The organism is Salinigranum salinum, assembly GCF_009176545.1.
Classification (GTDB): domain Archaea; phylum Halobacteriota; class Halobacteria; order Halobacteriales; family Haloferacaceae; genus Salinigranum; species Salinigranum salinum.
Genome location: NZ_VTOJ01000002.1, coordinates 1311708 through 1533646 on the forward strand (window position 1 = coordinate 1311708; position 221939 = coordinate 1533646).

General features: G+C 68.7%; 226 protein-coding genes, 2 tRNA genes and 1 pseudogene (2 of these 229 cut by a window edge). 93 read left to right on the plus strand and 136 right to left on the minus strand.

Translation table 11 applies throughout. From position 1 onward, the window contains the following. Positions 1-1503 carry the 5' portion of a molybdopterin-dependent oxidoreductase gene (locus tag FZP69_RS17645; RefSeq protein WP_152042680.1) on the minus strand. The gene continues 54 nt to the left of window position 1, outside the view, so the window shows 1503 of its 1557 coding nt (coding positions 1-1503); it begins with the start codon at positions 1501-1503; its stop codon lies beyond the left edge, outside the window. A 146-nt stretch (positions 1504-1649) separates the two neighbouring features. Between FZP69_RS17645 and FZP69_RS23295 the strand changes: the two genes are divergently transcribed. Both FZP69_RS23295 and FZP69_RS17650 read left to right on the plus strand, forming a co-directional pair. Further along, on the plus strand, positions 1650-1772 hold the full coding sequence (locus FZP69_RS23295; protein ID WP_275689375.1) for an HVO_2523 family zinc finger protein: 123 nt from the start codon (positions 1650-1652) through the stop codon (positions 1770-1772). A gap of 181 nt (positions 1773-1953) precedes the next feature. Then, positions 1954-2943, plus strand: a complete 990-nt coding sequence (locus FZP69_RS17650; RefSeq protein WP_152042681.1) for a phytoene/squalene synthase family protein — start codon at positions 1954-1956, stop codon at positions 2941-2943. Between the two features lie 12 nt (positions 2944-2955). Here FZP69_RS17650 and FZP69_RS17655 read toward each other — a convergent pair whose 3' ends face one another. From FZP69_RS17655 to FZP69_RS17670, 4 genes are all read right to left on the minus strand, one after another. After that, the gene (locus FZP69_RS17655; protein WP_152042682.1) at positions 2956-4089 is read right to left on the minus strand and encodes an ATP-binding protein; all 1134 of its coding nucleotides are present in this window, start codon (positions 4087-4089) and stop codon (positions 2956-2958) included. Between the two features lie 175 nt (positions 4090-4264). After that, positions 4265-5104: a bisanhydrobacterioruberin hydratase gene (cruF, locus tag FZP69_RS17660; RefSeq protein WP_152042683.1), complete on the minus strand. Its 840-nt coding sequence runs from the start codon at positions 5102-5104 to the stop codon at positions 4265-4267. Beyond that, positions 5097-5996 (minus strand): prenyltransferase, encoded by a 900-nt coding sequence (locus FZP69_RS17665; protein ID WP_152042684.1) that lies wholly within the window; start codon positions 5994-5996, stop codon positions 5097-5099. Before FZP69_RS17665 ends, cruF begins: the two co-directional genes overlap by 8 nt. A 1-nt stretch (position 5997) precedes the next feature. Further along, a complete protein-coding gene (locus tag FZP69_RS17670) occupies positions 5998-7503 on the minus strand; it encodes a phytoene desaturase family protein (protein WP_152042685.1) in 1506 nt (501 codons plus the stop codon). Positions 7504-7838: 335 nt separating this feature from the next. Between FZP69_RS17670 and FZP69_RS17675 the strand changes: the two genes are divergently transcribed. The 4 genes from FZP69_RS17675 (at position 7839) to FZP69_RS17690 (ending at position 12325) form a co-directional block, all read left to right on the plus strand. Then, entirely contained in the window at positions 7839-8414 is a 576-nt protein-coding gene (locus FZP69_RS17675) for a hypothetical protein (protein WP_192918637.1), read from the plus strand. A gap of 287 nt (positions 8415-8701) precedes the next feature. After that, on the plus strand, positions 8702-9382 hold the full coding sequence (locus FZP69_RS17680) for an SDR family oxidoreductase (protein WP_152042687.1): 681 nt from the start codon (positions 8702-8704) through the stop codon (positions 9380-9382). Between the two features lie 105 nt (positions 9383-9487). Further along, positions 9488-11362, plus strand: a complete 1875-nt coding sequence (locus FZP69_RS17685) for a hypothetical protein (protein ID WP_152042688.1) — start codon at positions 9488-9490, stop codon at positions 11360-11362. Positions 11363-11464: 102 nt separating this feature from the next. Beyond that, entirely contained in the window at positions 11465-12325 is an 861-nt protein-coding gene (locus FZP69_RS17690; RefSeq protein ID WP_152042689.1) for a ZIP family metal transporter, read from the plus strand. Positions 12326-12377: 52 nt separating this feature from the next. Here the strand turns inward: FZP69_RS17690 and FZP69_RS17695 are convergent, their stop codons facing one another. Continuing rightward, positions 12378-12731, minus strand: coding sequence for a VIT1/CCC1 transporter family protein (locus tag FZP69_RS17695; RefSeq protein ID WP_240137693.1), 354 nt, complete (start codon positions 12729-12731; stop codon positions 12378-12380). Next, positions 12722-12919 (minus strand): VIT1/CCC1 transporter family protein, encoded by a 198-nt coding sequence (locus FZP69_RS23085; RefSeq protein WP_240137695.1) that lies wholly within the window; start codon positions 12917-12919, stop codon positions 12722-12724. The genes FZP69_RS17695 and FZP69_RS23085 overlap by 10 nt, the downstream gene beginning before the upstream one ends. A 107-nt stretch (positions 12920-13026) precedes the next feature. Between FZP69_RS23085 and FZP69_RS17700 the strand changes: the two genes are divergently transcribed. After that, positions 13027-13455 (plus strand): universal stress protein, encoded by a 429-nt coding sequence (locus tag FZP69_RS17700; protein WP_152042690.1) that lies wholly within the window; start codon positions 13027-13029, stop codon positions 13453-13455. 84 nt (positions 13456-13539) lie between these two features. Here the strand turns inward: FZP69_RS17700 and FZP69_RS17705 are convergent, their stop codons facing one another. Together FZP69_RS17705 and FZP69_RS17710 are read right to left on the minus strand one after the other, a co-directional pair. Then, a complete protein-coding gene (locus FZP69_RS17705; RefSeq protein ID WP_152042691.1) occupies positions 13540-13992 on the minus strand; it encodes a hypothetical protein in 453 nt (150 codons plus the stop codon). Further along, positions 13989-14996, minus strand: a complete 1008-nt coding sequence (locus FZP69_RS17710; RefSeq protein ID WP_152042692.1) for a DUF7490 domain-containing protein — start codon at positions 14994-14996, stop codon at positions 13989-13991. Before FZP69_RS17710 ends, FZP69_RS17705 begins: the two co-directional genes overlap by 4 nt. Before the next feature lie 276 nt (positions 14997-15272). On the opposite strand from FZP69_RS17710, the gene FZP69_RS17715 reads away from it, so the two are divergent. Next, positions 15273-15677 (plus strand): universal stress protein, encoded by a 405-nt coding sequence (locus tag FZP69_RS17715; RefSeq protein WP_152042693.1) that lies wholly within the window; start codon positions 15273-15275, stop codon positions 15675-15677. 82 nt (positions 15678-15759) lie between these two features. Here FZP69_RS17715 and FZP69_RS17720 read toward each other — a convergent pair whose 3' ends face one another. The 6 genes from FZP69_RS17720 to FZP69_RS17745 all read right to left on the minus strand — a co-directional run bounded on the left by FZP69_RS17720 (position 15760) and on the right by FZP69_RS17745 (position 21328). Next, on the minus strand, positions 15760-17031 hold the full coding sequence (locus FZP69_RS17720) for an ornithine cyclodeaminase (protein WP_152042694.1): 1272 nt from the start codon (positions 17029-17031) through the stop codon (positions 15760-15762). Positions 17032-17093: 62 nt separating this feature from the next. Next, on the minus strand, positions 17094-18206 hold the full coding sequence (locus FZP69_RS17725) for a glutamate-cysteine ligase family protein (RefSeq protein WP_152042695.1): 1113 nt from the start codon (positions 18204-18206) through the stop codon (positions 17094-17096). Between the two features lie 521 nt (positions 18207-18727). Next, positions 18728-19219 (minus strand): hypothetical protein, encoded by a 492-nt coding sequence (locus tag FZP69_RS17730; protein WP_152042696.1) that lies wholly within the window; start codon positions 19217-19219, stop codon positions 18728-18730. A gap of 70 nt (positions 19220-19289) precedes the next feature. Further along, complete coding sequence (locus FZP69_RS17735) at positions 19290-20210, minus strand: alpha/beta hydrolase (RefSeq protein WP_152042697.1); 921 nt, start codon at positions 20208-20210, stop codon at positions 19290-19292. Next, the gene (locus FZP69_RS17740; RefSeq protein WP_152042698.1) at positions 20207-20611 is read right to left on the minus strand and encodes a hypothetical protein; all 405 of its coding nucleotides are present in this window, start codon (positions 20609-20611) and stop codon (positions 20207-20209) included. Before FZP69_RS17740 ends, FZP69_RS17735 begins: the two co-directional genes overlap by 4 nt. A 444-nt stretch (positions 20612-21055) precedes the next feature. Then, a complete protein-coding gene (locus tag FZP69_RS17745) occupies positions 21056-21328 on the minus strand; it encodes a DUF7511 domain-containing protein (RefSeq protein ID WP_240137697.1) in 273 nt (90 codons plus the stop codon). Positions 21329-21626: 298 nt separating this feature from the next. On the opposite strand from FZP69_RS17745, the gene nadE reads away from it, so the two are divergent. Then, positions 21627-23393, plus strand: a complete 1767-nt coding sequence (gene nadE / locus FZP69_RS17750) for an NAD(+) synthase (protein WP_152042699.1) — start codon at positions 21627-21629, stop codon at positions 23391-23393. A 207-nt stretch (positions 23394-23600) separates the two neighbouring features. Beyond that, positions 23601-24815 carry an MFS transporter gene (locus FZP69_RS17755; RefSeq protein ID WP_152042700.1) on the plus strand — a complete coding sequence of 405 codons (1215 nt, stop codon included), beginning with the start codon at positions 23601-23603 and terminating at the stop codon, positions 24813-24815. Here the strand turns inward: FZP69_RS17755 and FZP69_RS17760 are convergent. The 30 genes from FZP69_RS17760 to FZP69_RS17905 all read right to left on the minus strand — a co-directional run bounded on the left by FZP69_RS17760 (position 24812) and on the right by FZP69_RS17905 (position 43707). Then, positions 24812-26131 (minus strand): amidase, encoded by a 1320-nt coding sequence (locus tag FZP69_RS17760; protein ID WP_152042701.1) that lies wholly within the window; start codon positions 26129-26131, stop codon positions 24812-24814. The two genes, FZP69_RS17755 and FZP69_RS17760, sit on opposite strands and share 4 nt — an antisense overlap. A 418-nt stretch (positions 26132-26549) precedes the next feature. Next, positions 26550-27293, minus strand: a complete 744-nt coding sequence (locus FZP69_RS17765; RefSeq protein WP_152042702.1) for a hypothetical protein — start codon at positions 27291-27293, stop codon at positions 26550-26552. Between the two features lie 392 nt (positions 27294-27685). Beyond that, positions 27686-28084, minus strand: a complete 399-nt coding sequence (locus FZP69_RS17770) for a PIN domain-containing protein (protein WP_152042703.1) — start codon at positions 28082-28084, stop codon at positions 27686-27688. Beyond that, the gene (locus tag FZP69_RS17775) at positions 28081-28278 is read right to left on the minus strand and encodes a DUF7557 family protein (protein ID WP_152042704.1); all 198 of its coding nucleotides are present in this window, start codon (positions 28276-28278) and stop codon (positions 28081-28083) included. The genes FZP69_RS17770 and FZP69_RS17775 overlap by 4 nt, the downstream gene beginning before the upstream one ends. A 111-nt stretch (positions 28279-28389) precedes the next feature. Beyond that, a complete protein-coding gene (gene secY, locus FZP69_RS17780) occupies positions 28390-29856 on the minus strand; it encodes a preprotein translocase subunit SecY (RefSeq protein WP_152042705.1) in 1467 nt (488 codons plus the stop codon). A 3-nt stretch (positions 29857-29859) separates the two neighbouring features. Beyond that, complete coding sequence (locus tag FZP69_RS17785; RefSeq protein WP_152042706.1) at positions 29860-30381, minus strand: uL15m family ribosomal protein; 522 nt, start codon at positions 30379-30381, stop codon at positions 29860-29862. After that, positions 30378-30842 (minus strand): 50S ribosomal protein L30, encoded by a 465-nt coding sequence (locus FZP69_RS17790; RefSeq protein WP_152042707.1) that lies wholly within the window; start codon positions 30840-30842, stop codon positions 30378-30380. Before FZP69_RS17790 ends, FZP69_RS17785 begins: the two co-directional genes overlap by 4 nt. Beyond that, entirely contained in the window at positions 30842-31492 is a 651-nt protein-coding gene (locus FZP69_RS17795) for a 30S ribosomal protein S5 (protein WP_152042708.1), read from the minus strand. The genes FZP69_RS17790 and FZP69_RS17795 overlap by 1 nt, the downstream gene beginning before the upstream one ends. Continuing rightward, the gene (locus FZP69_RS17800; RefSeq protein ID WP_152042709.1) at positions 31489-32043 is read right to left on the minus strand and encodes a 50S ribosomal protein L18; all 555 of its coding nucleotides are present in this window, start codon (positions 32041-32043) and stop codon (positions 31489-31491) included. Before FZP69_RS17800 ends, FZP69_RS17795 begins: the two co-directional genes overlap by 4 nt. Beyond that, positions 32043-32498, minus strand: a complete 456-nt coding sequence (locus tag FZP69_RS17805; protein WP_152042710.1) for a 50S ribosomal protein L19e — start codon at positions 32496-32498, stop codon at positions 32043-32045. Before FZP69_RS17805 ends, FZP69_RS17800 begins: the two co-directional genes overlap by 1 nt. Further along, complete coding sequence (locus FZP69_RS17810; protein ID WP_152042711.1) at positions 32495-33313, minus strand: 50S ribosomal protein L32e; 819 nt, start codon at positions 33311-33313, stop codon at positions 32495-32497. Before FZP69_RS17810 ends, FZP69_RS17805 begins: the two co-directional genes overlap by 4 nt. Then, a complete protein-coding gene (locus FZP69_RS17815) occupies positions 33314-33853 on the minus strand; it encodes a 50S ribosomal protein L6 (RefSeq protein WP_152042712.1) in 540 nt (179 codons plus the stop codon). Positions 33854-33855: 2 nt separating this feature from the next. Further along, positions 33856-34248, minus strand: a complete 393-nt coding sequence (locus FZP69_RS17820; RefSeq protein WP_152042713.1) for a 30S ribosomal protein S8 — start codon at positions 34246-34248, stop codon at positions 33856-33858. A gap of 2 nt (positions 34249-34250) precedes the next feature. After that, positions 34251-34424, minus strand: a complete 174-nt coding sequence (locus tag FZP69_RS17825; RefSeq protein WP_152042714.1) for a 30S ribosomal protein S14 — start codon at positions 34422-34424, stop codon at positions 34251-34253. Further along, on the minus strand, positions 34421-34963 hold the full coding sequence (locus tag FZP69_RS17830) for a 50S ribosomal protein L5 (protein ID WP_152042715.1): 543 nt from the start codon (positions 34961-34963) through the stop codon (positions 34421-34423). Before FZP69_RS17830 ends, FZP69_RS17825 begins: the two co-directional genes overlap by 4 nt. Then, on the minus strand, positions 34963-35703 hold the full coding sequence (locus FZP69_RS17835; protein WP_152042716.1) for a 30S ribosomal protein S4e: 741 nt from the start codon (positions 35701-35703) through the stop codon (positions 34963-34965). Before FZP69_RS17835 ends, FZP69_RS17830 begins: the two co-directional genes overlap by 1 nt. Continuing rightward, positions 35700-36068 (minus strand): 50S ribosomal protein L24, encoded by a 369-nt coding sequence (rplX, locus tag FZP69_RS17840; RefSeq protein WP_152042717.1) that lies wholly within the window; start codon positions 36066-36068, stop codon positions 35700-35702. Before rplX ends, FZP69_RS17835 begins: the two co-directional genes overlap by 4 nt. A gap of 8 nt (positions 36069-36076) precedes the next feature. Continuing rightward, on the minus strand, positions 36077-36475 hold the full coding sequence (locus tag FZP69_RS17845) for a 50S ribosomal protein L14 (protein WP_152042718.1): 399 nt from the start codon (positions 36473-36475) through the stop codon (positions 36077-36079). Then, the gene (locus tag FZP69_RS17850) at positions 36475-36801 is read right to left on the minus strand and encodes a 30S ribosomal protein S17 (protein ID WP_152042719.1); all 327 of its coding nucleotides are present in this window, start codon (positions 36799-36801) and stop codon (positions 36475-36477) included. Before FZP69_RS17850 ends, FZP69_RS17845 begins: the two co-directional genes overlap by 1 nt. After that, positions 36792-37277, minus strand: a complete 486-nt coding sequence (locus FZP69_RS17855) for a ribonuclease P protein component 1 (protein WP_152042720.1) — start codon at positions 37275-37277, stop codon at positions 36792-36794. The genes FZP69_RS17850 and FZP69_RS17855 overlap by 10 nt, the downstream gene beginning before the upstream one ends. A gap of 15 nt (positions 37278-37292) precedes the next feature. Beyond that, a complete protein-coding gene (rpmC, locus tag FZP69_RS17860) occupies positions 37293-37508 on the minus strand; it encodes a 50S ribosomal protein L29 (protein WP_152042721.1) in 216 nt (71 codons plus the stop codon). Further along, positions 37508-38494: a 30S ribosomal protein S3 gene (locus tag FZP69_RS17865; RefSeq protein ID WP_152042722.1), complete on the minus strand. Its 987-nt coding sequence runs from the start codon at positions 38492-38494 to the stop codon at positions 37508-37510. The genes rpmC and FZP69_RS17865 overlap by 1 nt, the downstream gene beginning before the upstream one ends. Beyond that, positions 38494-38961, minus strand: coding sequence for a 50S ribosomal protein L22 (locus tag FZP69_RS17870; protein WP_152042723.1), 468 nt, complete (start codon positions 38959-38961; stop codon positions 38494-38496). Before FZP69_RS17870 ends, FZP69_RS17865 begins: the two co-directional genes overlap by 1 nt. A gap of 3 nt (positions 38962-38964) precedes the next feature. Continuing rightward, entirely contained in the window at positions 38965-39387 is a 423-nt protein-coding gene (locus FZP69_RS17875) for a 30S ribosomal protein S19 (RefSeq protein ID WP_152042724.1), read from the minus strand. A 2-nt stretch (positions 39388-39389) separates the two neighbouring features. After that, a complete protein-coding gene (locus FZP69_RS17880; protein WP_152042725.1) occupies positions 39390-40121 on the minus strand; it encodes a 50S ribosomal protein L2 in 732 nt (243 codons plus the stop codon). Next, on the minus strand, positions 40122-40376 hold the full coding sequence (locus FZP69_RS17885; RefSeq protein ID WP_152042726.1) for a 50S ribosomal protein L23: 255 nt from the start codon (positions 40374-40376) through the stop codon (positions 40122-40124). It abuts the gene before it with no gap. Then, positions 40373-41116, minus strand: a complete 744-nt coding sequence (rpl4p, locus tag FZP69_RS17890) for a 50S ribosomal protein L4 (protein WP_152042727.1) — start codon at positions 41114-41116, stop codon at positions 40373-40375. The genes FZP69_RS17885 and rpl4p overlap by 4 nt, the downstream gene beginning before the upstream one ends. Beyond that, entirely contained in the window at positions 41116-42132 is a 1017-nt protein-coding gene (locus FZP69_RS17895; RefSeq protein WP_152042728.1) for a 50S ribosomal protein L3, read from the minus strand. The genes rpl4p and FZP69_RS17895 overlap by 1 nt, the downstream gene beginning before the upstream one ends. 16 nt (positions 42133-42148) lie before the next feature. Further along, positions 42149-43003 (minus strand): putative RNA uridine N3 methyltransferase, encoded by an 855-nt coding sequence (locus tag FZP69_RS17900; protein ID WP_152042729.1) that lies wholly within the window; start codon positions 43001-43003, stop codon positions 42149-42151. Positions 43004-43359: 356 nt separating this feature from the next. After that, positions 43360-43707 (minus strand): nuclear transport factor 2 family protein, encoded by a 348-nt coding sequence (locus FZP69_RS17905; RefSeq protein WP_152042730.1) that lies wholly within the window; start codon positions 43705-43707, stop codon positions 43360-43362. Between the two features lie 165 nt (positions 43708-43872). Between FZP69_RS17905 and FZP69_RS17910 the strand changes: the two genes are divergently transcribed. Continuing rightward, positions 43873-43943, plus strand: a tRNA-Gly gene (locus FZP69_RS17910). 363 nt (positions 43944-44306) lie between these two features. Here FZP69_RS17910 and FZP69_RS17915 read toward each other — a convergent pair. The 6 genes from FZP69_RS17915 to FZP69_RS17930 all read right to left on the minus strand — a co-directional run bounded on the left by FZP69_RS17915 (position 44307) and on the right by FZP69_RS17930 (position 47450). Beyond that, the gene (locus FZP69_RS17915) at positions 44307-44744 is read right to left on the minus strand and encodes a type II toxin-antitoxin system VapC family toxin (protein WP_152042731.1); all 438 of its coding nucleotides are present in this window, start codon (positions 44742-44744) and stop codon (positions 44307-44309) included. An 18-nt stretch (positions 44745-44762) separates the two neighbouring features. Further along, a complete protein-coding gene (locus tag FZP69_RS17920; RefSeq protein ID WP_152042732.1) occupies positions 44763-44963 on the minus strand; it encodes a hypothetical protein in 201 nt (66 codons plus the stop codon). Positions 44964-45242: 279 nt separating this feature from the next. Further along, positions 45243-45419: a hypothetical protein gene (locus FZP69_RS22725; RefSeq protein WP_192918639.1), complete on the minus strand. Its 177-nt coding sequence runs from the start codon at positions 45417-45419 to the stop codon at positions 45243-45245. Positions 45420-45741: 322 nt separating this feature from the next. Continuing rightward, the gene (locus FZP69_RS22730; RefSeq protein WP_192918640.1) at positions 45742-45912 is read right to left on the minus strand and encodes a hypothetical protein; all 171 of its coding nucleotides are present in this window, start codon (positions 45910-45912) and stop codon (positions 45742-45744) included. 74 nt (positions 45913-45986) lie between these two features. Further along, entirely contained in the window at positions 45987-46319 is a 333-nt protein-coding gene (locus tag FZP69_RS17925; protein WP_240137702.1) for a DUF7130 family rubredoxin-like protein, read from the minus strand. A 48-nt stretch (positions 46320-46367) separates the two neighbouring features. Beyond that, a complete protein-coding gene (locus tag FZP69_RS17930) occupies positions 46368-47450 on the minus strand; it encodes a YihY/virulence factor BrkB family protein (RefSeq protein ID WP_152042733.1) in 1083 nt (360 codons plus the stop codon). A 190-nt stretch (positions 47451-47640) separates the two neighbouring features. Between FZP69_RS17930 and FZP69_RS17935 the strand changes: the two genes are divergently transcribed. The 4 genes from FZP69_RS17935 (at position 47641) to FZP69_RS17950 (ending at position 50695) form a co-directional block, all read left to right on the plus strand. Then, positions 47641-47958: an MTH1187 family thiamine-binding protein gene (locus FZP69_RS17935; protein WP_152042734.1), complete on the plus strand. Its 318-nt coding sequence runs from the start codon at positions 47641-47643 to the stop codon at positions 47956-47958. Positions 47959-48235: 277 nt separating this feature from the next. Next, positions 48236-49186 carry a methenyltetrahydromethanopterin cyclohydrolase gene (mch, locus tag FZP69_RS17940; RefSeq protein WP_152042735.1) on the plus strand — a complete coding sequence of 317 codons (951 nt, stop codon included), beginning with the start codon at positions 48236-48238 and terminating at the stop codon, positions 49184-49186. A 31-nt stretch (positions 49187-49217) separates the two neighbouring features. Next, positions 49218-49715: a hypothetical protein gene (locus FZP69_RS17945; protein WP_152042736.1), complete on the plus strand. Its 498-nt coding sequence runs from the start codon at positions 49218-49220 to the stop codon at positions 49713-49715. Positions 49716-50017: 302 nt separating this feature from the next. Beyond that, positions 50018-50695: an HAD family hydrolase gene (locus FZP69_RS17950; protein WP_152042737.1), complete on the plus strand. Its 678-nt coding sequence runs from the start codon at positions 50018-50020 to the stop codon at positions 50693-50695. Positions 50696-50834: 139 nt separating this feature from the next. On the opposite strand, the gene FZP69_RS17955 is transcribed toward FZP69_RS17950, so the two are convergent. Together FZP69_RS17955 and FZP69_RS17960 are read right to left on the minus strand one after the other, a co-directional pair. Further along, on the minus strand, positions 50835-52436 hold the full coding sequence (locus FZP69_RS17955) for a GTPBP1 family GTP-binding protein (RefSeq protein WP_152042738.1): 1602 nt from the start codon (positions 52434-52436) through the stop codon (positions 50835-50837). 139 nt (positions 52437-52575) lie between these two features. Next, positions 52576-53097, minus strand: coding sequence for a J domain-containing protein (locus FZP69_RS17960; RefSeq protein WP_152042739.1), 522 nt, complete (start codon positions 53095-53097; stop codon positions 52576-52578). A 127-nt stretch (positions 53098-53224) separates the two neighbouring features. Here FZP69_RS17960 and FZP69_RS17965 point away from each other — a divergent pair, with 127 nt between their 5' ends. Next, entirely contained in the window at positions 53225-53332 is a 108-nt protein-coding gene (locus tag FZP69_RS17965; protein WP_152042740.1) for a C2H2-type zinc finger protein, read from the plus strand. Between the two features lie 59 nt (positions 53333-53391). Here the strand turns inward: FZP69_RS17965 and pyrF are convergent, their stop codons facing one another. Together pyrF and FZP69_RS17975 are read right to left on the minus strand one after the other, a co-directional pair. Then, the gene (gene pyrF / locus FZP69_RS17970) at positions 53392-54222 is read right to left on the minus strand and encodes an orotidine-5'-phosphate decarboxylase (protein ID WP_152042741.1); all 831 of its coding nucleotides are present in this window, start codon (positions 54220-54222) and stop codon (positions 53392-53394) included. A 219-nt stretch (positions 54223-54441) separates the two neighbouring features. Next, on the minus strand, positions 54442-56076 hold the full coding sequence (locus tag FZP69_RS17975; RefSeq protein WP_152042742.1) for an amidohydrolase: 1635 nt from the start codon (positions 56074-56076) through the stop codon (positions 54442-54444). Positions 56077-56366: 290 nt separating this feature from the next. Between FZP69_RS17975 and hmgA the strand changes: the two genes are divergently transcribed. Both hmgA and FZP69_RS22735 read left to right on the plus strand, forming a co-directional pair. After that, entirely contained in the window at positions 56367-57632 is a 1266-nt protein-coding gene (gene hmgA, locus FZP69_RS17980; protein WP_152042743.1) for a hydroxymethylglutaryl-CoA reductase (NADPH), read from the plus strand. A 108-nt stretch (positions 57633-57740) separates the two neighbouring features. Then, the gene (locus tag FZP69_RS22735; RefSeq protein ID WP_192918641.1) at positions 57741-57905 is read left to right on the plus strand and encodes a hypothetical protein; all 165 of its coding nucleotides are present in this window, start codon (positions 57741-57743) and stop codon (positions 57903-57905) included. A gap of 4 nt (positions 57906-57909) precedes the next feature. On the opposite strand, the gene FZP69_RS17985 is transcribed toward FZP69_RS22735, so the two are convergent. Further along, on the minus strand, positions 57910-58428 hold the full coding sequence (locus tag FZP69_RS17985) for a DUF5817 domain-containing protein (protein ID WP_152042744.1): 519 nt from the start codon (positions 58426-58428) through the stop codon (positions 57910-57912). A 233-nt stretch (positions 58429-58661) separates the two neighbouring features. Between FZP69_RS17985 and FZP69_RS17990 the strand changes: the two genes are divergently transcribed. Both FZP69_RS17990 and FZP69_RS17995 read left to right on the plus strand, forming a co-directional pair. Continuing rightward, entirely contained in the window at positions 58662-59138 is a 477-nt protein-coding gene (locus tag FZP69_RS17990; protein WP_394350172.1) for a hypothetical protein, read from the plus strand. 46 nt (positions 59139-59184) lie between these two features. Next, positions 59185-59664 (plus strand): hypothetical protein, encoded by a 480-nt coding sequence (locus tag FZP69_RS17995; RefSeq protein ID WP_394350164.1) that lies wholly within the window; start codon positions 59185-59187, stop codon positions 59662-59664. 49 nt (positions 59665-59713) lie between these two features. Here the strand turns inward: FZP69_RS17995 and FZP69_RS18000 are convergent, their stop codons facing one another. Beyond that, entirely contained in the window at positions 59714-60652 is a 939-nt protein-coding gene (locus tag FZP69_RS18000) for an ADP-ribosylglycohydrolase family protein (protein ID WP_152042745.1), read from the minus strand. Positions 60653-60788: 136 nt separating this feature from the next. Here FZP69_RS18000 and FZP69_RS18005 point away from each other — a divergent pair, with 136 nt between their 5' ends. Continuing rightward, positions 60789-61208, plus strand: coding sequence for a VOC family protein (locus FZP69_RS18005; RefSeq protein WP_152042746.1), 420 nt, complete (start codon positions 60789-60791; stop codon positions 61206-61208). A gap of 101 nt (positions 61209-61309) precedes the next feature. On the opposite strand, the gene FZP69_RS18010 is transcribed toward FZP69_RS18005, so the two are convergent. Both FZP69_RS18010 and icd read right to left on the minus strand, forming a co-directional pair. Continuing rightward, complete coding sequence (locus tag FZP69_RS18010; protein WP_152042747.1) at positions 61310-61510, minus strand: hypothetical protein; 201 nt, start codon at positions 61508-61510, stop codon at positions 61310-61312. A 210-nt stretch (positions 61511-61720) separates the two neighbouring features. Beyond that, the gene (gene icd, locus FZP69_RS18015; RefSeq protein ID WP_152042748.1) at positions 61721-62983 is read right to left on the minus strand and encodes an isocitrate dehydrogenase (NADP(+)); all 1263 of its coding nucleotides are present in this window, start codon (positions 62981-62983) and stop codon (positions 61721-61723) included. Positions 62984-63241: 258 nt separating this feature from the next. Between icd and FZP69_RS18020 the strand changes: the two genes are divergently transcribed. Further along, complete coding sequence (locus tag FZP69_RS18020; protein ID WP_152042749.1) at positions 63242-64129, plus strand: isoaspartyl peptidase/L-asparaginase; 888 nt, start codon at positions 63242-63244, stop codon at positions 64127-64129. A 28-nt stretch (positions 64130-64157) separates the two neighbouring features. Here the strand turns inward: FZP69_RS18020 and FZP69_RS18025 are convergent, their stop codons facing one another. After that, a complete protein-coding gene (locus FZP69_RS18025; protein WP_152042750.1) occupies positions 64158-64877 on the minus strand; it encodes a helix-turn-helix domain-containing protein in 720 nt (239 codons plus the stop codon). A gap of 85 nt (positions 64878-64962) precedes the next feature. Between FZP69_RS18025 and FZP69_RS18030 the strand changes: the two genes are divergently transcribed. Then, positions 64963-66660, plus strand: coding sequence for an NADH-quinone oxidoreductase subunit D (locus FZP69_RS18030; RefSeq protein ID WP_152042751.1), 1698 nt, complete (start codon positions 64963-64965; stop codon positions 66658-66660). Positions 66661-66760: 100 nt separating this feature from the next. Here the strand turns inward: FZP69_RS18030 and ppk1 are convergent, their stop codons facing one another. From ppk1 to FZP69_RS18045, 3 genes are all read right to left on the minus strand, one after another. Then, positions 66761-69001, minus strand: coding sequence for a polyphosphate kinase 1 (gene ppk1 / locus FZP69_RS18035; protein ID WP_152042752.1), 2241 nt, complete (start codon positions 68999-69001; stop codon positions 66761-66763). A gap of 172 nt (positions 69002-69173) precedes the next feature. Next, positions 69174-69869 (minus strand): metallophosphoesterase family protein, encoded by a 696-nt coding sequence (locus tag FZP69_RS18040; protein ID WP_152042753.1) that lies wholly within the window; start codon positions 69867-69869, stop codon positions 69174-69176. 161 nt (positions 69870-70030) lie between these two features. Beyond that, positions 70031-71113, minus strand: coding sequence for a DUF2891 domain-containing protein (locus tag FZP69_RS18045; protein WP_152042754.1), 1083 nt, complete (start codon positions 71111-71113; stop codon positions 70031-70033). Positions 71114-71308: 195 nt separating this feature from the next. On the opposite strand from FZP69_RS18045, the gene map reads away from it, so the two are divergent. After that, positions 71309-72199 carry a type II methionyl aminopeptidase gene (gene map / locus FZP69_RS18050; RefSeq protein ID WP_152042755.1) on the plus strand — a complete coding sequence of 297 codons (891 nt, stop codon included), beginning with the start codon at positions 71309-71311 and terminating at the stop codon, positions 72197-72199. Positions 72200-72304: 105 nt separating this feature from the next. On the opposite strand, the gene FZP69_RS18055 is transcribed toward map, so the two are convergent. Further along, positions 72305-72505 (minus strand): DUF7835 family putative zinc beta-ribbon protein, encoded by a 201-nt coding sequence (locus FZP69_RS18055; protein WP_152042756.1) that lies wholly within the window; start codon positions 72503-72505, stop codon positions 72305-72307. Positions 72506-72688: 183 nt separating this feature from the next. Here FZP69_RS18055 and FZP69_RS18060 point away from each other — a divergent pair, with 183 nt between their 5' ends. From FZP69_RS18060 to FZP69_RS18070, 3 genes are all read left to right on the plus strand, one after another. Beyond that, positions 72689-73246 carry an HIT family protein gene (locus FZP69_RS18060; protein WP_152042757.1) on the plus strand — a complete coding sequence of 186 codons (558 nt, stop codon included), beginning with the start codon at positions 72689-72691 and terminating at the stop codon, positions 73244-73246. An 81-nt stretch (positions 73247-73327) separates the two neighbouring features. After that, on the plus strand, positions 73328-74332 hold the full coding sequence (locus tag FZP69_RS18065; protein WP_152042758.1) for a cation diffusion facilitator family transporter: 1005 nt from the start codon (positions 73328-73330) through the stop codon (positions 74330-74332). Positions 74333-74362: 30 nt separating this feature from the next. After that, the gene (locus FZP69_RS18070) at positions 74363-75772 is read left to right on the plus strand and encodes a carotenoid oxygenase family protein (protein WP_152042759.1); all 1410 of its coding nucleotides are present in this window, start codon (positions 74363-74365) and stop codon (positions 75770-75772) included. Between the two features lie 161 nt (positions 75773-75933). Here the strand turns inward: FZP69_RS18070 and FZP69_RS18075 are convergent, their stop codons facing one another. Continuing rightward, complete coding sequence (locus FZP69_RS18075) at positions 75934-77184, minus strand: tRNA (N(6)-L-threonylcarbamoyladenosine(37)-C(2))-methylthiotransferase (protein WP_152042760.1); 1251 nt, start codon at positions 77182-77184, stop codon at positions 75934-75936. A gap of 259 nt (positions 77185-77443) precedes the next feature. On the opposite strand from FZP69_RS18075, the gene FZP69_RS18080 reads away from it, so the two are divergent. Both FZP69_RS18080 and FZP69_RS18085 read left to right on the plus strand, forming a co-directional pair. Next, complete coding sequence (locus FZP69_RS18080; protein ID WP_192918642.1) at positions 77444-78643, plus strand: PQQ-like beta-propeller repeat protein; 1200 nt, start codon at positions 77444-77446, stop codon at positions 78641-78643. Between the two features lie 108 nt (positions 78644-78751). Further along, on the plus strand, positions 78752-79942 hold the full coding sequence (locus FZP69_RS18085) for an outer membrane protein assembly factor BamB family protein (protein ID WP_152042762.1): 1191 nt from the start codon (positions 78752-78754) through the stop codon (positions 79940-79942). A gap of 36 nt (positions 79943-79978) precedes the next feature. Here the strand turns inward: FZP69_RS18085 and deoC are convergent, their stop codons facing one another. Beyond that, the gene (deoC, locus tag FZP69_RS18090) at positions 79979-80617 is read right to left on the minus strand and encodes a deoxyribose-phosphate aldolase (RefSeq protein ID WP_152042763.1); all 639 of its coding nucleotides are present in this window, start codon (positions 80615-80617) and stop codon (positions 79979-79981) included. 104 nt (positions 80618-80721) lie between these two features. Continuing rightward, a complete protein-coding gene (locus tag FZP69_RS18095; RefSeq protein WP_152042764.1) occupies positions 80722-81948 on the minus strand; it encodes an outer membrane protein assembly factor BamB family protein in 1227 nt (408 codons plus the stop codon). A gap of 172 nt (positions 81949-82120) precedes the next feature. Between FZP69_RS18095 and FZP69_RS18100 the strand changes: the two genes are divergently transcribed. Beyond that, entirely contained in the window at positions 82121-82945 is an 825-nt protein-coding gene (locus tag FZP69_RS18100) for a DUF63 family protein (protein WP_152043432.1), read from the plus strand. 408 nt (positions 82946-83353) lie between these two features. On the opposite strand, the gene FZP69_RS18105 is transcribed toward FZP69_RS18100, so the two are convergent. Further along, on the minus strand, positions 83354-84862 hold the full coding sequence (locus FZP69_RS18105) for a lipopolysaccharide biosynthesis protein (RefSeq protein ID WP_204960062.1): 1509 nt from the start codon (positions 84860-84862) through the stop codon (positions 83354-83356). After that, entirely contained in the window at positions 84849-85706 is an 858-nt protein-coding gene (locus FZP69_RS18110; protein WP_152042765.1) for a hypothetical protein, read from the minus strand. The genes FZP69_RS18105 and FZP69_RS18110 overlap by 14 nt, the downstream gene beginning before the upstream one ends. Before the next feature lie 494 nt (positions 85707-86200). Here FZP69_RS18110 and FZP69_RS18115 point away from each other — a divergent pair, with 494 nt between their 5' ends. Beyond that, positions 86201-87064 (plus strand): carbohydrate kinase family protein, encoded by an 864-nt coding sequence (locus FZP69_RS18115; RefSeq protein WP_152042766.1) that lies wholly within the window; start codon positions 86201-86203, stop codon positions 87062-87064. A gap of 16 nt (positions 87065-87080) precedes the next feature. Here the strand turns inward: FZP69_RS18115 and FZP69_RS18120 are convergent, their stop codons facing one another. Further along, positions 87081-87260 carry a hypothetical protein gene (locus FZP69_RS18120; protein WP_152042767.1) on the minus strand — a complete coding sequence of 60 codons (180 nt, stop codon included), beginning with the start codon at positions 87258-87260 and terminating at the stop codon, positions 87081-87083. Positions 87261-87427: 167 nt separating this feature from the next. On the opposite strand from FZP69_RS18120, the gene FZP69_RS18125 reads away from it, so the two are divergent. Both FZP69_RS18125 and FZP69_RS18130 read left to right on the plus strand, forming a co-directional pair. Further along, a complete protein-coding gene (locus FZP69_RS18125; protein ID WP_152042768.1) occupies positions 87428-88153 on the plus strand; it encodes a nucleoside phosphorylase in 726 nt (241 codons plus the stop codon). 15 nt (positions 88154-88168) lie between these two features. After that, the gene (locus FZP69_RS18130) at positions 88169-89542 is read left to right on the plus strand and encodes an HPP family protein (protein ID WP_152042769.1); all 1374 of its coding nucleotides are present in this window, start codon (positions 88169-88171) and stop codon (positions 89540-89542) included. A 212-nt stretch (positions 89543-89754) separates the two neighbouring features. Here the strand turns inward: FZP69_RS18130 and FZP69_RS18135 are convergent, their stop codons facing one another. From FZP69_RS18135 to FZP69_RS18145, 3 genes are read right to left on the minus strand one after another with little or no spacing between them, the layout of a single operon-like run. After that, the gene (locus tag FZP69_RS18135) at positions 89755-90471 is read right to left on the minus strand and encodes a hypothetical protein (RefSeq protein ID WP_152042770.1); all 717 of its coding nucleotides are present in this window, start codon (positions 90469-90471) and stop codon (positions 89755-89757) included. Positions 90472-90475: 4 nt separating this feature from the next. Then, positions 90476-90793 carry a 2Fe-2S iron-sulfur cluster-binding protein gene (locus tag FZP69_RS18140; protein WP_152042771.1) on the minus strand — a complete coding sequence of 106 codons (318 nt, stop codon included), beginning with the start codon at positions 90791-90793 and terminating at the stop codon, positions 90476-90478. Positions 90794-90799: 6 nt separating this feature from the next. Next, a complete protein-coding gene (locus FZP69_RS18145; protein ID WP_152042772.1) occupies positions 90800-92203 on the minus strand; it encodes a selenium-binding protein SBP56-related protein in 1404 nt (467 codons plus the stop codon). A 134-nt stretch (positions 92204-92337) separates the two neighbouring features. On the opposite strand from FZP69_RS18145, the gene FZP69_RS18150 reads away from it, so the two are divergent. Continuing rightward, positions 92338-93054 carry a helix-turn-helix domain-containing protein gene (locus tag FZP69_RS18150; protein WP_152042773.1) on the plus strand — a complete coding sequence of 239 codons (717 nt, stop codon included), beginning with the start codon at positions 92338-92340 and terminating at the stop codon, positions 93052-93054. A 124-nt stretch (positions 93055-93178) separates the two neighbouring features. On the opposite strand, the gene FZP69_RS18155 is transcribed toward FZP69_RS18150, so the two are convergent. Further along, the gene (locus tag FZP69_RS18155; protein ID WP_152042774.1) at positions 93179-94483 is read right to left on the minus strand and encodes an NAD-binding protein; all 1305 of its coding nucleotides are present in this window, start codon (positions 94481-94483) and stop codon (positions 93179-93181) included. A 205-nt stretch (positions 94484-94688) separates the two neighbouring features. Here FZP69_RS18155 and FZP69_RS18160 point away from each other — a divergent pair, with 205 nt between their 5' ends. The 5 genes from FZP69_RS18160 to FZP69_RS18180 all read left to right on the plus strand — a co-directional run bounded on the left by FZP69_RS18160 (position 94689) and on the right by FZP69_RS18180 (position 99744). Beyond that, positions 94689-95900: a potassium channel family protein gene (locus FZP69_RS18160; RefSeq protein ID WP_152042775.1), complete on the plus strand. Its 1212-nt coding sequence runs from the start codon at positions 94689-94691 to the stop codon at positions 95898-95900. A 146-nt stretch (positions 95901-96046) separates the two neighbouring features. Next, positions 96047-97267, plus strand: a complete 1221-nt coding sequence (locus tag FZP69_RS18165) for a potassium channel family protein (protein ID WP_152042776.1) — start codon at positions 96047-96049, stop codon at positions 97265-97267. Next, positions 97264-98526, plus strand: coding sequence for a TrkA C-terminal domain-containing protein (locus FZP69_RS18170; RefSeq protein WP_152042777.1), 1263 nt, complete (start codon positions 97264-97266; stop codon positions 98524-98526). Before FZP69_RS18165 ends, FZP69_RS18170 begins: the two co-directional genes overlap by 4 nt. Positions 98527-98632: 106 nt before the next feature. After that, complete coding sequence (locus FZP69_RS18175) at positions 98633-99331, plus strand: hypothetical protein (protein WP_152042778.1); 699 nt, start codon at positions 98633-98635, stop codon at positions 99329-99331. Positions 99332-99453: 122 nt separating this feature from the next. Next, positions 99454-99744, plus strand: a complete 291-nt coding sequence (locus FZP69_RS18180) for a ubiquitin-like small modifier protein 1 (protein ID WP_152042779.1) — start codon at positions 99454-99456, stop codon at positions 99742-99744. 7 nt (positions 99745-99751) lie between these two features. On the opposite strand, the gene FZP69_RS18185 is transcribed toward FZP69_RS18180, so the two are convergent. Then, positions 99752-100600 carry a ubiquinol-cytochrome c reductase iron-sulfur subunit gene (locus FZP69_RS18185; protein ID WP_152042780.1) on the minus strand — a complete coding sequence of 283 codons (849 nt, stop codon included), beginning with the start codon at positions 100598-100600 and terminating at the stop codon, positions 99752-99754. 394 nt (positions 100601-100994) lie between these two features. Between FZP69_RS18185 and ppc the strand changes: the two genes are divergently transcribed. Next, positions 100995-103685, plus strand: coding sequence for a phosphoenolpyruvate carboxylase (gene ppc, locus FZP69_RS18190; RefSeq protein WP_152042781.1), 2691 nt, complete (start codon positions 100995-100997; stop codon positions 103683-103685). A gap of 161 nt (positions 103686-103846) precedes the next feature. On the opposite strand, the gene FZP69_RS22740 is transcribed toward ppc, so the two are convergent. After that, complete coding sequence (locus tag FZP69_RS22740; RefSeq protein WP_192918696.1) at positions 103847-104014, minus strand: hypothetical protein; 168 nt, start codon at positions 104012-104014, stop codon at positions 103847-103849. A gap of 267 nt (positions 104015-104281) precedes the next feature. Between FZP69_RS22740 and FZP69_RS18195 the strand changes: the two genes are divergently transcribed. Next, positions 104282-105202, plus strand: coding sequence for a DMT family transporter (locus FZP69_RS18195; protein ID WP_152042782.1), 921 nt, complete (start codon positions 104282-104284; stop codon positions 105200-105202). A 100-nt stretch (positions 105203-105302) separates the two neighbouring features. Here the strand turns inward: FZP69_RS18195 and FZP69_RS18200 are convergent, their stop codons facing one another. Further along, the gene (locus tag FZP69_RS18200) at positions 105303-106118 is read right to left on the minus strand and encodes an aldo/keto reductase (RefSeq protein ID WP_152042783.1); all 816 of its coding nucleotides are present in this window, start codon (positions 106116-106118) and stop codon (positions 105303-105305) included. A gap of 318 nt (positions 106119-106436) precedes the next feature. Then, the gene (locus tag FZP69_RS18205; protein ID WP_152043434.1) at positions 106437-107204 is read right to left on the minus strand and encodes a PHP domain-containing protein; all 768 of its coding nucleotides are present in this window, start codon (positions 107202-107204) and stop codon (positions 106437-106439) included. Positions 107205-107378: 174 nt separating this feature from the next. Between FZP69_RS18205 and pyrG the strand changes: the two genes are divergently transcribed. The 12 genes from pyrG (at position 107379) to FZP69_RS18265 (ending at position 116911) form a co-directional block, all read left to right on the plus strand. After that, positions 107379-109073 (plus strand): glutamine hydrolyzing CTP synthase, encoded by a 1695-nt coding sequence (gene pyrG, locus FZP69_RS18210; RefSeq protein ID WP_152042784.1) that lies wholly within the window; start codon positions 107379-107381, stop codon positions 109071-109073. Next, positions 109073-109990 (plus strand): glutamine-hydrolyzing GMP synthase, encoded by a 918-nt coding sequence (guaA, locus tag FZP69_RS18215; protein WP_152042785.1) that lies wholly within the window; start codon positions 109073-109075, stop codon positions 109988-109990. The genes pyrG and guaA overlap by 1 nt, the downstream gene beginning before the upstream one ends. Position 109991: 1 nt before the next feature. Then, positions 109992-110327: a DUF7126 family protein gene (locus tag FZP69_RS18220; RefSeq protein WP_240137707.1), complete on the plus strand. Its 336-nt coding sequence runs from the start codon at positions 109992-109994 to the stop codon at positions 110325-110327. Positions 110328-110476: 149 nt separating this feature from the next. After that, a complete protein-coding gene (locus FZP69_RS18225; RefSeq protein ID WP_152042786.1) occupies positions 110477-110926 on the plus strand; it encodes a universal stress protein in 450 nt (149 codons plus the stop codon). A gap of 108 nt (positions 110927-111034) precedes the next feature. Next, positions 111035-111496 carry a hypothetical protein gene (locus FZP69_RS18230; RefSeq protein WP_192918643.1) on the plus strand — a complete coding sequence of 154 codons (462 nt, stop codon included), beginning with the start codon at positions 111035-111037 and terminating at the stop codon, positions 111494-111496. 229 nt (positions 111497-111725) lie between these two features. Further along, positions 111726-112055 carry a cupin domain-containing protein gene (locus FZP69_RS18235; protein ID WP_152042788.1) on the plus strand — a complete coding sequence of 110 codons (330 nt, stop codon included), beginning with the start codon at positions 111726-111728 and terminating at the stop codon, positions 112053-112055. 178 nt (positions 112056-112233) lie between these two features. Further along, entirely contained in the window at positions 112234-113226 is a 993-nt protein-coding gene (locus FZP69_RS18240; RefSeq protein ID WP_152042789.1) for a beta-ribofuranosylaminobenzene 5'-phosphate synthase family protein, read from the plus strand. A gap of 128 nt (positions 113227-113354) precedes the next feature. Further along, the gene (locus FZP69_RS18245) at positions 113355-114191 is read left to right on the plus strand and encodes an RAD55 family ATPase (protein ID WP_152042790.1); all 837 of its coding nucleotides are present in this window, start codon (positions 113355-113357) and stop codon (positions 114189-114191) included. Between the two features lie 99 nt (positions 114192-114290). Continuing rightward, complete coding sequence (locus FZP69_RS18250; RefSeq protein ID WP_152042791.1) at positions 114291-115244, plus strand: hypothetical protein; 954 nt, start codon at positions 114291-114293, stop codon at positions 115242-115244. Next, positions 115237-116037, plus strand: a complete 801-nt coding sequence (locus FZP69_RS18255; RefSeq protein ID WP_152042792.1) for a hypothetical protein — start codon at positions 115237-115239, stop codon at positions 116035-116037. The genes FZP69_RS18250 and FZP69_RS18255 overlap by 8 nt, the downstream gene beginning before the upstream one ends. A 30-nt stretch (positions 116038-116067) precedes the next feature. Beyond that, a complete protein-coding gene (locus FZP69_RS18260; protein WP_152042793.1) occupies positions 116068-116397 on the plus strand; it encodes a transcription factor S in 330 nt (109 codons plus the stop codon). Between the two features lie 82 nt (positions 116398-116479). Then, positions 116480-116911, plus strand: coding sequence for a universal stress protein (locus FZP69_RS18265; RefSeq protein WP_152042794.1), 432 nt, complete (start codon positions 116480-116482; stop codon positions 116909-116911). Positions 116912-117203: 292 nt separating this feature from the next. On the opposite strand, the gene FZP69_RS18270 is transcribed toward FZP69_RS18265, so the two are convergent. From FZP69_RS18270 to FZP69_RS18280, 3 genes are all read right to left on the minus strand, one after another. Next, positions 117204-117734, minus strand: a complete 531-nt coding sequence (locus FZP69_RS18270; RefSeq protein ID WP_152042795.1) for a hypothetical protein — start codon at positions 117732-117734, stop codon at positions 117204-117206. A gap of 109 nt (positions 117735-117843) precedes the next feature. Further along, complete coding sequence (locus FZP69_RS18275; protein WP_152042796.1) at positions 117844-118857, minus strand: hypothetical protein; 1014 nt, start codon at positions 118855-118857, stop codon at positions 117844-117846. Positions 118858-118938: 81 nt separating this feature from the next. Next, a complete protein-coding gene (locus FZP69_RS18280) occupies positions 118939-119586 on the minus strand; it encodes an alpha/beta hydrolase (RefSeq protein WP_152042797.1) in 648 nt (215 codons plus the stop codon). 99 nt (positions 119587-119685) lie between these two features. On the opposite strand from FZP69_RS18280, the gene FZP69_RS18285 reads away from it, so the two are divergent. The 4 genes from FZP69_RS18285 to FZP69_RS18300 all read left to right on the plus strand — a co-directional run bounded on the left by FZP69_RS18285 (position 119686) and on the right by FZP69_RS18300 (position 124390). Next, positions 119686-120510 (plus strand): PspA/IM30 family protein, encoded by an 825-nt coding sequence (locus tag FZP69_RS18285; protein WP_152042798.1) that lies wholly within the window; start codon positions 119686-119688, stop codon positions 120508-120510. A gap of 12 nt (positions 120511-120522) precedes the next feature. Further along, on the plus strand, positions 120523-122211 hold the full coding sequence (locus FZP69_RS18290; RefSeq protein WP_204960064.1) for a hypothetical protein: 1689 nt from the start codon (positions 120523-120525) through the stop codon (positions 122209-122211). Between the two features lie 35 nt (positions 122212-122246). Next, positions 122247-123275 carry a TIGR04024 family LLM class F420-dependent oxidoreductase gene (locus tag FZP69_RS18295; RefSeq protein ID WP_152042799.1) on the plus strand — a complete coding sequence of 343 codons (1029 nt, stop codon included), beginning with the start codon at positions 122247-122249 and terminating at the stop codon, positions 123273-123275. A gap of 71 nt (positions 123276-123346) precedes the next feature. After that, complete coding sequence (locus tag FZP69_RS18300; RefSeq protein ID WP_152042800.1) at positions 123347-124390, plus strand: hypothetical protein; 1044 nt, start codon at positions 123347-123349, stop codon at positions 124388-124390. An 8-nt stretch (positions 124391-124398) separates the two neighbouring features. Here FZP69_RS18300 and FZP69_RS18305 read toward each other — a convergent pair whose 3' ends face one another. The 7 genes from FZP69_RS18305 to FZP69_RS18335 all read right to left on the minus strand — a co-directional run bounded on the left by FZP69_RS18305 (position 124399) and on the right by FZP69_RS18335 (position 129980). Further along, complete coding sequence (locus FZP69_RS18305) at positions 124399-124782, minus strand: hypothetical protein (RefSeq protein ID WP_152042801.1); 384 nt, start codon at positions 124780-124782, stop codon at positions 124399-124401. A gap of 42 nt (positions 124783-124824) precedes the next feature. Then, positions 124825-125865, minus strand: a complete 1041-nt coding sequence (locus FZP69_RS18310) for a dipeptide epimerase (protein WP_152042802.1) — start codon at positions 125863-125865, stop codon at positions 124825-124827. Beyond that, entirely contained in the window at positions 125862-126923 is a 1062-nt protein-coding gene (locus tag FZP69_RS18315) for a DUF1611 domain-containing protein (RefSeq protein WP_152042803.1), read from the minus strand. Before FZP69_RS18315 ends, FZP69_RS18310 begins: the two co-directional genes overlap by 4 nt. 101 nt (positions 126924-127024) lie before the next feature. Then, positions 127025-127927 (minus strand): Vms1/Ankzf1 family peptidyl-tRNA hydrolase, encoded by a 903-nt coding sequence (locus tag FZP69_RS18320; protein WP_152042804.1) that lies wholly within the window; start codon positions 127925-127927, stop codon positions 127025-127027. A 162-nt stretch (positions 127928-128089) separates the two neighbouring features. Then, the gene (locus tag FZP69_RS18325) at positions 128090-128437 is read right to left on the minus strand and encodes a DUF5802 family protein (protein WP_152043437.1); all 348 of its coding nucleotides are present in this window, start codon (positions 128435-128437) and stop codon (positions 128090-128092) included. Positions 128438-128596: 159 nt separating this feature from the next. Further along, positions 128597-128950, minus strand: a complete 354-nt coding sequence (locus tag FZP69_RS18330) for a hypothetical protein (RefSeq protein WP_152042805.1) — start codon at positions 128948-128950, stop codon at positions 128597-128599. After that, positions 128940-129980: a zinc-binding dehydrogenase gene (locus tag FZP69_RS18335; protein ID WP_152042806.1), complete on the minus strand. Its 1041-nt coding sequence runs from the start codon at positions 129978-129980 to the stop codon at positions 128940-128942. Before FZP69_RS18335 ends, FZP69_RS18330 begins: the two co-directional genes overlap by 11 nt. 210 nt (positions 129981-130190) lie before the next feature. On the opposite strand from FZP69_RS18335, the gene FZP69_RS18340 reads away from it, so the two are divergent. From FZP69_RS18340 to FZP69_RS18365, 6 genes are all read left to right on the plus strand, one after another. Next, positions 130191-130988, plus strand: coding sequence for a YqjF family protein (locus FZP69_RS18340; protein WP_152042807.1), 798 nt, complete (start codon positions 130191-130193; stop codon positions 130986-130988). 153 nt (positions 130989-131141) lie between these two features. After that, positions 131142-131822: a MogA/MoaB family molybdenum cofactor biosynthesis protein gene (locus tag FZP69_RS18345; protein ID WP_152042808.1), complete on the plus strand. Its 681-nt coding sequence runs from the start codon at positions 131142-131144 to the stop codon at positions 131820-131822. A 104-nt stretch (positions 131823-131926) separates the two neighbouring features. Beyond that, positions 131927-133684, plus strand: coding sequence for a dihydroxy-acid dehydratase (ilvD, locus tag FZP69_RS18350; protein WP_152042809.1), 1758 nt, complete (start codon positions 131927-131929; stop codon positions 133682-133684). A 547-nt stretch (positions 133685-134231) separates the two neighbouring features. Beyond that, positions 134232-135257, plus strand: coding sequence for an amidohydrolase family protein (locus tag FZP69_RS18355; RefSeq protein ID WP_152042810.1), 1026 nt, complete (start codon positions 134232-134234; stop codon positions 135255-135257). A gap of 314 nt (positions 135258-135571) precedes the next feature. Further along, positions 135572-136714, plus strand: a complete 1143-nt coding sequence (locus FZP69_RS18360; RefSeq protein ID WP_152042811.1) for a CBS domain-containing protein — start codon at positions 135572-135574, stop codon at positions 136712-136714. A gap of 134 nt (positions 136715-136848) precedes the next feature. Continuing rightward, a complete protein-coding gene (locus FZP69_RS18365) occupies positions 136849-138849 on the plus strand; it encodes a DUF4013 domain-containing protein (RefSeq protein WP_152042812.1) in 2001 nt (666 codons plus the stop codon). A gap of 33 nt (positions 138850-138882) precedes the next feature. Here the strand turns inward: FZP69_RS18365 and radB are convergent, their stop codons facing one another. Beyond that, a complete protein-coding gene (gene radB / locus FZP69_RS18370) occupies positions 138883-139563 on the minus strand; it encodes a DNA repair and recombination protein RadB (RefSeq protein WP_152042813.1) in 681 nt (226 codons plus the stop codon). A 141-nt stretch (positions 139564-139704) separates the two neighbouring features. Between radB and FZP69_RS18375 the strand changes: the two genes are divergently transcribed. Continuing rightward, entirely contained in the window at positions 139705-140202 is a 498-nt protein-coding gene (locus FZP69_RS18375) for a universal stress protein (RefSeq protein WP_152042814.1), read from the plus strand. A gap of 216 nt (positions 140203-140418) precedes the next feature. Beyond that, complete coding sequence (locus FZP69_RS18380) at positions 140419-141174, plus strand: hypothetical protein (RefSeq protein ID WP_152042815.1); 756 nt, start codon at positions 140419-140421, stop codon at positions 141172-141174. Positions 141175-141180: 6 nt separating this feature from the next. On the opposite strand, the gene larC is transcribed toward FZP69_RS18380, so the two are convergent. After that, positions 141181-142842, minus strand: coding sequence for a nickel pincer cofactor biosynthesis protein LarC (gene larC, locus FZP69_RS18385; protein ID WP_192918644.1), 1662 nt, complete (start codon positions 142840-142842; stop codon positions 141181-141183). A gap of 204 nt (positions 142843-143046) precedes the next feature. On the opposite strand from larC, the gene FZP69_RS18390 reads away from it, so the two are divergent. The 6 genes from FZP69_RS18390 (at position 143047) to FZP69_RS18415 (ending at position 151763) form a co-directional block, all read left to right on the plus strand. Continuing rightward, entirely contained in the window at positions 143047-145272 is a 2226-nt protein-coding gene (locus FZP69_RS18390) for a CDC48 family AAA ATPase (RefSeq protein WP_152042816.1), read from the plus strand. Between the two features lie 315 nt (positions 145273-145587). Next, positions 145588-146829, plus strand: a complete 1242-nt coding sequence (locus FZP69_RS18395; protein ID WP_152042817.1) for a PstS family phosphate ABC transporter substrate-binding protein — start codon at positions 145588-145590, stop codon at positions 146827-146829. A gap of 93 nt (positions 146830-146922) precedes the next feature. Next, positions 146923-148056, plus strand: a complete 1134-nt coding sequence (gene pstC / locus FZP69_RS18400; RefSeq protein ID WP_152042818.1) for a phosphate ABC transporter permease subunit PstC — start codon at positions 146923-146925, stop codon at positions 148054-148056. Next, positions 148056-149678: a phosphate ABC transporter permease PstA gene (gene pstA, locus FZP69_RS18405; protein WP_152042819.1), complete on the plus strand. Its 1623-nt coding sequence runs from the start codon at positions 148056-148058 to the stop codon at positions 149676-149678. The genes pstC (FZP69_RS18400) and pstA (FZP69_RS18405) overlap by 1 nt, the downstream gene beginning before the upstream one ends. Before the next feature lie 2 nt (positions 149679-149680). Next, the gene (gene pstB, locus FZP69_RS18410; protein ID WP_152042820.1) at positions 149681-150601 is read left to right on the plus strand and encodes a phosphate ABC transporter ATP-binding protein PstB; all 921 of its coding nucleotides are present in this window, start codon (positions 149681-149683) and stop codon (positions 150599-150601) included. A 133-nt stretch (positions 150602-150734) separates the two neighbouring features. Further along, positions 150735-151763: an AbrB/MazE/SpoVT family DNA-binding domain-containing protein gene (locus FZP69_RS18415; protein WP_152042821.1), complete on the plus strand. Its 1029-nt coding sequence runs from the start codon at positions 150735-150737 to the stop codon at positions 151761-151763. 103 nt (positions 151764-151866) lie between these two features. On the opposite strand, the gene FZP69_RS18420 is transcribed toward FZP69_RS18415, so the two are convergent. The 7 genes from FZP69_RS18420 to FZP69_RS18450 all read right to left on the minus strand — a co-directional run bounded on the left by FZP69_RS18420 (position 151867) and on the right by FZP69_RS18450 (position 159273). After that, the gene (locus FZP69_RS18420; protein WP_152042822.1) at positions 151867-152889 is read right to left on the minus strand and encodes a halo transducer protein; all 1023 of its coding nucleotides are present in this window, start codon (positions 152887-152889) and stop codon (positions 151867-151869) included. A 108-nt stretch (positions 152890-152997) separates the two neighbouring features. Then, positions 152998-153672, minus strand: a complete 675-nt coding sequence (gene phoU / locus FZP69_RS18425) for a phosphate signaling complex protein PhoU (RefSeq protein ID WP_152042823.1) — start codon at positions 153670-153672, stop codon at positions 152998-153000. Positions 153673-153778: 106 nt separating this feature from the next. Beyond that, positions 153779-154453, minus strand: a complete 675-nt coding sequence (phoU, locus tag FZP69_RS18430; protein WP_152042824.1) for a phosphate signaling complex protein PhoU — start codon at positions 154451-154453, stop codon at positions 153779-153781. Between the two features lie 195 nt (positions 154454-154648). Then, positions 154649-155530 carry a phosphate ABC transporter ATP-binding protein PstB gene (gene pstB, locus FZP69_RS18435; RefSeq protein WP_152042825.1) on the minus strand — a complete coding sequence of 294 codons (882 nt, stop codon included), beginning with the start codon at positions 155528-155530 and terminating at the stop codon, positions 154649-154651. Positions 155531-155534: 4 nt separating this feature from the next. Then, entirely contained in the window at positions 155535-157193 is a 1659-nt protein-coding gene (gene pstA / locus FZP69_RS18440; RefSeq protein WP_152042826.1) for a phosphate ABC transporter permease PstA, read from the minus strand. Between the two features lies 1 nt (position 157194). Next, the gene (gene pstC, locus FZP69_RS18445; protein ID WP_152042827.1) at positions 157195-158154 is read right to left on the minus strand and encodes a phosphate ABC transporter permease subunit PstC; all 960 of its coding nucleotides are present in this window, start codon (positions 158152-158154) and stop codon (positions 157195-157197) included. 66 nt (positions 158155-158220) lie between these two features. Beyond that, positions 158221-159273, minus strand: a complete 1053-nt coding sequence (locus tag FZP69_RS18450; protein ID WP_152042828.1) for a PstS family phosphate ABC transporter substrate-binding protein — start codon at positions 159271-159273, stop codon at positions 158221-158223. Positions 159274-159566: 293 nt separating this feature from the next. Here FZP69_RS18450 and FZP69_RS18455 point away from each other — a divergent pair, with 293 nt between their 5' ends. Continuing rightward, the gene (locus FZP69_RS18455; RefSeq protein ID WP_152042829.1) at positions 159567-160568 is read left to right on the plus strand and encodes a phosphate signaling complex PhoU family protein; all 1002 of its coding nucleotides are present in this window, start codon (positions 159567-159569) and stop codon (positions 160566-160568) included. A gap of 181 nt (positions 160569-160749) precedes the next feature. On the opposite strand, the gene FZP69_RS18460 is transcribed toward FZP69_RS18455, so the two are convergent. Then, complete coding sequence (locus FZP69_RS18460; protein WP_152042830.1) at positions 160750-161127, minus strand: 30S ribosomal protein S8e; 378 nt, start codon at positions 161125-161127, stop codon at positions 160750-160752. A gap of 121 nt (positions 161128-161248) precedes the next feature. Between FZP69_RS18460 and FZP69_RS18465 the strand changes: the two genes are divergently transcribed. Together FZP69_RS18465 and FZP69_RS18470 are read left to right on the plus strand one after the other, a co-directional pair. Continuing rightward, a complete protein-coding gene (locus FZP69_RS18465) occupies positions 161249-161698 on the plus strand; it encodes a DUF2240 family protein (RefSeq protein ID WP_152042831.1) in 450 nt (149 codons plus the stop codon). Positions 161699-161700: 2 nt separating this feature from the next. Then, positions 161701-162225 (plus strand): hypothetical protein, encoded by a 525-nt coding sequence (locus tag FZP69_RS18470; RefSeq protein WP_152042832.1) that lies wholly within the window; start codon positions 161701-161703, stop codon positions 162223-162225. Positions 162226-162275: 50 nt separating this feature from the next. Here the strand turns inward: FZP69_RS18470 and FZP69_RS18475 are convergent, their stop codons facing one another. Beyond that, positions 162276-162935, minus strand: a complete 660-nt coding sequence (locus tag FZP69_RS18475) for an HAD family hydrolase (protein WP_152042833.1) — start codon at positions 162933-162935, stop codon at positions 162276-162278. 228 nt (positions 162936-163163) lie between these two features. On the opposite strand from FZP69_RS18475, the gene FZP69_RS18480 reads away from it, so the two are divergent. Both FZP69_RS18480 and FZP69_RS18485 read left to right on the plus strand, forming a co-directional pair. Then, on the plus strand, positions 163164-163643 hold the full coding sequence (locus tag FZP69_RS18480; RefSeq protein ID WP_152042834.1) for a hypothetical protein: 480 nt from the start codon (positions 163164-163166) through the stop codon (positions 163641-163643). Positions 163644-163748: 105 nt separating this feature from the next. Further along, positions 163749-164990: a DNA double-strand break repair nuclease NurA gene (locus FZP69_RS18485; RefSeq protein WP_152042835.1), complete on the plus strand. Its 1242-nt coding sequence runs from the start codon at positions 163749-163751 to the stop codon at positions 164988-164990. 106 nt (positions 164991-165096) lie between these two features. Here FZP69_RS18485 and FZP69_RS18490 read toward each other — a convergent pair whose 3' ends face one another. Beyond that, positions 165097-165429 (minus strand): DUF7113 family protein, encoded by a 333-nt coding sequence (locus tag FZP69_RS18490; RefSeq protein ID WP_152042836.1) that lies wholly within the window; start codon positions 165427-165429, stop codon positions 165097-165099. 205 nt (positions 165430-165634) lie between these two features. Between FZP69_RS18490 and FZP69_RS18495 the strand changes: the two genes are divergently transcribed. Next, positions 165635-167512 carry an ATP-binding protein gene (locus FZP69_RS18495; RefSeq protein WP_152042837.1) on the plus strand — a complete coding sequence of 626 codons (1878 nt, stop codon included), beginning with the start codon at positions 165635-165637 and terminating at the stop codon, positions 167510-167512. A gap of 243 nt (positions 167513-167755) precedes the next feature. Beyond that, complete coding sequence (locus FZP69_RS18500) at positions 167756-168166, plus strand: universal stress protein (protein ID WP_152042838.1); 411 nt, start codon at positions 167756-167758, stop codon at positions 168164-168166. 53 nt (positions 168167-168219) lie between these two features. Here FZP69_RS18500 and FZP69_RS18505 read toward each other — a convergent pair whose 3' ends face one another. Then, positions 168220-169305 carry a KaiC domain-containing protein gene (locus FZP69_RS18505; protein ID WP_152042839.1) on the minus strand — a complete coding sequence of 362 codons (1086 nt, stop codon included), beginning with the start codon at positions 169303-169305 and terminating at the stop codon, positions 168220-168222. A 178-nt stretch (positions 169306-169483) separates the two neighbouring features. Between FZP69_RS18505 and FZP69_RS18510 the strand changes: the two genes are divergently transcribed. After that, positions 169484-170311 carry an NAD(+)/NADH kinase gene (locus FZP69_RS18510; RefSeq protein WP_152042840.1) on the plus strand — a complete coding sequence of 276 codons (828 nt, stop codon included), beginning with the start codon at positions 169484-169486 and terminating at the stop codon, positions 170309-170311. A 250-nt stretch (positions 170312-170561) separates the two neighbouring features. Here FZP69_RS18510 and FZP69_RS18515 read toward each other — a convergent pair whose 3' ends face one another. The 6 genes from FZP69_RS18515 to FZP69_RS18540 all read right to left on the minus strand — a co-directional run bounded on the left by FZP69_RS18515 (position 170562) and on the right by FZP69_RS18540 (position 176223). Continuing rightward, on the minus strand, positions 170562-171074 hold the full coding sequence (locus FZP69_RS18515) for a CHRD domain-containing protein (RefSeq protein WP_152042841.1): 513 nt from the start codon (positions 171072-171074) through the stop codon (positions 170562-170564). Positions 171075-171216: 142 nt separating this feature from the next. Beyond that, positions 171217-174456 (minus strand): carbamoyl-phosphate synthase large subunit, encoded by a 3240-nt coding sequence (gene carB / locus FZP69_RS18520; protein ID WP_152042842.1) that lies wholly within the window; start codon positions 174454-174456, stop codon positions 171217-171219. Positions 174457-174620: 164 nt separating this feature from the next. Continuing rightward, positions 174621-174836, minus strand: coding sequence for a hypothetical protein (locus FZP69_RS18525; RefSeq protein WP_152042843.1), 216 nt, complete (start codon positions 174834-174836; stop codon positions 174621-174623). 63 nt (positions 174837-174899) lie between these two features. Then, positions 174900-175433, minus strand: coding sequence for a DUF5815 family protein (locus FZP69_RS18530; protein WP_152042844.1), 534 nt, complete (start codon positions 175431-175433; stop codon positions 174900-174902). A 150-nt stretch (positions 175434-175583) separates the two neighbouring features. After that, positions 175584-175835, minus strand: coding sequence for a hypothetical protein (locus tag FZP69_RS18535; RefSeq protein WP_152042845.1), 252 nt, complete (start codon positions 175833-175835; stop codon positions 175584-175586). A 136-nt stretch (positions 175836-175971) separates the two neighbouring features. Beyond that, complete coding sequence (locus FZP69_RS18540; RefSeq protein ID WP_152042846.1) at positions 175972-176223, minus strand: hypothetical protein; 252 nt, start codon at positions 176221-176223, stop codon at positions 175972-175974. An 88-nt stretch (positions 176224-176311) separates the two neighbouring features. Between FZP69_RS18540 and FZP69_RS18545 the strand changes: the two genes are divergently transcribed. Beyond that, positions 176312-177643, plus strand: coding sequence for a GNAT family N-acetyltransferase (locus FZP69_RS18545; protein WP_192918645.1), 1332 nt, complete (start codon positions 176312-176314; stop codon positions 177641-177643). A gap of 52 nt (positions 177644-177695) precedes the next feature. Here FZP69_RS18545 and FZP69_RS22745 read toward each other — a convergent pair whose 3' ends face one another. Further along, positions 177696-178202, minus strand: a complete 507-nt coding sequence (locus tag FZP69_RS22745; RefSeq protein ID WP_192918646.1) for a hypothetical protein — start codon at positions 178200-178202, stop codon at positions 177696-177698. Positions 178203-178350: 148 nt separating this feature from the next. On the opposite strand from FZP69_RS22745, the gene FZP69_RS18555 reads away from it, so the two are divergent. Beyond that, complete coding sequence (locus tag FZP69_RS18555) at positions 178351-179367, plus strand: sodium:calcium antiporter (protein ID WP_192918647.1); 1017 nt, start codon at positions 178351-178353, stop codon at positions 179365-179367. A gap of 78 nt (positions 179368-179445) precedes the next feature. Here FZP69_RS18555 and FZP69_RS18560 read toward each other — a convergent pair whose 3' ends face one another. From FZP69_RS18560 to FZP69_RS18575, 5 genes are all read right to left on the minus strand, one after another. After that, positions 179446-179841, minus strand: coding sequence for a carboxymuconolactone decarboxylase family protein (locus tag FZP69_RS18560; RefSeq protein ID WP_152042849.1), 396 nt, complete (start codon positions 179839-179841; stop codon positions 179446-179448). A gap of 118 nt (positions 179842-179959) precedes the next feature. Next, complete coding sequence (locus FZP69_RS18565; RefSeq protein ID WP_152042850.1) at positions 179960-181645, minus strand: DUF3604 domain-containing protein; 1686 nt, start codon at positions 181643-181645, stop codon at positions 179960-179962. Positions 181646-181694: 49 nt separating this feature from the next. Beyond that, complete coding sequence (locus tag FZP69_RS18570; RefSeq protein ID WP_152042851.1) at positions 181695-182024, minus strand: translation initiation factor; 330 nt, start codon at positions 182022-182024, stop codon at positions 181695-181697. A gap of 146 nt (positions 182025-182170) precedes the next feature. Then, positions 182171-182299 carry a hypothetical protein gene (locus FZP69_RS23300; protein ID WP_275689378.1) on the minus strand — a complete coding sequence of 43 codons (129 nt, stop codon included), beginning with the start codon at positions 182297-182299 and terminating at the stop codon, positions 182171-182173. Between the two features lie 80 nt (positions 182300-182379). Next, positions 182380-183993: a DUF7827 domain-containing protein gene (locus FZP69_RS18575; protein WP_152042852.1), complete on the minus strand. Its 1614-nt coding sequence runs from the start codon at positions 183991-183993 to the stop codon at positions 182380-182382. Between the two features lie 192 nt (positions 183994-184185). Between FZP69_RS18575 and FZP69_RS18580 the strand changes: the two genes are divergently transcribed. Beyond that, positions 184186-185418: a DUF7094 domain-containing protein gene (locus tag FZP69_RS18580; protein WP_152042853.1), complete on the plus strand. Its 1233-nt coding sequence runs from the start codon at positions 184186-184188 to the stop codon at positions 185416-185418. An 87-nt stretch (positions 185419-185505) separates the two neighbouring features. On the opposite strand, the gene FZP69_RS22750 is transcribed toward FZP69_RS18580, so the two are convergent. The 9 genes and pseudogenes from FZP69_RS22750 to FZP69_RS18620 all read right to left on the minus strand — a co-directional run bounded on the left by FZP69_RS22750 (position 185506) and on the right by FZP69_RS18620 (position 198526). Further along, positions 185506-188208, minus strand: coding sequence for a hypothetical protein (locus tag FZP69_RS22750; RefSeq protein ID WP_192918648.1), 2703 nt, complete (start codon positions 188206-188208; stop codon positions 185506-185508). Positions 188209-188526: 318 nt separating this feature from the next. Continuing rightward, positions 188527-190971, minus strand: a complete 2445-nt coding sequence (locus tag FZP69_RS18590) for a PGF-CTERM sorting domain-containing protein (protein WP_204960107.1) — start codon at positions 190969-190971, stop codon at positions 188527-188529. A gap of 315 nt (positions 190972-191286) precedes the next feature. Then, positions 191287-191352, minus strand: a pseudogene (locus tag FZP69_RS23450) (surface glycoprotein); the annotation flags it as partial. 255 nt (positions 191353-191607) lie between these two features. Beyond that, complete coding sequence (locus FZP69_RS18595) at positions 191608-192573, minus strand: hypothetical protein (protein ID WP_152042855.1); 966 nt, start codon at positions 192571-192573, stop codon at positions 191608-191610. Positions 192574-192627: 54 nt separating this feature from the next. Further along, entirely contained in the window at positions 192628-194310 is a 1683-nt protein-coding gene (locus FZP69_RS18600) for an ABC transporter substrate-binding protein (RefSeq protein ID WP_152042856.1), read from the minus strand. 198 nt (positions 194311-194508) lie between these two features. Continuing rightward, complete coding sequence (locus FZP69_RS18605) at positions 194509-196575, minus strand: DUF7282 domain-containing protein (protein WP_152042857.1); 2067 nt, start codon at positions 196573-196575, stop codon at positions 194509-194511. Between the two features lie 300 nt (positions 196576-196875). After that, a tRNA-Ile gene (locus FZP69_RS18610) sits at positions 196876-196949 on the minus strand. A gap of 69 nt (positions 196950-197018) precedes the next feature. Then, positions 197019-197567, minus strand: a complete 549-nt coding sequence (locus FZP69_RS18615) for an FxsA family protein (protein ID WP_152042858.1) — start codon at positions 197565-197567, stop codon at positions 197019-197021. Positions 197568-197662: 95 nt separating this feature from the next. Beyond that, entirely contained in the window at positions 197663-198526 is an 864-nt protein-coding gene (locus FZP69_RS18620) for an SDR family NAD(P)-dependent oxidoreductase (RefSeq protein ID WP_152042859.1), read from the minus strand. A gap of 247 nt (positions 198527-198773) precedes the next feature. On the opposite strand from FZP69_RS18620, the gene FZP69_RS18625 reads away from it, so the two are divergent. Both FZP69_RS18625 and FZP69_RS18630 read left to right on the plus strand, forming a co-directional pair. Then, positions 198774-200453 (plus strand): DUF255 domain-containing protein, encoded by a 1680-nt coding sequence (locus tag FZP69_RS18625; RefSeq protein ID WP_152042860.1) that lies wholly within the window; start codon positions 198774-198776, stop codon positions 200451-200453. A 97-nt stretch (positions 200454-200550) separates the two neighbouring features. After that, entirely contained in the window at positions 200551-201354 is an 804-nt protein-coding gene (locus FZP69_RS18630) for a TrmB family transcriptional regulator (protein ID WP_152042861.1), read from the plus strand. A 70-nt stretch (positions 201355-201424) separates the two neighbouring features. Here the strand turns inward: FZP69_RS18630 and mptA are convergent, their stop codons facing one another. Further along, entirely contained in the window at positions 201425-202351 is a 927-nt protein-coding gene (gene mptA / locus FZP69_RS18635; RefSeq protein WP_152042862.1) for a GTP cyclohydrolase MptA, read from the minus strand. Between the two features lie 118 nt (positions 202352-202469). On the opposite strand from mptA, the gene FZP69_RS18640 reads away from it, so the two are divergent. After that, on the plus strand, positions 202470-203240 hold the full coding sequence (locus FZP69_RS18640) for a hypothetical protein (RefSeq protein WP_152042863.1): 771 nt from the start codon (positions 202470-202472) through the stop codon (positions 203238-203240). A gap of 1 nt (position 203241) precedes the next feature. Here the strand turns inward: FZP69_RS18640 and FZP69_RS18645 are convergent, their stop codons facing one another. Together FZP69_RS18645 and FZP69_RS18650 are read right to left on the minus strand one after the other, a co-directional pair. Next, entirely contained in the window at positions 203242-203661 is a 420-nt protein-coding gene (locus FZP69_RS18645) for a DUF7124 domain-containing protein (RefSeq protein ID WP_152042864.1), read from the minus strand. Positions 203662-204019: 358 nt separating this feature from the next. Further along, positions 204020-205255 (minus strand): NAD(P)/FAD-dependent oxidoreductase, encoded by a 1236-nt coding sequence (locus tag FZP69_RS18650; protein WP_152042865.1) that lies wholly within the window; start codon positions 205253-205255, stop codon positions 204020-204022. A gap of 296 nt (positions 205256-205551) precedes the next feature. On the opposite strand from FZP69_RS18650, the gene FZP69_RS18655 reads away from it, so the two are divergent. Then, on the plus strand, positions 205552-206169 hold the full coding sequence (locus FZP69_RS18655; RefSeq protein ID WP_152042866.1) for a DUF6149 family protein: 618 nt from the start codon (positions 205552-205554) through the stop codon (positions 206167-206169). 106 nt (positions 206170-206275) lie between these two features. Here the strand turns inward: FZP69_RS18655 and FZP69_RS18660 are convergent, their stop codons facing one another. After that, a complete protein-coding gene (locus tag FZP69_RS18660) occupies positions 206276-207658 on the minus strand; it encodes an NAD(P)/FAD-dependent oxidoreductase (protein WP_152042867.1) in 1383 nt (460 codons plus the stop codon). 166 nt (positions 207659-207824) lie between these two features. On the opposite strand from FZP69_RS18660, the gene FZP69_RS18665 reads away from it, so the two are divergent. The 3 genes from FZP69_RS18665 (at position 207825) to FZP69_RS23305 (ending at position 209448) form a co-directional block, all read left to right on the plus strand. Then, complete coding sequence (locus FZP69_RS18665) at positions 207825-208028, plus strand: dodecin family protein (RefSeq protein WP_152042868.1); 204 nt, start codon at positions 207825-207827, stop codon at positions 208026-208028. Positions 208029-208126: 98 nt separating this feature from the next. Next, entirely contained in the window at positions 208127-209005 is an 879-nt protein-coding gene (locus FZP69_RS18670; protein ID WP_152042869.1) for a homoserine kinase, read from the plus strand. 311 nt (positions 209006-209316) lie between these two features. After that, a complete protein-coding gene (locus tag FZP69_RS23305; RefSeq protein WP_275689379.1) occupies positions 209317-209448 on the plus strand; it encodes a hypothetical protein in 132 nt (43 codons plus the stop codon). 45 nt (positions 209449-209493) lie between these two features. On the opposite strand, the gene FZP69_RS22755 is transcribed toward FZP69_RS23305, so the two are convergent. Beyond that, positions 209494-209658, minus strand: coding sequence for a hypothetical protein (locus FZP69_RS22755; protein WP_192918649.1), 165 nt, complete (start codon positions 209656-209658; stop codon positions 209494-209496). A gap of 155 nt (positions 209659-209813) precedes the next feature. On the opposite strand from FZP69_RS22755, the gene FZP69_RS18675 reads away from it, so the two are divergent. After that, complete coding sequence (locus FZP69_RS18675; RefSeq protein WP_152042870.1) at positions 209814-210758, plus strand: ketopantoate reductase family protein; 945 nt, start codon at positions 209814-209816, stop codon at positions 210756-210758. 198 nt (positions 210759-210956) lie between these two features. On the opposite strand, the gene pdxS is transcribed toward FZP69_RS18675, so the two are convergent. After that, complete coding sequence (gene pdxS, locus FZP69_RS18680; protein ID WP_152042871.1) at positions 210957-211865, minus strand: pyridoxal 5'-phosphate synthase lyase subunit PdxS; 909 nt, start codon at positions 211863-211865, stop codon at positions 210957-210959. A 324-nt stretch (positions 211866-212189) separates the two neighbouring features. Between pdxS and FZP69_RS18685 the strand changes: the two genes are divergently transcribed. Together FZP69_RS18685 and FZP69_RS18690 are read left to right on the plus strand one after the other, a co-directional pair. Next, positions 212190-212906, plus strand: coding sequence for a DUF1405 domain-containing protein (locus FZP69_RS18685; RefSeq protein ID WP_152042872.1), 717 nt, complete (start codon positions 212190-212192; stop codon positions 212904-212906). A gap of 292 nt (positions 212907-213198) precedes the next feature. After that, complete coding sequence (locus tag FZP69_RS18690) at positions 213199-214266, plus strand: hypothetical protein (RefSeq protein WP_152042873.1); 1068 nt, start codon at positions 213199-213201, stop codon at positions 214264-214266. Positions 214267-214280: 14 nt separating this feature from the next. Here FZP69_RS18690 and FZP69_RS18695 read toward each other — a convergent pair whose 3' ends face one another. The 8 genes from FZP69_RS18695 to FZP69_RS18725 all read right to left on the minus strand — a co-directional run bounded on the left by FZP69_RS18695 (position 214281) and on the right by FZP69_RS18725 (position 220945). Continuing rightward, positions 214281-214961, minus strand: coding sequence for a hypothetical protein (locus FZP69_RS18695; RefSeq protein ID WP_152042874.1), 681 nt, complete (start codon positions 214959-214961; stop codon positions 214281-214283). Positions 214962-214964: 3 nt separating this feature from the next. After that, positions 214965-215087, minus strand: coding sequence for a hypothetical protein (locus tag FZP69_RS23310; protein WP_275689380.1), 123 nt, complete (start codon positions 215085-215087; stop codon positions 214965-214967). A 165-nt stretch (positions 215088-215252) separates the two neighbouring features. Beyond that, positions 215253-216194: an HFX_2341 family transcriptional regulator gene (locus FZP69_RS18700; protein WP_152042875.1), complete on the minus strand. Its 942-nt coding sequence runs from the start codon at positions 216192-216194 to the stop codon at positions 215253-215255. 1030 nt (positions 216195-217224) lie between these two features. Then, a complete protein-coding gene (locus tag FZP69_RS18705) occupies positions 217225-217800 on the minus strand; it encodes a cysteine hydrolase family protein (protein ID WP_152042876.1) in 576 nt (191 codons plus the stop codon). A gap of 9 nt (positions 217801-217809) precedes the next feature. Further along, positions 217810-218631, minus strand: a complete 822-nt coding sequence (locus FZP69_RS18710; protein WP_152042877.1) for a YqcI/YcgG family protein — start codon at positions 218629-218631, stop codon at positions 217810-217812. A gap of 122 nt (positions 218632-218753) precedes the next feature. Further along, positions 218754-219152 (minus strand): pyridoxamine 5'-phosphate oxidase family protein, encoded by a 399-nt coding sequence (locus tag FZP69_RS18715; RefSeq protein ID WP_152042878.1) that lies wholly within the window; start codon positions 219150-219152, stop codon positions 218754-218756. Positions 219153-219228: 76 nt separating this feature from the next. Continuing rightward, positions 219229-220737: a sodium:solute symporter family protein gene (locus FZP69_RS18720; RefSeq protein ID WP_152042879.1), complete on the minus strand. Its 1509-nt coding sequence runs from the start codon at positions 220735-220737 to the stop codon at positions 219229-219231. Beyond that, entirely contained in the window at positions 220730-220945 is a 216-nt protein-coding gene (locus FZP69_RS18725; protein ID WP_152042880.1) for a DUF3311 domain-containing protein, read from the minus strand. Before FZP69_RS18725 ends, FZP69_RS18720 begins: the two co-directional genes overlap by 8 nt. A 321-nt stretch (positions 220946-221266) precedes the next feature. Between FZP69_RS18725 and FZP69_RS18730 the strand changes: the two genes are divergently transcribed. Continuing rightward, on the plus strand, positions 221267-221939 hold the 5' portion of the coding sequence (locus FZP69_RS18730; protein ID WP_152042881.1) for a sugar phosphate isomerase/epimerase family protein. Its footprint extends 161 nt past the window's final position; the window shows 673 of its 834 coding nt (coding positions 1-673); the start codon lies at positions 221267-221269; its stop codon lies off the right edge, out of view.

The window sequence follows — 221939 nt, forward strand, 5'->3', positions numbered from 1 at the left end:
GAACGCCCGCCGCTCTTCGGCCGACTGGACGTCACCGGTCCCGTCGACGGCGCGGACGACCACCTCGTGAGGCTCCGTGGCGTCGTAGGCGTGCTCCCACATGCGCCAGGCGTCCTCCGCAGTCTCTCGGAGCGACTCACCCGTCCGCGCGTCGACGGCTCCCGGCAGTGGGTCCGAGAGCGTCGCCGCGGACCACGACTGGCCGCCGTCGGTCGACACCTCGACCCGGTCGATGCCGCGGGTGCCCGCGTAGGCGTGCCCGCCCACGCGAACGCCGGTGTCGGTCTTCGAGACCGAGTGGAGTTTGGCGACCGTGTTCACGGGGCCGGTGCCGTGCCAGCCACGCTGCTCCCAGTAGCCGTCGGCCGGCTCCTCGAGGACCTCGATCTCGGTGAGCCACTTGACGTTGATCTCGCCCCAGTGGCCGGGGATCAGTGCCCGGACCGGGTGACCGTGTCCGCGGGGGAGCGGCTGGCCGTTCATCCGGTACGCGAGAAAGCCCCGACGCAGGGCGGCCATCGGGAACTCCTCGAAGTAGTCGTCGGCGGCGCGGAGCATCACACAGCACTCGTCGGGGAGGTCCGGGAGGACCCGTGCGATGGGCACGCCCGTCCAGAGCGCGGTGTCGATCTTCTTCCCGTTGAGCGCGTCGCCGACGCACTGGAGCGTGACGAATCTGTGCTGTGCGGGTTCGCCCGTCAGCTGGTCGTACGTGAACTCGCGTTCCTCGTCGACCGCACCGGTCACCCGGAGCGACCATTCTTCGGCGGAGAGATCGGGGTCGACGCTGTTGATGTCGACCTGGTAGAACTCCTGCGAGACGAGCGGGTCGAGGTCCGGGAGGTCCAGCGTCCGCGCGCTCGCCGCCGCCAGGAGGTCGTCGACGACCGAGTCGCCCGTCGACCCCGCCGCGTCGGTAGCGGTGTCGGCCGTCGGTTCGGCCCCGGAGCGGGAGCCGACAAGCGCACCACCACCGGCGACGGCGACGGCGGCGGCGACCACGCGGAGGAAGCCGCGACGGTCGGCAGCCGACGCCCTCTCGCCGGACGACGGATCGATGCGTCCCGCGGCCAGCAACACGATGCCCGCGCCGAGCCCCGCGCCGAGCGCCGAGACGGGCGAGGCGGTGAGCGCCGCGGTCAGGATACCGATCGTGACTGCGGCGGCGACCGTCGTCGCGAGGCGGTCACCGCCGACCGCCCGACCGAGTCGACGGAGCACCACGGCGACGGCACCGACAGCGCCCACGGTCAGGACGAGCGCGAGCACGAAGCCGAGCGACTGACCCAGACTCCCGAGCGTCAGGATCGCCCAGGTGACGACCGCGTCGGGAGTGGCCGCCGTCACCCAGCCGGCGACCGGAGCGGCGAGGAAGCTCGGGCGGGCACCGACGGCGGCGTAGGAGCCGGCGACCGCGCCGACGCCGACGGCGATCGCGACGAGGACGTCGAGCGATCGACGCCGCCACGGATCGAGCGCCCTCGGCTTCGAAGAGGAGTTCATAGGCGAGTGTAGGGAGTACACGGGCATATTCGTTGGCCGAACTCGGGTCACACTCTCTTCCAAATCAGTGCCAACTCCCGCCCGTCGTGTCGGCTCGGCTGTCACGGAAAGAAACAGTCTTTGCCGATGAGTCCTCTTACGTTCACATGCAGGAGCAAGTCCGAGGCCGTCCCTGTCCGCTCTGCGGGGCCTCGATGAGTCACCGTCACTGCAAGTACGTCTGCCCCGAACACGGGGTCGTCTACGACTGCAGCGACACGTTCTGGTGACACTCGTGACGAGTACCACGCGGCCGCGACGGTCGCCCGGCGACGACCGAGCGGTCGGGCGAACGTCGGCGTCTCGAACGGCCTCAAGCGTTATATTACGAGAGTACCTAGCGGCGCATAATACGATGCGCGGTGAGCACTGGAGCCACACACTGACACCCTCACGATCCCTCCCCACACGATGGTAGACGACAGACAGGTCGAGCGGAGCAAGCGCATCCAACAGCGGACCGGCAAGACGTTCCACCTCGCGACGCGGCTCCTGCCCGAACGGGTCAGACACCCGACGTACGTCCTCTACGCGTTCTTCCGTGTGGCCGACGAGATCGTCGACACGGCCGACCCCGCTCCGCCCGACGAACAGCGGGCCGAACTCGAACGCCTGCGCGCGGAGGCGCTCGGCGGGCGCGAGGCGACCGACCCCGTCCTCGAGGCGTTCTGCGAGATCCGCGAGGAGGCCGGGATCGACGACGACGACGTTCGGGTGTTCGTCGACGCGATGCTCGCCGACATCGAGAAGAGCCGGTACGAGACGTACGAGGAGCTCGAGGCGTACATGGACGGCTCCGCGTCGGCCGTCGGACGGATGATGACGGCCGTGATGGGATGCGACGACCCCGAGCGGGCGCTGCCACACGCGACGGCGCTCGGCGAGGCGTTCCAGCTGTCGAACTTCCTCCGCGACGTCCGCGAGGACGTCGTCGAACGCGACCGCGTCTACCTCCCGCTGGAGACGCTCCGCCGGCACGGAGTGACGGAGGAAGAGGTGAAGAACTTCGAGTTCTCCGATGACTTCCGCGCGGCGATGCGCGACGAACTCGCCCGCACCGAAGCGCTGTACCGCGAGGGAGTGGCCGGCATCAAGTACCTCCCCGAGGACTGCCAGTTCGCCGTCCTGCTCGCTGCGGTGCTGTACGCCGACCACCACCGCGCCATCCGCCGCTGCGGCTACGACGTGCTCTCCGAGACGCCGTCGCTCTCGACGGGCCGGAAGCTCTGGCTGCTCGCACGGACGCGACTGGCGTGGGCGCGCACGAAGGATCCCGAGACGGTGTTCCGGCGCGTCAGCGTCGTCCCGTACCCCGGTCGACACGCGGGACACGACGTCGACACACGCCCCGGACGCGGTCGGGGCCATCGGTTCGCCGCCTGGGTCCGCAACCTCATCTGAGCGGCGAGAGGCTCACTCGTCGGTCTCGACCGCGTCGACTCCTCGCACCTCGAACCGGGCACCGCCGGCTCTCCCCGTCGTCACCGTCACGTCCCAGCCGTGCGCCGTCGCGATCGTGTCGACGATGTGTAATCCGTACCCCGTGCCGTCGTCGGTCGAGTATCCCGGTTCGAACACCGTGTCGGCCTCGTCGGGGGGGATGCCCGGGCCGTCGTCCTCGAAGACGAAGTCGCCGCGAGCGGCGGGGCTCTGCGACTCCTCGGTCGTCGAGTCGGCGACGTCCTCGTCGAGTGGGGCGATCCACACTCGCGCGTCGGGGCCGGCGTGGTCGACGACGTTGCGAAAGAGGTTCTCGAACAACGACCGGAGACGGCTCGGATCCGCGGACACCGTCGGAAGCGCCGGATCGACGACGACGCCGTCGGACGACAGGGGAGTCGTCTCGAGCGCCCGGGTCGCACAGGCACTGAGCGACACCGGTTCGAGGTCACCGACCACACGTCCTTCCCGTGCGAGCGCGAGCAGCCCGCCCGTCAGCTCCTCCATCCGTTCGTGGGCTCGTTCGATCCGGTCCAGATACGCCTCGTCACCCGTCTGTCGGTACAGCGCCAGGGTACCGCTGGCGACGCTGAGCGGACCCTGGAGGTCGTGGCTGACGACGCTGGCGAACGTGTCCAGTCGGTCGTTCCGTTCGGCGAGCTGCCGTTCGCGACGACGCCGGTCGGTGACGTTGCGGGCCGTCAGCACCACGCTGTCGGTCTCGTCGTCCCACTCGTCGGTGGTGGCGAACTGGAGCCAGATCCACTCGCCGTCGCCGGTCCGGATGCGGGCCTCGACGGACGACGGACCGTGAGAGGACCGCTCACCTGCTCCGGCGTCGTCGGGCGCACGCTCGAGATCGTCCCGCCGACCCGCCGTCTCCGCCGTCACCAGGAGCTCGACGGCCATCGCGTCCGTCTCGTGGAGGTGGTCGACGAGCGACGTCCCGACCAGGGTGTCGGGCTCGTGCCCGACGACAGTGCGGGCAGACGGACCCACGTACCGGATTTCGCCCGCGGCGTCGACGACGACGACGAGCTCCGGGATCCGTGAGAGCAGCGTCTCGTAGCCGCTGCCTGGCGGCGTCCCCCCATCGTCCAGCCTCATGTGGGCGACGTACGTTCTGTATTACCAAAAATTCTCGCATTTTGATTTGTTTCTCGACGGTCCGACGATCCCGGACGAACACCGCGAAGGGAACCAGAACGGGCATCACAGCGATGGATCGTCGGGGTCCCAGTCCGCTTCAAACCGTCGCGTCGCCGGCGAGGAGCCGCGCGTGCTACCAGAACCGGCTCAGCCGCGGTCGCGCCACCCGCAAGAGCCGGGCGTCGAACCGATCGGTCCGGACGAGGCCCACGCCGAAGCCGGCGGCGACGGCGACGGCGACCCAGTTGCCGAACCAGGCGTTGATCCCGCCCCAGAGGATGACGAAGCTCACGAGATCGTCGAGCATGTACTCCGTCTCCGAGAGCCGCCGGAGGAGGGCGGTACGCGAGAAGGCGACGTCGAGCGCGACGACGGCGACAGTCGCCGACAGCACCCAGCCGGCGTAGTTCGACAGCGGCACGCCGTAGTAGAGCCCCCCGTTCGGATAGACCCAGAAGCCGAGCGCGACCGCGCCCGGGTCGAGGACGAGGTCCATCGCCAGCACGGCGGCGACCACGCTGACGAGTCGGAGCGGTCGCGACGCCGCCCGCCCACCGAGGAGCAAAGCGACGAGGAGGTAGGCGTTCATTACCAGCGGGATGAAAAAGACCGGGAGGCCGAGCGGTACGCCGAAGACGGTGGGGCCGAGGTCGACGCCGTAGAAGAACTCGCCGTAGGGGACGCCGGTGTGCACGCCCAGAAACTCGATCCCGTAGGAGTACGCGACGAGCGCGCCGAGTGCGAGCGCAGCCCGCCGACCGACGAGCGGGAGCACCCCGGCCAGGAGCGGCGACCGCATGACGAGCGTGCCGAGGAGGATCAACAGGGGGTTGAACGACAGCGGCGGGGGGAGTAAGCCCTCGGCGCTCGCCACCAGCAGGACGGCCCCGTTCAGCGGAAAGAACACGGAGATGGTGAAGCGGTTGTCGACGATGAGGCGGTCGAGACGGGCCTCGAGCGCGCGCCTATCCATAGACGAGCCTCCAGAGCAGTCCCATGGTCAGGACCATCCCGACCAGCGTGTTCAGCGCCGGATACCACCAGTAGGCGCGTTCCGTGGGAACCTCCGACCAGTAGAGTACGAAGACGACGACGGGGTACGCCAAGAGGAGCAGCGAGATGCGGGTGTCGACGAAGGCGAAGGCGATGGCTGCTGTGATCCACGCCGCCCCGCAGTAAGCGTAGGTGCGCTCTTCGCCGAGGACGGTCGCGGTCGTTTCGATCCCGGCCTCGCGGTCGGGTTCGATGTCGGGGATCGCGGAGAAGGTGTGCATCCCCATGGTCCAGAGCCACGCGCCGACGAGCGCCGCCAGCGGCGGGTGCGTTCCCGAGAGGGCGGCGAACGCGGCCGCACCCGGGAGGATGTACAGCCCGTTCGACGCCGAGTCGAGCAGCGGCGTCGTCTTGAACCGAAACGGGGGCGCGCTGTACTCGACGGCGAGGAAGCCGAAGCCGGCGAGATACGGCCACGCCAGCGCGGGCGTCGCGGCGAAGAGTCCGGCGCCGAGGAGTCCCGAGACGACGACGGCGGCGACGACGCGCCGCCCGCCCTGCCAGCGCGCCTCGCGCCCCTCTTTCTTGGGGTTCTCGGCGTCGACGTCGGCGTCGAAGAGGTCGTTGACGCCGTACAGAAAGAGGTTCGCCGGCAGGAGGAAGTACGCGAAGAGGGCGACCGCGAGCGGGTCGAACAGTTCCCCTGGAGTGCGCGCCGCGGCGGCGACGCCGACGATGACGGGCCCCGCCAGGTAGAGCCAGAAGCGCGGACGCGACAGCGTCAGGAGGTAGCGGACGGTCGCGCCGGTTCCGCCGCCGGCCGTCTCTCGCTCGCCCTCGGCGGTCGTCGACGTCGACGTGCTCGTGTCCATCCTACGGTTCCTCTGCCGTCTCCGCCATCCGTTCGGCCGTCAACTGTCCGCTGATCAGACACATCGGGACGCCGATGCCCGGCTGGGTGAACGACCCCGTGAAGAAGAGGCCGTCCATCTCGCGTGAGGCGTTCGGCGGTCGGAAGAGTGCCGTCTGTCTGAGGGTGTGCGCGAGACCGAGCGCCGTCCCTTTCGTCGCGTTGTACCGCGCGGCGAAGTCCTCGACGCAGAACGACTCCTCGACGACGATCCGGTCGCGGAGGTCGACACCGGTGTGCTCGGCGACGTCGTCGAGGACGAGGTCGCGGTACGCCTCGCGGAGGGCGGGCGTGTCCTCGAGGCCCGCCGCGACCGGGACGAGCACGAACAGGTTCGAGTGTCCCGCGGGAGCCACGGCGTCGTCCGTCTCCGAGGGGACGCAGAGGTAGTACGCCGGGTCGTCGGGCCACGCGGGGTCGTCGAAGATCTGTTCGAAGTGGTCGTCCCACTCGGTGGGGAGGACGAGCGTGTGGTGGGCGAGCGGGTCGACGTCGCCCTCGACGCCGAGATAGAGCAGGAACGCCGACGGTGCGTACGTCCGCGACTCCCAGTACTGGTCCGAATACTGTCGTTTCTCTGGCGGGAGGAGTTCGCGCTCGGTGTGGGCGTAGTCGGCGTTCGAGACGACGTAGTCGGCGAGGAACTCCCCCTCGTCGGTGCGGACGACGAACCCACCGGTCCGACCCCTGATCTCGCGCACCGGCGTCCCGGTGTGGAACGTGACGCCGAGTTCCTCGGCCATCGCGACGATGCCGTCGACGACGCCCCCCAGCCCGTTCTCGGGGTAGTAGACGCCGAGGTTGAAGTCGACGTGGCTCATGAGGTTGTACAGCGCCGGCGTGTTGTTCGGGGAGCCACCCAGGAACACCAGCGTGTACTGCATGATCTGCTGGAGCTTCGGGTGTGAGAAGTACCGTTCGACGTGGTCCTGCATCGATCCGATCAACGACAGGCCCCAGGCGTTCTTCGCCACGTCGAGGTCGAGGAAGTCCCTGAGTCGGGAGCGGTCCTCGTAGACGAAGTGCTCCATGCCGATCTCGTAGTTGCGTTCCGACTTTCGGAGGTAGTCGTCGAATTTCTCCCCGGCCCCGGGCTCGTACGCCTCGAACGTCTCTCGATTGGTCTCGAGATCGGGGACCATGTCCACCCGGTCGCCGTCCTTGAAGAAGATGCGGTAGTGGGGGTCGAGACGAGTGAGCGAGTAGTAGTCGCCGGGGGTGCGGTCGAAGTGACCGAAGAAGCGCTCGAACACGTCGGGCATCAGGTACCACGACGGCCCCATATCGAAGCGGAAGCCGTCGCGTTCGAGACGGGAGGCTCTGCCCCCCAGCTGTTCGTTCTTCTCGAGGAGCGTCACGTCGGCGCCGGCGTCGGCGAGGTAGCACGCGGTAGAGAGCCCGCCGAAGCCGCCGCCGACGACGACGACCGACGAGCCAGCGAGGGCCGAGAGGTCCGAAACCGAGTCCATAGCCGGAGTTAGGTCCTCGGAGGCATAAGTCGACTGACCGGACGGCGACCCGCATGGTTCGCAGACGGACCGCGGTCGGTGTCGCGCCCGTCGTCGTGGCAAACATCTAAGATTTTATACGTACAGGTGACGAATACGTCGAGCTATGGTCAGTGTGAGCGCGGGACCAAGACCGGACGAGCCGACTGGACCGCTGAACCGCCTACCGGGCGGTCGAAGACGTCACCCGTGGCTCCCCGGAGATGACTGGGTCGACGCCTGAGCCCGACGTCGACACCGGATTGATCCTGTGGCACGAGAGCTGGCTCGGTCGGTTCGTCGTCGCTCAGTTCGGCGTGCTCTCCCTGCTGGCGGTCTTCCTGATCGTGCTCGGACCCGAAGCGATGTCGTCCATCGTGGATGCGCTCATCGGGATAACGCTCGGTTACATCGACTATGGATACGTGTTCGGTGGGGAAGGCTCGGGAGCCCCGGAAATGCTTCTGTCGATATTCGAACGGCTCTACGTGTACGTGTACAGCTTCGTGGGCACGATGGCGTTTTTCTTCATCAGACTGTTCAAAGAGACAGACATGGACCGGACGGCACTCTTCAAGGTCAGTTTGCGAGTCCCGGCCGCCCTCTTGCTCGTGACGGTCTTCTACCTGCTCGTCGCGATGTCGACGGGTCCGAACGGGAACGTCGGCCAGGTCCACTGGCTGGTCGCGTTTCTCGTCGGCTTCTACCTCACCTACTCCGTCGATACACTCGACAGGACCACGGTGCAGATCTTCCGCAAACTGTTCGAGACGCCGGACCGGGAGCCCGGCAGGTCGAGGACCGGCGAAAATCAGTCCGACGTAGCGGTCGACGTCGACGCCGAAGCCGACGCTGACGCCGGCATCTCCCCTCGGCAGACCGGGAGCGAGTAGTGAGCCAGACCGGTGCACTCAAGCAGCCGCGTTCGCCGAGTCGGGCCGGGGACAGCCGAAACGTGCGTTCGACAGGCCGGACGAGGTCGCCTGCGTCGGCCGTCCGGGACGGAGGCTGTCGACCGAACGCTCGGACGAAGCGACGGCTGCCCGTCCGTCGAACGTCGTCACCGACAGATAGCAGCATCGCCAGCTGACAGCTTCGTCACCGACTGACGGCCGACCGCACCCCACGCGAACGGCGGACGGAACCCGACGTTTACCTTACCACCGTCCTACCCGTCGGTATGGACGACACGACAGTCGTGGTCACGGGCGGCAGTCGCGGGATCGGGGCGGCGTGCGTGCGGGCGTTCGCCGAGGCGGGCGCGACGGTCGTCGCATGCGCGCGAGACGTCGAGCCGATCGAGGCGATGACGGGCGAGTTCGACCGCGTCAAGGCCGTCCGGGCCGACGTCCGCGACGAGTACGACGTCGAACGGCTGATGGAGACCGCGGCACGGATCGGCGGGTCGATCGACGTCGTGGTCGCCAACGCCGGCGTCAACCACGGCCCACCGGGTGAGATGTCGCTCGACGGGGAGCCGTACGCCCGGTTCGACGACACGCTCCGGACGAACGTCCGCGGGGTGTTCGCCACGGTCAAGGAGGCCGTCCCGCACCTCGCGAGCGACGCCCGGATACTCGTCCCCTCCGGGTCGATCGCCCGGGAGGCCAAGCCGGGGATGGGCGCGTACGCCGTCTCGAAGGCCGGCGCGGAGGCGCTCGCCCGCGGCTTCGCGACCGACCTCAAACAGGTCGTCGGCGTCGTCGACCCCGGCCTCGTCGCGACCGACCTCGCCGGTGGACAGGGCCGCGACGCCGCCGACGTCGCGCCGATGTTCGTGTGGGCGGCGACCGACTGCCCCACGGCGGACCTCGACGGGGAGATCGTCGATCTGCGGGCGTGGAAGGGGGCGACGCGGTAGTCCGGGGACCGAACCGGCACATCGTGGTGACGGCGGTAGCGAGATATTATCAGCGGAGATAACAGTCACGGAAGCGTTATCGTTTCTGCCGACAGGGAGGTGACAATGGTCCGCCGCTGGACGCAGTCGATCACGGACGACGACGCTGTGAGGCTGGTTCGGCACGAGCGGGCGGACGGGGTGGAGCGTCCCCGGGCGACCACGTACGACGTCCGGTTTCCGGCCACTGTCGGCGAGATGGACGACGCGACGGTCGTGACGCCGGGCGACGCCGTCGTCGGTCCCGTCGAACGGTCGCGCGGTGAGCCGACCGGCGCGCTGGAACTGACGGTCACCGTTCCCGACGACGCCGGCGTCGAACGGGTCGTCGTCTCGTGGAGTGAGGGACGGGCGGTGGTGTACGTCCCCTCCGCGCGGATCCGTGAGCGGTGTGAGGCGGCAATCGACGGGGACGAGTCGGCAGCGGCCGCCGTGCTGGCGGCGTTCGAGACGCCGGTGCAGGTGCCACTGATCTGCGGGGCCTTCCTCGACCTGCCGGAGGTCGTCGCACTGGTCGACGCGGTGACGGCGGCCGACGGGCACGCCTCCAGCGTCATCCACTCGTTCCGGTACCCGATCCTCCGGGCCGCGCTCGTCTGTCCCACGGGTCTGTCCGTGAGCTCCGACGCCGAACTGGAGGCGCTGGTGGCCGGCTTCGACGCGATCGACGCGATCGGGTCGGTCGGGCTCGTCGACGCCCTCTCCGAGACGATGGCGACGGCGTTCGGCTCGGCGACCCAGACGGCGGCGCTGGTGGCGTCGCTCGGCTACGACCTCGCCGACCTCGAACGGCGCGACGACGGGCAGTTCTTCGCCTGCCATCTCGCCCACCTCGTGACGACCGACGGCGTGCGGGCCGCACGGGGACACACCATGCGCCGACGGTGGCAGCTCGACGGGAACTACGAGCGGCGGAAGTTCGAGGCACGCACCGCGGCGTACCCCGACCGGGGACGCGAGTGGCGGGCGCTGCTCTGTGCCTCGGCGCGCGAGTCGACGGACGAGTTCGTGTACGTCCTCGCGAACGCGCTCTACTGGACGGGATACGCGGTGCGGTCGGACTCACGGATGGCCGAACTGCTCTACGACGGGGCGTCGACTGTCGTGACGGCGATCGACCTCCCCGAGCTCCGGGCGCGAGCGCAGTTCGAGTCCCACATCGCGGCCGGACACCGGCTCCGGAGCTGCCACCAGTTCGTGGCAGCCGCTCGGCGGTTCAGAGACGCCAAGTGGCTCGCCACGAGACACGAGTTCCTGCCGACGTGGGAGCCACGGTACAACGAGGTCGTCGTGCACGCACACGACCTGACCGCGGACGGCGACCACGAGGCTGCGAGCCGCGCGATCGACGACGGGATCGGTGACCTCCTGGCGTACGACATCCACCCCGAGGCAGCGAACCGGGCGATCCACCACCTCAAGGGACAACAGCTGGAGGCCGAGGCCGAGTCGGTCGGGATCTCGGACCCGTCGAGGATCCGCGGGTTGCTGCGGGACGCACGCGATCACTACGCCGTGATCGACTTCGATCGATCACGGGATCGGGTCGAACGGAAGCTCGAGCACGTCGAGTGGCGTCACGGGAGACGGGCGACACCCGTGGAGGACGACACGGTCGACGCGCCGGGTTCGGTGGCTGACCCCGAGGTCGACGGCGCCGACGCCACGTCACACGAAACGACCGACGTCGAACCGCGGACGACCGAGACGGGGCCGTCACGCCCGGCGACGGAGCCCGACGACGCCTCGACACCAGGGCCGACCGGTGCCGAGCCACGGCCGGCCCCCGAGTCCGTGGCGTACCCCGACTTCGACGATCCGCTGACGCCGCACGACGAGAGTCTGGTGGGCAGTGCGGACGTCGTGACGGGACCGGAGTCACGGCGGAACGACGCCGACGTCCCGGGGGAGAGAGACGAGACGGCGGGCGGCCGGGAGTAGACGTCGGAGCGCGGAGCGAGCGAGTCTCGGGAGAGGACCCCAGTGGACACCCGGGAGCGACGACCACAGTCCTTATTAACGAATAGGAGAGAATTGTTAACCATGGAAATCTCGACCGTCGCCCGGCGAGTCTCGTCCCTCCAGCGGGTCTCGCGTCTCGGTCTCGGTGCGGTCGCGCTGCTGATCGCGCTGTCGGCGTACGCCGTGACGGCGGGCCTGTGGAAGCTGCTGGGCATCTCGTGGGTCGCCTTCGCCGCGATGGCCGGCGCGGGCGTCGTCGGATACAGGAGCCGCGACGAGAACCCGACCGCGCTCGTGTGGGGGTACGGCCTCGCCTCCGGCGCGATGGTCACCTCCGCGGCCGTGTTCCTCCTCCCGGGCGCCATCGGCCACCACGCACAGTTCGGCGGCTTCGGCGTCGCACTCGGCGTCCTCGTGGGGTTCGCCTCGCACTCGATCGGCCACCGGCTCGCCCACGTCGAGATGCCGCTCGACCGCACCGTGGCGGAGCTGTCCGCGCACGCGCTCGCCGCCGGCGTCGTCATCGGCGTCGTCTACGGCAACATGCCCGAGCTCGGACTCCTGCTCGGGCTCGCCATCGTCTCGCACAAGGGACCCGCCGGCTACGCCGCGGCCGCGCGGCTCGCCCGGAAAGGCGGGGACGTCACCACGCTCCTCCTGCCGGCCGTGGGCGTCGGTCTCACGGCGATCACGGCCGCCTCGCTCCAACTCCCGGCGTCGCCGCCTCTCCGGGGGCTCGTCTTCGGCTTCGCGACCGGCATCTTCCTCCACATCGCCATGGATTTCCTCCCCCGGTGCGAACTCGGCAGCGAGATCCACGACGCCATCGAGACCCACGACGGCCACGCCCACACGCTCCTCGACCAGCTCCGCCTCCACGCCGTCGCGAGCACCGTCCTCGGCGGCGTCGTGGTGTTCGTCGCGTGGCTCCTCGTGAGCTGATCGCCCGCGCGGAGGCTGGTGAGTCGGCTCCCCCGACGACCCATCCGACGGCTCACGCGAGGCCTCGCAGGAGGGTGCCGACGACGAACGCGACCGTCGCCGCGGCCATCCCCACGACGAACATCTCCGCGCCGTTGACGTACCACCGGCGGGCGGTGACCAGGCTCCGGCTCGCACCCACGGCGAAGAACGCGACGGCGGTGAACGCGATCGACAGCGGGAACAGGGGTTCGAGCGCGAGCCCGTACGGGACGAGCGGCGTGACGCCCGCGACGACGAAACCGCAGAAGGTGACCGCGGCCGTGTACGCCGGTGGTTTGCCGCCGTCGCCGGCCTCCGCCGCGTTCCCGCGCGCCTGCTGGTAGTCCATCTCCGACCGTCGGCTCAGGTAGTTGCTCATCCCCATCGAGAACCCGTCGGCGAAGAGGTTCGCCAGCCCGAGAGGACGAGGACGATCGACGGACTCAGCGCGGCACCGGCGACGCCGGCGACCACGGCGAACGTGGTGACGATCCCGTCGTTCGCACCGTAGATCACTTCGGCGAGGTACTTTCCCGATTCGTCGATGTCGTCACCGAGGAGGCGCTCGAGCATGGTTCGGTTCGACAGCGCCGACAGCCGCCACCGACGTAGCCTCGTCGGTGTGGGCACCGATCGCCCGGGGGATGAACTCTTGAACGCGGCCGTCGTAACGACCTGTCATGACAGAAACCGTTCTGGTCGCGTTCGACGGCTCACCGCTCGCCCAGCGCGCACTGGAGTACGCCCTCCGGAAGTGCCCGGACGACGACCTCGTCGTGCTCCACGTCGTCGACCCCGTGTACGCGGTGTACGAGGCCGAGTTCGCCGGACTCCCGGGAGCCGAGGCGTGGGCGAACGACGCCGTCTCGGCGTCCGAGCGACTCCTCGACGAGGCGACGGACCTCGCGGCCGACCACGCAGGGAACGTGACGACCGCGAGCGAGACGGGGAAGCCCGAGCGGTGTATTCTGACGGCCGTCGAGGAGTACGACGTCGACCACGTCGTCATGGGGAGCCACGGACGCACGGGCGTGCCGCGCCTCGTCATGGGGAGCACCGCCGAGGCAGTGATGCGACGCTCGCCGGTCCCCGTCACGGTCGTCCGGTGAGTCGAGCGGGGAGAGCAGCAGTCGTCGCGGACGGGAGGAGCGTCGGCGAGAACGAGAGAACCGGGCGGGGAAGCGGTCGATCGTTCAGTCCGAGGAGTCGCCGGCCCGGTCGGCGTCTTCACCCGCGGCGGTCGTCCCCCGGTCGGTCTCTGCAGTCGGGGAGTCGGTGTGTGCGGCGTCGGCGTCCGCAGTCCCGGCGCTGTCCACGCTGGCCGAGCCGCTCCCGCCGTCGGTCGTCGCCTCGGACGTCGCCTCCGCGTCGTCACCGCCGTCCGACGCGGTGAGTCGTCGGATCTGTCGGGAGACGCCGACGCCCACGACGAGGAGCACGACGAGGTTGAACACCATCTTGAACGGGGGGCGGTACTCGCGCGTCACCCAGACGTTGATCGTGCGGTCCGCGGCGAGGTAGAACTGGATCGCGGCGAAGACGCCGAGAAGCACCAGTCCCCCGAGGAGCGCGTAGTCGAGACCGCGGCGGACGCGCGTGGCGGTGGCCGCTCCGTCAGCTCCCGCGACCGAGTCGCTGTCGCTCATGCGTCCCACCTCCGGGCGAGCAGGGCGAGCGAGAGCAGCGCCACGACGGCGACTCCGACGCCGAAGCCGGGGGCGCTCGACGAGGTCTCGAACGTGGCCTCGGGCTCCGCGGTCTCCACGCGGTCGTCGTCCCCGGAGAAGTCCTCGACGCGCAGGTCGACCTCGCGCCGCGTCTCGTTGACGCTGATCCGTTCGGTCGGGTCGAGGTTCGCCGCCGACCGCGCGGTGTCGACCACGACGCCGTCCTTCCAGAGCACGGCGTCGATGTAGTAGTTGTACTCGCTGGGCACGGCGACCTGCGTGGTCACCTGCTCCGTCCGTCCGGGGCGGATGGTTCCCACCTGGGCCTCCGAGCGGGCGGCGACGATGTTCGAGTCGGCCTGCCGGAGGACGACCGTCACGCGGAGGTCCTCGGAGGGGCCGTCACCGCGGTTGGTCAGCGTCGCCGCGAGGTCGAGCGTCGTCCGGTCGTTCTCGACGGAAGCGACCGAGAAGGCGACGGGTGGGAGCGCCTCCGACTGGGAGAACCCGACGCTCGTCCGGGCGTACTCGGGGGTGAGTCCACCCAGGCCGGAGACGACCTTCCCGCCGGTACCGATCCGCTCGTCGTCGCGGAAGACGGTCGCCTCGATGCGGTAGCCGCCCTCGCGCTCGACGGTGAGGTTCGTCTCGACCAGCGTCTCGCCATCGCGCTCGAGGGTGCCGACCTCGACGGTCTCCGTGGCCGCGACGAAGCCCGACTCGGCGTCGGTCGCGCGGAACCGCACCGAGACGTTCTCCGTCGGGTTGCCGCGGTGGTCGAGTCGCGTCTGGACGTGGAGGACGGTCGTCTCGCCCGAGACGGTGCCGGGAGCGATCGTCGTCTCGGCGATGCGGACGGGACCGGGCCGCGTCGGCCCCTCGTCCGTCGGATCGGCGAGCACGCCGGGCACCGCCGCGGCGGTCAGGAGAGCCACGGCGACGAGACCGGCCGCCCCCGCCGCCAGAGTTCTGTCGCGGGGCATACACGACAGCACTTCGCTGTCGGGTATATGTCTTCTGCAGGGACGGGTGGGTCGCGTCGGCATCGGCGTCGATGTGATGGGGTTCGGACCCGACGTGGCGTGAGCAACGCCGTGTCGACCCCGTGGCGGTCGTGGGTAACACGGGCTGCGGACACGAGGTCGTCGCGAGCCACACGACGACGGGACCGTCCCGGGAGCAGGAGAACCACGGACGGGTTCACGAGAACGGGAGAACCGACGGACGGTTTTTTGTACCCGCTCCACGCGCGGGAACGTATGACGACCTACGTCGTCGGGACGAACTCCGTCCACACGAGCGCAACGATCTGTGACTATCTGGGGAGGCGCGTCGGACAGGGCGATACGGTCGTCGCCGTCAACTCCCACCGCGGCGGCGACGACACGTCCCCCGAGGACATCCGCGACGGCGAGGACGCGCTCAACGCGGTGGGTGCGCGTCTCGGCGAGCAGTGTACGGTCGAGACCCACCAGTTCGTCCGGGCGAACGACCCCGAGGAGGACCTCCTCAGGGCGGTCGAGGAATTCGACGCCGACGAACTCGTCATCGGGATCCGCAAGCGCAACCCGACGGCGAAGGTGGTGTTCGGCTCGACGGCACAGTCGGTGCTGTTGAACGCCGACGTACCGATGGCGGTCGTTCCCCTGGTCACCGTCGACTGACGCTCGAGTCGGGAACGGATAGCGCCCGCGGTGAACGGGAACGGGAGCGAAAACGAGACCGCGCGCCGGCCACGGAGCGGACTCAGTCGTCGTTCGCGTCCACTTCCTCGACCGCCTCCACGTCGTCCGCGAGGATCTCCTCGGCGAGCATCGGGAGGAACGTCCCGATGTCCGTGACCATGCCGATCGCCTGCGAACTCCCGCGATCCAGGAGCTGTGTCACCGTGGCGGGGTTGATGTCGACGCAGACGACTCTGGTGGTGGACGAGAGACAGTTGCCGACGGCGACCGAGTGCAGCAGGGTCGACAGCATCAACACCATGTCGGCCTCGTGGGCCTGTTCGCGGATCGCGTTCTGCGCCTCGACCGCGTCGGTGATCGTGTCGGGGAGCGGCCCGTCGTCGCGGATCGACCCCGCCAGCACGTAGGGGACGTCGTTCTCGACGCACTCGTACATCACTCCCTCCCGGATGAGTCCCTCGTCGACGGCCTCGGCGATGCCGCCGGCGCGGATGACCTCGCTGATCGTGTAGATGTGGTGTTTGTGCCCTTTCCGGGGGTGTTCCATCGTCTCCATGTCCATCCCGAGCGAGGTGCCGTACAGCCCACGCTCGATGTCGTGGACGGCGAAGCCGTTTCCGGCGGAGAGCATGTCGATGTACCCCTCTCTCACGAGGCGCGCGAGTTCGTCGCCCGCGCCGGCGTGGATGAGCGCCGGTCCCGCGACGACGAGGATCTTCCCGCCCGCCTCCTTCGTGGTGCGCATCGCGTCGGCGATCTGCCGGATGAGCGACTCGGACGGTCGCTCCGAGGAGACGCCGCCCTGCATGAAGCCGAACGGACCCGAGGAGTCGCGGGGCCGTTCGGGCGGATCCACCCGGATGCCCGCCTCGTCGGTGACGATCATGTCGCCCTCGCGGACCGCGTTCAGGACCTTGGTGTACGCCCGAGGAGGGCCGTCGTCCCCGTCTTCGACGACGATCGCACAGTCCATCTCGATGTTCTCGACGTCGATCCACTCACCCTGATATCGAACCTGCGTCGGGTGGTTCGTCGTCGAGTAGAAGCCGGTGGGGACGACGCGGTCGGCCGGTGCGCGTTCGAGGTGGGCGTCGACGGGGTCCGTGAGGTTCGCCCCGATCTGGTGGAGTTCGTGGAGGATCTCCATGAGTTCGGTCTCCGTGTCGGCGAATACCGCCATCCGACAGTACGACTCCGCCTGCTTGTGGGTCCCGACCTCGAACTGCTCGACGTCGAAGTTGCCACCCATGTCCATGACGATGCCGAAGGCCTGCTGCATCATCCCCGAGTCGATGATGTGGCCCTCGAGTTCGACCGTGCGGGAGGCTGTCATCGGCGGATGGACGCGCGTCGGAGGTATGAGAGTTGTGGGTTTCGCGTCCGGCGGGCCGCCCGTCAGTCGCTCGAAACCGGCTCGGCCCGCAGGACGTCGCGTTCGAGCCGGTCGGCGGCGTCGAGTCGGCACCGTCGCGCCTCGGCGGGCGTCAGGCTGTCGCCCACGTCGAGGTCGGGAGAGAGCGGGCGGTAGGCGTCGACGTCGAACCCCATCCGGTCGAGATACGAGCGGAGGGGTGTCGAGTCGAGGCCCGGATCGATGGCGTCGTCGACGTGGCCGAGGACCGCGTCGAAGCCGGGCAGCACGATTTCGCCGTCCGAGACGTGGCCCCGGTCACCCTCGATACGGACCTCGGCGTCACGGAGACCGTCGACGACCGAGGCGATGTCGTCGGCCAGACGGATCACCTGCGTCGGCAGCGCGGCGTCGGGCGAGCGCCACTCGACGGTACCGAACGTCTCGCGGAACTGGACGGGCGTCCAGATGGCGCTCTCGGGGTCGAAGTTCGCCTCGATCGTTCGCCGGTCGACCCCCGCGTCGACGGCGGCCGTCACGAAGTCGTCGTAACGCCGTTCGAGCCGTCGGTCCCACTCCGCGACGTCGTCGATGTACCGCCACAGCCAGCCCTGGTGTGGGACGTCGGCATACGCCATCCGGCGGTAGAGCAGCGACCGTGCCCCGGTCGCGAGACGGCTTCCGTCGAAGTACGGTGCGGAGTTGACGAGCGCCAGCGCGGGGTCGAGCGCGACCAGCGTGTTCAACTGGTCGACCGCACGGCCGGGCTGCTGTTCGACGTGGATGTGCGTCCCGGCACAGTGGCGGACGTACGCGAAGTCGTCGCCGACGACGCGGTTCTGCACGCGCGTCCGGTCGCTCGGTCGTTCCCTGACGTCGTCGCCGGCGAGGGGTGTCCCGAGCGGGACGAGCCGCTTGCCGAGTTCGTCGGCCCGTTCGAGGACGTCGCCGAGCCGGGCGAGCAGCTCGTCGCGCAACGCACGGGTCGTCTCACACGGTGTCGTCTTGATCTCGACGATCGGCTCGACGAACTCCGGTTCGACGCCCGGCGACACCCCGAGCAGGTCTCCGGGCGGTGTGAGCCGTCCCTCGTCGTCGACGACCCAGTATTCGACCTCGATGCTCCGCCGTATCGGCCCGGAATGCTGTGCTGACACGATCGTCTCGCCTCGGTGTCCGCTCGATGGCCGCGGTCGCCACTGCGACGACTGCCGGTGTCCGCTCCCGCATCGTCGGCAGTTCCTGGTTTCCGATACACAGGGACGCGGTGATAACTCTTTATCATCTGCCGCGATTGTACGAATGTAGAGCCACGAACGTCTGCTCATCACGCAAAAATTGCAGAATACCACCAGTTCTTTCGAGATGTCGGAGCAGATAGACCGCGCGTCGTGACGGGAGACGCCGACGGGCAGGAGATCCGGACAGCGGGCGGGGGTTGTCGTTCGGACGGAGAGAGTCGTTGGAGATCGAACGGCGAGTGGTCGGGAGAGAGCGAATATCGAACGGCGAGCGACAGCGTGAGAGGGACCGACGCGACGATCGAAGCCGGAAGCGCGTCGTCGGGAGGGAGGGGACTAGAAGACGAAGCCGAGGGGTGGGAAGTGAGCGCAGAGAACGGGGACAGAAGGACGGTGAACAGTAGGGGAGGATGAACGGCAGACGCGCCGAACGGGTGTCAGCCGAAGAGGCCGAGCGTCTGTCCGATGGAGACGCCGACACCGACGACGAACGTCTGTGGTGTCTGGCCCGAGAACTTGATGTCGTTGCTCCGGACGCCGTCACGGAACGCTGCGACGGGGTTGTCCGCCGAGGCGACGTCGGTCAGGGCTCGTCGCGAGGTCTTGACGACGAGCGTCGCGCCGTCGGGGTGCTTGCCCTCGCCCGTGGCCGTGATGCGCTTGTTCGCGTCGGTCTCGAACCAGTAGTAGGCGGTCTCGGAGCCGTCCTTCACCCGGACGGTGACGCGCTGGTTCTCCAGCAAACTGTTGCCGATACCGAGATCGAGCGATCCGGCGTTCTCGTTGTACTTCGGCACCATCTCGCTGAAGTCGTCGTACATGCTGTCTGCCCACGCGGGATCGGACTGCGCGGCGGCGGGGGCGGCGAGACTCGTCACGAGCGCGACCGAGAGGAGGACGGCGACCGCGCTCTTCGTCGTGATAGTCATGTCACGAGGAACGTCGGGAGACGGCATAAGCGTTCTTCCCTCGTTATCAGGGGAGAAATCCGTGTCGGTGTCAGTCGACGTCGAACAGGCCGTCGAGGAAGACGAGCGCGTGTTCGACGGCACCCGCGTCGTCCAGGAGATCGAGATGGGTAGCCGGGACCCGCAGAAGGGTCGCGTCGGGGCGGTCGGCCACGGCGGCCTCGATCGCGTCGGCGTCGCCGACGTCGTCGTAGCTCCCGGCGACGAACAGCGCCGGACAGGTCACCTCGTCGACGGGGGCGCTGTAGCGGGCGAGCGAGAGGAACGAGCGGGCGGGGACGTCGGGGATCGAGGCGAACCGGCGGTACGCGCCGCTGAACCCCGTGTCGGAGACCACCGCGAGATCGGTGTCGTCGTCCGCAACGGGGACGGTGTGGGGGCCGACCCGGGGGAGGAGACTCTGTACCCGGTCGCGGACACCGGCGACGACCGCCCTCAGCACGGCTGGCAGGGGCCGTGCGCGGAGCAACGATCCGCCCGAGAGCACGGGGGCGACTGCCACGACGCCGCGAACGCGCGGGTCGTCCGCGACGACCGAGAGCGCGTACGCGCCGCCGAGCGAGTGTCCCCAGAGCACGAGTCGGCCCGTGTCGACGCCGTCGAGGCCGCGGACGCGCGCGACGGCCTCCTCCCAGTCGGCTACCCCCCGCGACGGCGAGAGGAGCCCGCGCGGGGTCCCCTCGCTGTCGCCGACGCCCCGGTAGTCGAAGACGAACGCGGCGTAGCCGTGTTCGGCGAACCGCTCGGCCAGCGACCGCAACGTCTCTCGTGGCAGCGCGAGCCCGCCGGCCATCACGACGACGGGTGCGTCCGCCGGACGGTCGGGTCGGTAGAGCCACCCCGTACAGGCGTCGCCACCGCTCTCGAACGTGACGGTGACGCGGGAGTAGTCGAACGTCGAGGGCCGTCCGTCGAGCCGGGCGCGCGGACGCCGCCGGGCGGCGCGGTTCACGACTCCGCCTCCGCTTCGCCGTCGCCGTCGTCGCCGCTGGTCCCGTCCGCACCCTCGCCGGACGCGTGGTCGAGCGTGTCGAGGACGCGCTCGGAGAAGTCCTCCTCGCTGAGCCGGTACTCGACGAGGCCCGTGATCCACTCGGGTTCGATGTGCCACGTGCCGAGCACGTCGTCGTCCGATCGGAGCACGGTCACATCGACGCGTCGTGGCGACCAGTCGTCGTCCTCGGCGAGATCGATGAACGTGTTGCACGCACGACCCATCTCCTGGTGGTCGACGCGCGTCCCCGGGAACGCCGTGAGGTACGCGATATCGATAGTCTCACCCCGCGAGATCGACTCGACGCTGATCGCGTTACTTCGCAGTTCGCCCTCGAGACCGTCGATCACGTCGGACATGTCCACCACTATGTCAGGGGATGGCTAAATCCTTGCCGCGCGACGACCGACGTGGACCGCTCCCGGTCGGACGGTGTGAGACGTTCCTCACGGTCGCGTTGGGAGCGTCGAGACGGTTGGCGACCCGACGTATCGGTCGTCACGGGCGACGACTCGGCGGTCGATCGTCGCTGACGGACGTGTGAGCGGGCAGGGCCTCCGTCGAGTTCGTTCGGAGCTCGGTGAGAACAGACCACGGCCCGGAGCACGAGTGAGACGCCGCGAACCGGGACGTCACTGCTGCCCAAAAACGTCACTGCTGCCGGAAGAGTGTCGGGGCTTCGGGACCCGGTGGAGGGCGAACGGTCGCTCGTAAGGGAGTGCCCGGTCGGGTGCGGCCCGTGGGAGGGTCGTGTGGTGCCTCTGTCGGTGGGTGTCGCGTCGGAGTGGCCGGCAGCCTCGGTGTCAGCGGACCTCTTCGAGCGGGACCGCACAGTCGCGGTCGATGGTGATCCACTGAGTCGAGAGCGATTCGGGGTCGTCCGCGAACACTGTGACCTCGGTCGGGGAGTCGTCGTCGTCGTAGAGATACTCGAGGTCGAACTGCGGCAGTTCCTCGAGATGGGCGGACTGGCTCTGTTCCGACGGTTCGATGGCGCTCATGTTCCTGTGTTGTGTGTCCCGGCCGGGGGCGGTGGGTATGGTGTGAGTCTGCGTCGGTGCCCCCGTTCCAGGCACAGTACCACCTCCGGCCTTTCAGTATATAAACGTGTGCCACCAGTTATCGTGGGTGAGAACCCAGTAGTCGGACGTCGGCAGGACACGTATTTTTTAACGAAAATCGTCCTCATGCGAGAGAATCGGATAGAACCGACGAGGCCGCGCCGACCCGGTCGGGCGTGGCCGGGGGTTCCGTAGCCACGGAGCCGTCGCTGGTGGACGGGGACGATCGCCGCGCGAGTGGCGACCCACAGTATAAGCCGCTCGCTCACCGAGAGTCCGATACCGACGCGGGCACGACGTCCGCCACTTCCGCATGACGCTCACCGTTTCACTCTCGCAACTCGATCCGACGACGGGGGACATCGACGGCAACACCGCGCTCGTCCGCGACGCGTACGACCACGCCGCCGCCGACGGCGCCGACATCGTCGTCTTCCCGGAGATGGTGCTCACGGGCTACTGTATCCTCGACCTCGTCGAAGACGACACGTTCGTCGACTACAACCGGGAGGCGCTCGACGAGATCGCCGCTCACACTGGTTCGACGGCCGCGGTCGTCGGCTTCGTCGACCGCGCGGGCGACGACCGGTACAACGCCGCCGCCGTCTGCCAGCACGGCGAAGTCCGAGGGATCAGCCACAAGGTCCTCCTACCGAACTACCGCTACTTCGACGACGAACGCTACTTCGAGCCGGGCGAACGGGTCACCCCCGTCGACGTCTCCCTCGAGGGCGGATCGTGTTCGCTCGGCGTCTCCGTCTGTGAGGACATGTGGGACGCCGACTACGACCGCCGGCCGGTCAGAGAACTCGCCGACGCGGGCGCGGACCTGATCGTGAACCTCAACGCGTCGCCGTTCGAGGTCGGGAAGCGAGCGGAACGAGCCGCGACGATCCGCGACCACGTCGCCGCGACCGGCGTCCCGCTGTTGTACGTCAACACGGCGGGCGTCGCGGACGTGGGACGGAACGTCATCGTCTTCGACGGCGACTCGCTCGCCGTGGACGCTGGGGGGGCCGTCGTCGCCCGTGGCGCGCAGTTCGACACGGACCTGGTATCCGTGGCGTTCGACGACGACGGCGTCGGGAGCCACGTGTCAGGTGGGGTCGCGGGCGAGAACGGCCCACTCGTCCCGGGCGGCGAGCCGGTCGAACCCGAGCGCCGCGAGCGCGAACTGTTCGAGGCGCTGGCGTTCGGGCTCCGCGAGTACGCCGACAAGACGGGGTTCGAGACCGTGATCGAATCCGTCTCGGGCGGGATCGACTCCTCGCTCGGCCTCGCGATCTGCGTCGAGGCGCTCGGGGCCGAGAACGTCGTCGCCTACAACCTCCCCTCCGCGGTGAACACGGAGACGACGAAGGGCAACGCCGCGAGACTGGCCGAGAACCTCGGCGTCGACTACCGCGTCGTCCCCGTCCAGTCGGCGTACGACGTGCTCCTCGACACGTACGAGACGCACGTCGGGCCGGTGTCGCACGGCGTCGCGAAGGAGAACGTCTACGCGCGCGTGCGTGGCCTGCTGCTGATGCTCGCCTCGAACGACTCGGGCGGGCTGCTCGTGACGAACGGCAACGAGACCGAGATGGCGCTCGGCTACGTGACGCTGTACGGCGACGCCTGCGGTGGCCTGTCGATCCTGGGCGACCTCTCGAAGCGCGACGTCTACGACGTCGCCGCGTACGTCAACGAGCGCGCCGGGGAGGAGGTCATTCCCCACGAAGTGTTCGAGATCCCGCCGTCGGCGGAGCTGAGCCAGGACCAGGTCGATCCCTTCGACTACGACGTCGTCTCGCCCGTCGTCAGCGACCTCCTCGAGGGACGGCTGAGCCCCGCCGAGATCGTCGCGCGGTTCGAGCGCCGGAGTCTCGACGAGAGCCGGTACCGGCCGGACGACGAGGGCCGAACCGTGTACGACAAACTCGACGCCGACGCCTTCGCCGACGTGGTGTACGACACCTACCGGCGGATGAAGCGGAACACGTTCAAGCGCGTCCAGACGCCGCCGGTCGTCGCCGTCTCGAGCCGGGCGTTCGGCACCGACTTCCGCGAGCCGATCATCGACGGGTGGGACGGGGCGTAGGCGACGACCGGGCCGGGAACGCGGGTCGACACGGGTCGACGCGGATCGTCACAGGTCGACGTGAGTTGACGCGAACCGTTCCTTGATACGGCCCGGGGGCGTCGGCCACAGCAGTGATACGACGGGCCCGCTGGACGACGCCGGCAGACACCGACAACGACGAGGTGAGTCGCGAACTCACCCCGCACGCACGACACGCTCTCCACGATGCGGACGGCTGAGAAGACGCTCCGCGGGTTGCGGGGCGACGGTCGCGGCTGGACGCTCCTCATCGTGGCGGCCGGCTGGCTCTTCATCAGCGGCTTCCGGGTGGTGCTCCCGGCGCTCCTCCCGCAGATCAAAGCCGACTTCGCCATCGACAACGCGAGCGCGGGCTTCGCGCTGACGGTGCTCTGGCTGGTGTACGCCAGCCTCCAGTTCCCGGCTGGGCTGACGGCCGACCGGATCGGCGAGCGACGCCTCCTCGTCGTGGGAGCAGTCGCCGGGGCGATCGCGATCGGGACGTTCTACTTCTCGCCGCCGTTCACGCTGTTCCTCCTCGCCTGTGCGCTGTTCGGCGTCGGCTCCGGGCTGTTCGGAACCCCCCGCGACATGCTCCTCTCGCGGCGCTATCCGGACGCGGACAGTACGGCGTACAGCGTGACGTTCGCCGCCGGAAGCCTCGGCGCGGCGGTGCTCCCGTTCGTCGCCACCGCCGTCGCGAGCCGCTGGGGGTGGCGGCTCGCCGTCGTGTGGCTCTTCGTCCCGATGCTCCTCGTCAGCGTCGGGCTGTGGTGGGCCGTCTCGTCGACGCCGGCGAACGCGACGACCGACCGGCTGTCGGCCCGGGAGACGGTCCGGCGGACCGCCGGGGCGCTGACCGATCGGTCCGTGGTCTTCGCGAGCCTCGCCATGATCGTCTTCGTCTTCACCTACCAGGCGCTCGTCGCCTTCCTCCCGACCTACCTCGTCGAAGTGAAAGGGATCGACCAGGGGATCGCCGCCGCACTGTTCGGCCTGCTGTTCGTCGTCGGTGCCGTCGTCCAGCCGGTCGTGGGACACTTCGCGGACCGGTACCGGGAACGGACGGTCGTCCTGCTGGTGATCCTCTTTTCCACCGTGAGCCTGCTCGCCCTCCCGTTCGCGGAGGGGGTCGTCGCCCTCTCCGTGCTCGTCCCCCTCCTAGGCGTCCGTATCGCGGCCGCCCCGCTCGCGAGCGCGTTCATCGTCCGAGAGCTCCCGACGCAGGTGCAGGGGGCGGGCTGGGGGCTCATCCGGACGCTCTTCTTCGCCCTCGGCGCCACCGGCTCGTCCGTGATGGGCCTGTTCGGTGACGCGGGGCTGTTCGACGCCGGCTTCGTGCTGCTGGCCGGGCTGACGGGGGTGGCGGCGGTGGTCTGGCTCCGGATCCGGTGGGACGAGGGAGACCGCTCCGACGGTTAGCCGTCGGACGCGCCCCCCAGCGCCGCGTCGATCAACCCCGCCCAGGCCAGCAGGCGCTCGTCCGATCCGAACGAGGCGGTACACTGGACGCCGACCGGAAGTCCGTCGACCGTGCTCCCGGGGACCGCAACCGCGGGCACGCCGGCGTGCGTCCACGGGAGATTCATCACCGGGTCACCGGTCGTGTCGATCCCCTCCGGGGCGGGTCCCGGGGCTCCGGGACTGACCCACACGTCGATGTCGTGGTCGGCCGCCGCCTCCGCAAGCGACTCCCGGAGGTCGTGCCGACCGGCCCGGGCGTCGGCGACCGTCCCGACGGGGACGTCCCGGCCCTCGCGGAGCATCGCAGCCGTGCTGTCGGCGTACCGGTCGGGGTACGTGTCGAGCCACTCCTGGTGTTCGAGCGCGGCCTCCGCAGCCATGAGGTCCGTATGCCGGTCGTTGATCGCCTCGATCGCCTCGAAGGCGTCCACCCGCACTCGTCGGATCTCGAACCCGGCCGCGTCGAGCGTCGCGAGGTGTTCCTCGAACGCGGCCCGCCCCGCGTCCGACGCCTGTGAGAGGTACGCTCCGTCGGGGACGCCGAGAACCGGGTGATCGCTGTCTTTCGGGTCATCCGGCGGGAGCCAGTCGTCGAGACAGACCGCAGCCGCAGCATACATCCCCGCGACGTCCTGTGTGAACAGGCCGACGTGGTCGAGCGACGGCGACAGCGGGAGGAGGCCGTCGAGCGGGATCCGGCCGTAGCTCGGTTTGAAGCCGACGACCCCGCAGAACGACGCCGGGCGGATCACCGACCCGATCGTCTGCGTCCCAAGCGCCAGCGGGCACATCCCCGCGGCGACGGCGGCCGCCGAGCCACTGCTCGACCCGCCGGGCGTGTGGGAGAGGTTGTGGGGGTTCCGCGTCGGTCCCGGCTCGAAGTAGGCGAACTCGGTCGTCACGGTCTTGCCGAACACGAGCGCACCGGCCCGGCGGAGGGCGGTCACGACTGCCGCCTCGGGACCGACCAGTTCGCCAGCAGGGAGGTCTGATCCCCCGCGCGTCGGGAGGCCGTCGACGTGGAAGACGTCTTTGACCCCCACCGGGACGCCGTAGAGGGGTGGTCGATCCGCCGGCTCGGGATACCGTTCGGCCAGCGCCGCCGCCTCGGCCACCAGCCACTCGCGCTCCTTCGGACCGTCCACCCACGCCCGGACGTCCGACTCGACCGCGTCGACTCGCCCGCACCGTTCGGCGACGTACGCCGTCGCCGCCGTGCGTCCCTCGCGGAGAGCGGCGATTGCCTCGCCCAGCGGTGCCGGTGCGACGGTCACCGCGGCCTCCCGATAACCCCGGCGTCACCGGACGGTCCGGGCCTCGACACCGATTCGGTGACGATCGGTCCCGGTGATCGCTTCGTGCCCGTGATCCCCGTGGCTCCCACGGCACTCATCACCGGTGACCGACGACTCCCGCGGGCGAGACGAGGAGTCCCGGAGCGGGCGTTGGAGCCAGCGCGACCGCCGCGCCCGGGACGGGGTCGTCGGTGCCGACGGTGCCGAACTGGATCCGAGTGGGCCAGCGCAGTTCGATCCGCCGGAACGCGTCGATCGGGTTCGTTCACACGCCACCGACACCGCCGGGAGTGATGGGTGTTCCGCCCGGCCACCGTGGCTGTCGGTTCCACTCGCTGGCTCAGTCCGTCGACCCGGGCCGTCGGTCGAATCGGCCGACTCAGTCCACCGACGCAGTTCACCGACCCAGTTCGCCGACCGGTTCGTGGTACGTCTCGTCGAGTGCCGGCCCACCCAGCGCGTCGTAGACGCCGAAGAGCACGTCGACGTCGCCAGCGGCGTAGTCGGTCAGGAGCCGGTGGAGCCGACGGTGTGTCGTCGTCTCCGTCAGCCCTGCCACGAGCCCGTCGACGTACCGTGCACCGAGGGTCCGTCCGACGTGCGCCGCTTTGACGAACCGGGCGTCGACGTCGAGCCCGCGGAGGTAGTCGTCGTTGAGGCCGTAGTCGTCGTACCACACCCGCTCCTCGTCGACGCCGGTCAGGTCGCACACCTTCCAGAGCGGGAGGACCCGCTGGCCCGACAGCAGCTCGTCACGGTAGCGGTCTCGCGCCGCGAGCGCGAGGTCGACGTGAGTGGGCAGGACCGTCGACAGATCGTCGACCATGCCGAGACGCACGCCCGTCTGATCCAGCCGCTCGGCCCAGTTCCGCAGGTGCCGGAGATCGAAGTGAACGCCGTTGTACGTCAGGGTTCGCTCGACGTCCCGACCGCGACACCACGCGAGCAGCCGGTCGAGGAGCGCCGCGGTGTGGTCGGCGTCCCACCCACCGCGCCGGAGGAGGACATCCGTCTCGGTGCCGCTCGCGTCACGGTAGCCGACCGCGACGGCGAGCAGCTCGAAGTACGCGGTGTCGTCATCGTCCGGACCGGGTTCCCGGAACGGACTTGCCGTCTCGATGTCGAGCGCGAGCGTTCCCATCGTCGCGTCGAGACGTGCCACGAAGAAAAAGTGCTCGTCGGGAGGCAGTGCGTCCGGCCGCGCTGGTGGCCTCGGTGGTCGGTCTCGACGGTGGATAGAGAGAAAAGCGCGTCCGGATCGTCAGTTACCGCCGAACATCTGGCTACTCATCCGTCGAATGGAGACACATCAGGGACTCAATACGAACACATACTGAGCTACTCCCGGTTCACGAATCGATACAGAGTGTGCAGCACAACGACCGAGATAACGATTCCGACGAGTAAACCGACCTAGCCAATCATATACGGGAGCGGTCCGCTGGGATGTGCCTGCAGCACCACGCCACGATTTCGTGATTATCGAACTGTCAATCTTCTCTTGAGACTGGCGCGCCGTTGGCTTCGCATTCGTCAGTCGGCACGGCGGAGGTTCGTGACGTCCATCATCTCCGTGAGAAAGCCGGTTTCGAAGTCGCTGTCCGAGACGATTAGTTCGTCTCCCGTGGACCGGGCGGTCGCTGCGATGAGCAGGTCGCGCACCGCCATCCGTTCGCCGTCGTCCATCAGCTTGTCCTGCATCCGAGCGGCCTCTAACGCGATTTGCTCGTTCAGGTCCAACGCCCGGACACCCCCGAACTGCTGGCGAACCCCGACGACGTCGGTCTCACCGCTGCCCACTCTCCCGTCGACGACCTCGAACACGCAAAGTGACGACGTGAGGTAGGGCTGACCCCGTTCTTCGACGGCTTCGACGATATCGGGGACGCCTGCCAACATATCGATGATGACGGAGCTATCGAGAAACGTCACCGCTCGAAGCTCTCCCGAGAGCGCTTCACGGCCGCCCGCGCTTTCTCGGCTTCCTCTTCGCTCCACGCACCGATTTCGATTGGTCGTTCACTCTGTGCAAGACGTTCCAAGAGCTCGTCGAACGTCTCGTCGTCCTGTTTCAGGCGCTCTAACAGCCGCTTCGTGTCGTCGGAGACTCGGATGGACGTGCTCATATGTATACGAACTGCATACAGAGGTAACTAGCTTACGCCATCCCGTACTCAGGTGAGCCGAAGCGGACAGGACATCGAAAAGTGGGTGTTTAGCGCTTTAGATCGTTCTCTTCAGTTGCCGAACATCTGGCGCATCATCGGGTGCATCTCCATCAGCTGCTCTTCGGCGATCTCCTCGTACAGCTTGTACGTGATCGACACCGTCAGCAGCAGCCCCGTTCCCGAGACCTGTCCGATCGTGCCGAGCATGTTCGCCGCCACGGCCAGCAGTCCCACCAGAGCACCCCCGATCACGGTGACCTGCGGGATGTACCGCTCCATCACCTTCTCGATGACCTGTGGGTTGCGGCGGAAGCCGGGGATCTGCATCCCGGAGTTCTGGATCTGTCGGGCCGTCGCCTCGGGCCCCATGCCCGTCGTTTCGACCCAGAAGATCGCGAAGATGGCGCCGCCGATGATCATGAACGTCAGGTCCACGAGGATGCGGACCATGATCTCCCACGGCTCGTTCGACGTGAGGCCGAGGAACCACATCCAGTCCGCACGCGTCTGTATCGGCGCGAGGAAGTAGAACAGGCCACCCGTCACGTTCCCCTGTGTGCCGTACTCGCCGAGCCAGGCGGGCATCGCGGCCCACTGGCTGTTGAGGATCCGGCCGAGGAACTGGAGGTTCGCCTGCAGCGCGCGGACGAGGATCATCGGCAGGACGCTCGCGTAGATGAGCTTCACTGGGAACCGACCGCGTGCGCCCTTCACGCGGGCGTGACTGAGCGGGATCTCGACGCGGACGGACTCGGCGTAGACGACGATGACGAAGATCAGAAGCGTCGTGATGAGCGCGAGGATCTGCCCCTGGCCGAGGAACAGCGCTTGGAGCCCCTCGGCGGTCAGGACGGAGGGAAGCTCGTTCGAGCCGGTGAGGATGCCGAACCACGTCGGGAAGAAGCCCGACGCGCGACCGAGCGCCTCCCAGCTGAACAGCCCGGCGACGAGCTGCTGGCTGACGCCGGCGATGATGAACAGTCCGACTCCGGAGCCGACGCCCCACTTCGAGACGACCTCGTCCATGAACAGGATGAGGATGCCACCGACGGCGATCTGTGCGAAGAGGAGCCCGTTCACCGCGCCAGTGCCGACGCCGAGCGACTGCGCCACGGCGGGGTCGGCGGGCAGGAAGTTGCCGGCGAACACCATCGGCAGCCCCGTGAGGAAGATCATCACGATGACCAGCACCTTCTGGAGGCCCTGGTAGAGGATCTGGTCACGGGGGTCGTTCGTGTCGAGTCCGAGCAGATCCGCCCCGCCGAGCAGTTGCAGCACGATGCTCGCCGTGACGATCGGACCGATCCCGAGCTGGAGGATCGATCCCTGCGACCCCGCCAGGATCGATCGGAACTGGCCGAAGAAGTCCTCGGAGCCAGTCGCGAGCCCGAACAGGGTGACGTTCGTCAGGAAGAAATACAGGACGAGGATGCCCGCGGTCCACCCGAGCTTGCGACGGAAGGGGACGTGCCCCTCCGGGCGGGTGACCGAGGGCATCCGCGTCAGCACCGGTTCGGCGGCCTCCTTCCATCCCATGAGTTATGCTCCGTTCGCCTCGTCGTCCGAAGTGTTTTCGGTTTCGTCCGCGTCGTCGGCGTCGGCCTCGGCGGCCATCTCCTGCCCGCGCTCGGACAGTTCGGCCGTGCCGCCGGCCTCTTCGATGAGCTCGACGGCACCGGCGGTGAAGGCGTCGGCGACGACGTGCAGTTCGTTGCGGACCTGCCCGCCGCCGAGCACCTTCACGACGTCGACGTCGTGGCCGTCCTCGGCGACGTCGCGGGCGTCGAGGTGGTAGGCGTCGCCGTCGGCCTCGGCGACGCCCTCCGCCGCGAGGAGCGCCGCGTCCTCGTCGAGCTTCTGGACGCGCACCTCCGCGACGGTGTCCTGCGTCTCCTCGGGGCGCGTGAAGCCGTGTTTGCCGAGCGGCTCGTAGTTGTGGAACTCGTGTTTGTCCCGGCCCGCGCGGCCGCGACCCCCACGGTGCCCGGCACCGCGCCGGTTCTTGTGAGTGCCGCCGCCGTGTGTGCGCGAGCCGCGCTGGCGTCGTTTCTTCGACGTCATCGCATCTCCTCCAGGAGGGCGTCGATCTGCTCGGTCGTGTGCTTGCCGAGCTGGCCGCCCTCCGCGGCCGCGTGTTTGATACCCCTGTGGCCGCCGCGTGGCGGGTGCAGACGGAGCACGGGCGTGAGTCCCTGTTCGCGAAGTGTGGTCTCCTCGGCGACGAGCGCCTCCGCCAGCGACGCGAAGTCGTCGTACGCCGTGTTGGCGGCGAGCCACGCCTCATCGACGTCGGCGTCGCCCTCGATGGGCTGGGCTCGTTTCCGCAGGAGTGTCTCCACCACGTCGACCGAGGGCTCGCCGTGAGCCACCCAGTCGTTCACCTTGGTGATCATCCCGCGGTAGGTGTCCTCCTCGGGCACGAACGCGCAGTGGTTGACGCCGTGGAGGTTGAGCATCTTCATCGTGTCGCGGACGCCGGAACTCATGTCCACCTCGCCGCGGAGCTGGACGATCGCCTGCATCACTCCGACACCTCCCCTTCGGCCTGCACGCGCCGCGCCCGTCGCGGCGTGCGCGACTGCGAGGCGTTCCGCAGCGCGTTGTACGTCGCCTTCGCGAGGTTCACCGTGGTGCGGGTGTTGCCGTGGGACTTGGTCCACGCGTCCTGCACGCCGGCGAGTTCGAGGATGTTCCGCGTCGTCTCCGACGCCGCGAGCCCCAGCCCGCGCGGGGCGGGGATGATCTCGACGGTGACGGAGCCGGCTTTCCCCTCGGCCTTCCGGGTGAGCGAGTGCGTCCCACCGGCACGGTCCTCCCACGAGCCCGAGCCGCGGTCGACCTTGATGATGTTCAGCTTCGCCACCTCGATGGCCTTCTGGATCGCACCGCCGACCTGGTCGTCGCGTCCCTCGGCGTAGCCGAGGTAGCCGTCGCGGTTGCCCACCGCGACGACGCACCGGAACTTCACCCGGCGACCGGAGTCGGTCATGCGCTGGACCATGTTGATGTCCAGCACCTCGTCGTCCAGCCCCGGGAGGAGCTGGTCGACGATCTCCGGCTCTTTCAACGGGAGGCCCGATTCGAGGGCCTGCTCCATCGACGTGACGTCGCCGTTCTGTACCATGCGGCCGAGCCGCGTGCGCGGCTCCCATCCGTCGTTGCTTCTGCTCATGCGTCCTCCTGAAGTCGCTCGAGCACCGTGTCGAAGTGCTCGGGCAGGTCCGTGGCGTCGAACGTCCCGCTGTAGAGCGGCTCGTCGAGCTGTTCGGCGTAGTCGGCGATGTGCTCGCCGCGGTTACGCGACCAGTCCGCGAGCACGCTCTCGTTGTGCGGGACCTCGAGCCCGGCGTCGATTGCACCTTCCTGTACTGCGAACACCTTGTTGCCAGGCGTCGCCGTGTTGAGGCCGATGTCGAGCACCGCCTCGTCGAGGCCGGCCTCGCGGGCGCGGACGCCCACGAGGTAGCCCGTCAGATAGGCGCTCGGGAGGTTCCCCGTCGGGGCCTCCCAGCCGTAGTCGGCGAGGTCCTCGCTCGAGGCGCTCGCGTGTGTCTCGTCGCCCTGCGGTCCCGGCGTGACCAGCTGCGCCCTGACGTGCTTGTTGCTCACGCGAGCAACGAGCCGTGGTTTACCCGATTTCAGCAGGCGCAACCGCTGATGGTAGTCCGTGCGGGACTCGCGACGGCGACGCATCGGTACCTTGTACCGTGGTCCTGTCGCCATTATTTCACCTCGTGTCCGTAGTGTGTCTCGATGTACGTCTCGAGCCGGTCGACGCTGTCGAACTCGCCACCGCTCGCCTTGTTGTAGAGCGTGCGGTACTCGCTCGGGGAGAGCGGGCCGTCGTCGCGCAGCTCGCGCAGCCGACGGCGCTGAGCGCGGATCCGGCTGATCCATGCCTTCTTCTTGTTCTGCCGGGCGCCCGCTTTCCCCTTCCGGGAGCCGGCACCCGTGCGGTGTCCGTAGTCGCGCTTCTTCTGCCGCTCGCGGGCGCGACCTTTCGAGTTGCCCTTCGCGTCCTTGACGCGGACGATCCCCTGGTCGACCAGGTCGCGGACGTCCTCGCGCGTGATGGCGTCCGCGATCTCGGCCTGTTCCTCCGGGTCCATCCAGACGCGGTCCTTCCCGACGTCGAGGACGTCGGCGGCCATCCGTCGCTGGGCTTTCAGGTCAGTCATTCGTCTTCCTCCTCCGCTTCGACCTCGATGTAGGTCGGGTTGAGGACGCGGATCTCGCGGTCTTCACACTCGTCCTCGATGCGCTCGCGCTTGCGACCACCCACCGAGGAGGCGATCCGGACCGCCTGGGTGTCGCCGTCGACACCCTCGAGGTCGTCCGTGTTGTGGACGCGGACCTCCTCGAAACCCGAGGGGTGGAGCCCACGCGCCGCTTTCGGCGAGCGGTAGCCCGCCTCGACCATGGGGCCCTTGCCCTTGATGCCGCGGCGCTGCTTCGAGAGGTTGCCGCGGGGCTTTCGCCAGGAGGTCGGCGTCCGCTTTTTCATGTGGTGGTCCTGCCGGTTGAACTGCGGCATCCCCTCGCGGTGCTTCTGCGTCAGCGCCCGCGCGGTCTCGTCGTCCAGCTCCGGCGTCTTGTCGGCGTGGCCGCGGGGGACCCGCTTCGTCGGGCCCTCCTCGTCGGGTTCGGCCTCGACCGCGGCCTCCGTGTCGTCTTCGACCTCGGCCTCGGTCTCTTCTGTGACCTCGAGACCGCCGACGTCCGCCTTAATTCGTGCGGCGAGGGCGTTTCCGACGCCGTCGACGTCCGAGAGTTCCGCCTGGCTCGCGGCCTTGACGTCCTCGACCGTCTCGTAGCCGGCCTCGCGGAGCGCCTCGGCCTTCGAGGGGCCGACACCGCTGATGTCCTCGAGATCCGTGATCTCGTCTTCTGTTTCTTCGACGTCCGTGTCGGCGTCGGTCTCTTCGACGTCCGCGTCGGTCGCTTCGACGTCCGTGTCGGCGTCGACGTCCTCGTCGGGATCGTCGGCGGACATCTAGGCACCTCCTACGGCCTGCGGTTTCTCCGTGATGTAGACGCCGTCCTGGAACACGCGCGTGTCCTTGTCCTTCACACGGGTGAGCTGTTCGATGTCGGCCGCCGTCTGGCCGACGTCCTCCTTGTTCGGACCGGAGAGGGTGACCTCCTCGCCGTCGACCTGGATCTCGGTGTCGCCGCGGATCTTCGCGCGACGCGGTGCCTTCTCGCCGAGGAAGTTCTTGATCACGACGTGGTCGCCGTCGACCGACACCTGCATCGGGAAGTGGGCGTAGAAGACTTCCATCTTGTACTCCCACCCCTCGGTGACGCCGTGGAACATGTTCCGCACGTGGCTCTCGAACGTGCCCACGGTGGCGGTGGTCTTGGCGTCCTCCGCGTCGGATTCGATCACGACCGCGCCGTCGTCGACCGTCACGGACACGTCGGGGAACCAGAGACGCCGGGAGACGCTCCCGTTCGGTCCCTCGACCGTGAGCGTGAGGTGGTCCAGTTCGGCGGTGACGTCGTCGGGAATCGGTAGTGCTGTTCGTGTCATCGTCAGTATACGTATGCGATCACCTGGCCACCGAGCCCCTCCTCACGGGCCTCGTAGTGGCTCATGACGCCGTGACTCGTCGAGACGATGAGCGTCCCGTAGTCGCGGGCGGGGAGATACCGCTTCTCCCACTTCTCGTACTCGTCGGCCCCGGTGGTGTACCGGGGCTTCACGGCGCCACACCGGTTGATCGCGCCTTTCAGTTCGACCTCGAAGTTTCCGGCCTTGCCGTCGTCGACGAACTCGAAGCCGTCGATGTACCCGCGGTCGTAGAAGACCTCGAGCACCGAGCCGATGACGTTCGAGGCGGGCTGTACCGTGTGGCTCAGATGGCCGACGCTCTCGGCGTTGTTCACGCCGGAGAGCGCGTTGCTGAGTGGATCGTTGTCCGCCATTGTTATCGATACTTCTTGAATCCGATGTCGCGAGCGACCTCGCGGAAGCACTGCCGGCAGAGGAAGATGTCGTACTTCCCCACCAGCCCCTGTTTCCGCTCACACCGTCGGCACTCGCGCTCGATGCCCGTGCGCCGGGAGGCGTGTTCGCCCGTCTCTGTCTCGCTCTCGCTCATTCGTCAGTCACCTCTACCTCGACCCCGAACTCGCTCTCGACGAACGCGATCGCGTCCGCCGGAGTGAGCATGTGGCGCGACGGGATCGAACTGGTCGCCTTGTCGCGCTTGCGCACGCGGTAGCCCGGCCGGACGAGGTTGACCGTCACGTCCAGCCCGTAGATCCCGATGTTCGGGTCGTACTCCTGGCTCGGGAACTCGGTGTGTTCGGCGACGCCGAAGCTGAAGTTCCCGTACTCGTCGAACTGTCCGTCGTGGAGGTCCGTCAGCGGCAGCGCCGTGTCGAGGAACGCCGTGGCGGCGTCGCCGCGGAGCGTGACCTTGGCACCGACGGGTTCGCCCCGCCGGACGCCGAAGTCCTGGCTCGCACGCTTCGACTGCGTCCGGACCGGCTGCTGGCCCGCGACCTCGCCGAGGATCTCCTCGGCGTTCGCGAGTTCGCGCCCGCCCGTGCCGACGCCCATGTGGACGACGACCTTCTCGACCGTGGGGCGGCGCATCTCGTGGAACTCGCCCTCCGAGTCGGTCTCAGAGGACATCAGTCGTCACCTCCGTCCCCGTCGGTCGCGTCGGAACCGCCGGTGAAGTTCTCGTCGATGACGACGACGTACCCCTCGACGGTCTCGAACTCCGAGTCGTCGTCGCGGGTGACGCGGACGGTGTTCGACCCGCTTCCGGGCGTGACCGTGATCTCGGCGACCTCGCCGATCTCGCCGGCGTGCTGGCCGTCGACGGCGGTCACGAGCGCACCCTCTTCGTACGGGAAGTGGGCGACGATCTCCTTCGTCTCGTTGTCGACGACGAGCGAGTCGTTCGTCGAGTAGTCGGCCGCGTCCGCGGCGTCTTCGATCCGGAGGTTCGTCCCGTCGTGGAGAGTGAGCTGGAACGCGCCACCCGCCACCTGCTGTTTGCGGACGATCTTTCCGAGGCGGCTGTCGGCCGCGTCGGCGGAGATCGGCGTCAGTGCCAGGCGTCCCCCCTCGTCGGGGAACACCCGGTAGTACTCCTCGCGCTGGGTGAACGCGACGATGTCGAACATCCCGATGGGACGGGATTCGTCCGACACCGCCTCGCCGTTGACCAGCACGCTGTCCTGGTTCAGCGCGTAGCGCGCCTCCTTCTTCGAGTCGACGTAGCCGAGGACGTCCCGCAGCAGGATCAAGAGCGGAACGCCGGCCTCGCCGTGCGGACCGGCGCCGGCCTTGACCGTCCACGTCGCCTCCTTCCGTTCGACAGGCCAGGAGTTCGGAACCGAGAGTCGTTTCTGGTGTCGTGTCATTCGTTGTCCTCCTCCGCGCGCAGGCGCGCCTCGCGACGGTCGTCGTCGTCGTGGAACGCCAGTTTCGTGATGCGGACGTTCGACGCGTCAAGCGGCCGCGGCACTTCCTCGCCGTCGGCCTTCTCGACGGTGACGTCCTCGACGTAGACGGCCGCCTCCTTGAGATCGACCTCGATGATCTCGCCGGAGTCGCCGGCGAAGTCCCCGCGGAGCACCTCGACGGTGTCGCCCGCGTTGACGCGGGCGTTGCGCCGACCGTACTCCTCGCGGAGGTCGTCGGAGAGCGTGGCGCGCACCTGGTCGTGCCGCTCGTGGAGCGGCGCGTCGCGCGTCCGTGTTCGCTGTTTGCGTGGTTGTTTGGTCATTGTGCTGTTCAGACGATCATCGTCGCTGTCGAGGCGATGCTGCCGAACCGCTCGGCCACCTCGCGCGCGACGGGACCCTTGATCTCGGTCCCGCGCGGCTCTTCCATCTCGTCGATGACGACGGCCGCGTTGTCCTCGAACTTCACGCGCGTGCCGTCGGGCCGTCGGATCGGCTTGCGCTGCCGAACGATGACGGCCTCGAGCACCTGGCGGCGCATCTCGGGGGTGCCTTTGGTGACCGAGACGGTCACCTTGTCACCGATGCCCGCCGAGGGCTGGCGGTTCTTCGTGCCGGAGTAGCCGTGGACGCTGATCACTTTCAGCTCACGGGCCCCGGTGTTGTCCGCGCACGTGACGAGCGCGCCACGGTTGAGGCCACGAGTGACGTCGGCTTTCAGCGCCTCCATCAGTCGTCACCTCCGACGCGTTCGATGACCACGTGGGATTTCGTCTTCGAGAGCGGTCGTGTCTCTGCGATACGGACCGTGTCGCCGACTTCGAGCCCCAGACACGGCGGTGCATGGGCCGGAATCCGACTCCGGCGCTTCATGTACCGATCGTATTTGGGGACGCGAACGTCGTACTCGCGTTCGACGACGACGGTCTTGTCCATGTCTGTGGAGGCGACCATGCCCTCCAGCGTCTGTCCGCGCACGGAAAGCGAGCCGTGGAACGGACAGTGCTGGTCGGAGCAGGTCTCCTCCGGTTCTGATACGTTGAGTCCTAACGCCATGTTGATTCACCTGCGTTCTCCGTGCGGAGCGCGGGTCGTGAGAGCAGCTGTGTGCCATCCACCGTAACGTAGGCCACGCCCTCGCCAGCCTCGACCCGTGCCGCCTCGACCGACTCACCGTCGGAGTCGGCGTCTGTGGCGGGTTGAGTGGGTGAAGAAACCAGTTCGGACGCGGTCCCCGAAGCCTTCGCGACTTCGGCGGCTTCATCTGTGCGTGTGTGTCGAGGACCGGCAGCGACGGTAGGGGCGTCGCCGGCGTCCTCGGTCTCCGTGTCGGTCGGAAGGCGAAACTCGAACGTCGTTCCCTCCTTGGGGACCTGCCGCACCCGAGCCCCGTCGTCGATCTGCAGGGTCCGCATCGTCTCGACGACGACACGCCCCGCTATCCCGATCAGATCGGGGTTCGGGGCGTCGACGACCTCGGTGGAGAGGCCGTTGAGTTCGTGTCGCGTCAGGGTCTCGGGTGTGAGTCGCATTCCGGTTCGAGTCCGTTATTCGTCGTCCGCGAGGTCGCCCTCTTCCTGCTGGATCGTCTTGATCCGCGCGATGGTCCGACGGAGTTCCTTCACGCGGCCGGGGTTGTCCGGCGCGCCACCCGCCGCCTGCACGGCCTTCGCGTTGAGCAGCTCGGTCTCGAGCTCCTCGAGCTCGGCCTGTCGCTCGGCGGGCGTCATGTCGCGGATCTCCGCGGTGTAGAGGATCGCCATTACTCTTCGACCTCCTCGTCGTCGTCGGTGTCGTCGGTGTCGTCGGCGTCGTCGGCGTCGTCGGCGGCCTCCATCTCGGCGACGAGGTCGGCCGCCTCCGCGGCGGTCTCCTCGTCGAGGTCCGCGTCCGCATCGGCGTCGGCGTCACCGGCGGTCTCCTCGTCGACCTCCTCGGCGTCGGCGTCCTCGTCGACGACCTCCTCTTCGACCTCGACGATCTCCTCGTCGAGCACCTCTTCGGGCTCGTCCGTCGGAACCTCGACGTCCTCGTCGGCGAAGTCGGCCGCCGTCTCGTCGAGTTCGTCGGCCTCGTCCGGCTCGCCCTCGAGGAGCTCCTCGACGCTCTCGCCATCGCCCTCAACGGCGATCTGTTCGACGGCCTCGACCTCGACGTCCTCCTCGATCGAGAAGTCGTCGGGCAGCTCCGCACCCGGCGGGATGATCTTCACCGTGACGCCGATGGTGCCGAGTTTCATGACGGCGACGCCCTGGCCCTCGTCGACGATCTCCTCGGCGGGCTCGCCGTTGTGCTTGATGTAGCCGCGGTTGAACTTCTCCACGCGCGAGCGAGCGCCCGTGACCTTGCCCGAGAGGACGATCTCCGCGCCGAGCGCGCCGGCCTCCATGATCCGGTCGATGGTGGTGTGGCCCGCCTTGCGGAAGTACCACCCTCGTTCGAGGGCGTTCGCGAGGCGGTCGGCGACGATGCGCGCGTTGAGATCGGGCTCGTCGACCTCCTGGACGTCGATCTGGGGGTCGTCCAGGTCGAAGCGCTCTTCGAGTTCGCGGGTCACCTTGCGGATGTTCTTCCCGCCCTTGCCGATGACCATCCCGGGCTTCTCGGCCTTGAGGACGATCTGGGTGCCCATCGGCGTCTTCGCGACCTCCATCCCGCCGTAGCCGGCGCGACCGAGTTCGTCGGCGAAGAACTCGTCGATCTGCGAACGCTGGAGTCCGTTCTCGATGAACTGGTGTTCGTCCGCCATTACTGGGCCTCCTCCTGCTGTTCGATGATGAGCTCGACGTCGCAGAGCGTCGTGTTCCACGGGTCGGCACGACCGAACGCCCGCGGCTTGCGACCGGGGCGCTCGCCCGTCTTGTGGGCGGCGACGTGCTTGATCACCATCTCCGACCCCTCGAAGCCCTGTTCGTCCGCGTTGTTGCGGACGTTCTCGATGAGCTTCAGGAAGTCCTTCGACGCCTTCTCCGGGTAGCGACCCGCGTCCCAGCCGTCGATGTCGGAGCGGTGTCCGACACCGGTGTTGTGCTGTTTGAACGGGACCGAGCGTTCCTCGGCGATCACGGCTTCGAGGTACGCCTCGGCGTCGGCGACCGTCTTCCCCTTGATCGCCTTGGAGATGGCCTTGCTGTGCTTGAGGCTGATGGGCCGGTCGCGGAGCATCCCCCTGGCGGTGGTCTCCGGGTCGGCCTCGACGCTGTAGTTGATTCCCATGGTTTACTTGAGTGGCACGAACTTCGACGACCGGGTCGCACCGATGCCGGCCTGCCCGTGCTCGACCGACGTTCGGGTGAGCTGGAACTCGCCGAGGTAGTGTCCGATCATCTCGGGCTGGATCTCGACGCGCTCGAACTCCTGCCCGTTGTACACCGCGAACGTCTTGTCGACGAACGCCGGCAGGATCGGGACGTCGCGCAGGTGCGTCCGGATCGGATCGTTCGCCGTCTCCTCGGGGTCCGCGTCGCGGACCGTCTCGAGCAGCTTCTCGTGCTGGGTGGTCAGCCCTCGTTCGATGGTTCGCCGCTGGCGAGCGGGGAGCAGTTCCGCGACCTCGTCGAGCGACATCTCCTGCAGTTCGTCGAGCGTGTGACCGCGGTAGGTGAACTCACCCTCGCGGCCGGTTCGGTATTCCGAGCTCATGATTACTTGTTCCCTGCCTTGCCGCCGCGTCCGGTTCGTTTCGAGGCGATGTCGCCCACCTTGCGGCCCGGCGGCGCGTTCCGCGAGACGGACTTCGGTTTGCCGGGGTGTTGCCGACCGCCGCCACCGAACGGGTGGTCGACGGCGTTCATCGCGACACCACGGACGCGCGGATACTTCGACCCGCGCGAGCGCATCTTGTGGTACTTGTTGCCGGCCTTGACGAACGGTTTCTCCGTCCGACCGCCGCCGGCGACGACGCCGATAGTGGCGCGGCACTCGGGGCTGAGGCGCTTGACCTCGCCCGAGGGGAGCTTCACGACCGCGACGCGGCGGTCGTGGCTCAGGAGCTGCGCCGAGGTACCCGACGCGCGGGCGAACTTCCCGCCGTCGCCGGGCGAGGACTCGACGTTACACACCGGGACTCCCTCCGGGATCTCTGCCAGCGGGAGCGTGTTGCCCGGCTTGATCTCCGCCGAGACGCCGACCTGGATGGTGTCGCCGACGGTGATGCCCTCGGGGGCCAGGACGAGGCGCTGGTCGCCGTCGTCGAACTCGATGGCGGCGATCGGCGCGCTCCGGGCGGGGTCGTGTTCGATGTCGACGACCGTGCCCGAGATCGTGTCCCGGTCTTCGTTCTTCTTGTGCGACAGTTCGGCCTTGTAGCGGTGCGACGGCGCCCGGTACGTCGGGGAGCCGTGTCCGCGTTTCTGTCCCTGGATTCGTCGTCCCATCTAGAACACCCCGATTCTGGAGGCGATCTCCTGGGCGTCGTCCTCCTCGCTCAGGCGGACGGTCGCCTTCTTCTTCCCCTTCGGTGTCACCTGCGTGTTCACCGAGTCGATGGAGACCTCGTAGCGCGTCTCGATCTCCGCTTTGATCTCCGGCTTGGTGGCGTCGAGGTGGACGATGAACTGGAGCTTGTTGTCGAAGTCCATCTCGTTCATCGCCTTCTCGGTGACGAGCGGGTGGTGGATGATCCCCGTCATCGCTCGGCCACCTCCGCGAGAGCGCTCTCGGTCCACACGGTCAGCCGACCGGCGTGGGTCCCCGGCGCGAGATCCTCGGCCGAGACGTTCGCCGCGGTGGCGACGTCGGCGCCCGCGAGGTTACGCGCCGCCTTCGACGGCTCCTCGCTCGTGACGAAGAGGATCGACTTCGGGCGCGTGTACTTGCGGCCGCGGGTCTTCCCCCGACCGGCCCGGACGTTCCGCTCGTCCGCGCGTTCGACGTCGGCGTGCAGTCCCACGCTCTCGAGGAAGGAGACGACCTCCTTCGTCTTCACGAGCTCCTCGAACTCGTCGCTCACGACGAGCGGGAGCTGGAGGTCGGCGTCGAACTGGTGGCCGCGCTCGCGCACGAGGTCGACGTCCGCGGTGGCCGCGATGGCCGACCGCACGGCGAGCTGCCGTTCCTTGTCGTTGATTCGCTTCCCCTGGTCCTTCTCGGCCTTCGGCGGGTGAGCCTTGCGCCCACCCACCGTCTGGGGAACACGGCGGCCCTGCCCGTTCTCGCGCGGAACGTGGGCCATGCCGCGCCCACTGCCCATTGACTCGGCCGGGGTCCGCATCCCGGCGTAGGGGTCGGCGCCGTACGGCTGCTTCCGGTTGGCCTGCGCGGCGACGACCGCCCGCTGGATAAGGTCCGGGCGGTAGGGCGTGTCGAACACGTCGGGGAGGTCGATCTCGCCCGCGTCGTCGCCGTTCAGGTCGCGTACTGTTGCGTTCATTATCCTTGGTTCGAGGCGGTGGAGACGTAGCGCACCTCGGGATCGAGGCGCGGCTGGTCGTTCGGTCGGACGGCCGGGCGGAACCGCAGGAGCCGTTTGTTCGGCCCCGGCAGCGAGCCCTTGACGAGCGCGTACGGGCCGTCGATCTCGCCGTAGTTGACGAAGCCGCCGTCGACGCTCGGCTCCGACCCGTCACCGAGGTCGATGAGCCGCTTGTTCAGTTCGGTGCGCTGGTGGTAGCCCGTCTGCCCCTGCTGGGGGACGGTCGAGCGCACGCGCGAGGGGTTCCACGGGCCGAGGTTGCCGATGCGTCGGCGCCACCCCTGACGGGCGTGTTTCCCCTTCCGCTTCTGGACGCCCCAGCGCTTGACGGGGCCCTGGGTCCCTTTCCCCTTGGTGATGCCCGACACGTCGAGATACTGTCCGGGACGGAACACGTCGTTGATGGCGTGTTCACCGCCGGACTCGACGAGGTCGAGCGCGAAGTCGGCGCGCTCGTCGAGCGAGCCGCCGCCGACGCGCGTCTCCATCACGTCGGGCTTCTTCTTGGGGACGTTCGCGACCGAGCCGGGGACCGTGTGGGTGATGACCCGGAGGTCGTCGACCCGACCCTCGTCGAGGAGGGTTCGGAGGTCGTCGGCGTCGGTCTCGAACGTGTCTTCGTCCGGCAACGAGAGCGTGCGGGAGAGGTCGTCGTGGAACTCCGACGTCCACACTTCCGTTGTCGGCTTCATACCGTACGACGTCTGTTCGTAGGCTCGCAGGGCGACGGCGCGCATCGGCGGCGTCTCGACGACGGTCACCGGCACCGACTCCTCCATCCCTTCGCGGGCGGAGTTGGCCTGGTCGTTGACCATGAGGACGTGGGTCATGCCGGCCTTGTAGCCGGCGAACCCCTGCAGCGCAGGGGAGCCCTCGTCGTCGGGCCACGAGCGGAAGCGCGGAACTTCGCTCGTCGCGCGCTTTCGCGGGCTGTAGCCCATCGAGCCTTTGCGTGGTCTGCGTGGTTGTGGCATGTGTTCTCGGTCTCCGTTACTCCGTCTGGCTCGGGAGTGTCAGGGCCGCGAGCGAGGCGAACATCGCTTCCTCCGTCCGCACCACCTCGCTGCCCTGGTTCGGGATCGTATTCAGCCAGAGGTCGAACCCCGGATCGTCGGGTTCGACTTCGCCGCTCGCGGCGGCGACGGCCTCGGTCTCGATACCGAGGATGTCCGGAAGCCCCCGCCCGGGCGCGCCGAAGGCGATCGTCGCGCCGTCGGCGACCCGTCGGGTGAGGTCCGCCAGACCGTCGGCGGACAGCGGTCGCCCGAACCGGGACGTCGCCACGCGAGTTCCGGCGTCGGGACGGGCCAGCGCTTCCGTGAGGTCCATGCGGGAGACGTCGTACCCCGGCTGCGGGGCATCGACGATCCGCGCACGGACCGGCTCTCTCGAAGAGATCCTGATGGTGACGCGCTCCCCCTCCTCGACCTCCATCTCCGGAGGGGCGAGGAGCGAGATCGGGTGTTGCAGTCCGCAAGTGACCCGGACGCGGCCTTCAGGTCCGACCTCAGTCACGATTCCCTGTGTTAACGACCCCGACTCGGCGGAGTCGGAGCCGGTCGTAGACGCGATTCGGAGGGGCGGCAGGACACCGACGTACGCCAGTTCGTCCCGCCTCTCCCACACCTCCTTTCGGAGGTGGGGTGGTGTGGCGGCGTACCGCAGCACGGTTTCGACGAACCCGCCTCCCCAGCCCTGTTCGCCTTCCCGGTCGGGGAAGACGACGAGCCGATCCGCCCGGAACACCGTCGCCGCACGGGCGACGTAGCCGAGTTTGCGAGTCGCCTCGCGTTTGTCTTCGGCTTCCCGGACGAGGGAAGACGGCACGAGTACGCTGAGTGTCATGCCGAGCCGTCCATCGTCGCGTCTAGACTGTACCCGTCGTACCCGAGCCTCGTTGAAAAGGGTAGCGAATCGCGTGTGCGCGTGAGAGGCCCTGACAACCACACAGACGGACGTTCAGAGCGGACAGTGCCGTGTGACCGACTGTCGCGGGGAACGATCGCGAACGTCCTGTGCTCGACCCGGGTGTCGGACGGTGAAACCGGGAGACTGCGATGGCGTCAGTGTCGTCGGCCCGGGAAAACGTCCCTCCCGCTCGCCGTCCGAGGCTGACGACGGAGCGGGAATCGGCCTCACGTCGTGTCTCGCCAGTACAGAGCGTGATCCGACGCGACGGTCGAACGCGGTGTGGTCGGAGTCTACTTCGAGACGACCTGCCCACCGTACGTCTGGGTGGTGATGATCCCGTCCTCGACGATGAACGTGTCCGTACAGAACTCGTAGACGTTGTCCGGCGTCTCGCCGTGCCAGGTGATGTAGGCGACGTCGCCTTCGACCTTCTGGATGGGAACGTCGGCCTCCGATCCCTCCTGACCGAGGTCGGCGAACAGCCCCTCGAAGAACTCCGTGATCTCGTCGATTCCACGGTAGGTCCGGTCGGGGGTGATGATGACCGAATCGTCGTCGTAATCCTCCAGGATACCGTCCATGTCGCCCGCGCCGAACGTCTCCAGGTGGTGTTCCAGAACGTCTTGTGTCGAACTCATTGTGGGATACTCAACTCTCCAAACGTGTAGATCGTTCATCAAGGTTTGGTTCGAAGTCGCCGACAGCGCACGATCGGTCCTCTGAGAGACGGTGGCGTGGGCGGGCGGAAAGGACGGATTTTTATATCACCGTGGCGTTAGCTGGAGATGCGTACGACGCGTGATGCGCTGGTAGTGTAGTGGTATCACGTGACCTTGCCATGGTCACAACCTGGGTTCAAATCCCAGCCAGCGCACTTCTCCGGAATCCGATCCGCGAGCGACCGCTCTGCGTGTCGCTCGCACCCCGAGGATTCCGGTGTGTGTCGCCCCTGTGGATTTGAATCAAGGAGTAGAGCGAACGAAGTGAGCGGAACGACCGTGGTTCACAATCCCAGCCAGCGCACTTCTCTGAACCTCAACACAGCGAGCGACGTTCATGTCGCTCGCTCTCGTTGAGTTCGGTGTGTAGGCCTCTGGATTTGAACCCTGCCGGACGCAGTCCGCGCAGACGAGCGAAGCGAGTCGAGCAGAACCGTTCGGCTCCGGTTCACATCCCAGCCAGCGCACCAGTATACCACCCAGCAGACGCGACGCGCTTGAATACGGGTGCCCGAGCGTTATCCGGGCAAGATCGTTTCGAGACCGCGCTGTGCGGCCACCTCGACCAGCTCTTCATCGGCGGACACGAATCCGAACTGCTCGATACGCTCAGAGAGTGAGAGTGCTGCCGAGAGCTGGAGGCTATCCAGCGTTCGCAGATCGTTCTGGAGGACGAGATCGAACGAGAAGCCGAGGAGCGACTCCTCCATCGGAACGATGACGAAGTCCGCCAGTGCCTCTCGAAAGAAGACGCTGATCAACTGGTTCATTTCCGGTTCGGAGACCTCGTTCCGGTTGTACTTGCGTCTGAACGCGGAGACGGACTCGACGACGGTAAGTGACGAGATCAAAACGTCGTGTTCCTCGTCGTCCAGAATCTCGTCCACTCGTTTAGTTCCCGGTTCCTCGTGATACCGTTTCACCAAGGCAGAGGTATCGAAAAAGTAGGTCGTCACCGACGCGGTCTCCTCACGCTACACCCGCTCCTCGCGCTCGTCGTCGACGATCTCCGAGAGGTCCGTCCCGCCGCTCGTCGCCTCACGGAGTTCCGAGAGATCCGGTGTCGGTCCCGTGTCGGAGACGAACTCGCTCATTCGCTCTCGGAGCGGATTCAGCTGCGACTTCTTCAACAGTTGTCGACCCCAGAAATCCAGGTCGTCGACCGCATCGCTCATATCAATGAATGGACGGTCTCGGTATAAAACCGTATTCCCGGAGCGAAAGCGAGACACGAGTGAGCGACTCGTTCCCGAGTATCGACTCGACTCGTATTTCGTCGAGAGCTGTTCTCTCGGTCTCTGGGTAGTCTGTCGGGGAGGATGGATCCGCCAGTCACAGCGCTCGAACGTGGTGAGAGCGACCATGTGGCTCCGGTTCACAATCCCAGCCAGCGCACTGCTCCGAACTCCACACCGCCGAACGGCTCGATTCGGACGAGAAGCGGGAGACAGCGCCTAGGCGGCGAAGTACGTCTCGAGTTCGTGCTTCGTCACTTCGATTCGGCCCGTGTGATCGACGGTTTCGAGCTTCGCCGCCGCAGGGTGCCAGCTGCCGTACTCGGCGACGCGCTGGAACTCCGTCTCCGCATCGAAGCCACGGTAGTGCTTCGTGAGGGTCAGTTTCGGTCTCATTACGAGTGAACCGAGGAGTCACGGAGGTTAAAAACTTACTACGAATCGAATAATAATTACCACGATCGTCGGCAACAGACGAGATCTCGGGAGAGATCAGTACGCCCAGCCACCGAAATCGAAACGGCACGTAGGTTCTCTGGGGATCGGCACCGGAGCGACGAGCCCCCTCCGGGGAGCGAGTCGGACGAGTATTCACCGGGAGACGGTGGCCCGGTCGAGGGGAGACGCCGTCGGGCGCTCGGCGGCGAGCGACCGGAGGGTGCCGACCGACGTCGTCGACGTCGGTCGTGGAGAGCGTCGACCCGGCGGCGAGGCCGACTCAGAACTCGTGTTGCTTCTGGTGTTTCAGCCGCTCGGCGACGATGCCGGGGACGGTGGTCTGACACCGGCGGCACCGCCACGACGGCTTCGTTACCCCCTCGAGTTTGGTCAGATCGCGCTTGGTCTGCAGGAGCGCGTTACAGCCAGAACAGCGGCGAGAGATCGCCATGGTCGACGCTACAACGTGTTCGTATTTGAAACTATCTCCGGAGCCGACGGGCGCGGGGGCGCTCGAAGCCGGGGTCAGTCCTCGAGTACGTACGCGAGGTCCTCGCGACCAGCGCCACAGACACACTGGGTGGGGAAGGCGTCGAGCGAGCCGACGACGCCGCAGTCGAGACAGCGCCAGACGAGGTACGCTTCGCCGACGCCGTCGGCGGCGAGGCGCTTGTTCCGGACGACCGTGGGCGGACGGACTGCACGGGAGACCGTAACGGAACTGGGCGTGTCGCGACCGACGTCGATCAGCCGCTGGGTCCGCGTCTCGCCGGGTTCGAGGGGTTCGTCGGTCGTCTCGGTCGCCTGCACCGGAGTGACGCTCTCGGACGTCGGCGAGGGTGGAGTGTGTGCAGCCATGTGAGAGGAACGCACGGCGCGGTATTAAACGGCGACTGCTCGTATCGGTCACTCGGACTCTCTGGGCGACCAGGAGAGTTCGAGGACGACCGGGCCGCCCAGCAGACCCGTGTCGGTGCGGGCGACGACGCCGTCGGGGGTGGGCAGGACCACGCGCCGGCCGTCAACCGTCACCGCGACCTCGGCGGGTCGTCCACCGGTTCGACCGGTCACGAGCGCCTGTTCGGCCGCCTCGACCGCGTCCGTGACGGCCGCCCGCGTCGGCCCCGCAGAGTTGTCGTAGTCGACGCCGCCGAACACCGGACGGACGTTGACGTCGCGCGAGCGGTTCGAGAGGACGGCGTTCACCGCCGCACCGAGGAGGATGACGAGCCCCGAAAAGTACAGCCAGGTGAGGAGCACGAGGATGCCGGCGACGACGCTGGGGTCCTGCGCCGTGGCGCTGAACCGCGCGTACAGCTGGAAGAGCGTCTCGAACGACGCCAGCCCCACCGCAGCGAGAAACACGCCCGGGAGGACCTCGACGACGCCGACGTCACAGTCGGGAAAGACGTAGTACATGGGAAACAGGGCGACGGAGAGGAGCGCGACGAGCACCAGTCGGTGGAGGAGCCACGGGACGGTTCCCGCCCCGGCGAGCACGAGACGCGATTCGACGAACACCGCGAGCAGGATGGCGAGCGCGAACACCAGCAGGACGACCACGCCGTCCGAAACCTGGTCGGCGAAGGTGTTCTCGGCTTCGGACTCGTAGATGTCGGAGAAGGCGGTGTCGAGCCCACGGAAGATGCGGAGCGTCCCCCAGACGAGGACGACGCCGCCGAACAGGGAGAGCCCAGCCGAACTGCCGGCCTGGGAGAGTTCGGTGACGAAGATCGACGACGCGCCGGGCGTGAGGACGGTGGCGACGAATCGCTCGAACGCGGTTTCGAGGCTGCGGTCGCCCACCCGGGCGACGATCGCGAGCACCAGAAGCAAGAGCGGGAGCAGCGAGACGAAGGCGTGGTAGGCGATGCTCCCGGCCATGAACGTGAGTCGTTCGGCGCGGATCTCGTGGACGATCGCCCGGAGCAAGACGAGGGCTCGTTCGAGTCGCGGATCCGCGTCGGTGACGCGAGCGATGACGGACATGCCGCGTGGTAGGAGTGGGGAGCAGATAACCGGACAGGGAGACGGAATGTCACGCGAGCGGTGGTCGACGGAGGGCGGAGGCTCCGCGAAGGCGAGTCGGGAACGAGTCGACAGCGAGGGCTACCGCTCGTCGTGGAGCGGACGCTCGACCGACCACCGTAGTTACCTTCCCGCGCGTCGTCTCACCTCTATGACCGTCATCGCGATGCTGAGCGTGGCACCGGTAATCGAGGGGAGCATGGCCGCCGAGGTCGCGAAAGCCGTCGCCGCACTCGACGACTTCGACGTCGCCTACGAGACGAATCCGATGGGCACGGTGATCGAGGCGGACGACGTCGATACCCTGCTCGCGGCGGTCGCCGCCGCACACAAGGCCGTCGACGGCGATCGAGTGAGCACGTTCCTGAAGATCGACGACAAGCGAACCCGCAGCCAGCGAGCCCGGGAGAAGGTCGATCGGGTGGAAGCAGAACTCGGGCGAGAGGCGAAGCGGACGCGGGGAGCGTAGCCGCCGAATCTGGCACGGGGACTCGGTCGGATCGAGCACGGCGACTCGGTCGCGCGACGGCGACGACCCGGTCGCACGACGGCGACGACTGCGCCGAGTATGGGAGCACGTGACGTCGCGCGGCCGAGACCGTGGCGACTCCCCTGCGTTTTCGCACCGGGACCGCTCACGACGACGCGCACGTCCGCTGCCGACCCGTCCGTCGACGATCGAGCCCGTCGATCAATCCACGACCGAACCCGTCACCCTTTATCGGGGGACCTCGAAAACGGAGCGTATGGAGAGTCTCAACCGGATGGCCATCGAACTCGTCGACGAGGTGCTCGACTTCGCCGACGAACTCGGGGTCGTCGTCTACGAACTCGACTCCGGGGCGACGGTCATCGACTGCGGCGTCGACGCGGAGGCCGGCCTCGAGGCCGGTCTCCTCGTCGCGGAGGTGCAGACGGCCGGACTCGCGACGGTGGGGACGCGGATGGACACGGTCGCCGGCGCACCACTGCCACACGTCGACCTCACGACCGACCACCCGGCGCTCGCGCTGCTCTGCTCGCAGAAAGCCGGCTGGGAACTCGCGTTCGAGGGCGACGACGGACCGGGTTTCGACGGCCTCGGTGCCGGGCCGGCCCGCGCGCTGGTCGGCCAGGAGAGCGAGTTCCAGGCCGTCGGCTACTACGACGAGTTCGATCTGACGGTGCTGACGATCGAGAGCATCGACCTCCCGGACGATTCCGTAGCAGAGCACGTCGCCGATCTCACCGGCGTCGAGCCGTCGGGCGTGTTCCTCCCGACGTTCGCCACCGGCTCCACGGTCGGGAGCGTGACGATGGCTGCCCGCGCGGCCGAACTCGGCGTCTTCCGTCTCTTCGAGCTCGGCTACGATCCGAAGGACGTGCTCACTGTGTCCGGTGCCGCACCCGTGGCCCCCGTCAGCTACGACGAGGGTGTCGCCATGGGCCGGACGAACGACGCGCTGGCGTACGGGGGACAGGTGTACATGCAGGTGCGCGAGGACAGCGGCGTCTTCGACGACCTCCCGTCGACGGCCAGCGACGAGTACGGCACCCCCTTCGAGACCATCTTCGAGGAGGCCGGCTGGGACTTCTACGAGGTGCCCGACTCGGTGTTCGCGCCCGCACAGGTCACCGTCGACGTCGTCGACGGGCCGACGCGCGTCGTCGGCAAACGCGACGAAGAACTGCTCGCGGAGTCGTTCGGGCTGGCGTGAGTCGACATCGGCCAGACTGGCAAAACCGACCATGACCAGATTCAAGCTCGTTCCCGCGGCCCCGGACTCGCTCGAGGAGGTGGTCGAGGCACAGCAGGCCGTCCCGCTCGTGCCGGGCACGGAGGACGACTGCTGTGCACGCCTCATGCACCGACGGGGGTTCCCGAGCCGGGACGTGGCGCGGACGTGGCTCACGTTCCTCCGTGCGCTGGGCCTCGCCGCCGAACGCGACTCGGGGTTCGTCCGGCGCTCGCGGGAGCCGACGCCGGCGTACCTCCGTGAGGCGTTCCTCGACGGGGTGTACGGGGCGCGCGAGGTCCGCGACGTCCTCGGTGCGGAACCGCTCGACGACGACGCCGTCTTCGAGCGGTTCGAAGAGCGGGTTCCGGCGTGGGAGCACCACAAGGACCCGACGGGGTGGCGCGAGACGTGGCGCGCGCGGGTCGGCCACCTCCTCGAGTGGCTCGTCCTCCTCGACGTGGCCGAGCGACGCGAGGCGGGGTACGTCGTCCGGGAGCCGGCGGAGTAGATGGAGAGCGGACCGAGCAGGAACGGTCCGTTCGACGCAGTGAGCGAGCGACACGTCTTCCCCCGGACCGCCAGTAGTCGACGACCCGCTCGGCGGTGACGTCGTCGGACGAGCAGGTCACCCGGCAGATGGTATCCTCGTGGACGACAGCCCCGTGACGGATCGTCACGTGGCCGTCGGGCGGGAGCCCCGCCGAGGAGCCGAGGCAGTGAGGACCGGTCGCGGGGGTGGTGACGGGTCCAGACAACGGTCAGGGACGTGCCGCCGGACGGCTTTTGCCGCTCTCGTGCCTACGTGGAGTGATGACGACGAAACCGGTCGACACCGTCCTGTTCGACCTCGACGACACCCTCGTCACGTACAACCGCTCCACCCAGGAGGTGCTCGACGAGGCGTTCGCGGCCGTCGGCGTCGAGCCGTTCTTCGCCGCGGAGGCGTACTTCGCGCGGTACGAGGAGTTCTTGCCGCGGACCGACTCGATCGAAGGGCTCCGCGAGGCGTGTTTCGCCGCCGTCGCCGACGAACGCGGCCACGACCCCGCGCTGGGACGGGACGTCGCAGACGCGTTCAACGCGCGGCGCGACCACGGCGACGTACGACTGCTCCCCGGTGCCCGGGAGGTCGTCGACCGATTCGCCGACGACTATCGCCTGGGGGTCGTGACGAACGGCCACCCGGACGTCCAGCGGCCCAAACTCGCGGAGGTCGACCTCGACACCGCGTTCGAGACGGTCGTCTTCGCAGGCCACGACACGGCGCCCAAGCCGGCACCGGACCCCTTCGACAGGGCACTCACGACGCTCGGCTCGACCGCGGACCGGGCAGTCCACGTCGGTAACTCGCTCGCGTCGGACGTCGCCGGCGCGAACGCGGCCGGCCTCCGAAGCGTGTGGATCCCGGCGTACGAAGAACGGGCGACGGCCGAGCCACACTACCGGCTGGAGTCGCTCACCGAACTCGACGAGCGACCGTGGGCCTGAACGTCCGCTCGCTCCCGAGCGTTTATATCCGAGACGGCGGCCAGACGGCCCGTGCGGTGAGAGAGACCACGGGACGACGGGCGACGCGGCGGCACACCGTCTCGTGTGAGCGCGTGCCGCCCGTTCGCCTGCCGCCTCGCTACTCCCGGTAGACGTGGGTGACGGTGCCGACACCCTTGCTCCGCCCCTCGCGGAAGACGAACCGCTGACCCTCCTCCACGAGATACGGCCGGAACTTGAACTCCACCTCGGTCGTGCCGGTGTCGCCAGGGAGCAGTTGTCCACCCTCGGGACGGAACACCGCAGCCTCGCTGATCGTCTCGAGGTGGACGACGGGTTCGTAGCCCGAGCCGATCCGCGTCGGGTGGTTGAGTACCATCACGTCCGCCTCGAACCGCCGCACGGGTGTGGGGTCGGCGTCGCGCGGGAGGAGCACCATCCCGCGTTCGAGGTCCGGCTCACGGACCCCCTTGAGCGCGATGCCGACGATGCGGCCGGCCTTCGCCCGGTCGACGCGATGGTAGTGCATCTCGATCGAGCGGACCTCCACCTCGCGGAAGCCGCCGTCGGCCATCGGCCCGACGAGGAGTTCGTCGCCGGCCTCGACGCTCCCGGCGTTCACCGTCCCCGAGGCGACCGCGCCGACGCCCGTGACGGAGTACGACCGGTCGATGTACATCCGGAACTCCCCCTCGTCGCGCGCCGTCTTCGGAAGGTGTTCGAACAGGTAGTCGAGACGGTCGAGCCCCTCCATCGTCACCGCGCTGGTCTTGAGGATGGGGACGACCGCGTCGCTGATCTCCTCGACGGCGGCCTCGACGCCGTGGCGTGCCACGCGGAGAGGCGTCTTGCCGACGTCGCGGAGCAGTCGCTCGACCTCACGTTCGACCTCGCTGACGCGCTCGTCGGAGACCATGTCGACCTTGGTGAGCGCGACGACCGTCGGAAGCTCCATGGCGAGGAGGATGCCGAGGTGCTCGCGCGTCGTCCGCGTCGGGCCGTCGTCGGCGGCGACGACGATGAGGCCGTAATCCAGCCGCTGACCGACCAGTCCCCGGATCGTGGTGCGGAGCCACGGCTCGTGGCCGACCGTGTCGACGAACGACACTAAGCGGTCTGCCTCCTGGACGATCCGGGCGCGGTCGGCCTTCCGGTGGGGGTTGTCCATGTGGACCGGGCCGTCGTCGTCGAAGCCGTACACGCCGTAGGAGAGATCCGCGGAGAGCCCGCGTTCGACCTCGTGGGGCTGGACGTCGAGGAACGATCGCGTCTCGCCCTCGCCGTCGTCCGATCGACCGGTGACGAGCGACCCCACGAGGGTCGACTTTCCGTGGTCGACGTGGCCCGCGGTGCCGACGACGATGTGATCGTCGTCGCCCTCGAGCATCGCTCCCTCTTTCAGCGTGGCGACGCCGACGAGGCCGTCGTCGCCGGCGCTCCACGTCTCGACGTCGTGGATGTGCGCGCCGGCTTCCTCGGCCAGGAGCGAGAGGACGTCCATCGACTCGGAGAACGCCTCCCGGGGAATGCCCGCGATGCCCCCGTCGTCCGTGACGCCGACGACGTACGTGGCCGTCCCGTCGCCCGAGAGTACCCGGTGGCGGAGCTGAGCCGCGAGGCTCTCCATTCGTCCGCTCGACAGGTGGACGTCACGGGAGAGCCGCTCTTTGAATTCGATGTGGCCGCCTTCCTGCTCGCCGCGCTCGAGGGCCTCTTCGAGGGGGGCCCGGTCAGCGCTCATGGTCGCGCGTAGGAAAGCACCCACGTTAAGGCTTTCCGTGGCATGAGTCCCCATCTCACAACAGCACTCCGGACTCGCTGCCGGGTCGCACGGTCATGAAACGGCACGTCGGGCGAGACGGCTGGCCGGCGCGACTGGGCTACGTCGGCTCGTCGGTCAGGCGCTCGTACGCCCGGTTGACCCGTTTGAACTCGTCTTCGTCGCCCGAAGGGCGATCCGGATGCACCTCCTTCACTCGCTCGCGGTAGGCGTCGCGTACGGCGTCCTCGTCGGCCCCCGGATCGAGTCCGAGCGCCCGGTACGCCTCCGTCTGCGACAGACCCGACGCCGCCGGTCCGACGGTCGCACGACGACGGTCACGCGCCTCACGCGCGCCGGCACCGAACCCACCCCGCGCGTCGGCACCGAACCCACCCGGTCCACCCGGTTCGTCGGGACCCGCACGTGGGCCGAACCGGGTTCCTCCACGGACCCGTCTGGTGCGGGTTCGCTCCTCGAGACGACCGCTCGCCTGGTACCACATGAGGTACGTCGTCGCGCCGAACGGGACGGCGACGACGAGCAGGAACAGTTGCTTGAAGGCGAACGACAGGACGAACAACAGCACTGTCAGTCCGGCGAACACTGCCGCGAGTCCCAGGACGAGTCGGTCGCGGTCCACACTGGGTGTACGGAGTGCGGAACCGTAAGCGTCTCGCACCGAGCGCCGTCGACGACGAGGGTGGGTAGATCGGTCGCCCGAAGGGGGAACGCTCATACCGGCTCGTGTGGAACGTTCCCACGGATCTATGTACATGGACGAGCGCGAGACGTATCGGTGCGAGGTGTGTGGGAAGGAGTTCGACTCCGAACGGGCCCTCCAGGCACACGTCCGCTCGGTCGGTCTCGTCGACTGAGTCGGTCCCGGTCGTCAGACGGATCAGCTGGTTCGCTACGTCGCGGGTTCACGAACCGGTCAGCGGTACTGATTGAGCCGCTTCTTCAGCCGTTTGGCCGCCTCGCCGGCGACCGAGGCGAACGCCTCGCCCCGGTCCTCGCCGGCGAAGATGATGCCCCGAGAGGAGTTGACGAGACCGACGCCGTCGGCGAGGCCGTGTGTGACGGCGGCCTCGGCGTCGCCACCCTGTGCGCCGACGCCGGGGACGAGGAAGGGGAGGTCGGGCACCTGTTCGCGAACCGATGCGAGTTCGTCCGGCGTGGTCGCGCCGACGACGAGGCCGACGTTTCCGTTCGCGTTCCACAGGTCCGCGAGCGCCGCGACCCGCTCGTACACCCGGTCGCCCGAGGCGAGTTCGAGATCCTGGAGGTCGCCGCCGCCGGGGTTGGAGGTGCGACAGAGGACGAACACGCCCTTGTCGGCACGCGAGAGGAACGGTTCCAGCGAGTCCCGACCCAGATAGGGGTTCACCGTGATCGCGTCGGCGTGGTCGAGGAGGTGCGCGTACTGTCGGGAGGTGTTGCCGATATCGGCCCGTTTCGCGTCGAGGAGCACGGGCACGTCCTTCCCGTGGGCGTACGCGATCGTCTCCCGGAGGGCACGCCAGCCGTCGCCGTCCTCGTAGAACGCCGCGTTGGGCTTGTAGCAGGCGGCGTGTTCGTGCGTCGCGTCGATGATCCGCCGGTTGAACGCCCAGCGGGGGAGGTCGTGCTCGCGGAGGTGATCGGGGATGCGCGCGGGGTCGGGGTCGAGGCCGACCGAGACGACGCTGTCGATCCGGTCGATTCGCTGCCGAAGTCGGTGGAAAAAGCCCGTCGAACCCACATCCGAACTCGAACTCGTACTCATACCCGTCGATGCTCGGGGAGCGTCTCAAACCTTTCCGTGCGTCTCGGGCGCGTGTCCCGGCGTGTGGAACGTGCAGGAGAATCGATGGTCGGTCGGAATCGACTCCCTGCCCGATCGGTCGCGAGTCGCCGCCACCGGGCGAGTGACGTGCCCGGCTCCACCGGACGGTAGCGTTCGGTACGTTCGACCGCCGAGTGAAGGCGGCGGGGATCCACCGACTCAGCCGTCGGCGTCGTCCCCGTCGCCCGCGGTCGACGAGTCGGCGTCCGGCGACACGGCGTCGTAGACGACCGTCCCGTCGGTCACGGTCAGGACCGGGCCGATCCCGTCGATCCGGTCGGCGGTCCACGGTGACCCGTCGAGCGCGACCAGGTCCGCGCGGTTCCCGACCGCGAGCGTCCCGAGACGGTCCTCGTCGAACCCCGCGTACGCACCCCCGAGGGTGTACGCCCGGAGCGCCTCCGTGACCGAGAGCCGCTGGTCCTCGTGGGGAGCGTTCACGGCGTGGTGGACGCCGAAAAGCGGGTCGAGCGGCATACAGTCGCTCCCGAACGCGAGCGGGACGCTCGCGTCGGCCATGGCCCGGTAGCGGTTGGTCCGCACCCGACGGTCGCCGAGTCTGCGGTGGTACAGACCGTCCTCGCCGACCCACTTGAGGAAGTTCGGCTGGACGGAGGCGACGACGCCGAGGTCGGCCATGCGCTCGATGGCCGCGTCGTCCGCGAGTTCGGCGTGTTCGACCCGGTGGCGTCTCGCGCCGTCCTCGCCGTCGACGCGACCGGCGGCGGCGACCGCGTCGAGGACGGCGGCGACCGCCTCGTCGCCGATGGCGTGGGCGGCGACCTGAAAGCCCGCGTCGGTCGCCTCGCGGACGATCGCCTCGAGTTCCGCGGGCGGGACGACCCACTGGCCCCTGGTGTCGGCGTCGTCGTAGGGGTCGGAGAGCTTCGCCGTGCGGCCGCCGAAACTCCCGTCGGTGTACGTCTTGATCGCGCCGACGCGGACGAGTCCCTCGCCGTGGTTCGTCGCGAGGCCGACCTCGCGGAGGGCGTCGAGGTGGTCCGCCCAGTAGTTGAGTCGGACCCGGAGGGTGAGTTCGCCCGCGGCCGCGAGGTCGCGGTAGACGGCCGGCGCGTGCGACGCCCGGACCATGTCGTGGACGCCCGTGACGCCGCGTTCGTTGGCGTGGCGCTGGGCGGCGGTGAGGAGCCGCCGGGTCTCCGTCTTCGAGGGAGAGACGGCGTCCCAGACGGCGTCGACCGCTCCCTCGACCAGCACGCCCGTCGGCTCGCCGTTCTCACTCCGGACGTCGCCAGCGTGGTCGCCCGCCGCGAGGCCGAGGCGGTCGAGCGCGACGGAGTTCACTCCCGCGACGTGCATGTCCTCGCGGAAGGCGACCACGGGAAGGGAGTCGGAGACGTCGTCGAGGTCCGCGCGGGAGAGGTAGCGGTCGTCGTCCCACCGGGACTCGTCGTAGCCGAACCCCTGGATCCACGGCCGTGGGTCCTCGCCGTCGCCTGTGTCCTCGACGGTGACGTCGACCGCCCGCTCGCGGAGTCGGTCGAGCGCGGCGGCGCGAGAGTCGACCCCGAGGTCGGCGTGGACGAGCCGCCGGCCGACCATCGACAGGTGCGTGTGGGCGTCGACGAACCCCGGGAGCACCACCCGACCGTCGAGGTCGATGACGCGGGTGTCGGTGCCGACGAGGAAGTCGACGTCGTAGGCGCTCGCGAGCCGGACGATCCGACCGTCGCGGACGGCGACGGCCTCGGACGTCTCGTCGCCGCCGTCCGCAGGGGGGACGAGTGTGTGGACCTCCGCGTTCGTAAGGACGAGGTCGGCGGCCGCAGTCATACACCCCCAGGTGTGGGCGAGGGGCAAGAACGTTCGGGAGACGGAGAACGCGGGGACCGAGACGGGCCAGCGGAGAGTGGAGCTGAAGAACGTGCGGACCGAGACGGCGCATCCGAGGCGAGTACGGGCGCGGCGAGAAGCCTCGTGCCTCCCCAGCCGGGTGCTCGCGCACGGAGGCGCGAGCACGTCCCCTCGCGCGGTCGTTCGCTCACGCCGTTCGCTCGCTCTCACGCGCCGACCACGACGGGCCGGACCGACAACGGTTAGCCGCCCGAACGAGACGGACGCGTATGACCGACTCGGACCCCGATCCGTCGCCGGAAACGGATCAGGACGCGACCGCGACCGCGGACGCCGAGACGCTCGCCGAGCGCGTCCGCGCGGGCGATCTCAGGCTCCACGAACTCGAAGAGCACACCGACGCCGACACGGCCACGGCGGCCCGACGCCTCCTCGTCGAAGCCCAGTCGGGCGCGTCGCTCGACACCGTGGGACGGTACGCCTTCGACGCCGCCGCCGCCGACCCGAACATCGAGAACATGGTCGGTGCAGTGCAGATCCCCGCCGGCGTCGCCGGGCCCGTGTCGATCGACGGCGGCGCGGCCGCCGGCGACTACTACCTCCCGATGGCCACGACGGAGGGAGCGCTGGTGGCCTCCGTCAACCGGGGCTGTTCCGTCATCGACCGCGCCGGCGGGGCGACCGCCCGCGTCACCGCGTCGGGAATGACCCGTGCGCCCGTCTTCCGGGTCGACTCCGTGGTCGAGGCCGAGGCGCTCGCGTCGTGGGTCCGCGACAATCACGCCGCGCTGAAAGGAGCCGCCGAGGAGACGACGAACCACGGCGAACTGGAGGAAGTGAAGCCGTACGTCGTCGGCGACAACGTCTTCCTCCGCTTCCGCTACGACACCAAGGACGCGATGGGGATGAACATGGCCACTATCGCCACCCGCGCGGCCTGCGAAGTCGTCGAACGGGAGACCGACGCCTCGCTCGTGGCGCTCTCGGGGAACCTCTGCACCGACAAGAAGCCCGCCGCGATCAACGCCGTCGAGGGGCGCGGCCGGAGCGTCACGGCCGACGTCCTGATCCCCCGCGAGGTCGTCGAAAAGCGCCTGCACACCACGCCCGAGGCCGTCGCCGAAGTCAACACCCGGAAGAACCTGACGGGGAGCGCGAAAGCGGGGTCGCTGGGGTTCAACGCCCACGTCGCCAACGTCGTCGCCGCGATGTTCCTCGCGACGGGCCAGGACGCCGCGCAGGTCGTCGAGGGCGCGAACGCGATCACGACCGTCGAAGTGCGCGAAGACGGACTCTACGCCGCAGTGTCGCTCGCGTCGCTCGAGGTCGGCACCGTCGGCGGCGGGACCAAACTTCCCACGCAGTCGGAGGGCCTCGACGTCCTCGGGGTTCGTGGTGGGGGTGACCCCCCGGGGACGAACGCCGACGCGCTCGCCGAATGTATCGCGGTGGGCGCACTCGCCGGCGAACTCTCGTTGCTGTCGGCGCTGGCCTCGCGGCACCTCTCGAGCGCGCACGAGTCGCTCGGGCGGTAGGCCGGTCGGTTCAGTTTCACTTCCGCCGCGCGTCTGGCTCGCGTTTTTTCCGCAGCAGTCCCTCGCTTTCGACGCGCTCGTCGGCGAGCACCGGCGGGCGCGTCCACCATGACGACCGACACGACCGACACCGGTGAGTCGACCGCCACGGCCCCGACGACCACCGCGACCGACGAGTACGAGCGGACGCTGCTGACGCTACGCGTGGTGAAACTCGCGCTCGGCGTCCTCGTCTCCGTCCTGACCGTGTTTCGGCTGCTGGGCGTGCTCTAGGGGATCAGAGCAGTCGGTAGCGACCGCGGCTCTCGGAGATCTCGCCGCGGCGGACGAGCGTCTCGAGGAGGTCGCGGGCGGCGTCGGCAGGCACGCCGTACTCGGCGGCGTAGTCGACGACTTCTTCCTCCGAGGGACGGTCCTGCTCTCGGACGGCGTCGCGGACCACCTGGTCGCGACTCCGCGACCCACGCGACTCGCTCCCGGCGGCCGCCACCGCGTCGGCGTCCAGTCCCGAGCCTTCGAGATACTCGTGGTCGTCGACGGCCGGTTCCTCGGTCTGCCGCTCCATCTCGGCGACCGATTCCAGGTCGGCGACCGCCTCGGACGCGCCCTGCCGCTTCGCGAGGAGCTCCGACCGGGCCTGTCGGGCGGCGTCGCGGTCGTCGGATTCGAAGAACCGTCTGAGCTTGCGAGTCTGGTGTCGTCTCCCACAACGCGGACAGCGGGCCGTCTTCGACGTGTCGGGATCCGACAGGAGCCACAGTGCCGTACAGTCCGTACAGCCGACGACCGCGTACATACCCGACACTCCCGCCCGCAACGGTAAATACCTCCGCGACGCACCGGGCGAACCGTGGGATCACCGCCGCCGAAGCGGTGCGCTGACACGACAGCGAACGTATTTCACGTCGGTCGAGAGAGTGAACGAACGAAACGGATGCACTCCCAACCGACCCGGACCGGACCCGACTCGCTCCCGCCGTGGCCAGCAGCGTCGGGACGCAGGGTCCGCCGGGGGATGAAACCGTGTCGATGATCGAACCCGTCTCCGTCGTCGAGGAGAAGAACGTCTGGTACCGGCCACACCGCCGAGGTGCGTGGGCGACCGCACTGGTCTGGGGAGCCGCGGTCTCTATGCTCCACTTCGCGGGACTCGCGTACGGCATCTACACCGAGATCTGGTGGTGGGACCTGCTCACCCACTCGACGTCGGGGTTCGGCGTCGCCGCCTTGCTGTACCTCGCGTGGACCGACGGCTTCCGGTCGCGGTTCGGACTGTTCGTCCTCCTGCCGGTCTGCGTCCTCTGCATCGGTACGTGGTTCGAGGTGTACGAACGCCTGTTCAAGGACTTCTGGTGGGGGTGGTCGCGCTCCTTCTACGTCGAGGACACGGCGATCGATCTCGTGCTCGACACGGCCGGCGCGCTCGCCTTCGCGTGCGTCCAGTGGCTGTACGGCCGCGTCCGCAACCCGGCCCGCGGGAGAACCGGATCCGGTCGTCAGCCGTGATAACCGGGGGCGAACGCTTTTGAGCGAGGTCTCCGTCGAATATCGTATGCTCCCCCGACCCCGAAGCGTCTCTCGGTCCGCCCGATGGGTCGAGGACTTCAGTCGCCGCCGGTCGCTCCACCCCGGCGCGGTGTACGCGGTCGGCGGCTTCGGCGTCGCCGTGACCGGGCTCCACTTCGCCAGCATGGGGCTGTTCCTCTACTCGAAGATCTGGTGGTGGGACGTGATGGTCCACGCCCTCTCGGGGCTGGGCGTCGCCGCCGTGCTCTACGTCTACCGGCCACGGCTCGCCCGGGGGCCGTTCGCCGTCTTCGTCGTGCTCCCGCTCTTGGTGCTCGCCATCGGCACGTGGTTCGAGGTGTACGAGCGCCTGTTCACCGACTTCTGGGTCAACTGGAGCCGATCGTTCTACCTCCACGACACCGGGATCGACCTCGTGGCCGACACGGCCGGAGCCGTCGTCTTCTCTGCCCTCATCTGGGGCCGAGCGTGGCTCCAGCGACGCCGTGGGCGGCCGCGACTCTGACGGATGCGGGCCAGTCGCGAACGTCTCACTGGACGCGGACTCGTCGTCATCACTCCTTCGAAGCCGGGTCCGACGCCGACGTGCCCCCGGACAGTGCTGCGAGTGCCCGCGCCAGGTCCCCGAGGTCGTCCCGGTCGAGATCGTCGAGCCACCGGTCGGGCAGCGCGTCCGCGCCGAAGCGTGCGCCGACGACCGCACCGGTGACCGCGCCGACGGTGTCGGCGTCGCCGCCCATGTTGACCACGTCGACGAGCGCTCGTTCGGGAGAGTCGGCGTGGAGGCCGTACCAGAGCGCGGTCCGGAGCGTGTCGACGACGTAGCCGGTGGACCGGAGGTCGTCGGAGTCGAGCTCGCCCGCCGCGACCGGTTCGAGCGCCTCGCGGAGTTCGTCGGGCGTCTCCACGCGGTCGAGCGCGGTCGACAGGGGTGCGGGCCGGTCGCGAAGGAGACCGGCGAGCGTGAGGTTCAACACGGCACAGCCGGCCGTACAGCGCGGGTCCGCGTGAGTGATCCGAGAACTGTCCCGGCTCGCGTCGACGAGCGTCGCCTCTCGCGAGGCGAACGCGAGCGCGAGCGGGGCGGCACGCATGACGCTCCCGTTGCCGGCGTTCGATCCCTCGGACGACTCCTCCCACACCCGCTGGCCAGCGACGTCCCACGGCTCGCCGTCGCGGATGCGCGAGAGTGCCCGAGCAGTCATGTGCCCGACGTCGAACGGGCCCGACGCGTACCACGCGACGAATCGGTCGGCGACGTCGGCCGGATCGAACCCGCCGCAGTCGACGAGGCTCCGCGCGAGACACAGCGCCATCTCCGTGTCGTCGGTCACCGTCCCGGCCGGTTTCCCCCAGGTGCCGTTCGCGAGCATCTCCGTCACCTCGCCGTACTGCGCGAGGATGCGCGCGGGCGTCTCGAACTCGACCGGCCGGCCGAGCGCGTCGCCACAGGCCAGCCCGAGCAGGATCCCCTCGGCACGGTCTCGCTCCATACCCGACCGAGTGGGACGATGTGACAAAAAGGCGGTGGCTGGTCACCCTCGTTCCGGACGGGCGGCGACGCCGGGCGAGACGACGCGCGTGGACGGGACCGAAACGGGTAACCGACAGCCACACTCGCGTCCGAACATGCCGGAGCTCCGCGCCCACCACGTCGGCGTGACCGTCGCCGACCTCGACCGCGCAGTCGACTTCTACCGGACCGTGCTCGATCTCTCGCTCCTCGACCGCTTCACCGTCGACGGCGAGGCGTTCGCCACCGGCGTCGGCGTCGACGGCGCCAGCGCCGACTTCGCCCACCTCGACGCCGGCGGCGTCCGGATCGAACTCGTGGCGTACGATCCCGAGGGAGACGCGGTCCACTCGGATGCGGTGAACCGACCGGGGACCGCACACCTCGGTTTCGCGGTCGAGGACGTCGACGCCGTCTACGAGTCGCTCCCGGAGGCGGTCGAGACGGTGAGCGCGCCACAGACGACGGCGAGCGGCACCCGGATCCTGTTCCTCCGCGATCCGGAGGGGAACCTCGTCGAACTCCTGGAGGCGTAGGCGGCGGCGCGACGTCGCGACACGGGGACGACGCCGCGACCGCGTCGAGAAGAGCGGGTACCGGAGACCGGGGACGGAGTGGCGGGAATCGGTCGAGCCGCTCAGCGCCGGGCGACGATGGTCAGCCCGACGTACAGCCCCACCGTGTAGAGCACCGTCCGCGTGAGCAGTTCCGCGATCGTCTCAACGCCGAGGAGGTGGACCACGTACAGATCGAGCACGGAGACCGAAAACGCCGCGAACAGCACGAGTACGAACCGCGCGGGGCTGAACAGCGCGCCGCGGTCGACGACGGTCTCCATGCACCCCGCTTCGAAGCCCCGGGTCATGGGTATTGCGGGGGTCGCGAGGGAGCGAGCGGAGAGTCACGCTCGTCGACGTGATGGGACGGCGTGGGTGCGCCGGTCGGCATCGCTGCGCGGTGTGGGGAGCGAGGAATCGAAGCAGTCCGGGAGATCGAAGCGGCTGGGGGACGAGATGGGCCCCGAAGTGCGGCCGAACGAGGGAGCGACTTACGCGAGTTCGTGGATCCGCTCGACGACTCGTTCGGCGAACTCGCTGGTGGCGACCCTGGTGCCGCCCTCGATCTGGCGGTGGAGGTCGTACGTGACGGTGCCCGAGGAGATGGTGTCCTCGACGGCGTCCTTGACGAGCGCGGCGGCGTCCTGCCAGCCGAGGTACTCGAGCATGATGCGGCCCGAGAGGATCATCGCCGTCGGGTTGACCTTGTCCTCGCCGGCGTACTTGGGTGCGGAGCCGTGGACCGGCTCGGCGAGACAGCGGCCGTGACCGAAGTTGCCGCCCGGGGCGATGCCGAGCCCGCCGATCTGTGCGCCGGCGGCGTCGGACATGTAGTCGCCGTTGAGGTTCATCGTCGCGATGACCTCGTACTCGCCCGTGCGGGTGAGGAGCTGCTGGAGCATGTTGTCCGCGATGCGGTCGTTGACGACCACCGTCCCCTCGGGGGCCTCGCCGTCGTGCTCGTCCCACAGCTGGTCCTCGGTGATGACGTCGTCGCCGTACTCCTCCTCGGCGACCTCGTACCCCCAGTCGCGGAAGGCGCCCTCGGTGAACTTCATGATGTTCCCCTTGTGGACGAGGGTGACGGTGTCGCGGTCGTTGTTGATCGCGTAGTTGATCGCCTCGCGGATGAGTCGCTTCGAGCCGAACTCGGAGATGGGCTTGATGCCGATGCCGACAGGGCCGTCGTGGATCTTCTCGTCGAACCCCATCTCGTCTTCGACGAACGCGCGGACCTGTTCGACCTCCTCCGTCTCGGCCTCCCACTCGATGCCGGCGTAGACGTCCTCCGTGTTCTCACGGAAGGTGATCATGTCCATCTGACCCGGGTCCGTGACGGGCGAGGGGACGCCGTCGAGGTGGTAGGTGGGTCGGACGTTCGCGTAGAGGTCGAGCTTCTGTCGGAGCGCGACGTTCAGCGAGCGGAAGCCCGCGCCGACGGGCGTCGTGAGCGGCCCCTTGATCGCGACGCGGTGGTTGCGGATGGCCTGCACCGTGTCGTCGGGGAGGTTCTCGTCGTACTTCTCGCGGGCGGAGGCACCGGCGTACAGGCGCATCCACGCGATCGAGCGCCCCGTGGCCTCGGCGGCGGCGTCGAGCACTTTCTGGGCCGCCGGACCGACGTCCGTCCCGATCCCGTCGCCGTGGATGATGGGGATGATGGGTGTCTCCGGTACGTCGAGCGCTCCGGTCTCCTCGTCGGCGAGGGTGATCGGCTCGCCGTCTTCGGGAACCTCGACCTTCTCGTAACTCATGAACAATCACGGATTTCCGTACCACGTTAAAATGCCTGCCGTTCTCCGTCCGCGCCGACAGACGTGTTAGCTCTTCGCACGCGCTGAGCGGCCGTCTAAACGGCTCGCGGCGGGGTGGCGGAGCGACCACCACGGGTGGGCGACGGGGTCCGAGGCCGACGCTCGAGCGACGTGTCGCCGAAGTGGTCGCCCCCGGAGAGAGACGGGCCACGAGAGAAACGGCCCACAGTATAAGCCGTCTCCGCGTCAGCACCGACTGTGCGTCTCATCGTCCACGGTGGTGCCGGCGCGAACCCCGCCAACCCCGCCGACAGACAGGCAGTGCTCGACCGAGCGGCCGAGCGCGGTGCCCGTGCCGAGCGCCCGCTCGCTGCCGTCGAGACGGCGGTCCGCGTCCTCGAGCGCGACGAACGGTTCAACGCCGGTCGTGGGTCGGCGGTCCAGTCCGACGGGACCGTCCGCGTCGACGCGGGCGTGATGACCGCGGATCGGGCCGTCGGCGCGGTCGCCTCGCTCACCGGCGTCGAACATCCCGTCTCCGTCGCCCGCGCTGTCTGCGAGGAGACGCCACACGTGCTCCTCGCGGGCGATCCTGGCGTCGCCTTCGCCGGGCACGTCGGCGTCACGACCGACCAGGACCTCCTGACCGACGCCACCCGCGAGCGGTACGCGGCGGCTGACCCGCCGGGGCCGGAGGCGAGCACGGACGAACAGCTCGCGTGGGTGCGCGACCGGTTCGGCGACGACGCGGGCGGGACGGACCCCACGCGAGCGGACCACGACACCGTCGGCGCGGTCGCCGGCGACGGCGAGCGGTTCGCGGCGGCGACGTCGACGGGGGGTCGCTGGTTCGCGCTCGCCGGCCGCGTCGGCGACGTCCCGCAGGTCGGCTCGGGCTTTTACTGTACGCCCGCGGGAGGCGCGTCCGCCACGGGTGCCGGCGAGGAGATCGCCCGCGTGACGCTCGCCCGGCGCGCCGTCGATCGACTCGAAGACGGCGCGACTGCACAGGACGCCGCCGAGGGAGCGATCGAGGAGTTCGCCACGGTGACCGGATCACGGGCGGGAGTGATCGTCCTCGACGACGCGGGCGTCGGAAGCGCGTACAACAGCGACGCGATGCAGACCGTCGTGGGCGAGCGGTAGATCCGGCGCACGACGACCCGCGTTCACTCTACTGCTCCCCGACGACGGCGCGCATCACCCGTGCCTCGGCCTTCCGGAGGTGTTCGGCGGCCGTCCCCGTCGAACAGTTCAGTGCCTCGGCCACGGCCGCGACGCTCCCCTCGCGCGTCGCGCCGTAGTAACCGACCTCGACGGCCGCCTCGACCGCCTCACGCTGGCGTTCGGTGAGCGCCGCCCCGCCAGTGGGGTCGACGACCGTCCCGTCGAACCCCCCGACGCGTCGGACGTCCGTCTCGATGCGTTCGGGGACGGCCGACACCGCCGACTGCACCGCGCTCGCGCTCCCGACGACGGTGAGACGGATGCTCCGGTCGGCGGCGAAGTCGACCGGCGGGACGACAACGAGCCGCAGCCGGGAGAACGTCGCCGCGAGCCGCTCGTCGAACGGGGAGCGGTCCTCGAGCACGTACGCGTAGAGGGTACGGTCCCGACGATCGAGTTCGAAGTCGACGACGCTGTCGGTGTCGCGGAGCGCGTCGGCGTACGCGTCGCGGCGAGGGTCCGGTCCCTCGACGTGGAACAGGAGCGCCCGTGGCTCGTCGTCCGCGTCGTCGGGTGACCCCGACCCCCCGGACGAACCAGCGCCCGGTTCCGACTCGTCTTCGGTGACGAGCCGCGACCGGGTGTATCCCTCGTGGCGCACCACGAACTCGTGCATGGGGTGGACCGCGTCCGGAGCCGGGTGCAGGCGGAGGCGGAGCGACTTCACGCACGGCGTGTCGACCGACCGAGGCATAAAACCGCCGCACGCCTGCGGCAGAACACCGAGGGGGCTGGTAGGTGAATCTCCGGGTATGGCTCCCGAGCAGTCACACGCTCACCCACCAACAGAGGCACCATCCACCCTCCGCGACGACCCCAGGACTGCCCTCTGCGACGACCCACAGGCCACGCTCCGTACGCTTCTCGGCGACGACGTGCTCGGATTCGAAGAACACGGCAACGCGCCCGCCGTGGTCGTCCGCCCCGACGCGGTTCAGGACGTGCTCTCGACGCTCCGCGACGAGGCCGGCTTCGACCACCTCTCGTGTGTCACGGCCCAGGAGTACGAGAACCGCTACGAGTCGATCTACCATCTGACGTCGTACGACGACCGCACCCGCGAGGTGAGCGTCGTCGTCCCCACAGCCAAAGACGCCCCCGGGAGTCAAACGGCCGAACCCGTCTTCAGAACCGCCGACTGGCACGAACGCGAGGCCTACGACCTGATCGGTATCGAGTACGAGGGCCACCCCGACCTCCGACGCATTCTGCTCCCCGAGACCTGGCAGGGTCACCCTCTCTCGCTCGACTACGACCAGGACCGCCCCCAGATCGTCCCCTACGCCGAGAACCGGAATCCGATCGAGCCCGACCGCGAGGACGGCGAGACGATGCTGGTCAACGTCGGCCCGCACCACCCCGCGACCCACGGCGTGCTCCACGTCGAGGCGACGCTCAGCGGCGAGCAGGTGGTCGACCTCGAGCCGGACCTCGGCTACATCCACCGGTGCGAGGAGCAGATGTGCCAGCAGGGCACCTACCGCTACCAGATCATGCCCTACCCCGACCGCTGGGACTGGAACGGGGCGGGGCTGTTGAACGAGTGGGCCTACGCGAGAGCCGCCGAAGAGATGACTGATATCGACGTCCCCGAGTACGCGCAGGTCGTCCGGACCCTCGGGGCGGAGCTCTCTCGCATCCTCTCGCATCTGCTCGCGGTGGGGACGTACGCGCTTGACGTCGTCGGCGAGTTCACCGCGACGTTCATGTACGCGATACGCGACCGGGAGAAAGTCCAGAACATCCTCGAGGACCTCACGGGACAGCGGCTGATGTTCAACTACTTCAGACTCGGCGGGGTGGTCTGGGACCTGCCCGAGCCCCGCGAGGAGTTCTTCGAGACGGTCCGCGACGTCGTCGACCACCTGGTCCGAGCCCTCGGTGAGTACCACGACCTTTTGACGGCCAACGAGATCATCCAGATGCGAACGGTCGACACCGGCGTGTTACCCCCCGAAGTCGCGAAGTCGTACGGCGCGACCGGCCCGGTCGCCCGCGGCTCGGATATCGACTACGACCTCCGCCGCGACGACCCCTACGGCTACTACCCCGAACTGGAGTGGGACGTCGTCACCGAGGACGGCTGCGACAACTTCTCGCGGCTCCTCGTTCGGCTCCGCGAGATCGAGGAGTCGGCGAAGATCGTCGAACAGTGCGTCGACCTTTTGGAGGGGTGGCCCGAGGACGATCGGACGATTCAGGCGAACGTCCCCCGGACCCTTCGGCCAAAAGACGACACGGAGATCTACCGCGCGGTGGAGGCGGCGAAGGGCGAACTCGGCATCTACATCCGGAGTGACGGCACCGACACGCCGGCGCGGTTCAAGATCCGGGGTCCCTCCTTCTCGAACCTCCAGGCGCTCCCCGAGATGGCCGAAGGGGAGTACGTCGCCGACATGATCGCCACGCTAGGGAGCCTCGACACCATCATGGGCGAGGTCGACCGGTGACGGCGTCGACACTCGGAGCGACGTCGAGGTCGCACGAAGCGGCGTCGAGGTCGCACGAAGCGGGAGCGCCGCGGGCCCGCCGGCGAGCGAGTCAGGGCGGCTACTGCTCGTCGGTGTACACGCCGTCGAGATCGACGCTGGATTCGCGGAGCGCGTCGCCGGAGAGCGTCACGGTCCGCTCGGTCTCGGGAACCGACTCCGTCGCGCGCTGCATCAGCCGCTGGTGGGTGTTCCGGACGGGGTCGTCCCCCGGCCGGACCTGTTCGTAGCTGCCGTCGGCATGCATCACCCACCGTTTGCGGTTGTCCTCGCGCATGGCGTCGAGGACGTACTGGAGTTCCGTGCGGAGGTCGGGGTCCTCGACGGGCGTGACGGCCTCGACGCGGCGGTCGAGGTTGCGCGTCATCCAGTCGGCGCTCCCGATGTAGTAGTCGGGGTCGCCGTCGTTGTGGAAGTAGAAGATCCGCGAGTGTTCGAGGAACCGGCCGACGATCGACGAGACGTCGACCGTCTCGCTCACGCCGTCGAGACCGGGGCGGAGCCGGCAGATCCCCCGGACGAGGAGGTCGATGTCGACGCCGGCCATCGACGCACGGTACAGTTCGCGGACCATCTCGGGGTCCTCCAGCGAGTTCATCTTCACGACGATCTTCCCCTCGCGACCGTTCCGGGCGTGGTCGGCCTCCCGACGGACGAGTCGGACGAACTCGCTGCGCATGTTCTCCGGGGCGACCAGCAGTTTCCGGTAGGACTCGTGCAGCGAGTGGCCCGTGAAGAAGTTGAACAGTTTCACGAGGTCCTGGCCGACGTCGCGGTCGGCGGTGAGGAGGCCGAGATCGGTGTACGTCTTCGCCGTCTCGGAGTGGTAGTTGCCGGTCGCGACGTGCGAGTACAGCTGGACGCCGTCTCGCTCCTCGCGCACCACGAGCGCGGTCTTCGAGTGGGTCTTGAGTCCGATGGTGCCGTAGGCGACGTGGATGCCCTCCTCTTCGAGGCGTTTGACCCACCGGAGGTTGTTCTCCTCGTCGAACCGGGCCTTGAGTTCGACCATCACCGCGACCTGTTTGCCGTTCTTCGCCGCCTCGATGAGGCTCTCGATGACCTTCGAGTCGGACGCCGTCCGGTAGATCGCGGCCTTGATCGCGAGCACGTCCGGATCGGAGGCGGCGGCGTCGAGGAACGACTGGACCGTCGTCGTGAACGAGTGGTACGGGTGGTGGACGAGCACGTCGTCCTCCCGGATCGCGGCGAACAGTTCGTCGGGTTCCTCGGGATCGACGCCGAGAAAGCGCGGGTGTGCCTGGGGGGTCCACGGGGCGAGCTTGAGGTCGGGACGGTCGAGGTCGACGAGCGAGAACAGGGGGGCGAAGTCGAGCAGGCCGCCGAGTTCGAACACCTCGCGCTCGTCGACGTCGAGCTGTTCGACCAGGAGCTCGCGGACGCGATCGGGTGCGTCGGCGGAGATCTCGAGGCGGACGACGGTGGCGAAGCGGCGCTGGCGGAGCACGTCCTCGATCATGTCGATGAGCCCCTCCGCGACCTCCTCGTTCCGTCTCACCTCGGCGTTTCGCGTCACGCGGAACAGCGACGTGTCGAGCACCTCGACGTTCGGAAAGAGGAGGTCGAGGTTCGCCTCGACGACGTGTTCGAGCCGGATGTAGCGGTGGTCGGACGCGTCGTCGCCGACACGGACGAGCCGCGGTCGGTTCTGCGGGATCTTCACGCGGGAGAACTTGACGTCGCTCCCCTCGCCGTCACGCGTGAGCACCGCCAGCGAGAGCGAGAGGTTCGAGATGAACGGGAAGGGGTGGGCGGGATCGAACGTCAGCGGCGTCAGCGTCGGGAGCACCGACTGCTCGAAGTAGTCGCGGAGTGCCGACTGCTCCTCCGGGGAGAGGTCGTCCCAGCCGAGGATCTGGACGCCGGCGGCGTCGAGTGCCGAGGCGACGTCGGCGTAGCAGTCGATCTGGCGGCCGAAGAGGTCGCGCGCCGCCTCGAGGATCTCCGCCCACTGTTCGCGGGGCGTCCGTCCGTCGGGCGTCAGCTCCGTGACGCCGGCGTCCATCTGCTGTTTGAGCCCGCCGACCCGCTTCATGAAGAACTCGTCCATGTTGCGGGTGAAGATGGCGAGGAACTTCACGCGCTCCAGGAGGGGGTTTCGCTCGTCGATGGCCTCGTGGAGGACGCGCCGCTGGAAGGCGAGTTCGGAGAGTTCGCGGTTGAGATAGAGGGCGGGATCGTCGAGGTCGACCGAGTCGGGGTCGGCGACCGGGGGTGGCGTCGACGCGGGGAGTACCTCACTGGACGCCCCGCCGTCGTCGGACAGCTCTTCCTGCGACATCGTACGCGAGGTACGCCGCCCCGAAACTTGAGTTCACGGGGTCCGAGAGTCGCGAAGCCGCCTGGGGGACGCGAGAGGAAGCCGTGCAGCACGAACGCCGGGAGAGACGAGAACGAACGGCGGCGGGGTCACCGCACCCCGAACCGGTCGGGTCAAGCGAGGACGGACCGGGTCAGGCGAGGACGGGCATCCGCGGGGTGACGAACTTCGAGGCCGGGCGGTGCTGGACCGTGCGGTCGGTCTCCAGTTCGACGACCGTCTCGTCGTACCAGCTGTACGCCGTCAGCGACCCGCCGTAGACGCAGCCGGTGTCGAGGCCGACCGCGTGCTCGCGGAGGATCGGGTCGTCGATGGGCGTGTGGCCGAAGAACACGGTCTGTGGACCCTCGTGTTTCTCCCACCAGAACGGCCGCTCGTAGCCGCTCGACAGCGACCGCATCTCCAGCAGATCGTCGACGTCGTGGTCGGCGAACGACTTGCGCGGATCGACGCCGCCGTGGACGACCAGCGCGTCCTCGAAGGAGATGGCGACGGGGAGCGACCGGATCCACGCGAGGTCGTCGTGGGTGAGCTCGGGGAGTTCCTTGGTGCCCCGGAGGAGCTTCTCCTCGTTGTTGCCGCGGATGGTCACCATGTTGTCGTGCTCGCGGACGTAGTCGACGACGCCCTTGCTGTCGGGTCCCTTGCGGACGAGGTCGCCGACGAAGACGAACAGGTCGTCGCCGGAGGGGTCGATCCGGTCGACGAGCGTCCGGAGTTCGCGCAGGCAGCCGTGGACGTCCCCGACGACGTAGATGTCGTCCCACGCGCTGGCGTCGATACGGTGGTGCTGGGCCGCGACGCTGTGGTTGAACTGAGGAGCAGTCATGGGGTGCGGGTTCTGTGAGAGACGTGGACGGAGATCATCTAAAGGATTGCTAAGTCATCTATATAGACAACAAATGACACGGGGACGTCGTCGGTGTTCGACTATGAAGGTCCGTGGCAGCTGTTACGCGACCCGATCCGCGGCACCGACGGGAGTCGCGCTCAGCCCGGTGCGATCGCGCCGTCGTTCCGGGTGAGCAGGTACAGCACGAACGAGGAGAGCCAGTGCGCGCCGGCGTACGCGTCGGTGAACGCCTGCGAGAGGCCCTGCTCGGCGTGGCGTCCGGCGCTCCGGCTGAAGGGCTCGACGTACCGGTGTCCGTCGCTCTCGAGTGCGGACGCGATTCCCGCCAGACACCACGCTTTCGACAGGTTCAGCCCGACGAAGTGGAGGTCCGCGCCGCTGGGGGACGTCACCTCGACGGGGTCGAGGACGGTGTCCGAGGGCGGCGTCGTCACGTCGGGGAGGAAGCCGTCGAGCCAGGACGCGAACGCTCCGGGATCGAGGACGCGGCGCAGCAGGTCCGCCTCGACGAGCGACGTCGACAGGAAGTCCAGCCCCAGCGGCTCGTACGCGGCGGGCGCGTCCCGGTCGGCCTCGAACAGCGCCCGGGACTGTGCCGACGCGGCGGCCGCGAGCGAGTCGTTCCCGGTCACTCGCGCGTAGTCGAGGACGCAGCCCAGTGCGAACGCGGTGTTGTGGTGCGTGCCGACCCGGAAGGGACGGTCCTGCGAGAGGAAGTCGGTCTCGACGCGGCTCACCAGCGTCTCTTCCAGCGGGCGCAACACGGCCCGCCAGTCGGCCGCACGGTCGTCGTCCCAGAGGTGCAGTTCGGCGACCAGGCGGAGGAACCACCCCCAGCCGTACGGCCGCTCGAACGACCCGTGCTCCTCGAAGAACGCGACCTCCCGCTCGACGTTCTCGGGCGTGAGTCGGGCGTCGACGCTGTCGACGACGTCGGACGCGGCGGGATGGTCGTCGAAGAGCCGGAGCTGGCGGAGCAGACACCAGTGGCCGTGGACCGAAGAGTGCCAGTCGAAACAGCCGTAGAACACCGGATGTTGCTCGCTCGGCCGGGCGACCCCGTCCGGGGAGCGCACCGCGTGGACGTCGTGAGGGTACTCCGTGTCGACGCAGTCGAGCGGGTGGTGCGAGAGCGCCTTCAGTTGCTCGGAGCCGAGCCAGTCGCCGTGTCCCGACAGGACCGTTTCGGTGTCGACGGTCTCCCACGAGAACTCACTCATGTCCGGCCGCTACGCGGTCCCCCGGCTTCAATCGGTGGGTGGCGTGCGGTGGCTGCGCGGTAGTCGACGGGCGCACGGGGAGTGGACAGCGCCGGGTGCGTGGAGGGGACGACACCGCCCACTCCGCCGAGGCGGCGATCCACGACCGATCGACGCCCCGCAACCTCTTTCCGCTCCTCCACCAAACCCGAGGCCATGAGCATCGGACCCCTCGACGACGAGACGGTCGCAAAGTACCGGGAGGCGGGCGAGATCCTCCGGACGGTGATGGACGAGACGCGCGAGATGGTCGAGCCGGGCGTGACCCACCTCGAGGTCGCCGAACACGCCGAGGCGCGCATCCACGAACTCGCCGACGGCTGTGCCTTCCCGGCGAACATCTCGATCAACGAGGAGGCGTCGCACGCGACGCCCGCCCGCGACGACGAGACGGTGTTCGGCGAGGATCTCGTCTGTCTCGATCTGGGGGTCCACGTCGACGGCTACATCGCCGACGCCGCCGTCACCGTCGACCTCGCCGGCGAGGATCAACTGGTCGAAGCCGCCGAGCAGGCGCTCGACGCCGCGCTCGACGAGATCGGGCCGGGCGTCGAGACCGGCGTGGTGGGGGGGGCCATCGAGGACGTCATCCGGGGGTACGGCTTCACGCCAGTGTTGAACCTCTCGGGCCACGGCGTCGCCCAGTACGACGCCCACACGGGCCCGAACATCCCCAACCGGGGGACGGACAGGGGCGTCGAACTGGCGGTCGGCGACGTCGTCGCCGTCGAACCGTTCGCCACCGACGGCCGCGGCAAGGTGGGCGAGGGCTCGAAAGAAGAGATCTACAGCCTCGAACGCGAGCGCTCCGTCCGCAACCGACAGGCGCGCGAGGTGCTCGAACACGTCACGGAGAACTACCGGACGCTCCCGTTCGCGGCGCGGTGGATCGACAGCCCGCGGGCGGAGATGGCCATCTCCCGGCTGTCGAGACAGGGCGTCCTCCACGGCTACCCCGTGCTGAAGGAGGAGGACGGTCGCATGGTGAGCCAGGCGGAACACACGGTCATCGTGACGGAGGACGGCTGCGAGATCACGACGGCGTGACCGGGCCGCGTCCTCGCCGGTCGAGGTGACTCCGGATACGTGCACTGGTGTGACTCCGGGCACGTCGGTCCCCGTCCATCGATAAAAGTGAACGCCCGTACCGGATCAGGCGTCGTTCATCCGCCGCGCGGAGGTCACGCCACAGTCGAGGCAGGTGGCCACGCGATACGGCTCGCGCGAGTACTCCGCGTTCTCCGGCTTCGAACTCTCCGTCCGAAGCTCGACCTGCACCTGGTGGAGCGTCTCACGGCCGCACTCCTCACAGGGTTCGGTCATTCCGTCTGTGTCTGATGGTCGCGTCGCCATCGGACAGCGCTAAGGATTCATTCATCATTAATGTGCTTCTCCAGACACGTGTTTGAACAGCGTACCCAACTGGTTGGGTATTGTCCGCAGCAACCCCTCGCAGTCTGTCGGTTTGATCGACCACGAAATCGGCCTCGAGACCGGGACGAACAGGACTAAGCGGCCGCCGCGACTCCCGTCCACATGGACCAGCTCTTCGCCCCCTGGCGCATCCAGTGGGTCGAGCGCGACGGTGACGACGGATCGGGCTGTCCGTTCTGTACCCTCCCCGAGCGGGACGACGACGCCGACGCACGGATCGTCGCTCGTTCGGCGCACGCGTTCGTCCTGTTCAACAACTACCCGTACAACCCCGGCCACGTGATGGTCATCCCGTACCGACACACGGGCGAGTACGGCGCGCTGTCGGACGCGGAACTCCTCGACCACGCGCGGCTGAAAGCGCGCACGTTCGACGCGCTGGAGGCGGCGCTCGGTCCCGACGCGTTCAACGCGGGGCTGAACCTCGGCGGGCCCGCCGGAGGCTCCATCGAGGACCACCTCCACACGCACGTGGTCCCGCGGTGGAACGGTGACACGAACTTCATGCCCGTCGTCTCGGAGACGAAGGTGATCGTCGAGGCGGTCGCCGAGACGTACGAGCGGGTCCACGAGACCTTCGCGGCACAGCCGGGGGCGACCGTCACGGACACCGGCGCGGTCCGGTTCGCGTTCGACGCCGACACCGGAAACGACGGCTAACGCCGGGGCCGACGACTTCGAACCGCACTGGCCGACGTGCCGGGCGAAGCGACTTTGACCCCGACAGTCCAAGCTGTGGTGATGGACCGGTCGGACGCGGTGCGGCGCGTCGGCGCCGTCATCCTCGCGGTGAACCTCGCGCTCGTCGTCGCGAAAGGTGGGGTGTGGTACCTCACCGGCAGCCTCGCCGTCGGCTCCGAGACCATCAACAGCCTCGCGGACGTCGTCTACAGCGTCGTCATCCTCGCGGGGCTGTACCTCACCACACAGCCACCGGACTTCGAGCACCCCCACGGCCACGAACGCATCGAGCCGTTCGTCTCGCTCGTGATCGCGCTCGGCGTCTTCGCCGCCGGCCTCGCCGTGCTCTGGCAGGCCGCGTCGTCGCTGCTGACGGGCGAATACGGCGGTCTCGCCGGGACGCTCGGCCTGGCCGTCCTCGGCGCGAGCGCCCTCGTGAAGTTCGGGCTCTACCGGTACTGCCTCCGGATGAGCGACCGCCACCACTCGCCCGCACTGGAAGCGACCGCGCTCGACAACCGCAACGACATCCTCACCGCGGGTGCGGCGCTCGTCGGCGTGTTCGGGGCGACGGTCGGCTACCCACTGCTCGACCCGCTCGCTGCGGGCGTCGTCTCGTTCGGCATCCTCTACACCGGCTACGAGATCGTCCGCGACAACCTCAACTACCTCGTCGGGGCGGCCCCACCCGAGGACCTCCGTGTCGAGATCCTCCGCCGAGCGTTCGACCACCCGGACGTGAGGGGCGCACACGACGTCGTCGCCCACTACGTCGGCCCCGAGATCGACGTCAGCCTCCACATCGAGGTCGAGGGCGAGATGACGCTCCTCGAAGCGCACGACATCGAGACGGCGGTCATCGAGTCGATCCGCGATCTCCCGCAGGTCGACGACGTCTTCGTTCACGTCGACCCGAAGGAGCTCGGCGAGTGGAAGGACGACGAGACGACCGCCCCGTTCGGCCGACGGTTGATCGACGACGAGGAACGACCCGACGCCGACGAGACCCGGCCCGACGCCGACGGGAACTCGGTGGTGCCTGACGGCGGCCGTCGCGGCCAGTAGCGCTTTGGCTCGGGGCTCCCCGGAGACGGTATGCACCCGTGGTTCCGGACGCTCACCGAGGAGGTACGCGACTCCTCGCTGACGATAGAGGGATCGGTCCCCGCGTGGCTCGACGGCACGCTCGTCCGCAACGGACCGGCCCACTTCGACACCGCCACCGGACGGGTCTCACACTGGTTCGACGGGCTCGCCATGCTCCGACGGTTCGCGTTCGACGACGGGGCGGTCGGTTACACGAACCGGTTCCTCCGGACGGCGGCGTACCGCTCTCGCGTCGACGGCGACGTCGTGGCGACGGAGTTCGGAACCGGCCTGACCTCGCTCGTGCGTCGCCTCGTCGCGACCGTCCTGTCCACCGCGACGGACAACGCGAACGTGACGGTCGCGCGACTCGGCGGCCGGTACGTCGCGCTCACTGAGACGCCCCGGATGGCCGTCTTCGACCCGGAGACGCTCCTCACGTTCGGGGAGCGGAGGTTCGACGATGACGTGCCCGGCCAGTGGACCGCAGCACACGTCGAACGCGACCGGGAGCGGGGAGAAGTGATCGGCCACACAGTCCGGTTCGGCCGGGAGTCGTCGTACCACGTCTACCGGCTGCGCGACGGCACGCGAACGAGAACGGAGATCGCACGCATCCCGGTCGACGAGCCGGCGTACGTCCACAGCGTCGGCCTCACCGACCGGTACGTCGTCCTCCCCGAGGTGCCGTTCACGGCCGATCCACGCCGGTTCCTCCGGCCCGGAGTCGAGGCGTTCGTCGACGCCTTCCGCTGGGACGAGTCGCGTCCGACCCAGTTCCACGTCGTCGACCGCGACGACGGCTCGGTACGCACCGTCGACGCCCCGCCGTTCTTCTTCTTCCACACGGTGAACGCGTTCGAGCCGGCGGACCGTGACGGGGTCGTCGTCGACCTCGTCGCGTTCGAAGACGCGTCGATCGTCGACGCGCTCGCATTCGACCGGGTCGAGCGGGGCGTCCGGGAGGCCACGGGCGACCTCCGGCGGTACTGGATCCCGCTCGACGGTGACGGCCCGGCGACGGGTCGGCCGATCGCGGAGCACGTCGCGCTCCCGCGGATCGACCCGGTCGACCGCCGACGACCGTACCGCCACGCGTACGCCCAGCGAACCGGCGACGTCGACACGACCGGGCTAGTGCGGATCGACGTCACCGACGGCACGGAGACGGTGTGGCGCGAGCGCGGCTGTTTCGCCGGTGAACCCGTGTTCGTCCCTCGGAATCAGCAGAGTGAGGCCGGACGCGACAGCGTCGTGCGTGACGGGAGTGACGATGGGGTCGTCCTCGCCGTCGTCCTCGACCGCGACGCGGAGCGGTCGTTCCTGCTCGTCCTCGACGGGTCGACGTTCGAGGAACGGGCCCATGCGTGGCTCCCCCACGCGCTGCCGCTCGGCTTTCACGGCGAGTACTTCGAGTGAGCCGACGTGAATCGCCGCGGCGTCGTCCCCTGTCACGTCTGGCAGTGTCGGGGACAGATCACGAGGACGGAGGCGGCTCGCACGAGGACGGGAGCAACGCTCACGAGGACGGAGGCGGCGACCGCTGGGAGGAACACCGGTTCGACAGTTGGCACCGGGACTCAGACCGGCTCGCCGAACGCGTACATCGTCTGGTGGCCCGTGACGCGGACCTCGCAGAAGTCGCCCGGTTCGAGCCCGTACTCCGACGCGTTCTGGACGATTATCTGGCGGTAGGCCTCGTCGCGACACTTCACCGAGTCGCCCGTCCCCGGCTCGACGACGAGCACCTCGTGGGTCGTCCCGACCATCGCCTCGTAGGCCTCGCCGACGACCGTCCGCTTCAGCTCGGACATCTCCTTCGAGCGCTCCTTCTTTAGCGTGCCCCCGAGGCCCTTCATCTCGGCGGCGTCGGTGCCGGGCCGCTTCGAGAAGCGCGTGACGTTGATCTTCTCGGGCCGGGTCTCGCGGAGGAGTGCCAGCGACTGCCGGTGGTCGGCGTCCGTCTCGGTGGGGAAGCCGACGATGAAGTCCGTCGAGAGCGTCCAGTAGTCCAGAAGAGAGTCGAACGTTTCGCACACCTCGACGTACTCGGACACCTGATGCTGGCGGCGCATGTCGCCGAGGACCGAGTCGGAGCCGGACTGGACGGGCGCGTGGAGGAAGTTGTAGAGCTTCTCGTTGGCGTCGAACACCTGGGCGAGCTCCTCGCGGATGCCGTGGACACCCTTCGGGTTGGCCATCCCGACCCGGACCCTGAAGTCGCCGTCGATGTCACAGATGCGGTCCAGCAGCGTGTGGAGCTGTCGTTCGCCCCGGTCCCAGCCGTAGACGCCGGTGTCCTGCCCCGTAATGCGGAGTTCCTTCGCCCCAGCGTGGACGAGCGCGCGGGCCTTCTCGACGTTCTCCTCGATCGGGGGAGAGTCGATCTTGCCCGTGGCCTGCTTCGTGATGCAGTACGAGCAGTCGCTCATACAGCCGCGGGCGATGGGGAGGATGCCAACCACGCCGTCGAGAACGGGCTCGACGCCCGGACCGGGGGTTGGACACTCGCCGTTCGTCACCGCCGGGGGGACGTCGTCCCAGTGGAGGATCTGCGCGTCGACGTCCTCCTCGCGGAAGAGGTCGCCCTGGGCGAGCGCCATACAGCCCGTGACGACCAGATCCGCCGTCTCCTGCTCCAGTTCCTTGGCCCGGCGGAGCATGTTCCGCTCCGTCTTCTCCACCACGGTACAGGTGTTCATGATGGCGACGTCGGCCGCCGCCGGGGAGTCGACGCGGTAGTGCCCCGCGTCGCGGAGTGCCGACTCGATCTGTCGGCTCTCCCCGCGGTTGGACGTACAGCCGTACGTCTCGATGTGGTACCGGGCCATGCCTCCTCCGAGAGTTGCCGACGGGCGGGCAAAAGCACGACGGTCTGTGCCGGTTCGCGGTGGCCGATCGAACCTGCTGACGGCCAGCACGCTCCCGCACGCGACGCGGTGTGCTGGCACCAGTCGAGCGCGGATGCGCTCCGTGCCGCGTCGCGGCCGTCGTCAGATCACGGGTCGTCTGGCGCGGCCTCCTATATGAATGTCGGGGGGCAACCGGGAGAAGAGATTTGTCGCTCGCCCCGGGAGTGGCGAGACGACGATGCCCTCCTCGACGAGACGACGGTTTCTCGCCGCCTGCAGCGTCGCCGCGCTGAGCACCACGGCGGGCTGTTCCGGTGCCGACGGCAGCCGCAACGCGGCGTCTCCCACGGACGCCGCCGGCGACAGAACCGACTGGCCGACCGCCGGTCACGACCGCGCGAACACGAACGCCGTCCCCGGTGCGCCGTCGGTCCGCGGCGTCACCCGGATGCACCGGTTCGACAGCGGCCTCAACGCCACACAGCCGATCGTCTCGGACGGGACGCTGTACCACGTCACCGACGCGCTCCGAGCGATCGACGTCGAGAGCGGCGAGGAACGGTGGGCCCTCTCCCCCGAGGAGGGGCAGGGGAACTTCTGGGCCGCTCCCTCCGTCGACGGCGACGCCGTCTACCTGGCGAACGGACACCAGCGGGTCCACGCGATCGACGCGGCGAGCGGCGAGAAGCGGTGGACCACCGAACTGGACGTCGGGGCGCGCTGCTCGCCGACGCTCGACCGCGACGGCGAGGCACTGTTCGTCGGCGGCGAGGGCCACGTGAGTCGCCTCGACACCGAGACGGGCGAAGTGGCGTGGACGCACGAACTGTTCGGACAGGTCCAGGAGACGCTCGCTGTCGACCGGCAGGTCGCGTACGCCGTCACGGAGGGCGGCGAACTGTACGCGCTCGACGAGTACGGCGACGGGTACTGGCGGGTCGACCTCCCGGCGAAGTGTCAGACACCGCCAACGGTGGTTCGAGACACCGTGTACGTGGGGACGTTCGACGGCTTTGTACACGCGGTCGACACCGCGCGGGCGAACCTCGCGTGGTCGACCGAGGTCGGCGGCTTCGTCAAGGGCGGCATCGCCGTCGCCGAGGACGTGGTGTACGCCGACGGCGGGCGGGAGCTCCACGCGATGGACCGCGACACCGGAGAGCACAGGTGGTCGTTCGACGTCGGAACGACCGGCGATCACACGCCCGTCGTCGCCGGCGACACCGTCTACACGACGGGCGACCGGCTGTACGCGCTGAAGCCCGGTGGCGGGGTGTCGAACGGGACGATCAGGCAGGATGCGGTACGGTTCACCCACGAGACGGGGGGCTACGCGGGACCGATGAGCGTCGCCGACGGACGGCTGTTCGTCACCGCGCGGCTCGGCGACGAGGAGGGGGACGTGACGACCGCACTGCTGGTACTCGAACCGTCGTGAGTGACGGCGAACCGGAGACGAGCGGATGGATGAGGGTCCGACGAGCAGGGGGACGACAGCCACCCGGGAGGACAAGACACTCACCCGACGACGCGGACGTGTGAGCCGATGAACAGGCGACGGTTTCTCGCAGTCACCGGAACGGCAGTCGCGGCCGGCGTCGCCGGCTGCGGCGGTCGATCTCGCTCGGCCGACCCGGACGCGGCCCGGTCGAGGAACACGGCGATGTGGCCCTCAGCCGCGAAGGACGCCGCCAACACCCGGTACGCGCCGGGATCGTCGACACCCACGAGTCGGTCGGTCGACTGGCAGGTACCCGTCGGGAGCGTCGAACGGTTCCCGCCGATCGTCACCGACGACGGCGTGTTCGTCCTCTCGCGGCGGGAACTCCGCGGCTTCGACCACGACGGGACGGAGCGGTGGACGGTCGCGATCGACGCGGACGAGTTCGTTCGCGGCGCGCCGACGTCACAGCCCCGCGGGAACTGGGTGGCGCTCGGTGACAGCACAGGACGACTCCGGCTGTTCGACGCCGGGGACGGCACCGTCGTCTTCGACCGGGCGTTCACGTCGGCGCTCGGCACGGCCGTCGTCGCCCCCGCACGGACCCGCGAACTGTATGTCGCGACGGCACGGGGACGACTCCACGCGTTCAGACGGACGCCCGACGGCTGGACCGAGCGATGGACTCACGACGCCTTCGGCGACGTCGACGTCGCCCCGGCCGTCGGCGAACGGGTCGTCGTCGCCACGACGGCCGGCGTGGAGGCGCTCGACGACGGCGGCGCGGGCCGGTGGCGGCAGGACCTCCCCGAGCCGGCCGTCACCCGGCCCACGCTCGTCGACGGCGTGGTCCTTGTCGGGACGCGTGGGCACCGGCTCCACGCGTTCGACGTCGAGACGGGCGAGCGGCTGTGGTGGCGGACGATCGTCAAGGACGCCCACGCGGGCGAGTCGATCGAGGGGATCGCGGCGACGCCCGAGCGGGTGTACGTCACCGACTCGCGGGCGTGCCACGCGCTCGGGCTCGCCGACGGCGGGCGCCTGTGGCGACACCACGACTGGGAGCACTCGTTCGGCCCGCCGGTCGCCGTCGACGACGCGGTCCTCGTCGCCACCGACGACGGGCTATTCGCCTTCGGTCCGGACGGCGGGCCGGGGTTCGGAAGCGTCCGCCCCGATCCGGTCCAGTGGCGGTTCACGCCCGAGGGGTCGCCCCGGGCGCTGGCCGTCACCGACGAACGAACGTACCTGACGGTCGCGCGACGCGACGGCGACGTGCTCCTCGCCCTCGGCTGAACTCGTCCGGGTCGACCGGTTCGTCCGAGGCCGCGGTCACTCCTCGGGGAACCCCTCGACGATGGCGACTCCCGACGAGGCACCGATGCGGTCGGCCCCCGCGTCGAGCATCGCCCGCGCCTCCTCGTAGCTGCCGACCCCGCCGCTGGCCTTGACGGGAAGGTACTCGGCCATGAGTTCGACGTCCTCGACCGTGGCGCCGCCGTCGGCGAAGCCGGTCGAGGTCTTGACGAAGTCGGCGTCGGCGTCGCTCGCGAGTTTGCAGGCGCGGTGTTTCTCCTCCCGGTCGAGGAGCGCGGTCTCGATGATCACCTTGACCGGGATCGGGACCGCGGCGACGATCTCGGTGAGTTCGTCGCGAACCGCGCCGTCCTCGCCCGCGTGGAGCCGGCCGACGTTGAGGACGACGTCGAGTTCGTCGGCCCCGTCGCGCCACGCCGTGGCCGCCTCCTCGCGCTTGGCGATCGTCGCGTGCTGACCGTGGGGGAAGCCGACGACCGTCGCGAGGGTGAGGTCGGGTGCCTGCTCGCGCGCCTCGGGGACGTAGCAGGGCGGGATACAGGCGTTCATGCCGTACGCCACTGCCTCGTCGACGACGCGCTCGGCGTCCGACGGAAGCGTCTCGGGGCCGAGGACAGTGTGATCGATGTGGGCGGCGAACTCCGCTCGGTCCATGCGTCGAGAGACGCGAACCGGCGGTAAAAGCGCGGGGGTCGGCTCTCCGGTTGGTGGCGGTGGGTCTCGGGGGCCGGTCGTGACGACGCTCCTCACCCCACGACTCAGGCGGGCACCAGCCGGTACAGCAGTCCGACGCGCCGGTCAGTCGCTCGCTCGGCGTAGTAGACGGCGTCGTCGGTGACGAACGCGGCACTCGTCGCGTGGCCTCGGCCGGTGACGTGCCACGTCTCCTCGCCCGAGGACGCGTCGACCGCGTACAGGCGGGCGTCGTACGAACCGACGAGTACGTGGTCGCGGGTCGCCGTCACGGAGCCGATGAGCCAGCCGTCGGTGTCGAACCGCCACTGTTCCGCGCCCGAATCGGCGTCGAGCGCGTACAGCCGGGAGTCGTGGCTGCCGACGTACACCTGCCCGTTGGCGACCGCGGGGCCGGACATCACGTCGGCGTCGGCCTCGAACGACCAGACCTCGCTCCCGTCTTCGAGCGAGAGCGCGTACACCCGGTGGTCCCACGAGCCGAAGACCGCGAGACCGTCGTGGATCGCGATCGGTCCCTTGATCGCCCCGCCCGTCTCGAACGTCCACGCGCGCTCCAGGTCGGGGAACGACCAGGCGTAGCAGACGCCGTCGTTCGCGCCGACCACGAGTCGGCCGGCGTCGCGGTCGAGCGCGAGCGTCGAGTGGGGGTGGTCCGTCGGCCAGCCGTCGAGCCAGCGGACGGCACCCGAGGCGGTGTCGACCGCGGCGACGCTCCCGCTCGGCTCGGCGTACTCGACGGCGATGTAGCAGACGCCGTTGAGGTAGACGGGACTGGAGCCGATGGCGTCGCCGATGTCGGTTCGCCACGCGCGCCGGCCGGTCGCGAGGTCGAACGCGTACATCGCGCCGTCGTACGCGCCGACGTACACCTGGCCGTTGGCCACTGCGGGCGTACCGTGGATCCCTCGCGTCGTCGGTTCGACGGCGGCGCGCCAGCGGACCTCGCCATCCGGAGAGACCCGCCGGAGTTCGCCGGTGTCGCCGGCGACGACCACGTCGCCACCGACGGCGACCGGCGTCGACTTCGCGGCGGTGTGCGTCCCGCGGTTCACCGGGAGCGTCCAGTCGACCCGCACCCGGGAGGGAACCGTCGCGTCGACGAAGCCGCGGTTCCGGAGGCCGCCACGGAACTGCACGGTCGCAGTGTCGGCGAGCGGCGTTGGCGCGAGCGGATCGAACGACGCCGCGTCGAGCGCGCGCGGGGCCGCCGCGCAGCCGGCGAGACCGCCAGCGAGACCCGCGGTGAGACCGCAGCCGACCCGCCGGAGCCACTGTCTTCGCGTGGGCATCTGCACGTCCGTCGCCGTGGCGGGCCAATAAATCCCACCCTGGACGACCCACACTACCCCCGGCGCAGTCCCCGAGCCGGCACCGGTCCCGGGCGCGTCCGACCGATCGCGACGGTCGCGGGAGAGAGAGCGTAAGTGGTTTACTCCGCGGCACGCTCGACTGCGCATGACGATCCTGCTGCTGCCGGAGGGGTTCGCCCTCCCGCCGGCGCCCTACCTCGTCGCCCTCCTCCTCGGCGTCGCGGTCGTCGGGATCGGCGCGCGTCGACGTGATCTCGCGGTCGACGAGCGACACATCCTCGCGTTCGTCCCGTGGATGCTCGCCGGGGCGAGCACCCACGCGCTGTACGTCGTCGACGCCCTGCCATCCATGCTCAGACCGCTCGGCGGCACGCCCGCGGTGTACGCGACGGTCGCCGTCGTCGCGGGGCTGGTGTGGCTCGCCGCCGACGCGACGTTCGCGGACGACACCGGCAAGCGGACGGCCCGCGCGCTCGGCGTCGCGGGGCTCGTGGCGTTCCTCCCGGCGTGTGGGGCTGGTGTCGCCGTCGGCCTCTCGCGGGGGACGTTCGCCCCCGTCTGGCCCGCGATCGCGCTCGTCGTGAGCCTCGCGGTCGGCGCGGCGACGTGGGTCGTCCTCCGCCGCACCGTCCCCCGGGTGGAGGCCGCCGGCGTGGTCGGCGCGCTGGCCGTCGTCGCCCACGCGCTCGACGGCGTCTCCACCGCCGTCGGCGTCGACGTCCTCGGGTTCGGCGAACGCACGCCGCTCTCCCGCGTCATCATCGAGACCGCGGCGGGACTCCCCACGGCCGAGGTGATCGGTGCCGGCTGGCTGTTCGTCGTCGTCAAACTCGCGGTCGCGAGCGTCGTCGTCGTCCTGCTGGCCGACCTCGTCGAGGAGGACCCGCGCGAGGGGGCGTTGCTCCTGGGGTTCGTCGCCGCCGTGGGGCTGGGGCCGGGCGCGCACAACCTGTTGCTGTTCGCGATCGCCGGCTGACCCGCAGAGCGGGCCGTTCCGTCCGTCAGGTGGCGACTGACGCGACGGAGGGTGAGCGTCTGACCACGACAGGATCCCACGGCTGGTACGCCGACAGCCGACGGCAGTCGGGCCGAAGATTGGTTCCTGGGGTCTGGAGGCGTGCTCGTCACCAGGACGCGTCTGCGCGACGTCGGCGAAGACGCCGGACGGTCGAGTGTCGGACAGTGGTCCGGCAGAGACGCTGACGACGGCTCGATGGGATTGGGTGACGTCTCGGATCGATCGCCGTCGGATCGAAGGGATCCGGGAGGATGCACGCTATCCGTGCGACCACGACTGTCTCGTCCAGTGGACGGTGGAACTCAGGTACAGACAGTAGTGACAAAGCCGTCGGCCCGTTCCCGATCGAGAGCCACTCGTGGCGTCTCAGCGAGCCCGGTCGCGGACGATTCGAAACAGGCGAGCGAGCCCGATCCCGAACCGTCGTTCCAGTCCCAGCAGGACGACCGCGTACGCCAGGCCACCGACGAGGATCAAGACGAGAAGTTCGGCAAAGAGCGGGATCCCATCGATCCGCTCACGGAGACCGTACACCACGGCACCCATGACGAGACTCCCGAGGGCCGGATACGAGAGCGTGCGACCGAAGGTCGCCATCCGACCCTCGACGCTCCTGACTGCGATGTAGCTCGCGATCGGAGCCACGACGACGGTGTGCCCGAGGACGACGAGCGCGACCCCCGACACCCCGAACGCCTGCGACGCCGGATAGATGAACGGGACGATGAGTGCCAGTTTCAACACCCTGATCTTCGTATCGAGATCCGGCCGGCCGATCGCGCGGAACAGCGGCACCGTCGCAGACCGGAACGACCGAAGCGCCGCGTACACCCCGAACAGCTGCATCGGGATGATCATCGCGAGCCAGGCCGAGCCGAGAACGGCCCGAACGAAGACCGGAGCGACGACCACGATACCGACCGAGGCGGGAAACGACAGGAGGGTGATAACCCCCACTGTCGTGAAATATCCCTGTCGGAGCAACGCGACGTCGTCCTGGATCTTGGAGTACGCCGGGAACAGAACCCGCTGAATCGGATGGGTGATCTCCGTCGCTGGCGCGTTCGAGAGCTGGTAGGAGAGCTGGTAGATCCCGAGCGACGTCGACCCGAGCGCCCACCCGACGAAGGCGTCGTCACCCTGGTTGATCAGAAAACTCAGACCCTCAGAACCGAAAATCCACTTGCCATAACCGAACAACTCGGCTGCGGCTGAGCGATCGAACCGGAGTCCCGGCCGGTAAGAGTGGACGAGGTACGAGACCACCACCGACGCGAGCTTGGACGCGAGAACGGCGAACACCAGAGCCCACACGGAGCGAGTCGCGTAGCCGACGCCCAGCCCGACGAGTACGAAGACGAACCGACTGGAGAGTTTGTACGCGACGTCCCGGCGGAATTCGAGGTCCTTCACGAAGTAGACGACGCCCGGATTCCGGAGTCCACTCATGACCGGTGAGAGCGCGAACACCCGGACGATGTCGGTCACTCGGGGTTCACCGAAGACTGAGCTCACGAGCGGCGCGGACAGATAGAGGAGGGCGCCGAGTGCCAGTCCACGGGCCAGTTCGACGGTCCAGACTGTGTCGAGATATGCGTCGACGTCGTCGTCCCGGTGCTGGATCAGCGCAGAGTCGAAGCCGAGGGAGGTGAGTCGCTCCAGAGCGGTCTGCATCAACAATGCGATGCCGAAGAGTCCGAACGCCGAGGGACCGATGAGCTGGGCGATGACGAGGACCGTCGTCAGCTGGAGGGCCCGGTCGACCAGGTTGTTGATCGTGACCCAGACGCCGCCCGTGACCGTTCGGTCGGCCGTATCCCCACCCGGACGGAGGAGTCTTCTGAGTGTCTGCAGGAGCCTCCTACCACGGCTCATCGAGCGGCTCCCCTACCGACGAGTCGGCGTCGGACTGATCCCCGGCGTCGAGACCACTCTCGGTGTAGGGTATCCACCGATCGTGAGCGATCCACTCGGGGTGTCTGACCACGACGGCGACAGGCACCCGATCGAGGCCCAGAATCTTGGCCATCGAGAGCCGGTGACGACCGGTCACGAAAAGCAGTTCCCCGGTCCGGGAGACGTCGACCAGGATTTCGTTCTCCATCACCTCTCGGAAGCGCATCAGGCGACCCTCCCGCGCGTTCAGTTCCCGCATCGAGAGACAGCCCTGGTCGCGCATGTTCCGGTAGAGCCGATCCAGTTTGTGGCAGTACTGATAGATGCCTTCGGCCGTCGCGAAACCCTGCCAGACCTCCGTCTCGGTCGATCGAACCCGACCGACGAGTTCCGTCACGAAGTCGATGTCCTCCCAGGGGACACCGTCGACGAAGTGATCGGTCAGCCCCCTGTAGAGCCGCGTCTCGGAGAACCGCTCCGCGAGGTACAGCGAGATGTTCGATCCTCGATAAGAGGGATGGATTGGGGGATAGTCGCGCTGGTCCCAGTCACCGTCCATCACCGCTCCGAAGTCCGCCCACCGGGATTTCCACACGGGGAACTCTCGCCCTGTGAATCGGGTGATCCGGTCCGGGTCGACGAAGAACAGTCTGAACGGGTCGATTGGTGGATCAACGTGCCCCGGTGAGAGATGGCGGCGACTCTGGTGAACCGAGGGAGCGATGCGCCAGTACCACTGGCCGAGACGCGTGTTCAACACGAGTCGACGGAACGCCGTCACTCCAGCGGCGTGGAAGTCGGAGAGCCGGGGAACGGTTCCCACTAGCGACATTCTCGGGCGGCGGCGCTCGACTGAACCGTGTTGGAGGGGGGTAGTGTCGTCGGATACGATTTCCGTCCAGATGGGTCACGGACTCGTGCCATCGGCGTCCCTACCCTGAGAGAGGTATATATTCTCACCGTGAATAAATACGGGAATAGAGGATCATAAAGATGTCTGATACTCACGTATGACTCTGTTATCGAACACGTGCGCTCGAGTGTCGCATTGGTGGATCCGTGTTCGAGTTTCGGCTCACGAGCACGAGCGTTCGTCCCGAAGACGGGAGGTATGTGAGTCGCGCCCGTCGTGGCACGTCGACCGAGGGAACCGGCTCTCCGGCGTGGTCGATGACGGAAGGGGAACGGGTCCCGACACGGGACGAACGCGGAGCCGGACGAGGACGCTTGGACTCGTCCGGAACGAGTGACTGGCACCCGTTGCTCCCATCCAGGCGACACAGGAGTTTTCACGACCGACGATGAGGGATACGAGAGATGCCGCGCGTCATCTGTGCGGGCCACGTCAACTGGGACGTGACGCTCCACGTCGACGACCTGCCCGCCCCCGACGGGGAGGCGCGGGTCCGCGAGCGGCGGGCCGCCACGGGGGGAAGCGCCGCGAACGTCGCGTGCGGACTCGTGGGGCTCGACGTCGACGCCGGCCTGATCGGGAGCGTCGGCGGCGACACCAACGGCACGGAGGCGCGCCACGAACTCGCCGCGGCCGGCGTCGACACGACCCACGTCCGGACGGTCGCGGACGGCACGACGGCGGTCAAGTACATCGCGGTCGACGACCGCGGCGAGGTGATGGTGTTCGGCGCGGCGGGCGCGAACGAGGCGTTCGACGCCGACGCCCTGCCCGCGTCGGCGTTCGCGTCGGCGGACCACCTCCACCTCACTGGCCAGTCGCCGACGACCGCGGCCCGCCTCGCCGAACGGGCACGGGAAGCGGGGCTGTCGGTGAGCGTCGACCCCGGTCGGCGGGTCGACGGGCGCGACTTCGCGCCGGTGCTCGCGCTCGCCGACGTCGTCTTCCTGAACGACCGCGAGGCGCGGTCGGTCAGCTGCGATCTCGACGGGGTAATCGTCCGGAAACGCGGGAGCGCCGGGGCCGAGGCCACCGACGGCGACGACCGACACACCCACCGGGGGTTCGCCGCCGAGGCCGTCGACACGACGGGCGCGGGCGACGCGTTCGCCGCCGGCTTCCTCGCCGCGCGGCTCGACGGCGCGGGAGACGACGAGGCGCTCGTCGTGGCGAACGCCTGCGGCGCGCTCGCCTCCGAGACGCGTGGGGCGCGGGTCGACCTGTCGTGGGCGGCGGTCGAGACGATGCGTGCCCGCGGGCTCGACTGACCATCCGCACCGCCGGTCACCGTCCGATGACGGCGAGGCCGCCGGCGGCGACGAGGATCGCGACGAACAGTCCCGTCCCGAGCGCGAAGGCGAGGTCGAGGCCGGCGATGAACGCGGCGAGTGCGACGACGAGCCCGACGAGGATCCCCCCGCCGAACAGCCGATCGACGGAGAGTCCACCACTGTCAGAGGCCATAGTCGGTCTCCGGCCGCCGCCGACAAGAGTCGTCCGGCCGATCCCGGCCCGTGAACGATCACGCGCCGGATCCGTGCGTCCGCATCTCGACCCGCGCGTGCTCGCCGGACTCGTGCGTGCTCGCCGGACCCGCGCGTTTTTTCACCCTCCGCCCCGCGACGCGGGGTATGGGGAAACAACCGCACCTCCTGGTCGAGGAGGGCGACGTCGCCGACCTCGCGCTCGTGCCGGGCGATCCCGGTCGCGTCGAGCGCATCGCCGGCCACTGCGACGACGTCGAACACGTCGCGAGCAACCGCGAGTACACCGTCGTCAACGCCACCTACGAGGGTCGTGAGCTGACGATCTGCTCGACGGGCATCGGCTGTCCCTCCGCCGCGATCGCGGTCGAGGAGCTGTCGCGCGTCGGCTGCGAGACGTTCGTCCGCGTCGGCACGACGGGCGCGCTCCAGCAGGGGATCGAGATCGGCGACATGATCGTCGCGACCGGGGCGGCGAAGTTCGAGGGGACCTCCAGACGGTACGAGGGCGTCGAGTTCCCCGCCGTCCCCGACTTCGCGGTGCTCCGGGCGCTCGTCGACAGCGCCGAGTCGCGGGGCGAGGACGTCCACGTGGGGCCCATCGTCTCCGACGACGCCTACTACGCCGAGAGCGGGAGCTTCGTCGACGACTGCGAGGCCGCGGGGATCCTCTCGGTCGAGATGGAGGCCGCCACCCTGTTCACGCTCGCTCGCCGGAAGGGGCTTCGGGCGGGCGCGATCTGCACGGTCGACGGCAACCTCGTCGAGGGGACGCAGAAGGGGGCCGACTCCGAGGCGGAGCTCCCGGAGAAGGCGAAGAACAACGTCGAGCGTGCCATCGGGATCACGCTCGACGCCGTCGTCGACCTGTAGTCTCGCCCACCGACCGTGGACCGCGAGACGCTCGTCGCCCGGATCGTCGCCGTCGGCCGCCGACTCCGGCGGATCGAGCGCCGCGAACTCGGCGAGTTCCGCCGCTGGATCGAGAACACGAACAACCTCATCCACCTCTCGGCGCTGCTTTTCGTCCCGCTCCTGATCGGCGTCGTGACGCTGCTGACCAACGCGCTGGTCGAACTCTCCTTCCTCCTGTTTCCACCCCTGGCGTCGGGGACGTACACGCTGTTCGCCGACCCCGAGGGGAGGTACGCCTCGCCCGTCCGGTTCGTCGTCGGCCTCACGGTCGGCGCACTGAGCGGGTGGGCTGCGCTCGCGGCGTCGGTCGCGCTGTACGGGCCGGCGGGGGGCGCAGTGGGCGTCCACCCCGAGAGCGCCGCGCTCTCGATCCTCCTCACGGGCGGACTCACCTGGGCGCTCGACGTCGAGGAGCCGTCGGCGTTCGCCACGGCGCTGCTCGTCCTCGTCACCGAGCGGGCGACGCCGCAGGCGTACGTCCTCTCGGTCGCGGTCTGTAGCACGCTGGTCGCCGCCGTCTTCTACCTCTGGCGCGAGCGCTTCTACGAACGGCGGGCGCGGTACCTCTACAGCACCGTCGCCGCGGACGACCGCGTGCTGGTGCCGATGCGGGGCCCCGACTGGGTCTCGGAGACGACCGCGGCGTTCGGCTCGCGGCTCGCCGCGGCGCACGAGGCGGGGAAGGTCGTCCTGCTGGGCCTCGTCGACCCGGACGACGCGGCGGCCGCGAACACGACCAGAGAACACCTCGAACGGGTCGCCGGCGAGGTCACCGCGTCGGGTGTCGCCTGCGAGGTCGTCGTGAAGGAGGGGGATCCGGTCACGGCGACGCTCCGGGCCGTGGCCGACGCGGGCTGTGACCTCGTCGTCACCCCGTACGAGGCCGACGACGGCGCACTCACGGAGTACGTCCGCGGCGTCTTCGGCGGCCCGTACGACGCCATCGCGCTCCGCCCGGTCGACGAGAGACGCGACTGGCGTCGGGTCCTGGTGATGGTCGCCCGCCCGGGGGATTCTGCGCACGCGATGATCGACTTCGCGTCGCGACTCGCCGGCGACGGCGGCGACGTGAGCGTCTGCACCTGCATCGGTCGGGAGGTCGAGCGCCGGCCGGCCGAGACGCGGCTGGCGAACCTCGTCGAGACGGTCGACCACCCCGTCGAAACCCGCGTCGCCCGCTCGGAACTGACGAGGTATCTCGCGGCGAACGCAGCCGCGTACGACCTCGTCGTCGTCGGCTCCAGCGGCGACCGCTCTGCCGCCTCCCGGTTCGTCTCACCACCGACGTTCGAACGGCTCGGCGAACTCGACGCCGACGTCGCCGTCTTCGACCGGGGAGAGCCCTGAAGCGAGTTGCGCCGTCGAACGTCTCCGTGGGTGAGATGAACCGTGTGCCGAACGGAGAGGGCGTATCCGTCGGTCGACCGTGTTCGGCTGCGCACGTCGAGGCAGCAGACCCCGAGGCGGCAGACCCGAGCCGGTCTGTACCGACGGTCGGCGGACCTTCGGCGAGGACGACGACAGGCGGACCTACAGCGAAGACGACGTGCCGGTGTGACCTACGCCGGCACGGCGTCCCTCACGTGCCGACGCCGTGCCTCCCGGCTGCCGACGGCGAGGAGGACACCCCCGACGAGCGCCAGCAGGCCGGCTTCGGCGGTCGGTGGGACACCGATTGCGACCTGCCATCCCGCCGCGACGCCGACGACGAACCCCGTCTGGACGACGAGAACCGCGGCGAGGGCGTACCGACGGCCGGCGGGAGCGTACAGCGACCCGACGGCGGCCGTCTCGGCGGCGGCGTGCCCGGCAACGACGAGTGCGCCCGCCAGACCGAGCGCCGCGTCGGCGGCGTAGACGGTGGCGAGGACGACACCTTCGAGGCCGCGGTGGAGTGTCACGGCCCCCAGCGCAGCGTCGGCACAGGTGCCGCAGTCCGTGATCGCCGCATCGCGGACAGCGTAGACGACGCCGATTCCGGCTGCGAGGCCGACGAAGGTCGCTGCCGCCGCCCGCGTGACGGCGATCGCCAGCGCTGCAGCGCCGAGCGCGAACACGAGGGCTGGGAGCGCCGCTCGCCCCGGCGACCACGGCAGTCGGCCGTACGCGACCAGGACGAACCCGCCGCCGAGCAGACTGACGAGGACGACGCCAGCGACGACGAGCGGGAAGGCGAGCCCCGTCGCATCGGCGGCCACGCCGTGGGCTGACGCCGGCGTCGACAGGAGGGCGAGACAGACCGTGAGGGCGGCCGCATGTTGGCCCGTCGAGTTCATGAGTTCACTTCCACGGGTTCGGCACGAGGTCGGCCTGGATCTCCGCACCCACCTCGATCCGGCAGTCGGAGCGTGGTTCGGCCACACAGAGCAGGACGTAGCCGTTCTGGCGATGCTGGGGTTTCAACCCCCGTGCGCGGTCGACGTGGACGAGGTCACCCTCGAGCAGGCGGCCGGTGCAGGTGGCACAGGCACCGTACAGACAGCCGTAGGGGACGCCGAGACCGGCACGCTCGGTGGCGTCGATGACCGTCTCGGCCTCTCGGACCTCGACGGTCGCCTCCCGGCCGTCGCGCCACTCCAGGGTGACCACGTGGGGCATCGGCGATTACTGCCAGACGTCGCTGGTGCAGTCGCCACCGGGCCAGCGAATCTCGTGCGCGCGGGCCGGGCCACCGGGGGCGTCGCCGAAGTCGACGAGGAAGTCCTCGTCGAGTTCCATGCGCCCCTCGTCGGGGTAGACGTCCGCTTTCAGCATCACCGATCCCTGTTCGCCGATCTCGGGGTAGAACTGGTTGTCCCAGCTGGAGAACAGCGACGTCGTCCAGTAGACGCGCTTCCCGTCGCGGGAGAGCTGGAGCATCTGTGGTGCACCGCGGATCTCGGTGCCCTGAATCTCCTGTCGGTCGGCGAAGTTGCCGCCAGCCCAGACGCGGTCGACCAGGCGGGGGTTGCCGAAGTCGCTCACGTCGTACATGCGCATGTCGCCGTGAAGCCAGTTCGAGAAGAACAGGTACTGATCGTCCAGTGAGAGGACGAGGTCCGTCACCAGGCCGGGAACCGGCATGTCCCAGTCTGGGTGTTCGCGGGATTCGACGTCGATGACCGTCTCCCAGTCCCACACGCCGTCGTCTTCTTCGTAGAAGCGGATGATGTTCGACGAGAGCGCCGCACCCACGAACCCCTGTGTCTCTTCGGGATTGTGGCTCATTCGTACCTCCAGCGGGATGAGGCCCTCCTCGCCGAACGTCAGCGTCTGTTGGTGCTCGCGGGCCTCCCAGTCCCAGATGTGGATGGAGTCGCCGTACTTGCCCGCCTCAACGTCGTCGAGGTCGAATCCTGGATAATAGGTCTCGGGGGCAGCCCACTCACTGGAGATCATCACGTTGTGCCGCGGCTGGTACCAGTAGTCGTAGTTCATCTCCATCGGTCCGAGATCGGCCTCCCAGTGACCGTCGATGGAGAAGTCCTCCTGATCGAGTTGCAGGAAGCCACCGGGGAGTTCGCCGTCGGCGTTACCGAGCATACTGATGACGATCTTCCCGCCGGGGACACAGTGAACGGTGTGCGGGGCGGAGAGGTCGTGCTCGAAGATCTCCTCTGGTTCGATGACTTTCTCGATATCCATGTTCCGCGGGTCCTCGGCGTCGAGGATGTGGATGCGAGAGGAGCGCTGCCCGGGGACGATGAGGTGGTCGCGCACCAGCCCCTCGGCGTGACACGACGAGGAACAGGTGTTCCAGCCGAAGTGGTGGAGTTCGTCGCCCTTGTTCGGCATCTCGACGGTGTCGACCAGTTCGCTGTACGTGTCCGACTCGGGGTCGACGTCGACGACGCCGATGAAGTCGGAGCCGTCGACGTCCATCCCGACACGGAGCGCGATGACGAACGCGGTCTTCTCGCGTTCCGATTCGGTGCGCATCGCCCCCGGCGTCGGATACCCCGGTCCCTCTACCTCGTGGTGTTCGTGGCCGTGTTCGCCTGTCGACTGGCTTGGTTCGTCGGTGCTCATAGTAGCCCCTAGCACCGTAGCATCAGTCACGAATAATAGTTTGGTTGTCGAGCGACAACTGCGGCGGGAACGTTTTTGGGCTCGCCGGCGGAGTTCGATGGTGTGTTGGCGAGTTCCCGGGATGGGGGTGTGTGATGCGCGAGTTCACGTTCAGCATCGACTACGAGGCCGGCACAGACCCGGTGATGGACGTGTTCGTCGACCATCCGTCGCTGGTCGCACGGGGGTTACACAGCTGTGTGAACGACGAGGACTTCTGGCGTATCGAGCGTTTCAGCGGGCCGACGGCGGCGCTCGACGCGGTCGAACGGCTCTACCTCGACCAGGACGTCCGAACGGAGTCGGTGACCGAAGCGGACTGTCGCGCCACGGAACACCACGACATACTGGAGCGATCCGACGGGGAACGAGCGGTCTACACGTACGTCGAGCGGATCAGCGGCGGCAAGTCCGTCGAGATGCTCGCCGGCCAGTATCTCCCGCGGGGGTCGCTCCTCTGCTCCCGCCGAGTGGAGGGCCGACAGGAGTGGCGCATCCTGATGCGGTCGGACGAGAAGGTCGGCCTGCTCTACGACGCCCTCAGCGCGAACCTGCGGTCCGGGCTCACGTTCCACGTGGGCCACCTCAGAGACGCCGACCGGTGGAGACACGACTCGCTCGGGACGGTCTCGCTCGACCCCGACCAGCGGACGGCGTTACGCGCGGCCGCCCGCCACGGCTACTACCGAGCGCCGAGCGAGATCACGCTCGAAGAACTGTCGTCGAAACTGGACGTCCCTCGGTCGACGCTCTCGTACCGACTGCGACGCGCCGAAGAACAGCTCGTCACGGAGTACCTGGACGGCGTGTGAAACGGTTCGCGCGATCGACCGGGGACGTGCGACGAGCAGAAGAGACGGTACGACGCTTCGAGTCGGTCGGGCGAACGGGGGCGTGCCGGACCGGCCCCGGAACTCACGGCCTGTTCGCCCCGGATCAGCGCGCCCCGTCCGCGTCACCACCGTCCGCGGTCGGTTCCTCGTCCGCGTCGGCTGCTACGTCGCCGCCGTCCTCGACCGCCGTCGCATCGCCGCCGTCCTCGACCGCCGTCGCATCGTCGCTCTCACGCTGGTCGTCGGCCGGCTGCTCCTTCGACGGCTCCTCCGCCAGGACCTGCTGTTCGACCTTCTCGGAGTCGCCGCCGAGCGCCGACTCTGCCATCAGGTGTCCGCCCAGCGTCGTCGGGCTGATGACCGTGTCCGCACCGGCGCGTTTGAGCTTCTCGACGTTCTCCCGGTTGGAGGCGGCGGCGACGATGCGGATGTCCGGATTGAGCTGTCGGGCCGTCAGGATGGCGAGGGCGTCCTCGGCGTCGTTGTTCGTGGCGACGACGACGGCGCGGGCCGTGTCGACCCGGGCGCGTTCGAGCGAGCTGACGTCGCTCGGATCGGCCGTGTACACGTCGAGGTCGCGGTCCGAGAGCAGGCGGGCCCGGTCGGCGTCCTGCGTGATGATGACGTACCGTGCCTTGCCGGCGAGTTCTTCGAGGATCGGTTCCGTGAGGTCCCCGTAACCGAGCACGAGGATGTGGTTTTCGAGGAGTTCGAGCTGTGTCTCTGTCATGCGTCCGAGTGCTTTGCTGAGGCGGGCTTCGATGGCCGGGGTGAGCAGCACCCCGAGCGCCACGGCGAACGAGGAGACCGTCACGAGGAGGACGGACATCCCGAACAGCCGGGCGATCGGTGTCGTGGGCGTGATGTCGCCGTAGCCGACCGTGGAGCCGGTGACGAGCGCGAAGTAGAAGGCGTCGACGAGGTTGTTCAGCCCGGTGAACTGGTCGCGCAGGGCGAACGCACCGACGGTGCCGTACGTCTGGGCACCGACGATGGCGGCGAGGGCGGCCAGTTCGGTCGCCGTCAGGTCGAGGTCGCGCGTGAACCGCCTGTGGTTGGCCAGGAGGACGACGAACGCGACGGCCGACAGCGCCATCAGCGGCAGTGCTCGTTCGTTCGACTGGAGCGCACCCTGCAGCGCCGTGATCGGCAGCAGGACCAGCGTCGCGTACCAGGCCGCGCGGAGGCCCCGCCGTAGTCCGAACGCGGCGGCCAGTAGCACGAACCCCGTGAGTGCCCCGGTGAAGCCGGCGATGGTCGGGACGAACTCGGGGACGAGCGCCGCCACCGGCCCGATCGGTCGCGGCGGGGCACCGATGTTGGCGATGCCGACGACGACCGACGCGACGGCGACCGCGAAGGTCAGCACGACCGCCGCCCGCCCGCCGAGCCACTCCCGACTGACCATACCCGTCGTTGGGCGGGTTACACGTATTAAACGACTCGGTCGACGAGTCGCCGCAGCCGGCCGTCTCGCCACGCCCGGCTGTCGTCGGACGGCCCCACGCGAGCCCCATCCGGGACCACGTCTCGACTCCCGACACCGGACGACATCACACCACCGGAGCGACGGCAAGCGGAAACGGTAAACCCGACAGTCGAGTGGGCGGAATATGGCTTCGCTTCCGATCGAGGTGCTCTTCGGGCTCTATCTCGGCCTGCTGACGGGCATCGTCCCGGCGCTCGTCTCCGGCGTGCTCGGCTTCGTCTTCAAGTACGTCACGAACGTGACCATCCCCGGTCTCGGGGTCGTCGTCCTCTCGCTCGCCATCGCGGGTGCCAACGGCGGCCTCATGGCGCTGAACGACCCGACGATCATCGGCTCCGGCGCGCGGTTCGTCGTCGCCATCCTCGTGGTGATGATGCTGTCGCTGTACGCCCACAGTCAGGGCGACAAACTCGGCGCGGCGACGCCGCGACGACTGAACCTCCGCAAACTGACGGAGCGAACGCTCAGTACGGACGTGGTCGAACTCGTCGGCGGCCGCGGACAGGTCCGCGTCACCGTCTCCGGCGAGGTCGGCGACATCGAGGGGTATCCGGCGCTCCCCGCGGATCTCAGAGCGACGATCCGTGACGGCGAGTGGACCTTTTCGGCCGACGTGCCGCTGATCGAACTCGAGACCCGCGTCGCCGACCGCCTCCGTTCCGAGTTCGACCTCGCCGACGTCTCCGTCCGGCTCGACGAACGGGCGCGGGCGACTGTCAACGCCGCGCCGCCGATCGGTGCGCTCTCGAAGCGAATACCGAAAGGGCAACGCGCCGTCTCCGTGACTGCGCTGCTCCCGAGTGGGCTGGTCCACGGTGACGAGGTCGACGTCGTCGCCGACGGCCGCACCGTCTCGGGAATCGTGCTCGGCGCGAAGAGCGGGGGATCGAAAGCGGGGGCGGCCGACGTAGCGACCGACGGGGGGGCGGACGCGGCGACACCGACGCCGGCGACGCCGGCGGCGACCGGCGGCGAGGGTCGGCTGACGGTCGCCGTGAGCCGGAGTGACGCCGAGTTCCTCCTCGGAACCTCGACGGCCGACCGCCTCGTCGTCAGGTCACGCGGCGTCCGCCGGGAGTTCGAGCTCATCTCGCTGCTCCGGCGCGCCGGCCGGCGCTTCCGCAAGCTCACCGTCCGCGACGACGGCGCGCTCGCCGGTGTCACGCTCGGCGAAGCGAACGTCCGCGACAGCTACCGTGTCGCCGTCCTCGCGATCCGACACGAGGGTGCGTGGCGGATCGCACCCCGAGGGTCGCAGACTGTCGCGGCCGACGACGAACTCGTCGTCGTGGGGACGCGCGAGACGCTCGCCGCCTTCGAGGAGGCCGTCGCGTGACGCTCGCGTGCCGGGGTGAGATTGCCCCACCGGGCGACCGGACGCCCTCGCCCGGCCGGGACGAGCGGGTCGCTGCGTCGCGATCCGTCACCGGCCCGGGCGAGTGCAGGCAGAACGCGTATACTGTTCGGGCGAGTTGCCCATGTATGGCTTCCATCCCGATCGAGGTGCTCTTCGGGCTCTACCTCGGGGTCCTCACGGGCATCGTCCCGGCGATGGTGTCGGCAGTGCTCGGCTTCCTATTCAAGTACGTCACGGACGTCACCATCCCAGGGTTCGGTGTCATGGTGCTCGCCCTGGCGATCGCGGGCGCCAACGGCGGCCTCCTGGCGCTGTCGGACCCGACGATCATCAGATCGGAGCGCGCCGTCGTCGCCGTCATCGTGGTCCTGATGCTGTCGCTGTACGCTCACAACGCGGGAGACAAACTGGGTGCTGCGCTCCCGAAGCGGTTGAACCTCCGGAAGCTGACCGAACGAACGCTCAGCACGGACGTGGTCGAACTCGTCGGCGGCCGCGGACAGGTCCGCGTCACCGTCTCCGGCGAGGTCGGCGACATCGAGGGATATCCGGCACTGCCCGCGGAACTCCGGAACGGCATCCGCGAGGGCGAGTGGACCTTCCCCGCCGACGTCCCCCTCGTCGAACTCGAGAGCCGCTTCGCCGACCGCCTCCGCTCGGAGTTCGACCTCGCCGACGTCAGCGTCAGGCTCGACGAACGCGCCCAGGCCGCCGTCAACGCCGCGCCGCCGATCGGTGCGCTCTCGAAGCGGATCCCACCCGGTCGGCGTGCCGTCTCCGTCGCGGCGCTGCTCCCCACCGGGCTGGCGCGCGGCGACGAGGTCGACGTCGTCGCCGGCGGTCGCACCGTCTCGGGGACCGTCGTCAGCGCGAGGAGCGAGCCGACAGCCGAGGCGGCCGGCGCAGCGACCGACGGGGGGATGGACGCAGCAGCGGCGACAGCGGCGACACCGACGCCGACGACCCCGACGACGACCGGCGGCGAGGGTCGGCTGACGGTCGTCGTGAGCCGGAGTGACGCCGAGTTCCTCCTCGGAACCCCGACGACCGACCGCCTCGTCGTCAGGTCACGCGGCGTCCGCCGGGAGTTCGAGCTCGTCTCGCTGCTCCGGCGCGCCGGCCGGCGCTTCCGCAAGCTCACTGTCCGCGACGACGGCGCGCTCGCCGGCGCCACCCTCGGCGAGGCGAACGTCCGCGACAGCTACGCCGTGGTCGTCTTCGCCGTCAGACACGAGGGGCGCTGGCAGCTCATGCCACGCGGGTCGCAGGCCGTCGCGGCCGGCGACGAGCTGTTCGCCGTCGGGACGCGCGAGACGCTCGCCGCCTTCGAGGAGGCCGTCGCGTGATCTCCCTCTCTCTCTCCCTGGTCCCGATCCAACTGGGCGCGCTCGAGGACCCGGCGGTCGTCCGACGCGTGGGCAAGTTGATCGCGTTCGTCGTCGCTGCGGGTGCGGTTTCGGCGCTGTCGGCGCTCGCGTTCCGGTGGTACACGCGCGAGCCGGTCCCGATCGGCGTGGCGACGCTCCTGGGGCTCTCTGTCGTCGCCATCTACCTCAACACCGTCGGGTTGTTCACGCAGCTCGTCGGCAGCGGATCGGGGGCGATCTTCGAGCTCGATGTGGTGGTGTTCAACGTCGCCACCATCGGGCTCGCCGCGGTCGTCGCACCGGTCGGGCGGCGGATCGGCGACCGGATCGCGACCGACGTCTTCGCCGTCGCCGGCGTGAAGGACCTCGACGCGGAGGTGTCGCGCATCGTCCGGACCGTCGGCCGGGTCACCTCCGTCACCATCCCCGACGCCGAGGACATCGAGGACATGGAGAGCTACGACCCCGTCGCGGCCGACGTGAAAGCGGAGATGGCGGGGAAGGCGCTGCTGTTCCCGAACCGGCTCACCGTCGAGGAGCTCCACGATCGGCTGATCACCCGGCTGAAAGACGACTACCGCGTCGGCTACGTCGACGTCGAACTGACCGAACGCGGGGAGATCGAGTACCTCGCCGTGGGGAGCCGCGCCGCCGGCATCGGTCCGACGCTCGGCCACGGCAGCGTGGCGGTGTCGCTCCGGGCAGACCCCGCGAACGCCGCGAGCCCGGGTGATATCGTCCAGGTGTGGCGGCCGGCGCGCGTCGACGTCGCGGACGACGGGACGGAACAGCGTCGGCCGCCCGAACGGCTGCTCACGGGCGAACTCCGGGCACGCGCCGACGACGTCGTCACCCTCGCGGTCGACGAGAAGGACGCCGAGAAGCTCGACGCGTCGACGACCTACCGGCTCATCTCGCTCCCGGCCGAACCGCAGGTCGACCGCGAGTTCGCCTCGCTCCTGCGCGCGGCCGACGAGACGATGGCCGCCGTCAGCATCGAGCAGGGGTCGGCGGTCGTCGGCGAAACGCTCGGGGCGCTCGACGTGACCGTCGCCGCGATCCGCTCCGCGGCGGGCGGTATCGAGGCCATCCCGACCCGGGCACGGCCGATCCAGGTCGGTGACACGCTGTACATCGTCGCCCGTCCCGAGGTGCTCAGACGGCTCGAGGCCCGCACGAACGTCGTGGTCGACGTGCCGCCGTCGGCCGAGTCGACGCTGGAGGCGTCGGTCGACTGATTGCACGGCGGAAGTGATGTGCTCGGCACGAGCCGGGTGAAGGATATTTCTCCAACGCAGTCCCGAAAAAACGCTTTACACCGCCGTGGCCGTACCGACGGTGTCGATGTCACCCCGCTCAGATCTCCAGACGAACGAGGATCAGCGGCTCTCCACACCCGCGACGACCGCGCCCGACTCCCGCCTCGCCACGGTCGGTCGGTGGCTCTGGACCAGCGGATACCAGGGACTCGGCCAGGTGGCGCTGCTGTCGGCACCGGTGCTGTGGCTCGTCTTCCGGTCGCCCCGGGGGGCCGCGTTCCTCAAACCGACCGTGCTGGTGCTCGTCGTCGTGAGTCCGCTCGTCGTCGGCGCGTTCCGCGAGGGCCACCTCTCCGCGGGCCGTCCGTGGCCGACGATCACGAGCAGCAGCCTCTCCACGGCCGGGGGCTACTGGTCGATCTTCAGACGGGCCGTCCTCCTGAACCACGTCCTCGGCGTCGCGGCGTACGGCGGCGCAGCCGTCGGACTGCTCGGGGGGTCGCTCACGCGAGCGGGATCACTCGCCGCCGCACTCTGTGGCGCGCTGGTACTGGCGTGCTGTGGCGTCGCGGCCGTCCCCTGGCTGACGCCCGAGACGACGCGGGCGACGCTGGGTCGGCTCTGTCTCGCCGTGACTGCGCTGGGCTTCGCGGTCGCCGTCGGCGCGCCCCTCTCGGGAGACCCCCGGTTCCGCACGGCTCCCGCGGCCTTCGTGCTCCTCGTCTGTCTCTCGGTCGTCGACCTCCGACCGTGGAGCCGCCTCGCCGCGATCCGGTCGGCGTGAGTCGCGGACGGGCGGCTCGCACCGCCGATCGGACGGACGGACGGACAGCTGTGGCGTTCTCGACGACGACCCGGACGGCCGGCGGCGCAACCCTCTTTGAGTCGCGCGCTTCGAAGGGGAGTATGGAACTCGAGTGGAAGCTGTTCGCCGACCTGAAAGAACGCGCCGGCGACGGGCGCGTGACCGTCGAACTCGACGAGGACGCCACGGTCGAAGCGGCGCTCGTCGCGCTCGTGGAGGCGCGTCCGGGCCTCGACGGTCGCGTGTTCGACGCGGACGGGCAGCTGTTCGATCACGTGAACGTGCTGAAGAACGGGGAGAACGTCCAGACGAGCGGCGGCGGGCTCGGGACGCCGGTCGAAGCGGGCGACGAACTGGCGCTGTTCCCGCCGGTCAGCGGTGGCCGGCGGTAGTCGCTAGTCAGTCGGGCCGCGGGAGCGCGGTAAACAGCGTCTGGACCACGGTGAAGGGGTCGTAGATCGACTGGTGGCACTGACAGTAGACGCCGTCGGCGTTGCCGAACTTGCCGGCGTCGGCCGACTGCTTGAACCCCGGGACGCAACAGAAGTGCGTACACTTGTTGAGCCAGGCGATGAAGCCGTCCTGGGTCGCGGCCTCGAAGAACCCGCCGACCTCCGGGGCTCTCTCGGCGACGATGTCGCTCTTGATCACCTGGATCGGCATCGTGTCCTCGGAGTCCTGCGAGCGCCACGTCCCGGTCGCCGGCTTGCCGATGCCGGGGGTGCCGATGCCGTTGCCCCACTCCTGGTAGTCGGAAAAGTCGTCGACGTGGAGTCTGTCGCCGGCGCTGTACGTCTCCTGCTGCCAGGAGTACGCGCCCGAGTCCGAGCGGAAGAAGTTGTCACCGTCGTACGACGGTGCGAGCTGTTTGTACGACTGGACGCCGCAGTACTGGAACCACTCCGACGAGTAGGTGACGCCGCTGCCGCGGAAGTCCTCGGTCGCGGCGATCTCGATCTCGACCCCGCCCTGCATCTGCGTGCCCACCTCGGGCCAGACGCCCTTGAGGAAGCCCTCGGAGTCGATCTCGATGGGAATGAGCGGCATCCCGCGCGGCGCGGGGCCGGCGGTGTTCTCGATGGCGTACGCCTGCGTCGGCCCACCGCCCGCACCGGGGGAGGTCGTCGCCGAGTTGACGGTGGCCGAGCCAGCGGCGCCGACGCCCGCCAGCGCCGCGCCCCCGACGACGCCCTTGACGAACCGGCGTCGTCCGGATTCAGTGGGGTACTTGTCGTCGCTCTCGCTCATATCAGGGGGTTAGCGCCGCCGGTAAAAAGGGTGACGAAGTGGGTGACCCACGGGGAGAAATCGGGGACCGGGCCGGGTTTCGACGTCGGCGGGAGCGGGGCTCGTTGCCAGCGACGGGAGCCGACGAGGGATGGAGGACGTGAGAGAGGGCCGCACGACGCCGCATCACCCGCTCCCTTCGCACCGAGTCGAATCGAGTCGGCATCCACGCGGGCGACGGTGCTCGTTGTACGGCCCACGGTCGCGCCACTGTACGCCCCTCAACCTCGCCAGAATCCCGCTCCCCGCGGACTCGCGGGCGGTTCGGCGACTGTATAGAATATATACTCGGATGCGGGGCAATTTTTCGATCGAAACTCGTAGTTTTTACACGAACGACTCCGTACCGGGTCGCATGGACCTGCACACGAGGGACGTCAGACAGGACGTCCGCGAGCTCGGGAGCCTGCTCGGGGACGTGCTGGAGGCACAGTCGTCGACCGAGGCGTTCGAGACGGTCGAGGAGCTCCGGACGAGCGCGATCGCCTACCGCGCGGGGAACGCCGACTCCCGACAGGAGATCCACGACGTGCTCGACCAGCTCGACCCGAACGGGGAGAGCGTCGTCGCCCGTGCGTTCACCACCTACTTCGAGCTGATCAACCTCGCCGAGGAGCGCGAACGGGTGCGCGCCAACCGCGAGGCGTCGCAGGCGCGGACGCTGGAGGACGGGCTCGAGGAGACGATCCAGGGGCTCACGGAGGCCGACGCCGACGCCGAGACTGTCCAGGGGATCCTCGACGACGTGCTCATCGAGCCGACGTTCACCGCCCACCCGACCGAGGCCCGCCGGAAGACGGTGAAGGCCAAACTGCGCTCCATCGCGAAGGAGCTCGAGGAACTCGACGAGCGGCGGATGACCGACAAGGAGTTCGACCAGGTGTGGGACGAGGTCGACGCCGAGGTGACGAGTCTCTGGCAGACGTCGCAGGTCCGCGACCGTCGCCCCGAACCACAGGACGAGGCGCGCAACGTCCAGTACTACCTCGAGAACATCCTCTTCGACGTCGTCGGCGAGGTGTACCAGGAGTTCGAGGACGTCCTCCACGAGGAGTACCCCGAGGTGAGTGTGCCGAAACTGTTCGAGTTCCGGTCGTGGGCCGGCTCGGACCGGGACGGCAACCCGTTCGTCACGCCCGAGGTGACGACCGACACGCTCGAGCGCCAGCGCGCCGTCGTCATCGACAAGTACCTCGACGCGCTGAAGCGGCTCTCGGGCGTGCTGAGCCAGGACGGCCGCCGGGTCGACGTCGGCGACGCCCTCCGCGAGTCGATCGCCGAAGACCACGAGCGGCTCCCCGTCGTCGGCGAGGAGGTCGAAGAACGCTACCCCGACGAGCCGTACCGACAGAAACTGAAGCTGATGCGCGAGCGTCTGCGCCGGATCTCCGACGTTCGCCCGAACGGCTACACCGACAGCGACGAACTCGTCGAGGACCTCGACGTCATCTACGACAGCCTCTGTTCGAACGGAGCCGACCAGGTGGCCACGACGTACGTCGAGCCCCTCCGTCGGCAGGTCGACACGTTCGACTTCACCCTCGCCAGTCTCGACCTCCGCGATCACCGCGAGAACCACACCGAAGCCGTGCGTGCCGCGTTCGCCGACGTGGGCGTCGACTACGGGGCGATGACCGAGGACGAACGCGTCGACCTCCTGACCGAAGCCATCCTCCAGGCGGAGCCGGTCGTCGACCTCGACGAGCCGGGCGACGTGAGCGACACCGCCGCACGGGTGCTCCAGCGCTTCTCGAAGCTCGGCGACTGGCAGCGCGAGTACGGCGTCGGCGCCATCGACACCTACTGCATCTCGATGACCGAGGAACCCTCCCACGTGCTCGAGGTGCTCTTTCTCGCCGACCAGGCGGGGGTCGTCTCCCTGCCCGACCACTGCGGGATCGACGTCGTCCCGCTGCTCGAGACCGAGAGCGCGCTCAACGGCGCGCGGCGCATCATGGGGACGCTGTTCGAGAACGAGGCGTACGAACAGGCCCTGAGTGCGCGGAAGAACGTCCAGGAGATCATGCTGGGCTACTCCGACTCCAACAAGGAGAACGGCTTCCTCGCCGCGAACTGGGACCTCTACAAGAACCAGCGCCGCCTCGCGAACATCACCGACGACTTCGACGTGACGATGCGGCTGTTCCACGGTCGCGGGGGTTCCATCTCGAGAGGGGGTGGGCCGATGAACCGCGCGATGCTCGCGCTGCCGAACGAGACCGTCACGGGACAGATCAAGTTCACCGAACAGGGCGAGGCGATCGCCGAGAAGTACGCCAATCCTCGGATCGCCGAGCGCAACCTCGAACAGATGCTCAACGCGCAGGTCCGCGCGCGGCACAACGCCATCCGCGAACCGAAAGAACAGGTGCCCGACGAGTGGGTCGAGGCGATGGACACGATGGCGACGGCCGCCCGCGCCGAGTACCGCGACCTGCTCGAGACCGACGGCTTCGTCTCGTACTTCGAGCAGGCGACGCCGATCACCGTGATCGAGGACCTCAACCTCGGCTCGCGTCCCGCCTCCCGGACGGGCGAACGCACCGTCGAGGACCTCCGCGCGATCCCGTGGGTGTTCTCGTGGACGCAGTCGCGGTGTATCCTGCCGGGGTGGTACGCGCTGGCGACGGGAATCGAGGCGTTCCTCGCGGAGGGCGACGTCGAGACGCTCCAGGAGATGTACGACGAGTGGCCGTTCTTCCGGACGACGCTCGACCGCGCCACCATGGCGCTGGCGCGGACGGACTTCGAGATCGCCGAGGAGTACGCCGACCTCGCCGAGCCGGAGCTCCGCGAGTCGTTCTTCCCGCGGCTCACCGACGAGTACGAACGCGCCGTCGACCACGCGCTCGCCATCTGTGGGCGCGACTCGCTCCTCCAGCGCGAGTGGCTGGAGGAGAGCCTCTCGCGACGCAACCCCTACGTCGACCCGCTGAACCTGCTCCAGACGCACCTCATGTCGCAGACGCACCGGACGCCCGACGAGGAACAGACCCTGCGCCTCACGGTCAAGGGCATCGCGGCCGGGATGAAGAACACGGGCTGATCCACCACGCGGACCGAGCGACCCCGACGGGCGACTGGGACCGGCACACGGTGTCGCGGTCGCTCTCGCGGGCGAGCGAACGGGAGCGGTCGCGGATCGAAGAGCACGCTTCGCCGTTCGAAGAATAGATCGAAAAGCCGCAGTCGCCCATCTGTCGGCCGTCAGGGGCCGCGGATGTCGTAGTCGTGACCGCACTCGTTGCAGGTGTGTCGTGCGGCGCGATACTCCTGTTTCAGACGGCGACGTACCCCACCGACACGCCCCGACTCTGTGGTCGGTGCCTCAGTTTCGTGCCCGCAGTACGGGCAGACCACCATGGCGATCCCCATACTACTCGGTTGAAGAAAAGATACGATATAATTTTTGATGGCTCCGTTGGACTGTCTTTTGAACGATCGTACAGAAGCTAAGAATTAGTGGGCGTGGGCGTACAGACTGTGCGTTCGGTCATCCAGTGGGTCGAGACGGGACGTTCGTCCGGACTCGAGAGAGAATCAGGAACGGACCCTCACCGAGACCACGCGTTTCCGTTCGTTTCACGATCGGAGCGATAGACTGACACCGCCGGAGCGTCCTCTCGGTGACGTCTTCGCCTCATGAACCGCCGCTCGGTGCTCCTGTTCGTCGTCGCCTCGCTCGCGTACGGCACCGCGTTCGTCGGCATCAAGGCGGGGGTCGCGACGCTCCCACCGGTCCTCTTCGCGGCGCTCCGGTTCGACCTCGGGGCGGCGCTGTTGCTCGCGGCCGTCGCCCTCCGCTACGGGGTGCGCGGATGTCTCCCGCGGGGTCGCCGGGACCTGCTCGGCGTCGGGACTGCCGGCGTCTTCCTGGTGTTGATCAACGGCGTGACGCTGTTCGTCGGCCAGCAGTACACCACGAGCGCCGCCGCGGCCGTCATCTTCGGGGTGGTGCCCGTGGCGACGACCCCCATCGCGGTCGTCGTGCTCCGGGAGCGGCTCTCCCTCGTCGGAGTGGCGGGCCTCGTCGTCGGCTTCGCCGGTCTCGTGGTGGTCGTCCAGCCGTCGCCGGCTCTCCTCGACGGGACGGGCGTCGGCGAACCGCTCGTCGTCTGTGCGGCGCTGAGCGTCGCGCTCGGGAGCGTCCTCCTCCGGCGCATCCAGCCGCCGATGGGGTCGCTGCCGCTGACCGCGTGGGCGATGGTCGTCGGGTCGATCGGCGCACACGCGCTGAGTCTCGCGCTGGGAGAGTCGACGGCCATCGCGTGGACGACGCGCGAACTCGCCGCCATCGCCTGGCTCGGGACCGTCTCGACCGGGATGGCGTTCCCGGCGTACTTCGCGCTCATCCGCACGGCCGGCCCGGTCCGGGCGAACCTCGTCGCCTACGTGGTGCCGATCGTCGCCGCCGTCTCGGGTGCGGTCGTCCTCGGCGAGTCGGTCGCCGTCACCACCGCCGTCGGCTTCGTGGTCGTGCTCTGTGGGTTCGCGCTCATCGAGTACGAGACGCTCCGCCGCGACGTGCGCGAGGCGTGGGCGGAGCTGCGGCCGCTCGGGTAGGGCGGTCCAGGACCAGAGGAGGGTGGTCCAGGACCAGAGGAGAGTGGTCCAGGGTCATGGGAAGGTGGCCCGAACGTGGGGTGCCGAACGCGCGCCAGCGTTACTGGTTCCAGGGTGCCGCGGGGAAGTCGACGAGGCGGCGTCGGGTGTCGACGGCGTCGATGCGCTCGATCTCGTCGGCAGAGAGGTCGAGGTCCAGCGCCGCGAGGTTCTCGCGGATATGGTCCGGGGAGGCGGCCTTCGGGATGGGCACGACGTTCTCCTTCGCCGCGAGCCACGCGATCGACACCTGCGCGGGAGTGGCGTCGTGGGCGTCGGCGACCTGTCGAAGGGTGGGAACGTCGGCGACCTGGTTGCGCGCGATCGGGCAGTACGCCACGAGGGAGTGGTCGTGTTCGACGGCGAGTTCGTGGAGCTCCTCCTGGGGGAGCAGCGGATGCATCTCGACCTGGTGGGCCGCGAGGTCGTGATCGAGGCGGTCGATGGCCGCCGTCAGCTGTGAGGGGAGGAAGTTCGACAGGCCGATCGCCTCGATCACGCCGTCGTCGGCGAGGTCGTCCAGCGCGGGGAGCGTCTCCGAGGGGTCGTACGCCTCGATGGGCCAGTGGACGTACAGCAGGTCGATCACGTCGAGCCCGAGGCGGTCGCGGCTCTCGCGCGCCGTCGACACCGCGTCGTCGTAGCCCGTGTTCCCGGTGTCGAGTTTGGTGGCGACGACGACGTCGTCGCGGTCGACGGTGCCGTCGTCGAAGGACGCGGCGAGCGCCTCGCCGACGAACGCCTCGTTGTCGTACATCTGGGCCGTGTCGACGTGGCGGTAGCCGACGTCGAGGGCGGTCTCGACCGCACGGACGCACTCGTCGTGGTCGGTCATCCGGAAGGTGCCGAGGCCGATGTCGGGGAGCGTACGGGACATGTGGGTTCGTGGTCGGTGGGCGCGGTGTCAAAGGTTGCGGGTTCCGCGTCGAGACCCGGCGAGGACGCGAGCGACTCGGATCGTCGGGCGGACTCGGATCGAGGGAGTCGGATCGAGGGAGTCGGATCGTCGAGCGGGCGGAACCGACGAACGGGGAGGGGTAGACGGCCGACGGCCGACGACCGACGACGGAGACCCACCAGAACGTCGACCGACGACCGACGACAGTGCCCGGGTGTGCGGCGGGATCACGCCGGCACACGCCTTCCACGCCGGCACGCGTCCCCGTCCGGAACGGGACGTCGCTCCGCCCGCCGGTCACACGACGCGGACCGGGTCGATCCCGTACTCGTCGACGACTCGCTGGAGTTCCCTGGCCCGCGGGGCCAGTTCGTCCGGCGCGTGCGAGTCGGTCCCGAGCGTCACGTCGACCCCGTGGTCGAGCAACACGTCGAGGAACTCAGCTGTGGGGTGGAAGTCGCCGTAGTCGTCGAGGACGCGGCCGGCGTTGATCTCGGGGACGGTCCGCGACCCGGCGAACGCCTCGGCGACGCGGACGTAGTGGTCGCGGGAGAACAGCCCCCGGAAGGCGGGGTTGCGCTCGAGCAGGTCCGGGTGGGCCGCGACCGCGAACAGCTCCGACTCAACGAGCGCGACCAGTTTGTCGACGTAGCGGTCGGCGAGCGCCGCGCGTTCCTCGTCGGACTTCGCGGCGAAGTAGCCCTCGAAGTGGACGTTGACGTCCTCGAGGTAGTGGACGCTCCCGACGGCGTAGTCGAACCCCGCGTCCGCGAGGAACGCCTCGATCTCGGCCTCGTCGCGAGGGTCGTAGTCCATCTCGACGGCGTCGTAGACGGTGAGGTCGAACCGGTCGTCGAGCGAGGCGATCCCCTCGCGGCGGCGCTCGTACGTGCGATCGAGGTTGAACCCCATGCGCGCCCGGGTACGCTGCATCGCGTCGCGTTCGGAGACCGTACAGTGGTCGGCGAAGCCCACGGCTTCGAAGCCCGCGTCCGCCGCGGCACTGGCCATCGACCAGAGGAAGCGACCGTCGGAGTAGTTCGAGTGGGCGTGGTAGTCGACGATGGGCACGGTCGGGGGTAGCGTCTGCGGGAGTGAGAACCTGTCGAGTCGACGGGGGACGAAACTGCACGTTCGTCCACGAAAACCTATCAACGGGAGCGATAGTGTGGCGCGTGAGCCGCCCTCACAGGGGGTCGCTCCCGAAACGATTTTGGGGAGTGGTTGCGGATGGTCGGTATGCCGAAGGAACCCGAGACAGGGTACGACCCGACGCTGGGTCGGAAATTCGTTTTCGTGACAGGGGGTGTGATGTCGGGGCTCGGAAAGGGGATCACGGCCGCGAGCACCGGCAGACTGCTCGCCAACGCCGGCTTCGACGTCACCGCCGTCAAGATCGACCCGTACCTCAACGTCGACGCGGGGACGATGAACCCCTACGAACACGGGGAGGTGTACGTCCTGAAGGACGGGGGCGAGGTCGACCTCGACCTGGGGAACTACGAGCGGTTCCTGGGGGTGGACATGACCTCCGACCACAACGTCACCACGGGGAAGGTGTACAAACACGTCATCGAGCGCGAGCGGGCCGGCGACTACCTCGGGAAGACCGTTCAGATCATCCCGCACGTGACCGACGACATCAAGCGTCGCATCCGCGAGGCCGCCGAGGGGACCGACGTCTGCATCGTCGAGGTCGGCGGCACCGTCGGCGACATCGAGGGGATGCCCTTCCTGGAGGCGCTCCGACAGTTCGCCAGCGAACAGGACGACGAGGACCTGCTGTTCATGCACGTCACGCTCGTCCCCTTCTCGAAGAACGGCGAGCAGAAGACCAAACCCACACAGCACTCGGTGAAGGAGCTCCGATCGATCGGGCTGCACCCGGACGTCATCGTCGGCCGGAACGAACAGCGCCTCGACGCCGAGACGAAGGAGAAGATCGCGCTGTTCTGTGACATCCCCACCGAGGCCGTCTTCTCGAACCCCGACGTCGACGACATCTACCACGTCCCGCTGATGGTCGAGGACGAGGGGCTCGACGAGTACGTGATGGAGCAACTGGGGCTGCAGCGGGAGGCGCTTCCGGAGCCCGAACGGGACAGCCGCTGGCGGGAGCTCGTGACGCGCACCCGCGAGGGCGAGATCGAGATCGCCCTCGCCGGCAAGTACGGGCTGGAGGACGCCTACATGAGCATCCACGAGTCGCTGAAGCACGCCGGCATCCAGCTGGGCGTCGACGTCGACGTACTCTGGGTCGACACCGAGAAGATGGGGCCGATCCACCGCGAACGGCTGCGTCGCGCCGACGGGATCATCGTCCCCGGCGGGTTCGGGACGCGCGGGACCGAGGGGAAACTCGAGGCGACGCGGTACGCCCGCGAGAACGGAGTCCCCTTCCTGGGGCTGTGTCTGGGGTTCCAGATGGCCGTCGTCGAGCACGCCCGGAACGTGCTCGGACTCACCGGCGCACACTCGGCCGAACTCGACGCCGACACTCCACATCCGGTGATCGACATCCTCCCCGAACAGAAGGAGATCGACGACATGGGCGGGACGATGCGGCTGGGGGCTCACGAGACGAAGATCGAACCGGGGACGCTCGCCCACCGCCTGTACGGCGACACCTGCGTCGAGCGCCACCGCCACCGCTACGAGGTCAACCCCGAGTACATCGAGTCCCTCCAGTCGGAGGGACTGGTCTTCTCGGGCGTGGCCGGTCCCCGCATGGAGATCCTCGAACGGACCGACCACCCGTTCTTCTTCGGCACGCAGTTCCACCCCGAGTTCCGGTCGCGACCGGACCGGGCGTCGCCGTCGTTCGTCGGCTTCCTCCGGGCGATCCTCGACCGGACGGACCTCGACCGCGGGGCGGAAGATGGGGACGAGGGCGAGAACGATGACGAGGCCGAGAGCGAGGAGGTGACCGCCTGATGGTCGACACCGACCGGTTCGTCGAGGAGGCCGTCGCCGAGATCCGCGCCGAGGTCGGCGACGCCCACGCGATCATCGCGCTGTCGGGCGGCGTGGACTCGTCGGTCGCCGCCACCCTGGCGTACGAGGCGCTCGGCGAGAACCTCACCCCCGTCTACGTCGACACCGGGCTGATGCGGAAGGGCGAGACCGAGGGGATCCGCGAGACGTTCGCGTTCATGGAGTCGCTCGAAGTGGTCGAGGCTCAGGACCGGTTCCTCGACGCGCTCGCGGGGGTGACCGACCCCGAGGAGAAACGGCACGTCATCGGCGAGCAGTTCATCCGGGAGTTCGAGACAGTGGCAAAGGAGAGCGACGCCGACTACCTCGTCCAGGGGACGATCTACCCCGACCGCATCGAGAGCGAGGGCAACATCAAATCCCACCACAACGTCGGCGGCCTGCCCGACGTGGTCGACTTCGAGGGCATCGTCGAACCCGTCCGCGACCTCTACAAGGACGAGGTGCGCGAGGTGGCCCGCGCGCTCGATCTCGAGGAGATTATCTCCGAGCGGATGCCGTTCCCGGGGCCGGGCCTCGCGGTGCGGATCATCGGCGAGGTCACGGAGGAGAAACTGGAGGTGGCCCGGGAGTCGTGTCACGTCGTCGAGGAGGAGGTGGCCGAACACGAGCCGTGGCAGGCGTTCGCGGCCGTCATCGGGAAAGCGACGGGGGTGAAGGGTGACAACCGCGTCCACGGCTGGGTCGTCTCGGTCCGCTCCGTCGAGTCGCGCGACGGGATGACCGCCCGGGCACAGGAGCTCCCGTGGGAGACGCTCCAGCGGATCCAGTCGCGGATCACGGGGACGCTCCCCAACGTGGCCCGCGTCGTCTACGACGTCACACACAAGCCGCCGGCGACCATCGAGTACGAGTGAGATGAGTGAGACAAAGACGATGACGGTCGTCGTCGCGGGAAGCGACGACGAGGGAGTCGCGGCGGCGCTCGGTGCCGTCGGTGCGGCGGTCAGCCGGATCGAGGGCGTCGCTACCCGCCGATCGCTCGCCGACGCCGGGATCGCCGACGCCGACGTGTTCCTCCTCACGGACATGGCCGACGCGAGCGCCATCTCGGTGGCGAAGGACGCGAACCCCGACGTGCGCGTGGTGACGTACGCGACGGACTCCCTCCCGGAGTTCGCGCGCGCACAGGCGGACCTGGCGCTCGACCCGGCGCTGTTCAGCCCCGACCTCGTGGCCGAGGAACTGGGCTGAGCCGGCGGGCACGGCGTGTGTCGTCACCTCGTCGTCACGTCGGACGACGGTCGGGGCACGTTCGAGACGGCGGTCGCCGACCGCCCGGTCACCGTCATTCGTGCCGGGACCGGGTACTTTCTTGAGCCGCCTCGGTCAAGGGCGAACCGATGACGTTTCTCGTCCCCTACGACGATTCCCCACTCGCGCGCGCGGCACTGAAACGCGCGAGCGAGTTCGCGGCGGCCATGGACACGGACGTGGTCGCACTCACGGTCGTCCCCGACGATCCGGAGTACGCGGAGGAGCGCGGCTGGCTCACGGAACAGACCCCGTTCTCCGTCGAAGCGATCGGCGAACGGCTGGAGCGACGAGCCAGAGAGATCGCACCGAACGCGCGGTTCCGCCACGAGACCATCGACGGCGAGGACGACCCCGTGGCGACGACCACCCTCGACGTCGTCAGAGAGGTCCGCGAGGTCGCCCAGGAGGAAGGCGTCACCGTCCTGTTCCTCGGGAGCGAGAACGCCGGGCGAGTGGCGAGTCCGCTGTCGAGCGTGGGCAACCCCCTCTCGGAAGACGCCACCTACGACGTCCACATCGTTCGGCGCGCCGACTGAGCGCGCGCGAACCGCAACCACCGCTGTTCCGCCGTCGACCCTCCGTGGCGAGCGGTGCGTGGCGGTTACGCCCACGTTAAACGGATTAATCGGGGTTAATCGGCGTCAATGGGACGCAATCCGGCTTCGGCGTCGGGGCGCTTCAAGCCCCTCCAGTCCGGACGGTCGGTCGCGATGAGCGCGAACCGACTGGTCGCAGTCGCCCTGGTGACCCTCCTCCTCGTGGGCGGGGTCGCCGCGGCGACACCAGCCGAACCGGCCACGACAGGAGTGGACGACGCGCCCGCGAACGCGAGCGGCGGCAGCGAGAACGGAGGCGGAGACGGCACCGGCGGTGACGCCAGCCGCGAGGCCGCACGTGACGAGCGGAGCCACGAGCGCGGCCCGCCAGCGGAACTCCCCGCACAGGTGCCCGAGCACGTGAGCGCCATCCACGACGCCATCGACTCGTTCCTGTCGGGTGACCTCGACGGGAGTCTCGGCGAGGCGGTGTCGGGGCTGCTCGGGTCGGAGACCGACGCCGACACCGAGACCGGCGACGACACGCCGGCGACGGGTGGTGACGACTGAGCGGATCCCGACTGATGCGACCCGGCCCTCCCGGTCGCTCGTTCGCCCCGCGTCGCCCCGAGTGAACGCGACGAATCGACTACCCTGATCCGGGGGGAGAGGGGAGTAACGCTCGGTACGCGTGGGACGCTCCGCCAGCCGGAGACGCGCGGCGGACGAGCCGGACAGCGGACCGGGTCGGACGACCGTCACCCGCACGCTTTTTTCGGACGGGACCCACCGGAGAGCCGTGACGCTCGACAGATTCGACCGGGGATCACTCGACCCCGACGACGGCGAGGTGCAGACCGCCGAGGTAGTCGTGACCGACGACGTGCTCGTGAAGGCGTTCGCGCTCGGGCCGGGGGCGACGCTCGACCCGCACGAGCACGGCGACAGCACGAACGTGTTCCACGTGCTCGACGGGACGGTGACGGTCCTCCAGGACGGCGAGGAAGAACGCGTGTCGGCACCGGGTGTCGTCCTCCACGAGCGGGGCGTCCCACACGGGGCACGCAACGACGGGGACGACGTCGTGGTGTTCACGGCCAGCCTCTGTCCGCTGCCGGGATCGGGGTAGCGGGGGGCGCTCGGACGCCGCCTGGAGTCGCCGAAACGGGCGACGAGCCACGTATCCGGTCGCGGGAGGCGGCGAATCGCGTACCTGGACGCCGGACGGTGACGAACCGCGTCCCGCCGCTCCGACCACGACCGTGGCGAACCCGAACCGACTTACCGTCGCCACCGAAGGGAACGGTATGGACGCGCGGGTCTCGACCGGGGGACGGCTCCACTTCGGCTTCACCAACCTGAGCCTGTCACACGAACGGCTCTACGGGGGACTGGGGCTGGCGCTCCGTGAGCCACGAACCGTCGTCGCCGCCAGCGCCGCCGAGGAGTTGGCGTGCGACGACCCCGACGCCGCGGCGTACGCGCGACGTGCCCTCGGGTTGCTCGACGTGCCGGGCGCTCGCGTCGTCGTCGAACGGAGCCTCCCCAGACACGTCGGGATCGGCAGCGGGACGCAGCTCGCGCTCGCCACGCTGACGGCCGTCGCACGGGCGTACGGGATCGACGCGTCGGTTCGGGAGTTCGCGCCCGAGCTGGGCCGGGGTGGTCGCTCCGGCGTCGGTGTGGCGACGTTCGAGGCCGGCGGATTCGTCCTCGACGCGGGCCACCCGACGGCGCGGTTCACCACGTCGCGGCCGGCGGACGGGGAGTGGACCGTACCCGCGGTGACCGCGACGCATCGGGTTCCCACAGACTGGCGGTTCCTGCTCGTGCTGCCGGCGGTCGAACCGGGACGAAGCGGCGAGGCGGAGGACGCGAGCATGCGCGCCGCCGTCGAACGGGCCGACCCGGGGGTGGCGGACAGGATCGCCGGCGTGTTGACACGACGGGTGCTTCCGTCGATCGCGACCGGCAACGCCGAGCAGTTCGGGTCGGCCGTCGAGGAAGTCGGTCGGCTGAACGGCGCGTGGTACGCCGACGAGCAGGGGGGGACGTACCGTCCGCCAGTCGGCGAGATGGTGGCGACGCTGTCGGAACGGCCTGCGGTGTTCGGCGCGGGGCAGTCGTCGTGGGGGCCGGCCGTCTACGGCGTGACCGACGCGACGAACGCCGACGCCGCCCGGGAGGCGGGCGAGGCGGCACTGACCGCGGCGGGCATCGACGGGACCGTCAGGCTGGTGAGGGGCCGGAACCGGGGTGCACGGGTGGCGGCCGACACCGACACCGGCGACGATGGCTGACCCGCGCCACGTCCGACACGGGGAGGCGTGAGAGAGCCGTCGGCGGGCAAGCAGACCATCCGGGTCCCGGAATCAGATGCGGTAATCTCGGCCACACGCTCTTGTACCCGCAGGTGAGAGGGGAGCGTATGGACAGCATCCCGTTCGGCGTCTCCCGGCTCGACTCGCTCATCGGCGGGGGAGCGCCGATGGGTTCGGTCGTGCTGCTCGCGAGCGAGTCCGGGGCCGGGGGACGGGAGTTCCTCTACACCAGCGCGGTGATCAACGCGATCGCGCGAACCGACGAGGAGCTCTTCGAGCTCCACTACGGCGATCCGATCGGAGAGACGACGCTGCCGTCGGCGGTCCACTACATCTCCTTCACCGCCGACGAGTCGTATCTCACCCGGCAGATGCGGTTCACCATGGAGCCCGAACTGGTCGACCGGGCGACGGCACGCATCGAGTTCGCCGACCTCTCCCGGGAGTACTTCCACCCGAGTCAGGCCCCGAGAGAGTGGTATCTCGGTGAGACGAGCACGCTCCGGGATCTCGGGACGCGGACCGAACACGCGGACGTCCTGGAGACGTTCGGGACGTACCTCTCCGAACACGCGGCGGGGAACCTCGTCGTCGTCGACTCCGTGACCGACCTCGTGGCGGCCGTCTCGGACGAGATGACGTGGAACGACATCGCCCTCGTGCTGAAGGGGCTGAGCAAGGCCGCCCACCGCTGGGGTGGGCTCATCCTCCTGCTGGTGAACCTCGAGACGCTCGGCGAGAACCAGCTCGGCCTGCTGAAGGACGCCGCCAGCGGGACGTTCCTCTTCGAGTGGGAGTCCGGCGGCTCGAAACGGGCGCGGACGATGGTCGTCCAGGAGTTCCGCGGTGTGCTCTCGCGGCTCGAGAACGAGAACATCGTCCAGTTCGAGACCGAGATCCACGACGGCGGGTTCGACATCAGCGACGTCCGCAAGATCCGATAACGGGCCGGATGAGGGGGATCGAGTGAGCGTCTCTCGACAGCGCAAGATTCGATAATCGGCGGCCAACGTTTAACTTCGGGTCGGGGAACGTACACACAGATGGCCGAAGAACAGGGAGACGTCCTCCCCGAGACGCTCAGGGCGTGGGTGAACGATCGAGCGGCGGCGTCCGACGAGGAGCCGGCCGACGTCGTCTCGCGGGCCGTCACGCTGTATCGTCTCGTCGAGGAGCACGCCGAAGCGACGGACGGAGAGATGCCCCCGGCCGACGAGTTCGACGAACTCGTCGCGTCCTTCGACAACCACGTGGCGGCGCTCGACGACCGCGTCGCGACGATCGAGGACGACCTCGACGACAACACCGGCCGCGTGACTGCGCTCGACGACCGCGTCGCGGCGGTCGAAGACGACCTCGACGAGAAGATCACCGACGTCCGCGAGCGAGTGATCCAGATCAAGCGAGAGGCCGACGGAAAAGCGCCAGCCGACCACGACCATCCGGCGCTCGACGAGCGAATCGAACGGGCGGGGACGACCGCGGTCGAGGCGAACACCTGCGTCGACGACCTCGAGACCCGCGTCGACAGCGGCTTCGAGAACTTCGAGGAGATCCTCGAACACGTCGCCGACGACATGGACGACCGCGACGAGAAGCTCACGCGGCTCGCCTCGGTCGTCGTCGACCTCCGGCAGCGGCTCGCCGAGGTCGAACACGCCGTCGCGACGGCCGACGCCGCGGCGGGGCTCAAGACGGCAGCCAACCGCCAGGGAGAGACGGTCGGAAACTGTGGAGAGTGCGACAACCGCGTCGCGGTCGGGCTCTTGACCGAGCCGAACTGCCCCCACTGTGACGCCGAGTTCAGCGGCGTCGAGTCCTCGGGTCGGTTCTTCGGCTCGGCGACGCTGACCACCCGACGCCGACCGGCGCTGACCGCCGGCGACGACCCGGCGGACGGCGACCGGGCCGCCGAGCCGGATGGTGCATCCGACGACACCACGGAGTCGGAGCCGTCGACCGTGACGGAGCTGTTCGAGGGTGTCCGTCGTGAGTGACGAACGCACCGGCGGGTCGCCGCCGGAGACCGAACGGGACCGTGACGAACCGCTGGGCGAGCTGGTCGACCGGTTCCGTGGACGACGCGACCGCGAGCAGGCGGTCGACCGCGACACCGACGTGGACGACGAACGTGGCGACACCGTGGACGACGAGCGCGGCGACACCGTGGACGACGAGCGCGGCGGCACCGCCGGCGAGGCCACGGCGCGGGTGGACTCCGACGACGCGCTCTCCGGCGGCGACCCGGTCGGCGAGACGGCCGTCGACGGTCGCGGCGAGGAACTGTTCGAGGAGATGGACGTCGCCGAGGTCGACGCCGACGCGGTCTGGGAGTCGGTCGTCGCCGGCGAGGGTGATCCGGGTCTCGACGCCGGTGTGTCGGACACACCCGGAGGGACCCAGTTCTCCGCCGTCGTCGAACTGGACGAGGGAGACGGCTCTGTCGTCCAGAAGGACGACTACTGCGAGTCGTGTGCGTTCTTCACCGCGCCGCCGGAGGTCGCCTGCGAGTACGACGGATCGTCGATCGTCGAGGTCGTCGACACCGAGCAGTTTCGGGTCCGCGGCTGTCCCGTCGTGACCGGGGACGTCGACACCGACGGCGTCGCGCTCGGGGAGACCGACGCCGACGGCATCGGCGACACCTCCCGCACCGCCGACGATGGCGACGACGCCGGTGCCTCCGACTCCCCCGACGCTGGCGACACCTCCGACGATCCCGACGGTCCCGACGGTTCCGACGACGCCGACAGTGGCGACAGTTCCGACGACGCCGACGACTCCGAGTGACTGATGTGGCGCGGACTCCGAGTGTGAGGTATGCAGTTCTGCGACCACTGCGGGTCGATGATGGTCTCGCGGGACGGCGAGATGGTGTGTACCGCCGACGACTGCGACGGAACCTCCGAGAAGGACACCGACCTCGCCGCTCAGTTCACCTCGACCGAGTCACAGACCGACTCGGAGGTCATCGAGACGAGCGAGGAGGCCAACTTCGAGGGGAAGCCGACGGCGACCGACGTCACCTGCGACGAGTGCGGCCACGGCGTGGCGTGGTACACGATCAAACAGACCGCCTCCGCGGACGAACCGCCGACGCGCTTCTTCAAGTGCAAGGAGTGTGGCTACCGCTGGCGCGAGTACAACTGACCCCTGCCCGCGACCGCAACCGACGCACGTCGCCGGTCGACCCCGGCCACGCTTTTTCACGGCGGCGACACAACCGGGTCGCATGTACGACGCGATCTTGATCCCGACAGACGGGAGCGACGCGAGCACGGCCGCGGTCGAACAGGGCGTCGCCGTCGCGGAGCGGTTCGAGGCACAGGTCCACTTCCTGCACGTCGTCGACGTAGGCGTCGAGATGGCCGCGTCGGGCGTCGGCGACATCGCGGACGACCTCACCGAGACGCTCGACGCGGTGGCGACGGAGGCGCTCGACGCGGCCGCGGCACGCGCCGAGGAGGGGGGCGTGCCCCACGAACGGACGGTGCTCGAAGGGTTCCCGCGCGACGCGATCGTCGAGTACAGCGACGACCGGGACGTCGACCTCGTCGTCCTGGGAGCGAGCGGCCGGTCGGGGGTCACCGAGCACCTCCTCGGGAGCACGGCAGAGCGCGTCGCCCACGTGGTCGACATCTCCGTGTTGATCGCGCGGCCGTAGCGCTCGCGCACCCACGACTGACGAGTCGGTGGGACGGCTCGGATCGGCGATCGCGTCGCTCGACCCACGTCACCGGTCGACCGAGATCGACGGCGGGAGCGCGTGGGTAGTCGACCGCGGGTCGGAGGGTTCTCCCGGGATGAAAGCGAGACTAAACAGGGCTCATCTGGCATTCGTGTGTGCAGACGGTGAGACACGACGACGACCACCGGAGACGGAGCGGTGCGCCGTGAGGGAGGCGACACCGCGGTGTGGCTCTCACGGCAGATGGTGATGCGGGTCACCCACCGGCTCATCCGTGTCGCGCGTCGTCCAGCGCCCGAGCCAGCTCGTCCACGTCCGGGAGCCACAGCTCGACCGCTCGGCCCTCCTCCCGAACGAGCCGGAGGCCGTCGTCCCCGAGCACGTACCGCACTTCGTCCTCGTCCCAGTCGACCCAGCCGCGACCGAGGTTGACGCGCCGGAGGCTCGGTTCGGGGTCGGGTCGGCGGCCGCGTCGCTCGACTCGCGCCACCGACTCGACCGGGATCACCCGGGGAGAGCGGTGCCACGGCCGCACCCGGTAGCGGAGTTCCCCGTCCGAGAGCCCGACCTCGAACCGGAGCCGCCAGAGCAGTGGGATCGGCGCGAACAGCAAGAGCGCGGCGAGCGCGACGACCCAGAGCGGGTCGTTCTCGACGACGGTGAGCGCGGCGACGATCAGCAGGACGGGGACGGAGGTGAGCGCCACCGAGAGGGCCAGCCCCCGGGAGACGAGCGGCACGGTCGTCTCGTAGTCCGGGTCGGCGTCGTCGTCTGTGCCGCGGCCGGGCGTGGAGGACACGAGTACGGTCGACGGGTACGCACGGCACCGCAATCGGTGTTGCCCTCCGTTCTCGGAGCAGGCGCGGAGCCACCGGGTGGAACCGCCCGGGGCAGGTCTCGTGGAGGGGTTACGCCGTCGTGTACGCGTAGCCGTACGCCGCGAGGGGGAGCGATCCGACCCAGCCGACGAACAGGATGGGGAGCGCGACGACGGCGCCGAAGCCGCCGACCGCGGCGAGCGGTGCGCCCACGCCGACGGCGGCGGTGGCGACCGACGCGACGGCGAGCCGCCCCCACGCCCGTCGACGGAGGCAGGAGCCGGCGAACAGGCCGAGCGCGGCGACGGCCGCGACGGACGGGGCGAGCGCGAGCCGGATGCCGAGCGAGCCGCGGCCCGCGAGCACCGACAGCGCGAGCGAGCCGACCCAGGCGACGGCGACGACGGCGAGTGCGGTCCGGTCGTCGAGCGGCCGGGGGGTGTCGCGCGTCCGGAGCGCCGCGAGCAGTCCGACGCCGGCGACGACGTACGCCCGGCCGATGGGAGCGAGGACGAACCCACCCAGGAGCGCGAACAGTCGGCCGACGAGCGCACCTTCCGAACGCGTCCGCACGAGGTAGTACGTCCCATCGCGGACGACCAGTCCCGGTTCGACGAAGCCCGCCGTCCGCACGGATCCCTCGTCGACGACGCGGCGCACGTCGGGCGGTGCCGCGTCGTACGGCGTCGCCACCGCCGCGGCGACGGCCTCGCCCGTGGTGGGTTCGAGCCGGATCGTCGCCCGCGTCCGCTCCGCCGCGACCGTGAGGCCGAGGCGGTAGTACCGGCCGTCGTACACGGCGTACCGGGCGTCGACGTCCTTCAGCTGGATGTGGAGCTCCGGCGGCACCGCCCCCTCGAACCGTCCGGTGCGGGCGGCGGTGGCGACCGGCTCCCGGACGGGCTCGGCGTCGTCCGCGAGGAGCGCGTCGAGGTTCGCCACGTCGGGCTCGGCGTCGGCGACCGTCGCGGGGCGTGCAGCGGGGTCGACCGCGCGTGCGACGTACTCGGTCTGGAGCGACGCGGCGGTGCCGAAGCTCGCGCTCAGCAGGAGCCCGGCGACGAGGAGCGTCGCGACTGCCGCGTACCGACGCGTGGGGACCACGCCCGGGCGTCGGTCGCGGCCCGTGGTATATCCTGTGGACTCGTGGCTGCGACGGACGACGAGGACCCGAGGGAGGGAGCGCTACCCGAGCGACCGGGCGAGGAACGGCGCGACCACCTCCGCCGCGGTCCCCGCCTGCCCGACGAAGAAGTGGTCGGCCGGGAGTTCGACGCAGTCGCCATCTCGTCTTCGAACCGCGTCGGCGACCGGCTCCCACTCGACGGTCGTGTCACGCGCGCCGGCGACGACCTGCATCGGGATCGAGAGCGACCCGACGGCGGCGACCGCGTCGAGGTCGGCGGCGAGCCGTCTCGCGGGAGCGAGCGCGCTCACCGCGGCCGGGCGTGTCGCGGCGGCGTCGGTGTCGCCACCGGCAGCGTCGGTGTCCGTCTCCCAGAGGTCGGCGGCCGCGAGGAACGCGACGCAGCCGCCGAAGCTGTAGCCGAACAGCGCGACCCTTTCGTGTCCCAGTTCACCCCGGGCGTGTCGGACGGCGTTCACGGCGTCGCGGACTTCACCCTCGCCCTCGGCCCACGGGCCGTAGTCGAAGCGGAGACAGTCGACTCCGCGGTCGACGAGCGCCCGAGAGACGGCACGGAGCCGCTCGTCGCTCCGGGAGCCGCGGTGCCGGGGGTGTGGTGGGCAAGCGACCACACACGCCCCGCCCGCGTTGCCGTCGAGCGTGGCGCGGACGTCGCGGCCTCCGCCGACGGTGACAGCAGTGCTCATAGTCGAGAGAGGACGAACCGGGAGAAAACCCCTCCGCCGGCCGGGAACGACCCGGTACTCACGTGAGCTTTTAACCTCGGCGTACCCAACAGGTGGCACATGGGAATCCTCTCACGCGCGTCGTACGTCGTCCGTTCGAAACTCAACGCCCTCCTCAACCGGGCGGAGGACCCCTCCGAGACGCTGGACTACTCCTACGAGAAGATGCGGGACGAACTCCAGCAGGTCAAGCAGGGGATCGCGGATCTCACCACGCAGAAGAAACGGCTCGAGATACAGAAACGCCGGCTCGAGGAGAACGTCGAGAAGCACAACGAGCAGGCCCGCGAGGCCGTGCGCCAGGACCGTGAGGACCTCGCGCGGCAGGCGCTGGAGAAGAAGCAGTCGAAGATGGAGCAGATCGACCAGCTGGAGACGCAGATCGCCAACCTGCAGGAGACCCAGGACAACCTCGTCGAGAAGAAGGACCAGCTCCAGTCGCGGATCGAGGAGTTCCGCACGAAGAAGGAGACGATGAAGGCGCGGTACGAGGCTGCGGAGGCGTCCTCGCGGGTGTCGGAGGCGATGACCGGAGCCGGCGACGAGATGGCCGACGTGTCGCGTGCGATCGAGCGTGCCGAGGAACGAACCGACGAGATGGAGGCACGGGCGGCGGCGATGGACGAACTCGAGGACACGGGCGCGTTCGACGACGCACTCTCGGACAAGGACTCCATCGACCGCGAACTGCAGGCCGGACGCGCCTCCAGAGAGGTCGACACCGAGCTGGAGACGCTGAAGGCGGAACTCGGGAAGTCGTCGGCGGACGGCGAGGACGCGACGGCCGAGACCGACGAGGCCGACGTCGAGGCTGTCGAGACCGACATCGACGACGCGGCCGTCGAGGCGGAGCTCGAGGAACTGAAGAACGAGGACGACGCCTGAGCGATCGAGCAGATGACGGGAGACTCGGCGGAGCGCGGAGAGGCGGCGGGGAGCGCCGGCGGTGGGACCGCCGGACGACGAACGGGACGAACGGCGCGAGCGACGACGGCGGTGGCAAGCGACCTCGTCGAGGCGGTCGAACTGGCGCTCGACGCCGACACGCGGGTCGAGTTCGACCGGCGGGTGGCCGACCAGGCGCTCCGGCTCGCAGGCGACTGTCGGAACGGACGCGTCGATACCGGCGACTACGCCATCGGGCTCGAACTCGAGGCGTACGCCGTCGACGACGATGGACGACCGACGGCGATCCCGGACGCGGCGTTCGATGAGGCCGACTGCGGGAAGGAGCTGGGTGTCCACAACGTCGAACTCCACACGGATCCCGACCGGTTCACGGAAACGGGGTTCAGACAGCAGCGCGACGCGCTGACGGAGCGGTACGAACGGACGCGCGACTGCCTCGCGGCGCACGACTGTCGGCTCGTGCTCGACGCGATGTGGACCGTCCCTCCGGCGGAGGGGACCGGGGCGTACCTCGGGGCGACCGACGAGCGGGACGGCGTCACCGTCGCACGCAACATGCGGACGGACGCGCGCTACCACGCGCTGGACAACGAGACGCTCAGGCGAGCAGGCGGGAGCGTGAAGATCACCGCGCCCGGCGTCGACCACGACTTCCCGTCGATCCTCGTCGAGTCGCTGGCGACGTCGATCCAGCCACACCTCCAGGTGCCCTCCGGCGCGGTGTTCCCGGCGTACTTCAACACCGCGATCCGGACGCTCGGGCCGGTGCTCGCGCTGGGGACGAACTCGCCGTTCCTCCCCGCCGACCTCTACGAGGACGTCGACGGGGACGCGGCAGAACGGATCGTCGACGAGACGCCGCACGAACTCCGCGTGGCGGTGTTCGAGGGGTCGATGAACGCGGCGGCACCGCCCGGTGCCGGCAAGGTGCGCGTCCCGCCGGACGTCGGGACGCTCGAGGAGGTCGTCACCCGACTGGTGGCCGACGAGACGTACGCGCCGTTCCTCGACGTCCCGGACCCCGACGAGGAGTACCCGGACCCTTACCCGGAGCTGACACACAAGCGAGGGACGTACTGGCGGTGGATTCGGGCGGTCATCGGCGGCCAGATCCCCCGCGGGGCCGACGGCGACGACCTCCGGGCCTCCGTCAGGGTCGAGTACCGCCCGCTGCCGACGCAGCCGACGATCGGGGAGGCCGTCTCGCTGTTCGCGCTCGTCGCCGGGCTGCTCCGCGGACTCGTCACGGGCGACCACCCGCTCCGTGACCTCCCCTGGGACGACGCCGAGGCGACGTTCTACCGCGCGGTCGACGCGGGTCTCGACGCCGATCTCGCGTGGGTGACCGAGACGGGCGATCGCACCACGGACGCAGCGACGATCTACGCCGAGGTGTTCGACTACGCCCGCCGCGGGCTCCGCGAGGCCGGGTTCGGTGACGCCGGCATCGAGGAGTTCCTCCGACCGGTCGAGCGCCGCTTCGAGACGGGCCGGACGCCGAGCCGGTGGAAGAAGGCTGCCGTCCGGGCGCGGCTCGCCGACGGCGCGTCCCTGCCGGAGGCGATCGTGGGGATGCAGCGCGAGTACGTCGAGCGCGCCGGCGGCGACCCGCTCGTCGAGTGGCCGTGGCCGGAGGGCGAGCCGGAGCCGGCCTCGGGGTCGGAAGGCGGCCGGTGAGTCGAGCCGAGCGGAGACGGGAGGAATGACCTGAGATGGGATCGGACGCGACCGACCGCGCGGCCGTCGCCGTCCACCTGCCAGTGGCCGCCCAGCCGTCGCTCGACGATCTCGTCGACGTGGGCGTCCGTGCCGAGGCCCTCGGCTACGACCGGGTGTGGCTCCCCGAGACCTGGGGCCGGGACGGGGTGACGACGCTCGCGCTCCTCGCGGAGCGAACCGCCGAGATCGGTCTGGGGTCGAGCCTGTTCAACACCTACTCCCGGTCGCCGGCGCTCCTGGGACAGACCGCGGCCACGCTCCAGGAGGCGTCCGGCGGGCGGTTCAGGCTCGGCCTCGGCCCGAGCGGGCCGGCCGTGATCGAAGACTGGCACGGGATCGACTTCGACCGCCCACTCAGGCGAACCCGCGAGTCCGTCGAGATCGTCCGGCAGGTGCTCACCGGCGAGCCCGTCTCCTACCGGGGGGACTGCTTCTCGCTCGACGGCTTCCGCCTGCGCTGTGAGCCACCCGAGCGACCACCGCCGATCGACGTGGGCGGGATGGGGCCGACGGCGGTCGAACTCGCGGGACGGTTCGCGGACGGCTGGCACGCGCTGATGCTCTCGGCAGACGGGCTCCGCGAACGGACCGCGGACCTCGAACGCGGTGCCGACCTGGGCGGACGCGCCGTCGAGGACGTGCGGGTGACGCTGGTGCTCCCGTGCGCCATTAGCGAGGGCGACGGGGGCGACCGCGCACGCGACCTCGTCGCCCGACACGTCGCGTTCTACGTCGGCGGGATGGGGACGTTCTACCGCGACGCGCTCGTTCGCCAGGGGTACGACGCCGCGAGCGAGGCGCACGCGGCGTGGCGAGCGGGCGACCGCGAGCGCGCGGTCGGCCTCGTCGAGAGGTTCGTCGACGACCTCGGGGTGTGGGGCACGCCCGAGACCGCCACGGACGCGTTCGAGCGGTTCCGCGCGCTCGACCCCGTCGACGAGGTCGCGGTCGCGTTCCCGCGGGGGGCCGACGCCGACGACGTCGCGACGACGATGGCCACGCTGGTTCCCGGGGCCGACTGACGGTGACCACGACCCGCGACCCACGACCTGCAACCACTGGAGGTTTCAGTCGGCACACACAACCACGGGTCATGTCAGCCGAACGCGACGGGACGCCGGACGACACCCTGCGAGAACGGGCCGGAACGAGCCGGCTGAAGCTCTGGCTCCTCCTCGACGCCGACCGCCGTCTCGTCGCCGGGGTGCCGCTCGTCCTGCTCGGCGCCGCGCTGGTCGTCCTCGGCGCGGTCGACCCCGCACCGCTGCGCGACGCCGCGGGCAGCAAGGACCCGGTCGAGACGCTGTTCCAGGCGCTGACGACCGCCATCATCACGGGCGTGACGCTCGTCGTCTCGCTCAACCAGCTCGTCCTCTCGCAGGAACTCGGCCCGCTCGGCGACCAGCGCGAGCGGATGGAGGGGACGATCGACTTCCGTCGCGACGTGGCCGCGACGCTCGACGTGCCCGCGACACCCCCGGAGCCGTCGGCGTTCCTCCGGTCGCTCGTCGACGGGGTCGGCAGCCGGGCGCGGCGGCTCGGCGACCTCGTGGCCGACTGCGACGACGAGGAGGCGTGCGACCGCGTCGACAGGTTCACCGACAGCCTCGCCGAGAACGCCGACGCGGTGGCCGACGCGCTCGAGAGCGAGCAGTTCGGGACGTTCGACGTCCTGAGCGCGGCGCTGAACTTCAACTACTCGTGGAAGATCTACGAGGCCCAGCGGCTCCGGGGCGAGTACGAGTCGGCGCTCTCCGAGGAGGCGCTCGACGCGCTCGACGCGCTCGTCGAGACGCTCCGCTTCTTCGGGCCCGCGCGCGAACACGTCAAGACGCTCTACTTCCAGTGGGAGCTGGTGAACCTCTCGCGCGGGATCCTCCTCTCGGCCGTCCCCGCGCTGGTCGTGAGCATCGGCGGCGTCCTCTACCTGGACAACCCGGCGACCGTCACGGGGACGTTCCTCGGCGTCGACGCGCTCGTCTGGGTCGTCGTCGCGGCCGCGACGGTGTCGCTCGTGCCGTTCATGCTCCTGTTCGCGTACGTCCTGCGGATCGCCACGGTCGCGAAACGGACGCTCTCGATCGGACCGTTCATCCTGCGACCGACGGACCGCGAGGAGTCGATCGACTGGGAGTAGCGACGGAGTCACGACCTGCGGTCGCGGCGGGCGACGACGGCGTAGACGACCGGGGCGACGACCACGAACGCGACGAGGGCGGACAGGCCGGTCGTGGTCGGGTCCGGCGGTGCCGCCAGGGTGGCGACGACGAACGCGAGGGAGCCCCCGAGCCACGCCGCGAGCACGACGCGTTCGCCGGTCGACCGCGGCGTCGTCCGGGTGCCGACGCGGCGTCGAACGCCGAGGTAGACGAAGCCCACGACGCCAGCGAGTGCGGTGGCGACTGCCCACACGAGCGCGTGGTCGCTCCCCCGGTGGGTGGCGTCGCGGTACACCCAGACGGCGAACGCGACCTGCGTGACGGCCGGAACGACGAACCCGGCGACGGCCAGCGGCGGCGTGGACGCCATCGTCGGTGGTTCGCACGTCGCACCGAAGACGCTTGTCCCGGTTCAGATCGGTTCCGCGCCGGTCCCGCTCCGGTCGTCGGGGAGACGGATCACGCCGTCGGAGAGGTCGAGGCCGTCGTAGGGGTCGCCGTCGTCGGCGAGGAGGAGCGCGCCGTCGAGGTCGGCGTAGTCTAACAGCGGCGCGAGGTGACAGGCGGCGGCGATGGCGGCGTTCGTCTCGATCATGCAGCCGAGCATCACCTCGAGTCCGTGTGCCCGCGCCGCGTGGATCATCCGGTGGGCCTCGCGCAGGCCGCCGCACTTCATCAGTTTGAGGTTCACGACGTCGCAGTAGTCGGCGACGCGGGGCACGTCGGCGAGCGTCTCGACCGCCTCGTCGACCGCGACCGGCACCGCCGAGCGCTCGTAGACGAACCGCATTCCCTCTGGGTTCTCGGCGGGGACGGGCTGTTCGACGAACTCGACGTCGTGCTCGGCCAGGAGGCGGGATCTCTCGACCGCCTCGCGCGGCGACCACGCCTCGTTGGCGTCGACGCGCAGGGTGACGTCCGGGGCCGCGTCGCGCACCGCTTCGAGGAGTTCGGCGTCGCGATCGGTGCCGAGTTTGAGCTTCAGGACGGGGTAGCCCGCGTCGACGGCGTCGGCGGTCTTCTCGCGAACCCGGTCGACGGTGTCGAGGCCGACGGTGAACGACGTGGGCGGACACTCGTCGGGGTCGAGTCCCCACAGCCGGTAGAGGGGGACGCCCAGTCGCTTGGTCGCGAGGTCGTGCAGGGCGACGGAGACGGCGGCGTGAGCGGCGGGGTTGTCGTGGACCCGGTCGCGCGTGCGTCGTTCGACGCGATCGAGCGCGTGGGGGTCACCGACCGACTCGACGACGTCGAGCAGGTCGGGCAGGACGGCCTCGACGGTGTCGGCCGTCTCGCCGTAGTGCGGGGACGGCGCGGCCGCCCCGTGACCGGTCATGCCACCCTCGTCGGTGAGGCGGACGACGACGTTCTCGGCGGTCTCCTTGCTCCCGCGGGAGATCGTGAACGCGTCCGCGAGGGGGAGCGAGACGCGCTCGAACTCGCTCGTGATCATCCGTCTACACCCGTGTCGAGTACCGCATCGAGGAGTTCGTCGGCGTCGAACCGGATCGGGTCGGTCGCGGGCCCGCCGATCGCCGTCCCGAACGCGTCGAGGGTCTCGCGTGCGGCCGCGTCGGTCTCGACGGCGGCGGTGTTGACCGCGCCCGCGACCACCTCGCTGGGGTGGACCGGTGCGGCGAGGTCCTCGTAGAGGTCGACGTACGTCCCCGTGTCGGGGATGGCCGTCGATTCGTAGCCGTGGACGGCCTCTCTCCCGGCCTCGTGGCACAGCACCATCGCGTCGGGCATCGCGCCGTGGAGGATGCCGCACGTGACGGCGGAGTACGCCGGGTGGACGATGCTACCCTGTCCCTCGACGAACAGTACGTCGCGGTCGCCCTCGTCGAGGACCATCTCCTCGACGGCCCCGGCGGTGAAGTCGCTCACGACGCGGTCGATGGGGTTGCCCCAGCCGGCGATCATGATGCCCGTCTGTCCCGTCGGGACGAACGCGGCGTCGATCCCCCGTTCCTGGGCCGCGCGGGTGAGTTCGAGCGAGACGGTCATCTTCCCGACCGAGCAGTCGGTCCCCACGGTGAGGACCACGTGGGCGTCGACCTCGTTCGCTCGCCCCTCGCTCACGGTCAGGTCGGGGTGGGGTTTGCGGACGTCGTGGAGGGTCGCGTCGTGTTCGTCGGCGAGGCTCGCGAACTCCTCGTCGTCGGCGAGGAAGTAGTGGAGCCCCGCGATCACGTCGGTCCCGGCTTCGAGCGCCCGGGTCACGTCGGGCCGCCACGACTCGTCGAAGCCGCCACCGATGGGGGCGATACCGACGACGAGCGCGTCGATCGCGGGGTCACGGTCGAGCGCGTCGGCCATCGACGCGACGACTGGGGCGTCGCGGTCGTCGGGGATCGAGATGTGATCGCTGACCCGCGACCCCGGGTTCGCACGGTCGATTACGGCCGAGATTTCGTAGTCGGCGTACCGGACGACGCCGGTCGCCGTCTTCGCACGGTGGGGGAAGAGATCGTGTGCGAGGACGGCGACGCGTGACGGTGTCGCGTTCATATCGGCCACACGCGGAGGCCGTTCTTAAAACAGGTCCATCGAACGACCGATCCAGACGGAGCGGTGAGCGTGGAAACCGCGTTGGCGACCGGGGAGTCGACTCACAACAGGGACAGTCGTGTGGTGAACACGTCGTCGACCGCGGCCGCGAACGCGTCGTCGGGGTCGCCGCTGGCGTCGACGCGGGCGAGGTGGTCCGCACGCCCCTCGAACGCGCCGAGGACCGTCCGCTCGCCGACGACGAGGAGCCGGTTCGGGTGGGCGTCCGCGTCGAGGGTGTCGAGGGCGGCGAGCGACCGCTCGACGTGTTCGTCGACCTGCGCGTCGCGTCGGCGCTCGAACCGTCCCTGCGAGAACCCTCCCTTCGAGTGGGCGTTCTTGACGTCGCTCTCTATCGTCTCGCGGACGGTCCACTCGTCGCGGTCGGCGTCGTAGGTGCCGACGACGAACAGATCCGACCGGACCAGCGCGAGCGCGTCGCCGTCTCGGGGCAGGAACCACGCGTCGTCGATCCGGAAGCCCGCGTCCCACGCGACGAACGGTTCGGGAGGGCACGGCGGGTCGAGCGTCGCCGCGACGAGCCTGGCGTCGTCGACGTAGACGAGACAGGGCGCTGCACGACGGACGAGCGGGGCGCGGTCGCCGACGGCATCGGTGACCGTCGCCGGCAGGTCGTCGGTCACGGCGGCCGTGAGCGCGCCCTCGGGCCCCGTCTCGACCGACCGAAGCCGCGAGAGGACCTCGCGGAGACGAGCGCCGGCGAGGCGTTCACGCCCGCGGAACGAGCGATCGGCGTCGTCGGTCTCGGCGTCGAGCCGGCCCTCCAGATCCGCGATACGGTCCTCGAGCCGGTTGACGCGCTCTTCGGCCTCCTGTCGTGCCCGGACCGCCTCGGCACGCCGGTCGGATTCGGCCTCGTACCGGGCTTCGAGGTGGCCGATCTCCTCCTCGAGTTCGGCGATCCGCTCTTTCAGCTCGGCACGGCCGAGCAGTTCGTCGAGCATACACCCGAGAGCACGGCGCGGGGACTTATACCGTCGGCTCCGATTATCACCGGATTCGGTCGGAGTCGTCGACAGCGGTCGCAGGCGAACACCAGTCGTCGTGGGCGAACGTGAGCTGTCGTCGACGAGGCGGGCGCGGGCGAACACCGCCCGACGCGGCGCTCAGCGACCCTGTGGGGGTGTCCAGCCGGCGTACCGCAGGAGCTCCGCCGCCCTGTCGGCCTTCGCGAGAAGCACTTCGCGTCGGTCGGGGAGGTCGCCCGGGGCGAGCGGGGCGGGGACGGCGAGTGTGCCCGTCGGGACGGAGTCGTCGCCGAGGACGGGGAAGTGGCCCCCGCTCTCCAGTTTCATCACCAGCGGTGCGTCCGTCCGTTCGACGCCCGCACCGCTGGCGTAGAGGTGTTCGTTCACCCGTACGAGGTCGTCTCCGTGGATGACGGCGTGGTCGCCGTCGTGGGGTTCGACGTACAGGCGGCCGAGGTAGTATCCGCTTGAGAACTGTTCGAACATTCTGTGCAATACGTTAGCATGATACGACGTTACAAAAGCCTTGCCGCAACAGTTTTTATAGAACCGCCGTTCCAGCGGGCCTGAGTCTCGGAATCGAGAACCGAGCGACGCCAGAACCGAACGTATGAGAATTAAATGCGGATCCGAGTAACAGTGTTCTCACCGGCGGCGACTGGCGCTCATCGACCACACGGCCACGAGTCCCAGGAGGACAGCGGGGACGAGCGGGAGGATCAGCATCGCGACGAGGAAGGAGAGTCCCGCCGCACCGGGCAGGGCGGGACGGACGTAGATGATCCCGGGGATCACGAGGAACGCGAGGACGACCGTGGCGACGAGCACCCAGCCACGGTCGCCGAAGCCGTCCGGCTCCGCTCCGGGCAGCGTGGCCCCGTCGCCAGCGGTAGCGTCGGCGGGTCGCTCGTCCCGGGAACCGGCATCGGTCTCGCCGGGGGACGCGTCGTCGAACTCGTCCGGCCGGTGGACGTACCCTTCGTCGGTCTCAGAGCTCACTATCCGGTCTTACGACCACGCTCCCAAAGCCTTCACGCTCTTCGAGCATCTCGTGGGCGCGGGCGGCCTCGCTCATCGGGAGGGTCGCACGGACGTGCGACTCGAACGTGCCGTCCCACACGAGGGGGAGCACGTCGTCGATCTCGCCGGGGGTGGCCATCGTCGAGCCGATCACGGAGAGCTGGTTCCAGAAGAGCCGGTTCAGCCCGGCACCGGGGTTTCCGCCGGTGGTCGCGCCGCAGGTGACGATCCGCCCACCCTTCGCCAGGGATTTCAGCGAACTGGGGTACGTGGCCTCCCCGATGTGGTCGACGACCATGTCGACGCCGCGCTTGCCCGTCAGCGAGCGGATCTCGTCCGCGAAGTCCTCGTCCTCGTAGTTGATGACGTGGTCGGCACCGCACGCCTCGGCGTACTGGAGTTTCTCCTCGGTGGAGGCGGTGGCGTACACCTCCGCGCCGACGTGGTCGGCGATCTGGACGGCGGCGTGGCCGACGCCGCCCGAGGCACCGAGCACCAGGACGGACTCGCTGGGGCCGAGTTCGCCCCGCGAGACGAGCATCCGCCACGCGGTCTGGAACACCAGCGACGCCGACGCCGCGGTCTCCCAGTCGACGTGATCGGGCACTGGCACGAGGTTCTCCGCCGGGACGGCCGCCAGTTCGGAGTGGACGCCGCGGATGTGCTCGCCGATGAGGTGGTACGAGACGCACATCGACTCCTCGCCGTCGCGACAGAACTCGCACGTCCCGCAGTACTTCCCGGGAGCGACGGCGACGTGGTCGCCCACCTCGAACCGGGTCACCGCGTCGCCCACTGCGTCGACGACGCCCGCGCCGTCGCTGCCGGGGATGTGTGGGAAATCGAGGTCGAGGATGGGCAGGCCGCGGCGGGTCCAGACGTCGAGGAAATTCAGCCCCCCGGCCTTGATGTCGACGAGCACCTCGTCGGGTTCGATTTCGGGGTCGGGGAAGTCGCCGTACTCGATGACGTCGCGGTCGCCGTGCTCCGAGAACTGAACGGCCTTCATCGTCGGAGCCGTCCAACTACAATGGTAAAACAGTATGGTTACGCGTATCGACGGCCGGTAGTTCGTCGACCGTCGACCGTCGACCGGCGAACGTCGAGGGGGCGGCCGAACACCGACGAGGACCGGACGGTGTCGACGTACGGGTCGACGGCGAGCGGTGTCGCCGGTCGAACCGTGACTTGACGGTGCTGGCGTCCCCGGTTGGAGTCGATGTCGCCGCTGTTCACCGTCACCGGACGCGACGTGTTGTTCGCCCACTGGCCGGTCGCACCGGAGACGCTCCGTCGTCGCGTGCCGGACGTGCTCGCACCGGCGACCTTCGATGGCTCCGGGTGGGTGAGCGTGCTCGCGCTGGAGAACGGCCCGGCCGGGCCCGGACGAACGACAGTCCCGACCGCGTTCGACGGCACGCCACAGCTGAACCTCAGGACCTACGTGAAACCAGCCGGGAGCGCGGACGCGGACGAAGACGGGGACGGAAACGACGCCGAGGACGGGGACGAGGAGGTGGGCGTCTACTTCCTCTCGCTGGACAACGGGCGACGACTCGCCGCGGCCGCGGGACGGCGGCTGTTCGGCCTGCCCGTCCACCACGCGTCGATGCGGGTGACGCGGCGCGACGACCGGATCACGTTCCGGAGTCGCCGCCGCGGGAGACCGATGGCCGTCTTCCAGGCCCGGTACCGTCCCACGGGGGCCACGTACCGGGCCGAGCCCGGGACGCTGGAAGCGTTCTGCGTCGAGCGGTTCCGGTACTACGTTCCTGCGTCGGAGGATCGCCGGCCCGGGGCGCTCCAGTCGGGGCGGACCCGCGACCGGGTCAGAGTCGGGACGGTCGACCACGACCCGTGGGAACTTCGAGCAGTGGAGGCGGCACTCCGGACGAACACGCTGTTCGAGGCGGCCGGTCTCCCGACACCGACGACCGATCCGGTCGTCCACTACAGTCCGGGGTTCGAGATGGGCGTCGAGCCGATCGAGACGCGCCGGGTGCCCGGTGCTCGCTGACGTCGGTCGACTGTACGACGGGGAGATCCCTGGCCGCACGGTGTCCGGTCGCCCGTCCAAGACACCGCGACCTCGACTGCAGCCCCGATCCCGACCCGTGGTGGCTGCGACGCCGGGGAGAGAGTTTTGCCATCTCGACGGGAACGGGTGGACATGAGCGACGACCGACCACTCGCGGGACGCGACGAACACGAACTGGACGGCGGACATCACGACCACGGTCACGACGACGGGGGTGGACAGCACGACACCCACGATCACGACCACTCACACGAACGAGACCACGACCACGACCATCACCACCACGACGTCGACACGCTCGGCGTCGCGGTCGTCACGGTGTCGTCGTCGCGGTCCATGGAGGAGGACCCGGCGGGGGACGCCCTGGTCGAGACGTTCGAGGACGCGGGACACGAGATCGCCACCCGTGACCTCATCGGCGACGACTACGACGGCGCGCAGTCGACGCTCTCGAACCTCGTCGAGCGCGACGACGTCGACGTGGTGGTGACGACCGGTGGGACGGGCGTGACGCCGGACGACGTGACCGTCGAGGCCGCCGAGCGGCTGTTCGCCAAGCGGCTCCCGGGGTTCGGCGAACTCTTTCGGACGGAGTCGTACGACGAGGTGGGCGTCATGGTGGTCGCGACGCGCGCCACCGCCGGAATCGCCGAGGGCGTCCCCGTCTTCTGCCTCCCGGGCAGCGAGAACGCGGCCCGACTGGGTGGAAGGATCGCCGTCAAGTCGGCGGGGCACCTCGCGGGGCTGGCGGGTCGAGATCGGGGAGACGACGGAGCCGGACACCACGACGACCACGGAGACGGACACCACTGAACACCGATCGGGTCGGCGTCGACGAAGAGAGGGCGAGGAGGGGACGAGAACGGGGGTTGCCGGCAGTGGCGGTTATTTATGCCTCCGCGGCCCGAGTGCGGACTATGAGCCAGCAGGAACCCGAGCGTCGTGACCGCGAGGATGCGGACCAGTTCGCCGGGCGCAAAGACCACGACCTCCCGAGTCACGAGGTGACCGAGGGGGCCGAGCGGGCCCCCCACAGGTCGATGTTCCGGGCGATGGGCTTCGACGACGAGGACCTCTCCTCGCCGATGGTCGGCGTCCCGAACCCCGCCGCGGACATCACGCCGTGCAACGTCCACCTCGACGACGTGGCCGCGTCGGCCATCGAGGGAGTCGGCGGCGCGGGCGGCATGCCCATCGAGTTCGGCACCATCACCATCTCCGACGCGATCTCGATGGGGACCGAGGGAATGAAGGCGTCGCTCATCTCGCGGGAGATGATCGCCGACTCCGTCGAACTCGTGGCGTTCGGCGAGCGACTGGACGGCCTCGTCACCGTCGCGGGCTGCGACAAGAACCTCCCCGGGATGATGATGGCCGCCATCCGTACCGATCTCCCGAGCGTCTTCCTCTACGGCGGATCGATCATGCCCGGCGAACACGAAGGGCGCGACGTCACCATCGTGCAGGTGTTCGAAGGAGTTGGCGGCTACGCCCAGGGGGAGATGAGTGCCGAGGAACTCGACGACCTCGAACGCCACGCCTGCCCCGGTGCGGGGTCGTGTGGCGGGATGTTCACCGCCAACACGATGGCGTCGATCTCCGAGGGGATCGGGCTGGCACCGCTCGGGAGCGCCGGTCCGCCCGCCGAGCACGAGTCGCGGTACGACGTCGCCCGCGAGGCCGGCGAACTGGTCCTCGACTGCATCGAGAACGACCGGACGCCGTCGACGATCCTCACCCGGAAGTCGTTCGAGAACGCCATCGCGCTGCAGACGGCGATCGGCGGGTCGACCAACGGCGTGCTCCACCTGCTGGCGATGGCGGCCGAAGCCGGCATCGACCTCGACATCGACGACTTCGACGAGATCAGTCGCAAGACGCCGAAGATCGCCGACCTCCAGCCGGGCGGGCAGCGCGTCATGAACGACCTCTTCGAGGTCGGCGGCGTGCCCATCGTGATCCGTCGCCTGCTGGAGGCGGGGCTGTTCCACGGCGACGCCATGACCGTCACCGGACGCACCATCGAAGAGGAGCTCGCGACGCTGGACCTCCCCGCGGACGACGAGATCGACGTCGACTTCCTCTACACGGTGGACGAACCCAAGCAGGAAGAGGGCGCGATCAAGATCCTGAAAGGGAACCTCGCACCCGACGGAGCCGTCCTGAAAGTGACCGGCGACGACGCGTTCCACCACACCGGCCCTGCCAGGCTGTTCGAGAACGAGGAGGACGCCATGGCGTACGTCCAGGAGGGCCGCGTCGAGTCGGGCGACGTCATCATCATCCGAAACGAGGGGCCGCAGGGTGGGCCCGGGATGCGCGAGATGCTCGGCGTCACCGCCGCGGTCGTCGGCCAGGGACACGAGGACGACGTCGGACTCATCACCGACGGACGGTTCTCGGGAGCGACGCGCGGTCCGATGATCGGCCACGTCGCACCCGAAGCCGCGGTCGGCGGCCCGATCGCCCTCGTCGAAGACGGCGACGAGATCACGATCGACATCCCCGATCGGACCCTCGAGGTCGACGCCTCCGACGCGGAGCTGGAACGCCGGCGCGAGGCGTGGGAGCCGCGTCCTCCGAACTACACCGCGGGCGTGCTGGCGAAGTACGGGCAGGCGTTCGGCTCGGCGGCGAACGGTGCGGTCACGAACCCGGGCGTGAAGCGCGACTGACGCGGGGAGAGCGGAACAGGCGCGTGTCGCCACCGGCGATGCGCTGACCGCAGGCGGGGTCGTGGCCGTCGGTGTGGGGAGTGTCGAGAGGAGCGGACGCCCCCGTCCCCCTCGACGAGACAGAGATCATATGTGTTAGCATCGGGGTCGGGACGAACGGGCGTAGTTCAGCACCGGCGGGACGCGACACCTGTTCGAACGAGGAGGGGAACACGAGCCAAGTCGCAGAACGAATCCGGGAGCCTGTCGGATGACCCGCCGCCACTGGAGCGACCGTCGAGCGACGTCCGACGATCGTCTCACCACCCACCGAGTCCCACCGTGTCGTCGTCTCTACTCGAAGTCGATCCGTCGTTCTCGTCGCCCACCTGTACGATAGCGTGGCTCGCGGTCTCCGAATCCACGTCGTACCGAACGTCCAGGCGGCACGGTCGGTCGTGTGTCGGGACGACCGCGGACGAGATCTCGCCCCGGTCGAGCGGACCGCGACGGACGACTCCCGACGACCGCCGCGGGAACCAAATAGCCTCGCCTCCCTCGTCACCCCATGGAGGAAATCGAGGGGGTCGTCCTCGCCGGGCGGTCGTTCGAGCCGATCCACGGCCGGGTCGTCGTGGAGGAAGGTCGTATCACGGCCGTCGAGGAGACGACCGAGCGCGACGGCGACCCGAACCGAATCGTCCTGCCGGCGTTCGTGAACGCGCACACCCACGTCGGTGACTCGGTCGCCAAGGAGGCGGCCGTCGGACTCGGCCTGGAAGCGGCGGTGGTGCCGCCCGACAGCCTGAAACACCGGCGGCTGGCGGCGGCCGACCGCGAGACGCTGATCGGCGAGATGCACCGTACGCTCCGTTTCATGGAGCGAACCGGAACCGCGGCGTTCCTCGACTTCCGTGAGTTCGGCGTCGAGGGCGCGCGGATGCTGCGCGAGGCTGCCGAGGGTCTCGACGTCGAGGCGTTCGTCTTCGGGAGCGACGATCCCGCGGTCCTGGACGTGGCCGACGGGTTCGGTGCCAGTGGGGCGAACGACGACGACTTCACCGCCCGGCGAGCAGCCGCCAGGGAGCGCGGCGTCCCGTTCGCCATCCACGCCGGCGAGCCGGACGCGACCGACATCCACCCGGCGCTAGATCTGGAACCGGACCTGCTGGTCCACATGGTCCACGCCGAAGTCGACCACCTCGAACGGGTCGCCGACCAGGGGGTCCCGATCGCGGTCTGTCCCCGCGCGAACCGCGTCCTGGGGGTCGGTCGACCGCCGATCGGGACCCTGCTCGAGTACACCGACGTGGCGCTCGGGACGGACAACGTGATGCTGAACGCGCCGTCGATGTTCCGCGAGATGGAGTACACCGCGAAGACGTTCGACCTCCCCTCCCGGACGGTGCTCCGGATGGCGACGACCGCGGGCGCCGAGGCAGTCGGTCTCGACTGCGGGGTCGTCGAACCGGGCCGCCGAGCCGCGCTGTTGGTGCTCGACGGCGACTCGGACAACCTCTCGGCCGTCGCGGACCCGGTCGACGCGGTGGTCCGGCGGGCGACGACGCTGGATATCCAGCGAGTCGTCTGCTGAACAGGAACCCGAGGCCGTTAGTGCCCCTCGTCAGCGTGATTGCCGCAGACGCGCCCCCTCTCTCGCACGGCGTGTCTGGCACGTGACGGAGCGGAACCGAGTCGGAACGGCGGCCTTCCGTGCCACTCCCCCACGGGATCGGACGGAGGACTGACGCGAGAGTGACGGGTCGGTGCGTCACCGGCACACCGTCGGTCCCGTCACCGGGGCTGCGGAACCAGGTCCGGAGGGAACCGACGCCGCGTACCCGTTCAGGTTTCCGGGAACCGGAACGAAGCTTCAAGAGTGCCGGGGCTGTAGGGTCTCCTTGGATTATGGATATCTCTGAGATCACCCTTCCTGACTTCATCGAGGTCGACGCGAACAAGCGCCTGGGGAAAATCCGGTCCATCTTCGACCGGGAGAACCCCAAGGGCCTCATCGTGACCAACGACGGGAACTACGTGGGGATCATCAGCGAGAAACAGCTCGTCAAATCGCACGTCGAGGACAACACCAAGGCGGCCGCCCTGGTGCGGTCTGCGCCGAAGATCGACCGCCACGAGGACGTCCGCGAGGTGGCGCGGATGCTCGTCGAGGGGAACGTGAAGATCGCGCCCGTCTACGAGGGTGAAAAGCTCGTCGGCGTCATCACCGAGGACGCGATCCTCGAAGCGGTGATCGAGAACCTCGACGCGCTGGTCGTCGAGCAGATATTCACCGAGGACGTCGTGACCATCGGCGAGAAGGACCGCGTCGGTCGCGTGATCAACCTCCTCAGGGAACACGGTATCTCCCGGCTGCCGGTCACCGACGACAGCGGCCGTCTCACGGGCGTCATCACGACCCACGACATCGTCGACTTCGTCGTCCGCGACGACCGCCGGCAGGGGCGGCACGACCGCCGGGGCGACATCGACCGGATGCTCGACCTGCCGGTGTACGACCTGATGACGAACCCCGTCCTGACGGCGACTCCCGACGAGTCGGTCCGCGAGTCGGTGGCGCGGATGCTCGAGAACGACATCGCCGGGCTGGTCGTCACCCCCGACGCGGACGAGAGCACCGTCTCGGGCGTCCTCACCAAGACGGACGTCCTCCGGGCGCTCACCTTCACCGAGGAGGAGCAGATGGACGTCCAGATCACGAACGTCTCGCTGCTCGACACCATCTCCCGCGAGGAGATCACGGGCTCGATCACGTCGGTGGTGGACAAGTACCAGCAGATGCAGGTCCACCACGCCCACGTCCGGTTCCACGAACACAAGGAGAAGCTCCGCGGGACGCCCCTGATCCAGTGTCAGATCCGCCTCCGGACGAGCCACGGCCAGGTCGCCGGCTCCGGGGAAGGATACGGTGCCGAACACGCGTTCCACGTCGCCCTCGACAAACTCGAACGCAACGTCCTCGAGGTGAAGGGGATCAACGCCGACGAGAAGTACCGCGGGCAGCTCCTCCGCAAGCTCGGCGACCTGTAACGGGCGCGTCACGCCCGACGGGGCCGGAGACACCACGCGTAATCGACGCCGCGCGCCGCCGGCGTCGACCACCCGTACGTCCGGCCTGCTTCTCCGACGAAACGGCTATGCTGTCGGCTCGCCACTAGGTTCGAATGAGTCGTGGTGTCGTGTCACACGGTGCGGCGTCCGAAGGGGCCCGGCCGTGGCGGGGGTTCCGCGGGGCGCTGGGATACCTCTTCCGCGACCGCGACGAGGCCGTCACGACGATCGTCATCGGCGGGCTCTGCACCTTCCTCTCGTTCCTGATCGTCCCACAGGTCGTCGTCCTCGGCTACATCGTTCGCGTGCTTCGGGCCGCCGAGGACGACCGACCACCGGCGTTCGACCGGCTCGGATCGCTCCTCGTCGACGGGGCGAAGGCGTACGTCATCTGGCTCGCCTGGATGATCGTCCCGCTCGCCGTCGACTTCGGGCTCAACGGGGGCAACCTCGAACCGGGAGAGGCGACCGGCTGGCTCCTCGGGTGGGTGCTCGCGCCGGGCGTCGTCTCGATCGCCATCGACTTCGGCGTCGAGCGGGCCGGCTTCCTCGAGTGGTACCGCTCGTGGGAGCCGTACGTCGTGTTGTTGCTCGTGCTGTACGTCCTCCCGGGGGCGCTGGCGAACTTCGCCGCCCAGGGGACGCTCCGGGCGGGGTTTTTCGACGACGGCCTGAAGCGCAAAGTCGACTGGGCGATCGCGCGACTCCGCGGGCAGTCCCCGGCGCTCGCGGACCTGCTCCAGGGGATAATCGACCACTTCTTCGGCGGCGAGGGGTTCTCACCGGTCCGGCGGCTGCGGACCCGGACGTACCTCGTCGGGTGGCTCGGCTTCCTCGGCTTCTACCTCGGTTCCGAGGCCGTCCTCAGGCTCTTCCTCTACCTCCCGAGCGACGGGGGCGGCGTCCTCACCGTGCTGTCCCTGCTGTACCTCGTCGTGGCGCTCCCGGCGTACTTCGTCGTCCGGATCGCCGGCTGGGTCGTGATCGGTCGGACGTGGGCGACGCTCCGGGCGGCGGACGAACCCACCGACCCGGAGCACGTGGCGACCGGCGATCCGTCGGTCGCGATCGATCCACGATCGACCGAGAGAGGTCTCCCTCTCGTCGACACGCCAGTACGGACCGTCGTCGCCGGGGGACTGTTCCTCGTCTTCGGTATCCTCGCGGTCCCGTCGGTGTTCGTCGCGGGCTACCTGCTCCGCGTGCTCCGCGCGACCGCCGAGACCACGCCGACGCCCTCGTTCGGGGGCGTCCGGGCGCTCCTCGCCGACGGACTCCGGGCGTACGTCGTCTGGTTCGTCTACTCGGTCGTCCCCCTCGCTCTGCTGTTCGGTCCCGTGACCGAGTGGTTCGCCGGTCCGGACGGGTTCCAGACGCTCGTCGCCTGGAGCGTCGTCGCCGGCGTCGGCCTCCCCGGTGGGTTCCCGGCGGTGTACCTCGTCTCGATCCCCGGCGTCGTGGCGTTCGGCCTAGCGTCCGCGCTCGCGGGCGTGACCGGTCCCGGATCCGCGCCGCTCACGGCACTCGCGGTCGTCGGCGTCGTGGGAGTGCTGGCGAGCCAGTACGTGGTCCCCGCGGCGCTCGTCGCCGTCGCCCGGACGGGATCGCTCCGTGCCGGGTTCTCACCCGGACGCGTGCTCCCGACGCTCCGACGGCGGGCGTACGCGCGGAACTGGGTCGGAGCGGCCCCGCTCGCGACCGTCGGGTGGAGCCTGTACGCCGGGATGGTGCTGTCGCTGGGCCATCCGGCCCTCGCCGACGCGTCGGCCATCGAACCGATCGCCGGCCTGGATCGGCTGACGTTCTTCAGCGTCCCCACGACCCCGGTCGGCCTCGTGCTCTGGGTGGGACTGCCCGTCGCCGGGCTCGCCTACTTCCTCGCGCTCGTCGCCGCCTGCCGGCTCGTGGGACGGGCGGCGGGCGACGGAACGTCCACGGTCGGTCCCGACTCCGGTCTCGATGCGACCCCCGAACGCGGCATCGACGCCGACATCGACGCGGGTATCGGTATGGCTCTCGACGCGGACGACGATCCGGAGCCGGACACCGACACGGGGATCGATCCGGGTCCAGACGCCGACGCCGACCACGGTGCCGGGAGGTCCGTGGGGTAGGTGGTCGGCCTCGGACGCCGACGAGGGGACCGATCAGAACTCCTCGACGGCCTCGAGTCCAGTATCCGTGATCTGGAACGTCACCGTCTCGCCGGCCGGCTGCGAGCCGTGTTTCTCCAGCGTCGCGCGCCGCTTCCCCCCCCGGAAGCGGTCGAGTCTGAGGACGACGCCCGTCCAGTGTTCGAGCGTGTGGCCGCCGAGCGGCCGGACGCGGTCGGCGTCCGGGTCGGTGAACACCTGGTTCGTCACGAGCACCGCCAGGTCGTGCCGGCGGGCGAGCGAGAGGAGGTGGGTGACCTGTCTGGCGACGCGCCGCAGCGTCTCGCCCTCGTCGCCGCCGGTGCGTTCCAGCCGGTAGAACCCCGTCACGGAGTCGACGACGACGAGGTCGGCCCGCTCGGCGAACTCCGTCACGTCGCGGACCGCCTGTTCCTGTTCCTCGAAGTCGTGGGCGTTCGAGACGACGACGCGCGAGGCGATCTCGTCGACGGTGCCGACCGCCGCGGCGACCTGCTCGAACCGGGCCGGCGACAGTCCCTCGGTGTCGACGTAGACGGCGAAGCCGTCGACGGCCGCACGAACCGCCGCACAGAGCGCGACGTTCGTCTTGCCGGCGGCGGGCGGACCGTACACCTGCGTGACGGTCCCGCGTTCGACCCCGCCGCCCAGGAGGTCGTCGAGTGGCTCACAGCCGGTCGGAACAGGGTCGCTCACGGTTCAACGTAGCGGCGCACCGTGATTTAAACTCTCGTGTCGGGAGGACCGAGGATCGACATGAACGACCGTTACTGATTTTTACTCGATATCGAGTAAATTTACAGAAGGTTTTTACCGCCGGCCACACAACGAGGATGTATGAGCCAGACACCAGTACCGCAGTCGAAGCAGGAGCAGTCCGGTCTGAACACCGTCCTCGTGGCCCTCGGCGCGAACGACGCCGACCGCGTCGCCCGACTCGCCGAGGAGGCGATCGACATCGCCGGCCCCGCCGGGGCGACCGTCGTCGTCGGGCACGTGTTCACGCCCGAGGAGTTCATCGACCGGGTCGACGCGCTCGGCTTCGACGAGGATCCGGCGGACGTCGACCCCGACATCGTCGCCAGGCGGTACTCGGCGGTCCGTGACCTCGTCGACCGGCTCGACGAGGCGGGCGTCGACTACGAGATCCGCGGTGCCATCGGCGACTACGGCGAGCGCGTCGTCGACGTCGCCGAGGCGCTCGACTCGGACATGATCCTCGTCGGTGGTCGCAAGCGCTCGCCGACGGGGAAGGCCGTCTTCGGCAGCGTCGCCCAGGAGGTCATGCTGTCGGCTCCCTGTCCGGTGACGTTCGTCCGTGCGGACACGAAGTAACGACTACACACCCCACCCGTCGACGATCGATCGCTCCGCGTCGGTTTTTGCGAGAACACGAGACGATCCGACAGCGGTACGCTCGCGCGGGAGCGCCCACCGGGGACGACCGGGGCGCTGCGGCTTCCGTCGGTCGGCCCACGCCGAGGTCCGGGTCCCCACCCGGCGACCGCCCGTCTCGACACGCTTTAGCCGTCCACTCGCCAACTCTCCGGAGTGATCGTCGTCGCCACCGCCGACTTCGAGCTCTACCACGAGGTCGTCGCCGAACTCCGCGATCGGGGGACCGTCTTCACCACGATCGAACCCGGCGAGCCGCTGCCGGAGCGGGCACGCGTGCTGATCGTCTCACCCGACGACGTCGACGACGGCGACGACGGCCCCGAGATGCCGGACGGGGTCGAGCGAGTGGTCGCGGGCGGCGACGACGCGCGGCGCGCGGTCGAGGAGGCGCTGGCGACGCTTCGCGGCGGGGGTGGCCGGACCGTCGTGGGCGTCGATCCCGGCACTCGTCCGGGGATCGCAGTGCTCTCGGACGACGTGGTCGTCGCCGCCTTCCAGGTTCCCCTCGCGGAGACGGTCGACGTCGTCCGCCGGGAGATCGACGGCGAGGTCGACCCCCTCGTCAGGGTCGGCGACGGGGCGCGACTCCAGGGTGCACGCATCGTCAACGACCTCGACGACGTCCCCGTCGAACTCGTCGACGAGACGGGGACGACGCCGTACCTCGGCACCGGCGCGCGCGGGATGGGCGACGTCCTCGCGGCGGTGAACATCGCCCGTCTCGAGGGCGACCGCGTCGACTCGCGCGAGGTCGAGCCCACCGCGGGCGAACTCCAGCGCATCAAAGACGAGTCACGACAGCGCTCCGGCGGGGATCGAACGATCGACGAGGAACTCGCCCGGCGGGTCGCGTCGGGCGAACTGAACGTCGACGAGGCACTCGACGAACACCGGGACGACGGGCACTGAGACGCGTCAGTCGCGGTCGCTGTCCCCGTTCGCGCCGTCGCCACTTCCGTCCCCGTTCGCGTCGCGATCGTCACCGTCTCCGTTCGTGTCGCGATCGTCACCGTCTCCGTTCGTGTCGCGATCGTCACCGTCTCCGTTCGCGTCATGGTCGTCTCCCGCGTCGTCGCCGCCGACGGGGGCGTCAGGTGGCACGTCGTCGGGTCGCCGGTGAGCCGCCGTCTCCGCCCGTCGGAGCACCTCCCGAACGGCGAGGCCGGTCTCGCGGGCGACGGCGGCGGCGTCCTCGTACTCCGCGCTGACGTCGAACACGTCGCCGTCGGTCGTCGAGGCGAGTTTGACCCTGACCTCGTACGGCTCTCCCGAGACGTCGAGCGTGACCGTCTCGACCGTCCGCTCGGCGATCCAGCGGTGACCCGCCCCGTGTTCGCGCACTCCCAGCGTGCCGGTCTCGACGGCGAGGCGGTGGGCGACGCGGTCGGCGTCTTCGGGTTTGGTGACGACCTTCACGAGATGGCCGGGTCGGGACTTCTTCATCGTCACCGGCACGACGGAGACGTCACGCGCGCCGACCGCGGCGAGCGACTCCTGGAGCCCCCCGAGAACCTCGGGCGTGGCGTCGTCGAGGTTCGTCTCCAGGACGGTGACGTCGTCGCGCACCAGCCGTCCGGCACCGTCGCCGACGATCGCCCGGAGGACGTTCGGGTGGTCGTCGAACTCCCTGGTGCCGGCACCGTAGCCGGACGCCCGGACCGAGAGGGGAGGGAGCGCGTCGACACCGTCGGCGATCTCGGCGAGGATCGCCGCACCCGTCGGGGTGAGGAGTTCGGCCTCGACCGGTCCCCCGCGGAGCGACCACCGCGCATCCGAGGCGATCTCGACGACCGCCGGGGCCGGGACGGGGTAGACCCCGTGGCTCATCTCGACCGAGCCGCCGCCGGCCGCGAGCGGCGTGGTCACGACCCGGTCGACGTCGAGGTCGGCGAGGAGGAGACAGCAGCCGACGACGTCTGCGATGGCGTCGTCGGCACCCACCTCGTGGAAGTGCGTCGCCGAGAGCGAGGTCCCGTGGACGGCCGCCTCCGCCTCGCCCAGCCGCCGGAACACGGACCGGGCCCGCGACTCGACCGCCGCGTCGAGGCCCATGCCCGAGACGACGTCGAGCACCTCGGCGTAGCTCCGGTGGGGGCCAGCATCCTCCGCGGTCGGCTGTGTGTGCCCGTGGCTGTGGTGATCGTGGTCGTGGTCGTGGTCGTAGCCCTCGCCTGCCGAATGGTCGTGATCGTGATCGTGCGAATGGTCGTGGTCGTGGTCGTGATCGTGATCGTGCGAATGGTCGTGGTCGTGGTCGTGGTCGTGGTCGTGGTCCTCGCCAGCCGGGTGGTCGTGATCGTGTGAGTGGTCGTGATCGTGATCGTCGTCCTCCGAATGCGTGTGCGAGTGGTCGTGACCGTCGTCCGCGTCGTCGGTGTCGGCCGTCGGCTCCGCGACGAGCACGTCGACGGCGGTCGCGGCGAGTCCGTTCCGCGTCGTCTCGGCGACGCGATACCGGACGCCGAGTGCGTCCTCGACGGGAGCGAGGAGGGCGGGGTCTGCGCCGGCGGCGACCAGCGCGCCGAGGAGCATGTCGCCACTGGCACCCATCCGTCCATCGAAGGCGAGCGTTCGCATGTCCGGGTGAACGAGTGGGGGGGCCAAAGACGCCGCGGTTGTGCGGTACGCACCCGTGTCGGTAGGGATTAATACGTCCGCGGCGTACCATGACACATGATAACATACAAGGCGGCGGAGATGGGTCGATCCCCCCTAACAAAGCACTTATGCCGCGGCGTCGCTGAAACCAGACATCTACGGAGGAATCCTCGCGAGTAAATCATGAACGAAGTGCAACTCGAAGTGGCGAAGGCGTACCCGAACGACTCGGGGCGCGGCATCGCCCGTCTCGACCCGGACACGTTGCTCCATCTCAAGCTCTCGCCGGGCGACATCATCGAGATCGAAGGTGGCGAGACCACGGCGGCGAAGGTGTGGCGTGCGGACCGGCAGGACTGGAACACGGACACGGTCCGGATCGACGGCTTCACCCGGCAGAACGCCGACGTCGGCATCGGCGAGCGCGTCACGATCCGGAAGGCCGAGGCGAAGAAGGCCGAGAAGCTCGTCCTCGCACCCCCGGAGGAGGCGTCGGTGCAGTTCGGCTCCGACGCCGCCGGCATGGTGAAACGACAGATCCTGAAGCGGCCGGTCGTCGAACGCGACATCGTCCCGGTGATGAGTTCGACGAACCACCCGTTCATGCGGTCGCCGGGGCAGGCGATCCCGCTGATCGCCGTCGAGACCGAACCCGAGGGTGTCTGTCTCATCACGGAGGACACCGACGTCGAACTCCGCGAGGAGCCCATCTCGGGCTTCGAGAAGACCGGCGGCGGCATCACCTACGAGGACATCGGCGGCCTGCAGGGCGAGATCCAGCGCGTGCGGGAGATGGTCGAACTCCCGATGAAGCACCCGCAGATCTTCAAGAAGCTCGGGATCGAACCGCCGCAGGGCGTACTCCTGCACGGGCCACCCGGCACCGGGAAGACCCTCCTCGCGAAAGCGGTCGCGAACGAGACCTCCGCGAGTTTCTTCTCCATCGCGGGTCCCGAGATCATCTCGAAGTACTACGGCGAGTCCGAGCAACAGCTGCGTGAGATCTTCGAGGACGCCAACGAGGACGCACCCTCGATCATCTTCATCGACGAACTCGACTCCATCGCACCCAAGCGCGAGGACGTCACGGGCGAGGTCGAACGCCGCGTCGTCGCCCAGTTGCTGACGATGATGGACGGGCTCGAAACGCGGGGGCAAGTGATCGTCATCGCCGCCACCAACCGCGTCGACTCCGTGGATCCGGCCCTCCGACGGCCGGGGCGGTTCGACCGCGAGATCGAGATCGGCGTCCCCGACGAGGGCGGGCGCAAGGAGATCCTCCAGATCCACACCCGGGGGATGCCCCTCAGCGACGACGTCAGCCTCGACATGCTCGCCGACGAGACCCACGGCTTCGTCGGCGCCGACATCGAGTCGCTCACGAAGGAGGCGGCGATGAAGGCCCTCCGGAGATACCTCCCCGAGATCGACCTGGACGAGGAGGACATCCCGCCGTCGTTGATCGACCGCATGATCGTCAAGCGCGCCGACTTCAACGGGGCGCTCGGCGAGGTCGAACCGTCGGCGATGCGCGAGGTCCTCGTCGAGTTGCCGAAGATCTCGTGGGACGACGTCGGCGGCCTCGAGGGGGCGAAACAGCAGGTCAAAGAGAGCGTCGAGTGGCCGCTCCGCGAGCGGGAACGGTTCGAGCGCATGGGGATCGAGCCGCCGAAGGGCGTCCTGCTCTACGGCCCGCCGGGGACGGGGAAGACGCTCATCGCCAAGGCGGTCGCCAACGAGACCAACGCCAACTTCATCTCGGTGAGAGGCCCGCAGCTGCTGTCGAAGTGGGTGGGCGAGTCCGAGAAGGCGATCCGCCAGACGTTCCGCAAGGCGCGACAGGTCTCCCCGACGGTCGTGTTCTTCGACGAGCTCGACTCGCTCGCGCCCTCGCGCGGGCAGGAGATGGGGAACAACGTCTCCGAACGCGTCGTCAACCAGCTCCTGACCGAACTGGACGGCCTCGAGGAGATGGGCGACGTGATGGTCATCGGCGCGACGAACAGACCAGACATGATCGATCCGGCGCTGATTCGGTCGGGTCGGTTCGACCGACTCGTCCTCGTGGGCGAACCCACGGAAGAGGGCCGCGAGGAGATCCTCAAGATCCACACGGGGACCAGCCCCCTGGCACCCGACGTCAGCCTCCGCGAGATCGCCGAGATCACCGAGGGCTACGTCGGCTCCGACCTCGAGTCCATCGCGCGTGAAGCGGCGATCGAGGCGCTCCGCGAGGACACCGAAGCCGACGAGATCGAGATGCGTCACTTCCGCAAGGCGCTCGAGGCGGTCCGACCGACGATCACCGACGACCTGATGGACTACTACGAGCGGATGCAGGACCAGTTCAAGGGCGGCGGGCGCGAGTCGTTCGCCGAACGCCGCGACGGCCGCATCGGCTTCCAGTAGCCGCACCTCCTCGCTTTTCATCGGTCGGCGCTCCGCAGTCGTCAGCGTGACCGCCGCGACCCGCAGGGAGGGAGGACCGCCGTCGCACTCGAAGATATATACTCTGCATACTACTCTGGATGGCTACGGTTCCGCGACGACGACTGATACTGCTCGGTATCACAACAGTGTGAGCTATACACGGGGAGAGATCCGCGGAACGGGACGTATGTGAGGGTACCACGGGTTTCGACCCGGTACCGGAGGGGACTCCCTCCGAGACCTGATGAGGGGTATTATAAACCGCTTTAATCAGTTCTCGGCATCTCTCGAGTGATGACGGACGACCGAAATCGTCTGAGTGACCGGGTATCGCGGCGTAAGTTCATTGCGGCGACGGGTGCTGCCGGCGCGGCCGGCCTCGCCGGCTGTAGCGGGCAGTCTTCGGGCGGTGACGGTGGAAGCGGCAGCGGTGACGGGAGCAGTGGCGGCAGCAGCGGTGGCGAGACCGAGACCGAAGCGAGCAGCGACGGCGAGTCGATGGAGGGCGAGACGGAGTCGAGTTCATCCTCGTCCGACACGTCGCTGCTGACCGCCGAGGGCTCCTCGACGGTGTACCCCATCTCCAACAAGGGTTCCTCCTACTGGAACTCCAACGCGCCGCCGTCCGACGGCGAGTACTGGGGGTCGAACTCCGAGAGCACCGTCCCCGGCTGGAGCGAGATCGAGACGGATATGCTCATCGCGGACTACTTCGCGAGCCAGTTCGGCTTCGAGCCGACCGAGCAGCGCTCTTCGCCGCCGTTCCCCACGACGGTCGGTCTGAGCCACTCCGGCACCGGCTGCGAGGCGGTCGTCGACGGCCTCGTCGACATCGGTAACTCCTCGGGTCCGATCACGGCCGAGCTCGACTGGAGCGAGGAGGAGGCGAACAACACGGTCGTCGACAACGTCGTCGGCCGCGACGGCCAGCCGGTCGTCGTCAGTTCCGACGTCCAGGAGGCAGGCGTCACGCAGCTCTCCGGCGAGCAGGTCCGCCAGATCTTCCAGGGCGAGGTCTCGAACTGGAGCGAACTCGAGGGTGTCGACTACGACCAGGAGATCTTCGTGATCGGCCGCGCCGAGGGCTCCGGGACGGACACCTCCTTCAGGCTGAACATGCTCGGCGACGCCGACGCGCCGATGGAGGTCGACACCCGGCAGGGCCAGAACCAGCAGGTCGCCCAGCTCGTCTCCCAGAACGAGGGCGCTATCGCCTACATGGCGCTGGCGTTCACCAGCGAGTCGGTCATCCCGATCGGCATCAACTTCGAGGGGACGCTCTACGAGCCGGACCCGGACGCGGAGAACACCATCTTCGACGCCAGCTACCCGCTCAACCGTGACCTCCACATGTACACGCTCATCGAGGAGTCCAACCCCGGCGGGGGCGGCCGCGACCGGCGCGAGGCGGCGTTCATCAACATGTTCCTGACGGAGTTCGGACAGACCGTCTTCGTCGAGCAGAACAACTACATCCCGCTGCCGACGAGCGACCTCGAGGAGTTCAAAAGCCAGCTCGAGTCGCTGATGGCGTAAGCGAGGCGGTCGACTCGGCAGGAGGCGCTCGCGGATTCGGTTCGCTTCGCTCTTTTTTACCACACCACACCACACGACACGTTCATACACAAAATGGCATCAGTCACGGACGGAAAGAGAACAAGTCTGCAGGAGAAGGCGCAGCGACAGGTCGGTCGGTTCCGCGACTTCGTCGACGACACGTCACCGGGCGCGCTCGTCACCATCGCAGTGATATCGCTGTCACTTTTCGCCGCGTTCGTCGGGTTTCTGCTCGTCTCGCCGCTGACGGTCGCTCCGTTCGCCGTCTTCCTCGCCGCCTCGGCGTACGGCTGGATCCGGTATCAGGAGGAGACGGCGCTGGTACTGACGTTGGCGACGACGATCTCGACGCTACTCATCCTCGGGCTCATCATCGTCTTCATCTTCATCGAGTCCGTCCCGGTCGTGCAGTACGAGTCAGCCACCGTGTTCGGGGTGACCGTCCCGGGACTCCGGATGTTCATCGAGACGCGGTGGGACGCGGTCTCCTCACCGATCCGGTACTCGATGGTGCCGATGATTCACGGAACCGTGATGGTGACGATCATCGCCACCGCGGTAGCCGCTCCGCTGGGAGTGTCGGCGGCGCTGTTCCTCTCGGAGATCGCCCCGGACATCGTCAGGGAGTTCGTCAAGCCGGGCGTCGAGATCCTCGCGGGGATCCCCTCGATCGTCTACGGCTTCATCGGCTTCACCGTGCTCAGCCCGTGGGCGTCGGACCAGTTCGACCTCACCGGGCAGGGAACGTACCTCTTCGTCGGCGTCGTCGTCGGCCTGATGGCACTCCCGACCGTCGTGTCGGTCGCCGAGGACGCCCTCTCGTCGGTGCCCGAGTCGATGAAGAGCGGCTCGCTCGCCGTCGGGACGACCGACTGGCAGACGATGACGTCGATCACGCTCCCCGCCGCCTTCTCCGGAGTGTCGGCGGCGGTGCTGTTGGGTGTGGGTCGCGCGATCGGCGAGACGATGGCCGCGACGGTGATGCTCCGGGGCGTCCCTCGGCTCACGGAGCCGCTCGTGAACGTCTTCTACGGGCAGGAGACGCTCACGTCGCTCATCGCCCGCAACTACGGCGAGGCCGACGGCCTGCAGATGGACGCGCTGTTCATCGCCGGCGTCATCCTCTTCGTCACCGTGCTGTTCATCTCGGTCGGCGCGCAGTACATCGAGTGGCGTATGCGGCGCAAACTGGGAGGTGAGGTCTGATGGCGGGCGCGACGCAGAGCAAACTAGTCGAGCGCGAGACGACCGGTACCGACGCCGTCGCCGGGATCGCGGTCGGCCTCTCGGCGGTCCTGTTCGCGCTCTCGATCGCCGCGCTGTTCGAGCTGATCACGATCAGCGAACCGGTCGCCGGGATCCCGACCGTCAGCCTCTTGGGCGGATTGCTCGTGTTGCTGGGCGTCGCCGTGATCTCGTTCGGTGTCGGCTCGCGGCTCGGATACGTCGAGACGACGCCGAGTTCGAGCGCCGGACTGATCGCCGCCGGAGTGGCCGGCGTCTCGTGGTTCGTCGTCGCCGGCGGGTTCGCCTCACAGACGCTGGGACTTGGCACCGTCGGCGGGATCGGTGGCGGGGTCGTGATCGGCGGGGGCGCGTTCGTCGCCACCGTATACGCGCGCGAGGACGTGGGCTCGACGATCCCCATCGGAGCCATACCGCTGCTGACTGGACTGGTGTTCCTGACGAATTTCATCGGACCGGAGTGGATCTGGGACCTCGGCTGGGAGCAGAGCGCCTCGCTGACCGCGGAGTTCGTCATCCCGGTCGCGACGCTGTTCAGCGCGCTGTTCGCCGGCTGGGCGGCCGCGAAGGCGTACGGCGGCTTCGGCGCGCGTGGCCGCCGCATGGGCGCGTACACGCTCGTCTACCTGAACGCGATCTCGATCGTCGCCTTCCTGTTCATTCTGGTCGCGTTCGTCGTCGTCCAGGGCGTCCCAGGCGTACTCACGGGCGCCCAGTTCGGTGCCGGCGTCGGCCCCGAGACGACGCTGTTCGGCTTCACGTTTACCTGGCCGCTCTACGTGCCGTTCGTGATGAACGGGGTCGCGCTGTTAAACGACTTCCAGGGCGTCCTGCCCGCGATCGTCGGCACGTTCTGGCTCGTCGTGGGCGCGGTGCTGTTCGCGGTGCCGCTCGGCATCGGGGCGGCGGTCTTCCTCACCGAGTACGCCGAGCGCGGCCGGTTCACCCAGGTCGTCGAGGTCGCGACCAACGGGCTCTGGAGCACTCCGAGCATCGTCTTCGGCCTGTTCGGCTTCGCGTTTCTCATCCCCCGGTTCGGGAACCAGAAGTCGCTGCTATCGGGGATGCTCACGCTCGGCTTCATGCTCCTGCCGCTCGTGGTGATCACGAGCCGAGAGGCCATGATCTCCGTGCCCGACGAGTACCGCGACGCGAGCGTGGCGCTCGGCGTGAGCAAGTGGCAGACGATCAGGAGCGTCGTCCTGCCGGCGGCGCTCCCGGGTGTCGTCACGGGCGTCATCCTCGGCGTCGGCCGGATTGCCGGCGAGACGGCGCCGATCCTGCTGACGATGGCGGGCGGCACGTTCGTCCCCGGCGCGCAGACGGTCGACGTGATCGGCGGCTTCGAGTTCACATCGGCGCCGCCGTTCGTCGCCAACCCCGAACTGCTACAGGCCACCTCCGCGCTCCCCTACCAGCTGTTCGCGCTGATCACGGCAGGCGTCGGCCTCGGAGACAGCGTCGCCGACCCCACCGGCTTCCGGTGGGCGACGGCGCTCGTCCTGTTGATCGTCGTCCTGTCGTTCTACGCGATCGGCATCGCGACGCGGTACTACTTCAGAAGCAAGCTCCGATACGAGTAATCATGAGCGAAACCACCCAATCCCAGGAAACGAGCGGCACCGACAGCAGCACAGGCCAGCCCTTGCAGACGGTCGCGGGCGAGACCGAAGAGGAGACGCGACCCGAGTGGATCGACTACCGGTTCGACGGGGCGGCGAAACTCGTCTCCGAGGACCTCGACGTGTTCTACGGCGACGACCACGCCATCAAGGGCGTCTCGATGGAGATCCCCGAGAAAAGCGTCACCGCGCTCATCGGCCCGTCGGGCTGCGGGAAGTCGACGTTCCTCCGGTGTCTGAACCGGATGAACGACCGCATCAAGTCCGCGCGGATCGACGGCTCGGTCACGCTCGACGGCGAGGAGATCTACCAGGACGGCGTGAACCTCGTCGAACTTCGAAAGAGAGTCGGCATGGTGTTCCAGTCGCCGAACCCGTTCCCGAAGTCGATCCGCGACAACATCTCCTACGGCCCGCGGAAACACGGCGACATCGAGACGGGGCTGCTGGCGCGGCTGCTCGGCCGCAGTAACGAGGAAGAGGAAGAAGAACTCGTCGAGCGGTCGCTCAGACAGGCCGCGCTCTGGGACGAGGTGAAAGACCGCCTCGACGACAACGCCCTCGGCCTCTCCGGTGGACAGCAACAGCGGCTCTGTATCGCCCGTGCGCTGGCGACCGACCCCCAGGTGCTGTTGATGGACGAACCGGCCTCGGCACTGGATCCGATCGCGACGTCGAAGATCGAGGACCTGATCCACGACCTCGCCGAGGAGTACACGGTCGTGATCGTCACGCACAACATGCAGCAGGCCGCCCGGATCTCGGATCAGACGGCGGTGTTCCTCACCGGCGGCGAGCTCGTCGAGTACGGCGACACGGACAAGATCTTCGAGAACCCCGAGAGCCAGCGCGTCGAGGACTACATCACCGGCAAGTTCGGGTGAGCACGATGTCGTGCGACGACAGCCGCGGCGGCGAGCCAGGCGGCGGCCGTGCGCCTGCGAACGGTTCGTCGGTGAGCCGTTCATCCGTCCCCGCCTCGCCCGAGGTCGCCCGTTCCGACGACGGGAGGTGACGATGGAGACACGCAAACTGCAGGAGGTCGGCGGCGGGACGTACACCGTCTCGATCCCGAAAGAGTGGGCCAGGGCCCACGGTTTCGAGGCGGGGATGTCCGTCAACCTCTACACGCACCTCGACGGCTCGATCGTCGTCCGGGGCCGCACGAACGACGGTGAGAACCTCGCCGCCGTGCGGCTCGACGTCGACGGGTCGGGACCGGAGCGAGTGAAACGGACGCTCCGGGCGGCGCTCGCCGTCGGTTTCGAGGCCGTGACACTCGCGCGCGCGGAGCCGTTCACCGCCGAAGAGCGTCGCGCGGTGAACGCGATGGTTCGCGGGCTCGTCGGCACCGAGGTCGTCGACGAAGCCGACGACGAGATCACCGTCCGGAACCTGCTCGACGCGTCCGACGTCTCCGTGCGCCAGTCCGTCGTCCAGCTGGAGTTCGTCGCGCTCTCGATGCACCGGCGGGCGACCACGTCGCTCGTCGAGGACCCGACGGACGGAGCCGGCGGCGTCCACGAGCAGCTCCGCGAGCGCGGGGCGGAGGCCGAACGGCTGTTCGGGATGGTGTCGCGTCACTTCAGCCGGGCACTCGTCTCGCTCGAGGAGATCGATCGACTGGACGTCACCCGCCCCGACCTGTTCGACTACTACGAGACGGCACGCCACCTCCGTGGCGTGGCCAGGGAGGCCGTCGCGGTCGCACGGGCCGGGGAACAGTCGGTGGGACCGATGCCCAGCGAGGTCTCGGACGCGGCCGACGCGACCCGATCGGTCGTCGAGGACGCGTCGAGCGCGGTCCTCGGCGACGGAGAGGTCGAGACGATCCACCGGGCGCTCGATCGGAGCGCCGACACCCGCGACGAGATCGACGGGCTCGACGCGACGCTGGTGGACGAGTCGACGCCGACGTTCACCGACTCGGTCGTCGACGCGGTCGCGACGGCGCGGATCCTCGACTCGCTCGCACGAACGCTCGACCACGGCGACGCGGTCGCCGACGTGGCGATCCGGGCGTTCACGCGGAACGAACACCTGTAGTCGTCGACGACGCCCCCCTGATTCGTCGGTCGGTGTGTTCGTGCCTCCTGACTCCCGTTTCGTGTGTGCGTGTGAGAGGCCCGTCGGACCGAGAGCGCGGGCGCTACGCCAGCCCGTCGACGTCCTCCCGAACGTCGTCGAGCGCCGCCTGCACGTCGGTCCAGTCGATCGGCGGCTCGAACGGGTCGAGGGCGGCGTCGAGTGCGCGGAGCTGGTCCGCGAACCGGTCGTGCCAGCGCCGGCGCGCGAGGTCGTCGAGGCGGTCGTCGAGAGCGTGCCACCGGCGTTCGAGCGCGTCGAGGCGGTCGTCGAGGTCGTCGAGGGACGCGCCGTCGTCGTCGGAGTCCGCGGTCGTGCCGGCCGCGTCTCGCGCTGCCAGGGTGTGGAGGTCGGCCAGTTCGGCGCGGAGGTCGGCGAGCAGGAGTCCGACCGCACGGTGACGGAGCGTCGCCTCGAACCAGCCGAGTGCCGGATCGTCGGCGTCGACGTCCGCGGCGGCGTCGTCCGTTCCACCCGCGACGGCGTCCGCCAGGTCGTCGACGGTCCCGGCGAGGGCGTCGAGCGACTCGTCGAGCGCGTCGAGTTCCGAGGCGAACTCATCGTACCGGGCGACGGGCGTCGCGAGCCACCGCTGGAACTCCTCGGCGTCGACGTAGAGTTCGTCTGCCGCGCGCTGGGTCGCGTTGGCCGTCTCGGTGAGGTCCCGGATCGCGGCCGCGGTCTCGAAGAGGTCGTCCGTGGCGTCGCCGTCGACGAGGCGCTGGAGTTCCACACCGAGGTCGGCCACCCGCGCCTCCACCGCGTCGAGCCGCGACTCAAACGCGTCCAGCCGTGCGGCGACGGTGTCGACGTCGGCGACCGGTTCGGCCGCCTCCCGGGCGTCCGACAGTTCGATCGCGGCGAACTCGGCTCTCGTCTCTGGGGTCGAAACCACCTTCGAGAGGTGCGCGAGCGCGTCGTCGACCGCGTCGGTCGACACGACGCCCTCGTCGTCAGTGACGTGCGAGAGCGCGCGGCGAACCGCGTCGGGGTCACGTCCCGTATCGGCGACGACCCTGTCGACGGCGTCGTCGAGCGGTACCCCCTCGATCCGATCCAGCCCCGGCTCGCCGTCCTCCGGACTCATGTACGCTCGAACGACGTTCGTGTAGGTCGTTATAGCTTCCGTAACGCGGTCGACGGGTCCACGAGGCTCGTGGCGGATCGAGCCGAAGAGCGGGGGAGACGGACGGGGTCAGTACAGCAGTTCGTCGTTCTGTTCGACCATGTACAGCGTGCGAGCGGCGATGTTGACCGCGTGGTCGCCGACCCGTTCGAGGTCGCGGATCGTGAGGAAGAGCCGGGAGACGTCCTGGAACGTCTCGTCGACGTCGGCGTCCTCCTCGAACGAGTCGACCTCGAGGAGCGAGCGGACGACGGTCTGACTCGCCACCGTGCACATCTCGTCGACCTCGTCGTCCCGCTCGGCGATGGCGTGGCAGCCGTCGACGTGCTCGTCGGCGTACGCGCTCATCGCTCGTTCGAGCATGTCGAGCGTCTCGTCACCGATCTGTCTGATGTCGACCTCGGGGTATGCCTCGCGTTCGGCCTGGAGGGCGTAGCCGCCGAGGTTCGTCGCGAGGTCGCCGATGCGTTCGAGATCGGTGATGATCTTGAACGACGAGGCGATGAAGCGGAGGTCGCCCGCGACCGGCTGCTGGAGGGCGATGAGGTCGATACAGTCCTGCTCGAGTTCGAGGTAGAGCCGGTTGATCTCGCCGTCGCCCGCGATCACTTGCTCGGCGAGCCGTTCGTCCTTCTCCTCGAGGGCGTCGAGTCCGGTGCGGAGCTGTTCGGCGACGAGTTCGCTCATGTAGAGCACGTCGTCGCGAAGTCCCTGGAGGCGGGACTGGTATTCCTGTCGGGCCATGTGTACGAGTGGATGGGCGGACTGTTAAACCCTCCCATTGAGACAATATTGCTATTTATTGGTATATATCAATTGTGGGGCCGGGGTATAGAGGTCGACGGCGAGATCAGTACAGTAGCGTCGTCCGGTTCGTCACCATGTAGAACGATCGGGCGGCGATGTTGACCGCGTGGTCGCCGACGCGTTCGACGTCGCGCAGGGTCAACAGGAGGCGGTTGACCTCCGTCAGGAGTCGCTCGAGTTCGTCGTCCGCGAACGTCTTCGTCGTCTCGACGAGGTCGATGACGACGTTCTGCGCCACGCGCTCGCAGAGCCCGTCGAGTTCGTCGTCGCGTTCGACGACCGCCGCCGCGAGGTCGGCGTCTTCGGTCTCGTACGCCTCGAGCGCCTGCTCGACCATCTCACACGCCAGCGTCCCGACGTCGATGAGGCTCGCGTCGGGGAAGTACGGCTCCTCGATCGATCGGACGTACGCCGAGAGGTTCGTCGCGAGGTCGCCGATCCGTTCGAGTTCGGTGATGATCTTGAACGAGGCCGTGACGAACCGGAGGTCGCCCGCGACCGGCTGCTGGAGGGCGAAGAGGTCGATGCAGTCCGCCTCGAGTTCGAGGTACCGCTCGTTGATCTCCTCGTCGCCCTCGATGACCTCCTCGGCGAGTGTGCGGTCGTCGGTCTCGATGGCGTCGAGCGCGAGTTCGAGCCGCCCCGAGACCGTCTCGCCGAACGAGACGACGTCATCGCGGAGCGTCCTGAGTTCCGCCTGATACACGTCGCGGGGCATGCCACTCGAATGGCCCGTCGGCGTGATTACTGTTTGGTTCGATCCGACGACCGGGGAGCAGACCGGGCCCCCGGGGCCAGCAACGCCGGACCTCCGTGGTGACGGAGCGGAATGCGGCACAGGCGGAGGCGGGTTCCATGGGCTGGACCGCGCCGATGGCGAGGAGAGCGACGGACAGGGACGAACGTGGGTGCGTTACCCGAACTTGCCGGTGATGTAGTCCTCGACGCGCTGGCTGGCGGGGTTCTCGAAGATCTTCTGTGTGTCGTCGAACTCGACGAGCTCGCCGCCGGTGAGGAACACCGCGGTCTTGTCCGAGATCCGGGCGGCCTGCTGCATGTTGTGCGTGACGATCACGACCGTGTACTCCTCGGCGAGGTCCTCGATGAGGTCTTCGATCTTTGAGGTGGCGATCGGGTCCAGCGCGGAGGCCGGTTCGTCCATCAGGATCACCTCGGGGTCCGGAGCGATGGCACGGGCGATACAGAGCCGCTGCTGTTGCCCGCCGGAGAGGTCGAGACCCGACTCGTCGAGTTTGTCCTTCACCTCGTCCCAGAGCGCGGCGCGCTTGAGCGACTCCTCGACGATGGCGTCGTAGTCACCCTCCTTGTTCTGGATCTCGAGCCCGTAGGCGACGTTGTCGTAGATGCTCTTGGGGAAGGGGTTCGGCTTCTGGAACACCATCCCCACCCGTCGTCGGAGGGCGACGGGGTCGACGTCGGCGTCGTACACGTTCTTCCCGCGGAGGTAGAGGTTACCCTCCACGCGCGCGGCGTCCACGAGGTCGTTCATCCGGTTGATACACCGGAGGAACGTCGACTTACCGCACCCCGAGGGACCGATCATCGCGGTGACGCGGTTCTCGGGGATCTCTAGGGAGATGTCGTCGAGCGCCTGCACGTCGTTGTAGTAGACGTCGATGTGCTCGGCCCGGATGACCGTCGGCGTCGAGACGCGGTGGGTGCTCTCGGTGACGCTCTCGCTCACGTCGGTCTGGACGAGCATGTCGTCGTCGGAGGGGTCCGCGGTCTCTCTGTGCGTCGATTCGGCCATCGTCCGTCTGTTTTCGTCACTCATGGTGTTAGGATCGGTCAGTCTGGTACCTGTTTCGGAGGACGATCGCGATGGAGTTCATCGCCAAGAGGACGCTCACGAGCACGACGACGCCCGCGGGCACGGCCTTGGTGTAGAAGTCCTCGCTGGCGAAGAGGCTCGCCCACGCGAACACCTGCAGGGGCATCGCGCTCGCCTTCGCGGAGAACTCGGTCGGGAGCGAGAAGACGACGCTGGGCGCGCCGATCATGATGAGCGGTGCGGTCTCGCCGATCGCGCGACCGAGCGCGAGGATGGTCCCCGTCATGATCCCCGGGAAGGCCCGCGGGAGGACGACCCGTCGGACGGTCTGCCACTTGGTCGCACCCATCCCGTACGAGGCCTGGCGCTGTTCGGTGGGGACGCTCCGGATCGCCTCGCGCGAGGAGATGATGACGATCGGCAGGATGAGGAGTGCGAGCGTCGCGCCACCGATCGCCACGGTGCCCGTCGGCTGGCCGAGGTAGGTGACGAACACACCGAGACCGAGCAGCCCGTACACCACGCTCGGAACGCCCGCGAGATTCGAGATGTTGACGTCGATGAACCGGGTGAGACGGTTGTCCGGCGCGTACTCTTCGAGGTAGATGGCCGCGCCGACGCCCAGCGGGAACGCCAGGATCGCGACGGTGATCATCAGGAGGATGGAGCCACCGATGGCCGGGTAGAGCCCCGCGTCGACGGCGTTGCGGCTGTGAGCGCTCGTGAGGAACTGCCAGTCGACCCACGCCACGGGACCAGCGAACCCCATCACCTCCACGACGACCGCGCCGACGAGCGCGCCACCGACGACGACGGCAGGGACGAACAGGCCGGCGCGCTCGGCCGGTCGGGAGACGGCACCGCCGACGACGTACGCCGCGGTGGGGACGACGGTCACGCTCGCGAGCACCGTCGCCGGGACGGGATCGACGCCGACGACGGGGCCGACGAGCGCAGACGCCGCGACGACCGCGAGCGTCCCGACGCCGGCCGCGACGCCCGCGCGAACACCACGGAGTCCATACGCGTAGAGCGCGGCGGCGACCGTGGTGATGCCGCCGACCGAGACGGTGAGCAACACCCAGTCGACCGGGAGGATGGGGAGCGTCGAGAACAGCGTCACGACGCTCGGGACGACCGCGGGAGCGCCGACCACCCCACCGAGGGGCCCCGGCAGGCCGAACAGCGAGACGTAGAAGAGCAGGGTCGTGAGCCCGAGTTTGGCCTCGAAGGGGAGCCGTCCGCCCGCGCGTTCGACGCCGACGACGACCGCCGACGGCACGACGAGCGCGAGCACGAAGCCGAACCACGCGACGGGCGGGACGATGTCGACGAACACCATCGCCACCCCACCGCTGAACATGAGGCTGACGACGAGGAGGCCGACGGCCAGTACCCCGAACGTGAGCGCCTCGGTGTCGCGGACGGCGAGATAGCCGCCGACGAGCAGCGTCGGAACGACGAGCGTCACGAAGAACGTCAGGTGCCACCCCGGGTCGGCCGTGAGCGGCTGGACCGCGTCGTTGGCGACGAAGACGAGGAGGATCGCGAGCATGACGAGCCCGAACATCGTCGCCACCTGCAGGAGGTACTGGAACAGCGTTCCGACAGTCTTGTCGACCTCCCCGAAACTCTCGATGACCTGAGATCGGGTGTCGGTCGCCATCTCAGTACTCCTCCCGGTAGCGCTGTGCGACGAAGTCACTGATGACGTTCATCACGAGCGTGATGACGAACAGCGTGAGCCCGATGGCGAAGAGGCTACGGTACGCGATGCCCCCGCCGGTGATGTCTCCCAGCAGGAGCTGGACCATCGCCGCGGTCATCGGCAGGGCACCCTCCTGGTACGCGGCTGGATTCAGGGGGTTGAGGAACTGCGCGCGCGACCCCGCAGCGACGGTGACGGCCATCGTCTCGCCGATGGCCCGGGAGAGCGCGAGGATGAACGACGAGAAGATCCCCGACAGGGCCGCAGGGACCACGATACCCGTCGAGACGTCGAACTTCGTCGCACCCATGCCGTAGCCGGCCTGCCGGAGCTCGTCGGGAACGGCCGACATCGCGTCCTCGCTGATCGACGCGACCATCGGGATGATCATGATGCCGACGACGAGACTCGCCGAGATGAGGTTGAACGTGCCGACGCCGGGGAGAACCATCTGGATGGCGGGCGTGATGTAGATGAGTGCGAAGAAACCGTAGACGACCGTCGGGATCCCCGCGAGCACTTCGAGCGCGGGCTTCAGGACGGCACGATGCCGGGGGTCCGCGTACTCGCTGAGGTATATCGCGGTCGCGACGCCCAGCGGGAGGGCGACGACCGCCGACCCGATGGTGATCATCAGCGTCGCGGAGACGAGCGCGAGGACGCCGAACTCCTCGTTGTTGATCTGCCACGTCGTCCCGGTGAGGAAGTCGACGATCGACGCCGTCGGTCCCTCGATCCCCATGAGCGGTGCGGTGACAGTGAAGAACTTCGCGGCCTCCGTCACGAGCAGTAGGATGATGCTCACGGTCGTGACGACGGAGAGCGCCGCACACAGGAAGAAGAACGTGCGCGTCAGGAGCTCCTGCGGCGCGTTCTCCGTGTTCCGCGTGAGGTCGTTCGTGATGTCGTCCGTGCTCATGTGGCTATATATCCCGTGTGGCCCACTGAAAAACCTCCTTATTCACGCTTCCATCTCGAGATCAGGTCAGCCCGACTGAGCCTCCTCGATGGCCGACTCGAGCGTGTCGATCTGTGCCTGCTGCTGTGAGTCGTCGAGCGGCACGTAGCCGACCTCGTCGGCGACGACCTCCTGGTTGGTCGTGTTCTCCATCCAGAAGCGTGCGAACTCCGCGACCTGTTCCTCGGCGAGCGAGGACGTGGCAGGGTAGGTGAACAGCGGCCGCGACAGCGGCGTGTACGCGCCGGATTTGGCGGTCTCCAGCGACGGCTCGACCGGGCCGTCGCCGCCGTCGATGGCGACCGCCGTCACCGAGTCGGCGTTCTGGCTGTAGTACGCGAAACCGAGGTAGCCCATGGCGTACTGCGAGCCCTCGACGCCACGGATGATGGTGCGGTCCTGCTCTGTCGGCGAGTAGTCCTGTCGGTGACCCGGTCCCTCCTCGCCGATCACCGCCTCGATGAAGTAGTCGTACGTTCCGGAGGCGTCCGTGGGACCGAACAGTTCGAGTTCCTCGTCGGGCCAGTCGGAGTCGATGTCTGCCCACGTCGTCGGCGGGTCCTCCGCGGACCAGATCTCCCTGAGCTGGTCGACGGTGAGCGACTCGGCCCAGTCGTTCTCGTTGTTGACGACGACGGTCAGCGCGTCGGTCGCGACCTGGAGTTCGACGGGTTCGACATCGTTGTCGGTACAGAGCTGTTCCTCCTCGGGAGAGATCGGGCGTGAGGCGTTGTTGAAATCCGTCTCGCCCACGCAGAAGAAGTTCTGGAAACCGCCACCGGATCCGGTCGACTGGAGGCTGAACTCGACGCCGGGGTGTTCCTCTTTGAACAGTTCGCTGAAGGCGGTCGCCAGCGGGAACACCGTCGACGAGCCGGCGATGTCGATCGCGCCGGAGAGCTGCCCGCCGGACGGCCCGTCCGAACTCCCGGAGCTACCGGACGACCCGCCCGAGCTTCCGGAGTCACCGGACGACCCGCTCGTGTTCTGTCGCGTGCAGCCGGCGAGACCGGCCGCTCCGACCGCACCGGCTCCGATCACGAACTCGCGCCGCGAGACGGGACCTCCCTTCTGTGTCATCACAGGACTCTGACCAGGTGAGAAGTAAATACTCTACTAATATAACTATATAGATATACGTGTGTGAATTCTTCAGTCGGAATCACCACGCACCCGAACGGATCGATACGGACGAATACGCGCGAGTGACGGCCCCAGTCGGCCGTCGACGCGTTCGGCCGAACTGAACGGAGTCGCCGGCTGCGAGGAGTAATTCGCCCGTCTCGTCCCGCCCGACACGAGCAGTACCCATACCACTCGCCCGATATATATTGATAGCCAAATTTATAGTGGAGTGCCGACCAGTGAACGACATGGTCGAAACCCGCAAGGTGCAGGTCACGGGCGGATCGACGTACACGGTGTCGATCCCGAAAGACTGGGCGACCGAGAACGGAGTCTCCGCGGGGAGCGAGGTGGAGTTCTACCCCGAGGGCGACTCGCTGTTCCTCACGCCACGCTCGGAGGAGGAGCGCACGGAGGGGACGCTGGACGTGACGGATCTCGAGGGCGACGAGCTCACCCGTGCGGTCATGACGATGTACGTCTCGGGGTTCGACATCATCGCCCTCGAGAGCGCGCGCATCACGACCGACCAGCGCCGGACCATTCGCAAGGCCACACAGAGCCTCGTCGGCCTCGAAGTGCTAGAGGAGACCCGCGACCGCGTCGTCATCCGGGACCTGCTCGACTCGTCGGAGCTCTCCATCCACAACGCCGTCACCCGGATGCGGCTCATCGCGCTGTCGATGCTAGAGGACGCCCTGGCGGCGTTAGCCGACCTCGACGAGGACATGGCCCGGGACGTCATCCAGCGCGACGAGGACGTCGACCGGCTCTGGATGGTCGTCTCGCGCATCTTCCGGGCCACGCTCCGGACCCCGAAGGCCGCCGAGGAACTCGGCCTCCCCCGCGAGATGTGTTTCGACTACCAGTCGGCCGCCCGCCAACTGGAGCGGATCGCCGACCACGCGACGAAGATCGCCCACCTGACGCTGAACATCGAGCGACCGATCCCCGACGAGCTGGTCGAGGCGATCGAGGCGCTCCACACCGACGCCGCAGAGGTCGTCAACGGGGGGATGGACGCGCTGTTCGAAGAGGACAGCTCGGAGGCGACCCGACTGGCGAACGACGCCCGCGAGGCCGTCCAGGCCATCGACGAACGGGCCCGCAAGATCGACGAGTACCTCCGCGACCTCGATCCCGCGCGCGCACAGGTGCTCGGACTCATCGTCGACTCCGTCTCCAGGAGCGCCGACTACGGCGGCAACATCGCCGAGACGGCGCTCCAGAAGGCGGCACCGACGCCGTAACGTCTCACGGCTCCTGCAGTTCGACTCTTCGTCGCGGACGGTCCTGCACCCGGAACCGATCCGACAGCGGCGGCGCTCTGAGAGGATCGGCTCGACGGTTCGACGGTTCGACGCACGAGTCGCGAACGGGTCGCCGTCGAGGATCACAGAACCAGTACCGACGGCCGGTGGGTTCGGACGGTTACTCGTCGTCGACGAGGACGGCGTTGACCTGGCCGTGCTGACCCGGGCGGGAGGTGACACGAGCCAGCCCCTCGCTGGTCTCGATGATGGCACCCTTCGTGATGATGTTGCGTCGTTTGTAGTTGACGTTCGCGGGGTTGCTGTCGACGCCGAGGATCTCCACCTGGACCGACTCGTCGCCGTCGGCCACCTGTGCGACGTTCGTCGACAGGGCGCGGGTCTTGGTGCCGTTGCCGCGGGCGTCGACGACCTGGAACCGCGGTTCGCCGACCGTGGTCTCGCTCGCCTCGCGACCCAGTTCGGAGCGTTTCTTGTTCCGCGAGGGCTTGATGCGCCCCCCTGTCCGCTTCGTCGTCGAGCGTCCCTGGTACTTCATGCGTGGTAAGAGCGCCAGCGACTACTTGAATCGCACGAATCGCCGCCCGCTCCGGCCCCGTGCGGCTCCGTCCACGAGCCGAGACACAACCGTTAACCGCGTCGCGTCGGCGGTGGTGGGTATGAGCATCGAGGTCACGGTCGCCGTCCCCTTCCGTCAGCACGGGACGGACCGCCTCGGCGAGGGGAAGTTCATCGTGGCGCTGTCGGTGAACCGCGACTGGTTCTCGCCGGATCAGGCCAAGCGTCTCGTCGACGTCGCGGTCGGCCGGGGGCTCGTCGAGCGTGACGGGGGCGACCTGGTGGCCACCTTCGCGCCGACGTCGGTCGAGATCCTGGACGGCTTCACCCCCGACGAGTCCGTCCTCCGGTCGCAGTCGCTGTTCGAGCGCCTGCTCGACGCGATCGTCGACGACGGGGTGGAGAAGCGGGAGGTCGTCGCCGGCGTCAACCGTCTCCAGCGCGACCTCGGCGTGACGATCGAGGCCGCCGCCGTCCTCTACGCCCGGCGACGCGACGTCGACGTCACCCGGTTCGTCGACGAAGTCCGGCGATCGCTGGTGGAGGAGTGATCGTGGTCGACGACCGGCTCACGGACGGCCGACGGATCGCGCAACTGCTCGCCTCCGAACTCGACGGCCTCGGCGGCGTGCTCGCTGCCGTCGCGGTGACCGACGCGGACCGCGACGCCGATCCAACACCGGACGGCGCGTACGCCTACCGGGTGACGCTGAGAGATCGAGCGAACGGTAGTGGCGGTGACCGCGGCGACGCAGACCGTGGAGGTGGCGACCGAAGGGACGGTGCCGAGGGGGACGACGACGATCACGCGGACGACGCCGACCGTCTCGAACGGGAACGGGAACAGGAACAGGAACGAGAACTCGCGGTCGTCTTCGTCCATCCCGACCGCGCCCGTGTGGAGTTCGTCGCGGGGCAGGACGTCGCCGCGGCGACCGCCCGCGGGGAGGGGTTGCGTGTGCGTCCGAAGGCGGTCCGACCGCCGCGGACGCTCGTCTTCGTCGAGGACGGCGCGGCGGTGAAGCGGGCAGTCGCCGTGTTCGAGGCGACGGTCGACGCGCTCGCCACGAACGAGTGAGGCGCGGCACGCGGGACGGAGGGGGGTCGCACGAGAGCGCCGGACAGCGCTCAGAGTCGTTCCAGGAGGTCGGGGAGCTCCGTGGCGAGGTCGTCGCGGTCGATCACGGCGACGGCGTCGGGGTGGGGATCGGCACTCCCCGGGAAGACGACCTGGACGGGGAGCATCCCGACGCCCGCGGCACCTTCGACGTCGGCGGCGACGTCGTCGCCGACGTACACCGTCTCCCCCGGATCGGTGTCGAGTTCGGCGAGGAGCGCCTCGAACGCGCGCGGGTCCGGCTTGCCCGCGGCGAGCGACCCCGTGACCAGTTCGACGTCGAACGCGCCGGCCCAGTCGAGTTCGCGGAGCTTGTCGTGCTGGGCGACGACGGGGCCGTTCGTGAGCAGGCCGAGTCGGTACTGCTGTCGGAGGCGGTCGAGGAGCCACTCGACGCCCGAGACCGGCGTGAGCGCCTCGGCGATGAGTTCGCGGTACGCGCGGGCCACCGCCGCGGGAGAGGCCGCGGTGTCGTGTTCCGAGAGCAGTGCGGTGAAGATGGGTTCGCGTGTCTCCTCGGTGAGACACTCCGCGTGGGCGGCGAGGTACGCCTCGCGGGAGAGTGGGGGCGCGCCTGCGATCCGCGCGGCCTCGTGCAGGATGGTCTGTCGGTCCCGCGTCGGGACCGCCAGGGTGTCGTCGAGGTCGAACGCGACGGCCGTGGGTGGCATTCGGGAGACCGTAGCGCGCGGGTGTAGATGAGGGTGTCGGGACCGCGGTGAGGCCGCGGGACGGACACGTTACCCGGCGGCGTGCTCGGTCGGCCGCTCCGCATCCGACCGGAACGTTCGTGATGTTTATCACTCGTGGTGTCGTCGGTTCGACGGACGAACCGGGCGTCGACGGGGCGGCGAGCCGCTCGATCCGGTCGACCATCGGCCCGAGAGTCACAGAGTCAGATGACGCACCCAGGCACCCTCCGGGAGACGTACGGCGCGGCACTCCGACTCGGGGAGGCCACGCCGGGACCGGACGACCTCGTCGTCTTCGTCGAGGTCGGGGACGTCGGGAGCGACTCGGCGTCGCCCGGCGGCGACCGATCGACTCCCGTCGCCGGCACGGTCGTCGGAGACGCGCTGGTCCCTCCGACCGAGCTCCAGTTCGATCTCGACCGGGCGCTCACCCGGCTCGATCGGGACGACGGGGACGGTGTGGACGACGCCTGGGCCGCCGTCGACTACGAAACACGGTACCGGACGTTCCTCGACGACGACCGGGATGCACGGGCCGAACTCGCGCGGCTCAGACGACACCTCGCGACGGGCGGGACGGTCTGGCTCGTCTGCCCGGGGAACACGCCGGTCGAGCGACGACACCGGGCGGTGCTCGCCGACGTGCTCGACGAGCGGACCCGCAACGACGGCGGCGGCGTCACGTGACACGGGAGCGTCGGAGCGACGCGCCCGATCGGACGGCGGGGAGCGGCACGAACGCGAGGACGGATCGAGGACAGGGTTTTCGTCGTCGGGGGTGTGAGGTGGGGTATGACCCTCGACCGCGTCCACGTCGACGGCATCGCACGGCTGGCGAGCGCCATCGCGAGAGCCGTCGACGACGCCGATCACGGCGACCTCGCGGAGCGGGTGTGGGAGGGCTTTCTCGACCCGCTCCGGGACGGTTCGCGGATCGTCGCCGAGCCCGTCGCCGAGAAGCGGCTGCGGTCGGTGACGATCGACGACGTCGCGCTCGCCGAGTCGCCGTTCGAGACGGTTCACGGGCTGGACTCGGGCACGATCAACCCGACCACGTTCAAGAACGGGCTCGTCCTCGACGTGGCGCAGGCGGCGATGGCCGGCGTGCCCACCGACCTCGACCTCCACCGCGCGCGGACGCTCGTCGTGACCGTCCACGCGAACGACCCCACGGTGGATTTCGAGACCGACTGGATCGTCGACGACGACGGCTACTCGCGGCGGAAGGTGCTCCACGCGCCCAGCGTCGACCGCTACGCCGAAGGGGTCGTCCACGCGCTCTCTCTGTACCTGGCGGAGGGCGAACACGCGCTCCTGCAGGCCGACGCCGTCGGCGATCTGCTCGTCCTCGACGGCCCCCTCTACCCGATGGAAGTGTTCACCTGGCAGGACGGCGACGCGACCCTCCGCGAACTCGCGACCGAGACGACGCCCCGGGACGTCGTCGAGAACTACGTCCGCCTCGTCGAGCGGTTCGTCGAGCGCGACGTCCCGCTCGTGGGGTTCGTCAAGAACCCCGCGTCGCGATTTATCGTCCAGGCCCTGCGAAAGAAGGGGATCGAGGCCCCCTGGAGCGACGACGCCGCGCTCTTCACGCGGCTGCTCGAGCGGTGGGACGACGAGGGGCAGGAACGCCGCACCGACTGTCTCACGTTCACCGACTGGTTCGTCTCCCGCGGCGGCACCGACCGGACGATGGCAGTCAGTGGCGACGCCCTCGGCGTCGACCGACAACTCGACCCCGCCGCGTACGAGGTGGCGTTCTTCCCACTGTACGACCCGCGAACGGATATCTGCTACCGCGTCGAGGCTCCGGCGGCGTTCGTCCGCGACGCCGACACGCGCGAACGACTCACCCAGCAGGTGCTCCACGACGTCGCGGTCGCCCGGGGGCCCCCACCGGCCATCGCGAAGGCGGACGAACTCGCCCGGATCAGCCAGGGGGAGAAGGCCGCGCTCCGTCGGAAGCTCGAGACGTATCTCGACTCCGAGGTCGTCCGGCGACACGACGAGGAGCGCTGGGGGCTGGTGTAACGAGTCGCGGGCGGAGAGTCCCGATGTAACGAGTCGCGGGCGGAGAGTCCCGATGTAACGAGTCGCGGGTGTGGGAAGCGAGTCGGTAGGCCGACGAACGCCCCGTTCAGGGCTCGGCGCGTTCGACCTCGATCCGGACCTCGCTGGCGGGGACGCCGACCCGGGCGAACTGTGTGCGGACGTGTTCTTTCGCCGCCGTCAGCGCCTGCGACTTGGTCTCGAAGCCACGGGGCATGGGAGATTCGAACGCGACGTGGATCTCCCGGCCGTCGATCGTGGTCTGTGAGCCGCCGCTCTCGACCTCGTAGAACTCGTCGCAGACCCAGACGTACGGCGCCTGTTCGTCCGGCGCGCCGCGAAAACTCGGTGGCGTCTCGCCGCGCTCGTACAGCGTCCCGGTGAGCGCGGTGCCGCCGCCGTGACCGCGAATCAGTAACATACGAACGGTACGAGCTCCGACGGGTAAAGGACCGCGTTGTCCGCCCAGAGTGACAGCAGGTCGGTGTATGCTGGTGCGGCCGTGGAGTCCAGCAGTGCGAACCGGGCACCGTTCGACGACTCTCGTGGTCGTTCACGCGACTCGGGCGTCGGACCACGCTCGGGCGGGGGAAAGGGATTTATCCGCGGCTCTCCCTGCCAGAGACATGTCCGACCTCGGTGACTTCACTGATTTCGGGACGACGGAGACCGCCGAGACCGACGTCGAGGGCGACGCGACCGAGGAGTCGGCGTCGGCCGTGTCCGCCGACGAGACCGCCGAGGCTGACGTCGGGGACGACGCCGGGTCGGTGAACGGTGACGACGACGCCGCGGTCGACGACTTCGACTCGTTCGACGTGACGCCCGCCGGCGCGGACCGTGGCGTCGGCGTCGTCTCGGTCTCCCGGGGGCTCAGAGTCGCCGAAGAGGGCGACGAAACCGCCGTGGAAGCGTTCGTCACGGTCGGCAACCGCGAATCCGTCCGCCTCGGGAAGTACCTCCTCGTGCCGTACCCAGACCAGGAACTGCTCTTCTCGCGGATCACGGCCCTCGAGTACGCCCAGGAGTTCCACGAGGACGACGCGACCGAGATCGCCGCCCGGCGGGCGATGCGTCGCGACGACTTCGAGGAGCGCGACTACAAGTTCGTCGCCGAACTCGACCCCGTGGCCGTGCTGTCGTACGACCACGCCGACGAGACGTGGAAGCGCCGAATGACCGACCGCGTCCCCAAACCCGGTGCGGTGGTGCAGGAGGCGACCGACGCCGCACAGATCAAAGCCGGGCTGAAGATCCCGCGCGAGGGCGTGTTCCTGGGCCACCTCTCCGTGGGCGGCGAGAAGGTCCGAACTGCCGCGTCTCCACCGACGATCGACTACCGGCTCAAGAACGACTACGCCGACGGCGACCCGCTCGTGTTCCGACACACGCTCGTCGCCGGCGGCACCGGGTCGGGGAAGACCCACGCCTCGAAGAACGTCCTCCGACAGTTCCTCGACGCGCGGTACGGGATGGACGACGGCCGCGAGGTCGCCCCTGCAGTCGTTCAGTTCGACCCGCAAGACGAGTACGCCCAGATGCACGACGACAACCCCGCGCTCGACGGGGAGACCGCCCGTCGGCTCGACCGTGAAGGGATCGCGTACGGCGGCCACGACGACACGGTCGCGTTCGTCCCGGACGTGGGCGGATCGTCGTATCCCGGCGAGGGCCACCGTGCGGAGCAGGCGACGTTCACGATCCCCTTCTCGATGACGCGGGCACGACCCTGGCTCGTCGCCGGTGCCTCCCTCAACGACAACCAGTACAACGCACTGCGTGAACTCCTCGACCGGTTCTTCCGGCAGGCCGGAGACGGGGGGACCTACGACCAGTTCACGACGTTCCTCGACGATCCGGGCCTCAAAGAGGAACTTCACGAGAACGGCCGGGTGCACGAGGCGACGTACGACGCGGTGAAGCGCCGGGTCCGCTCGGCGACGTTCGGCCGCGTGTTCGACCAGCCCGCCCGTCCCATCACGGAGCAGGTCCACGAGTTCGTCCGTCCGGGCGGCCTCACGGTCGTGCCGACGTACCACGTCAACGACTCGCGGGCCACGGTGACCGTCGTGCTCGCCGTGGCGAGCCTCCTCGTCGACGAGAAGCTCTCGAACGACCCCACGCACCAGCGAATCAAGCGGACGCCGCTCGTCTTGGGGATGGACGAGGCGCACAACTTCCTCGCCGACGCCGACTCCGTCCAGGCACGGAAGGTCGTCCGGAAGTTCACCGAGGCGGCGAAACAGGGGCGGAAGGAACGGCTGGGCCTGTTCCTCATCACCCAGGACCCACAGGATATCGCCGACCCCGTCTTCAAACAGGTGAACACGAAGCTCGTGCTCAACCTCGGCGACGAGGACGCGATCAAGTCGGTAAACATCCCGTCGACGCTGGAGGACAAGGTCCCCTACATGGAGAAAGGGCAGATGGTAGTCTACTCGCCCGACAACTCGGAACCGGTCGAACTGAGAGGGCTGCCGGTCTGTGTGACCCGTCACGACTGACGCCCCGTGGTGGGTCGAGGGGTCCGTGGTCGGACCCGAGGTTCTTGTACGAGGATGCGGCCACCAGTCGGCGTGTCCTGACGAGAGAGTGCGGAGCGTCTCGCGGGTGCGTGGTGCACCGCTCCGCGGGGGAAGCGCACCACCTGTCCGCCACGTCGAGCAGGAGCGGAGTCGAGCACCCGATCACGTGGACACTGCCGACCGTCCCGATGTTTCTTGCCGGTTCTCCGCGTAGACGGACGTATGGCGAAGCGCATCCTCGTCCCCGTCGACGGATCACCCCAGTCCGTAGCCGCCCTGCGGTTCGCCACCGAGGAGTGGCCCGACGCCGACTTCGTCCTGCTGAACGTCATCGACCCCGTCGCGTCGGGCGCAAAGCGGAGTGTCCTCCCCACGGCGGCCGAGGAGTGGTACAACGACGCGCGCGAAGCCGCTCGGGAGACGTTCGCGGAACTGACCGCCGAGATGGAGATCGATCCCGACACCGTCATCACGGTCGGTCGGCCGGCGTCGAGCATCGTCGAAGCGGCAGCCGACGCCGACCACGTGGTCATGGGGAGCCACGGCCGGACGGGCGTCTCGCGGGTCATCCTCGGGAGCGTCGCCGAGGACGTCGTCCGACGGTCACCGGTCCCCGTGACGATCGTCCGGTGACGTGCGGTCGGGGAAGGGACGACGGACGGGTCGGAGGACTCGCCGGACGCGATTCAGAACAGGTTCGCCCGCTGGTGGACGCTGATCCCCTCGTTCGTGATCTCGTACGGTTTGGGCTGCCGGGAGTGGTTCGCGTCGCGGATCTTCTGGATCTCGATCGCGAGCCGCGTCTCCTGGAAGCTGTTCGAGCGAACGTACTTGAGGACGAACACGGCATCCGCGAGGTATTCGACGATGCCGTGTCTGGAGGCGTACGGGTCGGTGTCGCTGGCCTCGCTCGTGACGAGCACCGTGACGCCCGCCGCCTTGAGCGTCTGCGTGAACTGGAACACCTCGCTCCGACGGCGAGCGGGGTGATCGTACATCATCTCGAGGAGCGACACGGAGTCGAGGACGACCCGGTCCGCACCGAACTCCCCGATGAGCCGTGCGAGGTCGTTCCGGATGCTCCCGAGCGAGTTGGCCATCTCGATGGGGTTCAGGTCGACGACGGCCAGGCGTCCGTCCTCGTCGTACTGCTGGAACTCCCATCCCTTCTCCGCGGCGGTAGACAGGATCCGATCGCGGGTCTCTTCGAGCGTGATGAAGACGGCACGGCCGCCGTCTTCGAGTGTCTCGTTGAGGAACTGCAGCCCGATCGTCGTCTTCCCGGTTCCCGCGCTCCCGATCGCGGCGATCAGCGACCGGGCTGGCACGCCGCCCAGGATCATCTCGTCGAGGCCGTCGATACCGATCTCGATGCGCTCGAGATCGGAGTCGAACCGCTCCTGATCGAACTCCGATCCGGGAAAACCGAGGTCGTCTTCCCCGGCGAAGAGATCGCCGTCGTCGCGGCCGGAGCCGTTCGGTCCCGGAACGGCCTCCGACCGGCCGTCCGGCGCTCCACGATCGAGATCGCCCCCCGGCGCGGGGGCGCTGTCGAACGCCTCGGAGAAGTCCTCCTGGAATGGCGAGTCGGTGTCCGCCCGTCCGGCACGGTCCGGCGGTTCGAACGGCGAGCCCTCGGTGTCCGTGGTGGGAGGGGTGCGAGCACCGTCGTCCTCGGTCCCCGTGTCGTCGTCGCCGGACTCGTCGAGAGCGGTGCGATCGTTCCCGTCGTCGGCGAGCGCGCGCTCGAACCAGTCGTCGTCGCTACTCACGGAGTGTCCCCCTGCGGACGAGTGCGACGGAACGAGCCCGGTCCGTCATTATCTCTACTGAGAGAACACCAGTAATGAATGTTGGCGTGGAAAAATCGAATATGAGTCTGGATCCGTCGGGATCGGATCACGGATCGTGACGGTGGGCTTTTCTCACCGGAGGGGTAAACGCGGGGACATGGAGGTCGGAATCGTCGCCCAGCGGGGGAACGAGCGGGCCACGTCGCTGGCAGAGACCCTGAGCGGCCGCCTCGAAGCCGACGGGGTCGAACTCCGCTTCGACGCGACGACGGCCACCGCGCTCGGTCGCGACGACGAGGGACGTTCGGTGGACACGTTCGACGGCTGTGATCTCGTCGTCAGCATCGGCGGCGACGGGACGTTCCTCTTCGCCGCTCGGGGTGCGAACGGAACGCCGGTGCTCGGCGTGAACCTCGGTGAGGTGGGGTTTCTGAACGCCGTCGGACCCGACGAGGCCGAGGCAGCCGTCCAGCGCGAGGTCGACGCCTACCGACGCGGGGAACTCGAGACCCAGGAAGCGCCACGGATCGCCGCCCACACCGACGGGTGGACGGGCGAGCCGGCGATGAACGAGATCGTCGTCCAGGGCCCGCGCCGTGGACGCCGTGGCGGCGGCCACGTCGAGGTTCGTGTCGGTGAATCGACGTACGATTCGGGCCCGGCGGACGGCGTCCTCGTCGCCACGCCCACGGGATCGAGCGCGTACAACCTGAGCGAACGCGGCCCGCTGGTCCACCCGGGGGTCGAGGGGCTCGTCGTCAACGAGATGGCGGCGCGCGACGGGATGCCGCCGCTCCTCGTCCCCCACGACCGCGAGATCACCGTCACCGTCACAGACGTCGACCACGCCATCGTGGTGAGCGACGGACGGGCCAGACACGAGGTCGATGCGGGGACACCCGTCCACATCGGCCTCGCCGACCAGCCCGTGCGCCTGGCGGGCCCCGCCGCGGACTTCTTCGAGGCGCTCGGCAAACTCGACTGAATTCGGGCGTCCGTCGCCGACGCTCGACGGAACGGGAAACAGGCGGAACAGCCGCCGGTTCGTATCATCCACTGGTGAACAGGTCACCGTCCTCCCGGCGACGGTCCTGCCTGCAGGTACCGGTACGCTCGAATCGGAGATAAGGATATGCGTCGAGTGAACGCACGAGGAGGAAATCCGGCTCAGACGCGACCGGGCTCGGTCATTCCGGCGTTCCGCTGTTCCGTCACTTCGTCGCTTCGTCGCTTCGTTACTTCGCGCGGAGCTGGCCGCGGATCTCTCCGGGCTGGTTGTCGACCGTGTGGACGTTCACGTAGTACGCGGCCGGGTTCGCGAGGAGGTCGGCCACGGTGACGCCGCTGGCGACGAGCTCGGGGTCGCTATCGGAGATAGTCCCCGAGACGACGATGGGGTCCTGCGGAGTGCCGTCCTCACCGGCACCGGTCGGGGCAGAGAGAGGTGCGAAGTCGATCAGGGTGACGACGATCCCACCCGTGGTCCCCCGCTCGCCGACGTGGATGTGCGCCTGCGTGACGTCCACGATGTTCTTCAGCGTCACCTCGTACGCGAGGTCGTCGCCGTCCGCGGTGAACGTCGCGGTGCCCGTCGCCCGTGAGCGGACCTTCGGCACCGTCTCGCCACTCGTCAGAGGCGCGAACAGGTCCGCACCTGCCTTGCCTCTCGCCGCCACGCCCGTGGAGAGGCTCGTGGCCGCGATCGTTCCGACACCGACCGTCTTCAGGAAGGTACGACGTGTACTCATCGACCAGATGATGGGTGACTGACGTCCTAAACGTATGCCAGAATCTCACCAGAAACCACGGGACACTGACGGGATACGGTCGACGACGGCCAGCGGTGTGGAGGTGACGACGAGAGCGCGCCGGGGTGCCGAGTGTCAGCGGTTACTCGTCCGGTGCGCCCCACTTGGCGACGCGCTTCGGGCGGTCGGTCACGGCGACGACGTCGATGTCGTCGTCGTGGTGGCGGCGGGCTTCGAGAGCCGCCTGTGCCGATGCGTGCGTCGAGAAGTACGTGACCTCCTCCTCGACGGCCACCTCGAGGGCGTCCCGGTTGCGCGAGACGATGAGGTCGACCTCACCACGGCGGATGGCCTCCTGGAACGCCTCGTCCGAGTCGAAGTTGACCAGCTCGTAGAACTCGGCGAACCCCTCCGTGAGCGCCTCTCCCTCGGACGAGTCGGGGGCAGGGAACTCCTCGGCGGAGAGATCGACGACAGCGGTGCCCTCCACAGGAATGGGTTTGCCGGTCGCGGACTGGGCCTTCTCGTACGCCTTGCCGAACGTCGACGCCGTCCCCATCACCTCGCCCGTCGACTTCATCTCCGGGCCGAGCCGGGGGTCGCTTCCTTCCAGCCGATCGAACGGGAGGACGACCTCCTTCACCGAGATCTGCTCGGGGATCTGTTCTTCGGCGTCGAGGTCGTCCAGGTCGTGGCCGGCCATCACCTTCGCCGCGAGCTTCGCGATGGGGACGCCCGTCGCCTTCGAGACGAACGGCACCGTCCGCGACGAGCGGGGGTTCGCCTCCAGCACGTAGACTTCGCCGTCTTTGACCGCGAGCTGGACGTTGAGCAGCCCGACGGTGTCGAGCGCCCGGGCGATGTCGAGGGCGACCTCGCGGACCCGGCTCATCACGTCGTCGTCGAGCGAGCGCGGCGGGATCAGGCAGGCGGAGTCGCCCGAGTGGACGCCCGCGCTCTCGACGTGCTCCATCACCCCGCCGATCAGCACGCGCTCGCCGTCCGCGACGGCGTCGACGTCGAGTTCGATCGCGTCGGCGAGGAACTCGTCGACGAGGATCGGCTTGTCGGGTGAGACGCGGACGGCCTCCTCGATGTAGTGCTCGAGTTCGGCGTCGGAGTGGACGACCCGCATCGCGCGGCCGCCGAGGACGTAGGAGGGACGGACGAGCACCGGGTAGCCGATATCGCGGGCGAGCTCGAGCGCTTCGGCCTCGGAGGTGGCGGAGCCACCTTCCGGCTGGGCGATGCCGAGGTCGTCCATCAGCCGGTTGAAGCGGTCGCGGTCCTCCGCGAGGTCCATCGCGTCGACGGAGGTGCCCATGATCTCGCAGTCGAGCCCGCGACGCTGGATCTCGGACTCGACCTCGTGGCCGATGTTGACCGAGGTCTGCCCGCCGAACTGGACCATCACGCCGTCGGCGTCCGTGGCCTCGACGACGTCGGCGACCTCTTCCGCGGTGATCGGCTCGAAGAAGAGGCCGTCGGAGGTGTCGTAATCCGTCGAGACCGTCTCGGGGTTGTTGTTGACGACGTGTGCGTCGATCCCCAGCTCGCGGAGGGCCTGGATCGCGTGGACGGAGCAGTAGTCGAACTCGACACCCTGGCCGATGCGGATCGGGCCGCCACCGACGACGACGACGCTCTCGACGTCGCGGTCGACGCGGAGTTCGCCGGCGGCGGCCGCACCCTCGAGCGGGCCCCGGGAGAACTCGGTCAACCGCGAGGAGTAGTAGTACGGCGTCTGGGCGGCGAACTCGCCCGCGCAGGTGTCGACCTGTTTGTACGTCCGACCGGGAACCTGCGTCTCGACCTCGCCCACGGAGGAGCCGGTCGCGGTGGCGATGGAAGCGTTCGTGTGCCCGGCGATGGCAGCGGCGGTGAAGTCGCCGTCCTGTGCCGCCTCGACCGAGTCCGTGACACGCTTGTACCGCTCGACGTACCACGTCTCGATGCCCGTCAGCTCCGCCACGTCGTCGACCGTGTAGCCACGGTCGAACGCCTCGAACATCGCGTACGCGCGGTCGGGCGTCGGTGCCTTGAGGAAGTCGGCTTCGAGTTCGGCGTCGCTCACTTCGGCCCAGTCGGCGGCGGGTTCGTACTCGGAGGAGCGAAGCGCCTTCAACAGCGACTCCTCGAACGTCCGGCCGATGGCCATCGCCTCGCCCGTCGACTTCATCGCCGTGCCGAGCGTGAAGTCGACGTCGTCGAACTTGTCCTTGGGCCATCTCGGGACCTTCGTGACGACGTAGTCGATGGCGGGCTCGAACGCCGCGGTCGTCTCGCCGGTGATCTCGTTGTCGATCTCGTGGAGCCGTTTGCCGAGCGCGACCTTCGCCGTGACGCGGGCGATCGGGTACCCCGTCGCCTTCGACGCCAGCGCCGACGACCGCGAGACGCGTGGGTTCACCTCGACGACGCGGTACTCGCCGCCGGGGGTGCCGTCGTCGCGCCACGCGAACTGGATGTTACAGCCACCCTGGATACCCAGCTCGCGAATGACCTCGAGCGCGGCGTCGCGCATCTCCTGGTGGCCGTCGTCGGGGATCACCTGCGAGGGGGTGACGACGATGGATTCGCCCGTGTGGATGCCCATCGGGTCGATGTTCTCCATGTTGCAGATGATGATACAGGAGTCGTCGGCGTCGCGCATCACCTCGTACTCGAGTTCGACCCACCCGGAGATGGACTCCGTGATCAGCACCTCGTTGTTGCGCGACAGCCGCAGCCCCTTGCGGACACGCTCGCGCAGTTCCTCGAAGTTGTCGACGACGCCCGACCCCGATCCACCGAGCGTGTACGTCGTGCGGGCGATCACGGGAAGGCCGCCGACTTCCTCGACCGCGGCGTCGATCTTCGCCGTGAGCGCCTCGCGGTCGTAGTCGGTGACGGACTCGCCCTCGTCCAGCGTGATCGTCGTCGACCGGGGGACCGGCTGACCGATCTTCCGCATGCGCTTCCGAAAGAGGTCGCGGTCCTCCGTCGCGTAGATCGTCTCCAGCGGCGTCCCCATGATCTCGACGTCGTACTCGTCGAGGACGCCCGCCTCGGCGAGTTCGGCCGTCACGTTCAGCCCCGTCTGTCCGCCGAGTCCGGCGATGACACCGTCGGGGTTCTCCTTCCGAATGACCTCCGTGATGGCTTCGACCGTGATCGGTTCGATGTACACCCGGTCGGCCATCTCGGGGTCGGTCATGATGGTCGCGGGGTTGGAGTTGACGAGGACCACTCGTGCGCCCTCCTCCTGGAGTGCGCGGCAGGCCTGTGCGCCGGAGTAGTCGAACTCCGCGGCCTGGCCGATCTGGATCGGACCGCTCCCGATGAGCAGGATCGTTCTGTGCTCCGAGTCCGCCTCGGACGCCGCCGGTGGCTCGTCGCTCATTATCAGGTCGGAGCCGGTTCATCGTAATAAGCGCGACGAAATGTTTCGAGAAGCGCAACGGTGCTTCGAAATTCGTAACCGTTTAAGAACGGTCGGGCTCGCTCGGCAGAGCACGCGCCGGAGCGGCGGCTCTCCGGTCGGACGGGCGAGGGCTCGCGGGCTGTCTACGAGGACGAGGAGAGACGGTACCGGTACGGACTCTCCCGGAGGACCTCCACTTCTCCCCGTTGGGCCCAGCGCCCGAGGACGGTCGCGACTCTGTGGGCGCTCTCGAACTCGTCGGGCTCGTCGAGGAGCGACAGGATCTCGCGCGCGGTGAGCGGCTCGTCGGCCTCGGAGAGCACACCCCTGAGGGGTTCGAAGTCCGTCTGGGGCTGCATCGTCACGTCATACGTACACACGGGGACGACTTAGCGTTCAGTGAGACGGGAGTCGGACAACCGTCAGACGAAGACGTCCTCCTCGGAGAGGTCGCGCTGGGCGCGGTACTGGTCGACGAACGTCGAAACGTCGAAATCCAGCATTTGCGCCTCGAACTCCTCGAGGAGCGAGTCGTCTTCCGCGTGACTGACGGCGTGTTCCATCAGTTCGACGACGAGTTCGACGACGATCTCGTGGAGTCGACGGGCGTCGAAGTCGGTCACCCAGACGATCCCACAGCCGACCTCGCCGTCGTCGCTGACGTCGGCGGTGGCGACGGAGTCGGGGAACTCCTCGGTGACGATTCCCATCAGGTGCGGCGTGCCGAACTCGGGCATCTCCTCGCTCGTGGTCTCGATCGCCTCGCGCAGGACCTCGACGAGGAACGCCGGCAGGAACCGTTCCGGCGGGTGGACGTCCATCACCGTGGCGTGCGTGTCGCCGCAGGGACAGTCGAACTCGCGCATCCCCAGGTCGATGGTCCGGACGCGCCGCGTCCGTCCACAGGGGAGGTCGAGTTCCGCCCCGCGACCGCCGGGGACGCGCGGGTCGGTCATACGCGACGTTGGGTGCGTCGTCGTTTAAACGTCGCGCTCTCGGGCGCTCGGCGGAGGGCAGGGAGAAACGAGAGACGCGAGGGGAGGTTCCGTGGTCGGGGAGCGAGGCGACGGGTCGGGCGTCGGGGACGGTAAACGAGGGGTGCTCGCTCAGGCGTTCGCAGTGACGTACAGGAGGGGGCCGACGACCACGAGCACGATGCCGAGGAAGAGGTAGTGTGTCGGGACGAGCGCCTGCGGCGTCAGGAGGAAGACGACGCCGAAGGCGATGACGTGCAGCGACAGCAGTTTCTGCGACTTCAGCGGCACGATCGAGAGCGCCCCGAGGACGAAGACGAGCAACAGCGCCTGCCCAACGTTGTAGTTGAGCAGGAAACTGTCGATGAGCTGGAGCGGAACCATGCGTTCAGGTCCGAACGAATCGGCAATGAAAGTTCCGTTCTTCGGTCCAGACGGGTGCCGGCCGGTCCACGTCGACGCGAAGCCGGGGGGCGAACAGGCGACTGTCGGAGCCGATCGCTCCACGGGGGCCGTCGACTCAGCGGTCGATCGGGCCGGTGAGTTCCAGCGGGCGGATCCAGCCGTACCAGACGAGGAAGATCATGCCGGCGTAGCCGAGCACGAAGACGACGGTGCCGACGTTGGCGTAGCCGGCCTCCCCGAGGAACCGGCGGGCCAGCCCCGGGAGGACGATGCCGGTCACGACGACGACGAGCAGGAGGAGTTTGTCGCGGGTGAAGAAGCTCCCCTCGTCGTCCGCGCTGTCCACGCCGTCGACGCTGTCTGCCATACACGAGGTCGGAGCCGAACGAACCTGAATGCCTCGGTCTCGTCGACGGGTCGGGAGAGCTTTCGTCGTGGGCGTGCTCTCCGTGGCCATGTCCCTGGCGTACCGTGTCGTCCCCGACGACGACGACCACCGGACGGCCTACCGCCGACTCCTCCAGTACGCGTTCGCCCCGGAGCGAGGTCCCGACTGGGACGACGAGCCGCGCGAACAGCCGGACGAGTTCGAACCACGAGGACTGTACGACCGACCGACCGACGAGGCGACAGCCACCGCGACGACGGAATCGACCGATGGTCGCCCGCCCGCGGCCGACCCTGCGACCGTCGACGCGACCGCTCTCGTCGTCTGCGGCGGGCTGGTCGACTTCCGGATGCGCGTTCGCGGCGCGTGGCGACCGGTCGGCGGCGTCACGGCGGTCGCGTCACCGCCGGAACGACGCCGTCGCGGCCACGTCGGGACCCTCCTCGACGGGATGCACGACGAGCTCCGACGACGCGGTGTCGCGTTCGCCGCGCTGTGGCCCTTCTCACACCCGTTCTACCGGCGGTTCGGCTACGGCCGGACGAACGACTACGTCGTCCACGAGTTTCCGCCGGACGCCCTCGACGCACCGGCGGCGACGCCGAGCGAGGCGGGGACGGTCCGTCGGCTCTCGGCCGACGACGCCGACGACGTCGACGCCCTCTCCGTCCTGCACGAGAAGAGTGCGACCGAACCGCTCGCGCTCCGGCGGTCGGCCGACTGGTGGCGGCTCCGGATCTTCCGCACCTGGACCGGCGAACGATTCGTCTACGGCTGGGAGGACGACGCCGGCGTGCTCCGCTCGTATCTCGCTTACCGGTTCGAAGAGCCCGACGAGACCGACGGACACCGGCTCGCCGTCGACTACTGGGGAGCCACCGACGAGGAGGGAGTCAGACAGCTCCTCGCGTTCCTCCGCAACCACGACTCGCAGGTCGCGACCGTGAGACTCCTCGCGGGCGACGCGACCCTCCTCGACCGGGTCACGGACCCCGACGAGATCGAGACGCGCGTGAAACCGGGACCGATGGTTCGCGTGGTCGACGTGGAGACGGCACTGTCGGGACTGGCGACCCCTGCCGTCGACGAACGCGTCGTACTCGACGTGCGCGACACGCGTCACGACTGGAACGACGGGGCGTTCGAGGTCGGGACCGTCGAGGGGCGGACGACGTGCCGTCGAGTCGACATCGATGCGAGCGGGACCGGAGACGAGGGCGGGGTGGTCGAGACGGTCACGATCGACGCCGAGGCGCTCTCACAGGTGGCCGTCGGTGCCCGGTCGGCGACGGCACTCGCGACCCTCGGTCGCGTCGAGGGGACCGACGACGGGGTGACGCGGCTCGACGCACTCCTGCCGAGAGCGACGCCGGAGCCGTACCTCAGGGAGTGGTTCTGAGTCCGGAAGATGGATCCGTGGTCGGTCGTTCACGGCGACCACGGAAGCCGTCTCAGAGCGGCCGTTCGAGGTGGCCCGGAGTCGGTGACTCCCCACAGTCCTCGCCGGGCGACTGACCGACGTCCTGTTCGACCGCGACGAGTCGGACGTCGTCGGCCGTCACGAGGTACTGCGCTCGCGTGCCGGCGCCGTCGGCGGACAGGCCACAGTCGAACGACATGCTGTAGCCGACCGTGACGTCGACGATCACGCCCGAGGTGTTTCGTTCCCGGATCTCGTACTCGGCGGGCCGCAGAATGCCGAAGCTCAGGTCCGTGAGTCCCGTCCAGTCGGCTGTGGCGTTCCGGATTCGGGCCTTCTCGGCCGCGATCGCCCGCTCGCCGGCCGACTCGTTCGAGATCGACGGCGTGGCGGCGGTCGTCGGGTCGGGCGTCGTGGTCGTGGTTCCCGTCGAATCCGTCGTCGCACCCGGACTCGCGGGCGATCGATCGACGACAGAGCCAGTGCAGCCGGCGAGCGCGAGGAGCGCGACGACGAACACGAGAGCGAATCGGGTCACGGTCGCCCGATCGGCTGCCCGGCACAAAGACGGGACGGAGACTACAACGGTCGTCGAACCGTCGGGGCGTCGGACGGTCGAGTGGATCGGCCGCGAGTGGGCGTCCGGGATGACGGGCTTTTTGTCGCACGATTTCGTCCATCCACACGTGTCGAGCCTCCCGCTGTTGATCCTCTTCACCGTCGTCGGCTCCGCACTCGCGTGGAAAGGCGGCGACTACCTCGTCCGCTCGTCCGAGCGCCTCGGCGGCCACTACGGTCTCCCGCCGGTCGTCCAGGGTGCGGTCATCGCGGCGGTCGGCTCCTCGTTCCCGGAGCTGTCGAGCACGGTGATCGCGACGCTCCGGTACGGCGCGTTCGAACTCGGCGTCGGCGCAGTCATCGGGTCGGCGGTGTACAACATCCTCGTGATCCCGGCGGTGTCGGCGCTCGCCGGCGAGGGGCGGCTGGCGTCGAACCGCGACCTCGTCTACAAGGAGGCACAGTTCTACCTCCTCTCGCTCGCCGTGTTGCTCCTCGCCTTTACCCTCTCGGTGCTGTACAACCCGGTGGAAGGAACCGACGCGACGCTCGACGGGACGATGACGTGGCTGCTCGCGCTCGTCCCGCTGTCGCTGTACGGCCTGTACGTCTTCATCCAGTATCACGACAGCGTCGACCACCGCCGGACGGCCCGACGCAGGCCGGTCGCCGTCGGCAAGCAGTGGGCGATCCTCGCCGGATCGCTCGTCGTCATTCTCGCCGGTGCCGAACTCCTTGTCCGCGCCGCCGTGGGGTTCGGCGACCTGTTCGGCACCTCGACGTTCCTCTGGGGGCTGACGGTCGTCGCGGCGGGGACGTCCATCCCGGACACGTTCGTCTCCGTCGCGGCCGCCCGGGTCGGCAACGCCTCGGTGAGCCTCGCGAACGTCTTCGGGTCGAACGTCTTCGCGCTGCTGGTCGCGTTGCCGGCGGGGGTACTCGCTGCCGGCTCCGTGGTAGTGGACCTCGGGACCGTCGTCCCGATGATGACGTTCCTGACGTTCGCCTCCGTCGCCTTCTTCGCCGTCCTCCGGACGGAGCTGCTGTTGACGACGCGTGAGTCGTATCTGCTGCTGGGTCTGTACGGCGTGTTCATCGCCTGGCTCGTCGCGGAGAGCGCCGGGGTGACTGCGTTTCTGCGGTGAGACAGTCGCCGTCGGGGGTCCGAGGACACAGAAGAGAACGGGTCGAGCGAGAGAACGGGCCGGTCGCAGAGAGAGTGTTCAGTGTCCGGCCGCTCGCTGTGTTTCGACGTGGTCGACGATCTCCGTCGTTTCGTCGACGAAGTCGTCCAGTTCGATCTCCGCTCCGTGGAGAATCGTCGAGAAGTACCGGACCGTGCTCGCGGCGTTGAGCGCCTCGGTCAGTTCCTCGTCCGTGACGTCCTCCAGTCGTGACTCCTCTTTGTGGAAGTGGATGCAGTACGGGCACTGAATGGCGGCTGCCGCGCCGAGCCCGACGAGCGCCTTCTCCCGCCGGGAGAGCACGGTCTCGCCGAGCTGGAAATCCCGCATGATGCCCCAGCTGTGGTCGACGGCCGGGTCCGCGAGCGCGTCGATGAAGCTCGGGACCTGACCGAGCGACTGTTCGAGTTCGTTCCGCGTAGCGTCTGATATCATGGCTTGCCTCGCTCCTTCCGGCCTCTGTCGTGCGACAGTGCTCGCCGCGAGAGGCCCGGTGAGACGTTCGTCACCGAAAGTCAAATAGTTGACACCATGGTACGTCGGTAGTCACCGCTCAGTCGTTCGCGTCCTCGGCGTCGGCCGCGACCCAGATCGGCCCGGTCCAGGCCATCCCCGGGTAGTCGTCCGGGCGGGACGCCTGCGTCACCCGGACGTAGTAGACGTCCGCGTCGGTTCCTCGATCGTGGTCCCACTGCATCCCGCAGACGGGGTCGTCGTCGGTCCACGCGGCCTCGGCGGTGAAGTCGTCGATCGGCGCGTCGGGGTTCGCCGTCCCCTCGACGGTCTGCCAGACCTGGTTGTTCTTGATCACGCGGACGCGCTGGAGGGGTGCCGTCCCCGCAACCGACACGGCGACCTCGCGCGGCGTCTCGCGATCGTCGACCGTGACCGTGCTGTCCCGCTCGCCGACCGCGACCCCGTCGATGGCGAAGTCGACCAGGATCCGGTGTGGCTGGGTCGTCCCGTACGTGCGCCGCGAGCGCATCGCGTCGAAGATCGACGCGCGGGTGAGTTCGGGCGCGAAGAACGCCTGCAACCCTCCGGGGTACGACGGTTCGTTCCAGACGCGCCAGATGTTCGACCAGCCGATCCCGTCGTCGAGCCACTCCCGGAGCGAGGGCAGGTGCGGGTCGGCGTGGAGGAGCGAGTGACCCGGGTGGGGGCCGTGGTAGTCCGACGAGGCGATCAGCCCGACGCGGTAGCCCAGGCGGAGCGCGTCCTGTGCGTAGTGGCCGGCCTCCTTCACCTCCCCTTGCCCCATCGCCAGCGGGAAGCGGTTCCCCTCCGCACCGGGCCGCTCGCTGGAGCCCCACTGGGAGTACACCTCGACGAGCGGCGCGAGGTCGTCGTCGTACTCGACGGCGGAGAAGTCGAAGGGGTACATCGCCTCCGCCGGGTGGTGCGGGACCGTCAGGACGTCGCCGTCGTGGTCGTCGCGCCACGCCCGCAGGCGGGCCCAGAGCGACTCGTACGTGTTCGTCTCCCGTGCGAGCGAGTCGAACAGCTCCGCCTCGTCGACGCCGTCGAAGTAGACGTTGATGTGGCCGCCCACGTTGGGCTGTTTCGTCCACTCGTAGCCGAAGACGGTGACGAACTCCCCGGGGTCGTGGAACTCCTGCGTGACCGTCTTCATCCGATCGAAGTACCGCCGGTGCATCCGCCGGCGCTGCAGTTGCGGCGGGATGAAAAACCCCATCGTGTCGTGGTCGGTGTAGGCGACGACGTCGAGCGCCATCACGTCGCGCCCGAACCGCATCCCCTTCTCGATGCTCCCGGTGCCGTCCGACAGGAGCGAGTGGAGGTGCAGGTCACCCCAGTAGACGCGTCGCTCGGGGGTCGCGGCGGTGACGCGAACGGGGTTGGAGACGAACCGCTCGCCCTCGTGGTGGAAGACGAGGTAGTGGAGACCAGGGGTACCGAACGAGAGGTCCAGCCGTGCGACGCCGTCGTGGTCGAGGGGGAACCGGACCGTGGCGGGGACGGTCGCGTCGGGATCGGTCGACTCGACCGAGACCGGTCCCTCGATGCCCGAGAAGAGCCGCTCGTACTCGTCCCACGCCTGGAGCGTGAGCGTGGCCCGTTCACCGACGGCGAGCGTCGAGGGAACGACGGCGTGGAGGCGGTCGAACGAGCCGGTACGGCTCGCCCAGAGTTCGTCCAGCGACGGCCGGCGCTCGGCGAACACTTTCACGGTCTCGACCGCCTTCCGGAGTGGTCCCGTCCCGGCGGAGTGGCTCATGCGCCCTGGTAGTTCGCCACAGCGTATCAATCCCGCGTCCGTGTCGGGATCAGTCTTCGACGACGAAGCCGAGGTCGTCGAGCGCCCGCCGGAGCCTGTCGTCGTGGCGCCCCTGGAGTTCGATTCGGTCGTCGACGACGCTCCCGCCGACGGCGAGTCGACGCTTCAGTTCGGAGGCGACGGGTTTGAGCTCCGTTACGTCGAGGTCGAACCCGCCGACGACGGTCACCGGCTTGCCGTACCGTCGGCTGTCGTGCGTCACGGTGAGTCGCTGCTGGGCGCGACCGAGGTCGGCGTCGATGCCCAGCTCTTCCGGAAGCCCCGAGAGGCTCCCGAGACTCGTGTCGTCCTTCTTCGTGTTCTTCGGCTTCTTTGCCACGAGAACGCTACGTCACCGGCCGATAAATATCCACGCGTCGACACACGTCGGACCGGTAGATGGGTCAGCCGGTTCCCGGTGGTCTGGACGGACGGGACACTCCGACCGGTCGGCAGTCGAACGATCGAGAGGAACAGAAGCGAAACTTACTCGCCTGGGCTGTTGCCGCGCTGGTACTTGTGGACCATCCGCCACATCGTCTCGTCGAGTTCGTCGCCACCGGACGCGTCGACGAGCTGTCTGTAGAGGCTGTCTGAGACGGTGATTTCGGGCATCACTCCCGTATATGGGAGCACCCCATATAATACTACTGTAATACGGAACTGAGTTAATTGTAACCGAGACGCACTGTGTGTCACGAAAGATACTGTCTGTCTGCAGAACGACGGGACGACACGACGCGACCGGATCGGGGTCCGGCGACGACGGTGCCGTCGTCGCGGAGGACGAGGCGGAGTCGCTCGCCGACCAGTCGATCCGTGACGACGACGTCGACGCTCGCCCGGCGCGTCTCGTCGACGGTCAGCACGTACACCTGAATGACGTCCGGCTCCGACCGGGAGGTGACGTGGAGTCTGAGATCGGTGCCGGGTGCGAGCGTCGACGCCACGGCCACCGAAACCGTCCCGCCGTCGGCGACGAACGACGGCCCCGGTCGGACGAACGACAGCCGACGCTCGACGACCGAGAACGTCGTCGTGAGCGTTCGGGAGGTGCTCACCGTCGGGTTCGCGGGCGTCAGCGCGAGCGTCGCCGCGTAAGCGTCCCTCGCGAGCGCGCGCGTGTCGAAGACGACCGAGAGCGTGTCCACCCGCTCGTCGAGGAACACCTCGTGGACCGCGGGCGAGACCGTCCGTGCCTCGCCAACGGTCCCGTCGGCGTCGACGGGGGCCACGCGGAGGTCGAGGCCGTTGCCGAGCGCGCCGCTCCCGGCGGCTCCGTACTCGACGGTCCCGACGGTCCGACGACCGTCGACGGCGAGCGCAACGCGATCGACCCCCGTCGCGTCGGGGTTCGTCGCCGGGAGTTCGAGGACGAGGTCGTCGCCCGCGGTGGCCGACGGCGCGTCCGCGAGCGACACCACCAGCCGTCCCGAGCGCGGGACGGTGACGTGAGCGACCGACGGTGCGAGGTCGACGTCGACGACGCCGTCACCGTCGGTGTCGTACCCGATCTCGATCGTCGCTCGCGAGACGCGGGACAGCGCGGTCGGGACGCCGTCGTCGCCCGCGTCGTAGTCGAGGGCCACCGTCGAGGGCGAGCCGTTCGCCGCGAGGGTGCGCCGGACGACGTGCGTCGACTCCACCTCCGGCTCGCTCTCGGTCGCGTAGACGAGGTTCGTGACCGGCGCGTCGTCGACGCGGGCGACGCCGCCGAGCCCGCTCGCGTGGAACGTCACGACCGCCCAGTCGCCCGCGGCGACCGTCCGGTTCGGCGTCGTGAGTGCCCGGATGTCACCGACGTCCGCGGGATGTGCGTCCGCCGGGACCACGTACGGGACCGCGGTGTCAAACGTAGCGGCCGTGAGTTCGAACCGCGCCCGGTCGTCGACCGGGCCAGTGAGTCGGAGGGCGTACGGACCCGCGGCGAGCGGCACCGACCGCCGCGTCGACAGGCGGTCGACGCCGGCGACGCGGTCGACGCCGGTCGCCTCGTACGCCTGCCTCTCCGTCGCTCGCCAGCCAGCCAGAAACGTGTTCAGCCGGACGACGACGTGACCGTCGGCGTCGGCGTCGACCACGACGGCGCGGGCGTGGTACGCCGGACCGTTGACCGTGAGCGTCGCTGTCGAACCGTTCGGCACGGAGAGGTCGAATCGGGCGACGTCACCGGCCTGTTCCTCGTAGTCGGGTGTCCCGAAGCCGGACGCCGAGGGGGCGGCCACGGTGGGGACCGCCGTCACGCCGGCCAGCGTACTCGCGACGAGCGCGGCACAGACTGCCACGACGACGAGGCGAGACGGGTTCATACGCCCCCGCTCCCGAGCGGTGGCTAAGTCCTTTGTGGGCCGATTGTCGCGCGTGATTCCTGGCCGACGGTCCACCGCGGACCTGGCTGGGACCGGTCGAGACGTCCGCCGTCACTCGAACACGCTCGAGCGAGGGACGGTGCCGTCTCACGAACCACTAGTTTTACGCCGTAATAGCGTCGTACGAACTGTATGGATCGGTCCCTCCGCCTGCTCTGTGCCCTCCTCGTCGTCGTCGCCGGCGTCCCGGTGTCGGCACCCTTCGTCGCCGGTGCGGGCGTCGCCCACACCGACGGCGTGCCGACTGCCCCGGTCGCGCAGGTAGCACAGGTCCAGCCCCCCACGGGACAGAACACCACGAGCGTCCTCCTGCTGAGTGGTGAAACGACGACCGGATACGCCCGGTCGACCGTCGACATCGGCCCGGTGGTCAGTGCGTCGCGCGGCGTCGTCAACATCGAACTGCAGGAGCGAATCGTGACGAACCGTCTCGGGAGCGCGTCGACCGTCGACCGTCGCCGGCAGGTGCTCAGACAGGAGACCGAACGGCTCGCCGAGGAGGTCGCGGCGCTCCAGCAGGCCGAGCAGCGAGCCCTCTCGCGGTACGAACGAGGGGAGATCTCGGGTGAGGAACTCCTCCGTGTGCTCGCGACTGTCGACACGGAAGCGCGGCGGGCGAACGAACTCGTCTCGCTGCTCCAGTCCGAGGTCGCGCAGGTGCAGTTCCTCTCGGCCACCGCCGACGAGCTCCAGTCGCTCCAGGTCGAACTCGCGACCCTGTACGGCCCGGTCAGGGAGCACGCAGGGCTGGTGTTCCGCGGCGAGGAACCGCCGACCCGGATCCACGTCACGGTCGCCGGCGAGGCGGTCGCGCTCGCCACGATCCGCGACAACACGTACGTCCGGGAGGCGACCGAGCCGGCGAACCTCGACACCGCCTCGACGGACCAGTTCGAGTCCGAGAACGAGGTCATCGATCGCATCGGCACACTCTACCCCTGGGCGTGGACGAGCGACACCTCGTCGGTGCGGACGTACACCAACTTCGAGAACGGCTTCTACCGCATCAACGTCGATCACGCGCACGGCCAGTTGACGAGTTACGTCGACGGGAGCACCCAGAACGTCTTCCGCGAGATCCAGTACAAGTCGGTGACGCGGATGCCAACGGGTCCACGGGCGACAGAGCAGTCGAACGGGACCACGCTGCAGGTGAACCAGAGCTTCGGTGGCGGTCCGATCGGCGTGTACGCGACGGACGCGATCACGGGAGAACCCGTCGACGGGACGGTCTACCTCGACGGGACCCGCGTCGACCGGACGGTCAACGGCCGTAGCTGGCTCGTCGGCCCCGCGGGGCAGTACGAGGTGACGGTCGAAACCGACGAGGGCAACGTGACCGTCACCGGTCAGGCCCTGCAGTAGCGCGACTCGGTACCGTCCGACCCACGTCGGAGAACGCGGCGTCGACACCTGCCCAGCCACGGATCTCTGACGCGTCTCACCCGTGCGTTACCGAGACCAGCGCGCTCGTCTCGACAGCGCGACGACCACGAGCGCGAGCGCACAGCCGGCGACGACCGGGCCGAAGCCGGGGAACCGGGTCGACGTCGTCGCCGCGTCGGTCGCCGGCGACGCCGAAGTCGACGTGGACGTCGGAGTCGACGCCTCACTGGGCGTCGAGTCGCGTCCGGGATCCGACTCGTCTCCCGTGGTCGGTTCGCTCGCCGTCGGCGTCCTGGACGACGGCGTGGCGGTACGCGAGACGACCGCCACCGCGACCGAATCGCTCGCCTCGGCCGTGTCGGCAGTCAGTCGGTACGTGCCCGGCGACACGCCAGAGAGGTCGAGCGTGACGTTCCAGGTGCCGTTCGTCACCGTCGCCTCGGTGGAGCGCGCGGCCGTCCCGTCGCTCCCGAGGAGTTCGACGAAGACGGTCGTCCCGTCCTCGCTGGCCGATCGGCCCGCGAGATCGACCCGCGAGGGAGTGATCGGCCCGTCGCCCGACGGCGTCGTGATCCCGACCGTCGGCTCCACGGCCGTCACGTTCACCCGGACGATCGGGTCGTCCGAACCGGCCCCCGCGTAGGCGTCGACGAGTTTCGCGAGCGCGGCCGAGCGGGTCTCGCGACCCGAGACGAGCCCGTCGACGGACGGGCCCGATCCGTCCGCGTACGCGTACGTCCCGTCGCGGCCGGCACCGACGACGACGAAGGTGTGGGTGCCTCGCGTCTCGAGCCCGTCGATCGTCGTCTCGACGACCCCGCCGGAGGCGTCGACCGTCCGGGCCGAGACGTTGCCCCGTGGCTCGACGTGGTACAGCCGCAGGTCGTCGTCACCCCCGACGGCCGCGCCCGACAGCGAGAACTCGTCGGAGCCGGTCGCCGCGATGGTCGTCCGTGACGCGCCGAGCGTGAGCCGCCCCTCGACGGTGGTGAGTGTGGTCGAGTCGCGGGGATCGAGCGAACGGACGGCGTCGTCGGCTATCGACGCCGTCGACCCGAGACGGGCGGTGCCGGGATCCGCGACGGCGACGACGCGATACGTCCCGGGCAGGTCGACGACCGAGCCCGTGTCGACGTCCGTCGTCCACGCACCGTCGCCGCCGACGTCGGCTTCGGCGAGCGTGCCCGCGTCGGCGTCCGCGTACAGCGGGACGTACGCCTCGCCGACCGCAGCGTACAGTTTCACTCGGTCGCTCTCCGGTGCGGTCCCCGAGACGGTCACCGTCTCGCCGACCACCGTCGTCGACGGGGTTGCGACGGAGAGCGTCCGCTCCGTCACGTCGAGCGTGACGTCGTCCTCGGCGGTAGCGTCGAGCTCCGGCGCGAGTTCGACGTCGACCAAGTCGGCCGCGAGGCGGTCAGTCTGTAGCCGGAGGTTCGCGAGACCGTCGTCGTCGAGCGAGACGACGGCGTAGAGGGTGTCGGCGTCGGCGTCGGCACCGATCGTCTGCACCTGTTCCGTGTCGTCGAAGAGCGCGCGCGCCGTCGGGACGGTGACGGTGGCGTCGGCCCGGAGCGCCGACCCGTCGACGCGGACGTAGCGAACGTCACCGGGGCTGCCGGCGACGGAGACGACGGTGCTGTCGCCCCGCGTGAGGCGGGTCTGCGAGAGCGTGATCGCCGGTGCCGGGTCGCGGATGCGGATCGAGACCGTCCGCGAGGCGGTTTCGAGGTCGTCGGCCCCCTCCGCGGTCACCTCGTACCGCCCGACGTCGAGGCTGCTCACGTCGAGCGTCACGCTCCCGTCGGAGGCCGACACCACCGGCGCGTCGGTGAGCTGGTCGGTGACGTCGAGGCCGTCCTCGTCTTCGACCGAGAGGGTGACGTTCTCCGCGTCGTCGAAGGTGAACGCGACCGCGGCGGTCAGCCGGTCGACGTCGTGCGGGACCGAGCCGTTGGTCACGTCGGCACCCGACGTCGAGCTGCCGGGCGACAGCGTGATGTCGGTCACGCGCGGGCGTCTGACGGTCACCCGTGGCTCCTCGGTGTCCGACGAGAGCGCGTAGCTCCCGGTGACGAAGCCGTTCGCCGCAGTCACGTCGACGGAGCGCGTGTCGTCCGCCGTCGCGAACGTTCCCTCGGCCTCACCGGCGACACCATAGAACTGCTGGCCGGTTCCGGCAGGACTGGCTCCACCGACGCCGGTCACGTCGACAGCCCGCTCGCCGAGATAGAGCGTCGCCCGGTCGCCGCCGACGCTCCGGTCGCTCGCCGTCGCCCTCGCCGTGACGGTCCCGACGGTCGCCGTCAGATCCGATCCACCCGTGGCGTCGGCGTCGACGCGCGCCGAGACGGACGTCTCGCCGGTCCGTTCGACGACCACGCCAGCGACGTCGACACGGATCGAGAGCGTCTCACCCGTGACTCCACCGTCGTCGTCCCAGGCGACGGTGACAGTCCCGGCGTCGGCGTCGACGCTCGCTGCGTCGTCGCTAGCGTTGGGCGCGACCGCGACCCGCGTGACGGTCGCCCCCGAGAGGTCGACCCCGTCGGCCACCGCGAACGTGACCGTCCCACCGGTCGTCCCGTCGGTCGCGTCGACGCCGGTGACGGCCGTCGTGAACGAGAGGGCCGTCGACTCGCCAGTGGGGACTGTCCCGGGAGCGATCGCGGAGTCTTCGATCCCTGTCGCCGCGCCAGCAGCCGGCATCGAGGTGGCAGCCACGACGACTGCGATCACGAGGACGACGACGCCGATTCGCCCGTTCATCGTCTCACCGACGACCGGGCCTGGGCGTCGGTCCGTCGACAGCGAACGAGACGGGCATCCGCGAGCAGCGAGGGCGTAGACAACATCAATTGAGATAGGACAACTGCGATTGTATAAGTGGTACGGAATCGGGGCGATCCTCCACGACGAATCCGTCGAGAACACGACGCACGTGGATCGGGGAGGAGACGAGTGTCGGACGGGCAACCCGTGAGCCGGAGAGACGTCGGACGACGGTGTCACCACTCGTGGAGTCGGGTCGCGCCGAAAAATGAAAACCGCACCGAGTGACCGGTTCCGCCGGTCAGTCGTGGTTACTTAGTCGCGACGGTACGCCAGCAGCGCCGCGGCGAGCAGCGCAACCAGCGCGACGATCACACCGAAGCCGGGCGTCTGCTGCGACGTCGTCGGCGTGGCCGTGTCCGTCTCGGGTTCTTCCGTCGGAGTGTCCGTCTCGGGTTCGGGCGTCGCGGTTGCCGTCGGCGTCTCCGTCGGCGTCTCCGTCGGCGTGTCCGTCTCCGTCGGCGTGCTGATCTCCTCTACGAGCTCGAACTCGAGTTCGGCCGAGGAGGCGTCGTCATCGGCGCGCAGCGTGTAGGTACCCGTCTCGACATCCGACATGTCGATGGTGGTCTCCCACGAGCTGGTCGAGCCGTTGACTTCGGTCTCCGTCGACGCGATCACGTTCTCGTTCTCGCCGAGCACCTCGACGAAGACGGTCGTGCCGTCCTCGCGGTTCGAGGTACCCGTGATCGTGACCTCACCCTGGGCGACCTGCCCGTCGGTGGTGAAGTCGTCGATCGTCAGCCGCGGGTTCTCCGCCGCAAGCGTCAGCTCGACGACCTGGTCGTCCGAGCCGGCACCCGAGTGCTCGTCACGGATGATGTCGAGCGCCTGCTGGGGCGTCCGGCCGTCACTGATGATGCCGCTACCGTCAGTGACGTCGTCGTTGTTGTCGGCGAACTGGCCGTCACGGCCCTCGCCGACCACGATGAACGTGTACTGACCACGCGTGTCGAAGATGCCGTCGAAGTCCTCGGAGAACTCGTTGTTCTCGATCTCGTACTCGATGTCCGAGAACGAGGCGCTGTCGGAGACTTCACCGCTGGTGTCGTAGAGGTCACCGCGTGGGCCGATGACGTAGATGCGGACGTCGTCACCCTGGCCGAGCGCCGTGCCCGACACGGTGATCTCGTCACCTTCGCCGGAGGCGACCGTCTCCGACGACAGCTGGGCGGTCAGGTCACCGGCGACCGTCCGGACGGACGTCGAGGCCTTCGTGTCGAACTCGCCGTAGTCGTCCGAGTCGACCGTGGTGCTCTCACCGATGAGGTTCGTGCCGGTCGAGTCCTCGACCGGGTCGGCGACGATCGCGATGCGGTAGTTGTCGGGGAGGTCGAGCTCGTTGCCCGAGTCGATGTCCACCGACCACTCGCCGTTGCTGTCGACGTCGTCCTCGGAGAGGTCACCGTCCTCGTCGAACAGCGGCTCCCAGTCGTCGTCGATGCGGGCGTACGCCTTCACGTCGTCCGATTCGGGCGCGGTGCCCTCGATGGTGAACTCCTCACCGATCCGGACGACGCTCGGGGCGGACGTGATGTTGATGCTCCGCTCCTCGACCGTCAGCTCGGCCGAGTCGTCGGCGCTCGCGTTGAGGCCGTCCGCGACGACCTCGCTGTTGGCGGCGGGCTCGCTCGTCGTGTCGAGTTCGTTGAACTCGACGTCGAGCGTGCCGTCCGAGAGGTTGTCGGTCTCGATGCGGACCTGCGCTTCACCCGCGTCGTCGAGGTCGACCACGGCGAAGACCCACTCGTCGTCGATGGTGCCCGAGGAGCCACCGGAGAGGCTGGCGGTGCCGTCGGCGAACTCGAGGTCACCGGCTGCCGGGAAGATCGACTCGGCAGCATCGGTCGTCGGGTCGTCGGGGTCGATGTCCTCGGCGTCGATCTTCACGACGCCCCACTGGCCGGGCGTGCCCGTGACCGTGGCGACGACGTCGTCACCCTGCGTGACGGTCGACGAGCTCAGCGAGACCGTCTGGTCCTCGTCGCGGATGGTGAACGTCGCGCTGCGGGAGGCACTGTCGAGGTCCTCCTCGCCTTCGAGCGTCACCGTGTACTCGCCCGTGTCGAGGTCCTCGACACCGGAGAGCTGCACCGTACCACCGGAGTTGTTGATCGCGAGGTCGCCACCGGCGGGGCTGAGCTGGCCCTGCACTTCGAGGCCGTCCTCGTCTTCGATGGTGACTTCGACGCGCTCGGCGCTGTCGAAGTTCCACTCACCCTCGATGAGGATGTTGTTGGTGTCGGACGTGACCGAGCCGTCCGTGATGTCCGTGTCGGTCGTGGTGCCGCTGTAGATCGTGAGATCCGTCACGCGGGGTTCGACGACCGAGAGCACGGAGCTGCCGTCCGAGTCCGAGGCGTTGTACGCGCCGGTCTCGAAGTTGTTCGCGTCGGAGATGTCGACGCTCTCGACGTCATCGACGTCGGCCTGGCCACCGTCGGCGTTCCCGCTCGTGCCGAACAGCGTCGTGCTGCCCGACGTGGGGAGGCCGGCGATCGCCGAGATGTCGATGTCGTCGTCACCGAGGAAGACCCGACCGTTCGGGCCCTGCACGACGTGCGGCGAGACCTCGCCGTCGATGGCGTCGAACGTATCACTGCCGGAAGCAACCGTACCAACGTGGGTACCGTCAGCGTCGGCAGTAGCCGTCAGCGCGCCACCGGAGGTCGGAGTCTGAGTACCGAGATCGTGCGTCACGTAGACGTAGATCGTCGCCGAGCCGGTACCAGTGACACCGACACTAACGTTTGAACCGCTTGCCTGTGATGCGGAGTCAACGGTCCACGAACTCGTGTCAGAGGACTTGGCACTCACTGCGGTCGTGGTGTCGGAACCAAGACCGGTCGTGTCGATGTTGATTGTTTCGGAAGAACTTCCGGCACCTCCATCGTCGATACTAACTGCGATTTTCTGGACAGTCGAATTCTGTCCCGCGCGAACGTCAGAGGATGTCACACCGATAGATGTGAGGTCCTCTGCCGCAGCCGTACCCGTGAACGCGACGGTCCCCGCGAAGACGGAGAGGACCATCAGCGCTGCGAGTACGACAGCGCGAATCTTACTGTTTGTGTCTGTCATGGTTTGGTTGTGTTGCAGTCGGCGACAACACCTTTCTCGCGCGGCCACCACGCGGGTGAGCGGCGATACTCGCTGGTGCCACCATGGGTAGGGGTACACCAGTAGCCCGGTCTGGTTCTGTAATAAGTTTTGTGTGATTCGTCTCGCGTGTGAACCGGTGTCAACTCCGCTTCCGTCTGGCGGTTTTGTTCATCAGCTAAAACTCTTGTGTCAGACGTCGTTTTCGCTCGTGAACAGGTATTCGGCGGCTACAGTTCAGTTCACACACCGATTCCGGATCGTTTCGGCCTCGTCGAGGCGGGTTTCGGCTCGCGCGACATCGCCAGCGCTGGCGAGTTCGGTCGCGTCGACGGCGGTCGACGCCGCCTCGACGCCCGCCGAGACCACGCACGCCGTCGACTCCGCGAGGTCGACGAACGAGCCCGTCGGGTCGGGGCCAGCGTCCAGCGACTCGCTGGCCGCACGGTACTCCTCGCGTGCAGTGCTGAACGCCGCCCGCGCGTCGTCGTATCGCTGGCGTTCGAGCGCGGTCACGCCGTCTCGCCAGCGGTCGGCGGCGTCGCGGACGGCCGCGACCGCCTCGATCAGTCGTTCGAGGGCGGTCGACTGGGTGTCGAGTGTCGTCGCGAACGACCGGACTCGATCGGTCGTCAGGAACAGTGCCGGCGGGATCGTCGGCTCCGCGTCGGCCGCGTCGGCGAGGTCGGTCGCCACTGTCGTCAGCGTCTGTACCGCCGTCCGGGCAGTGGTGAGGCGGGCCGCACTGTCGGTGTCGTCGGCCCGTGCCGGGGCGACGGGGACGATCGACGACAGCGACGACCAGCAGTCGACGGCGGCCACGAGAGCGTCGAGCAGCGAGCCGTGGGTCGCGACGAGCGTCGGCAGTGACTGGTACCGTGCAGGAGGGTCGGCCACGGTCGAGGAGAACGTCGACTGCGCCTCCCGAGCACGAGCGAGCGAGTCACGGGCCGCGGCGAGCTGTTCGTCAGAGACGTCCGCGACCTCGAAGTCGGCGAGCGGTCCGCGGACGGTCCGGTACACCTCGTTGAGCGGTCGGAGGATCGCCTGTGCCCGCGCCTCGACGGGGTCCGGCGTCGAGGCGGGAGCCGCGTCCGTCTCCGGTCGGGGCGGGGGCGTTCGCGGCCCGGTCGCCCGGTAGCCGGCGCTCGTACAGCCCGAGACCGCCGCGAGCGTGGCGACGAGGAGACGGCGACGACGCATCGTGTATCTCGGCCGGGGAGTGCCAGGGACATGAACGTGTGCGATTCGGTCGCGTTAGCGTCGACCGCTGCGTGCCGCGAGCAGCGACACGACCAGAGCCACGACCGCCACCACCGGACCGAAGCCGGGGAACTCGGTCCCCGTCGTCGTGGGTGGCGCGGTCGTCGGCTGCGGTGTCGACGTCGTGCGCGCCGTCTGCTCCGCCGTCGTCGACGGGGCGGTCGTCGACGGCTCCGGGGTCGCCGTCGGCGTCGCAGTGACGGCCCGTGCGGCCTCGGTCTCGGGGACGGCGACGACGAACGACGACGCGCCGGGTGCGGTGGCCTCGTAGACGACCGAACCGTTCGCCGACGCGACGACCCGCGTGTCGAGTGCGGTCCACGCCGTCCCGTCGTGCCGGTACAGCGTGACGTTCTCCGCGGTGGCGTCCCGGGCGGCCAGCGTGCGCTCGTCTACCGAGAAACGGACGCGGAGCCGCTCGACGTCCTCGTCGGCGAGACCGTTACTCTCCAGTGAGAACCGGGTGAGAGCGTACGTACCGTTCAGCGATGTCGGAGCATCGGCCGCCGTCGGATACCGGAGGTCGATCGTGAACGAGGGGTTTACCGTCGCCAGTGAGACGTTTACCCGCTGGAGGGTCGTCGTCGCGTTCGGACGGTCGGGGACCGCGAAACTCACCTGGTCGTCGCGTCCGAGGTTGCGCGCTTCGAGGCGGACGCTCCCGTCGGCGAGAGTCGTGGCCCGGACCTGTTTCGCCCCGTCGAGGTCGTCGTCGCTGTCGAGTCGGCTCCGGATCTCCTCGCGGTAGGCCTCCGGGTGGACCGCCTTCACGAGATCGAGTACGGCGTCGACGACCCGTGGCGCCGGCTGTGAGATCTCGTTGGCGTCGAGAACGACCGCGTTGCCCTCCCGGGCGGCCGTCGTCTCGGTGAACGCGTCGTTCGGGCCTGCGGGCACGCGCGCCTCGTCGTACTCGTCGCCGTTGAGGACGAACCACTCGGGATCCTCGGCGACGACCGTCTCGGCGCTGACGAGGAAGTAGCCGCTCGACTGGGTCGCGTTCGCCTCGCCCGCCGCGGCCATGTTGTCGACGCCACCGGCGGTGACGATCTCGTCGACGAACGTGTCCGCGCCGGCGGTGAAGCCGAAGAAGTAGTACAGACCACGGGGCCGTTCCTCGTCGGCCAGCGCGTCGCTCACGATGTCGAGCTGGGTCTCCATCGTGTCGGCCGTCTCGTCGGCGGACTCACACGAGCCGACGAGGTCGCCCGTGAGGCGCGTTTTCTCGACCACGTCGTCGATGGTCTCGGCCCCCTCGAAGACGTAGACGGTCAACCCCGCCTCCCGCAACGTGTCGACCTGCACCGAGTACCGATAGGCGTTCGGGACGAGGACGAGGTCCGGGTCGGCCGCGATGGTTCGCTCCGTCACCGCCGACGCCTCGAAGAACGGGTTGCCGAGCTGTGTCTTCTCGCCGGCACCGGGGAGGTAGTCGGCGTTCGCCGTGACGCCGACCACCCGATCCCACGCGTCGATCTCGTAGAGGGTCTGTGCGGCGCTCGGTCCGAGGGTGACGACCCGCCCGGGCCGCTCGGTCACCGTCACGGAGGTGCCCGTCGCGTCGGTCGACGTGACCGGAGACGGACACTCCTCCGCGGCGTGGACGGGAGCGACACCGGCAGGAAACAGTGCCACGACGAGGAGAAGCGCGAGGAGGACGCGCCAGTTCGTGCTCATGTCTCGGCCCACGAGATAACACAATAAGAATTTACCTAATACAAGTGGAGTTACCTTTCGGCCCCGAGCAGTCGCGCATCCGAAACGGAGTCACGGCCGACCGAGAGAGGCGAAAAGCGCTGTCCGTGGACGAAAGCAGGGACGAGCGGTGAGTCGGAGCGGCCAATCGGACCGAGGGAAGAGTGGCCGAGACCGGTGTCAGCGCTGCCGGGCGACGACGAGCGCCGCGGCGAGCAGCGCCACCAGCGCGACGACGACACCGAAGCCCGGGAGCGACGTCGAGCTCGTCCCGGTCGGCTCGTCGGTTTCGCCGTCCATCTCCGTCTCAGTCCCGTCGGTCGTCTCAGTCTCGTCGGTCGTCTCCGTCTCGTCGGCCATCTCGGTCTCCGTGCCCATCTCCGTCTCGTCGGCCATCTCGGTCTCCGTGTTCATCTCGTCGGACGACTCGGAGTCCATCCCGTCGGTGGAGACGTTCACCCCCGCGGCTGCGACGACGGGACCGTTCGCCGTGTAGGGACCGTCATCGGCACCCGAGGAGGTGACGAAGTCGTACCGTTCGTCGCCGTCGGTGTCGCGGTGCGGCATCGCGATGGCGGTGCCCGACTCCTCGTACGGTTCGTCGAGCGTCACCTCGACGTCAGTGTGGGTGCCGGGACCGAGGTACGCGGAGGTGCCGCGGACGCTCTCGAAGACGTCGCCGTCCTGGAGGCTGCCGTCGTGGACCGTCACGAAGCCGCCGTCGGCGAGCGTCACCGAGTCGACGACGACCGTCTCGCCGCCGGACTGGTCGGAGATCGTCGCCGAGGCCGTGACGGTCACGTCTGCGCTGTCGACGACCGCGCCACCATCAGCCGTGTACGGACCGTCGGCCTCGGGGAACTCGTACATCTCGTCGCCGTCGGTGTCGCGGTGGGCCATCGGGACGAGGACCTGTGACTCGTTCGCGGGCGTGTCGAGCGTCACCTGCACGTCCTCGTGGACGCCGGGCTCGAGGTACGCCGAAGCGCCGAGGACGGAGCCCTCGACCTGGCCGGCGAAGAGGCTCGCGTCGTGGACCACGACGAAGCCGCCCTCGTTGAGGTCGACACGGTCGACCGTCACCGTGTGGCCGTCGGAGGCCTGCGCGGCCATGTCGACGGACGCGGAGACGGCAACGTCGCCGGCATCGACGACCGCGCCGCCGTCAGCCGTGTACGACCCGTCGGCGTCCGGGAACTCGTACATCTGGTCGTCGTCGGTGTCGCGGTGCGTCATCGCCGTCAGTTCCTCGTCGGCGTCGAGCGGGTCGTCGAGCGTGACGACGACGTTCCGGTGCAGCCCCGGTTCGAGGTACGCCGAGGAGCCGACCACGGATTCGACCGCCTGGCCGTCGGCGAGTCGGGAGTCGTGAAGCACGACGAACCCGCCGTCAGGGAGGTACGCGCTGTCGACGACGGCCGTGTTACCGCCCGACGACTGCGCCGGGAACGACACCGTCGACGTCGAAGAGATAGTCACTGCGGCGGTGTCCACGACCGCGCTCCCGTCAGCCGTGAACGGTCCGTCGGCATCGGGGAAGTCGTACTGTTCGTTGCCGTTGGTGTCACGGTGGGCCATCGGGACGACCGTCTCGTTCTCGATCGAGGTGTCGAGTGCGACCCTGACGTTCTCGTGGACACCGGGCTCGAGGTAGTCGGAGACGCCGGCGACGCTGCCGACCGCGTCACCCTCATCGAGGAGGCTCTGGTCGTGGACGACGACGAAGCCCGGCGCGGAGAGTTCGACCCGGTCGACGACGACCGACTCGCCACTCGAACGCTGGGCGGACGCCGAAATCGTCGCGCTCGCGGTCACCTCCGCGCTGTCGACGACCGCGCTCCCGTCGGCCGTGTACGGACCGTCCGCGGCCCCACCGGCGGAGACGAACTCGTAGATTCTGTTACCGTTGGTGTCGCGGTGCGGCATGGCGACGAGCGTCGTGTCTTCGGAGATCGGGTCGTCGAGACGCACCGTGACGTTCTCGTGCGTCCCCGGTTCGAGGTACGCCGACGAGCCGACGACGCTCGCGAGCACGGCACCGTCGTTCAGCGAGGCGTCGTGGAGCGTGACGAAACCGCCGTCGGGGAGCGTCACCGAATCGACGGTGACGGTGTGTCCTCCCGAGGGCTGCGCCGAGAGTGAAACTGTCGCGCTGTTCGACTGCTGTGCGCCGGCCACACCCGCCCCCGCCACGAGGGAGCAGAGCGTGACCAGCGCCAGTGCCACTGCCAGTATGGAACGTGACATACACCGAGCGGCGGTCGATATATAAAAGAGGATTTTCCGAACTGTGGCCACGAACTCCCCGGAGTGTCACCACGAATGTCACCCAAATTCGGGCCGGGTTGGGAGAGTGCGTGGATCAAGAACGCCGGGGGTGATCGGGAACGGGACCAGAGCCGTGACCGTGAGTGAGGCGACGAACCACGGGAGTCGAACACGGCCGGATGGAGACGCACCGCTCGGGAGAAGTGTCGAAGCGAGATTGGGTGGCTGGGGAGTTGTCCCCACCAATCTCCCGTGGCCGGAAAGCCACAGGGGTGGAGGTGGGCCAACGCGGATTTGAACCGCGGACCTCCCGGTTATCAGCCGAGCGCTCAACCTGACTGAGCTATTGGCCCAGGTGAGCGCATTCAGTCGTTGCTCGCTGGTTCGTTTAAGAGTTTCCTTTCAGCACCACTGCGACGCCGTCACCGCCTGTCGTCGTCCACGGTGCCGCCGTCGACGTCGACGTAGTCGCTGGATCCCGGCCCGGACCCACCGCCGGATTCCGACCCACCGCTGGATCCCGACGGTCCGCCTCCGAACTCCTCCTGCGGGAAGCCGGCGGTCCAGACGTTTCCGGAGACGAAGCCCTCCATTCGCCGGTCGAGGTACGGTTTGACGACGACGCGCTTGAGGACCTCGCGGATCGGGTAGCGCGTGAGCGGCACTGCGAGCAGGAACCCGATGGTGTCGGTCACGAGCCCCGGCGTGAGGAGGAACGCGCCGGCGACGAGGAGCAGACCCCCGTCCATGACCTGGTTCGTCGGGAGTTGCCCGGTTTCGACCTTCTGCTGGAGCGCCCGGAGCGTGTGGCGGCCCTCGGCGCGGACGAGCAGCATCCCGACGAGCCCCGTCAGGACGACGAGCGCGACGGTGGCCTGCCAGCCGATGAAGTCCGAGACGACCACGAGGAGCAGCGCGTCCGCCAGCGGGATGAGGAGCAGGGACGCGAGGATCCAGCGCGTGCGCGGCATGGGCTCGGATTACCGACGCGCACCCATAGCCTTTCTGCACTGGTCTCGACGGGAGCCTCTGCGGGGGGAATCGACGAGTGACGGGTACGGTGGGGTCACAGCGGCTCGCTCGGGAGGTCGAACGGCGGGGGCTGGCTCCCGTCGACGTCGGTGAAGCCGTACTCGCGGGCGAGGTCGCCGACGCGGTAGACACCGCCCGACCTCTCCCCCACGGCGGAGTCCGCAGCGAGCGCGACCACCGCCCGACCCGTGTACAGCGGCGACTCCGTCTCCGCAAGCGTGTCGGCGTCGTCGCCGACGGCGTCGAGCACACGTTCCGTCCGCGTGAACCCCGGCTGGACGGCGACCGCGGCGACGGGGGCGTCGCGGAGTTCGTGCGCCATCACGCGCGTCAGCCGCTCGGTGGCGGTCTTCGAGACGTCGTACGGGACGTTCCCCCGGTAGCGGTCGCCGTGACCCGCCGAGACCGTGACGACGAGCCCGCCGCCCGCGGCGAGCATGCGCGGGACGGCGAGACGCGAGGCTGTAAAGTGCGCGCGGACACCCGCGTCGAACATCCGGTCCCACGTCTCGACCGACTGCTCCCAGAAGGGGTCGTCGAAGCCCGCGCCGTACCCCTCGTAGCCGCCCCAGACGTTGTTGACGAGGAGGTCCAGCCCACCCGGTTCGTCGGCGGCCCGCTCGGACGCGAAGTCCCGGTCGATCCGGTCGAACAGCGCCGCGACCGCCTCGTCGTCGGTGTGGTCGCACTGAACGGCGATCCCCCGGCCGCCGCGATCGGTGACGGCCGCGGCGGTGTCGTCGACGGTCCCCGGGAGGCCGTCCGTCCGGTCGGCGGCGACGCTCCGGCCGGTGACGTAGACCGTCGCACCGGCGTCGCCGAGTGCGAGGGCGATCCCGCGGCCGATACCGCGAGAGGCACCGGTGACGAGGGCGGTGGTGTCGGAGAGTGTGGACATCCGCTCAGGACGTTCGCGAGGCGAGGACGAGAGCGTTGCGACCGCGAGATCCGAGCGGACAAATCGGGTGAGAGTGCGACGAGTCGCGATCCGTCGGACGGAGACGCCCCGGACGTCGCCGTCTCGGAGACGGTCGTCCGGTGTGAACCGTCGCGTGGACCGATTTCCTCTGCTGGTCGCCGCCGGTCGACCGGAGGAACGGGGCGAATCCCGAGGGGCTTTACCCCTCCACCGCCCAGCCGCGACCATGGACGACGAGGGCGTAGACCCCGGCGACGACGCGAACCCCGACGAGGACGCGAACGCGGCGGGTGGCGAGCGCGACGAGCCACGAGTCGGCGTCGACTGGCGCGACTGGGGAGCCGACGCGTTCGCCGAGGCACGCGACCGCGACGCCCCGCTCTTGCTGTCGTTGACCGCGACGTGGTGTAGCGCCTGTCACGAGATGGACCGCGAGACGTTCGCGGATCCCAGAGTGGCGGCGGTCGTCGGGGACAGCTACGTCCCCGTACGCGTCGACGTCGACCGCCACCCTCGGGTGAGAGAACGGTACAACATGGGCGGGTTCCCGTCGACCGTGTTCTGTACGCCGACCGGCGAGGTGCTCACGGGCGCGACGTATCTCGGTCCCGACGGCATGAAGTCGGTGCTCGACCGGGTCCGCGACACCTGGGTCGAACACGGCGACAGCGCGGGGACCGTCCCCCGGGCGCTCGCGGGCGATCCGACGCCGGCGGGCGAGGTGACGTCGGCCATCGAAGAACACCTCGCGGGACAACTGGAGGCACAGTACGACCACGAGTTCGGCGGCTGGGGGACGGACGCCAAGTTCCCGCTTCCCCGGACCATCGAGTTCGCCCTCAAGCGCGAACGGAACCAGGCGCTGACGACGCTCGACGTGGTCGAACGCAACCTCTTCGATCCGGTCGACGGTGGCTTCTTCCGCTACGCCGGGTCGCGCGACTGGGGCGACGTCGAACGCGAGAAACGGCTCGCGACGAACGCGGCGCTCGTCCGCGCGTTCGCCAACGGCTACCTCTACACGGGCGACGAACGGTACCGGCAGACGGCGTCGGCGACGGTCGACTTCCTCACCGACGACCTCTGGACGGGCCGGGCGGTCGGTGGGAGCCTCGGTCCCGCCGACGAGTCGGGCTACTACACGCTCTCGGCGGACGAACGACGCGAGGCGGCCCCGCCCCGCCGCGATCTGACCGAGTACGCCGGCGACAACGGACTCGCAGCCGAGGCGTTCCTGACGCTCGCCGCGTACACCGACGACGACGGGGCCAGAGCGGCCGCCGAACGGATCCTCGACTTCCTGCGCACGGAACTGATCCACGACGGCGTCGTGACCCGCTACCGGACGGGCGACGAGCGCGGCGAACGCGGCCTCCTCGAGGACCACGCACGGGTCGCAGCCGCCTTCTGTCGCGCAGAGCAGGTGCTCGGCGAGGGTGTCGAGACGGCGTGCGCCGTCGTCGACCACGCGGTCGAGACGCTCCACGACGACGGCTCCTTCCGCGACGGTCCCCGGGACGGTGCGGGACTGCTCGACCACCCGCTGCGCCCCATCGACGGCAACGTCGAACTCGCGGAGACCTGCCTCGACCTGGCTGCGCTCACCGATGACGAGACCTACCGCGACGTGGCCCACGAGACCGTCGCGGCCTTCGCGGGCGCGGCCGACCGGTTCGGCGTCCAGGTCGCCGGCTACGGGTCGGTCGCGGCCCGCCTCTGCCGACCGGACCTCGTCATCGACGTCCCCGAGGGTGACGACCTCCACCGCGCGGCGCTCCGGGTGGCCGATCACGAGCGCGTGATCGTCCCCGGCGAACGATCCGACGCACGCGTCCGCGTCGGTGACGAACGTCGGACGGCGACGACCCCCGACGAACTGATGACAAAAGTATCTGAAATCAGTTAGCTAGTGACGAACCAACTGACTGTCGAGCGAGAATTCGACCTACTGAGCGCGGGAACCGTCGCGATGCGTTTATGTCTAACGCAGGAGGTGAAAGGGTATGGCGACGCTGCGCGACCTGGGCCTGTCGGAGTACGAGGCCCGCTGCTATCGCGTTCTACTCGAACACGGTCCGGCGACCGCGAAGGAGCTGTCGCGGGCGAGTGACGTCCCGATGGGGCGCGTCTACGACGTGCTCAACGGCCTCGAACGGTACGGTCTCGTACGGAGTCAGGCGGCGAGTCGTCCGAAGAAGTACCTCGGCGTCGAGCCCGAGACCGGGCTCGAACGGCTCCTCGCGGACAAACAGGCGGAGCTCGAACGGAAGGCCCAGCAGTACGAGTCACTCGTCGAAGAGCTCTCGAAGGAACTCGGCGCGGACGAATCCACCGGCGAGGCGTTCTGGACCGCCGCCATCGGCCCCGAAGAGAGCGCCGACCTGCTCGCCGAGCGACTGACGGCCGCCGACGAGCGTCTGGTGATGGTTGCGGGGACGCCCTCACCACGGTGCGGCGTCCGTCGGATGAGTCGGGTGGTCGTGGACCGGCTGAACGAGGCGCTCGAACGCGGTGTGCGCGTATCGTTGCTCCTGTCGCCGGAGCTGGTGGCATCGGTGCCCGAGCCGGTCTGGGACGACTGTCACGAACGCCTCGCCGGTCGCGAGGCGTTCGAGGTGCGGACGTCGACGACCGTCTCCGGGACGTTCAACCTCATCGACGACGTGGAGGTGTGTATCGACGTCCCGAACCCGCTGGAGCCGACGCAGACGCTTGCGACGATCGATCTCAAGGACCCAGCGTTCGCGTCGAACCTCCGCGAGACGTTCGAGGCGCGGTGGGCCGACGCCGAACCGCTGTCGAGCTGAGCGGACGGGTTACCGAACTGGAAGGCGAGTTATTGGACCGGACGGGAAGCGAAGAGCGCGAGCCGCCGGCTCAGGCCCGGAGTTCCTCGCGGAGCCGTGCCATCGTGAGCTCGCGCTCGGCGTGGGCGTTGTGCTGGTGGATGGACTCGTCGTTCGACTGCTTCATGTGGACCACCGTGTCGTCGGCGAGGTGATCGAACTCGTCGACCACCTGTTCGGCCATCGACCGGACGCAGTCCTCGACGAACTTCGCGTTCGCGTGGGCGTGGTAGGTCATGTGGTCCTCGTCGGGCCGCTTCGCGAGGTTGTAGATGCGCGCACTCATCGAGTCGCGGGCGATGTCGACGACGTCGATGAGGTCGACGTCGGGCGACCCCTCGCTCGTCACCGTCAGCGTGGCGTGACCGCGCTGTGAGTGACCGGGCTGGGGAACCGCCTCGAGGAACTCCTCGGTCGTCTCCTCGTCGACGCCGAGGTCGAGGAGCGTATCGCGGGCGCGCGAGGCGGACATCCCCTGCGAACACGGACAGACCGTCATGCCCACGACGCGAGCGCCGATCTCCTCGCGGGTCCCCTCGTCGGTGGCGGTGGCCGAGGCGATGATGTCGACGCTGCTCTGTGTCGAGAGGCCGCTCGCGGGCGTGTCCTCCTTCAGGATGAGTTCGGCCTCCATGTGGACCTCCGCCGACGAGGTGTAGTCGTGTTTGGCGAGCAGCCGCTCGGCGGCGTCGCCACAGACGTCCTCGACTCTGTACGCGGGTTCGGAGACGGCCTCTTCGAGGATCTCGTCGATGACCTGCATGTTCCGGCTCATGTCGATCCCCTTTCTTCCCCCGGGGAGATCGACGAACACCTCGAACTCCGCCATCAGGACGAGCGGGCGTTTGCCGTTGCGAGCGATCTTGACGAGTTTCTCGACGCCGGTGACGCCGACCTGACTCAGCCCCACGGTCACGTCGGGGCGGGTGGCCTGCACGTCGGGCAGCTGATGACTCATTACCGGAGCCAAGGACCGGGCCTGATTAGGACTTTCGATGGGGTGACTCGGGTCTTTTTGCCACCATTTGTCACTGCATCGACACCGTTTTTATACCAGTCGACGAACGCGTCCACGCATGTCCCTCCAACTCGGATCCGCCCTGAAAGGCGGTGCCGAACGGCTCGCGAGCCGGACCGGCGTCGTCGTCCTCACCGTGTACGCGGCGGTGATGCTCGTCTACCAGTTGAGCGTCAACACACTGCTCCAGTCCCTCCTCACCAGTCTGGTACCGGCAGGAGCCGACCGGGTCGCCTCGCCGGCTCTCGTGACGCTCCCGCTGCCGAACGTCGTGGCGGGAGTGCTGGTCGTCGTCACGCTGCTCGCGGCGACCGTCGTCAGCGTCGTCGCCGTCCGGACGTTCGTCGCCCGCGAGCGGGAGCGGATCCCGCGACGGTTCCTGACCGACCGGATGCTGTTCGTCGTGGCGAACCTCGTCGTCGGGGGAATAGCGTTCGGACTGATCGTCCTCGTCGGCACGATTCTCCTAGTCGTTCCAGGTATCGTCGCCTACGTCGGGCTGCTGTTCATGGTGCAGTTCGTCGCCGTCGAGAAGGTGAACTTCGTGACGGCAATGCGTCGGAGCTGGCGGCTCACTCGGGGGAGCCGGATCCGGATCTTCCTCCTCGTGCTCGTGCTCTTCGCCGCGACGCTCGTCGTGACGTTCGTCGTCAACTTCGGGCTGGGCCTCGCAGTCGGCTCCGGGAGCGCCGGACTCGGTGTCGGGCTGGTGAACGTCCTCCTGACGCTGTACCTGCTCGCCGTGACCTGCGACGCGTTCGTCCAGCTCCGCGACGACGACAGGTCGCCGACGGGAACGCAGCCGACGGCGGACGCGGTCGGCACCTAGGCTACGGCCAGTCGTCGCGGCCGTCGTCCTCGAACGGGTCGTCGTCCTCCTCGGCGTCGCCGAGCGTCCAGCCTGCGGCCTCCGCCGCCTGCTCGATCGGGAGGAACTCCCACCCGGTCTCCTCGGCGGCCTCGCGGTCTTCGTCCGAGGTGCCGACGAAGACGTGGCGGTCGGTGTCGAACTGCCGCTTGACGTTCTCGAGGCTCTCGACCACGCCTCGCGGACCGGAGAAGAAGTCCTGTCTGACGCGGTGTTTCCGCGTGTAGTTCGTCACGACGTACGTGGGCTGTTCGCTCACGACGCCGACGTACTTCGTCCACTGTCGAGTGTCCGAGAACACCGCTGTCGGGTCCGCGAGCGCTTTGAGCGCGTCGAGTTCGAAGGCGAGTGTCATCGTCCCACTCCGGTCGCCGGCGTCCATGATCTCACGAAGAGAGTCACGCCGAAAAACGGCTTCGCTTCCGGACGGTGTCCGCGGTGTGGCCGTTCACTCCTGACGGGAGCGGTCGGTGGACACGACGACGTCGGCGTCGCGGGGACGTGGCCCGCGTCGGGTCGGTCCGGCGGTCACCGGGACGGATCGGAACCACGGCCCGGTGGCCAGGCCAGGGACGGGACGGGAGCTGGAGCGAGAGGCGGGGGGATGGATCGAAGACGGGAGGCTGGAGTGAATCGAAGACGGGGAACCGGAGTGGATCGAAGACGGAAGACCGGGGTGGATCGAAGACCGAAGAGAGGAGTGGACCGAAGACGGAGAGCGAGGCGGTCGGGCGAGCGAGTTACTGCTGTGCCGGGGCGATCTTGTCGAGGTCGACGCGCTTCTCCAGGAGCGTCTCCTTCTGGTCGGAGACGACGCGCTCCTCGCGCATCAGCTTCTTGTACGCCGACTGGGCGGAGAGGTCGCCGACGAGGACGCCGCCGATGATCCTGCCGTCCTTGAACGTGATACGACGCCACGTGTTGTCCTCGTACTTGCGCTCGGCGTCGTCGTCACCGAGGGTCGGGTGACCGAACGAGAGGAAGGGGAAGTCGAAGTGCGTGATGGAGTACGAGGAGACCCAGCGGAACTCCTCGGAGGCGTAGTCGACCATGTTCTTCGCGGCGATCGTCCCCTGTTCCTTCGCGGAGCCCCACGCGCCGTTCTGGGTGCGCTCGCCGAGGATGACGTCGTGGAACTGGGTGATGTCGCCGGCGGCGAAGATGTCGTCGTCGTTCGTCCGCATGTACTCGTCGACGACGATCCCGTCGTCGCAGACGACGTCCGTCCCCTGCAGGAGTTCGGCGTTGAAGTCGAGCCCGATGGCGATGCCGACGAACTCGGAGTCGTAGCGGTCGCCGTTGGGGTCGACGGTCGAGACGACGTGGCCGTCGTCGTCGGTCTCGAAGCGGTCGACGCCGGAGCCGAAGACGGGCGTCACGCCGCGCTCTTCCAGCGCGTCGTGGATGATCTCGGCACCGTCGGGCGACAGGGCGTAGCGCCACCAGCACTCGCCGCGCATCAGGTAGTGTGCGTCGATCTCCTGTGCGGCGCAGATCGCCGCGAGATCGATCCCGAGGAGGCCGGCCCCGACGACGACGCCCGTCTCGGAGTTCTCGGCGTGTTCGCGGATGGCGCGGGCGTCCTGGAACGTCCAGAAGTGGTGGATTCCCTCGGCGTCGGAGTTCTCGACCGGCAGCTGCGTGGGGGTCCCGCCCGTGGCGACGAGGAGTTTGTCGTACTCGATCTCGTCGCCCTCGTGGGTTCTGAGGGTGTGTGCGTCGGGGTCGACGCCCGTCACGACCGTGTTGAGACGCAGGTCGATGTCGCGGTCGGCGTACCACGAGTCGCTGTGGATGGAGATGGGGGCCTCGGGGAGTTTGCCCTTCGCGAACTCCTTGATGAGGATCCGGTTGTACAGGGCCTCGCCCTCGTCTGTGATGACGGTGACATCGGCGTCTGGCGCCTCCTCACGGAGCGTCTCGGCCGCGGAGGAACCCGCGATGCCGTCGCCGATGATCACATACGACTGGCTCATATCCGCCACGTTGTAGTTCGGGGTTAATGTGGATTGCTATCCGTGCATCATCGGCGAGAATCGGTCCTACGCCGCGACACGCCTCGCGTCCGAGCGTCGCCGAACGGCTCGCTCTCGGGCAACACAGTCACGGATTCCGGACGGTCGAGCGACGGGATCGGCACATCGTGACAGGAGTTCCGAACGTTGCGGCGGGCGGCGCGCGGTGAGGCCGCCGGTGAACCGCCGATCGGGATCGAGTGGTCGACACCCCGTGCCGCAACCCTTACCCGAGTTCGCACCAACCTCCGGACGAGATGAAGATCCGCCAGAACCTCCGGCACTGGGCGGCGAAGAAGGCGCTCACGACGCCCGTGGTGGGCGACATCGCCCGCGACAAACTCGTCGACCTCCACGTCGACGTCTTCGGCCGGAAGGCCGACGAGGGCCGCCGCGAGGAGCGCGAGGACCACATGGCCGACTTCTTCCACTGTACGTTCGACACGTACGTCGCGGCGCTCGACGCCGGGTTCACCGAGGCCGAGGCCCGCGAGGTCACCCACGTCCAGGCCAACTTCGACTTCTTCAACCACGGCTGGACCGAGATGATGGAGTTCCCGGCCGACGAACTGGAGGCCCACTACGAGCGGTACGAGTCGTTCTTCCGCGCACACTCGATCACCATCGACGACCCGCTCGGCGACTTCCGGACCCGCGAGATCCCGTCCGCGCCGTCGACCCCCGAGAAACTCGACGCGCCGGAGCACCCCCACGCCGAGGGTGGCTTCGCCGACGACGTCTACGTCGAGGACGAGGAGGGGAACCTCCACGTCGGCGACGCCATCACCCCCGACGACGAGGAGGTCGACGTCACGGCCGCCCCCGGGATGCAGGACGTCGACGCCGACGAGAACGAGGACGCGAAGGCCGACTGACCCCGGCGCTCGCGAACCGATCGGGACCGGGGAGACGCCGGGTTGCGGTCGGTCGTGCAGTGATGGACAGCGGTCGCGTCCGGGGCTACCGGCGACGGCGCTCGTCTCACTTCTCGCCCGCACCGTCCGCCACGGCCCGGTCCGGGTCGCGAGGATCCGTCGAGGACGCTTCGTCCGCTGGTGCCCGGGCGTCGATCCGGTCGGCACACTCGAAACCGGCGACGATCCCACCGTTGAGCGATCGCTCGGGGTACTGCGCCCGCGAGGCCATCCCCGCATAGTAGAGGCCGTCGGCCACCTCCCGCAGGTCGTACGGGACGACCTTCTCGAGGTAGCCGCGCTCGTACACCGGCGCGGCGCGGGGGTTGCGCGCGAGGCGGAACCGTTCGACTGACTCCCGCGAAAACGAGGGGAACATCTCCTCGACGTGCGAGAGCCACAGCTCCTCGATCTCGTCGTCGGAGGCCTGCCAGAGGTCCTCGTCGTACTCCTGGACGTAGCTGGCGACGTACAGCAGGTGCTTCCCGCCGTACCTGTCGGGGGAGACGAAGTTCGTGTGCTCGATGAGCGCGCCGAACGGCGCGTCGTGGGCGACGTTCAGCCAGTAGGTGTCCGTGAGGGAGTCGTCCATCGTGACGACCGCACACACCGCGCCCTGGAAGTCGACGTCGCACTCGTAGCCACAGAGCGCCTCGAGGACGTTCGGCATCGCTGCGACGACGACTCCCTCAGTGTCGTGGGTCTCGGTCGCCGCTCCCGTGTCGACGGTGAGCGTCGACACCGCGCCGTCTTCGAGGGAGAGGTCCGTCACGCGTGCGCCGGTGGTGACGTTCTCCCGCCCCACGGCCTCGACGAGGGCGTCGATGAACGGGGCGAACCCGCCGTCGAAGTAACCGAGGATCTCCCCGCGGAGGAGGTCGCGCTCGCCGCGGAACTTGATCCTGCCCAGCAGCCACGCGGCGCTCACGTCCTCCTTGCGGGAGCCGAACTTCGCGTCGAGCAACGGCTCGAAGAACTGGTCGTAGACGCCCTCGGTCGTGTGCTCGACGATGAACTCTCTGACAGGCGTGTCCTCGTACGCCTCGAGCGACTCGTAGGAGTCGAAGCGGGGGCGACCGCCGCGGAGGTCGACGCCGAGGGTGAGCATCCCCAGCCGGAACTTGTCGTAGATCGAGAGATGCGGGTAGGCGAGGATCTCCCACGGAGTGTCGAGCGGGTGGACGACGCCGTCGACGTAGTAGGCGTTCTTGCCGACGAGCCACTCGAGTCGGTCGCCGACCCCGAGCTCGTCGGCGAGCTCGACGATGGTCTCTTCCGACTTCGAGAGGTGGTGGTAGAAGCTCTCGATGCGGTCTCCCGGCGTCTCGTATGTCGCGGCGAGTCCCCCGAGGTCGTCCGAGGCCTCGAACACGTGGACGTCGTGGCCGTGCTGTCGGAGTCGGTAGGCGGCGGCGAGCCCGGCGATTCCCCCGCCGACGACGTGGATCATCGTCGGGCGTTCGGGACGCGCGTGTTAGGCCCTTGTGGTTCGGCGAGCACGACCGGCTCCACGAACACCCACTCTCCCGTTCGGTTCGGACAGCACTGACCGCTTCGATCGTCGGTCAGAGTTCGTGCAAATAGTTAACACGGATCGTCACCAACATGTCGATGCAATGTCAGTCGACAAGGAGGTCACTATCACGGCGACCAGCACGGACTCGTGGGAAGCGGCAGCAATGGCCGCGGTCGAACGCACGGAGGCGACCGTCAACAGCCTCCAGTGGGCCGTCGTCGAGGACCAGTGGCTCGATCTCAAGGAGGGTGGGTCGCCCGTCTACAAGACGAAAGTGAACATCGGGTTCCGCGTGGAGCAGTGAGGGCCGCGCCGCGAGGGTGCGTCCCGACCGAATAACCGACGGACAGGGCGCTTTGGCCCTTCGCTACCTTTTTACTCGCCGTTCGTAAACAGCGGGGCATGCTGACGGTCAGGGCTCCCGCGACGAGCGCGAACCTCGGGAGCGGCTTCGACGTCTTCGGCGTCGCCCTCGACCGCCCGGCCGACGTCGTCCGCGTCGAGAAGGCCGACGAGACGACCATCGAGGTGACGGGGACCGGCGCGACGTACATCCCGACCGACCCCGACGGCAACACTGTCGGCGCGGTCGCCGAGGCGCTGGACGCGCCCGCCCACATCCGGATCGACAAGGGGGTCCGTCCCTCCTCCGGGCTGGGGTCGTCGGCGGCCTCCGCGGCGGCGGCGGCCCTCGGGCTGAACGAGCTGTACGACCGGGGGCTCACGAAGAAGGAGCTCGTCCCAATCGCGGCGGAGGGCGAGGCGGTCGTCTCCGGCGAGGCGCACGCCGACAACGTCGCGCCGTCGCTCCTCGGCGGGTTCACCATCGCCTCGAACGGGGAGATCACTGCCGTCGACGCCGACATTCCGCTGGTCGCCTGCCTCCCCGAGATCGCCGTCTCGACCCGCGACGCCCGCCGGGTCGTCCCCTCGACGACCGACCTCACCGACCTGGTAGACACCGTGGGTCACGCCGCGACGCTCACCGTCGGGATGTGCCGATCCGACCCGGAACTCGTCGGCGAGGGGATGACCGACGAGGTCGTCACGCCCGCGCGAGCGAGCCTCATCTCGGGGTACACGCAGGTTCGGACCGCGGCGTTCGACGCCGGGGCGACGGGCGTCACGGTGTCGGGTGCCGGCCCCTCGGTCATCGCGGCCTGTTACGCGCCGGACCGGCGGGCGGTCGCCGGTGCGATGGTCGACGCCTTCGCCGACGTGGGCGTCGACGCCCGGGCCTACCAGACGGAGATCGGCCGCGGCGCCGAACTGCTAGAGTGAATTCGGGTCAGAGAGGGGGCCGACGTACCGGCGGAGGAGACGGCGGACGCGAACCGCACTCGTGACGAGACGACGGAGAACGCGGCGCTCGCAGGGTAGTGCAGACTCATCGTCCCGACCCCGAGAGTGGCCGTACCCACGAAGCCGATGTCGCGGTCCAGTTCGGGCTCGGCGCTCGTCTCCCCTCGCTCGTGCGAGGGTGATCGCGAAAACGTGACCGAAGAACCTCGCCACCGACGGGACGCGACGAGTGCTCCCGGGACAACTATTATTCGCCAGGAGTCGAAAGCCGGAGAACGGGGTGGTCACGGATGCCGATCGTCCCGCACTACCCGTCGGACGAACCCACGGACGACGACGCACCGGATTTCGGTGAGATCGTCGACCGCATCCTCAACGGCGGTGACAGGCCGAACCCGGTCGTCTCCGCCGCAGGCGCATAGCCCGCCGACCACGCCTGAATTTCTTTGTCGAGCGGCCGTCGACCGTCAGGGTCGGCCCCACTGGTAGAACCACCACGCGATGCCGAGGAGCATGAGGCCGATTCCGAGGGTAGACGTCGCCGGTTCGGGGATGACGAAGAGGACGAAGCCCACGACGATGAGCGCCGTCGGTTCGATTTCGTCCCAGTAGTCCGCGAGTGAGAGTCCCATTTCGCAGGGCCGTTCGCCGCCCCGTGGTATGTGTCTTGTCACTCCGGGGGCGACGACAGCGTCCCAGGGCGGCGATGCTGTCAAGCCGGACACCGATGTATCTCGACCATGGCATCGAGTGTGCTGGACACCGGACCACCAGTGGGAGAGAGCCGATGAGAGTCGCCGTCTACGGACCCGGCGGCGTCGGGGGCTACGTCGGAGCACGGCTCGCACAGGCCGGCGTCGACGTCCACCTGATCGGGCGTGGCGACCACCTCCGGGCACTGCGGGAGCACGGGCTGGAACTCCGGAGCGTCGCCGGCGACGCCCACGTCGACCTGCCCGCCACGGACGACCCCGACGAGGTGGGCGCCTGCGACGTCGTCCTCTGCTGCGTGAAGTCGTTCGACACCGCCGACATCGCCGCCCGTCTCGCACCACTGCTGGGCGACGACGGCTGTGTCGTCTCGCTCCAGAACGGCGTCGACAACGAGGACGTCCTCGCCGACGCGGTGGGGCGCGACCGCGTGCTGGGCGGCGTCGCGTACATCTTCTCGACCATCGCCGAGCCCGGGGTCGTCGAACACACGGGTGGGCCCACGAAGATCGTCTTCGGTGAGCTGGACGGCCGTCGGAGCGACCGCGCCGAGCGGCTCCTCGCGGCCTGTGAGCGGGCACCGGAACTGGCGGTCGAGTTGTCAGAGGCGATCGAGATCGACATCTGGGAGAAGGCGGCGTTCATCTGTGCGCAGGCGGGGCTGACGGCCACGACGCGACTCCCGCTCGGCGACGTCCGGGAGATCGACGAGTCGTGGAGGATGTACCGCCGGGTGATCGAGGAGGTGTGTGCGGTCGCCGACGCCCGCGGCGTGGACCTCCCCGGCGACACGGTCGACCGGTGGATGGACTTCGCCGCCGACCTGGAGGCGGACTCGTACTCGTCGCTCCACTACGACCTGACGCACGACAAACCGATGGAGCTGGAGGGGTTACACGGTGCGGTGGTGCGGGCGGGCGACGAGGAGAAGGTGGACGTACCGATGACGGAGGCGATCTACGCCCTGCTCAAGCCCTGGGCGGTGCGGAACGAACGGCTCGCGGAGGAAGGGACGAAGTGACAACGGAGAAGGGTTCCGTCACTGGCAGCCGACCGCGACCGACCGAGCGAACGCGAGCGAGATGGCGTGGCTTCTCGTTCACCGGACGCTTCGCGCTGCTCGTCTCCGAACCGCCGCTCGCCTCGTTCGTGAATGCGAACTCGTGTCGAGCGGTTCGAGACCACCGGATGCCGTCGGGTGCCCACGAAAAGTGGCTCTCTAGACCCCGCGACCCTGCAGTTTCTCCTCTTCGGGCATGTCGACGTTCGACTCGCCCTTCATGCCCTTCCCGATGTTCGTGGCGATCTCGGCCAGGGCCTCGGGATCGTCCCAGTTGTTGACCGCCTCGACGATGGCGCGGCCCATCGCCTCGGGGTTCTCCGCCCCGAAGATGCCGGAGCCGACGAAGATGCCGTCGCACTCGTGGTACATCATGAGCGCCGCGTCGGCCGGAGTAGCAATACCGCCGGCGGCGAAGTTCACGACGGGCAGCCGCCCCATCTCGGCGGTCTCGTGGACGAGGTCGGCGGGTGCCTCGTGCTCACGGGCCCACTTCTCGCGCTCGTCGTACTGCAGCCCCACGACCGAGCGGATCTGGTGTTTGATCGTGCGCTGGTGGGTGACGGCCTGGTTGACGTCGCCCGTGCCGGCCTCGCCCTTGGTTCGGATCATCGCCGCGCCCTCGTCGATGCGGCGCAGCGCTTCGGGGAGGTCGCGTGCGCCGCAGACGAACGGCGCGGTGAAGTCTCGCTTGTCGATGTGGTACTCGTTGTCCGCGGGCGTCAGGACTTCGCTCTCGTCGACCATGTCGACGCCGAGCGCCTCGAGGATCTGCGCCTCGGTGTAGTGGCCGATCCGGGCCTTGCCCATGACCGGGATCGAAACCGAATCGATGATCTCCGACACTTTCTCCGGGTCGGGCATCCGCGAGACGCCGCCCCGTTTGCGGATGTCGGCGGGGACCGCCTCCAGGGCCATGACCGCGACCGCGCCGGCCTCCTCGGCGATGCGAGCCTGTTCGGCGTTCACCACGTCCATGATGACGCCGCCCTTCTGCATCTGCGCGAACCCGCGCTTGACGAGATCGGTGCCCCGTCGGAGTTCCGCCAGGTCGGTCTCTTCAGCCATACGCGACCCTTGGACCGGACGCACTTAAGCCGTGCTTTCGGGCTTCGAACGGACGCAGTCAAGCGGTGCTTTCAGGCCGTCGAGACCGGTGAGACGACTGCCCGCCGACTCGCCGGTTCGGACGTAGTTTTATATGCGATCGAGCGGCCACACCGGCTCGTGACCTGACCGACATCCGGTGGGCGGTTCGCGACGCGACGGCACACCGTTCACCGACTCGGCTGTGGTCGTGCCGTCCGTTCGCTCACGCGGGCAGCCGTCGACGGCTGCGCCGCACCCGCACGGGACCGCCATCGCTTTGTCACCCCCTTCCTTTCGGGGAGTATGGCCACGGCTCGACGTCGCCTCTCGGAACTGTTCGACGGCGACGGCCTCCCCGGTGCGTCCGATCTCCCCCGGTGGCTCGCTCCGCTCCCCCGGCCGATCGAGAATCTCGGGCTCAACCTCGTCCCCCTCGTCGTCGTCACGAACCTCGTCGGAACCGCGTTCGGCTTCTGGTACTACGGCTTCCAGTTCTCCATCGAACCCGTCGTGATGTGGCCGTTCGTCCCCGACTCGCCCGTCGCGACGCTGTTCATCGCGCTCGCGTTCGGCGCGTGGTATCTCGGCCGGTCCAACGAGTACCTCAACGCCCTCGCCTTCTTCGGCTGTCTCAAACTCGGCGCGTGGACGCCGTTCGTGCTCCTCGCGTTCAGGGAGGACTTCTCCTATCTCCACCCGGCGATGTACAACTTCCTCTTCTGGAGCCACCTCGCGATGGTGGTCGAGGCGTTCGTCATCCACCGCTTCTCGGGCTTCCCGATCCGGGCGGTGCTCGTCGCCGTCGTCTGGTACGGCTTCAACGACCTCGTCGACTACTTCGTCCCCCTCGTTGGAGGGCCACACCACACCCTCATTCCCGCCGAACCCATCGTCGACGGCGTCGTCCAGCACGTCAGTCCGGCACACGAACTCGCCGCCGCCGGGGCAGTCGTGCTGACGCTCGCCGCGACGTTCCTCGCGCTGTCGACGCGGGTGAAACAGCTCGAAGCGGTGCAGTAGCCGGCGTGACCGCGAGGCCTGGAGGCACGCCGTTCGGTGGTTAGCACTCGCGTCGACCCAGCGTGACACGGCACTCGGGCGACGGTTCGACCGTGAGACCCGTACTGCTGGGGACGTTTTCGGGCGAAGTCCGCAGGGAGACCCAGCGGACGCTGAGCGAGTTCAGCTGAGTGGAGGCGTCCGACGGCCGTCGTACCCGCACGGTGAGCGGTCGGTCGTGACTGGTCGTCCTTCGTCGTGGTACCCCACCGGTCACCTGACGGTTTATGTCCGCACCGGTGATACCACTGGTATGGACTCCGAGTTCTCGCACGTCGCCGACCTGCCCCTCACCATCGACAGCGTCGACATCACGCAGCAGGAACGCGACACCTCCAGCGGCTTCGTCCGCAAATCGACCACGTTCGCCCTCTCCGGCGACGGCGAGACGGGTCGCGGCGAGGACGTCACCTACGACACGGAGGACCACGACGCCCTCGCCGAGGGGTGGGGTGGGTCCGACACGGACGAGGCGTACGACCTCGCCGGCGAGTACACGTTCACCGAGTTCTCGGCGCGACTCGACGAGATCGACCTCTTCCCGGGGAAGGAGCCGGAGCGAGACACGGCCCACCACTACCGCCGGTGGGGACTGGAGTCGGCGGGACTGGATCTCGCGCTCCGACAGGCCGGTGAGAGCCTCGGCTCCGTGCTCGGGCGGACGTACGACCCGGTCCGGTTCGTCGCCTCCACCCGGCTGGGCGATCCACCGTCGACAGCGCGCGTCGAGACGCTCCTCGACCGTGTCCCCGACGCCGAGTTCAAACTCGATCCGACGGCCGAGTGGACGGCCGAGATCGTCGACGACCTCGCGGCGACCGGCGCGGTCAGGATCCTCGACATCAAGGGCCAGTACAAGGGGACCGAGGTCGATCAGGAGCCGGACGCGGCACTGTACGAACTCGTCTTCGAGGGGTTCCCCGACGCGGTCGTGGAGGATCCGGCGCTCGTACCCGAGACGGAGGCGCTCGTCGCGGCCAACCGTGATCGGATCTCGTGGGACGTCCCCATCACGGGCGTGGACTCCATCGGAGAACTGCCCTTCCCGCCGCGGTGGCTGAACGTCAAACCGTCGCGGTTCGGCACGGTCGAGTCGCTGTTCGAGACGCTCGCGTACGCCGACGACCACGGGGTGCAGCTGTACGGCGGCGGGCAGTTCGAGCTCGACGTCGGCCGTGGACAGATCCAGGCGCTGGCGTCGCTGTTCTACCCCGACGGCCCGAACGACGTCGCTCCGGGCGTCTACAACGATCCGGAAGTCCCCGAAGACCTCCCAACGAGCCCGCTCGAACCCGGCGAGCCGGTCGGTCTCGGGTTCTGAGTCGGGACGGGAGGTCAGCCGTTCAGGGTTCGGTCGACGTAGAACTCCATCTTCGAGTACAGGTGCCACTGTGAGAGGAAACGCGTAGAGAGACGGGCGAAGACGTCCATGAACGCGACCGAGACGAACACCAGTCCGACGAGCACCGGGAGAGTCCGGACCGGAACCGGGACGGGAAACACGTCGAGGACGACTCCGAGCGCCCGATTCAGCCCGCCGGTCGCGAGGAGCACCAGGTAGTACACCGACAGCAGTTCGGAGACGATCAACATGTTCTTGGAGAACTCGAACAGTGCCTGCATCCGAAACGCTCGCGAGTGCGCCGTCGTCTCCAGATACGACAGCACCGACAGCCACACCGTGTGGTAGCTCCGTCGCGACAGGCGACCCGGCAGCCCGAACTCCCGTCGGCAGAGGGTCAACACCTCGTGATCGAAGTACTCGGGATCGACTGCCCCCTCCGGTTGCCCGGCGACGTCGCGCTCGCCGGAGGCCCGGAACCGGTCGAGCAACCCCAGCGGTGTCGTCGGGCTTCGGGTCGACGATGGCGACTCGCGCCTCTGTGCCTCGAACAGGTCCTGCGGGAATGAGTGTCCCTCGTACGCGGCGTCCATAGAGCGGAGGACGTGCGGGCTGAACACCGTGTCGAGGCCAGCCGTCGAGAGGAGCGTCCGAAACCGCGTCCGTACACCCACGAATCACGACTGCTCTTCGAGGCCGGACAGCACCATGCCGACGACGAACGCGAACATCCCGACGAGCGTGAGGTCGACGAGCGACGCCGTGGCGAGGAGGCTCGTTTCGACATCGACTGCGGCCACGACTCCCGCGACGAGGAGAGCCCCAGGAACGAGGTAACCGAAGACGTCGATCAGGTTCAGATCGACAGTGGTGTGCCGTTTGCCATGATCTGTTCATACAATTGACAGGCAGAAAACGGTTGTTCGCGGCGACGGATACGTTCCGAAACGTGGACTGTCTGGTTCTCACTCCCGATCCGCGTGCGCCCGCACCCAGAGTTCGCCGATGCGCGACAGCCTGGTTCGGTAGGACTTGCCGTGTTCTTCCTGCTCGATGTAGCCTTTCCCGCCGGGGCCGAGCCGGTCGACGTTGTAGATGACCTTCGACCGAAACGAGTCCGTGTACTCCTCGTTGAGCTCTTTGGAGAGAGCCTCCGCGAGTTCCGAGACCGACTCGAACTCGCCGTGCTCGCCGAGCTCGAAGAGGATGACCTCCTCGAACGGCTTGACGTTCGAGAAGGAGGCGACGGGCAGTTCGACGATGTGGTTCGAGCCGATGCGCTTGGCGCCGATGGTCGTGCCGCGCTCGTCGAACTCCTCGAGGAGGTTCGAGGCGGCGTCGAGCCGCTCCTCGAGGCGGTCGCGGTCGACGCCGGGGGCGAGTCCGGCGTCGTGGCCGGCGGCGTCCCCGTCGCCCGCCGTCGCAGCCTCGAGCAGGTCGGCGAGGAGGTCGCGGCCCGCGCGGAGTTCCTCGGCGAGTTCGGTCTCGAGATACTTCTCGGGCGCCGTGTAGTAGGTGTGGATCCGGTCGCGGTCCTCCTGGCGTTCGACCATGATCGAGTGGGCCGCGGTCGCGAAGGCGAAGGAGACGGGGCGGGGCATGGCGCTGACGTTCACCCACACCTCCCCACCAGAGTCGAGTTCGGTGTTGATGAGGTCGTACGCCTGCTCGAAGGCGGCGTCGTAGTCGTAGACGTCGTCGACGATCACCCGCACGGTTTCGGCACCGAGGAGGTTCTTGAAGTCCTTCTCGAGCTTCTTCGAGAGGTGACGCGAGTACTCGACGTTGGCCTCGCTCCCCACCGCCCCCTCGAGGAGCACGACGCGGTCGACGTCGAACTGGTCCCGGATGAGCGGCGCGATGAGCCGGTCGTAGTCGAAGCCGACCGGGACGATGTGCGTCTGCATACGCTACCGTTCGTCGGGGTGATTATGAATCCCGTCACGTGACGTCCCGCTCGACTACGCGGGAGGTGCCGTCGAGAACACGCTCGGCGCGAGGAGGCGCGTCGACACTCGGTGCCGGATGTCGAGATCGAACGGTGGGCTCCCGTTCTTCGTCCGCGTCTTCGTGCTCGCCACGTGCGACAACCTGGTCGAGTTCCGCGGACAGGGGCCGACCGTCGTCAGTCCGGGCCCCATCAGAAGAATCCAATTTAATATTTATCTCGACATCCGGGACGTCGTATTCAGAAATCATGTGCGCGGTAACGTATCAGTACCGTATTTCGACGCTCTCTGCCACTCGAACGCCGATCTGATCTGTAGATGGTGTCTGAACGAGGAAGGGAGTTACGAAGGACCTCAGATATTCAAATCGATAATAGAGGAGAAACTATATCATCGTCGTCGTCATCGTCGTCACCGTCGAAGGCGTGTCGACCCGGCGCGCGGGACGGAGCGATCCGAACGCCGGGGAGCGGTGGCAGCCGGGGTGACGACGACCCTCTAATCCGGTCGGGGTGGTGGTCGGGCGTCGGACGGGCAGGCAACTCCGTTCGGGTGGATGCTCGGTGTCGGGCTGTTCGGCCCAGGGGCGTACCCCGACGACGACCGAACAAGTGGTGCCGAGCTCGGAACCGGGGATCGGCCCCGGTTCTCTCGCGTGTGACCGGACACGAACACCGAACTGCGCGACTCGTTCCGTTCTGCTGGCTGTGTCGTGCGGAGAGACGACGGTCTCGATCGGCCACGGACCGACGGCGACCGCGACTCCGCGAGGGCTGTCGGAGACGGCGACCAGTCGACGCGTTCGTCGTGTGCGATCCGAACGGGTGTCGAGGAGGTCCGAATCGAGTCACGAGAGGCCCTGTTCCACGTTCCTCCCCCGCTCTGTCGCTCCGTCAGTCGCTCCGGTTCGCTCGGTCGCTTTTGTCTCAAGCGGTGTGGGCTCGGGACGGGACCGGGCTAGCGCGTGCCACTCGCTCCGGTCGTCGCCTCAGTCGTGTGCCGCCAGCGCCGCCACCACCGCGTCGGTCGTCGCGACGGTCGCGAACTCCCCCGACAGCTGTGCCAGCGCCGTGCGGTGGATCGTCTCCGCGTCGAACTGCTCTCCCTCGAACGCGCGGTCGAACGTGGCTGTCGCGTCCGAAACCACCACGGACGAGAAGCCGAGGTTCTCGGCCATCCGGGTCGTCGTCGACACGCAGTGATCCGTCGTGAGGCCGACGACGACGAGCGTCTCGTACCCCTGCTCGCGGAGCCACTGTTCGAGGCCGGTCCCGACGAAGGCACTGTTGACGCGTTTCTCGTACCTCTGTTCGCCCTCGCGTGGCTCGAAATCGGGCATCCACGCGAAGCCCGGACGGTCGCCGCGTAGCGGCGAGTCCTCCTCTGTCGAGTCGTGTCGGACGTGGACGACGGGCATCCCCCGCGAGCGCCAGGCGTCGAGGAGCCGTGCGGCGTGGGCCTCGGCCTCGGGGTTGTTCCGCTCGCCCCAGCGGGGGTCGTCGAAGCCCGTCTGGAGGTCGACGAGGAGCAGGGCGGCGTCGGTAGGGAGCGAGAAGTCTGTCATGGAGACGACTCAGTCCGCTCCGACGCCGACCGCCGGACCGGGATCAAACGGCGAGTCGACCGCCTTGGGATGGTCGCGGCTGATCCGGAGCGGACACGCGTCGGGGAACTGCGACTCGTCGGCCGAGAGCATGTACTGGACCCACTCGCGGTCGCCCGCGACGCCCCAGTCGCCGAGGTCGGCGTGGGGGCAGACGCCGTCGTACGCCTCCAGCCTGTCGTGGATCACCTCGCGGGCGCTCGCTCCCGCCTCAGTGTCGTGGGTGATGCCGTCGAACAGCCGCCGCGGCTGGAACGTGATCTCCAGTCCGACGGGGCAGTACCGGCTCCGGCGCTCGTCGTAGAAGGGCGCTCTGCAGGTGGGGAAGATCGGTTCGCCGCCGAAGCAGAACTCCCAGTAGGCGTCGTCCGGGTCGGTCGGGATGTCGTCAGGCCACGGGTCGGGGTCGTGAACGTGGAGGAACTGCAGGACGTGCCAGAGCCGTTCGTGGTAGTCGCGTTCGGTCGTGGCTCCGTCGGGCCGGAAGAAGACGACGAACGACGACTTGGGCGCGTGGTCGTCGGAGACGGCGAGATACTCGAGGAGCGTGTCGCGGAAGGTGAGGAGGGCGTCCTTGTCCGTGGTCGACGACACCGTGGTGTAGAGCGGCCACCCCTTCTCGACCGACTCGACCCCGAAGAAACACGGGAAGGGCGACCCGTTGCGCTCGCCCAGCAGTCCCTCCCGGAAGGAGGTCCAGTGCGCGGTGACCCAGTCGGGGGCCTCGCCGCTGGACACGCGGCGAGCGAGCGTCTCCTGATCGAGGAGCGCGGAGAAGCCCGGTTCGTTCATGTCCCTTACTACGGCCCGACGGGCAAATGCACTTCGAACGCGCTTCGAACGGAATAGGGATCTCGCCGAACACGCGTGCGATTCGTCCCACGATTCGGGCGGGTGTTCGGAGCCGACCGGCGTCAGGCGCTGCTGAAGACGCGCTCGGGTCGGATCTCGAGGATGACGCGCTCGCTCTGGATGGGGTTCGGATACTCGTCCTCGCCCATGTACCGCCTCGTCAGTTCGTCGATCTGCTCGCGGGCACCCTCGGTCGTGATCTGGTCGACGTCGCCGAACACCGAGAGGAACCGGTAGGGGTTGTCCGGATCGACCATGCTGACTCCCACCTTGGGGTTGGCCTCGACGTTCTTCGTCTTGCGCCGCTCGCGCTCGGTGTTCACCATCAGGCGGTTCGTCTCCGGGTCGTAGTCGACCCAGACGGGCGTGACGTGGGGATACCCCGTCGGGGTCATCGTCGCGAAGTGCGCGAACGTAGCCTTCTCGAACAGGTCGTGGATGTCCTCGGGGATCATCGCCATGGGACGTGCACGACGGGTGGGCGCTTCTACCTGCCGGCTGGACCGGACGCGAGCGGCGAGGGAGTCGGGTGACGACTCAGTCGGCCCGGAGCGATTCGCTGTCGGTGAACCGCGTCGCGTTCTCCCCCGGCGCGGCGGTGGTGACGAGCGAGACACCGACGGTCAACAGCAGCGAGAGCGCCATGCCGTAGAGCGCGAAGTCCCAGCCGAGGTAGGTCGACGGGAGCGAGAGGAACGGGAGCGGCAGCACGTGCGCGAGGTAGAACACCTGCGAACCGACGATCCCGACGATCATCCCGAGACGAGTGATCCGCGCCCAGTAGAGCGCGGCCATCACCGGAAGTGCGAGCTGGGCGTAACCGCCGAAGGCGGTGTCGCCGATGCTGACGAGGACGTCCAGACCACCCCCACCGCCGCCGGCGACGAACAGCGAGGCGACGAACGTGGCCAGCGCGAAGACGACGACGCCGGCGCGGGCGACCCACCCCTCCTCCGACGCCGAGGCCGAGGGGTTCACCAGGGGTCGGTAGAGGTCACGGGTGAGGTACGACGACCCCGACAGGAGCATCGAGTCCGAGGAGGACATCATCGCGGCCATCGCGCCCGCGATGACGAGCGCCGCGAACCAGACGGGCGTGTACTCGTTCAGGAGCGCGGGGACGACGTTGCCTCCCTCGGGGACCGCGACGCCGAGGCCGGCGGCCCACGTCCCCAGGAGGAACGCGGGGACGAACAGGAGGAGGACGAGCACGGGCCAGAGCGCGAACGAGCGCTTCAACACGCGGTCGTCCTTCGCGACGAAGAAGCGCTGGTTGATCTGCGGGAACATCGTCACGCCGAAGGCGATGGTCACGGCGGTCGAGATCATCCACTGCGCCGAGTAGAGGCCGCCGCCGAGCGAGACGAACTCGGGCTTCGCCGTCGCGAGCTGGTCGCCGATCGCGGCGAGCCCGCCCGCGCTGGAGACGATCCACGCCGCCGCGACCCAGACGATGCCGAGCATGAACACGCCCTGGAGCGTGTCGGTCCACGCCACGCCACGCAGCCCGGCGACGACGACGTAGACGATCATGAACACGGTGATGAGCGCCGCGCCGGCCCAGTACGGGACCGCCCCGTCGGTGAGGCCGACGAGCGCCTGCCCGCCACCGACCTGCTGGAGCATGACGTAGGGGAAGAGCCAGAACAGCGAGACCACGGCGACGAGCGCGCGCAGCAGCGGCGAGCCGAACCGGTCCCCCAGCATCTCCCCGAGCGTCACGTAGCCGAACCGTCGACCGACGAGCCACTGCTTGTAGCCGACGACGTACCAGAGGATGGCGAACAGCACGCCGTCCATCAGCCCCATCACGAGGATCCACTCGGGGCCCGCGGCGTACGCGAGGTTCGGCCCACCGAAGAAGGTGAACGCCGACAGCAGGGTCGCGAACGTCGTGAACAGGAGCACGACCGTCCCCATCGACCGGGAGGCGAGGTAGTAGTCCTCAGCCTCGTTGCTCGTCAGCCGGTAGGCGAGCAGGCCGACGGCGAGCGCGACGAGGAGGTACGCGCCGACGATCCCCAGCGACAGTCCGAGATCAGCCATGCTTCACCCCCATCCCGCGGTCCCACGCCCCGCGGGTGAACAGCGCGAACGCGCCCGCCGCGAGCGCCATCCAGCCGATGTGCCACCACAGCCACAACGGGAGGCCGGCGACGACCGTCGCATCGCCCCACAGGAACCACGGGATCGCCCCGATCACGAGCAGGGCGAAGACGGGTATCCAGATATAATCCGTTCGTTGTCGGCTCATACGCGAATGATAATCGACAGTCGCACCTAAAGATTGTTATTTCTACTTCGTATTAAGGTATTGAAGACTAATTTTCTTCAATAGGGGTCGGTGAGAGACGGTCGTCGTCACGAGGGCAACCCGGGACGGTCTCGGCGACTGCGTGGACGGCCTCGGTGAGTGTGTGGATAGCCACGACGAACGCGTGGACGGTCGACTGTGGTGCGTGACAACCACGACGAACGCGTGGACGGTCGACTGCGGTGCGTGACAGCCACGACGAACGCGTGGACGGTCGACGGTGGGTCCGGATTTTTGTCGCCGCCACACGACTACCGGTGTATGCAGTACGGTGTGCAGCTCTACACCCTCCGTTCGCTCCCGCCCGACGACCGTCTCGACATCGTGACGTCGACGGGCGTCGACGGCGTCGAACTCGTCGGGCTCGATCCCGTCGACGCCGGGGATCTGTCGGTCGTCGCCGCTCACGTACCGGTCGCCGACATCAAGGCCGATCCGGCCGTAGCACTCGACCGGTGTCGGGCGAACGGAACCGAGACGCTGGTCGTGCCGAGCCTCGACGAGACCGCCTTCGCGTCCGATCGCGTGGCGGAGACGGCAGCGCGACTGGACGACCTCGCGGCCGACGTCACGGATCTGGGCGGCCGGCTGCTCTACCACAACCACGAGTTCGAGTTCGCGGGCGGGAACGGGTCGACGGGAAGCCGCGACGGGGACGGAGCCGGTGACGACGACGGGAGCGGCGGGCACGGCCGGACCGACGACGGCGACGACGCGAGCAGCGACCGTGAAGCCGCCGGAATCGACGGAACCCCGTACGGTCGGCTCGTCGACGCGACGACCCATCTCGGGTTCGAGCTCGACGTCGGGTGGGCGACTGCGGCAGGCGTCGATCCGGTCGCGCTGATCGAGCGTCTGGGCGACCGCCTCCCCGTCGTCCACCTGAAGGACGTGCAGGTCGATCCGGCGGCACCACGGGGCGGTCACCCTGTCG

What these genes read in the sequence shown, in the direction of transcription:
- FZP69_RS18715 (WP_152042878.1), bottom strand. Translation starts at nt 219,152, where the DNA reads ATGGCGATGATCCCCGAGGACATCCACGACCTGTTCGAGAAGGCTACG.
- FZP69_RS18185 (WP_152042780.1), bottom strand. Translation starts at nt 100,600, where the DNA reads ATGAGCGAGAGCGACGACAAGTACCCCACTGAATCCGGACGACGCCGG.
- FZP69_RS17855 (WP_152042720.1), bottom strand. Translation starts at nt 37,277, where the DNA reads ATGCGACTCACACCCGAGACCCTGACGCGACACGAACTCAACGGCCTC.
- FZP69_RS23305 (WP_275689379.1), top strand. Translation starts at nt 209,317, where the DNA reads ATGCCGATCGTCCCGCACTACCCGTCGGACGAACCCACGGACGACGAC.
- FZP69_RS18135 (WP_152042770.1), bottom strand. Translation starts at nt 90,471, where the DNA reads ATGAACTCGACGGGCCAACATGCGGCCGCCCTCACGGTCTGTCTCGCC.
- FZP69_RS18325 (WP_152043437.1), bottom strand. Translation starts at nt 128,437, where the DNA reads ATGTTCGAACAGTTCTCAAGCGGATACTACCTCGGCCGCCTGTACGTC.
- FZP69_RS17785 (WP_152042706.1), bottom strand. Translation starts at nt 30,381, where the DNA reads ATGACGTCGAAGAAACGACGCCAGCGCGGCTCGCGCACACACGGCGGC.
- FZP69_RS18515 (WP_152042841.1), bottom strand. Translation starts at nt 171,074, where the DNA reads ATGAGTACACGTCGTACCTTCCTGAAGACGGTCGGTGTCGGAACGATC.
- FZP69_RS18145 (WP_152042772.1), bottom strand. Translation starts at nt 92,203, where the DNA reads ATGAGCACCGACGAACCAAGCCAGTCGACAGGCGAACACGGCCACGAA.
- FZP69_RS18150 (WP_152042773.1), top strand. Translation starts at nt 92,338, where the DNA reads ATGCGCGAGTTCACGTTCAGCATCGACTACGAGGCCGGCACAGACCCG.
- FZP69_RS18685 (WP_152042872.1), top strand. Translation starts at nt 212,190, where the DNA reads ATGGCCACGGCTCGACGTCGCCTCTCGGAACTGTTCGACGGCGACGGC.
- FZP69_RS17755 (WP_152042700.1), top strand. Translation starts at nt 23,601, where the DNA reads ATGCGGACGGCTGAGAAGACGCTCCGCGGGTTGCGGGGCGACGGTCGC.
- secY (WP_152042705.1), bottom strand. Translation starts at nt 29,856, where the DNA reads ATGGGATGGAAGGAGGCCGCCGAACCGGTGCTGACGCGGATGCCCTCG.
- FZP69_RS17845 (WP_152042718.1), bottom strand. Translation starts at nt 36,475, where the DNA reads ATGGAGGCGCTGAAAGCCGACGTCACTCGTGGCCTCAACCGTGGCGCG.
- FZP69_RS18475 (WP_152042833.1), bottom strand. Translation starts at nt 162,935, where the DNA reads ATGCCACCCACGGCCGTCGCGTTCGACCTCGACGACACCCTGGCGGTC.
- FZP69_RS18030 (WP_152042751.1), top strand. Translation starts at nt 64,963, where the DNA reads ATGGCTCCCGAGCAGTCACACGCTCACCCACCAACAGAGGCACCATCC.
- FZP69_RS18250 (WP_152042791.1), top strand. Translation starts at nt 114,291, where the DNA reads ATGGCCGAAGAACAGGGAGACGTCCTCCCCGAGACGCTCAGGGCGTGG.
- FZP69_RS18640 (WP_152042863.1), top strand. Translation starts at nt 202,470, where the DNA reads ATGTCCCTCCAACTCGGATCCGCCCTGAAAGGCGGTGCCGAACGGCTC.
- FZP69_RS17730 (WP_152042696.1), bottom strand. Translation starts at nt 19,219, where the DNA reads ATGACTATCACGACGAAGAGCGCGGTCGCCGTCCTCCTCTCGGTCGCG.
- FZP69_RS18700 (WP_152042875.1), bottom strand. Translation starts at nt 216,194, where the DNA reads ATGCAGACGCACATCGTCCCGGTCGGCTTCGACTACGACCGGCTCATC.
- FZP69_RS18390 (WP_152042816.1), top strand. Translation starts at nt 143,047, where the DNA reads ATGAACGAAGTGCAACTCGAAGTGGCGAAGGCGTACCCGAACGACTCG.
- FZP69_RS22740 (WP_192918696.1), bottom strand. Translation starts at nt 104,014, where the DNA reads ATGGGGATCGCCATGGTGGTCTGCCCGTACTGCGGGCACGAAACTGAG.
- FZP69_RS18285 (WP_152042798.1), top strand. Translation starts at nt 119,686, where the DNA reads ATGGGAATCCTCTCACGCGCGTCGTACGTCGTCCGTTCGAAACTCAAC.
- FZP69_RS22730 (WP_192918640.1), bottom strand. Translation starts at nt 45,912, where the DNA reads ATGGCGATCTCTCGCCGCTGTTCTGGCTGTAACGCGCTCCTGCAGACC.
- pstC (WP_152042827.1), bottom strand. Translation starts at nt 158,154, where the DNA reads ATGAGCACGGACGACATCACGAACGACCTCACGCGGAACACGGAGAAC.
- FZP69_RS18265 (WP_152042794.1), top strand. Translation starts at nt 116,480, where the DNA reads ATGTACGACGCGATCTTGATCCCGACAGACGGGAGCGACGCGAGCACG.
- FZP69_RS18355 (WP_152042810.1), top strand. Translation starts at nt 134,232, where the DNA reads ATGGAGGAAATCGAGGGGGTCGTCCTCGCCGGGCGGTCGTTCGAGCCG.
- FZP69_RS18180 (WP_152042779.1), top strand. Translation starts at nt 99,454, where the DNA reads ATGGAACTCGAGTGGAAGCTGTTCGCCGACCTGAAAGAACGCGCCGGC.
- FZP69_RS17775 (WP_152042704.1), bottom strand. Translation starts at nt 28,278, where the DNA reads ATGAGCACGTCCATCCGAGTCTCCGACGACACGAAGCGGCTGTTAGAG.
- FZP69_RS18660 (WP_152042867.1), bottom strand. Translation starts at nt 207,658, where the DNA reads ATGATCCACGTCGTCGGCGGGGGAATCGCCGGGCTCGCCGCCGCCTAC.
- FZP69_RS18490 (WP_152042836.1), bottom strand. Translation starts at nt 165,429, where the DNA reads ATGTTACTGATTCGCGGTCACGGCGGCGGCACCGCGCTCACCGGGACG.
- FZP69_RS17865 (WP_152042722.1), bottom strand. Translation starts at nt 38,494, where the DNA reads ATGGCGGACGAACACCAGTTCATCGAGAACGGACTCCAGCGTTCGCAG.
- pstA (WP_152042819.1), top strand. Translation starts at nt 148,056, where the DNA reads ATGGCGGGCGCGACGCAGAGCAAACTAGTCGAGCGCGAGACGACCGGT.
- FZP69_RS18320 (WP_152042804.1), bottom strand. Translation starts at nt 127,927, where the DNA reads ATGCTCGACGAACTGCTCGGCCGTGCCGAGCTGAAAGAGCGGATCGCC.
- pdxS (WP_152042871.1), bottom strand. Translation starts at nt 211,865, where the DNA reads ATGGCTGAAGAGACCGACCTGGCGGAACTCCGACGGGGCACCGATCTC.
- FZP69_RS18010 (WP_152042747.1), bottom strand. Translation starts at nt 61,510, where the DNA reads ATGGAGACCGTCGTCGACCGCGGCGCGCTGTTCAGCCCCGCGCGGTTC.
- FZP69_RS17695 (WP_240137693.1), bottom strand. Translation starts at nt 12,731, where the DNA reads ATGGGGATGAGCAACTACCTGAGCCGACGGTCGGAGATGGACTACCAG.
- FZP69_RS17975 (WP_152042742.1), bottom strand. Translation starts at nt 56,076, where the DNA reads ATGACTGCGGCCGCCGACCTCGTCCTTACGAACGCGGAGGTCCACACA.
- FZP69_RS22755 (WP_192918649.1), bottom strand. Translation starts at nt 209,658, where the DNA reads ATGGGACTCTCACTCGCGGACTACTGGGACGAAATCGAACCGACGGCG.
- FZP69_RS17990 (WP_394350172.1), top strand. Translation starts at nt 58,662, where the DNA reads ATGATCGAACCCGTCTCCGTCGTCGAGGAGAAGAACGTCTGGTACCGG.
- pstC (WP_152042818.1), top strand. Translation starts at nt 146,923, where the DNA reads ATGGCATCAGTCACGGACGGAAAGAGAACAAGTCTGCAGGAGAAGGCG.
- rpmC (WP_152042721.1), bottom strand. Translation starts at nt 37,508, where the DNA reads ATGGCGATCCTCTACACCGCGGAGATCCGCGACATGACGCCCGCCGAG.
- FZP69_RS18420 (WP_152042822.1), bottom strand. Translation starts at nt 152,889, where the DNA reads ATGAGTCCGGAGGACGGCGAGCCGGGGCTGGATCGGATCGAGGGGGTA.
- FZP69_RS18705 (WP_152042876.1), bottom strand. Translation starts at nt 217,800, where the DNA reads ATGACAGACTTCTCGCTCCCTACCGACGCCGCCCTGCTCCTCGTCGAC.
- FZP69_RS18075 (WP_152042760.1), bottom strand. Translation starts at nt 77,184, where the DNA reads ATGGCCCGGTACCACATCGAGACGTACGGCTGTACGTCCAACCGCGGG.
- FZP69_RS18295 (WP_152042799.1), top strand. Translation starts at nt 122,247, where the DNA reads ATGGGATCGGACGCGACCGACCGCGCGGCCGTCGCCGTCCACCTGCCA.
- FZP69_RS17965 (WP_152042740.1), top strand. Translation starts at nt 53,225, where the DNA reads ATGTACATGGACGAGCGCGAGACGTATCGGTGCGAGGTGTGTGGGAAG.
- FZP69_RS18160 (WP_152042775.1), top strand. Translation starts at nt 94,689, where the DNA reads ATGGCTTCGCTTCCGATCGAGGTGCTCTTCGGGCTCTATCTCGGCCTG.
- FZP69_RS18080 (WP_192918642.1), top strand. Translation starts at nt 77,444, where the DNA reads ATGCCCTCCTCGACGAGACGACGGTTTCTCGCCGCCTGCAGCGTCGCC.
- FZP69_RS18045 (WP_152042754.1), bottom strand. Translation starts at nt 71,113, where the DNA reads ATGAGTGAGTTCTCGTGGGAGACCGTCGACACCGAAACGGTCCTGTCG.
- ppk1 (WP_152042752.1), bottom strand. Translation starts at nt 69,001, where the DNA reads ATGTCGCAGGAAGAGCTGTCCGACGACGGCGGGGCGTCCAGTGAGGTA.
- carB (WP_152042842.1), bottom strand. Translation starts at nt 174,456, where the DNA reads ATGAGCGACGAGCCACCGGCGGCGTCCGAGGCGGACTCGGAGCACAGA.
- FZP69_RS17995 (WP_394350164.1), top strand. Translation starts at nt 59,185, where the DNA reads ATGCTCCCCCGACCCCGAAGCGTCTCTCGGTCCGCCCGATGGGTCGAG.
- FZP69_RS18645 (WP_152042864.1), bottom strand. Translation starts at nt 203,661, where the DNA reads ATGGACGCCGGCGACCGGAGTGGGACGATGACACTCGCCTTCGAACTC.
- pyrF (WP_152042741.1), bottom strand. Translation starts at nt 54,222, where the DNA reads ATGAGTACGAGTTCGAGTTCGGATGTGGGTTCGACGGGCTTTTTCCAC.
- FZP69_RS18615 (WP_152042858.1), bottom strand. Translation starts at nt 197,567, where the DNA reads ATGCCGCGCACGCGCTGGATCCTCGCGTCCCTGCTCCTCATCCCGCTG.
- FZP69_RS18605 (WP_152042857.1), bottom strand. Translation starts at nt 196,575, where the DNA reads ATGTCACGTTCCATACTGGCAGTGGCACTGGCGCTGGTCACGCTCTGC.
- FZP69_RS18360 (WP_152042811.1), top strand. Translation starts at nt 135,572, where the DNA reads ATGGATATCTCTGAGATCACCCTTCCTGACTTCATCGAGGTCGACGCG.
- FZP69_RS18315 (WP_152042803.1), bottom strand. Translation starts at nt 126,923, where the DNA reads ATGAACGCGACACCGTCACGCGTCGCCGTCCTCGCACACGATCTCTTC.
- rplX (WP_152042717.1), bottom strand. Translation starts at nt 36,068, where the DNA reads ATGACCAAACAACCACGCAAACAGCGAACACGGACGCGCGACGCGCCG.
- FZP69_RS22725 (WP_192918639.1), bottom strand. Translation starts at nt 45,419, where the DNA reads ATGAGACCGAAACTGACCCTCACGAAGCACTACCGTGGCTTCGATGCG.
- FZP69_RS17825 (WP_152042714.1), bottom strand. Translation starts at nt 34,424, where the DNA reads ATGAGCGAGAGCGAGACAGAGACGGGCGAACACGCCTCCCGGCGCACG.
- ppc (WP_152042781.1), top strand. Translation starts at nt 100,995, where the DNA reads ATGGACCTGCACACGAGGGACGTCAGACAGGACGTCCGCGAGCTCGGG.
- FZP69_RS18195 (WP_152042782.1), top strand. Translation starts at nt 104,282, where the DNA reads ATGAACCGCCGCTCGGTGCTCCTGTTCGTCGTCGCCTCGCTCGCGTAC.
- FZP69_RS18165 (WP_152042776.1), top strand. Translation starts at nt 96,047, where the DNA reads ATGGCTTCCATCCCGATCGAGGTGCTCTTCGGGCTCTACCTCGGGGTC.
- FZP69_RS18600 (WP_152042856.1), bottom strand. Translation starts at nt 194,310, where the DNA reads ATGAGCACGAACTGGCGCGTCCTCCTCGCGCTTCTCCTCGTCGTGGCA.
- FZP69_RS17900 (WP_152042729.1), bottom strand. Translation starts at nt 43,003, where the DNA reads ATGACACTCAGCGTACTCGTGCCGTCTTCCCTCGTCCGGGAAGCCGAA.
- FZP69_RS18575 (WP_152042852.1), bottom strand. Translation starts at nt 183,993, where the DNA reads ATGAACCCGTCTCGCCTCGTCGTCGTGGCAGTCTGTGCCGCGCTCGTC.
- FZP69_RS18245 (WP_152042790.1), top strand. Translation starts at nt 113,355, where the DNA reads ATGGACAGCATCCCGTTCGGCGTCTCCCGGCTCGACTCGCTCATCGGC.
- FZP69_RS18095 (WP_152042764.1), bottom strand. Translation starts at nt 81,948, where the DNA reads ATGCCCACGCGAAGACAGTGGCTCCGGCGGGTCGGCTGCGGTCTCACC.
- FZP69_RS17830 (WP_152042715.1), bottom strand. Translation starts at nt 34,963, where the DNA reads ATGTCCTCTGAGACCGACTCGGAGGGCGAGTTCCACGAGATGCGCCGC.
- FZP69_RS17805 (WP_152042710.1), bottom strand. Translation starts at nt 32,498, where the DNA reads ATGACTGACCTGAAAGCCCAGCGACGGATGGCCGCCGACGTCCTCGAC.
- FZP69_RS17895 (WP_152042728.1), bottom strand. Translation starts at nt 42,132, where the DNA reads ATGCCACAACCACGCAGACCACGCAAAGGCTCGATGGGCTACAGCCCG.
- FZP69_RS18335 (WP_152042806.1), bottom strand. Translation starts at nt 129,980, where the DNA reads ATGAAGGCCGTTCAGTTCTCGGAGCACGGCGACCGCGACGTCATCGAG.
- FZP69_RS17685 (WP_152042688.1), top strand. Translation starts at nt 9,488, where the DNA reads ATGGTCCGCCGCTGGACGCAGTCGATCACGGACGACGACGCTGTGAGG.
- mptA (WP_152042862.1), bottom strand. Translation starts at nt 202,351, where the DNA reads ATGAGTCATCAGCTGCCCGACGTGCAGGCCACCCGCCCCGACGTGACC.
- FZP69_RS17800 (WP_152042709.1), bottom strand. Translation starts at nt 32,043, where the DNA reads ATGGCGACAGGACCACGGTACAAGGTACCGATGCGTCGCCGTCGCGAG.
- FZP69_RS18665 (WP_152042868.1), top strand. Translation starts at nt 207,825, where the DNA reads ATGTCAGTCGACAAGGAGGTCACTATCACGGCGACCAGCACGGACTCG.
- FZP69_RS18300 (WP_152042800.1), top strand. Translation starts at nt 123,347, where the DNA reads ATGTCAGCCGAACGCGACGGGACGCCGGACGACACCCTGCGAGAACGG.
- FZP69_RS18000 (WP_152042745.1), bottom strand. Translation starts at nt 60,652, where the DNA reads ATGGAGCGAGACCGTGCCGAGGGGATCCTGCTCGGGCTGGCCTGTGGC.
- pstB (WP_152042820.1), top strand. Translation starts at nt 149,681, where the DNA reads ATGAGCGAAACCACCCAATCCCAGGAAACGAGCGGCACCGACAGCAGC.
- FZP69_RS23085 (WP_240137695.1), bottom strand. Translation starts at nt 12,919, where the DNA reads ATGCTCGAGCGCCTCCTCGGTGACGACATCGACGAATCGGGAAAGTAC.
- phoU (WP_152042823.1), bottom strand. Translation starts at nt 153,672, where the DNA reads ATGGCCCGACAGGAATACCAGTCCCGCCTCCAGGGACTTCGCGACGAC.
- FZP69_RS17880 (WP_152042725.1), bottom strand. Translation starts at nt 40,121, where the DNA reads ATGGGACGACGAATCCAGGGACAGAAACGCGGACACGGCTCCCCGACG.
- FZP69_RS18620 (WP_152042859.1), bottom strand. Translation starts at nt 198,526, where the DNA reads ATGTCCACACTCTCCGACACCACCGCCCTCGTCACCGGTGCCTCTCGC.
- FZP69_RS17930 (WP_152042733.1), bottom strand. Translation starts at nt 47,450, where the DNA reads ATGTCCGTCATCGCTCGCGTCACCGACGCGGATCCGCGACTCGAACGA.
- FZP69_RS17920 (WP_152042732.1), bottom strand. Translation starts at nt 44,963, where the DNA reads ATGAGCGATGCGGTCGACGACCTGGATTTCTGGGGTCGACAACTGTTG.
- FZP69_RS17710 (WP_152042692.1), bottom strand. Translation starts at nt 14,996, where the DNA reads ATGCCCCGCGACAGAACTCTGGCGGCGGGGGCGGCCGGTCTCGTCGCC.
- guaA (WP_152042785.1), top strand. Translation starts at nt 109,073, where the DNA reads ATGGTCGACACCGACCGGTTCGTCGAGGAGGCCGTCGCCGAGATCCGC.
- pstB (WP_152042825.1), bottom strand. Translation starts at nt 155,530, where the DNA reads ATGAGTGACGAAAACAGACGGACGATGGCCGAATCGACGCACAGAGAG.
- FZP69_RS17690 (WP_152042689.1), top strand. Translation starts at nt 11,465, where the DNA reads ATGGAAATCTCGACCGTCGCCCGGCGAGTCTCGTCCCTCCAGCGGGTC.
- FZP69_RS18565 (WP_152042850.1), bottom strand. Translation starts at nt 181,645, where the DNA reads ATGAGCCACTCCGCCGGGACGGGACCACTCCGGAAGGCGGTCGAGACC.
- FZP69_RS18060 (WP_152042757.1), top strand. Translation starts at nt 72,689, where the DNA reads ATGGACCAGCTCTTCGCCCCCTGGCGCATCCAGTGGGTCGAGCGCGAC.
- FZP69_RS18675 (WP_152042870.1), top strand. Translation starts at nt 209,814, where the DNA reads ATGAGAGTCGCCGTCTACGGACCCGGCGGCGTCGGGGGCTACGTCGGA.
- FZP69_RS18220 (WP_240137707.1), top strand. Translation starts at nt 109,992, where the DNA reads ATGAGTGAGACAAAGACGATGACGGTCGTCGTCGCGGGAAGCGACGAC.
- FZP69_RS18480 (WP_152042834.1), top strand. Translation starts at nt 163,164, where the DNA reads ATGACGCACCCAGGCACCCTCCGGGAGACGTACGGCGCGGCACTCCGA.
- FZP69_RS18085 (WP_152042762.1), top strand. Translation starts at nt 78,752, where the DNA reads ATGAACAGGCGACGGTTTCTCGCAGTCACCGGAACGGCAGTCGCGGCC.
- FZP69_RS17950 (WP_152042737.1), top strand. Translation starts at nt 50,018, where the DNA reads ATGACGACGAAACCGGTCGACACCGTCCTGTTCGACCTCGACGACACC.
- FZP69_RS18720 (WP_152042879.1), bottom strand. Translation starts at nt 220,737, where the DNA reads ATGGCTGATCTCGGACTGTCGCTGGGGATCGTCGGCGCGTACCTCCTC.
- FZP69_RS17925 (WP_240137702.1), bottom strand. Translation starts at nt 46,319, where the DNA reads ATGGCTGCACACACTCCACCCTCGCCGACGTCCGAGAGCGTCACTCCG.
- FZP69_RS18500 (WP_152042838.1), top strand. Translation starts at nt 167,756, where the DNA reads ATGGCGAAGCGCATCCTCGTCCCCGTCGACGGATCACCCCAGTCCGTA.
- larC (WP_192918644.1), bottom strand. Translation starts at nt 142,842, where the DNA reads ATGCGAACGCTCGCCTTCGATGGACGGATGGGTGCCAGTGGCGACATG.
- FZP69_RS18495 (WP_152042837.1), top strand. Translation starts at nt 165,635, where the DNA reads ATGTCCGACCTCGGTGACTTCACTGATTTCGGGACGACGGAGACCGCC.
- FZP69_RS17720 (WP_152042694.1), bottom strand. Translation starts at nt 17,031, where the DNA reads ATGACAGCCTCCCGCACGGTCGAACTCGAGGGCCACATCATCGACTCG.
- FZP69_RS18710 (WP_152042877.1), bottom strand. Translation starts at nt 218,631, where the DNA reads ATGAACGAACCGGGCTTCTCCGCGCTCCTCGATCAGGAGACGCTCGCT.
- FZP69_RS17905 (WP_152042730.1), bottom strand. Translation starts at nt 43,707, where the DNA reads ATGAGTTCGACACAAGACGTTCTGGAACACCACCTGGAGACGTTCGGC.
- FZP69_RS17680 (WP_152042687.1), top strand. Translation starts at nt 8,702, where the DNA reads ATGGACGACACGACAGTCGTGGTCACGGGCGGCAGTCGCGGGATCGGG.
- FZP69_RS17955 (WP_152042738.1), bottom strand. Translation starts at nt 52,436, where the DNA reads ATGAGCGCTGACCGGGCCCCCCTCGAAGAGGCCCTCGAGCGCGGCGAG.
- FZP69_RS18260 (WP_152042793.1), top strand. Translation starts at nt 116,068, where the DNA reads ATGCAGTTCTGCGACCACTGCGGGTCGATGATGGTCTCGCGGGACGGC.
- FZP69_RS18625 (WP_152042860.1), top strand. Translation starts at nt 198,774, where the DNA reads ATGGACGACGAGGGCGTAGACCCCGGCGACGACGCGAACCCCGACGAG.
- FZP69_RS18540 (WP_152042846.1), bottom strand. Translation starts at nt 176,223, where the DNA reads ATGGCAGACAGCGTCGACGGCGTGGACAGCGCGGACGACGAGGGGAGC.
- FZP69_RS18070 (WP_152042759.1), top strand. Translation starts at nt 74,363, where the DNA reads ATGCACCCGTGGTTCCGGACGCTCACCGAGGAGGTACGCGACTCCTCG.
- FZP69_RS17985 (WP_152042744.1), bottom strand. Translation starts at nt 58,428, where the DNA reads ATGTACGCGGTCGTCGGCTGTACGGACTGTACGGCACTGTGGCTCCTG.
- FZP69_RS23295 (WP_275689375.1), top strand. Translation starts at nt 1,650, where the DNA reads ATGCAGGAGCAAGTCCGAGGCCGTCCCTGTCCGCTCTGCGGGGCCTCG.
- deoC (WP_152042763.1), bottom strand. Translation starts at nt 80,617, where the DNA reads ATGGACCGAGCGGAGTTCGCCGCCCACATCGATCACACTGTCCTCGGC.
- FZP69_RS18545 (WP_192918645.1), top strand. Translation starts at nt 176,312, where the DNA reads ATGTCCCTGGCGTACCGTGTCGTCCCCGACGACGACGACCACCGGACG.
- FZP69_RS22750 (WP_192918648.1), bottom strand. Translation starts at nt 188,208, where the DNA reads ATGAACGGGCGAATCGGCGTCGTCGTCCTCGTGATCGCAGTCGTCGTG.
- FZP69_RS17835 (WP_152042716.1), bottom strand. Translation starts at nt 35,703, where the DNA reads ATGACACGACACCAGAAACGACTCTCGGTTCCGAACTCCTGGCCTGTC.
- FZP69_RS17795 (WP_152042708.1), bottom strand. Translation starts at nt 31,492, where the DNA reads ATGAGCAGAAGCAACGACGGATGGGAGCCGCGCACGCGGCTCGGCCGC.
- FZP69_RS18120 (WP_152042767.1), bottom strand. Translation starts at nt 87,260, where the DNA reads ATGGCCTCTGACAGTGGTGGACTCTCCGTCGATCGGCTGTTCGGCGGG.
- ilvD (WP_152042809.1), top strand. Translation starts at nt 131,927, where the DNA reads ATGAGCCAGCAGGAACCCGAGCGTCGTGACCGCGAGGATGCGGACCAG.
- FZP69_RS18105 (WP_204960062.1), bottom strand. Translation starts at nt 84,862, where the DNA reads ATGAGCCGTGGTAGGAGGCTCCTGCAGACACTCAGAAGACTCCTCCGT.
- phoU (WP_152042824.1), bottom strand. Translation starts at nt 154,453, where the DNA reads ATGCCCCGCGACGTGTATCAGGCGGAACTCAGGACGCTCCGCGATGAC.
- hmgA (WP_152042743.1), top strand. Translation starts at nt 56,367, where the DNA reads ATGACCGACTCGGACCCCGATCCGTCGCCGGAAACGGATCAGGACGCG.
- FZP69_RS18200 (WP_152042783.1), bottom strand. Translation starts at nt 106,118, where the DNA reads ATGTCCCGTACGCTCCCCGACATCGGCCTCGGCACCTTCCGGATGACC.
- FZP69_RS17715 (WP_152042693.1), top strand. Translation starts at nt 15,273, where the DNA reads ATGACGACCTACGTCGTCGGGACGAACTCCGTCCACACGAGCGCAACG.
- FZP69_RS18125 (WP_152042768.1), top strand. Translation starts at nt 87,428, where the DNA reads ATGGGGAAACAACCGCACCTCCTGGTCGAGGAGGGCGACGTCGCCGAC.
- FZP69_RS18510 (WP_152042840.1), top strand. Translation starts at nt 169,484, where the DNA reads ATGGAGGTCGGAATCGTCGCCCAGCGGGGGAACGAGCGGGCCACGTCG.
- FZP69_RS17655 (WP_152042682.1), bottom strand. Translation starts at nt 4,089, where the DNA reads ATGAGGCTGGACGATGGGGGGACGCCGCCAGGCAGCGGCTACGAGACG.
- FZP69_RS17700 (WP_152042690.1), top strand. Translation starts at nt 13,027, where the DNA reads ATGACAGAAACCGTTCTGGTCGCGTTCGACGGCTCACCGCTCGCCCAG.
- FZP69_RS18455 (WP_152042829.1), top strand. Translation starts at nt 159,567, where the DNA reads ATGGTCGAAACCCGCAAGGTGCAGGTCACGGGCGGATCGACGTACACG.
- FZP69_RS18670 (WP_152042869.1), top strand. Translation starts at nt 208,127, where the DNA reads ATGCTGACGGTCAGGGCTCCCGCGACGAGCGCGAACCTCGGGAGCGGC.
- FZP69_RS17665 (WP_152042684.1), bottom strand. Translation starts at nt 5,996, where the DNA reads ATGGACACGAGCACGTCGACGTCGACGACCGCCGAGGGCGAGCGAGAG.
- map (WP_152042755.1), top strand. Translation starts at nt 71,309, where the DNA reads ATGAGCATCGGACCCCTCGACGACGAGACGGTCGCAAAGTACCGGGAG.
- FZP69_RS18115 (WP_152042766.1), top strand. Translation starts at nt 86,201, where the DNA reads ATGCCGCGCGTCATCTGTGCGGGCCACGTCAACTGGGACGTGACGCTC.
- FZP69_RS17670 (WP_152042685.1), bottom strand. Translation starts at nt 7,503, where the DNA reads ATGGACTCGGTTTCGGACCTCTCGGCCCTCGCTGGCTCGTCGGTCGTC.
- FZP69_RS17935 (WP_152042734.1), top strand. Translation starts at nt 47,641, where the DNA reads ATGACCGTCATCGCGATGCTGAGCGTGGCACCGGTAATCGAGGGGAGC.
- FZP69_RS18525 (WP_152042843.1), bottom strand. Translation starts at nt 174,836, where the DNA reads ATGCAGCCCCAGACGGACTTCGAACCCCTCAGGGGTGTGCTCTCCGAG.
- FZP69_RS18395 (WP_152042817.1), top strand. Translation starts at nt 145,588, where the DNA reads ATGACGGACGACCGAAATCGTCTGAGTGACCGGGTATCGCGGCGTAAG.
- FZP69_RS17705 (WP_152042691.1), bottom strand. Translation starts at nt 13,992, where the DNA reads ATGAGCGACAGCGACTCGGTCGCGGGAGCTGACGGAGCGGCCACCGCC.
- FZP69_RS17815 (WP_152042712.1), bottom strand. Translation starts at nt 33,853, where the DNA reads ATGACACGAACAGCACTACCGATTCCCGACGACGTCACCGCCGAACTG.
- cruF (WP_152042683.1), bottom strand. Translation starts at nt 5,104, where the DNA reads ATGGATAGGCGCGCGCTCGAGGCCCGTCTCGACCGCCTCATCGTCGAC.
- FZP69_RS18345 (WP_152042808.1), top strand. Translation starts at nt 131,142, where the DNA reads ATGAGCGACGACCGACCACTCGCGGGACGCGACGAACACGAACTGGAC.
- FZP69_RS17870 (WP_152042723.1), bottom strand. Translation starts at nt 38,961, where the DNA reads ATGGGAATCAACTACAGCGTCGAGGCCGACCCGGAGACCACCGCCAGG.
- FZP69_RS18225 (WP_152042786.1), top strand. Translation starts at nt 110,477, where the DNA reads ATGACGTTTCTCGTCCCCTACGACGATTCCCCACTCGCGCGCGCGGCA.
- FZP69_RS17820 (WP_152042713.1), bottom strand. Translation starts at nt 34,248, where the DNA reads ATGGCGGACAACGATCCACTCAGCAACGCGCTCTCCGGCGTGAACAAC.
- FZP69_RS18305 (WP_152042801.1), bottom strand. Translation starts at nt 124,782, where the DNA reads ATGGCGTCCACGCCGCCGCTGGCCGTCGCCGGGTTCGTCGTTCCGGCC.
- FZP69_RS17765 (WP_152042702.1), bottom strand. Translation starts at nt 27,293, where the DNA reads ATGGGAACGCTCGCGCTCGACATCGAGACGGCAAGTCCGTTCCGGGAA.
- FZP69_RS18310 (WP_152042802.1), bottom strand. Translation starts at nt 125,865, where the DNA reads ATGATCACGAGCGAGTTCGAGCGCGTCTCGCTCCCCCTCGCGGACGCG.
- FZP69_RS17945 (WP_152042736.1), top strand. Translation starts at nt 49,218, where the DNA reads ATGACCAGATTCAAGCTCGTTCCCGCGGCCCCGGACTCGCTCGAGGAG.
- FZP69_RS18630 (WP_152042861.1), top strand. Translation starts at nt 200,551, where the DNA reads ATGGCGACGCTGCGCGACCTGGGCCTGTCGGAGTACGAGGCCCGCTGC.
- FZP69_RS17810 (WP_152042711.1), bottom strand. Translation starts at nt 33,313, where the DNA reads ATGTCCGCCGACGATCCCGACGAGGACGTCGACGCCGACACGGACGTC.
- FZP69_RS23300 (WP_275689378.1), bottom strand. Translation starts at nt 182,299, where the DNA reads ATGCCCGAAATCACCGTCTCAGACAGCCTCTACAGACAGCTCGTCGAC.
- pstA (WP_152042826.1), bottom strand. Translation starts at nt 157,193, where the DNA reads ATGGCGACCGACACCCGATCTCAGGTCATCGAGAGTTTCGGGGAGGTC.
- FZP69_RS18155 (WP_152042774.1), bottom strand. Translation starts at nt 94,483, where the DNA reads ATGGTCAGTCGGGAGTGGCTCGGCGGGCGGGCGGCGGTCGTGCTGACC.
- FZP69_RS18040 (WP_152042753.1), bottom strand. Translation starts at nt 69,869, where the DNA reads ATGACTGCTCCTCAGTTCAACCACAGCGTCGCGGCCCAGCACCACCGT.
- FZP69_RS18595 (WP_152042855.1), bottom strand. Translation starts at nt 192,573, where the DNA reads ATGCGTCGTCGCCGTCTCCTCGTCGCCACGCTCGCGGCGGTCTCGGGC.
- FZP69_RS18240 (WP_152042789.1), top strand. Translation starts at nt 112,234, where the DNA reads ATGGACGCGCGGGTCTCGACCGGGGGACGGCTCCACTTCGGCTTCACC.
- FZP69_RS18365 (WP_152042812.1), top strand. Translation starts at nt 136,849, where the DNA reads ATGAGTCGTGGTGTCGTGTCACACGGTGCGGCGTCCGAAGGGGCCCGG.
- FZP69_RS18485 (WP_152042835.1), top strand. Translation starts at nt 163,749, where the DNA reads ATGACCCTCGACCGCGTCCACGTCGACGGCATCGCACGGCTGGCGAGC.
- mch (WP_152042735.1), top strand. Translation starts at nt 48,236, where the DNA reads ATGGAGAGTCTCAACCGGATGGCCATCGAACTCGTCGACGAGGTGCTC.
- FZP69_RS18005 (WP_152042746.1), top strand. Translation starts at nt 60,789, where the DNA reads ATGCCGGAGCTCCGCGCCCACCACGTCGGCGTGACCGTCGCCGACCTC.
- FZP69_RS17650 (WP_152042681.1), top strand. Translation starts at nt 1,954, where the DNA reads ATGGTAGACGACAGACAGGTCGAGCGGAGCAAGCGCATCCAACAGCGG.
- nadE (WP_152042699.1), top strand. Translation starts at nt 21,627, where the DNA reads ATGACGCTCACCGTTTCACTCTCGCAACTCGATCCGACGACGGGGGAC.
- FZP69_RS18340 (WP_152042807.1), top strand. Translation starts at nt 130,191, where the DNA reads ATGTCGCCGCTGTTCACCGTCACCGGACGCGACGTGTTGTTCGCCCAC.
- FZP69_RS18175 (WP_152042778.1), top strand. Translation starts at nt 98,633, where the DNA reads ATGTCACCCCGCTCAGATCTCCAGACGAACGAGGATCAGCGGCTCTCC.
- FZP69_RS18650 (WP_152042865.1), bottom strand. Translation starts at nt 205,255, where the DNA reads ATGAGCCAGTCGTATGTGATCATCGGCGACGGCATCGCGGGTTCCTCC.
- FZP69_RS18290 (WP_204960064.1), top strand. Translation starts at nt 120,523, where the DNA reads ATGACGGGAGACTCGGCGGAGCGCGGAGAGGCGGCGGGGAGCGCCGGC.
- FZP69_RS18230 (WP_192918643.1), top strand. Translation starts at nt 111,035, where the DNA reads ATGGGACGCAATCCGGCTTCGGCGTCGGGGCGCTTCAAGCCCCTCCAG.
- FZP69_RS18465 (WP_152042831.1), top strand. Translation starts at nt 161,249, where the DNA reads ATGAGCATCGAGGTCACGGTCGCCGTCCCCTTCCGTCAGCACGGGACG.
- FZP69_RS17790 (WP_152042707.1), bottom strand. Translation starts at nt 30,842, where the DNA reads ATGCAGGCGATCGTCCAGCTCCGCGGCGAGGTGGACATGAGTTCCGGC.
- FZP69_RS22735 (WP_192918641.1), top strand. Translation starts at nt 57,741, where the DNA reads ATGACGACCGACACGACCGACACCGGTGAGTCGACCGCCACGGCCCCG.
- FZP69_RS18460 (WP_152042830.1), bottom strand. Translation starts at nt 161,127, where the DNA reads ATGAAGTACCAGGGACGCTCGACGACGAAGCGGACAGGGGGGCGCATC.
- FZP69_RS17875 (WP_152042724.1), bottom strand. Translation starts at nt 39,387, where the DNA reads ATGAGCTCGGAATACCGAACCGGCCGCGAGGGTGAGTTCACCTACCGC.
- FZP69_RS18560 (WP_152042849.1), bottom strand. Translation starts at nt 179,841, where the DNA reads ATGATATCAGACGCTACGCGGAACGAACTCGAACAGTCGCTCGGTCAG.
- FZP69_RS18140 (WP_152042771.1), bottom strand. Translation starts at nt 90,793, where the DNA reads ATGCCCCACGTGGTCACCCTGGAGTGGCGCGACGGCCGGGAGGCGACC.
- FZP69_RS17740 (WP_152042698.1), bottom strand. Translation starts at nt 20,611, where the DNA reads ATGTCCGACGTGATCGACGGTCTCGAGGGCGAACTGCGAAGTAACGCG.
- FZP69_RS17850 (WP_152042719.1), bottom strand. Translation starts at nt 36,801, where the DNA reads ATGGCGTTAGGACTCAACGTATCAGAACCGGAGGAGACCTGCTCCGAC.
- FZP69_RS18055 (WP_152042756.1), bottom strand. Translation starts at nt 72,505, where the DNA reads ATGGCGACGCGACCATCAGACACAGACGGAATGACCGAACCCTGTGAG.
- FZP69_RS18415 (WP_152042821.1), top strand. Translation starts at nt 150,735, where the DNA reads ATGGAGACACGCAAACTGCAGGAGGTCGGCGGCGGGACGTACACCGTC.
- pyrG (WP_152042784.1), top strand. Translation starts at nt 107,379, where the DNA reads ATGCCGAAGGAACCCGAGACAGGGTACGACCCGACGCTGGGTCGGAAA.
- FZP69_RS18690 (WP_152042873.1), top strand. Translation starts at nt 213,199, where the DNA reads ATGGACTCCGAGTTCTCGCACGTCGCCGACCTGCCCCTCACCATCGAC.
- FZP69_RS18530 (WP_152042844.1), bottom strand. Translation starts at nt 175,433, where the DNA reads ATGACCGACCCGCGCGTCCCCGGCGGTCGCGGGGCGGAACTCGACCTC.
- FZP69_RS18725 (WP_152042880.1), bottom strand. Translation starts at nt 220,945, where the DNA reads ATGAGCCGACAACGAACGGATTATATCTGGATACCCGTCTTCGCCCTG.
- FZP69_RS18450 (WP_152042828.1), bottom strand. Translation starts at nt 159,273, where the DNA reads ATGACACAGAAGGGAGGTCCCGTCTCGCGGCGCGAGTTCGTGATCGGA.
- rpl4p (WP_152042727.1), bottom strand. Translation starts at nt 41,116, where the DNA reads ATGAACGCAACAGTACGCGACCTGAACGGCGACGACGCGGGCGAGATC.
- FZP69_RS18655 (WP_152042866.1), top strand. Translation starts at nt 205,552, where the DNA reads ATGAAGATCCGCCAGAACCTCCGGCACTGGGCGGCGAAGAAGGCGCTC.
- icd (WP_152042748.1), bottom strand. Translation starts at nt 62,983, where the DNA reads ATGAGTTACGAGAAGGTCGAGGTTCCCGAAGACGGCGAGCCGATCACC.
- FZP69_RS18375 (WP_152042814.1), top strand. Translation starts at nt 139,705, where the DNA reads ATGAGCCAGACACCAGTACCGCAGTCGAAGCAGGAGCAGTCCGGTCTG.
- FZP69_RS18535 (WP_152042845.1), bottom strand. Translation starts at nt 175,835, where the DNA reads ATGGTTCCGCTCCAGCTCATCGACAGTTTCCTGCTCAACTACAACGTT.
- FZP69_RS18580 (WP_152042853.1), top strand. Translation starts at nt 184,186, where the DNA reads ATGGATCGGTCCCTCCGCCTGCTCTGTGCCCTCCTCGTCGTCGTCGCC.
- FZP69_RS18065 (WP_152042758.1), top strand. Translation starts at nt 73,328, where the DNA reads ATGGACCGGTCGGACGCGGTGCGGCGCGTCGGCGCCGTCATCCTCGCG.
- FZP69_RS17885 (WP_152042726.1), bottom strand. Translation starts at nt 40,376, where the DNA reads ATGACGGGGATCATCCACCACCCGCTCGTCACCGAGAAGGCGATGAAC.
- FZP69_RS18280 (WP_152042797.1), bottom strand. Translation starts at nt 119,586, where the DNA reads ATGAGCACTGCTGTCACCGTCGGCGGAGGCCGCGACGTCCGCGCCACG.